Origin of the sequence: Pseudoalteromonas sp. S16_S37 (assembly GCF_014694405.1) — a bacterium.
Classification (GTDB): domain Bacteria; phylum Pseudomonadota; class Gammaproteobacteria; order Enterobacterales; family Alteromonadaceae; genus Pseudoalteromonas.
In genome coordinates this window covers 1-186,896 of record NZ_JAAUWV010000005.1, presented here as the reverse complement: position 1 = coordinate 186,896, position 186,896 = coordinate 1, and the positions used below count along the sequence as shown (strand labels likewise).

Annotated in this window: 143 protein-coding genes, 2 tRNA genes, 1 rRNA gene and 1 pseudogene; 90 read left to right on the top strand and 57 right to left on the bottom strand. The window is 42.4% G+C overall.

Annotation, left to right across the window (positions count from 1 at the left end; translation table 11 throughout):
- Positions 1-231: 231 nt before the first annotated feature.
- From HC733_RS23610 to HC733_RS04675, 17 genes and pseudogenes are all read left to right on the top strand, one after another.
- Positions 232-453, top strand: a pseudogene (locus HC733_RS23610) (DUF7380 domain-containing protein); the annotation flags it as partial.
- Positions 454-534: 81 nt separating this feature from the next.
- Positions 535-1,791 carry a DUF4209 domain-containing protein gene (locus HC733_RS23500; RefSeq protein WP_446727616.1) on the top strand — a complete coding sequence of 419 codons (1,257 nt, stop codon included), beginning with the start codon at positions 535-537 and terminating at the stop codon, positions 1,789-1,791.
- 41 nt (positions 1,792-1,832) lie between these two features.
- On the top strand, positions 1,833-2,312 hold the full coding sequence (locus HC733_RS04745; RefSeq protein WP_190363893.1) for a dual specificity protein phosphatase family protein: 480 nt from the start codon (positions 1,833-1,835) through the stop codon (positions 2,310-2,312).
- Between the two features lie 267 nt (positions 2,313-2,579).
- Positions 2,580-2,807 carry a DUF4224 domain-containing protein gene (locus HC733_RS04740; RefSeq protein ID WP_190363892.1) on the top strand — a complete coding sequence of 76 codons (228 nt, stop codon included), beginning with the start codon at positions 2,580-2,582 and terminating at the stop codon, positions 2,805-2,807.
- 6 nt (positions 2,808-2,813) lie between these two features.
- Positions 2,814-3,893: a tyrosine-type recombinase/integrase gene (locus tag HC733_RS04735; RefSeq protein WP_190363891.1), complete on the top strand. Its 1,080-nt coding sequence runs from the start codon at positions 2,814-2,816 to the stop codon at positions 3,891-3,893.
- 276 nt (positions 3,894-4,169) lie between these two features.
- Positions 4,170-4,245, top strand: a tRNA-Thr gene (locus HC733_RS04730).
- 345 nt (positions 4,246-4,590) lie between these two features.
- A complete protein-coding gene (hpf, locus tag HC733_RS04725) occupies positions 4,591-4,947 on the top strand; it encodes a ribosome hibernation-promoting factor, HPF/YfiA family (RefSeq protein WP_190363890.1) in 357 nt (118 codons plus the stop codon).
- Between the two features lie 97 nt (positions 4,948-5,044).
- The gene (gene glsB, locus HC733_RS04720; protein ID WP_190363889.1) at positions 5,045-5,962 is read left to right on the top strand and encodes a glutaminase B; all 918 of its coding nucleotides are present in this window, start codon (positions 5,045-5,047) and stop codon (positions 5,960-5,962) included.
- 394 nt (positions 5,963-6,356) lie between these two features.
- Complete coding sequence (locus HC733_RS04715) at positions 6,357-7,604, top strand: hypothetical protein (RefSeq protein ID WP_190363888.1); 1,248 nt, start codon at positions 6,357-6,359, stop codon at positions 7,602-7,604.
- A gap of 9 nt (positions 7,605-7,613) precedes the next feature.
- Positions 7,614-8,516, top strand: a complete 903-nt coding sequence (locus tag HC733_RS04710) for a hypothetical protein (protein ID WP_190363887.1) — start codon at positions 7,614-7,616, stop codon at positions 8,514-8,516.
- Positions 8,517-8,534: 18 nt separating this feature from the next.
- The gene (locus HC733_RS04705) at positions 8,535-9,194 is read left to right on the top strand and encodes a phage tail protein (protein ID WP_190363886.1); all 660 of its coding nucleotides are present in this window, start codon (positions 8,535-8,537) and stop codon (positions 9,192-9,194) included.
- Between the two features lie 137 nt (positions 9,195-9,331).
- The gene (locus HC733_RS04700; protein ID WP_190363885.1) at positions 9,332-18,880 is read left to right on the top strand and encodes an Ig-like domain-containing protein; all 9,549 of its coding nucleotides are present in this window, start codon (positions 9,332-9,334) and stop codon (positions 18,878-18,880) included.
- 282 nt (positions 18,881-19,162) lie between these two features.
- On the top strand, positions 19,163-20,401 hold the full coding sequence (locus tag HC733_RS04695; protein WP_190363884.1) for a hypothetical protein: 1,239 nt from the start codon (positions 19,163-19,165) through the stop codon (positions 20,399-20,401).
- Positions 20,402-20,412: 11 nt separating this feature from the next.
- A complete protein-coding gene (locus HC733_RS04690) occupies positions 20,413-21,348 on the top strand; it encodes a methionyl-tRNA formyltransferase (RefSeq protein ID WP_190363883.1) in 936 nt (311 codons plus the stop codon).
- Between the two features lie 153 nt (positions 21,349-21,501).
- Complete coding sequence (locus tag HC733_RS04685) at positions 21,502-21,996, top strand: hypothetical protein (RefSeq protein WP_190363882.1); 495 nt, start codon at positions 21,502-21,504, stop codon at positions 21,994-21,996.
- Positions 21,997-22,114: 118 nt separating this feature from the next.
- Positions 22,115-22,729: a phage tail protein gene (locus HC733_RS04680; protein ID WP_190363881.1), complete on the top strand. Its 615-nt coding sequence runs from the start codon at positions 22,115-22,117 to the stop codon at positions 22,727-22,729.
- A 116-nt stretch (positions 22,730-22,845) separates the two neighbouring features.
- Positions 22,846-34,161, top strand: coding sequence for a tandem-95 repeat protein (locus tag HC733_RS04675; protein ID WP_238937433.1), 11,316 nt, complete (start codon positions 22,846-22,848; stop codon positions 34,159-34,161).
- Between the two features lie 81 nt (positions 34,162-34,242).
- On the opposite strand, the gene HC733_RS04670 is transcribed toward HC733_RS04675, so the two are convergent.
- On the bottom strand, positions 34,243-35,547 hold the full coding sequence (locus HC733_RS04670; protein ID WP_190363880.1) for an inosine/guanosine kinase: 1,305 nt from the start codon (positions 35,545-35,547) through the stop codon (positions 34,243-34,245).
- Positions 35,548-35,793: 246 nt separating this feature from the next.
- Here HC733_RS04670 and tadA point away from each other — a divergent pair, with 246 nt between their 5' ends.
- A complete protein-coding gene (gene tadA, locus HC733_RS04665; protein ID WP_190363879.1) occupies positions 35,794-36,297 on the top strand; it encodes a tRNA adenosine(34) deaminase TadA in 504 nt (167 codons plus the stop codon).
- Here the strand turns inward: tadA and HC733_RS04660 are convergent.
- Both HC733_RS04660 and mltF read right to left on the bottom strand, forming a co-directional pair.
- Positions 36,288-36,446, bottom strand: coding sequence for a hypothetical protein (locus HC733_RS04660; RefSeq protein WP_190363878.1), 159 nt, complete (start codon positions 36,444-36,446; stop codon positions 36,288-36,290). The two genes, tadA and HC733_RS04660, sit on opposite strands and share 10 nt — an antisense overlap.
- 92 nt (positions 36,447-36,538) lie before the next feature.
- Positions 36,539-37,900, bottom strand: a complete 1,362-nt coding sequence (gene mltF / locus HC733_RS04655) for a membrane-bound lytic murein transglycosylase MltF (protein ID WP_190363877.1) — start codon at positions 37,898-37,900, stop codon at positions 36,539-36,541.
- 233 nt (positions 37,901-38,133) lie between these two features.
- Here mltF and purL point away from each other — a divergent pair, with 233 nt between their 5' ends.
- Positions 38,134-42,018, top strand: a complete 3,885-nt coding sequence (gene purL / locus HC733_RS04650; protein WP_190363876.1) for a phosphoribosylformylglycinamidine synthase — start codon at positions 38,134-38,136, stop codon at positions 42,016-42,018.
- Between the two features lie 103 nt (positions 42,019-42,121).
- Complete coding sequence (locus HC733_RS04645; protein WP_190363875.1) at positions 42,122-42,433, top strand: cupin; 312 nt, start codon at positions 42,122-42,124, stop codon at positions 42,431-42,433.
- A 51-nt stretch (positions 42,434-42,484) separates the two neighbouring features.
- Here the strand turns inward: HC733_RS04645 and HC733_RS04640 are convergent, their stop codons facing one another.
- Positions 42,485-42,985 carry a lactoylglutathione lyase family protein gene (locus HC733_RS04640; RefSeq protein ID WP_190363874.1) on the bottom strand — a complete coding sequence of 167 codons (501 nt, stop codon included), beginning with the start codon at positions 42,983-42,985 and terminating at the stop codon, positions 42,485-42,487.
- A gap of 94 nt (positions 42,986-43,079) precedes the next feature.
- On the opposite strand from HC733_RS04640, the gene HC733_RS04635 reads away from it, so the two are divergent.
- On the top strand, positions 43,080-43,958 hold the full coding sequence (locus HC733_RS04635; protein WP_190363873.1) for a LysR family transcriptional regulator: 879 nt from the start codon (positions 43,080-43,082) through the stop codon (positions 43,956-43,958).
- Between the two features lie 7 nt (positions 43,959-43,965).
- Here the strand turns inward: HC733_RS04635 and HC733_RS04630 are convergent, their stop codons facing one another.
- A complete protein-coding gene (locus HC733_RS04630) occupies positions 43,966-44,628 on the bottom strand; it encodes a hypothetical protein (RefSeq protein WP_446727615.1) in 663 nt (220 codons plus the stop codon).
- A gap of 226 nt (positions 44,629-44,854) precedes the next feature.
- Here HC733_RS04630 and HC733_RS04625 point away from each other — a divergent pair, with 226 nt between their 5' ends.
- From HC733_RS04625 to HC733_RS04610, 4 genes are all read left to right on the top strand, one after another.
- A complete protein-coding gene (locus tag HC733_RS04625) occupies positions 44,855-47,416 on the top strand; it encodes an intermembrane phospholipid transport protein YdbH family protein (protein WP_190363872.1) in 2,562 nt (853 codons plus the stop codon).
- A complete protein-coding gene (locus tag HC733_RS04620; RefSeq protein WP_190363871.1) occupies positions 47,413-47,592 on the top strand; it encodes a YnbE family lipoprotein in 180 nt (59 codons plus the stop codon). The genes HC733_RS04625 and HC733_RS04620 overlap by 4 nt, the downstream gene beginning before the upstream one ends.
- A 10-nt stretch (positions 47,593-47,602) precedes the next feature.
- Positions 47,603-47,923, top strand: a complete 321-nt coding sequence (locus HC733_RS04615; protein WP_190363870.1) for a YdbL family protein — start codon at positions 47,603-47,605, stop codon at positions 47,921-47,923.
- Between the two features lie 341 nt (positions 47,924-48,264).
- A complete protein-coding gene (locus tag HC733_RS04610) occupies positions 48,265-49,125 on the top strand; it encodes a hypothetical protein (RefSeq protein WP_190363869.1) in 861 nt (286 codons plus the stop codon).
- 45 nt (positions 49,126-49,170) lie between these two features.
- Here the strand turns inward: HC733_RS04610 and HC733_RS04605 are convergent, their stop codons facing one another.
- Entirely contained in the window at positions 49,171-49,722 is a 552-nt protein-coding gene (locus HC733_RS04605; RefSeq protein ID WP_190363868.1) for a DUF1415 domain-containing protein, read from the bottom strand.
- Between the two features lie 8 nt (positions 49,723-49,730).
- Positions 49,731-50,993, bottom strand: a complete 1,263-nt coding sequence (gene waaA / locus HC733_RS04600) for a lipid IV(A) 3-deoxy-D-manno-octulosonic acid transferase (protein ID WP_190363867.1) — start codon at positions 50,991-50,993, stop codon at positions 49,731-49,733.
- 147 nt (positions 50,994-51,140) lie between these two features.
- Here waaA and HC733_RS04595 point away from each other — a divergent pair, with 147 nt between their 5' ends.
- From HC733_RS04595 to hldE, 3 genes are read left to right on the top strand one after another with little or no spacing between them, the layout of a single operon-like run.
- Positions 51,141-52,592: a capsule assembly Wzi family protein gene (locus HC733_RS04595; RefSeq protein WP_190363866.1), complete on the top strand. Its 1,452-nt coding sequence runs from the start codon at positions 51,141-51,143 to the stop codon at positions 52,590-52,592.
- A gap of 54 nt (positions 52,593-52,646) precedes the next feature.
- Positions 52,647-53,237 (top strand): D-sedoheptulose-7-phosphate isomerase, encoded by a 591-nt coding sequence (locus HC733_RS04590; RefSeq protein WP_190363865.1) that lies wholly within the window; start codon positions 52,647-52,649, stop codon positions 53,235-53,237.
- Positions 53,237-54,694: a bifunctional D-glycero-beta-D-manno-heptose-7-phosphate kinase/D-glycero-beta-D-manno-heptose 1-phosphate adenylyltransferase HldE gene (hldE, locus tag HC733_RS04585; RefSeq protein WP_190363864.1), complete on the top strand. Its 1,458-nt coding sequence runs from the start codon at positions 53,237-53,239 to the stop codon at positions 54,692-54,694. Before HC733_RS04590 ends, hldE begins: the two co-directional genes overlap by 1 nt.
- A gap of 1 nt (position 54,695) precedes the next feature.
- Here hldE and HC733_RS04580 read toward each other — a convergent pair whose 3' ends face one another.
- Positions 54,696-55,412, bottom strand: a complete 717-nt coding sequence (locus HC733_RS04580) for a 3-deoxy-D-manno-octulosonic acid kinase (protein WP_190363905.1) — start codon at positions 55,410-55,412, stop codon at positions 54,696-54,698.
- Between the two features lie 124 nt (positions 55,413-55,536).
- Here HC733_RS04580 and HC733_RS04575 point away from each other — a divergent pair, with 124 nt between their 5' ends.
- The 6 genes from HC733_RS04575 to glpG all read left to right on the top strand — a co-directional run bounded on the left by HC733_RS04575 (position 55,537) and on the right by glpG (position 60,766).
- Positions 55,537-56,583 carry a glycosyltransferase family 9 protein gene (locus HC733_RS04575; protein WP_190363863.1) on the top strand — a complete coding sequence of 349 codons (1,047 nt, stop codon included), beginning with the start codon at positions 55,537-55,539 and terminating at the stop codon, positions 56,581-56,583.
- Positions 56,580-57,131 (top strand): D-glycero-beta-D-manno-heptose 1,7-bisphosphate 7-phosphatase, encoded by a 552-nt coding sequence (gene gmhB, locus HC733_RS04570; protein ID WP_190363862.1) that lies wholly within the window; start codon positions 56,580-56,582, stop codon positions 57,129-57,131. Before HC733_RS04575 ends, gmhB begins: the two co-directional genes overlap by 4 nt.
- Positions 57,132-57,293: 162 nt before the next feature.
- Positions 57,294-58,490, top strand: coding sequence for a glycine C-acetyltransferase (locus tag HC733_RS04565; protein ID WP_190363861.1), 1,197 nt, complete (start codon positions 57,294-57,296; stop codon positions 58,488-58,490).
- 43 nt (positions 58,491-58,533) lie between these two features.
- The gene (gene tdh, locus HC733_RS04560; protein ID WP_190363860.1) at positions 58,534-59,559 is read left to right on the top strand and encodes an L-threonine 3-dehydrogenase; all 1,026 of its coding nucleotides are present in this window, start codon (positions 58,534-58,536) and stop codon (positions 59,557-59,559) included.
- Between the two features lie 65 nt (positions 59,560-59,624).
- The gene (gene glpE, locus HC733_RS04555) at positions 59,625-59,942 is read left to right on the top strand and encodes a thiosulfate sulfurtransferase GlpE (protein ID WP_171627439.1); all 318 of its coding nucleotides are present in this window, start codon (positions 59,625-59,627) and stop codon (positions 59,940-59,942) included.
- A complete protein-coding gene (gene glpG, locus HC733_RS04550; protein WP_190363859.1) occupies positions 59,939-60,766 on the top strand; it encodes a rhomboid family intramembrane serine protease GlpG in 828 nt (275 codons plus the stop codon). The genes glpE and glpG overlap by 4 nt, the downstream gene beginning before the upstream one ends.
- Here the strand turns inward: glpG and HC733_RS04545 are convergent.
- Positions 60,747-61,142, bottom strand: coding sequence for a flagellar basal body-associated protein FliL (locus HC733_RS04545; RefSeq protein ID WP_190363904.1), 396 nt, complete (start codon positions 61,140-61,142; stop codon positions 60,747-60,749). The genes glpG and HC733_RS04545 overlap by 20 nt on opposite strands.
- Before the next feature lie 178 nt (positions 61,143-61,320).
- On the opposite strand from HC733_RS04545, the gene HC733_RS04540 reads away from it, so the two are divergent.
- A complete protein-coding gene (locus tag HC733_RS04540) occupies positions 61,321-61,866 on the top strand; it encodes a chorismate--pyruvate lyase family protein (protein WP_190363858.1) in 546 nt (181 codons plus the stop codon).
- Positions 61,844-62,716, top strand: a complete 873-nt coding sequence (ubiA, locus tag HC733_RS04535; RefSeq protein WP_190363857.1) for a 4-hydroxybenzoate octaprenyltransferase — start codon at positions 61,844-61,846, stop codon at positions 62,714-62,716. Before HC733_RS04540 ends, ubiA begins: the two co-directional genes overlap by 23 nt.
- A gap of 54 nt (positions 62,717-62,770) precedes the next feature.
- Here ubiA and HC733_RS04530 read toward each other — a convergent pair whose 3' ends face one another.
- The 3 genes from HC733_RS04530 to HC733_RS04520 form a co-directional block, all read right to left on the bottom strand.
- Complete coding sequence (locus HC733_RS04530) at positions 62,771-63,670, bottom strand: LysR family transcriptional regulator (protein WP_190363856.1); 900 nt, start codon at positions 63,668-63,670, stop codon at positions 62,771-62,773.
- 110 nt (positions 63,671-63,780) lie between these two features.
- A complete protein-coding gene (locus HC733_RS04525; protein ID WP_190363855.1) occupies positions 63,781-65,307 on the bottom strand; it encodes a DUF3369 domain-containing protein in 1,527 nt (508 codons plus the stop codon).
- 63 nt (positions 65,308-65,370) lie between these two features.
- Positions 65,371-65,766 (bottom strand): DUF2721 domain-containing protein, encoded by a 396-nt coding sequence (locus HC733_RS04520; RefSeq protein WP_190363854.1) that lies wholly within the window; start codon positions 65,764-65,766, stop codon positions 65,371-65,373.
- Between the two features lie 35 nt (positions 65,767-65,801).
- Here HC733_RS04520 and HC733_RS04515 point away from each other — a divergent pair, with 35 nt between their 5' ends.
- The 3 genes from HC733_RS04515 (at position 65,802) to tsaD (ending at position 67,808) form a co-directional block, all read left to right on the top strand.
- Entirely contained in the window at positions 65,802-66,134 is a 333-nt protein-coding gene (locus tag HC733_RS04515; protein WP_190363853.1) for a putative signal transducing protein, read from the top strand.
- Positions 66,118-66,708: a YjaG family protein gene (locus tag HC733_RS04510; protein ID WP_190363852.1), complete on the top strand. Its 591-nt coding sequence runs from the start codon at positions 66,118-66,120 to the stop codon at positions 66,706-66,708. The genes HC733_RS04515 and HC733_RS04510 overlap by 17 nt, the downstream gene beginning before the upstream one ends.
- Before the next feature lie 86 nt (positions 66,709-66,794).
- Positions 66,795-67,808 carry a tRNA (adenosine(37)-N6)-threonylcarbamoyltransferase complex transferase subunit TsaD gene (gene tsaD / locus HC733_RS04505; protein ID WP_190363851.1) on the top strand — a complete coding sequence of 338 codons (1,014 nt, stop codon included), beginning with the start codon at positions 66,795-66,797 and terminating at the stop codon, positions 67,806-67,808.
- Here tsaD and plsY read toward each other — a convergent pair.
- On the bottom strand, positions 67,805-68,392 hold the full coding sequence (gene plsY, locus HC733_RS04500; RefSeq protein WP_190363850.1) for a glycerol-3-phosphate 1-O-acyltransferase PlsY: 588 nt from the start codon (positions 68,390-68,392) through the stop codon (positions 67,805-67,807). The two genes, tsaD and plsY, sit on opposite strands and share 4 nt — an antisense overlap.
- A 113-nt stretch (positions 68,393-68,505) precedes the next feature.
- On the opposite strand from plsY, the gene folB reads away from it, so the two are divergent.
- The 3 genes from folB to HC733_RS04485 are packed head-to-tail and all read left to right on the top strand — an operon-like array spanning position 68,506 to position 70,150.
- Positions 68,506-68,859 (top strand): dihydroneopterin aldolase, encoded by a 354-nt coding sequence (gene folB / locus HC733_RS04495; RefSeq protein ID WP_190363849.1) that lies wholly within the window; start codon positions 68,506-68,508, stop codon positions 68,857-68,859.
- A gap of 2 nt (positions 68,860-68,861) precedes the next feature.
- Entirely contained in the window at positions 68,862-69,350 is a 489-nt protein-coding gene (gene folK, locus HC733_RS04490) for a 2-amino-4-hydroxy-6-hydroxymethyldihydropteridine diphosphokinase (protein WP_190363848.1), read from the top strand.
- Positions 69,347-70,150 (top strand): undecaprenyl-diphosphate phosphatase, encoded by an 804-nt coding sequence (locus tag HC733_RS04485; protein WP_190363847.1) that lies wholly within the window; start codon positions 69,347-69,349, stop codon positions 70,148-70,150. The genes folK and HC733_RS04485 overlap by 4 nt, the downstream gene beginning before the upstream one ends.
- Before the next feature lie 131 nt (positions 70,151-70,281).
- Here the strand turns inward: HC733_RS04485 and HC733_RS04480 are convergent, their stop codons facing one another.
- The gene (locus tag HC733_RS04480; RefSeq protein ID WP_190363846.1) at positions 70,282-71,385 is read right to left on the bottom strand and encodes a tRNA nucleotidyltransferase; all 1,104 of its coding nucleotides are present in this window, start codon (positions 71,383-71,385) and stop codon (positions 70,282-70,284) included.
- Positions 71,386-71,488: 103 nt separating this feature from the next.
- Here HC733_RS04480 and HC733_RS04475 point away from each other — a divergent pair, with 103 nt between their 5' ends.
- Positions 71,489-72,403, top strand: a complete 915-nt coding sequence (locus tag HC733_RS04475; protein WP_190363845.1) for an AAA family ATPase — start codon at positions 71,489-71,491, stop codon at positions 72,401-72,403.
- 9 nt (positions 72,404-72,412) lie between these two features.
- Positions 72,413-73,429 (top strand): general secretion pathway protein GspB, encoded by a 1,017-nt coding sequence (locus HC733_RS04470; RefSeq protein ID WP_190363844.1) that lies wholly within the window; start codon positions 72,413-72,415, stop codon positions 73,427-73,429.
- A gap of 2 nt (positions 73,430-73,431) precedes the next feature.
- On the opposite strand, the gene HC733_RS04465 is transcribed toward HC733_RS04470, so the two are convergent.
- Together HC733_RS04465 and putA are read right to left on the bottom strand one after the other, a co-directional pair.
- Positions 73,432-74,682: an HD-GYP domain-containing protein gene (locus tag HC733_RS04465; protein WP_190363843.1), complete on the bottom strand. Its 1,251-nt coding sequence runs from the start codon at positions 74,680-74,682 to the stop codon at positions 73,432-73,434.
- Between the two features lie 149 nt (positions 74,683-74,831).
- Entirely contained in the window at positions 74,832-78,635 is a 3,804-nt protein-coding gene (gene putA / locus HC733_RS04460; RefSeq protein WP_190363842.1) for a bifunctional proline dehydrogenase/L-glutamate gamma-semialdehyde dehydrogenase PutA, read from the bottom strand.
- 290 nt (positions 78,636-78,925) lie between these two features.
- On the opposite strand from putA, the gene HC733_RS04455 reads away from it, so the two are divergent.
- Positions 78,926-79,411: a winged helix-turn-helix transcriptional regulator gene (locus HC733_RS04455; RefSeq protein WP_190363841.1), complete on the top strand. Its 486-nt coding sequence runs from the start codon at positions 78,926-78,928 to the stop codon at positions 79,409-79,411.
- Between the two features lie 38 nt (positions 79,412-79,449).
- Here HC733_RS04455 and HC733_RS04450 read toward each other — a convergent pair whose 3' ends face one another.
- A complete protein-coding gene (locus tag HC733_RS04450; protein ID WP_190363840.1) occupies positions 79,450-80,076 on the bottom strand; it encodes a TIGR04211 family SH3 domain-containing protein in 627 nt (208 codons plus the stop codon).
- 165 nt (positions 80,077-80,241) lie between these two features.
- Between HC733_RS04450 and HC733_RS04445 the strand changes: the two genes are divergently transcribed.
- The 4 genes from HC733_RS04445 to HC733_RS04430 all read left to right on the top strand — a co-directional run bounded on the left by HC733_RS04445 (position 80,242) and on the right by HC733_RS04430 (position 85,356).
- Positions 80,242-81,762: a CYTH and CHAD domain-containing protein gene (locus HC733_RS04445; protein ID WP_190363839.1), complete on the top strand. Its 1,521-nt coding sequence runs from the start codon at positions 80,242-80,244 to the stop codon at positions 81,760-81,762.
- 23 nt (positions 81,763-81,785) lie between these two features.
- Positions 81,786-82,433 carry an START domain-containing protein gene (locus HC733_RS04440; RefSeq protein ID WP_190363838.1) on the top strand — a complete coding sequence of 216 codons (648 nt, stop codon included), beginning with the start codon at positions 81,786-81,788 and terminating at the stop codon, positions 82,431-82,433.
- Between the two features lie 112 nt (positions 82,434-82,545).
- Positions 82,546-83,463 carry a DMT family transporter gene (locus HC733_RS04435; protein WP_190363837.1) on the top strand — a complete coding sequence of 306 codons (918 nt, stop codon included), beginning with the start codon at positions 82,546-82,548 and terminating at the stop codon, positions 83,461-83,463.
- Positions 83,464-83,550: 87 nt separating this feature from the next.
- Complete coding sequence (locus HC733_RS04430; protein ID WP_190363836.1) at positions 83,551-85,356, top strand: FAD-binding oxidoreductase; 1,806 nt, start codon at positions 83,551-83,553, stop codon at positions 85,354-85,356.
- A gap of 30 nt (positions 85,357-85,386) precedes the next feature.
- Here the strand turns inward: HC733_RS04430 and HC733_RS04425 are convergent, their stop codons facing one another.
- Positions 85,387-86,208 (bottom strand): sterol desaturase family protein, encoded by an 822-nt coding sequence (locus HC733_RS04425; protein WP_190363835.1) that lies wholly within the window; start codon positions 86,206-86,208, stop codon positions 85,387-85,389.
- Positions 86,198-86,605, bottom strand: a complete 408-nt coding sequence (locus HC733_RS04420; RefSeq protein WP_190363834.1) for a hypothetical protein — start codon at positions 86,603-86,605, stop codon at positions 86,198-86,200. Before HC733_RS04420 ends, HC733_RS04425 begins: the two co-directional genes overlap by 11 nt.
- A gap of 76 nt (positions 86,606-86,681) precedes the next feature.
- Here HC733_RS04420 and HC733_RS04415 point away from each other — a divergent pair, with 76 nt between their 5' ends.
- Positions 86,682-87,644: an AraC family transcriptional regulator gene (locus tag HC733_RS04415; RefSeq protein WP_190363833.1), complete on the top strand. Its 963-nt coding sequence runs from the start codon at positions 86,682-86,684 to the stop codon at positions 87,642-87,644.
- A gap of 44 nt (positions 87,645-87,688) precedes the next feature.
- Here the strand turns inward: HC733_RS04415 and metK are convergent, their stop codons facing one another.
- Positions 87,689-88,840, bottom strand: a complete 1,152-nt coding sequence (gene metK, locus HC733_RS04410) for a methionine adenosyltransferase (protein ID WP_190363832.1) — start codon at positions 88,838-88,840, stop codon at positions 87,689-87,691.
- A gap of 267 nt (positions 88,841-89,107) precedes the next feature.
- Here metK and tkt point away from each other — a divergent pair, with 267 nt between their 5' ends.
- Positions 89,108-91,099, top strand: a complete 1,992-nt coding sequence (gene tkt, locus HC733_RS04405) for a transketolase (protein ID WP_190363831.1) — start codon at positions 89,108-89,110, stop codon at positions 91,097-91,099.
- 130 nt (positions 91,100-91,229) lie between these two features.
- Here tkt and HC733_RS04400 read toward each other — a convergent pair whose 3' ends face one another.
- From HC733_RS04400 to lptD, 7 genes are all read right to left on the bottom strand, one after another.
- Positions 91,230-93,245, bottom strand: coding sequence for a methyl-accepting chemotaxis protein (locus HC733_RS04400; RefSeq protein WP_190363830.1), 2,016 nt, complete (start codon positions 93,243-93,245; stop codon positions 91,230-91,232).
- A 116-nt stretch (positions 93,246-93,361) separates the two neighbouring features.
- A complete protein-coding gene (locus tag HC733_RS04395; protein ID WP_190363829.1) occupies positions 93,362-94,162 on the bottom strand; it encodes a symmetrical bis(5'-nucleosyl)-tetraphosphatase in 801 nt (266 codons plus the stop codon).
- Positions 94,163-94,167: 5 nt separating this feature from the next.
- Complete coding sequence (gene apaG, locus HC733_RS04390; protein ID WP_190363828.1) at positions 94,168-94,557, bottom strand: Co2+/Mg2+ efflux protein ApaG; 390 nt, start codon at positions 94,555-94,557, stop codon at positions 94,168-94,170.
- Complete coding sequence (gene rsmA / locus HC733_RS04385; protein WP_190363827.1) at positions 94,541-95,347, bottom strand: 16S rRNA (adenine(1518)-N(6)/adenine(1519)-N(6))-dimethyltransferase RsmA; 807 nt, start codon at positions 95,345-95,347, stop codon at positions 94,541-94,543. The genes apaG and rsmA overlap by 17 nt, the downstream gene beginning before the upstream one ends.
- On the bottom strand, positions 95,344-96,336 hold the full coding sequence (gene pdxA / locus HC733_RS04380; RefSeq protein WP_190363826.1) for a 4-hydroxythreonine-4-phosphate dehydrogenase PdxA: 993 nt from the start codon (positions 96,334-96,336) through the stop codon (positions 95,344-95,346). Before pdxA ends, rsmA begins: the two co-directional genes overlap by 4 nt.
- A gap of 11 nt (positions 96,337-96,347) precedes the next feature.
- A complete protein-coding gene (gene surA / locus HC733_RS04375; protein ID WP_190363825.1) occupies positions 96,348-97,640 on the bottom strand; it encodes a peptidylprolyl isomerase SurA in 1,293 nt (430 codons plus the stop codon).
- Between the two features lie 16 nt (positions 97,641-97,656).
- The gene (lptD, locus tag HC733_RS04370) at positions 97,657-99,903 is read right to left on the bottom strand and encodes an LPS assembly protein LptD (protein ID WP_190363824.1); all 2,247 of its coding nucleotides are present in this window, start codon (positions 99,901-99,903) and stop codon (positions 97,657-97,659) included.
- 88 nt (positions 99,904-99,991) lie between these two features.
- On the opposite strand from lptD, the gene HC733_RS04365 reads away from it, so the two are divergent.
- From HC733_RS04365 to djlA, 3 genes are read left to right on the top strand one after another with little or no spacing between them, the layout of a single operon-like run.
- The gene (locus tag HC733_RS04365; protein ID WP_342365985.1) at positions 99,992-101,005 is read left to right on the top strand and encodes an aminoglycoside phosphotransferase family protein; all 1,014 of its coding nucleotides are present in this window, start codon (positions 99,992-99,994) and stop codon (positions 101,003-101,005) included.
- Positions 101,002-101,667 carry an N-acetylmuramate alpha-1-phosphate uridylyltransferase MurU gene (gene murU, locus HC733_RS04360; RefSeq protein ID WP_190363823.1) on the top strand — a complete coding sequence of 222 codons (666 nt, stop codon included), beginning with the start codon at positions 101,002-101,004 and terminating at the stop codon, positions 101,665-101,667. The genes HC733_RS04365 and murU overlap by 4 nt, the downstream gene beginning before the upstream one ends.
- Before the next feature lie 2 nt (positions 101,668-101,669).
- Positions 101,670-102,515 carry a co-chaperone DjlA gene (gene djlA / locus HC733_RS04355; RefSeq protein ID WP_190363822.1) on the top strand — a complete coding sequence of 282 codons (846 nt, stop codon included), beginning with the start codon at positions 101,670-101,672 and terminating at the stop codon, positions 102,513-102,515.
- An 86-nt stretch (positions 102,516-102,601) separates the two neighbouring features.
- Here djlA and HC733_RS04350 read toward each other — a convergent pair whose 3' ends face one another.
- Positions 102,602-103,447, bottom strand: coding sequence for a DUF3530 family protein (locus HC733_RS04350; protein ID WP_190363821.1), 846 nt, complete (start codon positions 103,445-103,447; stop codon positions 102,602-102,604).
- Between the two features lie 157 nt (positions 103,448-103,604).
- On the opposite strand from HC733_RS04350, the gene HC733_RS04345 reads away from it, so the two are divergent.
- Positions 103,605-104,543 (top strand): DUF368 domain-containing protein, encoded by a 939-nt coding sequence (locus HC733_RS04345; RefSeq protein ID WP_446727614.1) that lies wholly within the window; start codon positions 103,605-103,607, stop codon positions 104,541-104,543.
- Between the two features lie 343 nt (positions 104,544-104,886).
- Positions 104,887-106,266, top strand: a complete 1,380-nt coding sequence (gene nhaD / locus HC733_RS04340) for a sodium:proton antiporter NhaD (protein ID WP_238937434.1) — start codon at positions 104,887-104,889, stop codon at positions 106,264-106,266.
- On the opposite strand, the gene HC733_RS04335 is transcribed toward nhaD, so the two are convergent.
- Both HC733_RS04335 and HC733_RS04330 read right to left on the bottom strand, forming a co-directional pair.
- Positions 106,258-107,253, bottom strand: a complete 996-nt coding sequence (locus HC733_RS04335; protein WP_194709970.1) for an ATP-dependent 6-phosphofructokinase — start codon at positions 107,251-107,253, stop codon at positions 106,258-106,260. The genes nhaD and HC733_RS04335 overlap by 9 nt on opposite strands.
- A gap of 305 nt (positions 107,254-107,558) precedes the next feature.
- Positions 107,559-107,960: an MmcQ/YjbR family DNA-binding protein gene (locus HC733_RS04330; RefSeq protein ID WP_190363819.1), complete on the bottom strand. Its 402-nt coding sequence runs from the start codon at positions 107,958-107,960 to the stop codon at positions 107,559-107,561.
- 554 nt (positions 107,961-108,514) lie between these two features.
- On the opposite strand from HC733_RS04330, the gene HC733_RS04325 reads away from it, so the two are divergent.
- Positions 108,515-108,709, top strand: coding sequence for a hypothetical protein (locus tag HC733_RS04325; protein WP_342365984.1), 195 nt, complete (start codon positions 108,515-108,517; stop codon positions 108,707-108,709).
- Positions 108,710-108,711: 2 nt separating this feature from the next.
- On the opposite strand, the gene HC733_RS04320 is transcribed toward HC733_RS04325, so the two are convergent.
- Positions 108,712-110,964: a putative bifunctional diguanylate cyclase/phosphodiesterase gene (locus HC733_RS04320; RefSeq protein ID WP_190363818.1), complete on the bottom strand. Its 2,253-nt coding sequence runs from the start codon at positions 110,962-110,964 to the stop codon at positions 108,712-108,714.
- 213 nt (positions 110,965-111,177) lie between these two features.
- A complete protein-coding gene (locus HC733_RS04315) occupies positions 111,178-113,850 on the bottom strand; it encodes an insulinase family protein (RefSeq protein WP_190363817.1) in 2,673 nt (890 codons plus the stop codon).
- Between the two features lie 167 nt (positions 113,851-114,017).
- Here HC733_RS04315 and sixA point away from each other — a divergent pair, with 167 nt between their 5' ends.
- From sixA to yegD, 6 genes are all read left to right on the top strand, one after another.
- A complete protein-coding gene (sixA, locus tag HC733_RS04310) occupies positions 114,018-114,485 on the top strand; it encodes a phosphohistidine phosphatase SixA (protein ID WP_190363816.1) in 468 nt (155 codons plus the stop codon).
- A 411-nt stretch (positions 114,486-114,896) separates the two neighbouring features.
- Complete coding sequence (locus HC733_RS04305; RefSeq protein ID WP_190363815.1) at positions 114,897-117,215, top strand: TonB-dependent receptor; 2,319 nt, start codon at positions 114,897-114,899, stop codon at positions 117,213-117,215.
- Between the two features lie 125 nt (positions 117,216-117,340).
- Complete coding sequence (locus tag HC733_RS04300) at positions 117,341-117,640, top strand: hypothetical protein (RefSeq protein WP_171627488.1); 300 nt, start codon at positions 117,341-117,343, stop codon at positions 117,638-117,640.
- A 25-nt stretch (positions 117,641-117,665) separates the two neighbouring features.
- Positions 117,666-118,319, top strand: coding sequence for an HAD family hydrolase (locus tag HC733_RS04295; RefSeq protein WP_190363814.1), 654 nt, complete (start codon positions 117,666-117,668; stop codon positions 118,317-118,319).
- Positions 118,320-118,372: 53 nt separating this feature from the next.
- Positions 118,373-119,209: a DNA ligase gene (locus tag HC733_RS04290; protein ID WP_190363813.1), complete on the top strand. Its 837-nt coding sequence runs from the start codon at positions 118,373-118,375 to the stop codon at positions 119,207-119,209.
- A 137-nt stretch (positions 119,210-119,346) separates the two neighbouring features.
- Positions 119,347-120,714 (top strand): molecular chaperone, encoded by a 1,368-nt coding sequence (gene yegD, locus HC733_RS04285; RefSeq protein WP_190363812.1) that lies wholly within the window; start codon positions 119,347-119,349, stop codon positions 120,712-120,714.
- 22 nt (positions 120,715-120,736) lie between these two features.
- Here the strand turns inward: yegD and HC733_RS04280 are convergent, their stop codons facing one another.
- The 4 genes from HC733_RS04280 to HC733_RS04265 all read right to left on the bottom strand — a co-directional run bounded on the left by HC733_RS04280 (position 120,737) and on the right by HC733_RS04265 (position 125,247).
- Positions 120,737-121,195, bottom strand: a complete 459-nt coding sequence (locus tag HC733_RS04280) for a methylglyoxal synthase (protein ID WP_190363811.1) — start codon at positions 121,193-121,195, stop codon at positions 120,737-120,739.
- 5 nt (positions 121,196-121,200) lie between these two features.
- A complete protein-coding gene (locus HC733_RS04275; protein ID WP_190363810.1) occupies positions 121,201-121,830 on the bottom strand; it encodes a LysE family translocator in 630 nt (209 codons plus the stop codon).
- 119 nt (positions 121,831-121,949) lie between these two features.
- Positions 121,950-123,782, bottom strand: coding sequence for a S8 family serine peptidase (locus HC733_RS04270; protein WP_190363809.1), 1,833 nt, complete (start codon positions 123,780-123,782; stop codon positions 121,950-121,952).
- A gap of 277 nt (positions 123,783-124,059) precedes the next feature.
- Positions 124,060-125,247, bottom strand: coding sequence for a multidrug effflux MFS transporter (locus HC733_RS04265; RefSeq protein WP_190363808.1), 1,188 nt, complete (start codon positions 125,245-125,247; stop codon positions 124,060-124,062).
- A gap of 163 nt (positions 125,248-125,410) precedes the next feature.
- Between HC733_RS04265 and HC733_RS04260 the strand changes: the two genes are divergently transcribed.
- Positions 125,411-125,875: a hotdog fold domain-containing protein gene (locus HC733_RS04260; RefSeq protein ID WP_342365983.1), complete on the top strand. Its 465-nt coding sequence runs from the start codon at positions 125,411-125,413 to the stop codon at positions 125,873-125,875.
- Here HC733_RS04260 and HC733_RS04255 read toward each other — a convergent pair.
- The 11 genes from HC733_RS04255 to HC733_RS04205 form a co-directional block, all read right to left on the bottom strand.
- Positions 125,862-126,272 (bottom strand): bactofilin family protein, encoded by a 411-nt coding sequence (locus tag HC733_RS04255; RefSeq protein WP_342365982.1) that lies wholly within the window; start codon positions 126,270-126,272, stop codon positions 125,862-125,864. The two genes, HC733_RS04260 and HC733_RS04255, sit on opposite strands and share 14 nt — an antisense overlap.
- Positions 126,262-127,359, bottom strand: coding sequence for a M23 family metallopeptidase (locus HC733_RS04250; RefSeq protein WP_190363807.1), 1,098 nt, complete (start codon positions 127,357-127,359; stop codon positions 126,262-126,264). Before HC733_RS04250 ends, HC733_RS04255 begins: the two co-directional genes overlap by 11 nt.
- Positions 127,360-127,563: 204 nt before the next feature.
- Positions 127,564-128,877, bottom strand: coding sequence for a fumarylacetoacetase (gene fahA, locus HC733_RS04245; protein ID WP_190363806.1), 1,314 nt, complete (start codon positions 128,875-128,877; stop codon positions 127,564-127,566).
- A gap of 103 nt (positions 128,878-128,980) precedes the next feature.
- A complete protein-coding gene (gene hppD / locus HC733_RS04240; protein ID WP_190363805.1) occupies positions 128,981-130,027 on the bottom strand; it encodes a 4-hydroxyphenylpyruvate dioxygenase in 1,047 nt (348 codons plus the stop codon).
- Positions 130,028-130,483: 456 nt separating this feature from the next.
- Positions 130,484-131,917 carry a peptide MFS transporter gene (locus HC733_RS04235; RefSeq protein WP_190363804.1) on the bottom strand — a complete coding sequence of 478 codons (1,434 nt, stop codon included), beginning with the start codon at positions 131,915-131,917 and terminating at the stop codon, positions 130,484-130,486.
- A gap of 348 nt (positions 131,918-132,265) precedes the next feature.
- A complete protein-coding gene (locus HC733_RS04230; protein WP_190363803.1) occupies positions 132,266-136,336 on the bottom strand; it encodes a poly-gamma-glutamate synthase PgsB in 4,071 nt (1,356 codons plus the stop codon).
- Positions 136,329-140,585, bottom strand: a complete 4,257-nt coding sequence (locus HC733_RS04225) for a hypothetical protein (RefSeq protein ID WP_190363802.1) — start codon at positions 140,583-140,585, stop codon at positions 136,329-136,331. The genes HC733_RS04230 and HC733_RS04225 overlap by 8 nt, the downstream gene beginning before the upstream one ends.
- Complete coding sequence (locus HC733_RS04220) at positions 140,564-141,319, bottom strand: hypothetical protein (RefSeq protein WP_190363801.1); 756 nt, start codon at positions 141,317-141,319, stop codon at positions 140,564-140,566. The genes HC733_RS04225 and HC733_RS04220 overlap by 22 nt, the downstream gene beginning before the upstream one ends.
- Positions 141,306-143,540 carry a hypothetical protein gene (locus HC733_RS04215; protein WP_190363800.1) on the bottom strand — a complete coding sequence of 745 codons (2,235 nt, stop codon included), beginning with the start codon at positions 143,538-143,540 and terminating at the stop codon, positions 141,306-141,308. Before HC733_RS04215 ends, HC733_RS04220 begins: the two co-directional genes overlap by 14 nt.
- A 25-nt stretch (positions 143,541-143,565) precedes the next feature.
- Complete coding sequence (locus HC733_RS04210; RefSeq protein WP_190363799.1) at positions 143,566-146,673, bottom strand: poly-gamma-glutamate biosynthesis protein PgsC/CapC; 3,108 nt, start codon at positions 146,671-146,673, stop codon at positions 143,566-143,568.
- The gene (locus tag HC733_RS04205) at positions 146,673-148,631 is read right to left on the bottom strand and encodes a hypothetical protein (protein WP_238937431.1); all 1,959 of its coding nucleotides are present in this window, start codon (positions 148,629-148,631) and stop codon (positions 146,673-146,675) included. Before HC733_RS04205 ends, HC733_RS04210 begins: the two co-directional genes overlap by 1 nt.
- Before the next feature lie 451 nt (positions 148,632-149,082).
- On the opposite strand from HC733_RS04205, the gene tyrR reads away from it, so the two are divergent.
- Positions 149,083-150,639: a transcriptional regulator TyrR gene (gene tyrR / locus HC733_RS04200; protein WP_190363797.1), complete on the top strand. Its 1,557-nt coding sequence runs from the start codon at positions 149,083-149,085 to the stop codon at positions 150,637-150,639.
- A 22-nt stretch (positions 150,640-150,661) separates the two neighbouring features.
- On the opposite strand, the gene HC733_RS04195 is transcribed toward tyrR, so the two are convergent.
- Positions 150,662-151,153: a hypothetical protein gene (locus tag HC733_RS04195; RefSeq protein WP_342365981.1), complete on the bottom strand. Its 492-nt coding sequence runs from the start codon at positions 151,151-151,153 to the stop codon at positions 150,662-150,664.
- A 135-nt stretch (positions 151,154-151,288) separates the two neighbouring features.
- Here HC733_RS04195 and HC733_RS04190 point away from each other — a divergent pair, with 135 nt between their 5' ends.
- Positions 151,289-151,819, top strand: coding sequence for a thioesterase family protein (locus tag HC733_RS04190; protein WP_190363795.1), 531 nt, complete (start codon positions 151,289-151,291; stop codon positions 151,817-151,819).
- Between the two features lie 57 nt (positions 151,820-151,876).
- On the opposite strand, the gene HC733_RS04185 is transcribed toward HC733_RS04190, so the two are convergent.
- A complete protein-coding gene (locus HC733_RS04185) occupies positions 151,877-152,527 on the bottom strand; it encodes an OmpW/AlkL family protein (protein WP_190363794.1) in 651 nt (216 codons plus the stop codon).
- A gap of 269 nt (positions 152,528-152,796) precedes the next feature.
- On the opposite strand from HC733_RS04185, the gene dapE reads away from it, so the two are divergent.
- The gene (gene dapE / locus HC733_RS04180; protein ID WP_190363793.1) at positions 152,797-153,972 is read left to right on the top strand and encodes a succinyl-diaminopimelate desuccinylase; all 1,176 of its coding nucleotides are present in this window, start codon (positions 152,797-152,799) and stop codon (positions 153,970-153,972) included.
- 186 nt (positions 153,973-154,158) lie between these two features.
- Positions 154,159-154,605, top strand: a complete 447-nt coding sequence (locus tag HC733_RS04175; RefSeq protein WP_190363792.1) for an Hsp20 family protein — start codon at positions 154,159-154,161, stop codon at positions 154,603-154,605.
- Positions 154,606-154,700: 95 nt separating this feature from the next.
- Here the strand turns inward: HC733_RS04175 and HC733_RS04170 are convergent, their stop codons facing one another.
- The 6 genes from HC733_RS04170 to HC733_RS04145 all read right to left on the bottom strand — a co-directional run bounded on the left by HC733_RS04170 (position 154,701) and on the right by HC733_RS04145 (position 160,513).
- Positions 154,701-155,909: an NAD(P)/FAD-dependent oxidoreductase gene (locus HC733_RS04170; RefSeq protein ID WP_190363791.1), complete on the bottom strand. Its 1,209-nt coding sequence runs from the start codon at positions 155,907-155,909 to the stop codon at positions 154,701-154,703.
- Positions 155,896-157,296 carry an FAD/NAD(P)-dependent oxidoreductase gene (locus HC733_RS04165; protein ID WP_190363790.1) on the bottom strand — a complete coding sequence of 467 codons (1,401 nt, stop codon included), beginning with the start codon at positions 157,294-157,296 and terminating at the stop codon, positions 155,896-155,898. The genes HC733_RS04170 and HC733_RS04165 overlap by 14 nt, the downstream gene beginning before the upstream one ends.
- Complete coding sequence (locus HC733_RS04160; protein WP_274602011.1) at positions 157,293-157,634, bottom strand: (2Fe-2S)-binding protein; 342 nt, start codon at positions 157,632-157,634, stop codon at positions 157,293-157,295. The genes HC733_RS04165 and HC733_RS04160 overlap by 4 nt, the downstream gene beginning before the upstream one ends.
- Positions 157,635-157,794: 160 nt before the next feature.
- Positions 157,795-158,322: a hypothetical protein gene (locus tag HC733_RS04155; RefSeq protein WP_190363789.1), complete on the bottom strand. Its 528-nt coding sequence runs from the start codon at positions 158,320-158,322 to the stop codon at positions 157,795-157,797.
- A complete protein-coding gene (locus tag HC733_RS04150) occupies positions 158,319-159,503 on the bottom strand; it encodes a peptidylprolyl isomerase (RefSeq protein ID WP_190363788.1) in 1,185 nt (394 codons plus the stop codon). The genes HC733_RS04155 and HC733_RS04150 overlap by 4 nt, the downstream gene beginning before the upstream one ends.
- Positions 159,503-160,513 (bottom strand): phospholipase, encoded by a 1,011-nt coding sequence (locus tag HC733_RS04145; protein WP_190363787.1) that lies wholly within the window; start codon positions 160,511-160,513, stop codon positions 159,503-159,505. Before HC733_RS04145 ends, HC733_RS04150 begins: the two co-directional genes overlap by 1 nt.
- Positions 160,514-160,709: 196 nt before the next feature.
- Between HC733_RS04145 and HC733_RS04140 the strand changes: the two genes are divergently transcribed.
- Both HC733_RS04140 and HC733_RS04135 read left to right on the top strand, forming a co-directional pair.
- A complete protein-coding gene (locus tag HC733_RS04140; RefSeq protein ID WP_238937430.1) occupies positions 160,710-161,540 on the top strand; it encodes a MipA/OmpV family protein in 831 nt (276 codons plus the stop codon).
- Positions 161,530-161,937 (top strand): DUF3019 domain-containing protein, encoded by a 408-nt coding sequence (locus HC733_RS04135; RefSeq protein ID WP_238937429.1) that lies wholly within the window; start codon positions 161,530-161,532, stop codon positions 161,935-161,937. The genes HC733_RS04140 and HC733_RS04135 overlap by 11 nt, the downstream gene beginning before the upstream one ends.
- 48 nt (positions 161,938-161,985) lie before the next feature.
- Here HC733_RS04135 and HC733_RS04130 read toward each other — a convergent pair whose 3' ends face one another.
- Complete coding sequence (locus HC733_RS04130; RefSeq protein ID WP_190363786.1) at positions 161,986-162,492, bottom strand: hypothetical protein; 507 nt, start codon at positions 162,490-162,492, stop codon at positions 161,986-161,988.
- A gap of 67 nt (positions 162,493-162,559) precedes the next feature.
- On the bottom strand, positions 162,560-163,042 hold the full coding sequence (locus tag HC733_RS04125) for a globin (protein ID WP_190363785.1): 483 nt from the start codon (positions 163,040-163,042) through the stop codon (positions 162,560-162,562).
- A gap of 386 nt (positions 163,043-163,428) precedes the next feature.
- Here HC733_RS04125 and HC733_RS04120 point away from each other — a divergent pair.
- The 20 genes from HC733_RS04120 to HC733_RS04025 form a co-directional block, all read left to right on the top strand.
- Positions 163,429-163,505 (top strand) — tRNA-Met (locus HC733_RS04120).
- A 263-nt stretch (positions 163,506-163,768) separates the two neighbouring features.
- Positions 163,769-164,224 carry a ribosome maturation factor RimP gene (gene rimP / locus HC733_RS04115; RefSeq protein WP_190363784.1) on the top strand — a complete coding sequence of 152 codons (456 nt, stop codon included), beginning with the start codon at positions 163,769-163,771 and terminating at the stop codon, positions 164,222-164,224.
- 40 nt (positions 164,225-164,264) lie between these two features.
- Positions 164,265-165,767 (top strand): transcription termination factor NusA, encoded by a 1,503-nt coding sequence (gene nusA / locus HC733_RS04110; RefSeq protein ID WP_190363783.1) that lies wholly within the window; start codon positions 164,265-164,267, stop codon positions 165,765-165,767.
- Positions 165,768-165,792: 25 nt separating this feature from the next.
- Complete coding sequence (gene infB / locus HC733_RS04105) at positions 165,793-168,441, top strand: translation initiation factor IF-2 (protein ID WP_190363782.1); 2,649 nt, start codon at positions 165,793-165,795, stop codon at positions 168,439-168,441.
- A 110-nt stretch (positions 168,442-168,551) separates the two neighbouring features.
- Positions 168,552-168,974, top strand: coding sequence for a 30S ribosome-binding factor RbfA (rbfA, locus tag HC733_RS04100; RefSeq protein ID WP_190363781.1), 423 nt, complete (start codon positions 168,552-168,554; stop codon positions 168,972-168,974).
- Positions 168,974-169,909, top strand: coding sequence for a tRNA pseudouridine(55) synthase TruB (gene truB / locus HC733_RS04095; RefSeq protein WP_190363780.1), 936 nt, complete (start codon positions 168,974-168,976; stop codon positions 169,907-169,909). The genes rbfA and truB overlap by 1 nt, the downstream gene beginning before the upstream one ends.
- Before the next feature lie 109 nt (positions 169,910-170,018).
- Positions 170,019-170,288, top strand: a complete 270-nt coding sequence (rpsO, locus tag HC733_RS04090; protein ID WP_171627521.1) for a 30S ribosomal protein S15 — start codon at positions 170,019-170,021, stop codon at positions 170,286-170,288.
- 224 nt (positions 170,289-170,512) lie between these two features.
- Positions 170,513-172,639 carry a polyribonucleotide nucleotidyltransferase gene (gene pnp / locus HC733_RS04085; RefSeq protein ID WP_190363779.1) on the top strand — a complete coding sequence of 709 codons (2,127 nt, stop codon included), beginning with the start codon at positions 170,513-170,515 and terminating at the stop codon, positions 172,637-172,639.
- A 104-nt stretch (positions 172,640-172,743) separates the two neighbouring features.
- Positions 172,744-173,622, top strand: a complete 879-nt coding sequence (gene nlpI / locus HC733_RS04080) for a lipoprotein NlpI (protein ID WP_190363778.1) — start codon at positions 172,744-172,746, stop codon at positions 173,620-173,622.
- A 31-nt stretch (positions 173,623-173,653) separates the two neighbouring features.
- The gene (locus HC733_RS04075; RefSeq protein ID WP_190363777.1) at positions 173,654-174,772 is read left to right on the top strand and encodes a hypothetical protein; all 1,119 of its coding nucleotides are present in this window, start codon (positions 173,654-173,656) and stop codon (positions 174,770-174,772) included.
- A gap of 224 nt (positions 174,773-174,996) precedes the next feature.
- On the top strand, positions 174,997-177,789 hold the full coding sequence (locus tag HC733_RS04070) for a monovalent cation/H+ antiporter subunit A (protein WP_190363776.1): 2,793 nt from the start codon (positions 174,997-174,999) through the stop codon (positions 177,787-177,789).
- Positions 177,789-178,139, top strand: coding sequence for a Na+/H+ antiporter subunit C (locus HC733_RS04065; RefSeq protein ID WP_190363775.1), 351 nt, complete (start codon positions 177,789-177,791; stop codon positions 178,137-178,139). Before HC733_RS04070 ends, HC733_RS04065 begins: the two co-directional genes overlap by 1 nt.
- The gene (locus HC733_RS04060; RefSeq protein ID WP_190363774.1) at positions 178,136-179,656 is read left to right on the top strand and encodes a monovalent cation/H+ antiporter subunit D; all 1,521 of its coding nucleotides are present in this window, start codon (positions 178,136-178,138) and stop codon (positions 179,654-179,656) included. The genes HC733_RS04065 and HC733_RS04060 overlap by 4 nt, the downstream gene beginning before the upstream one ends.
- Positions 179,656-180,192 (top strand): Na+/H+ antiporter subunit E, encoded by a 537-nt coding sequence (locus HC733_RS04055; protein ID WP_190363773.1) that lies wholly within the window; start codon positions 179,656-179,658, stop codon positions 180,190-180,192. The genes HC733_RS04060 and HC733_RS04055 overlap by 1 nt, the downstream gene beginning before the upstream one ends.
- Positions 180,186-180,455, top strand: a complete 270-nt coding sequence (locus tag HC733_RS04050; RefSeq protein ID WP_070984038.1) for a K+/H+ antiporter subunit F — start codon at positions 180,186-180,188, stop codon at positions 180,453-180,455. The genes HC733_RS04055 and HC733_RS04050 overlap by 7 nt, the downstream gene beginning before the upstream one ends.
- A 9-nt stretch (positions 180,456-180,464) precedes the next feature.
- Entirely contained in the window at positions 180,465-180,797 is a 333-nt protein-coding gene (locus HC733_RS04045; RefSeq protein ID WP_190363772.1) for a Na+/H+ antiporter subunit G, read from the top strand.
- 270 nt (positions 180,798-181,067) lie between these two features.
- Positions 181,068-183,170 carry a methyl-accepting chemotaxis protein gene (locus HC733_RS04040; protein WP_190363771.1) on the top strand — a complete coding sequence of 701 codons (2,103 nt, stop codon included), beginning with the start codon at positions 181,068-181,070 and terminating at the stop codon, positions 183,168-183,170.
- A 140-nt stretch (positions 183,171-183,310) separates the two neighbouring features.
- Positions 183,311-185,227, top strand: coding sequence for a DNA topoisomerase III (locus HC733_RS04035; RefSeq protein WP_190363770.1), 1,917 nt, complete (start codon positions 183,311-183,313; stop codon positions 185,225-185,227).
- Positions 185,228-185,294: 67 nt separating this feature from the next.
- Complete coding sequence (locus tag HC733_RS04030) at positions 185,295-186,152, top strand: tetratricopeptide repeat protein (RefSeq protein ID WP_190363769.1); 858 nt, start codon at positions 185,295-185,297, stop codon at positions 186,150-186,152.
- 635 nt (positions 186,153-186,787) lie between these two features.
- A 16S ribosomal RNA gene (locus tag HC733_RS04025) occupies positions 186,788-186,896 on the top strand; the annotation flags it as partial.

Sequence of the window (186,896 nt, the reverse complement as noted above, 5' to 3'; positions counted from 1 at the left end):
CTGCGCAATTCAACGGGGGTAAAAGTGCCTAACGTGTCTTTGTTGTGACGCCAGTGGTCAAATTGTGCTTTAATTTGCTCTAATGATGTTGTGGTATTCATTGATCACACCTTAGTTGTTTAGGTTGCAATCAAGTATGCCGGATGGTTTTTACTTATTTGCGCTATCTTGCCGTAAGGTCACTACAAGTCTAGCTTTAGGGGAAGTGACGGCTGGGAATATACTCAAAATGAGCTTGAAGTTTTAAGTAAGCTTTCTGCTCATATTAATTGCACTGCTTTTGTGGCTCGTATTCATGACTTGTGTTGGCTTTATTCTAAACCTAAGCCGTTCAGCAATGCTTTAAAGGCAATAGACCTCTATTCAAGCTATGCAATAGATGGAGATAGTTGGATCACACTAGGTGTATCTCATTATTACCGAAGGGCATTGCGGCTAGCATGTCAGCTAGGTAAAGGTGCATATGAAAAGGTCACATATATCAAAAGAAAGTTATTCAATGCGATATTTGATAGCTATCCAAATAGTAAGTTTATGAAGATATGGCTTACAGAATTATTGGAAGATTATCAATTGATTGAGTCAACGGAGTTTGAACGTATAGAAGAAGAATTTAACTCATTAATCAATGATTTTCTATGCCATGACAAGTTTTACGAAGCAAGGTTTTACCTTGAGTTTTTATCAAAAAAGTACTATCAGCTTAAACGCAATGATGATTGGGGCAAAGCTTTAATTACAATAGCTAAGACATGGGAAGATGAAGCGTCGATTAGGGAACAAGCGCTTGTGAAAGCTTCACTTTATGAGAACGCTATACAAGCATATTGGAAAGTACCTAATAGTGTTAAAAGTAAGTTCAATATTCATGCAAAGCTATCCGAACTTAAAGTTTTGCATCGTGAGGCTGGCAAGCAAACTCTGGCTGAAATGGTAACCACAAAGGTTAATGTTCCGTTTCCGGAGCGTGATCAGTGGACAGCGTCGGCTATTGAGTATGTATCAGGGAAAGACAGCGCAGAAACAGCAATCCTTTACTTTGCGCATTTAGTTGATGGATTTGATAAATCGCGTCTGGTGGAATCTGAAAATAATGCACCTAGAAGCGTTACAAGTCCGCTCTTTAACACAATTCGTTTCTCGCATGACGGGAGAAAAATTGCAGTTGATAAGGCGTTTGATGAAGTTGAGTTAGATAAACATGATGATCGGCTTTTGTCTAAAGCAGTAGAGGCTGCTGTGCAAATGGCCGATATTATAGTGTGCAGTGATCTGTTACCTGCTCTTGATGAGTTGAACCTTCAATATAATATAAACCTTTCAATGTTTGAAAGTTTGTGTTCGGTGAGCCCTGTGATTCCTTCAAAGCGTTCGAAACTATTTGCAAAGGGGTTATATTTCGGTTTCCAACGAGATTTTACAACAGCAATTCATCTATTGGCTCCTCAATGGGAGCACCTAGTGAGAGATATTCTCAATGAAAGTGGTGTATCAACAACCACAATTGATACCAAGGATGGGATTGCCACAGAGTGTGGGTTATCTACTTTATTAAGTAAACCAGAGTCGGAAGAGATTTTTGATGAAAACTTACTATTTGAGATGAAAGCATTTCTTACACACCCTCACGGCCCCAACTTAAGAAACAATATTGCTCATGGTCTTTTGGATGATGATTATTCAAGTACAGCTTCTTGTGTTTATTGGTGGTGGCGCACTTTGAGGTTTGTTTATACCTCTTTATTCTTGAGTTCGCAATCTGATAGTAAAAGCGAAACAAGTACTAATTAACTGATATATAAAGTGCAAGGTAAGTTATAAGGTGAATGTGTATGTTAAAAATAAGTCATTTAGAATTATATGTTGGGACTAAAGAAGAATACTCTGTTGCAAAGTCGCAAGGAATGAGAATTGTGTGTGCATTAAATCGTGCTGGAGGTTTTGTCACTCATCAGTCGGTAGTGGGATGGACTGGAAGAGGTTGTGATCCAAATCACCCAAACTACTTATTTAAAGAAACAGAAGATGCAATTTATTTAAATATGATTGATGGTGAAGATCCAAAATATGTTAACGATGCGATGATAGATCCAGCCTTAAATTTCATAAAAAGCAACTTAGATCAAGGGTACTCTGTATTTGTATACTGTAGTCTAGGAGAATCTCGAAGTCCTTCGATAGCTCTCATGTATATGCTTGAAAATAATATGATCAGTAAAGAAAATGCTGTAGCTGAGTTTAAGCGAAAGTATTATCCAACTTACTCTCCAAAACTTGGCAACTTAGGATACATTCAACAACGTTGGTTATAGCCTTGGCAAAATTTAAGTGTTTATTGATGAGCTATTTTCTTCTTAAGTAGCTCACTTATTGATTTCCAAATACTACAAATCGCCCCTTTTAATTTCATTCGCACTATTGCAAAACAAAAACTCATAAAGTAGAGTGAAAAACGCTGAAATATTGGGAAATCAGCGAAAATAAGCAGAAGCGAAGTCCTCGAATTATCGCGAATAAGTTAAATCCCAAATTTACTACGACCTTATGGGGTCATGTTTACTTATTCGTAGGAGGACTTTGTGAATACATTCTTATCTAAAACAGAAGTTGCTGAGTTAACTGGCCGTAAGCAGCGCCAGAAACAAGTTGAGCAACTGATCTCAATGCATATCACTTTCACTCTCGATGCCTTTGGCTGGCCTAAAGTTTTGCGTAAAACGATTGAAGCAGAACTGGGCGCTGGTGATAGCTGTCAAATTAAGCGTGGCGGGGCTAAGCTTAGTGATGACGAGCTGTACACAGGGTAAGCGGTCATGGGAAGAAAACGTTCTGCAGAAAATGCAAACCTGCCCAAGGGCATGATCTTTAATAAAAAAGGGAATACCTATTACTTGAGGGCAAGTGGTCAGAAAGATATCCGCCTTGGTAAAACGCTGAGTGAAGCTTTTCGCAATTACTACGCTTACGCTTCGATTAACTTTGAATGTCAAACGATGCATGATTTGATTGACCGCTATCTCAAAGAGATTTCACCCACTAAGGCAGAATCGACCCACAAGAGTAATATTAGTGCGTCAAAGCATTTGATAAAGCGCTTTGGTCATATGAACCCGAGAGTGCTTAGAGCCAAGCATGCTTATCAATACCTTGACCTTAGGAATCGAGAGGGGGCACCGGTAAGAGGCAATCGTGAGTTTGCGTTACTGAGTACCATTATGTCTCATGCTGTGCGTTGGGGCGTAATTGACGACACACCATTTCATGGAATTATACGTAATCCCGAGCAGCCAAGAGATAGATTAGTGACAGATGATGAATTGGCCGTGTTTATTAAGTATTGTCCTCGATGGTTGCAGCTTTATGTGGCATTAAAGCTGGCAACCGGTTTAAGGCAAACTGACATGCTTAAACTCAGCAGTAAAGACTGGGATGACGAAAAAGGATTAAAAGTTCAAGCATCAAAAACGGGTAGTCGATTGCAGTTCGAAGCTGTCGAGCATCTTAGCTTTATCATCAGCGAGCTTAAACAAATCAATGGCTACCGTACGGCCAGAAAACACCGAGCGCCGTTATTGCATTGGTATTTCTTTGCTTCAAGCGCTAATGCGAGAAAGGAACAAGCCCTGACGCCTGACGGTTTTAGAACTGCATGGAACAAAGCGATGCGTGCAGCAATCGAAAGTGGTGACCTACAACCTGAGCAGCGCTTTCAGGATAGAGACTTACGAGCTAAAACAGCAAGTGAATGTGAGACGATTACTCAGGCATTTGAGTTATTGGGCCACTCAAGTGTGGCAACAACAAAGCGTGTTTATCGACGTGGCTACTCACAAGTAACGCCGGTCACGCCTAAGTCGCCAGATGATAAGAAAAAACAAAGCATTGAAAAGTAGTGATAAAAAAGGCATTATTTTTAAATTGAGAATTGTAAGTTTAGCTAAAAATTATAAGCTATTAAAAACAAAGTAATTTTAGCTAAATTAACCATAAATATTAAACCAGACGAAAGTTATAGGAAATATTTTGTGGGTTTGTGTAGTAAAAACAGTATGTTAGATGCACAAGCGTTAAGGGTTGAAAATCCTCGTGTCGGTGGTTCGATTCCGCCTCTGGGCACCATCCTTTTTACTCTCAAAATTAATAAAGCGAAAGGTTTAAAAAATTCATGTGCCGACTTAGCTCAGTTGGTAGAGCAACTGACTTGTAATCAGTAGGTCATCCGTTCGACTCGGATAGTCGGCACCATTTCCTTAGTTATCAAAACAAGCATAGATAATCCATTCACTAGTACTATTATTGATGCTACTAGCACCTTGGTGATCTTTTTCAATCGTCTTTGACTTGTATGAAAGAAACCATTCGCGAATTTATTTGTGTTTGGCGAGTTATTATCCTTCTTGTCAGCGCTTTTCTTAATTAGACTTTTTATTCAAAACCTTATCTTATATTTGCTTTTTTGAGCACTCGTTCCTTTTTTGTGATCTGGCGCATTATTTTCACATTAATGAAAAGAATCTCACTTTTTATCCTTGAGGTTTTAGCAAATGGCCTCAATACTGTAATTGAGGTAAACAAGAAAAGGATAAATATATGAAGATAAATCTTTCGGGCCACCATGTGGATATTACAGATGCAGTAAGAGCTCACGTTCAAGAAAAGTTTGCCAAAACAGCGATACACTTTCCGTCATTATTGTCGCTGGACATCATTATTAGTAAAGATAACAAAAAGTTTAACGCAGAAATTTCAACAACTTATTCAGGTGTGCGCATAGGTGTTAAAGGTGAGGGAGAAGTTATGTACCCCGCAATTGCGAACGCCGCTAAAAAGTTAGATGCCTCTTTAAAACATAGAAAAGGCCAACTAAAAGCGAATTTACACGATAAGCCAGTGAGCACTACCCCAGAAATTGCACACGAGATTATTCAAGAAATGGATTTACGCTAGGTAATAGTGCCTAGTTGTAACACTCACGAAGGGCCTTAACAGGCCCTTTTTTTATGCTAGACTGAGCAACAATTTCAGTTGTTTTTAAGTCGTTTTAATGCCTAATTATCAAGCCGTTCTAGATGCCACTTTTAATTATGTTCAACCTTTGCTTAAAAAAGGTAAAGTCGCAGATTATATCCCTGCATTAGCTGAACAAAAGCTGGGGCAGTTTGCTATGGCATTGCATACTATTGATGGGCAAACTTTTACTGCGGGCAATTGCAATGCACGCTTTACCGTACAATCGGTATCGAAAGTGATGACTTTAACCATGGCACTACAACGTTATGAGGATGAATTGTGGCAAAGGGTAGGCAAAGAACCTTCAGGGACTGCATTTAATTCTCTTACGCAATTAGAGTTTGAAAATGGTATTCCCCGTAATCCGTTTATTAATGCTGGTGCCATTGTTACTTGTGATGCGTTATTTTCTCGTTTGAGCGCACCAATCCATACCATGTTGGAACAATACCGTCGTCAATCGGGTAACGATAAAGTGGTTGTTAACAAGCGTGTCGCACAATCAGAATTTGAGCATCGTTACAGAAATGCGGCTATGGCTTACTTAATGAAATCATTTGGTAACTTTACTAATGATGTTGAAGAGGTGCTTTGGTCGTACTTTAATTATTGCGCCATTGAGGTTAACTGCACTGAACTTGCGCGTACCTTCTCTTATCTTTCAAATCATGGTTTTTGTACACAAAGCCAGCAGCAATTACTCAGTGCCAAACAAACTAAACAGCTAAACTCTCTACTTTTTACCAGTGGCTTATATGATGCAGCGGGCGATTTTGCTTACAGAGTGGGTATGCCTGGCAAGTCAGGCGTATCGGGTACGATCATAGCGGTGGTACCGGGCCAGTTTACGGTGGCTGTTTGGTCGCCGGGGCTAGACAAGTTTGGTAACTCTGTAGCAGGGATAGCGGCACTTGAATATGTTTCTGAACAACTAGGCACTGCCATTTTTTAGTAACCTAACTAGGGCTACTTTTTGGCTGAGAGTAGCTCTCACCTTCTATGAATGAGTTAAATAATCTTACATCTGAGCCGTTAAGGAATGATTTATAAGTAAATTATCGCATTTGTAATGCGTTGTAATTGACTTTAATTAAACAATCAGGTCAAATTCAAACCAACTCAAAATTTCTGTTTTTTTCATACAATTCATAGTGTTAAAGCTATGTTAATTGTTTGGGTGCTGTCATGGTCTTTATTTAGAGTTTATGCACTATTTTCGCTGCGTGTAGTGAAGGGCTGATTTACTGCCCGTTAGAGTAAACGAGGTGATGACAATAACTGCGCATACATAGAGCTTATGAGTTTACAAAGAGGTTGATATTTTTATTTGTTTAAGGTCTGAGAGCATGGCAAGCAACAGTAGAGAAACTCAAAGTTTAATGGGGAAAACACATGAGTTGAGTTCTATCGACCCCAGTCTTGCAAAACTATTAAATCAGTCATTGCGCGACCAGCTATCTCGACAATTAAAAGGTGACGCGTTTGCAAGCTCCGAAGTATTAATCAAGCATTGTTGTAAGCTGGTTGAGTGTTTGCTTGCTAAAACTCAAACGCATGAGCAATTAGTCAGTGTATTTGCCGATTTTTCACAATCACTGATAGAGCTATACCAAAGCTTAGAGCTCACCGAACAAGAAACCACGCACTCTTACGTTAATGCCACCGGTTTAGTGATGGCGGTTAAAGATGCGGTGTCGACGGTCAATGATATTTACCGTGTTAAAGCTTTTATTCGCGCGCTTAAGAACACATTAGATGATGCTGAGTCTCTAAGCTTACAGCCGTTACATTTAGTTTATCCAGCCTGCGGCCCATTTGCGCCACTCGTTTTGCCTTTGTTGTGCTACGTAAAAAAACACAATACTCATCAACGGCCCCTTAAAATCACCTTAATCGATATTCAACCTGGCGCTGAAAAGGTGCTTAAGCGTACCGTTGAGAGTTTGGGGCTAGACTTGCACAGTGTGGACGTGTTGTGTATGGATGTGATGGATTATAAGCCCAGCTTGCCAATCGATATTTTGGTGATTGAAGCGATGCAACATGGCTTAAGTAAAGAAGGGCACTTGAGCTTTATGCGCCATCTAGCGCCGTTTTTATCAACGGATGCTTATTTGTTGCCAAAGGAAATTGTGGTTGAAGCGATATTGGCGGTGCCACAACGTGAATTTGTTGAGCAGTGGCAAGCGCAAGAGCGCAGCCATTCTAGTTTTATCAATGAGCAAATTGAAGCTGAGCGCATCAATCTAGGACCTATTTTTACGCTTAATTTAGACACGCTAAAACATATAACGACCATGCCACTTGGCAATGGTTTTGATTTGATTGAAGCGGGGCAAGTGACTATTCCACAAAATGTGGATGATATGCCGAAACGTATTTTGTTACTGAGCGCTAAACTGCATGTGGATGGGCAAGAGCAAGTTGCACAATATGACTCGGGGATCACCCATCCACTTGCTGATATGTCGGTATGTATTGATTTTAAACCACATGCTTCAGAGCCGGGTGACTTATTGGTAAAAGGTGGAGATAAATTGAAGTTTTACTACAAGCTGTGTGGCATGCCGAGCTTTTTACCTACCATTGCATAAGGGAATAGCATGAAAAAAATAGTTTTAATTGCCTGCTCGGCAGCAGCGGCTCCAGCCATTGAATGTTTAGTACAAATGAACGTGTTGGCAGGGGTGTTGATCACCTACTGCTCAGAGTCAGACGCACAGCAATTGGCGGGTATTACACAGCATTTTGGTGTACCTCATGCCTCTCAAGCACACATTGATAATGATGTATTAGCGTCTGCTAAGCAAAACTGGCAAGGTGATGAGTTTATTAGCTATCACTTGCCATATGAACTGTTACGCAATGTACAAAGTGAGCAAGATGTGGTGCAAGTTCAAGTTGCACAATACAGTAACGCAACGGTTGAGCATGCCTTGTTTCAAACCATTCATAGTCAACAGTCTCATTGTGTTCTTAGCGCTGTAAGTATTAAGCATCAACAAGTTTTACTGAGTCACAGCGTGGCTGTGGAGAGTGAGGATACAGCGGGTACTTTACATAAAAAGCTGCTCACGCAGTTACCTAGTTTGTTACAGCAGCTTGTTAGTGAATTCGATAGCTTGTATGACGCTCAGTCATTTGTGCAGTTTGCACCAGAAACTTTATCTTCACTGGACGAATCACACTTATTTACCAACTTACAGACCGATAGCGCAGAGCAGGTTATTATTTTAACCCGAGCGGCAAATCCATATTTTGGTGGTGCCCGCTTACACATTGGTAAAGCCGTTTGCCAATTAATGCAAGTCTCCTTAACTGAACAACCCACCTTTGGGGTGAAAGCCGGTACCGTGGTTGCGCTATCAAAATCAGGCGGATTAATCATAGCGCTTCGCAACGAGCAGACGCTGAAGCTCGATGTAGTCAGCAGTGCAGAGGGCGTATTTGACGGTTATCGTTTTGCTATGCAGGCCAAACTACAAGCAGGTATGAATTTAAAATAATAAAGAAGGAAGAAAAACATGAGTATAGATGCAAAAATTGGTGATATCGAAATGGTGGCATACCACTTTGTACCGCGCGGTTATTTTTCGTGTACAGGAGGGCTTGTAAGTATTGCTACTCAATCGACTATGTTCTCTTTGTTGGGGACGGCGTACGGTGGTGACGGTCGCTCAACCTTTGGTTTGCCCGACTTTCGTGGTCGTGCTGCGGTGGGTGATGGTTACGGAACAGGCTTAACGCCTAGAGTACAAGGTAACCTATTTGGCGCTGAATATAACGTTTTAACGGTTTCTCAGATGCCGTCACATTATCACTTGGCCGTAGCAGAAGCACAAGCTACAACTACAGTGGATGGTTTTGCTGGTACTTTAACAGTGAACGCTAAAAACGGCTTGGGTGATACCGATGATGCAGAGGGTGCGTATTGGGCTACTGGTGAAGTTGTAAATGGTTTAGCTAAAACACCTATCAGTAAAGCTTATTCAACTACCTCAGATGTGAAAATGGCGCAAGATGCTGTGGAAATATCTGGGACTTTTCATCAGGCACAAACTGCTGTGCAAGTGAAAGTGGGCGTGCAAAATACTGGTGGAGCAATGCCTATTTATAATTGTCAACCGAGCTCAGTCACAAAGTTTGTCATTGCCAATATAGGGCTTTACCCAACACGTAGTTAATGTTTTTTGGCGCTTAATTCTAAGCGCCTTCTTTATTTTTTGATTTTTGAGGAAATCTATATGTATCTCAGCTGGATGAAGGTGGGCTCTTTTGAGCTCGGCTTGATTGAACATATGCATGAAAAAGGAGGTTTTCAATGAACGTTAAACAAATGTTTAATGTGTTAAGTGCCTTGATTTTTGCGTCAATTTCTCTTGTTGGTAAGGCCTACGCTGCGCAAACAATTAGTTTTGATAATATAGATGGAACCGACTCCGGCGGCACTGGATTTAGAACCGTGACGGGTCATAGCGGTTATTTAGTACCCAACAGTTTAAAAGATTATGGTGTTGAAAGTATTAACCCTTATATTGCGGGGTCACCACAAACTTTTATATTTAAAGCCGACGGCAACAATGTGACACACTTTGATGTCACCGATATTAAAATACATGCTTATGATTCAACACTAGTCGAACTGACTGCAGCTACTCAAGTCGTTTTTAAAAATGCCAATGGTGATACGCTTTCAACGCTTAAATTGTCGGAGCAAACTCGGCTTTCAAACAGTACTTCGGCCGGTTTAGCTGACCTTTTTGGTTCTTTTCAACCGGTTGCTGGCGTCTCTTCTATTGAATTTACAGTATTCGAATCCGGTCGAGGGAATTTTATTTTTAACGTATCATTCCTCAGTTTGATCGTTGACAATGTCAATGCGCAATTAAATTCAGCTCCAACCGTATCTGGCGCGCCGTCAGATATTAGTGTGTTAGAAGATACTGCAAGTAACGTTACTCTATCTGCAGTTGAATTTGCTGACGCTGAAAACGATGCGCTCACCGTGACTTTAACGGTCAATAACGGCACATTTGAAAGCTTATCGAGCGCGGGGACGTTAACTAGCCGCGCACTTTCGAGTGATAAAAAAATGATCACCCTCGTTGGCAGTGCCGCGAATATTAACGCCTTTTTAGATACCGCAAGCAATATCACTTATAAATCAGTGAGTGATGCCAGTGGTGACAACCAAGCGCTGATCACCATAACAGCCTATGATGGCAACAGTAACCTTGCGAGTAACCCAACGGTTAACCTTGATATTACCGAAGTGAATGATGCGCCAACGTTGAGCTTGGGTAGCAATATTTCAATTGGGGGAGACGCAGCAGCGGGTAATCAACAAGTGGTTGCTAACTTTGCGTCGATGAGCAGTGATGGTGACGCGAACGCAGTACAATCGGTCAGTAGTTACCTGGTGAGTGAACAAAGTGATGCCAATAATGTGGTGTCAAATATATCAATTAACACCAGTGGCCAATTGTCTTACACGCCAGCTGTGAATGTGAGTGGTACTGCCACTATCGCGGTGCAAGTACAAGATAATGGCGGTACGGCCAACGATGGGGTGGATACCTCTGCTGAAAAAACCTTTACCATCACGGTTGATACAATTAAGCCGACGGTAAGCTCGGTTACTACGTCCACGAGTGCAAGCTATAAAGAAAATGACACCATTGATTTTGTGGTCAATGTATCTGAAGCATTGGATGTAACCACAACCTCAGGTACTGCGCGTATTGCCCTAAAAGTGGGGAGCACAACGCGTTACGCAAGCTACCATAGTAGTGACAGCAGCAAAACCGCGCTGACTTTTAGATACACAGTACAGGCTGGCGATAATGATACAGATGGCCTAGAGCTTGGCAGTGTGGTAGATACTAATGGTGGTACTATCCAAGATGCGTCGGGCAATAGTTTAAATGTATCGCTCGCCAATGTGGCTGATTTAACGGGTATACGTGTTGATACCACGCAACCCAAAGTGTCTTCGCTGACGCCACCGAGCAATAAAACCTATATATTGGGTGAATCGCTTGATTTTACCGCGCAGTTATCTGAGGCGGTGACGCTCAATACTTCTGCAGGTAAGCCTCAACTTAACCTGACCATTGGTAGCAAAACGGTTGCACTCGATACCAGCACAACCACATCGCCTACTAGCGAATTACAGTTCTCTTATACTGTGGTGCAAGGCGATGAAGATTTAGATGGAATCAATATCACCAGTTTTGCACTGAATAACGCGGTGCTGAACGATACGGCAGGCAATACCTTTGATACCACGCTAAGTAGCGTTAATACTGACAACGTACTGGTTGATACCATTGCCCCTACGGTTTCGAGTGTTTCCTCCTCAAAAGCCGATGGTACTTATAAAGTGGGTGATGAAATTGCGATTCAGGTGACGTTTTCTGAAAATATCGCTGTAACAGGCACACCCACTTTAACGCTTGAAACCGGTGATGTTGATAGAGTTGTCAACTTCACTTCAGCATCTGATTCTGTTGTGACCTTTAACTACACAGTGCAAACGGGTGATGTCAGCGGCGACCTTGATTATGTTTCAACGACTGCGCTAAATCTCAACGGTGGCACAATTAAAGATACGGCAGGTAATGATGCAACATTGACACTAGCAACACCGAGTGCGGCCAACTCGATTGCTGCCAACAAGGCCCTAGTTATTGATGGGGTTGCACCTAGCATTGATACTGCGGGCTCTTCTACCGCCAATAGTGGTTTTGGTGTTTCAGCAAGTGGTGGCTTAACGCTTAAGTTCTCTGAAACGATGAAGTTGGGCACGAGCGGCACGATCACCTTAGTAGATAGTAACGGCAATGTGATTGAAACTTTTACCATTAATGGTGGTGCTATAACGGGTAGTAATGGCGGTGCGGCTAGTTTATCTGGTGACACGTTAACACTGAACCCCGGTGCGAACTTGTCTGCGGGTGTGAGCTATGCAGTGCGCATGGACTCAGGCTTTTTAACCGATCAAAACGGCAATGCTTTTGCTGGTTTTAGTGACAATACAGGTTTTGCCTTTACGGTTGCACCGAATGTTGAACTGAGTGTTGATAATACAACGGTCAGTGAAAAAGGCGGCATTGCTACGGTGACGCTTGCTCTGAAAGATGCAGCTGGCAACGCAGTGAATGCTACCAATGCAGTGACGGTGAGTATCGATATTACAGGCACAGCAACGGGCTCAGGCACTGACTACAGTGTATCTGACAACATCAGCAACAGCGTGACGATTGCTGCGGGCAGTGCTTCTCAAACATTTAAAGTAACTGCCGTTGACGACAGTGTTATTGATGACAACGAAACTGTGATCATCGATATTTCAGCAGTTACAACCAATAACGCCGTGGAATCTGGTACACAAACGGTGACTATTACGTTGGATGAAAACGACGCGCCAGTCTTTACAAGCCTTGATGGCACACCCATATTTACTGAAAATGGTTCAGCAGTGGTGTTGGATGCCAACGTTACAGTATCGGATACTGAACTGGATGCACTTAATAGCAACAATGGTAACTATGATGGTGCGAGCGTTACCATTGTCCGAGCTGGTGGTGCTAACGGCAGCGATGTTTTTGCTAATACAGGTTCGTTAGGGGCGTTAGTTGAAGGCCAAAGTTTTGAGTACAGCAGTGTTGCCGTTGGTACCGTTACCACCAATAGTGCGGGTACCTTGAAACTGACCTTCAACAGCAGTGCCACAACGTCAATCGTTGCTGGTGTATTGCAAAGTATCACCTACTCAAATAGCTCAGAAGCACCGGGTGCCTCAGCTACGCTTACTTGGGCATTTAACGATGGTGTAACAAGTAGTACGGGTACAAACCAAGCTGTTGTTAGCATTACGGAAGTGAACGATGCGCCAACGTTAGATGATTCTCAAACGCCGGTATTCACAACCATTACAGAAGACATTTCGAGTACGAGTAACACTGGAAGTGGCATTGCAACCTTGGTGGTTGATAGCTCGATAGGTGATGTTGACGGTAGTGCGGTTGAAGCTATTGCGGTTACTGGCATTGATAACCGCAACGGCATGTGGCAATACAGCACGGATAACGGCAGCAACTGGAGTGATTTCAGTACGACATCAAGCCAAAATGTTGACTTAACAACAGCGGCTCGTCTGCTAGATGGGTCGCTCAGTGGTGTGAATACACATAGAGTTCGTTTTGTACCAAATGCAAATTACAACGGTACATCAAGCATAACTTTTGTGGCATGGGATAAGTCTGCTGGCACCACAGGTGATGTAACGGATGCGACCAGTAAAGGTGGCTCGACCGCATTCTCAAATGCCTCTGATACAGCAACAATTACCATCACTTCTGTTAATGATGCGCCTACAGTCAAAAGTAACCGTGGCTTGAGCATAAGCGAAGGTAGCAAAGGCTTTATCCTTAAAGATCGCTTCATGGCTGAAGATGTAGACGATGACAGCGAAGGTTTAACTTATACAGTGACGACGTTGCCATCACATGGCCATTTGTATATTGATGCAAATACAGATAGAAACCCAGTTGACAGCGAAAAGCTAACGCTCAATGCAACCTTCACGCAAAAAAATGTCGACGACATCATGTTAATTTATGTGCATGATGGCAGCGAAACCAAATCAGACAGCTTTATGTTTTCGCTCGCTGATGGCGGTGAGGACAATGCGGCACCAGTGACTGGGCAAACCTTCAATTTTACCGTGTATCCAGTTAATGATGCTGTGTCTGTTACGACACCACCTGCCAATGTTTTGGTGATAGAAGATGCCAGCTCAAACTTGGATTTATCGGCTCTGACGCTTATTGACCCTGATAGCGCGAGCGTGACATTAACGATCAAAGTGGACAAGGGATTGTTTGGAACGCCAGCTGACGGTGCAAGTGTTGGGGTGACGGCAAGCTTATCGCAAGACGGTAAAACCATTACTTTAACAGGATCACCAAGTGCGATTGATACCTACCTCAATACTGCTTCAAATCTTACATACACAGGTGAGAGTAACAGCCAAGGTAATGACCAAGCATTGATCACTATCAGCGGCAGTGACGGTAGTAGTTCAGGGCAGCTGGCAACAGTGAATATTGATATTACCGATGTAAACGATGCGCCGATAATCAATAACCTTAATGGCGAGCAGTTTGATTACAACGCTTCAGCGCAAAGCTTTGTGATTGTAAATCAAAACAGTGCAGTAACGGTGACAGACATAGATACCGATACGTTCAATGGTGGCGTGTTAACGGTATCGATTGCCAGTGGTGCACAAACTGCGGAAGATGTTTTAGCGATTGATGACAGCAGCGCTGAAATCTCATTGAACAATGGTCAGGTTGAATATAACCAAACCAGTGTGGGTAGTTACACCGGTGGTAGCAATGGCAATAACCTAATTATTACCTTCAACAGCAATGCCACCAATGCCGTTGTGGCAGCAGTTATCAATGCCATTGAATATGACAATAGCCAAGACTCAGCCGGCACGGCGGGTGATCGTGTGGTGCGTTTTGTGTTAGCCGATGGTGAGGGCGGCACATCAGCCAATGCGGATGTGACCATTAACTTAACGGTGAATACAGCGCCGACTTTGAGCTTAGCAACCACACTTAATTACATCGAGAACGATGCTGCGACTATCATTGATAGCCAAGCAACCGCCAATGATGCGGATGGTGATACAAACTGGCAAGGTAATGGTGCAAAACTTGTGGCATCAATTACCGCGAATGGCTTAGCAGAAGATACGCTGACTATTGATACCAGTGGCGACTTTAGCATTAGCAATGGCAAGTTGAGTTATCAAAGCACTGTAATTGGTAGCCTCGAGGAGACAAGTGGCACTGCAAATGATGGTGTTGTGACTGGCAGCGATACGCTAACAGTTAACTTAACTGCGGGCAGCAACGCGATCGTGCAAGCGCTGGTAAGAGCGCTTAGCTATGAAAATAGTTCAGAGGATCCGTCAACAACACCTAGAAACGTTAAAGTTCAACTAACTGACACGCTTGCAGGTACAGTATCTGAATCAATTAGTATTGTGGTTAAGGCTGTGAATGACGCGCCAACTATTACGGGTACGCCAGCTGTAACTGTAGCGCAAGATCAAGCTTATCGCTTTGTACCAGAGGGCAAAGATGTTGACTCTAAAACACTTGCGTATGCGCTTGAGAACAACCCTAAATGGTTAAGTATCAATAAGAATACTGGAGAGCTCAGCGGCACACCAGGCAACGTTGATGTAGGTACTACAAAAGGTATTGTGGTGTCAGTATCGGATGGTGAATTATCAGCAAAACTGCCAGCCTTTGATTTGACCGTTACCAATGTTAATGATGCTCCTACTATAAGTGGCTCTCCAAGAACCAGTGTAAATGAGCGCCAGCTTTATACTTTTACTCCTAAAGCAATTGATATTGATGGTGATAAACTCACCTATAGCGTTGCTAACAAACCTGCATGGCTAAGCTTAAATACTGCAACAGGGGGGCTGTCGGGCACACCAGTACAAAGTGATGTTGGCACGACGAATAATATCGTACTAACGGTGTCGGATGGCAAATTACAAGCGAGCTTGCCTGCATTCTCACTAGCCGTAATTAATGTTAATGATGCGCCGACTATTTCGGGTCTGCCAGCGACCTCTGTACTTGAAGGTGATAGTTATAGCTTTACACCTATTGCTCAAGATATTGATAGTGAAAACTTAACCTTTAATATTGAAAACAAGCCGACTTGGGCGTCGTTTAATACCCAAACCGGTGAGTTATCAGGCACACCAACGGGTGACGATATAGGTGTAACAGGCAACGTATCAATCACTGTATCTGATGGTCAGCTATCCGCTGCGTTAAAACCATTTAACTTAACTGTCAGTGTTCGCAATACAGCGCCGAAAGCAAGTCCACAAACAGCAAAAGTAGATGAAGATGGCCGCGTTGTTATCGAAGCTCAAGTGAGTGATGAGCAAGGTGATAAATTAGCTTTAACCGTACAAACACAGCCACAAAATGGGGTGTTAAGTTCGGCTGAAGGCGGTTGGGTATATACCCCAAATACTAACTTCAACGGTCAAGATAGTTTTGCTTATATTGCCAGCGATGGAGAGCTAACGTCGGAAGTTGCAACGGTTAGTGTAACGGTTAATCCAATCAATGATGCGCCAACAGCGCAAGATGACAGCATTACACTGACTAAAACAGCAAATGATAGCTATACGCTTGCTGTATTAGGTAACGATGCAGATGTCGACGGTGATGCACTGCGCATTGAAGGGGTTACGGCAAGTCTCGGTACTGCTACCGCTACTGATTCAATAATTAGCTATCAAGCCCCGACAGGCTACGTTGGTGCAGTGTCGTTGTCGTACTCTGTGACTGATGGTGCCAAGGGTCGAGCGAATGCTCAGGTTAACTTAATTATTGAAGGTAATCGCAATACACAAGCGCCGACACTCACTTTACCTGCTGACTTAACCGTTAATGCAACAGGGTTATTTACGAAAGTAAACTTAGGTGTTGCATCGGCTAAAGACAGTCAGGGCAATGTACTTCCAGTTTCGTTAGTGGATGCTAAAACGGTATTTGCACCAGGAAAGCACAATGTATATTGGCAAACTCAAGACAGTGCTGGGTTAGAAACTATTGCTTCACAGCTGCTGAATGTAAAACCACTTGTTTCTTTGAGTAAAGATCAGGTTGTTACGGAAGGGTCTGAGGTAACCGTACAAGTGATGCTAAATGGAGTTTCACCAACTTACCCATTAGATATTCCTTACACTATTGGTGGTACAGCTTCGCAAAGTGATCACAGTGCACAAAGCGGTGTCGTAACTATTTATAGTGGTACACAAGCGACAATCAACTTTACGGTATTAGTAGATGCTATTGCTGAACAAGAAGAAACCGTGATAGTGACACTGAGTTCGGCTTTAAACCTTGGCAACAAACAGCAAACGGTTATCCGTATTCGCGAAAGCAATATTGCGCCTACGTTGAGCTTAAACGTGCAGCAGCAAGCAGAAACTCGCTTGACTGTGAGCCAAGCTGGTGGTGCTGTGACTATCAACGCCGTTGCTCAAGATGCCAACCCAGCCGATAAACTAACTGTGAGTTGGTTATCAGATTTAAGCAATATGAGTGGCGAGCAAGCGAGTTTTGTGTTTGACCCAACTGCAGTCTCTATAGGTGTGCATGCCATTAAAGCGATTGTTACAGATAATGGCTCGCCAGTGCTGAGCGCAACAGAGACTGTGTATGTAGAAGTGATTGAACAACTTGCCGCTTTAAGTGAATTTGACACGGATGGAGATTTAATTCCTGACAGTGAAGAAGGTTACAAAGACTCTGATGGGGATGGTATCGCAGACTACCTTGATGCGATTGACGAATGTAACGTAGTGCCTGCTCAAGTAAGTAACCAAACCGCGTTCTTAGCAGAAGGTGACCCTGGGGTCTGTTTACGTCGCGGTGCGGTGGCTGCACTTAGCAATACGGGAGGTTTGCAGCTAGAGTCTGATGAGCAGCAAGGTATTGTGCGTGATACACAAGCCAAAAACATAGGTGGTATTTTTGACTACATTGCGTATGGTCTTCCCGAGCACGGGCAAAACTACAACCTAGTATTGCCTCAGCAACTACCTATTCCTGCTAATGCTGTTTATCGCAAATACACGCAAGCTAAAGGCTGGGGAGAATTTGTTGAAGATGAAAACAACCAAGTGTTCAGTGCCGCTGGTGAATTTGGTTATTGCCCACCACCGGGAGATGCTCTGTGGCAAGCGGGCCTAACCGAAGGTCATTGGTGTGTGCAGCTGCTAGTGCAAGATGGCGGACCAAATGATGCTGATGGCGAGGCGAATGGTACTGTTGTTGACCCAAGTGGTGTTGCAGTTTATCTCAGTGATAATACCCAGCCAGTAGCAAGCGAAGACAGTGCTATCTTGTCTTGGAATAGTAGCTTGGAGATTGATGTACTTGCGAACGACAGTGACGCAGACAGCGATGCTTTAACTTTGTCGCATGTGTCAGCGCAGTTTGGCGTAGTTGAGATCACGGCGCAACAAACAGTTAAGTACACGGCTGCTGAAAACTTTGTGGGGGTAGATGTTGTGACATACAGCATTACCGATGGTCAAGGTGGTACAGCACATAGCCAAGTTATTGTTGACGTAATAGGTAACCGAGCGCCATTGGTACAAGGTGAGCAAGTAATTGCGCTTCATCACAAACAAACTATCATCGACGTTTTGGCAAACGACAGCGACCCAGACGGCGATAGCTTAGCTGTGAGCACCGCAGTGGCAGATAATGGAGAAGTGAGTATTATTGATGGCAGCAAGCTTAGTTACATATCTAACGTTGGTTTTTCAGGCGTTGATACTGTGAGTTACATAGTGCGTGATGAGCAAGGTGCAACCAGTAATGGCATGGTACAGGTGCAAGTCACTGCAAACCGATTACCGATAGCACAATCAGACGTTGCACGGGTAAGTGCAGGTGCAAGCATTAATATTGATGTGCTTGCCAATGACAGCGACGCCGATGGTGATGAACTGACCATTATTGAAGTATCTGCATTACAAGGAAGCGTGAGTATTCAACAGGGCACACTGTTGGTTTACACGGCGAAGGCGGGCTTTAGCGGTACTGATACCATTAGCTATACCATAAGTGATGGTTATGGGGCACCAGTGACAAGCAGTGTGAGTGTTACCGTACAACGCACCGGTACAAATGTTGATGGTCAAGGCGGTAATAATCACAGTAGATCTTCTGGTGGGGCACTATGGTGGTTGTACATATTGATGTGTACGGCTGCAATCAGAGGGCGTGCACAGAAAAAGTAAACGTTTACCATTTTACTATTTGACTCGAAGAGGGCTGGATGTTTATCCAGCCCTCTTTTTTATGTTCAGAAATGTTTGATGTTCATTTATGCAAGTGGTGCAAATCACATCAATTTTTACTTATATGCATGTTCCCTAAATTGGTAATAACAACCTATTTTTTATTAAAAACTTAGCACTTTATTGTTGCGTGTCTAGACTGAATAGAACACAGCAATGAATACCGACTGAATCTTGCCGTAATACATTTTAGTCAAGGACCCTTGGAGCTAGGCAGCAATAATGGAAAAATCGCAAGTACTTAATGATGTTTCGTTAGGATATGCAGATCCTCAAATAGATGAGTTGCTTAAACATTCAATTCGAACGCAACTTGAGTCTTTATTAAAGTCACAAGTTACTGTTGAACAAAGGCAAAAGCTATTACAAAAAAGTTTTGTTGATGCTATGGCTTTGGTATTAAGTGGTAGCAAAGTTGAGCATAAAGTGCTCATTAAAGCATTTGAGACAATGTATGAGCATGCCGTGCAGTCAATGGCGCAGGCAAAGCTTAGCCAAGAGCTGTTAACCCGCCAGTACATCAGTGCAACGGGCCTTATTATGTCACCGCATAATTGCAAACATACCATTAAAGATGTTTATCGTATCAAAGGCTATGCAAGAGGTGTTGATCAAGCCATTCAGGGTAAGCTCAAGCACAAACCATCTATTACTATTTTGTATCCCGCTTGTGGGCCTTTTGCTCCGCTACTTTTACCGTTACTGAGCTATTACAAAGACATGCAAACCTATAGTGCTAAGCAGCTTCAAGTGATGTTAGTTGATGTTCATCCAGGTGCAGTCATAACGCTTAGACAGTTAGTCAAAGACTTACAACTGGAAGATTACATAGCGCTGATTGAGGAGGCCGATGCAACAGAGTTTAAGCCTGACACGGCAATCGATTTGCTAGTGCTTGAAGCGATGCAGCACGGCTTTACTAAAGAAGGGCAGTTGAGCATTGCTAAGCACTTGGTCAAGTTTCTTAACATAGATGGTTGGATGATCCCACAAAACGTGTCGGTTAGAGGCATGATGGTGATTGGGGAAACTGAATTTAATCAGCAGTGGAAACAAGTGGATTATAGTCACTCCAACAATATGGCAAAAGATGCACTTCAAGATAGAGTGGAGCTTGGTGAAATCATCAATATAAATAAATCGACTTTGCTTAATATGCAAGAGTTAGAACTGCAAGATGGCATCAAAGTGATCCCCGCCAACCAAATTGTTTTACCCAAAGATATTACAGATATGAGCCAGCGAATTTTTGCCGTATACGCTCATGTAGAAACGTTTGCGCAAGAAGAAGTGGGGCAGTATGACTCAGGCATTACCCACCCAAGGCCAGATACCAGCGTTTATATCGATATAAAACCAAAAGATATTGAGCATACGCACTTTGTGGCAAATAGCGGCGATACTGTGCAGTTTTACTATCAAATCAGTGGATTACCAGGCTTTGTGCCAGTGAAAGTATAGAAGGAAGCACTATGCAGAGATTCGCCTTGTTCACAGGTAGCTGCCAAAGTCTACCGATAGTTCAATATTTATTACAAACCAACAAGTTGGCTTGTGTGGTGCTGATTGAAGCGGAGCCCAATCCAGACTTGGCACAATTGCAATATTGGTTACAGCAAAACCGCATACAAACGCTTCAGTTCAGCAAGAGCAATGATAATGAACTGCTAGCAGGTTTAGACAAGCTGGGTGCAAACCGTGGTTTGATATACATGTTCAGACACAAAATTAAAGCAACGCTCATACAGTATTTCTCAGGATATCTTATCAATATCCATCCAAGTCCATTGCCTGACTATCGAGGCCCTTTCCCACTATATTGGCAGTTACGAAACGCAGAAGAAACAACCCACATAACTTTACATCAAGTAAGTGAGGATATTGATAGTGGAGATATCGCCGCAGGCATGGGTGTGGATATTGCTATCCACCCATTTGAAACAATGAGCAGCTTACAACAAAAAGTAGCGCAGACTATTCCGCATGTTATAGAGCGTTTTTGCCAAGCTGATGAGCAGCAAAAACTAAAATGGCAGCCGCAATCAGCTGTGTCAGAGAAGTTGGCGCCTTTACTTGAGCATCGCCAACTTATTGTGAACTGGCGTACACAAACAGCAAAGCAAATTATGAATATGGCCAGAGCAGGCAATGTAGATACTGGCTGTGCCATTTTTACCGTCGGTAAAGATATGTTTCAGCTTTTACAAGCAAGCAACGTTGATTGTCCTATAGCGGGACTACTCCCTGGGACTGTGGTTGAGATAGATAGAAACAGAGGGTTAATTATAAAGAGCAAAGATGGTGCCGTGCGCTTTGACGTTGTTAGTACTCAGCAAGGTTTGTTTGACGGATACCGGTTTGCGGTTTTATTTGGATTAGAAGCGGGTATGACCTTACCGAGTAAGTAACAACAGAAGCACTTAGTTACTAATGAAGCAAGGTTTGCCTGCTTTTATAGTGGAAAAGCAATGTTAAGGAAAGCGGTATATAGATGTGCGTGGGTGTTATCGTTTTTTAGTTAAGACAATGCTGTGAATAGTACTTCAGAAGCGAGTTAACGAATGAAGATAAACATAGAGATAAGCAATCAATACGGATACAACATCGCTGTGTACCCATATAACAATGGAGCACTTCCAAGTAGTGATAATGCTGAAGTGATTTCCAAGTTAGAAGGAAAAGGCGCTTTAAACGTTGGGCGTGCAGAGTCTGCCATTGTTGATATTCCTGGTATGGGCAGCCTGTTAGTGCAGTTTATGGGCGAGCAAAAATTGTCAGAGTATCACGATAAGTTTTGTGAACACCCTGATGAGTTTGATCAATGCGAGCAGATGGTGCTGATCCGCTATAAAACGTCAGAGCTGTATTGGCGTTTTCCTAGCTCATCTGACAATCCTCAGGTGACTTTGAGTGTAAACGATGTAGGTACTGTGTGCGTAGGTAAAACATCGGCAGGTAGTATTCGTCAAGTTGCCTTACCTGAGCTGTTTATTCCGCCTGTATTTTCTGTTCACCCAATGGGGTATGAGCCTGAAGAGTCTCAGCAATCAGAATAGACAGTTAATCTTCAGTGTTTGAACGTTATTAGTAAGTAACATAGTTGGTGTGGCGTTCGAGAGCAGTACTAAAGTCCGCTTGTCACCATTGAGTAATTTGTAAAAATAAGGACTTATTATGTCAGCAGATTCATATATCGGTACTATGAGACCGTTCGGTGGTAATTTTACAATCCGTAGCTGGACAAGTTGTCAGGGGCAATTGCTAGCTATATCAGAGAACACTGCGTTGTTTTCTTTAATTAGTGATTTTTATGGTGGAGACGCCAGAACCTCTTTCGGTATACCTGATATGCGCGGCCGCAGTCCGCTGGGAATGGGCAGAATGATTGGAGGTGCACAGTACACGATTGGTCAGCGAGCTGGCTCAGAGTACCGAACCTTGGATGTGTCACAGATGCCACAGCATAACCATAATGCGGCATTTACGCCCAGTGGTGGCGGAGTTGCAGGCACATTGCAAGTGTCTAAAAATGCACCTAATACCACGACTCCTGACGAAGGTGCTTATTTAGCTTCGAATACAACAAGTCAAATGTATTACAAAGCGGGTGGATTTGCGCCTCCTGCTGATTTAACACAAATTTCAGGGCTAACAATTGACGGAGGTAGCACCTCTGGGAGCGTAACTGTTGGGCTAACAGGTAGCTCTGAGCCTTTCAGCATAGTGAATCCATTTCAGGTTGTTAATTGGCAGATGGTGTTGGAAGGTGTTTATCCATCTAGAGCGTAATACGCTTAGCAGGCATACAATGCAGGCGCTTTGTACAGCCTGCTTCTAAAAATAGTGATAGTTAGTAATTTTTTATTTTCTTGTCAATAGGTTAGGTTGTCAGGCTGGGGGGGCACATGAGCGATGGTCGAATTTCAACTTTTTTTAAAAGAGCACTCGTTGTATTTGCAGCGCTCCCTAGCTACCTTGTTTTTGCAGCAACGATAGATTATTCCGCCGAGTCAAACATATCAGGCCAACCGAGTTATAGTTATGTAAGTAATTCTGTTACTTATGTTTTTGACGGAGGTAGTAGCACGTCCTACACGTCTGACAGTTCAATTGGTATAGTAAATGGCATGGGGGCCTATGCAAATGATATGGTGAATGCTTCACCCACTGTATCTGCACGAGGGTACATATTCTATTCAAGTAACAGCACAAACAACTTCAGCTTAAATTCATTTATTATTTTACGAAACGTACAAACAGTCACCCCAACAGGATCGCAAGGCTTTGAGCTAAAAATTACTGGCTATGATGGTGGTACGGGTACCAGTGCTGTGGTAACGACAACTATAGATATACCAGCAGGTAATGGTAATACTACTTTCACAATGGATAGTACTAATCATTTTACGAATTCTGGCTGGAACAATATAGATACGGTGGTCTTTGAGTTTAAAGATAAAGCAAATGGCAATTATGATACTCGTTTTGCATTTGATACCGTGGTTATTACACCAATAACAAATTCTGCACCGACTAATATTTCTCTAACTGCTACCTCTATTAATCAATCTGCTACTGGTGCATCTGCGGCCGTTGGTACTTTGTCAACGACCGACGCCGATGGAGGTGACTCACACACATACAGTTTAGTGACGAATGCAGCCAGCGCTAATGGTAGTTGTACCGCTTCGGGTGATGATAACAACTCTAGCTTTTCGATTTCTAGCACCACATTACAAACTCAATCTTCTTTGGCACCAGGCAGTTATAATGTGTGTATACAAACCAACGACGCGACAACGACTTTCCAAAAATCAATCACAATCACGGTTGCGGATGATGTCGCGCCTAATGCACCGTCAACGCCTGATTTAGATAGCGCATCGGATACGGGGTCATCCACAAGCGATAATACAACGAATGATACAACGCCTACATTTAGCGGTACGGCCGAAAGCGGCTCCACGGTGACACTCTACAGTGATCAGGTAAATGGCGGGGCGACCTCTATTGGTTCGGGAACGGCAACCGGTGGCAACTGGCAGATTACTACTAGTGTCTTGAGTGCGGGCACCCATGCAATCACAGCTAAAGCGTCGGATGGCATAAATACAAGTACCAGCTCTAGTTCATTAAGTATCACCATAGACTCAACGGCACCTACGGTTACTCAAGTCACGGCAGTAACAACCCCAACCAATGACAGTACACCAAACTATACTTTTAGTACCAACGAGACAGGGATATTGGCTGTCGGAGGGAGTTGCGGAACATCAAGCTCGACTACAATCGGCTCGACGGGCAACCAAACTATCACTTTGACGCAAACCGATAACTCGACAGCATTGGCAGATGGTACGTACACAAACTGTACTGTTACAGTGACTGATTCTGCGGGGAACGCGAATAGCGCCTTAAGCGTATCATCTTTTACGGTCGATACTGTAGCTCCTACTTTTGATGGCGCAAACTCCACACCAAATGACAATGCAACTAATGTAACTGCCAGCAACGATATTGTTATCGACTTTAGTGAAAGTATTGCGTTGGGATCGGGTAACATTACTATTAGAGATGTGAGCGGCAGCAGTGACTTTGAAGTATTCAGTGTGACTACAGAGAGTGATGGGACAACCACTACTCCAGGCGCTGGTCGTGTTGGTATCACCAGCGACAAGATTTATCTCAACCCTACCAGTAGTTTAACAGGCAACCGTAATTACGCGATTCGCGTTGATACCACGGCTGTAGATGATGCCGCAGGTAACAGCTTTGCAGGGATAAGCAACGATACCACCTTTAATTTCACTACTGCTAACACCGCACCAGTTGTCGATCTTGATTCAAACTCAGGTAGTGATAACAGTAGCGCAACTTTTACCGAAGCGGGCGGAGCGGTAAATATTGCACCGAATGCGGCTGTGACAGAAGCGGATGGCGATACCATTACCACCATTACTGTCACGCTCACCAATGATCAAGATGGCGCTTCTGAGGGCTTAAATGTGAGTGCTTCTGCACAAGATGCGTTAACGGGGATTTCTGGTTCTTCAGATATTGCTTTGCAAGACACTATTACTGTGTCGGGAGCGACAGCAACAGCGTCTGAAGTGCAAACCTTCCTAAAGGCTGTGACTTATAACAACACCTCAAGTGCGCCCAATGAAACGGGCCGAACCGTGACGGTGTTGATCAATGATGGTACTGATAGCAGCGTCTCTCGTACAGCTACGATATCGGTGACTAATGTGACTGCCGCAAGCAGTTCAGCAGCGGCGTTTAATACCACCAATGGCACTAACTTATCTCCTGAGATTACTTTCACCAGCGATAATGAAACACTCACTATCGCATCTGCGAGTCATATTAGTGGTTCTACCGCAAACGGCAGTACTGGCATTGACGAATTGGTTGTTCCCAATGGTTCTGATCTTACAGGGTTCACGAGCTTAACTGGTTTTGAAACGCTCACGCCTGCAAATGATGCTTCAGTGACGTTAAGCGAATTACAGCATGATAGTTTTACCACGGCTATTAACGGTGCGGGCATTAACCAGTTCACTATCTCAAGTGGAGATGGTGATCAAACCCTTACAGGGGATAGTGATATTGAAACGTATGTGCTGGGCAGCGCCATGACCTTTACAATGGCAACGGCCACACAAAATGTTACCGGTAGTAGTGCAGCAGATACTGTGAACGTGACGAGCTTTACAGCCACTGGCGTGCTCTCGGGTGGCACTGGCACTGACACATTGCAGTTGAGTTCTGGTGCGAATATTAGTGGGGCAACGCTAAGCAGCTTTGAGTCGCTTACTTTATCAAGTGGTGCATCGGTTACGATGACCGAAGCGCAGCATGATAACTTTTCCACAATTACAGCCGCAGGCACTGAAACTATCAATATTGGTACTGCGAGTAATGGCTTAACCGGTAATTCAGCTGTAGAAAATTATGTACTAGCTGCGGCAAACACCTTTACGCTTGGTAGTGCGAGTCAAAATATTACTGGTAGTAGTGGTAATGATACGGTCAATGTTGGCGCATTAACGGCTACAGGGACTCTTGCAGGCGGAAGTGGCGCAGATACTTTGTCAATTGGCAACGGCGGCAGTATTACAGGTGCAACAGTGAGTGGTTTTGAAAACTTATCTGTTACAACTGGTGGTTCTGCAAGTATCACAATTTCACAACTCTCAGCATTTTCAGGGACGGTATCAGGAACGGGAACTGAGACACTAACGATATCGGGGGATGGTAACATTTCAACAGTTTCAGCAATCGAAAATTACACGCTGTCCGATGATTCGACTAACTCAAGAACGGTTACAATCGTTAGTGCTAATCATTCTGTAACAGGCAATTCAAGTAGTGACGCCATCACATTTAATGTAGGTACATTGACCTACACAGGCACAATTACCGGCGAAAATACGGTAGCAGATACCTTATCGTTAAGTTCAGGCGCAGATATTACCAGTGCAACGATAGCAAACGTGAGCAACTTGACTTTAGCCTCTGGAGCGTCAGTAGCAATGACGCTAAACCAGCATAGTAGCTTTAACGGTACTATCACCGCACCTAGCTCAGAAACCATAACTATCAGTGGAGATGGGAATATTACTACGCTGACTGGTATTGAAAATTATAGTGTTGGGGATGATAGCACTAATACCAGAACGATTACTGTCTCAACTGGCACCACTAGCGTAACCGCAAGCTCTAACACTGATGCGATTACATTTTCGATTGGGGGAAGTACTTACACTGGTACCCTAACCGGAGATGCAACGGTTGCTGATCAAGTGCAAGTGACTGACGGCGCCGACATAACTGGTGGTAGCTTTACCAATATTGGCTCGTTGAGCGTTGGCAGTGGTGCAACTGTTGCGGTTGATGTTGCAAATTTATCTAATTTTTCATCGATATCAGGAAGCGGTGGAACTGAAACACTCAAGTTAATGGACGGTGGCACATTCAATTTTGGCAGCACGTCTGTTTCTGCCATTGAACGTATCTCTATTGGCACTAATAATAATGCCACAATCACTTTAACAGACAACTTTAGTGCTGACGGGCAAACAGTTTCTGTTATTAATTCATCAGGCAGCGCTATCACAGCTGGATTGGTGATAAATGCTTCTGCGTTTGCAACAGATGTATTGCAAATTACTGCCACAGACTTAGATGGTTCAGATACTATAACGGGCGGCAGTGGTGCAGATACCATTCGCCCTGGTGCTGGCACTGATTCTATGACTGGGAATGGCGGCAATGACAACTTTGCAGGTGCAGTTAGTGACTTAAATGGTGATACCATTGCCGACCTTGCAGCGGGCGATACCATCACTATTACAGGAATCACAGGGCTTACCACCAGTAATGTGCGCTTTAACGGTACTGGCACGCTAGAGGTTGATACTGATGCAACTACATTTGCAAGTCCAGAAGTGTCACTCACATTGACCAATGCACCAGCGAATGATTTGGTATATACAGTGGCAGATTCAGGCAGTGATACTGTAATTACATTTGCTGCAGCAAATAATGTACCTGCATTTAGTAGCTTAAATGGCGGTAGCACGTTCACAGAAAACGGCTCACCTGTCGTGATAGATAGCGATATGACGGTTGCTGATACAGAGCTAGATGCACTCAATAGCGGTAATGGTAACTATAATGGTGCATCATTGACTATAGCTCGCTCGGGGGGGGCTAGCAGCAAGGATGTGTTTAGTCATAGCGGCTTGCTTGGAACCTTAGTACAAGGTAACGCGTTTGCGTATAACTCTATATCGGTCGGCACGGTTACTACTAACTCATCTGGCACTTTAGTACTTTCCTTTAACAGTAGCGCGACATCAGCTTTGGTTGATGGTGTTTTACAAGCAATTGCGTATGGTAATAGCTCTGAAGAGCCCTCATCATCGGTGACTTTAAATTACACATTCAATGATGGCACAACTAATAGCACGGGTACTAACCAAGCGGTGGTAAATATTACCGCTGTGAATGATGCGCCAACGGATATAGCTTTAACAGCGACCTCTATCAACCAGTCCAACACGGGGGCAGCAGCTACTGTTGCTACCGCAAGTACCACAGATGCAGAAAGCGCAGATAGTCATACCTACAGTTTAGTGACAGCCGGTGCGAGTGCTAATGGCAGTTGTGCTGCAAACTCAGGCAATGGTAGTTTTCAATTTTCCAGCAGTACGTTGCAAACTCAAGGTTCAACATCACCAGGTGATTATGTTATTTGTGTGCAAACCAGTGATGGCACTACAACATTCCAAAAGTCGTTTACGATAACAGTAAACGATAACGTGGCGCCAAATGCACCTTCAACACCTGATTTAGATTCTGGTTCTGATTCAGGTGCTTCAAGCACAGATAACATTACGAATGATGCAACACCGACCTTTAGCGGTACTGCTGAAAGCGGCTCAACGGTGACTTTATACAGCGATCAGGTAGGTGGTGGCGCAACATCCATCGGAAGCGCAACGGCAACGGGCGGAAATTGGCAAATTACTACTAGCACGCTGGCCTCCGGAGTGGCTCATTCTATCACTGCAAAAGCAACTGACTCTGCAAATAATACCAGCGCCAGTTCAAGTGCATTAAGTGTGACAATTGACACTACAGCACCAACTACGCCAAGTACCCCTGATTTAACAGCAGCAAGCGATAGTGGCAGTTCAAGCACAGATAATTTGACCAACGATACAACCCCAACCTTTACGGGGACAGCTACGACGGGTGACACTATCACGCTTATTTCTAATGTAGATGGTTCGATTGGTAGTGTGGTGGCAAGTGGGGGAGCGTGGAGTATTACACCAAGTACTGCTATTGCCTCTGGTGCTCATTCAATCTTTGCCCGAGCAACTGATACGGCGGGTAACACAACCGACAGCGCGAGTTTGTCTGTCACCATAGATGCCACAGCGCCGTCAGGAGTCAGCGCTTCAATCGATCAAAGTACAATTAATGCAACTAATGAATCGGCTCTAAGCTTTACGCTATCCAACTTAGAAAGCTCAGGCACTTTTACCTACCAAATATCCGATGGCACAAGTACGGTGAGCGGCAGTTCAACTGCGATAACAAGCAGTTCGCAGCAAGTTACTTCTATTAATGTAACAGCTTTGGCCGAAGGCACTTTAACTCTGTCTGTCACAGTGACCGATGTTGCAGGAAATCAAAGTACTGCATTTACTGACACTGTTACTAAACAATACAATGTTGCTCCAACGGCTGGTAACGATAGCCTTACTACGCTTGAAGATACGGTGGGTTCATTAAATGTATTAAGTAATGATAATGACCCAGAGAATGCATTGGTCGCCTCTTCTGTCACGGTGAAAACATCTCCAAGTAAAGGTCAGATATCAATTAATAATGGAACAGTTACTTACACCCCTAATGCCAATGCTAATGGCTCTGACTCCTTTACATATACGGTAAAAGATTCAGCTCAGGCTGAATCAAATGTGGCAACGGTATCGATAACCATTACACCGGTAAATGATTTACCTGTAGCGGCCAATTTCACGCCAAACATTAGCGAAGATACGCCTACATCGGCGTTAACAGTCAGAGCTAGCGCTACGGATGTAGAGGACACAAACCCAACAGGTAATATTGAACTAGCAACACAGCCAACTAAAGGGAGCGTCAATATAGACCAAACTGCAGGTACGCTGATTTATACACCAAATGCTAATGAGACTGGCACTGATAGCTTTACCTATACCATTTTAGACAGTGCTGGTGGTCGCTCAAATGTTGCGACTGTGTCTATTAATATTGGTGCCGTGAATGACAGACCTGTGGCGGGCAATGACTCAGTGACGACTAATGAGGACACTGCGACTACTTTAGCCATTCTAGCTAACGACACAGACGTTGAAGACAGCGGGTTTGTTGGTGCTGATATAGCACTTGAGGATAAAGGTAATGGTGCAGGAGTATATACCCAAGCAAACGTAACGATTGCCACTGACGGTGTGATTACAATTACACCTAATTTAAACCAAAATGGTACGTTAACGTTTACTTATACCATCGAAGATAGTGATGGGCTGCGCTCTGACCCAGCTACGGTAACAGTCAATATCACAGCGGTGAATGATGCACCGGTGGCTGCAGACAACACCGCGCAAATACTTGAAGATGGTAATATCGAAATTAATGTATTGGGTAATGATACTGATGTAGATAGCCAACTAAACACGTCGAGTGTAACGGTTGTCACTAACCCACAAAGTGGCAGTGCACAAGTGCAAGGCTCAGGCGCTATTTTATATACTGCAAATGCCAACTTCTTTGGTAATGATAGCTTTACTTACACGGTGCAGGATACCGAGGGGTTAACTTCAAATGTGGCGACAGTGAATATTACGGTTTCATCCGTCAATGATGCCCCCGTAATTTCTGGTACACCGCCGACTTCTGTAAATGAAGATGTGAGCTATAGCTTCACACCAACTGCAGTGGATAGTGATCAAGACACATTAACATTTAGCGTCAGTAATTTGCCTGTTTGGGCTAGCTTTGACAATACCACAGGGGCGATTACTGGCACACCTACAGAGGGTCAAGATGGCACCTACTCAGGTATTGTGGTAACGGTTCGCGATGGTCAGACAAGCGCTTCACTTGCAGCCTTTACTATTGTGGTGGTGGCAGTCAATGATGCGCCCACAATACAAGGTATTGCGCCAAGCTCCGTTAAGCAAGATGAGCTATATAGCTTTGTACCGCAAGCCGCAGACGTAGATTCTACTTCTCTCACATTTAGCATTGCAGGCTTACCAAGTTGGGCAGTCTTTGACTCAGCAACAGGTAGCTTAACGGGTACTCCTTCGCGGCAAAATGTTGGGGTTTACGATAATATCGTCATTACGGTAAGCGATGGAGAGTTGCAAACCAGCTTACCTGTTTTTGCCATAACAGTTGAACCTATAAATGCCGCACCCGTTGCAACCGATATGCAGCAAAGCGTTAGAGAAGACGGGACGACTAGTTTTGCCGCTGCGGTAGAGGATGCTGATGGTGATACACTCACGTTAACACTGCAAAGTCAGCCACAAAATGGCCAAGTAACGATTCAAGGGACTACCTTCAGCTATACACCATTGCCTAACTTTAACGGCAGTGATGGGTTTACCTTTATAGCGTCTGACGGAGAGTTAAGTTCACAGGTTGCAACTGTCAGTGTGAGCGTATTGCCAATCAATGATGCGCCGATAGCCGTTGATGACAACTTTGTATTTGACTTTGTATCTACCAATCAATACGAGCTGCCAGTACTTGATAACGACTCAGATGTAGATGGAGATAAAATCACCATTGTCGGTGCTAAGGCATCACTAGGTACAGTTAGCATTACAGATAGTGCACTTGTTTACCAAGGTGTGAGTAATGCTCAAGGGCCTGTTACCATAAAATATGTGATTACAGATGGTAATAAAGCGCGCGCTTCTGCGGTGGCTACGCTAACCATTATTAATGTTAACGGTGGCAGTGCACCAACAATCCAAGCGCCTAATGACATTACAGTCAATGCAACAGGCTTGTTTACCAAAGTAGACCTAGGAACGGCGGTTGCAACTGATAGTCAAGGCAACCCTCTACCGGTCTCACTGACTCGTAATACACCAATATTTGCGCCTGGTACACATATTGTTTACTGGCAAACGGTTGATAGTAATAACTTAGTTGCAACAGCCAGTCAGACGGTGAATGTTAATCCGCTAGTGTCGTTGCAAAAAAATAGCAGAGTTGCCGAAGATAGAAGTCATTCAGTGAGTGTTTATCTTAACGGTATAGCGCCTAGTTATCCTGTTACGATACCTTACACAGTCTCTGGCACGGCAGATAGTAGCGACCACGATTTACAAGCGGGCGAGGTAGTTATTAGCTCAGGCACTGAAGCGAAGATCGAGTTTACTATTTTTGCAGATAGTTTAGTTGAGGGTAACGAAACTATTGTGATCTCCTTAGATAGCAGTTTAAATGTTGGAACTAAGTCATCATCAACAGTGACAATAGTTGAGGATAACGCAGCGCCATCAATAACCACCAAGGTGACTCAAAATAATGAAGAGCGCAGCTTAATTACCGCGACCAATGATGAGGTGCAAATTAACGCCTTGGTATTTGATCCTAACCCGAATGATCAAGTTACTGTTTCTTGGCAAGCCGATTCCAGCTTAGTAAATAGTACAACAGATCCGCTTCAATTTGTGTTTAACCCACAAGGCGTTGCAACGGGTATCTATAAAGTCAGTGTCACGGCGCAAGATAATGCGACGCCGAGTTTATCAACGACCAAAGATATATTTGTTGAAATTATTGAATCGTTGGGGGCACTTGGCGGAAATGACTCAGATGGAGACTTGATCCCAGATGACCAAGAAGGTTATACAGACTCTGACGGTGACGGCATTCCTGATTTTCAAGATGCCATCTCTGAATGTAATGTTATGCAAGAGCAAGCACTTGAATCAGGGCAATTCCTAGTTGAGGGTGACCCTGGGGTTTGCCTACGCAAGGGTGTCACTGTGTCACAAAACCAAACTGGTGGTTTGCAGTTACTAGAGTCAGAGTTACCTAATGACCCTAGCGCAACGAATACCGGTGGGTTATTTGACTACATTGCGACAGGACTACCGCAAGCCGGTGATGTTTACTCAATTGTACTCCCTCAGCGATTACCTGTGCCTCTTGGTGCCATTTACCGTAAGTTGAAAAATGGCCAATGGACAGATTTTGTGGTTGATACCGACAATCAGCTTTTATCTGCTCAAGGTGAACCTGGATTCTGTCCTCCTCCTGGTGATAGCCAATGGGTGAGTGGCCTAGCTGAAGGCGCTTGGTGTGTGCAATTGAGAATTGTTGATGGTGGACCTAATGATGATGATGGTATTGCTAACGGCACAATTGTTGACCCTGGTGGTATCGCGGTGCCTGTAAGTAATAATGCATTACCAAAGGCAAATGTAGACACCGCAACAATCGTGTCAGGGCAATCTATCTCAATCAATGTGTTGGTCAATGACACGGACCAAAATGGTGACTCACTGACAATAACCAGTGCTACTGTGGACTTTGGTTCTGTAGAAGTTCTTGATGAGCAGCTTCACTATACGCCACCCAATCTGTTTATTGGCCAAGCAACGATTCAATACAGTATTACTGATAACAAAGGTGGCACATCTAGCAGTACTGTGAGTGTGTCGGTGATAACGAATAAAGCCCCTGTAGTTATAAATGATAGTGCTGTTAGCAATGGTGGTGCTGTGCTGGTAATAGACGTGCTAGCGAATGACAGTGACCCAGAGGAAACCTCGCTATATCTGGTTTCTGTCAGTGCAGAGCAAGGTAGTGTGACTATTAATGTTGATAATACCATTACCTATATGCCAAAAGCTGGCTTCTCAGGTACAGACACTATCACTTATGTGGTCCGTGATGAATATGGTGCATCGGCACAAGGTTTTGTATCGGTGGTAGTAAATACGCAACAAAGTACGACTATCACAAATAGTTCATCAGGATCACTAGGAGGGTTACTTGTGTTACTAACAACAGCAACATTTATTCGCCGTAGCCAGTTGTTAGCGACAATGCTAATGGCGTTTTGTATCACTGCTATGGGTGCTGCTCAGGCAAATACAGAGCTATGGAAGTTTACAGGAAGTATTGGTCAAGCTACTGCCGATACGAAACTTCGAGCCACGCAGTTATCAATTGAAAAAGTAGATGATAAAGGCACAAGCTGGTCTATCGGAGCATTTTACGAAGTGCTCCCAAGTTTGCATGTTGGACTGAGATATATCGATCTCGGAGAAGGTGAGGTGCGCTTTTCAGGAGATGTAAGCTCCGCTGAGCAAACCCAAAATTTACTCGCCAAAGAAGCTCCCGTTTTGCCCAGCGGCATATCGGCTCAAGTTGATTTTTCTCAGGCCATCACTAAGCGCTTTAGTGGTAGAGTATTTATTGGCTTATTACGTTGGCAGTACGAAATAGACAGTAAGCGTGATAGTGGTAATTTGCTAACATACAAAGATGATGGATTTAGTGGCTATTTAGGTGGTGGTGTTTACTATGAAGTATCAGCTGATTTGTCGGTTGGGTTAGATTATAGTCACTACTTTTTATCAAAAAATGATATTGGTGAAATCGCGTTAGGGCTGCAATATCGTTTTTAGGTACGTAGTTGTAAACATAACAAAAAGCCCCATGATAGGGGCTTTTTGATGCGTTGCTTTTAGCTATACTTTATATGAGATTTATTTATCCCAATAAGATTGCTCTAGTGAGTCTTCTCGCTCAGGTAAACCACGAGATAGGCGCGGAGAGTGTTGTACGAGCACTTCATAACTTGCACGGTTCGCATATTTACTAATTTGTGCCAATGACGAGTATGTAATAGCTTGTTGTTCATGCTTAGCTGAATTTGGCACATTTAATTTGTGATATTCGTTAGCGGATAAATCATGTAGCACTGCTGCGAGTGCGCAGTCTCCAGCCCCATTAGTGTTTTTGATAGTGTCAGGGCCGCCCATATAAGGCGCAGTATGACTGTATGCTCTTATTGGGTTTTTACAATCTGCTTTGCGCATACCGCGAGAGAATTCATAGCGGTTAAACTCTGCAATTGCCCCAGGCAGCAAAGGATATTCAGTCTCACGTTTAAACTGCTCGTCTACGTAGCCCGCCATAAATAGGCCTTTGGGACCTGCTGTACAAATAACTAAATCTACCCAATCTAGTGCTTTGTCAGCGGCTAGAAGAGGGTCGGAAAAACCAGTGATGGCTTCGCCTTCTTCTTCATTCATGGCGAGAATGTCAACGTGCTTCTCAACAAAATCAGCCCACCAAGTTGGGTCTTGTTCGATTAAGAACTTGGTGCCCAGCGTCAAAACTACAGGGACTCCAGCTTGGTTGGCATAATGAACAGCTTGCATGGTAGCTTGCGTCATTGTTTCATCGCCACTGGTACGCATTAGATACGCACTGATCACTAAAGCCGATGCATTTTCAATGAGCGATTGAGAAATAGACTCAGGACGAAGGTAGTTCATCAAACCTGCACTAATCGCAAAGGTACGTTCACCTGTGTCGTCTATTAATGTAAAGCATCGACCGATCGGGCCATCAACTGGTTGTAAATGGTTTAAGTCGACGCGACTTGAAGTGTTACACAAAAATTTATATGCATAACTACCAACGGTAATATTTTCGCTCATTACACCTAGCAAAACCGAACGATCATCGGCAAGTACTGAGTAGTTGTGCATGGTGTTACCAATAGTGCCACCAGCGAACTCATATTCGATCATATTGTCGCGTTTTAGGCGCTCATATAATGCATTGGTAACGTCGCTTGCAATCACTTGTGACATGCCGCGTTGCAAACCAAACTCATCCAAAAATGCCTGATCAACTTTTGCTTCTATATCTACAACGATTTGATCGATACCACAAATATAACTGTGCTTCAAACCATTATCATTGCCTAACTGGTTGATAAGTGGGTCTTTATCTTCCACTGGAAAATAATGTTTATGCCTGCGGCGTCCCGGAAATTTCATGTTTTACCCGTGTGTGTTGAGCTCAAGAAATAAAAAAAGCGGCGAATTATAGCTTAAGTGTAGCCTTGAGAGCCACGTGATTTTGTTATTTTCTAGGACGATTGCACTAAATTGGCGAAAAACCATCAATTTTTTATGGTTTCTATCGATTTCAGGTTCTTCTGGCTTTGCCAAAACGTGTTGGTTTCTCACTTGCTCTGTTCAAGATATAATAAATAGTGATTTTTAAAAGTGATTTAGATAGACATGAGTGAGCTAGAGCAAGACCAGTATTGGATGTCCCAAGCGTTGATTTATGCTGATAAAGCTGAACAGCAAAATGAAATCCCGGTAGGTGCGGTAATTGTCAAAGATAACAAACTCATTGCAGCAGGGTGGAACCAGTCTATTTGTAATCATGACCCATCGGCACATGCTGAAATGCAAGCAATAAGACAAGCTGGGCAAGTGCTCGAAAATTATCGCTTAGTGGATTGTACGTTATATGTGACGTTAGAGCCTTGTCCAATGTGTGCTGGCTTACTGGTTCATAGCCGTCTGAGTCGTGTGGTATTTGGCGCAAGAGACGCGAAAACGGGCGCTGCTGGGTCAGTCATGAATATAGTGAGAGAGCCCAAGCTAAATCACCAATTAGAAGTAACTGAGGGTATATTAGCCGATGAGTGCGGACAAAAACTCTCTGCTTTTTTTAAACGCCGCCGCAAAGAAATAAAAGAAGCTAAAAAGAAACAAAAAGCGGCTCAAGGTTGAGCCGCCATTTCTTCCATTTGTAGTAGTGCAAATAACTTTCTTCGTAATAGCACTTTTTTGTGTATGTTTTTCAGCATAATACGACGTCTATTAGGTGATGTATGTCGCGTATTACGTTTAAATTGATGAGTTCGACGTCTTTTAAGCATCAGAACCTCCTTATATGTGTGAGAGAAAAGCACGCGTGGAGCTTTACAGGTCTATATTGCAAGTTAATGACACTACATATTTAACAAGCAATCTATTTGCCAGAGTTTACACTCAGTGCATTATTTTCATCTAACCAGACCAGTGCATCATAGTAGCGGCGTATGTTATCTACATACTGAACAGCAACATCTCCGCGTGCGTATCCATATTTGGTTTTTCGATAGTAGCGTTTTTTTATAAGCAGCGGTAGTCGTTTTTTAACATCTGCCCAACTGTCTGGATCGGCCCCTTGTTGTTGCGTAATTATTCGTGCGTCGTTTACATGACCCCAACCTACATTGTAGGATGCCAGCGCAAACCAGGTTCTGTCTGGCTGAGGTATACGAGCAGGAATACGTTTGAGTAATTTAGCAAGATATTCCGCGCCTCCTCTAATGTTTTGCTCTGGTTTTAATCTATTTGTTACACCTACCTGCTTGGCCGTAGGTAGCGTTAACATCATTATGCCACGTACACCTGTTGGCGATTTTGCTCTAGGATCCCACATGGATTCTTGGTAGCTGAGCGCAGCCAAAAGACGCCAGTCGATGTTCTTCGCATATTGTTTAAACCATGCTAAATAAGTTGGCAATACTTCATGAGCCGCTTCCACAAATGCCAGTGCATTAACATAGTTAAAAGAAGATACATGTCCGTAATACTTCTCTTCTAACGTATAGAGCACGTCCGTTTGTTTTAGTTCAGCAAAAAAGGGTAACAGTAACGCAAATAACGAATCATCGACATCATTACGCAATACCCAAGAAATTGGATCGTCTCTGGTGATAGAAAAGCCAATGCTGACGGTTGGATGGTAGCGGCGAAACAGTGCCAAGGTGTGTGAATCGGCAACAGTGTATTCTATTTGCTCGTCGATAATACCCAGTAGTAATTCTTCTTCATCTTTATCGGTCACCGCCTGCCAAGTGAGCGCGGGGTATTGCTGTTTGAGCGCTTGCAATGTGAGTACGTGGCTAGAGTTGGCTAGTACAGTGATAGGTTTATCGATATCTTCGATGCTTCTGGGTCTTGTTTTACCTTGTTTAAAAACCAGTTTTTGACTGATTGAACGGTAACTTGGGCCAAATTTATATTTTTGTGTTCTTTTTGGGTGATAACTTATCCCCGAGGCAATCATGTCTAAATCACCATTGTCTAGCCTTTCAAACAATTCTGATAAGCTAAAAAAAGGCACCATTTGTAATCTTACACCAAGAAAGTCCGCAAACTCAGCGCTTAGCTCGTATTCATAACCCTGTTCGCCATGTCGAGCTTGAAAATAATTGCCGGGGCCAGCCAGCGTTCCTACCCTGATTATTTGCTTGTGTTTTATTCGTTGAAGTTGGTTGTCAGAGGCTTGCTCACAGCCAAGCAACAGGCAAAACAAGGCAGCAATAAAAACAAATTTAGTCATTAGATGTTACCCCCCTGTTTTGCTATAAGCTTGTTTTCACGGTAGCTAACTTTACGTATGAACGCAAAATAAAAACAATTGTTGTACTTTTAGTACGCGTAATCCTCTGGTTTTAAATTAAAAAGTGGGATTTTTGCGAGTTTTGGCATTATTAGTGTTAAACCCAAGCAACATTTCTACTATAATAGCGGCCCTAAATATCGTTCAATCCCTAACCCCGGATGAAAATACCTATGTTGATCTTACGTGGTGCGCCAGCACTTTCTGATTTCAAAGTTCAAAAAATCCTTAAAACCTGCGCAGATGCAAATTTACCTGTAACTGGTATTTATGCAGAATTTATGCACTTTGCAGACTTAACTGCACAGCTAAGCGATTCGGAACTAGACAAACTAAACAAACTTCTCAAGTACGGCCCAACTATTGCCGAACATGAGCCGCAAGGTGCACTTATTTTAGTTACACCACGTATCGGTACCATTTCTGGGTGGGCGTCAAAAGCAACTGATATTGCAAAAAACTGTGGTCTAGATAAGGTTCATCGCGTTGAGCGCGGTATCGCTTACTATGTTGAAGGGCAGTTGAGTGCAGAGCAACTGAATGACGTTGCAAAGCTTGTGCACGATCGTATGACTGAATCGGTACATAACACGCTTGAAGGCGCAGGACAGCTATTTAGAGTGGAAGAGCCGCGTCCAATGTCCTCAGTTGATATTTTAGGTGGTGGTCGTGAAGCGCTAGCAAAGGCAAACGTTGAGCAGGGTTTTGCACTTGCAGATGATGAAATTGATTATCTAGTTGAAAACTTCCAAAAACTCGGTCGTAACCCGAACGACATCGAATTGTTCATGTTTGCACAGGCAAACTCTGAGCACTGTCGTCACAAAATTTTTAACGCTGATTGGACAATCGACGGCGTAGAGCAGTCAAAATCGCTGTTCAAAATGATCAAAAACACCTACGAGATGCACCCAGAAAACGTATTGTCTGCTTATAAAGATAACGCAGCAGTAATGAAGGGTTCTAAAGCGGGTCGTTTCTTCCCGAATAAAGACGGTGAGTACAGCTACAATCAAGAGAACATTGAAATCTTGATGAAAGTTGAAACTCACAACCACCCAACAGCCATTGCGCCATTCTCAGGCGCATCAACGGGCTCAGGTGGTGAAATTCGTGACGAAGGTGCAACGGGTCGAGGCTCAAAACCAAAAGCGGGCCTAGTTGGCTTTACTGTATCTAACCTTCGTATCCCTGGGTTCGAGCAGCCTTGGGAAACCAACTATGGTAAACCTGGTCGTATCGTCGACGCACTAGATATCATGATTGATGGTCCTTTAGGTGGCGCCGCGTTTAACAACGAATTTGGTCGTCCAAACCTACTTGGTTACTTCCGTACTTACGAAGAAAAAGTAAATAGCCACAATGGTGAAGAAGTACGTGGTTACCACAAGCCAATTATGATTGCAGGTGGTCTTGGTAACATTCGTACCGAGCATGTGCAAAAAGGTGAAATTCCAGTAGGTGCTAAACTTATCGCACTTGGTGGCCCTGCGATGAACATCGGTCTTGGTGGTGGTGCGGCATCTTCAATGGCATCAGGTCAGTCGAATGAAGATTTGGACTTTGCATCTGTACAGCGTGAAAACCCAGAAATGGAGCGTCGCTGTCAGGAAGTGATCGACAAATGTTGGCAGTTAGGTGATGAGAACCCAATCGCGTTTATCCATGATGTGGGCGCGGGTGGTCTTTCAAACGCATTCCCTGAGCTTGTTGATGACGGCGGTCGAGGTGGTAAATTCCAACTGCGTAACATCCCTAATGATGAACCAGGCATGGCGCCGCACGAGATCTGGTGTAACGAATCTCAAGAGCGTTATGTGCTTGCAGTAGCCGCTGAAGACTTCCCTCGTTTTGAAGAAATTTGTAAGCGTGAACGCGCACAATATGCAGTTATTGGTGAAGCAACTGAAGAGCGCCACTTAACTGTTGCCGACAGTCACTTTGATAATAACCCAGTTGACTTGCCACTTGACGTATTACTTGGCAAAGCACCTAAGATGCACCGTGACGTTGAGTCTAAAAAGGCGCAAGGCACTGCATTAAACACAGACGGTATCGATTTAGAAGAAGCGGCAAAGCGTTTGCTTCGCTTACCAACCATCGCTGAAAAAACATTCCTTATCACGATTGGGGATCGTACCGTAACGGGCCTAGTTGCTCGTGACCAAATGGTTGGTCCTTGGCAGGTACCAGTGGCAAACTGTGCGGTAACGGCCGCTGCATTTGACACTTACCACGGCGAAGCAATGTCAATGGGTGAGCGCACGCCTGCAGCACTGCTAAACTATGGCGCATCTGCACGTTTAGCAGTTGGTGAGGCACTAACTAACATTGCGTGTGCGAACATTGGTGGTCTTGAGAACATCAAGCTTTCTGCAAACTGGATGGCAGCAGCAGGTCACCCAGGTGAGGATGCAGGTCTTTACGAAGCGGTTAAAGCTGTGGGTGAAGAGCTATGTCCAGCACTAGGCTTAACTATCCCAGTAGGTAAAGACTCAATGTCTATGAAGACCAAATGGGAAGAAAATGGTCAGAGCAAAGAAGTGACTGCGCCATTATCACTTATCATCTCTGCATTCGGTCGTGTAGAAGATATTCGAAAAACGGTAACGCCTCAGCTTCGTACTGACAAAGGTGACTCAAGCCTTATCCTAGTTGATTTAGGGGCAGGCCAAAACCGCATGGGCGCATCAAGTTTAGCGCAGGTTTACAAGCAACTTGGTGATAAGACGCCAGACGTTGATAACCCTGAGTTACTAAAAGGCTTCTACAACGCAATGCAAGCGCTTGTAGCAGACGAAAAACTACTTGCTTACCACGACCGCTCAGATGGTGGTTTATTTACAACCGTAGCTGAAATGGCATTTGCGGGTCGTACTGGTGTATCTGTAAACCTTGATAGCCTGACAGGTTCTGACATCGAAGCACTTTATAACGAAGAGCTAGGCGCGGTTATTCAGGTTCGCAATGAAGATTTAAATGTAGTTGAAGCAGTTCTTGCTGACAACGGTCTTGCGGCAATTAGTCATACAATAGGTACACTAAACACTGAAGATAAAGTGATCTTCAACCGTGCGGGTAAGGCAGTTCTTGCTAACACTCGTGTTGAGCTACGTACTATCTGGGCAGAAACCACGTATAAGATGCAATCTTTACGCGATAACCCACTGTGTGCTCAGCAAGAGTTTGACGCTAAGTTTGACGAAAAAGACCCAGGTCTTAACGTTAAACTAAGCTTCGATATCAATGAAGATATCGCAGCGCCTTACATCGCAACTGGTGCTAAGCCGAAGATGGCAATCCTGCGTGAGCAAGGTGTTAACTCGCATGTTGAAATGGCTGCGGCATTCAACCGTGCCGGTTTTGCTGCTGTTGACGTACACATGAGTGACATCTTAGAAGGTCGCTTAACACTAGAGCAGTTTAAAGGGTTAGTTGCATGTGGTGGTTTCTCGTACGGTGACGTATTAGGTGCAGGTGAAGGTTGGGCGAAGTCAATCTTGTTCAATGATATGGCACGTGAGCAGTTTAAAAACTTCTTTGAGCGCCAAGACACGTTCAGTTTAGGGGTATGTAACGGCTGTCAAATGATGTCGACACTCAAAGAGCTTATTCCTGGTACTGAGCACTGGCCGCGTTTTGTAACCAATAAATCAGAGCGTTTTGAAGCACGCTTTAGCTTAGTTGAAGTGCAAGAAAGTCCGTCGGTATTCTTCCAAGGTATGGCTGGCTCTCGTATGCCAATTGCGGTATCTCACGGTGAAGGTCACGCTGAGTTTGCAAATGATGCAGCAATCAAAGCAGCGCTTGATTCTGGTACTGTTGCGATTCAATACGTTGATAACTTCGGTAAAACAACTACGCAATATCCAAATAACCCGAATGGTTCGCCAGAAGGGATTACAGGTATTACATCGCTTGATGGTCGTGCAACAGTAATGATGCCACACCCTGAGCGTGTATTCCGTGCAGTGGCTAACTCTTGGCACCCAGATGAGTGGAAAGAAGATAGCCCATGGATGCGCATGTTCCGTAACGCACGTAAAAACGTGGGTTAATAGCATCGCGAGTTTGGTTTGATAAAAAGGTCACATTGGTGGCCTTTTTTGTCTTTGCATAAATAGTTTGTATTAAAGGTTAGCGACTTAAGGAAGCCCGCAGATGAAAATCATCAAAGCGAAAGATTTCACCGCACAACGCGCTTGGGGCGCATTAGACATCGCCAATATGAATGGTATTACCACGCGTTTACATTGGACCGATCAGCCGTATAAATGGCATATCAACGACGGTGAAGAAGTATTTGTGGTCTTAGATGGCATTGTTGATATGCACTATAAAGAAGCTGGAGTAGAGAAGTTAGCAACGCTGCATGTTGGTGATATTTTTTACGCTTCAGTGGGTACTGAGCATGTTGCGCATCCGAAGGGGGAAGCGCGTATTTTAGTGATTGAAACACAAGGCAGTGTTTGATGTTCTTCATTACAAAAGGTGAGTGCTGAGACACCCACCTGATCTGTCTTTTTAATACGCCCCTTCACTATAAATCAATTCATAGCTGTGGCTATAGATTTCCAAGATGTTACCAAAAGGGTCTTCCATATAAATCATGCGATAGGGCTTTTTACCCGGGTAGTAGTAACGCGGCTCGGCCATACGTTTCTTACCCCCTGCTGCAACGATATGCTCTGCAAGTTCCTCAACATTTGGATCTTGCACGCAAAAGTGAAAGATACCCGTTTTCCAGTATTCAAAATTATCATCTGGGTTACGTTGGTTTTTGAATTGAAATAACTCAACACCTATTCTGTCACCCGTTGATAAGTGCGCGATGCGAAAGTTATCCCAACCTACACCAAAAACGTCGGTACACATTTGACCTATTGCACTGTCATCTTCAGTTATGTCAGTAGGGGCCATAATTAAATACCAACCTAATACTTGGGTATAAAATTGAACGGCTTTTTCTAAGTCTGGCACTGAAATACCAATATGCGAAAAACTGCGTGGATAGGTGTTATTCATACTCTGCACTCCTAATTAGTGTATGAATGCAGATTACAAACCTTAAACTATTAAGTAAAATTATTATAATTGATGGAATTGAGTATTTTTTGTAATGATTAATGCAGTGTGGTTGAAAACGTTTTGTACTTTGGTGGAGGTTGGGCATTTTACTCAAACTGCACAAAAGCTTTTGATGACGCAATCGGGTGTTAGTCAGCATGTTCGCAAACTTGAGGAGCAAATTGGGGCTCGGTTATTAATACGTCAAGGCAAACAGTTTTCTTTGTCAGATGCAGGGCTGCGCTTGTATGAAAAAGGTAAGCCACTGTTAAGGTCTTTGTCTTCGATGGCTAACGAAATAGCGTCAGACCCGCCCTATGAGGGCAGCGTTAGAGTGATGTCACCGGGGAGTGTTGGGCTTAAGTTATACCCCAAGTTGTTAGCGTTACAAACGAGGCATCCTGATTTACTTATTGATTATCGTTTTGCGCCAAATGAGGATATTCAGCAAGCTTTGTGTGACTCAAAAATTCATTTAGGTTTTATGAGTATTAGACCCACTGAAGCGGATATTCATTATGAGTTAGTGGCATATGAACCTTTATTATTGGTTACACCAAAAGATGTGCCATCTATCTCATGGCAAATATTAGTGGAGCTTGGTTTTATTGATCACCCAGATGCAGCTCATCACAGCGGGCTTTTATTAAGTGCCAATTTTGCGCAATTTCAGCATAGCGACTTACTCGCAAAAAAAGGATTTTCAAATCAGATAGGGCTAATATTGGAGCCTGTTAGTAAGGGACTTGGGTTTACGGTGTTACCAGCGTTTGCAGTCGCAGCTTTTCATAATCCTGACGCAATTAAAGTGCACCACCTAAATGTGCCCGTTAGCGAGCCTATTTACCTTTGTACACATCGACAAACGGGCAAGCCTAATCGTGTTGAAACGGTAACAAATGAAGCGCTTAGATGGCTAAGCACTTCATAAAAACTGCTTAATTTAAGTTTTGTGTATCGTAATACAGTGGCTTTAAAGAGCCACAATTAACAAATTTGAGGGTCAATTCACTTGCAGGGGGAACGCGCTTAGAAGTGCGAAATTTTTGCATACAGGCACTGGTTAGGTCGACATAAATTAAATGACTAAAGCTGGGGCGCTGCTGAATTTTATGGATATAAATTCTCCCGTCGTTTGAAATTGGGATCATGTCATATTCTTGCCATTGTGAAGAGGGCGTTAAGTCCGAGAGTGCTCGAGAATAGAGTTTCTTGGCAAATACAATGGGGGCGTCGCTAAGTAACAGACTGCCGCCTTGTGCGTAATGTCCACCGTAAACATCCGCTTTGACTTCTACTTCTTCACCGCGCATTAAACGTTCAATATTAAATTTTTTAGGCTTTATCGTTACCAGATCAGAATCTCTAACGAGGCTTAAAAATGCCACGCCAGGGTTTTCTAATTTATAAACGACTTGAACATTATTTGGAAAATCGTAGGCAGGTAGATTAGTTGCGTAAATACTGGCACCTTGGTTTAGCAAGACCATCGGATGCTCACCATAATAAGCTGGATTGAGTGGTGGGGGCTCTTTTTTTTCTTGTTTGGCAAAAGCATGTAAAGCAGTCACACAAAGCATTGTTGCAAGTGTTATTTTTATTAACGTCATAGTAAAAAGCCTGTTGCTATGATAAAGGTCACCACGGTGAACAATTGACCTATTCTGGATTGATAACGAATTTAATTTACACGCAAGTATAAATCATTATTCCGCCTTAGGCGATTTACGCCCTAATACTACAACTTATTACAATTACGTTGTCACAGTTGCCTTGTTTTAATTTATCATTAGCCTATCGCGCAACAAGGTAAAGGACATCAAGCATATGATAGTTAAGTTTTTTAAGTGGCTTATCGTTATCTTGTGCGGTCTTTTTTTAGCTCTTTATGTAGCTCGTGAGCGATTGGCAGTGATGATTGCAGAGCATTATTTGGCACCTCAGCAGATTTCAGTGAGCTGTTTAAACTGGTCGTTCAGCAGTTGGAAGCAAATTAATGTTCAGCAACTTTGCTTGGATAATCAGCATGTATCACTACGCCTCGATAATACGCAGATCACTCAGGAGCGTATTCATGTAGTCAACTTGGTAGCTCAGTTAGTGCTCTCAAGTGATGATACACAAAAGCAGCAACAAACGGTTTGGCAACCTCTACAGCTAACCCTACCGAGTAGACCGCTGTTAAGTATTGATAATGTAACTATTGCGAGCGATAAGGCGATATCAGCTTTGTTGCCTCAAAAGCTAAATGTGTCTTTGCAAGAGAATAAGCTTAATCACTTCTCAGTCAGTGGTGATGTGCTCTCAGAAGTGGTTTTGCAAGACAACTTAGTCAATGTTGCGCTCAAGCTCAGCAGCCCAGCGCTACAAAACCAGTTACCAACCCCGATTAGCGCTTTACAAGGTGTTGCTCATATAGGCTACTTTGGTGATAGAGTGAATTTGCACATCGATCACACTGTGGCTGCTAACTTAGAGCACCCAACATGCGGTGCCCAAGTTACAAGCCAAGGTAGTGGACAGTTTTCTTTTGATATCAACCAACAGCATTTGATAGCCGATTTATCTAACGCTGACATTGTATTCAAGCCAAGCGAGTGTACCGTTTTACAAAAGGAACCATATCGTGAAGTGCTGGGCGCGATGCTAAATCAACCATGGCATTTAAGTATGCCTAGTCAACTTTTGTGGCAGGGAACAAGATTGACCACTGAGCGCTTGATATTAAGTAGCGATGATGGTGAAACTACAATTTCAGCCAATACCATCCGTGTTGATAGCCAAACCTCTCAAGTAGATGCCGCAATATCTATTGCACATCAAAGTGAGCGTTTGGGCAAGTTGCAAGTTGAGACTCCGATAGAAATTGTGGGTGGGCTAATAAATGGTACGGGCGAGTTGGAATATTATAGTGACACGCTGCCAGAGTTACTGGTTCAAGCTGAAAACATTGGGTTAGATGGGCGCATTCGCTTTGAAATTGGCGCTCATCAATCGCAATTTGCGCTTGATATGCAGGGACGTGCTAAGCAAGTGCAGTATGACGATGTTAACATGCAAAGCGCTAATGTAAGCATCAACACACAAGTGACAGTCGCAGATCAAGTTTCAATGCAGGGCAAACTTATCGCCCAAACAGACGAGCTTAACTATCAACTTATGAGCGCTCAAAAAAGTCAGCTACAACTGGAAGTGGATATTTCAAAAAATCAGCAATTAGAGGCATCGGGAAGCCTGGCCAGTCAGTTATTGCAAAGCCAATCGATGCAAGTTCGGGGGATAAGTTCTCAATTTGCTTTGTCGGGCAATATTGGCAAAGGGGAAGTGTTTACTAAGCTTTCAGCGCAAACAAAATTAGGCTCACTGAAAACACCTAAGTTAGAAGTTAATAATATCAGCATCGATAGCCAAGGCCAGCAAAGTCGTACAGGAGTGTATGAACACTTTATAAAAGGTGGTGGAGTTGAAGCGGTGTTTAAGCATCAATATTCGCCGTTAGCACACCCTTATCAGTTAGTGGTAACGGCTAAACCGAGTGTGCCTTTGCAGTCTGTGCTCAACGCATTCGAACCCAAATTAAAACTAGTAAAAGGGGATATCAGCGCGCAAGCAAAAGGGGATATCAATCTACAAAACGCTGACTTTACTGTTCACATAAACGAATTATCTGCTTTGTATGATACGCATTATGTAGAGCAAATTAACACCGTCATCGCCGGTCAATATAGTTCAGGCAAGATTAATATTCCCAGCTCTAAGGTGCTCATAGGGCAGGTACGCTCAGGTGTGGTGTTGTCGAATATATCTACTTGGTTGCATGTTGATGAAGGAGATGCATATTTAAGTGATATCAATGCCAGTTTGTTTGACGGTAACGTAAGTATTGAGCGGTTAAACTTATCTTTGCAACCTCAGCAGGTGCAAGTTAAAGCGCAGTCTCTGGATTTAGGCTTAATCGCACAGGCAGGCAGAGAAGCGGGCATTGAACTTAATGGTAGAGTGTCTGGTGTGTTTCCCATGAACATAGTGGATGCGAAAGTAAGTATTGAGCAAGGCAAATTACTCAGTATTGGTGAAGGAAAGCTACAAGTTGCGCAGAATGCTTCTATCGAAGCATTGAAGGCACAACAACCTAGCTTGAAATCAGTGATTGGTGTGTTAGATGATTTAACGATTGATCAACTAAGCAGTGATGTTGCATTGACCCCCGATGGCTGGTTAACGCTTGGCGTGCAGATAGTTGGTGAAAACAAGCAACAAGCGCAACCGGTGAATTTTAACTACACACACCAAGAGAACATATTTACGCTTTTTCGGGCTTTGCGTTTAACTGACGAGATAACCCAAAAAGTAGAAAATGCTTTAACTAAACAGGAGCAAAGCCAATGAAATGGCCCCTAATTTTGATAAGCTTGCTGGCACTTTGTGCCTGCACGCACAAAGTTCAGGTTGAGACTAAAGAGCCGATCACTATCAACTTAAATATCAAAGTTGACCATGAGATCCGTGTCAAAGTTGACAAAGAACTTGATGATTTATTTAGCGACGACAGCGAGTTATTTTAAGGAGAATATGATGAAAGCAAACAAATTAATCATTGCAGTGGCGGCGCTAGGTATGGCTTTTTCTGCATTGGCGTTAACACTCGATAGCGCCAAAGAGCAAGGCTTAGTAGGTGAAACTGAGTCTGGTTATTTAGCCCCAGTAAACGGCAATGCACAAGTACAAGCGTTAATTTCAGATATCAACGCTAAGCGTAAAGAAAAATATCAGCAATTGGCTCAAAAAAATGGCCTCAGCTTGTCGCAAGTTGAGGCGTTAGCAGGTAAAAAAGCCATTGAGAAAACATCTGCTGGCCATTTTGTGCAGGTAAATGGACGTTGGGTTAAAAAGTAAGTTAAATACATTGCAGTACATGGGGCTCATTCAAGTACCCATGTATCCCATGCTTTTACGCGCTTCACAGTCAGTGGCTTACCAGACTTGAGGTGAGGCGCCAATTCGCTACCACCTTTTTTCTCTATCCAGTCTATATATCGCGTTCTTTGCCAAGTCGTAAGTTGAACAACCTCCCATTGTCAAAACTAGCCATGAATGGCTGCACTTCAATATGTGTGATCACTTACGCAGGAATGGGATAACACGACATTGCGCTGCGGTAAAAAGAAATATATAGTTAACTTAGAATTTACATTGCGAAGCTCTATTTTATTAATTTACTTTACAAGGAAACTAAGATGAAAAACCTTAGGTTAACAGGAACGTTTATTGTTTTATGTGTTAGTGCGTTTACAATTAGCGATAAAAGTTTTGCCGCAGATACTATTGCGTTGTGTAATGACTGTTCTGAGCAGCAAATGGAAACCAAGGCGGTGCAGCATGCCCCTAATGGTGGCAAAGTACACGTTATTGATGTGATCGGCAATCAAGTCCGCGCTTATGAAACTAAGAGAGAGCAAGGTTTGGTGATGTACTGGTCTGCACCTGTAAAGCAATCGATAAAAGAAGGCGTTCAGCACATTAGAAATGCCAAAAATACCATAGAGGATTTGGCCAGAGGTCATGTCAACTTGGAGCAATTACGCCCCTACCTTGGCGCTTACTCTGATATACAGACAGCACACACAGTTGCTAAGTCTGCGAATCAAAAAGCAGCTATTAGTCGAGCGCTCACGGACTACTTTACTGGAAATATTGCTGGTGCGTTAACCTCAGCTTCAGTAAGTTTGGGGACGGCTATTGTTAATCAAGCTTTAACGGTGAATCTTGCGATTAATGTCTATTTTCCTAATGATGGCACTACGTACTCCTTTGTGTTCAAAGGAGCTATTAAAAATGTAAATGGGGAAGTATCGCTATGGTTTGAGCCTATAAATCACTCAGGTCGCGACAAAGGAGTGCCATTGAGCGAATCAAGCAGTTATGCAGATTATCAAGCAAATGGCCCCGATGATGCGTTACAGCGTATTATTGATCATATGATTGCATCTGGTGTTGATGTGTATGTCGGCGGGACACCACATCGAGGTGGAAGAGTGACAGTCACGAGTATTCGGTGCAGTAATGAACGCCCTAAAGGGTGCAAAGCGGTTAGATAAGCTCAACCCTGCAAATTAGGTGGGGAGGCTTTAGCATCCCCATCGTCATTTATGACATTTCATTAAAAGCAGCTGCCAAAAGGCCTCGCCCTTTCTACGTGCCAAACGAATATTATTTTCTGGGATACTTTCTGGGTCATCATAGCTTTCTATAGCTTCAGCCATACTTTGCTCGCGAATTAAATGTAACGTAGGATACGGTGCGCGGTTTGTGTAATTTGCTGCATCGTTATCATCACTGTCGGCAAATACATAGTCAGGGTGAAAGTTGGCTATTTGGTAACGTCCTTCATAGCCTTGTACTGCTAACATGGCATTGGCTAAGTCGACTAGGTCTAAAAAGTCGGCAAAATCGCAAAATCCATCTTCAAACATGAGCAAAGTTGTTTCGCGTTCAGGGTAACTATCTAGTGCGGCGCATTCCTCTAGCATATCCATAACAGCATCATCATGACTGGTTGCTTTTGAGACCTGATAGTGAATAGTATTTTGTTCAACTTCTTTGCGTGCAAAGGGGCAAAAATTGTATTTAACGATCACTGAGCTTACCCAGTTTTGCATAACTTGTTTGGCAGTTAATGGCGTGTGTGTGCTCATAAGTATGATTACCTTTGCAAATGGTGGCTAATTAATGTCAGGGTTTTGTCTATTGCGCCTTGATTTCGAGTCAGGCAGTCAAGTGCATTCATCCCTAAAGCTGCACGTTTAGTTGCGTCACTGAATAACTCAATAATAGATGCAGCAAGCTCATCGCTGTTGTTTACAACAAGCGCGCCTTTAAGTGCGAGTAACTCGGGGTATACATGAGCAAAATTATAGGTATGTGGACCTGTTAAAATAGGCACAGAGAAAGCTGCTGCTTCTAGTGGGTTATGTCCACCACGTTCAATTAAACTGCCGCCAATGTAAGCAACATCAGCGCTACCAAAGAGCATTTTTAATTCGCCAAGCGTGTCAGCTAGCAATACCTGGCATTTGTTATCAAAGGATTTGCTTCGACAACTGTGGCTTAATGAAGAGCAGGTGAGTAGCTCATCTACTTTTGCAAATTGTTCGGGGTGACGTGGCGCAATGATCAGTAAGGCATTTGGGTGTACTGCTAATACTTTTTGGTGGGCGCTGAATACTTGCTCGTGCTCCCCTGGGTGAGTTGAGCCTGCAACCCACACTGGTCGCTTAGCAAACAGTGTTTTTAGCTCATTCGCAGCAGCTTTTTCCGTATCACTTAATTGAATATCAAATTTGATAGAGCCTGTTACCGTGATTTTGTTTGGCGCTAAACCTAAGGCAATAAAGCGCTCAGCGTCTTGCAGGTTATGGCTTGCCAATACATCAATATTTTGCATGATGAATTTGCTCAAAGGTGCAACCTTTTTGTAGCCACGAAATGACTTTTCTGACAAACGCGCATTCAACACTTGTACGATACAACCTCGCTCTTTTGCATGAGCAAATAAGTTTGGCCAAAGCTCTGTTTCAAGTATCAAAAGTAGCTTTGGTTGCAAACGGTTGATAAAACGCGCAGTTGCATAGTAAAAATCTATGGGCAAATAACAGAGTGTTATCTCGCTACCTAAGCTTTGCTTAATTTGTGCTCTGCCCGTTGGAGTATTACATGTAACAATTAAATGCTCGTTAGGATACGTTTTTTGAAAGGCTTTAATAAGAGGGGTTGCAGCTAAAACCTCACCGACAGATGCGCAGTGAAATACGACCGCATGTTGCGCTAGTTGTTTGTTGTAAAAGCCCAACCGCTCTAAAAAGTGCTGACGGTAACCCGCATTTTTTTTGCCACGAATACCATACAAATAAATAAAAATAAATGGTGAAAGAAGCGCAAGCAGTAGTGAGTATAATAATCGAGCCATGGCACCAAACAGCTATTTAAAATGCTATTTTAGCGTGTTCGGGTGTTAAATTGAAATAGACTAACAAAATTACACATTTGTAGGTGTGCGCCACAGGCGGTTATTTGCTAGTATGGCGACACTTTTATCATTTATGCTTGTATATTTATGTCGTTAAAACTTTCAACCTGTATTGCAGGTCTCGTACTGTTTTTTTCAAGTTACAGTTATAGTGCGCCTACCGCTTATTTGCCGATAGGTAAGGATAAGTTGCTTGAATATCAAATCGATCGCATGTTTGCTCTGACCGAAGGTGTGCCGATGGCGAAGCCATACCGTATCAGTGAAATTAATATGGCACTGCGTAAATTACATGGCTTGAATCGACCTTTATATGACAGCATTCGTACTCGTTTAGCGCCTTATTTCAGCAAGGATGATATTACGCGCCAAGGTGTCAAGTTACGCTATGATTCTGGCGAGATTGTTAAGCTTGCTAACGATAGAAGCAATACCTCGCAAGAATATGCGGAATTATCGTTGGAAGGGGTTTGGCGTGGCAGTGAAAGTTCATTACTACAGTTAGGCTTGGATTATCGTGTGCGCCAAGGTGATTTGGTGCCTTACAACACGTTTTATGCGCTCGGTGGTGATACCTTTCAGCTAAACTTGGGCTACAAGGAGCACTGGTTTTCTCCTTTTAAGAGCTTTGCTCAAGTGTATTCAAATAATGCTCAACCTTCACCTTCAGTATCTTTAGGATTGATAGCGCCTTTAACAAACTGGTGGAACTTTGACTTTGAGTTATTTTATTCAGAGTTAGAATCGGTAGAAAATGGCATTTTATACCAAGGTAAATTGCACTCAGGTAAGCCTAAACTAGCGGGTACACACTTTAGCTTAGAGCCGATTGATGGTTGGACTATTGGTGTAAATCGCATGATGCAATTTGGTGGTGGGCCAAGAAAAGTCAGTACCAGCGATATCATTAAAGCTTACTTTGACCCAGCAGGTTCTGATAATAAAACAGCCGAATTGAGTCAAGATGCTGAGCTGGGCGACCAATGGGCAACAATCACCAGTACGCTTCAAACTAACTTTTTTATGCCCGCTGAATGGTATTTTGAGTATGGCGGAGAAGATACCAAAGAGCATAAAAACTACCAGTTTGGTAATACTGTCGCGAGTTTTGGCCTGTACTTACCACAACTCACCAATACGACTACTTTGCGTTATGAGTACACCAATATGCACAGTCTTTGGTATGAAAATGAGATTTACCCCGCAAAAGGGAATACCATCAAAGGTGCTGTAGTAGGTCATTTTGCAGGAGACATGCGGGTATTTGGTGACTCGGCACCAAGCCAAATTCATACCCTTGAAATGACCCTAAGTGACAATGTGAATTCAATGTGGCGCGCTAAGTATACGCAAGTGAATAACGAAAGTGGTCATGTAAATGAGTTTGGCGAAGTCGGCAGTAATTACGAAAAAGCACAAGCATTGCAAATTAGTAATAGCCGCATCATTGATAAGCGCCAAGTTGAGACCACATTGACGGTTGGTAAAGATGTTTTTGGCCAAAGCTATACTTGGCTATCGCTCAATGTATACTGGTAGTTACACGATATAATTAAAGAAATCATACCCAAATTCGGGAATATAGGAACGAATATGTCGCAAAACGATAAAATCGAGCAAAGCTATTTAGAAAGCTTAGAACGTCACAAAGCTTTGTTTGACACTATGGCAAACTACCATCAAGAGTGTTTAAGTTTATTAGAGGCGTGCCAAAGTACGTTAGCGCAAGGCGGTAAGGTGATTTGGTTTGGTAACGGTGGCAGTGCTGCGGATGCGCAACATTTAGCCGCAGAATTTGTGGTACGTTACAAGCTTGAACGTGGCCCCTTGGCATCAATCGCTTTAACAACAGACACTTCTATTCTTACTGCGCACAGCAATGATTACCATTTTGATACCGTGTTTGAACGTCAAGTACAAGCATTGTGTAAGCCTGAAGACTTAGTTATTGGCTTAACCACATCAGGGACTAGCAAAAATATCAATTTAGCTTTGGCTGCTGCCAATGATATCGGTGCCAATACAGTGGCGCTCACTGGTCGTGATGGTGGTGAGGTAAAAAATATCGCCAAGTTACCAATCATCATAAAAAATGATGAAACGGCTCGTATTCAAGAAGCACATATGTTTATTGGTCACTGGCTATGTGAAGCAGTAGACATGTTGGTTGCGGAGCAGCTGTAATGGATTTTTCACGCTTACAAAAATTAAACCAAGCGCGTGTTTTGGTTGTGGGCGATGTAATGCTTGATAGATATTGGCATGGCGATACTGGACGAATCTCTCCAGAAGCACCCGTGCCAGTTGTGAAAGTGAGTAGTCTAGAAGACAAAGCCGGTGGCGCTGCAAACGTAGCTAAAAATATCGCGCACCTAGATGGTCAAGTTGGCTTACTGGGTTTAATTGGTGAAGATGATAATGGTCAATCACTACTGCGTATTTTAGAAAGTGAAAAGATTGCTTCACAGTTAGTGACAATTGAAGAGCTACCAACCATTGCCAAAATGCGTGTGATCAGTCGCCATCAGCAAGTTGTGCGCTTAGACCTTGAAGAAACGTTTACTGAGCAACACAGTCGTTTGCTACTGGCTCGTTTAGAACAATTACTTGATGATTACGACTTTGTTTTATTCTCGGATTATAACAAAGGCGCGTTGAGCGCTATCAAAGAGATGATAAGTCTAGCTAAAGCTGCTGGCAAAACAGTGCTGATTGACCCTAAATCAAGTGATTTATCTCTTTATCGTGGTGCAGATTACATTACTCCAAATATGAATGAGTTCAAATTAGCCGGTGGTAAAGTAGATAATGAACAAATACTTACGCAAAGTGCAAGGCAGTTGATCTCTGAAAATGGGATTGGTGCTATGTTACTCACGCGCTCTGAACAGGGAATGTCCTTGATCTCAGCGAGTGAAAAACATGACTTTCCTGCGCAAGTTCAAGAGGTAAGCGATGTAACAGGGGCCGGAGATACGGTCATTGCAACGCTCACCACGATGTTGGGTGCGGGTATGCAGCCTAAAGATGCGGTGGAAGTGGCCAACATTGCTGCAGGTATTGCGGTGAGTAAACTGGGGGCTGCCACAGTATCACCTGAAGAGCTTAGCCGTAAAATGGGCCAATATCTGCGTGAAACCGGTGAGCATTACCAAACGCCGTTTGATGACGTGTTAAAGCACATTTCATTTGCTAAGAAGAACGGCGAAAAAATAGTATTCACTAATGGCTGTTTCGATATTTTACATGCTGGTCATGTGCGTTATCTGGCGCAGGCCAAAAGTATGGGCGATAGATTGGTTGTTGGCTTAAATAATGATGAATCAATCTCACGCCTAAAGGGGCCAGAAAGACCGATCAACTCGCTTCGCGAACGTGCTATGGTGCTTAGCGCTTTATCATCCGTTGATTGGGTGATCCCATTTGGTTCGGAAGCCGAGAATGATACGCCTGCTAAGTTAATTGAGCAGGTGAGCCCTGATATTCTCGTCAAAGGTGGTGACTACAAAGTAGAAGACATCGCAGGGGCCGATTATGTGCTTAGTCAGGGGGGGCAAGTTGAAGTGCTTGCGTTCTTAGATGGTTGCTCTACCTCGGGCATTATCGAAAAAGCAAAAATGGGTAAATCGCAAAAGTCGTGATTTACCCGATGATTGTTTGGTAAGCACTCAGCAGTGTTTGCCAATCATGTTCTGAAAAATAAAAGGTCGGCCACTTGCCGGCCTCTTTATTACATGAACGTTTTAAACGCTCTATATTTGCCTGTTGCCATGTAGCTTGCGGTTGACGCAGTTGCCCGCGGTCAAAATCAATCAAGTACACCTTGCTATTATCGCTAAACAAAATATTGTTGATGTTTAAATCGGCGTGATATACCCCTTGCTTATGAAACTTTGCAATAGTACGGCCAACGAGCGAGAGTTCTTGCTCTGTGGCTTGGCGTGTTTGTAACAATTCACACAAACTTTTAGCACCGGGCACGGCAGAGGTGATCAAATCGCCTCGATATATCAGCCCTTGTACAGTGACTTTGGCTGCTACAGGTGTGGGCACTGGTAGACCCAATTTATCAAGTGCACACAGCAGTTTAAACTCCTGATATACGCGCGTTTTTTTTAAACCACAAAAAAAGTACTGATCTGAAAGCAACTTACCTATTAAGCCACCACGCCAATAGTGTTTGAGTACATTGACTTGTGCATTGTGCTTATAAAACCAAGCAGTTGCGCGACCTTCTTTAGTTGTCACAATTGCGTTTAATCGTTGCCAGTGAGCAGGGTCAAACCACTCAAGGGAGACGTCGCTGGTGGTTTTTTCGCTGGCAAGCAAGTAATGGCTATTTATTTTGGTAATGTTCATCAAACATATGTAGATAGCAAATAATGGCACAAGTGTACCGCGTTTTTTATTCGCCTTAAACTTGCAAAGCATATTGATTAATTTAAGATCGCACACCTAACAAGTTTTAATTGCAGGAAATTTGGTGTCTTTTTCTCCTCGTTCTATTTGTATCCTCAGGCTTTCAGCGATTGGTGACGTGTGTCATGCGGTTGCGGCTGTGCAAGCCATACAAGCGACATACCCTGACGCATCTATCACTTGGGTGATTGGTAAAGTCGAAGCCATGTTATTGGCAGACTTACCCGGCGTGAATTTCGTTGTTTTCGATAAAAAGCAAGGTAACGCCGCATACAAGGCACTGAAGCAGACTTTTAAAGGTCATAAGTTTGATGTGCTGCTGCACATGCAAGTTGCGCTCAGAGCGAATCTTGCTGCACGTTGCATTCCTGCAAAAGTGAAAATTGGCTTTGATAAAGGTCGTAGTAAAGAGCTGCATTCTCTATTTGTTAATCGCAGAATTGAGCCACAAAGTGACCCGCATGTACTGGAAGGATTCCAAAATTTTGCCCGTGCTATTGGTGCTAAATGCGATAAGCCAACGTGGAATATGCCGGTGACTGAACAAGACAGGCAACATGCTCAAGCCTTGTTAGCTGATTTAAACGCGCGAATTTTTGTGATTTCTCCTGCTGCAAGTAAAGCTGAGCGTAATTGGTTGCCAGAGCGTTACGCGGCACTTGCTGATCATGCTGTAAAGCAGGGCTTTTCTGTGGTGATCACAGGGGGACCAACTCCGTTTGAAGAGAACTTAGCGGCTGAGATCATCAAACATGCAGCATGTGATATCAAAAACCTTGTTGGTAAGACGCAACTCAAGACCTTATTGTGTGTGCTTGAGCGAGCCTCACTGGTTTTAGCGCCTGACACTGGCCCCGCCCATATGGCGGTAACGGTTGGTACACCAGTAATAGGCTTGTATGCACATTCTAATCCTGCGAGAACGGGGCCTTATTTGTATCAAGATTATGTGGTTGAGGTGTACCATAAAAACTTGTTGACGCAAAAGGGTAAAACAGCGCAGCAACTCCCTTGGGGAGTGCGTGTCAAAGGCCATGATTTAATGACGCAGATAACCACAGAGCAAGTGATCAACATGTTTAACCACGTAGTGGAGGTTGAGAGCCTATGAGCAATAAGCAAAAAGCCATTTTTTTAGATAGAGATGGGGTTATCAATGTTGATCACGCCTATGTGCATAAAATCGAAGACTTTGAATTTATCGATGGTGTTTTTGAAGCATGTCAGCAATTTGTTGCTAAGGGCTACATTATTGTTGTGGTGACCAACCAATCTGGTATTGGTCGAGGTTATTATAACGAGCAGCAGTTTTCTCAACTGAGTGATTGGATGTGTGAAGAGTTTGCTAAACATCGAGTCAATATTTCCAAGGTTTATTACTGTCCTCATCACCCCCATAAAGCGCTGCCGCAGTTTAAACAAGAGTGTGACTGTCGCAAACCAAGCCCTGGTATGTTGACTCAGGCGATTGAAGAATTTGATATTGATGTGACCCAAAGTGTCATGGTTGGAGATAAATTATCAGACATCGAAGCTGCTCGTGCAGCAGGGCTTGGCAAGGCTATTTTAGTGGAGTCTGGGCAAGCGTTTTCTGATACAGTAAAAAGCCAAGCTGATCATGTCTGCGCATCTTTAAAACAGGTGCCAAATTTGTTGTAACTCATCTCATAAAGATTTCACCCAAGCGGATTGCACGAGATAATCACAGTTCGTGCAATTGCGGTTTGAACCTTTTACAATAGCGACCCAATATGATTTGCCCTGTACCTAATGCTAACGCGTTGAGTACATAGGGACCCGTGCAAATAATGGAGACTCCAAATGAGAGCATCGGCCTTTTACAGCCAGATTCAAAATCAGCTTGAAGAAGTAAAAGCTGAAGGTTTATACAAAAGTGAGCGTATTATCACTTCTTCTCAGCAAGCTGAAATTGCAGTTTCAAGTGGCGATTCAGTGATTAACTTCTGTGCTAACAACTATTTGGGACTTGCCAATCATCCAACTTTGATTGCGGCAGCCAAGCAGGGGTTAGATGCTCATGGTTTTGGTGTTGCTTCAGTGCGTTTTATTTGTGGCACACAAGATATTCATAAAACACTTGAAGCGAAAATCAGTGAGTTTTTACAAACAGAAGACACGATTCTCTATTCTTCATGTTTTGATGCAAACGCAGGTCTTTTTGAAACTATTCTTGGCCCTGATGATGCGATTATTTCTGATGCACTAAACCATGCTTCGATTATTGATGGTGTGCGTCTATGTAAAGCTAAGCGCTTTCGCTATGCAAACAACGACATGGCTGATTTAGAAAAGCAGTTAATTGCAGCCGATGAAGCGGGTGTAAAAAATAAGCTGATCGCTACCGATGGTGTATTTTCGATGGATGGCGTGATCTGTAACTTAGAAGCGCTATGTGACTTAGCCGATAAGTATGATGCGCTAGTGATGGTGGATGATTCACATGCGGTTGGTTTTGTAGGTGAAAATGGCCGTGGCACACCTGAGTATTGTGGTGTGATGGACCGAGTTGATATCATTACAGGTACACTTGGTAAAGCGCTGGGGGGCGCATCAGGTGGTTACACATCAGGTAAAAAAGAAGTCATTGACTGGCTACGTCAGCGTTCTCGTCCATACTTATTCTCTAACTCTTTGGCTCCTTCGATTGTAACAGCGTCAATAGCAGTACTGGACATGCTAAAAGACGGCAAAGAGTTACGCGACACTTTGTGGAGCAACGCCGCTTACTTCCGTGAAAAAATGGAAGCGGCTGGATTTACATGTGCAGGTAAAGATCATGCCATCATTCCTGTCATGTTGGGTGATGCAAAAGTTGCCGCGCAGATGGCAGACAAATTACTTGCAGAAGGTATTTATGTGACTGGTTTCTCTTTCCCTGTAGTACCAAAAGGGCAAGCGAGGATCCGTACACAAATTTCTGCTGCTCATACGCGTGAGCAGCTAGACAAGGCCATTGATGCCTTTACTCGTATTGGTAAAGAGCTAGGCATTATTTAATTTCAAAGCAAGCAACGAGCTTGCTTGTCACTGAGTAACGAGTATGAAAGCTTTATCTAAGTTAAAAGCAGAACCAGGGATATGGATGACAGATGCGCCTAAACCGGAAGTAGGGCACAACGATCTGTTAATTAAGATCCGTAAAACTGCAATTTGTGGTACGGACGTACATATCTATAAATGGGATGAATGGGCGCAAAAGACGATCCCAACTCCTATGGTTGTAGGTCATGAGTACGTTGGTGAAGTGGTCGACATGGGCCAAGAAGTACGCGGCTTTAAAGTTGGCGATAGAGTCTCTGGTGAAGGGCACATAACTTGCGGTCATTGTCGAAACTGTCGAGCAGGACGTGTGCATTTGTGTCGTAACACTACGGGTGTTGGCGTAAATCGTGAAGGTTCATTTGCCGAGTACTTGGTGATCCCCGCATTTAACGCGTTCAAAATCCCAGACAATATCTCTGATGAGTTAGCATCGATTTTTGACCCGTTTGGTAACGCAGTACACACAGCCCTGTCTTTTGATTTGGTAGGTGAAGATGTTTTGATAACTGGCGCAGGTCCAATCGGGATTATGGCGGCAGCAGTTGCCAAACACGTCGGCGCACGTTATGTGGTGATCACTGATGTGAATGACTACCGCTTAGAGCTTGCTCGTAAAATGGGTGCAACGAGAGCGGTAAATGTCGCTAACGAAAAGCTTGAAGATACCATGAAAGAGCTAGGTATGACTGAAGGCTTCGATATTGGCTTAGAAATGTCGGGCGTTCCCGTGGCATTTAACAGCATGCTTAACAATATGAACCATGGTGGCAAAATTGCGATGTTGGGAATTCCACCGTCAGATATGGCCGTTGACTGGAACCAAGTTATTTTTAAAGGTCTTGTGATCAAGGGGATCTATGGCCGCGAAATGTTTGAAACTTGGTATAAAATGGCAAGTTTAATCCAATCAGGTCTTAATCTTGAGCCAATTATTACTCACCGATTCCATATTGATGAGTTCCAAAAAGGCTTTGATACGATGATTTCTGGTCAATCGGGTAAAGTGATCTTAAACTGGGATTAGACCCGCAGTGGTAAATTCATCAAGGCGGCATAGGTCGCCTTTTTTATTATAAGAGTAGTATTTTTATGTCAATGAAACATATCTCTGTTGCGCAAACTAAAGAGCTATTAGGGCGTGACGATGTGGTAATAGCAGATATTCGTGATGAAAATAGTTTTGCACAAGGACATATTCCTGGTTCAGAGCACCTATCTAATGCCAATATCGCGCACTTTATGCAAGAAAAAGAGTTCGATCAGCCCATAATTGTGGTTTGCTATCATGGTATTAGCTCGCAAGGGGCTGCAAATTATTTAATTGAGCAGGGATTTGAAGATGTTTACAGCATGGATGGCGGTTTTACACAGTGGGCATCTGAATTACCGGATCAAGTAAATAGATGATTTTATTGGGTACTTTTAATAACCCTCGCGCCGTCCAAGGTGCTGCGGATTATTTTAAAACACAAGGTGTGCCAGTGAGCTTGCGCTCTGATGATGGTACACGTGTAGAGGTTTGGGTACCCAATGAATTTGAAAGCAAAGCTAGTTTTCTTTGGCAAGAGTTTTTATCTGACCCTTATCACGATAGATACTTAGCTGCATCATGGCAAAGTGGTGAAGCAAGATCGCCACTCAAATATGCATCAAGCGACTTAAATTTAACGCAGCGTTTTATATCACTGCACTGGTTCGTAAAGCTTATTTTTATTCTTTGTATAGGTGTATTTTTCAGCTTTTATTTGTTTGATGCAAATACCATTTTTAGTCACTTGCAGTTTAAAGCACACGATCCGCTCAGTTGGTTTACACCTGTATTGTTGCATTTCGGTGTATTGCACTTGGTATTTAATCTAAGTTGGTGGTTACATTTGGGTCAGCAGATAGTTAGCCGCTCAGGGGCTATGTACATCTACATACTGTTTATTTTTAGTGCTATAGCGAGTAACTGGGCGCAGTTTATTATGGTTGACAGTCGTTTTGGTGGTCTTAGTGGTGTTGTGTATGCACTACTTGGTTACGCTTGGGTATTCAGCGCTAAAAACCCAGCACAGCCCTCTATAGTGAGTAAAGGTGTTGTTGGCTTTATGCTGTTATGGATGATATTTGGGTTTACCGATATGTTTTTTATTAGTATGGCGAATTGGGCTCATCTATTTGGGTTACTTACAGGTGTGGTTGTTGCGCTGTTGCAACCAAACAAGCGCACTAGTGATACAAGTATTTAGTAAACAATACGTCGCGAATAATCTCTTCACCCGTTTCTTCTTTCAGTAGGTTTTTAAGCTTATCAGCACAACGGCGTCTAATCTCTTCTCGGCCAGTTAAAGATTTTATGGTTTCTTCAGGCTCTTTACTTAAGATTTGTACAATAGCATCTCTTAGAAGTGGGGTATGATGTTCCACAACACTGATGTTACTGACGTCTTCTAGCATTAAATCAACAGTAACACGAACATAACCAAGCTTCTTATTTGATTGTCCAATGTAGTTTGTAATGATATCTGGCTCAAAACCAAAGTAGCCTACATTGGATTCTGCACGTGCGCCAAAACTTGCAATGACAAGGATAAAAACCGCAAAGAAGTAATATGGTTTGTTCATAACAATTTGAAATCCCGTTGGTTCAAAAGTGAAACTGGCAATGCTAAGTGTATACTTAAATTGCATTATTTTACACATTTGTGATGTATATCTTATTAAAATATCAGCAAACTTTTTTGAAGCTGTGGGTAGTGCTATGATATGGGGGAATTTTCAAAGATCAGATAGAGTTTTGTTGATGGCACCTTTTTCCATTGACTTTGAGTGGCAATCAGCACCAGAGTATTCCCATTTATCAAGCGAAGACGCAGCAATTATTTTAGACAGCGGTTCTTTAACATCTCGTTTGAAAGAGCAAAGTAACGATTTTAGGGTGGATGTATTGCAAGAGCAGTGGATAGCTGCATCACAAGAGCACAAAAAGCTTTTGGGGCAATATTGCACGCAATTGCAATGTAGAGAAGTGCTGCTAGTATGTGATGATGTCGCAAGAGTATATGCACAAAGTTGGATAAGCACCCAAGCTTCTGATTTAGGTGTTCGCCAGCTAGGTAGCAAACCCTTAGGTGAAGTGTTGTTTCAAGACAAATCGTGGCAACATACGCCGCTTGAAGTGGCACAAGTCGATTACCCCAATGCGCTTGCGCCTCTGCTTAAAGATTTACACTTACCGGAGCAGCGTTTATATGCAAGGCGTCGCGTTTTTGTTTATCAGGACGCTAAAATAATGGTCTGCGAAGTATTTTTGCCAAAGGTTAACTATGCAACTCAATTTGCTTCATAAATCGCATTTTACTGCATACTTGCGTTTGATGCGCACAGACAGACCTATAGGCACCTTATTATTACTATGGCCTACTTACTGGGCGTTGTGGCTGGCTAACTCGGGTGTCCCACCCATTGAACTACTCATCATTTTTAGTTGTGGTGTATTTGTGATGCGCAGTGCTGGCTGCGTGATCAATGACTTTGCAGATAGAAAAATAGATGGTGCGGTAAAGCGTACCGCTGCACGTCCTTTAGCAACTGGTGAAGTTGAACCAGGTGAAGCGTTAAGCTTATTTTGTTTACTTATTGGTTTAGCTTTTGCGCTTGTTCTTATGCTTAACTGGCAAACCATATTATTGTCAGTCGCTGCATTAATGTTGGCTGCGTGTTACCCCTTTATGAAGCGTTATACGCATTTGCCTCAAGTGGTGTTAGGGATGGCATATAGCTTTTCTATTCCCATGGCGTTTATGGCAAGTTTGGAAGTTGTTCCCGAATATGCATGGTTTATGTTTATAGCCAATGTACTGTGGACTGTTGCTTACGATACGATGTATGCCATGGTAGATAGAGATGATGACTTAAAAATAGGCGTTAAATCGACGGCAATTCTTTTTGGTAAGCATGATAGATATTGGATCGCAATTCTCAATAGTGTTTTCATTGCAATTATGGTGTTTGTCGGAATAAATCAAAGTCTGCATTGGCCTTATTTCTTTGGGCTTATTTTTGCAGTATTGTTGTTGCTTTTGCTTCAGGTATCAATACACAAAAGGGATAGAGATAATTGCTTCAAAGCTTTTTTAAGTAACAACAGAGTTGGTTTGGTTATTTTCCTCGGGGTTGCTTGTAATTACCTGATATAAAATTATTCATAAAAAAAAGGTGCGCGAAGCACCTTTTTTTATGTGGATAAATCACTACACATTTGAAGTGTATGCTTTAGCCTTTGCCGAAGTCTCGATCAAACTAAGTAGGTGTTTGATGTGGCTGTCACGGCTGACATGGTGGTTGGTTTGAACAACTAATTGTTCATGGTTTATGTCTTTGTTGGTTTTCAAAATCACCAAACTAGGGTCTTGCGCAATGGTATTAGCATGTTCAATACTCGCAATAGCAAAATGATTTGATTGCTTAAGGCCATCCATCACTTGATCGATGTTGCCTATCTTCATACTGCTGCTTTTGTTGAGTCCCTCAACTGCTTCATTTAGCATTGATTGAACTTGTTTTGATTGCGAAAAACAACCATACATAGGGAAATCATGTAGCTCTTCTTTGCGCAGCGAATCTTTACTGGCAAGCGGATGGTGTTTAGCAACAAACAATATAAGTTGATCAGGAAGGTAGATATCGCTAACCACATTACTTGCTGATTGTAAGTAAACACTGATATCAATTTCACCAAGTTGCAGTTTGCGCGTTAACTCATGCTCGTCTTGTAATTGCATCTCAATTTTAATATTCGGAAAATCAGCAAGAAACTGACCGCATGACATGGGCACAATTGAACTGGCTTCGCTGGTGTATCCGATCACTAGCTTCTGTTGGTCTCTACCAAACAAACTTTGTTTGATAGTTTTCTTGGTTAGTTCAAGCTCTGACAGCGTTGTTTTACAATAACTCAAAAACATTTCACCTTGTTCGGTGAGCCTTACTGAGCGGGTTGAACGTTTTACAAGTTCGCAGCCAATTTCATCTTCCAGTGTTTGGATACTTCTGGTCAATGCTGAAGTGCTTATTTGTGTTTGTTCTGCAGCTTGTCTGAAATGACGTAAATTGCCCAAGGCGACAAACTGTTCTAGTTGTTCAAATCTCATTCGAAATTCCTTTTAATTTCTACTTATCACATAACATTAATGTGTTTTCCTAATACTAATACAAGTATCAGGAGATTGAAAGTGAATATTTTACATTTTGCTTACAAGTTTCAATCAGGGTAGCTGTCTCTAATTGCGATAAACTGATCTAAGTTGTTTATAAATAAATCAACGAGTTTTGGATCGAATTGCCTTCCCTTCTCAGATTCTATCAGCGCTAGTACTTTTTCTAAAGGCCAAGCAGGCTTATAACATCTATCACTGCCTAGTGCATCAAAGACATCGGCCAATGCGGTTATTCGCCCGACTATGTCTATTTTCTCACCTTTTAAGCCTCTCGGGTACCCCGTACCATCCCATTTTTCGTGGTGTTGATGCGCTATTGTAGCGCCACATTGCAATATTTCGTTAGAAGAATGTTGTAAAATTTCGTAACCAGTTTGTGCGTGAGTCATCATTATTGCCCATTCACTTTCTGTGAGCTTATCAGGTTTATTTAAAATGTTGTCAGGAATGCTAATTTTCCCAATATCATGTAGCGGTGAAGCGAGCTTTATGATTTCTGCTCGGTAGTCTGAAAGCCCATATAACTGTGCTAGAAGCATACTGTAGTGCGCGACACGTTTAACATGAGAGCCTGTTTCTTTAGAGCGACGCTCAACGGCTTCACCAAGTATGTATGACAGTTCTTTTTGCGAATCTTTCACTGTTTCTCGTAGCTTAATATTGTCATAGGCAAGCGCAATGTTATTTGCAAAAAACTCCAATAATTGCCTGTCAGTACTCTTCATTTTTGAGTCTTTTCCGACATAAAGCATGGTTTCTCCCCCACCGGCGGAAGGGAAATAACCTACATATTCAGTCTCGGTGGAACGCGAAGCTTTTACATTATGAGACTCTATAAAAAGCGCTTTAACATGCTCAGGTATTGAGGAAGACTTGGGTTCAACTCCTTGTCCTGATGCGGCTAATAATCTAAATTTTGCAGCTGAATCGTTTGCATGATTTATTGCTGCGGCACAATAAATGTCATTGTCATTTAAGCCCATCACGTTGGATACATGTTCTAAAATTGTAGAGGCAAATTCGCGTACACTGTTGCATTGCAAAAAAGATGATGAAGCATTGATTATTTGCTCTAAACCTCTTTTGTGTCGCTCTATTGTTTGAATATCTCGGTGTGCACGTAAGGCGGAATAGAGCAAAGTTTTGAGCTTTACGGCAGTTAGTTCTGTTTTGTTTTTGTAATCATTAATGTCATAGTCTCTTATTACAGACTCTTCGGGGGCTTCACCTGGTTGGCCGGTACGCAAGATTAGTCGCACATCATGATTTTCTAATTCGTTTCTAATGTATTTAATAAGGTCTAGGCCTGCATGGTTTGTTTCCATAACAACGTCAACTAAGCCGACAGATATGAGTTCTTCTCTTTCGAGAATTTCTTTGGCTTGTTTGGCAGAGTAGGCGTGATGAAAACGAAGTGGCTTTTTTTCAAACTCAAAGCCAGACAGCACTAATTTGGTCACCTGATGGATATCTTCTTCATCATCAACGATTAAGATATCCCAATACTCAGAAGCAAGGTTTGGGTTATTTGGCTCTTCTATTGATTCATCAGAGAAAAGAAAACTGCTCACTCGCCGCCCCTTTAATGACTATTCACTTTGTCAGTATAGTCATTAATGTGAGGGGCTGCTTAATCATAAAGTTGGCTTTTTCTCAATATTTTGCAATTCTATTTCAATTGCATCACAAGAAATATGGATCTCATACAAAGAGATAATTAGAGAGAAGATTAAACAGCATAAACTGGCCCCGAACAAAATGATGCCAGTCAAAGCGATTTCAATAAAGAGTGCAAACATGGACAGCGTACACAATAAAAAGGCAACAACTCCCCAAACTTGCATTAAGCGTATTAATTTAATTCGTTTGCGCAAATTATTGATTTGGGCACGGACGAGCGGGCGAATATTTTCTCCTTCTCGCGCATTTAGCTCACGTATAAGTTGCGCTAACACCAAAAAGCGATTGGTATAGGCCAATAAAAGTAAAGAAATAGCAGGAAATAGGAGTCCAGGAGTGGTTAATGTCATTTTTATCTCTTTAGTAATCGCGGAACAATTTTATTATGACAGATAATAGCTTTAAGTGGCGATGTGTATTTACTACTGAAAACTTGTTAGAAGCACACATTGTGCAAGGCTTGTTATCACAAGCAAAGATTGAAACACGTATTAGTGGTGAACCTTTGCAGGGGGGAATTGGCGAGATCCCAGCAGAGCAAGCAAAGCTGAGTTTACTCGTTTATGAGATAAAAGAGCGCGCAGCGCAAAAAATATTGCTAGACTACGCGCAACAGCATGCCAGCTCAGACTGGTGTTGCAATCATTGTACAGAACTCAATGGACCAGCTTTTCAATATTGCTGGCAATGTGGAAAACATAATGACAAAAGCGAATAACTTTCAGAGAATTAGAGAGCTTAATTACTTACAGCAAGCAGTTCTAGCTGCTGCGATTATTGAAAGAATGTTGCCTAACTATGGGCTATTTAGTGAAGCTACCCAATTTGGCGATGAATCTGCTTTGCGAAACGCGTTAAATGTATGTTGGGAAAAGATACTACTTCCAAAAAGTAAAATCAGCCTTGAAAAGCAGATTGAAAAGGTTGAGCCAAACGTTCCAGAATTGTCGCAATTTGATATGTTTGGTACTTACCTTGCTATCGACGCTGCAACCGCATTGCTTGGACTGATGAATGGTTTAATGACCAAAGACGAGCAAGAGTTTGTTAGCATTGCCAAAATATCTCAAGCAACCGTTGCGCGTTATGTTGAGTTTTTATTGGAAAGTGAAGATATTGAGCCGGATAATAAATCAGTCCGTGAACACCCTTTGATGCAATACGAAATTGAAGTGTTGTCAGAACTTATCGACTTTGTTGAAAATATGGGCCGAATTGAAGCTGACAATGTAAAAGCGCTCAAACAACAGGCGCTGGCCGATGGTCAAACCAATATAGGCATAGCAATTTAGCCAGAGAACGGGCTTTTACTTGCCCAATAAAAGTCACTAAAGGTAAAATACCCGCCTTTTATATCATCCATCTTGGGAGTGAGTGCGTGCGAATTTTAGGCATAGAATCATCGTGTGATGAAACCGGTATTGCTATTTATGACGATGAGCAAGGCTTATTGGCTCATCAGCTGTATAGCCAAGTCAAAGTGCATGCCGATTACGGTGGTGTTGTGCCTGAGCTGGCATCTCGCGATCACGTCCGCAAAACTATTCCGTTGATTGAAGCAGCATTTGCGCAAGCTGGGTGTGGCCCTGAATCACTAGATGGAGTTGCCTATACGGCGGGACCTGGACTTGTGGGGGCATTGTTGGTGGGAACTTCAATTGGCCGTTCATTGGCTTTTGGTTGGAATATTCCGGCGGTAGCAGTTCACCATATGGAAGGCCATTTGTTGGCACCCATGCTTGAAGATGAACGCCCTGATTTTCCTTTTATCGCTCTGCTCGTTTCGGGAGGCCATACTATGATGGTCAAAGTCGACGGCATTGGTGAATATGAAGTGTTAGGTGAGTCAGTCGATGATGCCGCCGGTGAAGCGTTTGATAAAACAGCTAAACTCTTAGGGTTAGATTATCCAGGTGGCCCGTTACTTGCGAAAATGGCGCTGCAGGGGGTTGCAGAGCGTTTTGTTTTTCCAAGACCTATGACCGACAGGCCTGGCTTAGACTTCAGTTTTAGTGGTTTAAAAACGGCAGCTGCTAATACGATTCGCTCAGCGGGTGATGATATGCAAACTAAGGCAGATATTGCACACGCTTTCCAAACAGCAGTTATCGATACGTTAGCGATTAAATGTAAACGTGCTTTAAAGCAAACCAAAATAAAGCGTTTGGTTATTGCCGGTGGTGTGAGTGCCAATGTTGAGTTACGAGCGAAGCTTGAACGTGTTATGCAAGGTATGCAGGGGAAAGTTTATTACCCTCGAACAGAGTTTTGTACAGATAATGGTGCAATGATAGCCTATGCAGGAATGCAGCGTTTAAAAGCAAAGCAATACGCCCCACTTGATATGAAAACGCAGCCACGTTGGCCTTTGGATAGCCTTAAGCCAATTTAACGTTTTTTATCACCTACCTTTGGCTCTTTACCTTTAAGGAGCCTTTTGATGTTTTCTCTGTGTCTAAAAATAATCAGCACGGTTAAAAAGCTTACTGGCAATGTATAAATTGGTTTTATCCACCAAGTATATAAAGGCGCAAGGCTAACCGTAGTAATCGCGGCCAGTGATGAATAGCGGGTTAGCCATAGTATTACTAACCATGTGCTGAGCAGTAACCCACCTAACGACAAACCAATGGGCAATAATGCTCCAAATGCAGTCGCTACGGCTTTACCACCGTTAAAATGGAAGAAAATAGGGTAGATATGTCCTAAACAGGCAGCAACGGCAACGGCACCTAGCCAAATGGGCTCGATTTGCAGGAAATAGGCACCCCAGACTGGGATGGTACCTTTTAGAATATCAAACACTAACACTAAAATTGCAGGTAGTTTTCCACCTAAGCGAAGCACATTTGTGGCGCCTGGATTTTGAGAACCAGAAAAGCGGGGATCGGGTAAAGCAAATACCCTACAGACCAGAACTGCTGAAGAGATTGAGCCTATTAAGTATGCGCAGACACAGATTAAACTAACTAACACGTGTTTCCTTATTTTGTCTTGTGGCGTTTTCGGCTATGATCGGCGTTTCGATGCCGACTGTGGTTCGCGACCTGCAGTCATCAGAGCAGTGTTTAGTAACCAGTGGAGTATCAATGGATAAGGTTTATATATCACAACTACACGTCGAAACTATAATAGGAGTTTACGACTTTGAAAAGGAAAGTAAACAAAGCTTGTATTTTGACATTGATATGTTGACCGATATCTCGGCTGCCGCACAAACGGATGATATCAACTTAGCGGTTGATTATTCAAAAGTCAGTGAACGAGTAATAGAACATACTACTGCTAAGCCGGTGGAGTTGTTAGAGACGCTGTTAGAGCAGCTTGCTGCCATGATCCTTGGCGAGTTTAATGTTGAACAGGTGACTATTAGAGTTAGCAAACCAGCAGCGGTTCAACAGGCGAAAACGGTAGGCGTTGAGATAACAAGAGCGAAACACTAGTTATGGCGCAAATATACATTAGTCTTGGCTCGAATGTTAATCGTGAGCACAATTTAAGAGCTGGTTTCAATGCGCTTATAAAATACTTCCCGAACTACCAACATTCGAATATCTATGAAAGTGAAGCTGTTGGGTTCAATGGTAGCAACTTTTATAATTCGGTACTTGGTGCAACGACACAGATGCCACTTCATGAAGTGTGTAGCTTGCTAAAGCAAATCGAGCTGGAAAATGGCCGTACTCGTAATGATAAAAAGTTTAGTCCGCGTACGCTTGATTTAGATTTATTGTTTTATGACGATGTCATATGTGAACAACCTGCGCAGTTGCCAAGAGACGAAATCACAAAAAATGCATTTGTGTTATTGCCCTTGTCAGAAATTGCCCCAAGTTATATCCATCCTGTTAGTCAACAAAGTATAGCCAGTATCTGGCAAGCATATAACAACCCTCAACAAAAACTATGGAAAGTGGAGCTGTCTTTACTATGAGTATTATTGAAGTGATTTTTCTGGCACTGGTGCAAGGGTTAACAGAGTTTTTACCAATCTCTAGCTCGGCACATTTAATTTTGCCTTCACAAGTGTTGGGGTGGGCAGACCAAGGCACGGCTTTTGATGTGGCGGTACATGTAGGTACCTTATTAGCTGTGGTTATTTATTTTCGTAAGGAAGTAGGAGAGATCTTAGGCGCGTGGTTCAAGTCTTTTGGCCAACAAGGTAAAACAGATGATAGTCAATTAGGCTGGTGGATAATCATCGCAACGCTGCCTTCGTTGATCATAGGTTATCTTGTTAAAGATTATGTAGAGGTGTATTCACGCAATGCTTGGATCATTGCAACCACAACAGTGGTGTTTGGTTTATTACTTTGGTATGCAGATGCCAAAGCTAAGCAAATCAAAACAATCTATCAAATTAATTGGCTGAGTGCGTTATTGATCGGGCTATCGCAGGTTGTAGCAATGATTTTCCCCGGTACTTCGCGTTCAGGGATCACCATGACGGTTGGACTGTTACTAGGCTTAAATAAACAAAGCGCAGCACGTTTTTCATTTTTAATGTCGATTCCTGTCATCGCGGCTGCGGGGTCTTATTACATCTATAAGCTGATAAGCGCGGGTGAAGTGATAAATTGGAATGCCATTTTACTAGGCACCGCTTTATCCTTTATTGCCGCATATGCTTGTATTCACTTTTTCTTAAAGGTCATTGAGCGTATGGGAATGTTCCCTTTCGTGGTATATCGATTATTACTCGGCGCTGCGCTCTTCACTTTCTTACTTTGGTAATACGCTACAGACGAGGCGCAATGGCTATATACATTGCGCCCTGTTATATAAATTACGCGGTGACTTTTATTGTTAGGCTATTAAAATTAGGTTTGTTGGCAAACAAAGTAAACACGCTTGTCTTGGCGCGCTTAAAGTGATGAACTTATGGCCACTAAACGAGCTTGACTCAATTGCTCTTTTATTTGCGCCCCTTTGTAGCCTTGGGCAATGATATTTTGCACATCCACTTTTATAGCGTGTTGCGCCGAGTTTTTTATTTTATTAATAACCTCTAATTGTTCTGGTGTATGTGCTTGCGCAGTTTGGCAAAATACCTCAAAACGCTCTGGTCTGCGCCATACATCAAGTGCATTAAGTAACTTTAGAACGCTTTGAGCACACAGAGCGTCCTCGTGCAATAAGCTTTTATAGCGGCAAAAATCTCTAGCGCACTGTGCGTATTTATTTGGCACTTTTAAGGTTTGCTCAATGTTTTGCAAGTCTTCAAGTTGGCATGGTGCCAGCCATAAACAAAACTGCACAAGCTTAAAATTCGGGCTATCATTTTGCAGTTGACTGACTTTTTCTGTTAGCGCGTTACTTTGTGCTTTGTCCCATGTTTGGAACATGGGGAATACCAACTTAAGCGCATCAATCTGTTGTAATACATCGCAAAAAATCGCTATGCAGCCATCATCCAAGCACTTTTCTATCTCCATCCACACACGCTCTTTGGTCAAGGTTGCAAGTTCTCCTTGTTTTACCATTTCAGCCATTAGTTCACGTGTTTCAGGTGCAATCGTAAAGCCCAAATAGTGATAGCGAGCGGCAAATCGAGCAACACGCAAAATACGCAGAGGATCTTCGCTAAAGGCTGGGCCGACGTGTCTAAGTATTCTGTTTGCGATATCTTGCTGGCCGTTAAACGGGTCAACTAGCTGACCATTTTCGCTTTTAGCGATGGCATTAACGGTGAGATCTCGACGATATAGGTCTTGCTCTAAGGTGATATCTGGTGAAAAGTCACAAATGAAGCCGCCATAGCCTTGCCCCTGTTTACGCTCGGTTCTGGCCAAGGCATATTCAGCTTTACTTTTGGGATGCAAAAAGACTGGGAAATCTTTACCAACTTGGCTGTAACCCAGCGACAGCATTTGCTCTATGGTTGCACCTACAACCACATAGTCTTTATCAATTATCGGGCGATTGAGCAATTCATCTCTAACAGCACCGCCAACTAAATACACTTGCATAGTGTCCTCAACAAAACAATTTACGCAAAATTAGAAACAAGGTTTTAACTTACCGTGTTTTTTTGCCATTATAGGCACCATCATAACAATAAAGAGACGCATCGTGTATTTACGCTATTTTGGATTGAGCGAAAAACCGTTTTCTATTGCTCCTAACCCTGAATATCTATTTTTAAGTGACAGGCACAAAGAGGCTTTGGCACACTTAACCTATGGTCTGGGAGATGCTGGTGGCTTTGTGTTGCTAACAGGTGAAGTGGGGACAGGCAAAACCACGGTTACTCGCAGCATGCTAGCACAACTTTCTGAGTCAACTCAGGTGGCTTTTATCCTTAACCCTGCGTTGTCTGAAATTGAACTGCTTGCCAGTATCTGTGATGAATTAAAAATTGCTTATCCATCCGAGCAGGCAAGCTTAAAGGTGCTGACCGATCTCATCAAAGCGCGGTTACTCGAAAACCACGCCTCAGGTGGTCACACTATGCTGATCATCGATGAAGCACAGCATTTAGCTGCTGAAGTGCTGGAGCAGCTGCGTCTGCTGACAAACCTAGAAACCGACCACAAGAAGTTGTTGCAAATCGTGCTAGTTGGTCAGCCAGAATTACAGCACCTGTTACAGCGCAACGAATTGCGGCAATTGGCGCAACGTATTACAGCGCGCTACCATCTATTGCCACTGACTCAGTCACAAGTTTATGCCTATATTCAGCACCGACTACAAAAAGCAGGCTGTCAGAGTATGCTGTTTAATCATGATGCGATTGCCTACATGCATAAGGTCACGGCGGGCATTCCACGGTTGTTAAACTTACTGGCCGATCGTTGCTTGCTCGGCGCATACTCTGCTCAACAGCAGGTTATTGATAAAAAAATTGCAATGCAAGCAGCTAAAGAAGCATTGCCGTTAGATTTAGTGCCAATGCAATCCAAGCCACAAAAGTCAAAAGCTTGGTGGCTGTCATCGGCTGCATTGGCTAGTTTTGTGTTTGGTTTTGCACTTTCATTTGTTTTTTAGTGGTGAGTTATGTCGTACTTAGTTAATGCCTTAAAGCAATCACAGCAAGCTGCCCATAGTGAGCAAGATCACTTAGCTTATCAACATGAAAAACAACTTAGATTGTATAAAACGTTGGTCTTGGGATTATCAAGCGTAGTACTCATCGGTGGGCTTTCTTTTATAGGATTCATGACTGGTCATTACTTTCAATCATCAATTGCGCAAACAACAACTACCGCTCAAGCACAAAGTGAGAAACAAGCCCCTGAGCTGGCTGATACTAATAAATCGCAACAAAATCCAGATAAAGGCCAACCTTTAACGGCACAAGTGTCTGCAGCGACTAGTCAAACACAAAATGTGATGACACAGCCAGTAACACAACCTACGAATGTGATGGCAGGCCAGCCAGTGGCAACAAACAACAATATGATGAGTGCGGTTCAGTACCAATGGATGACAGTGCAAGTTGGTTTTGATGCCAATGGACAAGCTTTATATCGCCAGCAGTTGGTACCAGTAACCAATAATCAGGTGATGAATGTGCTGCCAACGATGCCGCAGCAAACTGGGCAGCAAAATCTGCAGTTTCAAAATAATCAACAAACACCGCAAGAAGACTTGAGTCAATATAGAGTGCTGGGCAAACCCTTATCTGCACCGTTAAAAGAAGAGAGAGGGTCAGAAGACCCAGCACTTGCTGGTGTATCTGAAGAGCTTAAAGAAGCGTTTGCACAAGCTGTTGCGCAAACAGAGACTCAACAGCCTCACCATGTTACAGCAAGTAGTCGTGATTCTGCTCGCGCCACACCGATTGAGCTGCTGCCAAGTGCGTTGCAAAACAGTTTGCCACCATTACGTTATCAGGCGCATATTTACGCCACTGATGCGGACAAGCGATGGATAAAGCTCAATAACCGCGAGCTTTATGAAGGTGACAGTATCGGTGCGTTGCAGTTGGTGGAGATCACGCCAGAGCAAGCGCTGTTTAACTATGATGGCTATGAATTTAGTATGAAGGCGATGCAAGACTGGCTGCCATAACATTATGGCAGCATGGAGTGTTTAAAGAACTTCAGCAAGTTGAGACTGAATTCTTCGGGCTTTATTGCCGCTTCAATTTCATCATCTGAACGTTTGCTAGATAAATCAACGTCCTTTACTTCGGTATAGTGCATATGTTTAGCGTGGTAGAATACTTTTACTACGGGCTGCAGTGGTGTTTGGGGATTACTTTGACTGATAACACCCACACGCTGACTTTTTAGTTTTACCAATGTGCCAACAGGATACACCCCCATACAATGAATAAATGCATTGAGTAGGGTTTCGTCGTAATGATGCGGTACGTGCTCTCGTAGCACCTTAAATGTGGCTACTGGAGTTTTGCTACTTTTGTATACTCTGTCAGCCGTAATCGCATCGTAACTATCTACGATGGCAATCATACGAACAAATAGGGATAACTCATCGGCTTTTTTCCCATAAGGGTAGCCACTGCCGTCCAAGCGCTCATGATGAAACCCTGCGATTTCGATTGCAATATCACCAAGGTTGGCATTTGCGACGATGTCATAACTGAAACGAGCATGTTGCTTCATCAGTTCATATTCTTCATCGGTGAGTGTGCCAGGTTTATTTAGAATCTCATCGGGTACTTGAATTTTACCGATGTCATGAAGTAACGCGCCTGTGGTGATTTGTTCAATCAGCTCACGTTCAAAAGCTAAATGCTTAGCAAAAATGCCAATCAAAATGGCGACATTGATAGAATGCTCAAGTAAGTAGGCATCTTTGTCTTTGATTTGTGCGATGCAAGCCAGCGCGTCTTGGTTTCTAAACACTGAGTCAATTAAACCACTGGCGGTATCTTGAAATGGCGTGAGATCAAGCTGTTTGCCATTTTTTAAATCATCAAATGTTTTTTGCTGTAATGCTTTGGCTTGTTGATAGAGTGCGTTGGCTTTATCGAGTTCATTTTCTATTGAGGTTGATTTATGAAAAGGGTCGTGCTTTTTTGTAGCAGGTTGCTTTTTTTCTTCGCGATGGGCCACTTTACTTTGTGATGGTGCCTGCTGTGCTGGTTTTTCAGCGCTATCAGATTGCTTTTTCCCGCTTGTATTTAGTGTTTTATCTGGGTCAATTTCAACCGCCATAACTCCTGCTTTAAGGAGATTATCAATGCCACCTTGGGTTTTAACCCAGCCTTGATTTTTCACTTTAACGTGACCTGTTTGTTTAGTCACGCCAACGACAAACATCCCTGGCTTTAACTCATTGATATCTATAATTTTCAATTTAATGCCCTTGCAATCTTAAGGTTAATTTTAAGGTTAGCAAAGGATCACTTAAAAGGAAGGAATTTAGCTCAATTTCTAAGACTTAATGATGATAAACAATAAAAAAGCCAGCATATGCTGGCTTTTCAATATGTTATTTAGAGTTATTACTCTTCATCTTCAACTAATGTCATCAACGATGTGTTACCGCCTGATGCAGTGGTGTCGATACTAATCGTTTTTTCAGTGATTAGTCGGTTGATCAATGTGTCGTAATACTCTGCGCTGATCACTGGTAAAATCGCGCCAGAACGAGCGGCAAGTTGTTGACTAAAGTAGCCGAGTCTAGACGAGCGTGCCGCAACAACCGCACCAGCAAGGTGAGGATGTGCCAAAATAGCTTGTAGCTGATTTGGTCTAGCAACTTGGAATACGCCTTCTGCAATACCTGTAGAGATAAATTTGTCTCTAAACGCTTTTGCTTCTTCATAGAACAACTCTGACGCCACAGTGATAACCGTGTTACCAGCAGCAAGTGCAGTAATAATTGAAATTGCCCAGAAGTTGAAAGATGTGCTCTTATCGGCATAACACACAACACAACCACGAGGTTCAAGGTGCAATGTGTTTGACTCACCTGTAGGACCTGGTAGGGTTGTGTAAGAGCGCATACGCTTTTCAAGGCGATTCAATTGAGCGCGAGCATCTGCCAGTGTTTTTGCTAAATCATCGGCAAGGTCGTCAATAATTTCAACGGTTGCAATTTTAGCTAATAACTGACGAACTGCTGAGACACGGTCGTTAAGTGGGGTAGCACGCCAGATCTTCTCATCGCGCATTGAGTTGCGCATAAGTTGATCTACTTGTTCCGCTGCACCTGGGAAATCATGCGTTTCTAACTCATCTGAAGTTAGATTTGTCATTTGTACATTCTCAGGAGAGGCCTTCTCTTTGACCAAACGGTATAGATAGTTTGGACCACCTGCTTTTGGACCCGTACCCGATAAACCACGACCACCGAATGGTTGTACACCCACGATTGCGCCGATCATGTTGCGGTTTACATAGACGTTACCCGCACGCGACATTTTTGCCAGATACTGACAACGTTCCTCGATGCGAGAGTGAATACCCATAGTTAAGCCGTAACCTGTTGCGTTAACTTGGTCGATGACTTTATCTAGGTCTTCGGCTTTGTAGCGCACGATGTGTACGATAGGACCGAATACTTCACGCTTAAGTACTGATAAATCTGCAATTTCATATAGGCGTGGTGCAAAGAAGTAAGCGCCATTAGCGTTGTTGTCTGGGATTTTAGATTCAAACAACAACTTGCCATTGCTCTTTAAGTACTCAACATGTGCATTTAATGTGTTCAGTGCTTTTTCATCAATCACTGGACCTACATCCGTAGATAATAATGATGGGTCGCCAACATGTAGCTCTTGCAGCGCGCCTTTTAGCATTTTGATGATGCCATCAGCAACATCGTCTTGTAAGAACAATACGCGTAGCGCAGAACAACGCTGGCCTGCACTTTGGAAGCCTGATGAAATAACATCATCCACAACCTGCTCAGGGAGTGCTGTTGAATCTACGATCATACAGTTTTGACCGCCTGTTTCAGCAATCAAAGGTACTTGAATATCATTACGTTCCGCTAGGATTTGAGAGATCAAAGTACCTGTTTCCGTTGAGCCTGTGAACATCACAGCTTGAATACGCTCATCTGGCACTATGTGCTTGCCTACTTCACTACCACGTGCGATAACTGGTTGCACAACATGCTCAGGTAAGCCAACTGTTTGCATCAACTCGATACAACGCAGCGCAATATAGCTTGTTTGTTCAGCCGGTTTAGCAATAACAGTGTTACCCGTTACGATTGCTGCAGCTACTTGTCCTAGGAAAATAGCGAGAGGGAAGTTCCATGGGCTGATACATAAGATAACACCACGGGCTTCGAAGCGTTCATCTTGCGCAAGTTCTTCCGCACGAGCAGCGTAGTAACGACAAAAATCAACTGCTTCACGCACTTCATCAATGCTGTCTTGCGTTACTTTACCTGCTTCTTTAATACAGATAGCAACAAGCTCATCATGATGACGTTCAAGAATGTCAGCAACTCGGCGCAGTAAATCAGCACGCTCTTTTACAGGTGTTTGTGACCAGCTTGCAAATGCTCTGTCGGCATTTTCCAGCATGGTTTTCATTTCATCACTTTGGTGTACACGAACCTGACCAACAATTTCTTTGTGGTTAGCTGGGTTGCGCACTGCTAAGTGGCCTTCTTTTACTTGGCTTTCGTTGATTAAATGTTCTTTAAACCAATTGTCTAGGTTTTCTTTAAACGGCGTTAATGTATTGATATCGGTTAAGTCCATACCTTTTGAGTTAGGACGCTCATCACCGTAAAGCTCGATAGGTAACTTAATTTGCTTATTGAACTTGTTACGTAAACCTTGCAGGGTTTCAACTGGGTCTGGCAATAGTGACTCAACAGGCTTAGAGGTATCAACAATCGCGTTTACGAATGATGAGTTAGCACCGTTTTCTAACAAACGACGTACCAAGTATGCAAGCAAGTCTTCATGCTGGCCAACAGGCGCGTATACACGGCATTGGATCTTTTCTTTCTCAACGATTTGGTCGAAGAGTGACTCACCCATACCGTGCAGACGTTGAAATTCAAAACCATGGTTATCACCGTTGGCAACTTCTAAAATAGTTGCTGCGGTGTAGGCATTGTGTGTAGCAAACTGAGGGAAGATCACATCACGTGCTTCAAGCAGTTTGATTGCACAAGCTTTGTAAGATACGTCTGTTGTTGCTTTACGTGTAAACACAGGGAAATGATTTAAACCATCTTGTTGTGTGGTCTTAATTTCAGTATCCCAGTAAGCACCCTTAACCAATCGCACCATCAGCCTGCGGCCAACACGACGAGCTAGATTAGCCAACCACTCAACAACAAAAATAGCGCGCTTTTGGTAAGCCTGAACCGCTAAGCCAAAGCCTTGCCAATCGCCAAGCGCGTCGTCAGAGAATACCGCTTCGATAATGTCTAAAGAGATATCTAAACGGTCAGCTTCTTCAGCATCTACCGTAAAACCTATGTCATATTGTTTCGCTGCCAACGCTAATTCTTTTAGCTTCGGTACGATTTCATTCATCACGCGGTCACGGTGACTAAATTCGTAACGAGGGTGAATTGCAGATAGCTTAACCGAGATACCAGGACTCTTAATTGGACCACGGCCATTTGCAGCTTTACCAATCGCATGGATTGCAGTCATGTAGCTATTGAAATAACGCTCTGCATCGGCCATGGTGCGCGCACCTTCACCAAGCATATCGTAAGAGTATACGTAGCCTTTTTGCTCTTTATCAGCTGCACGTTCAATGGCTTCATTGATATTTTGACCCATAACGAACTGCTTACCCATGATCTTCATCGCAAAGTTCACAGATTTGCGGATCACAGGCTCACCTAAGCGGCCAATGGTTTTTTTCAGAACGCCAAATTGTTGCTCTTTATTTTTATCGGTGTAGTTAACCATTTTACCGGTGACTAATAGCCCCCAGCTTGATGCATTAACAAATAAAGAGTCGCTGCTGCCTAAGTGTGAACTCCAGTCACCTTTGGCTAATTTATCGCGGATCAGCGTATCTTGTGTTTTTTTATCCGGAACGCGTAATAAGGCTTCAGCTAAACACATCAACACCACGCCTTCTTCTGTTGAAAGCGAAAATTCGTTTAGTAGGGCATCAACACCATTTTGGCCATCTTGGTCTTTACGAATATTTAAAACCAATTGACGTGCACGTTCCCATGCTCGGCTTCTAGCCGTAACACCAACTTCAGCAAGCGGCAAAATATGATCGATAACTTCATTTTCATCAATACGGTAGAAGTCACGGATTTTTTGTCGGATAGGACAGTTAGTTGTCAAATCGCCGTTATAAAGCATAAGCAACCCTCAATAAGAGTAGAGTCAGAAATACATGTAATTATCGCCTACACCCTTGGTAAATGTGTAGGAGGCATAAGGCCTTCTTTCAATTACGACAAATTAAATGCAGTGTGTTGAACCACCATATCATAACGATTTGGCTGTTTAAAATATCATCACTACGCATTCGGTTTAATATCAAATTTCGAGAGCATTCTATCCAAAATACAGCAGTATATGCTGTCTTATTTTTTCTGATTACGGTAAATTAGCGGGAGATTGTTAACTCTCACAGAATAAAATGCTGAATGACTACTTCAATTAAAACTCGTGTACTTGATCGCATTGATTTAGCTATTTTAGATGTATTACAAAAAAATGGCCGAATTTCGAACGTAAATTTAGCAAAGGCGGTGAACTTGAGTCCGAGTCCTTGTCTAGACAGAGTTAAAAAACTGGAGTCTGAGGGCTATATCGAGGGGTACACCGCGCGCTTAAACCCGATGAAGTTAGGCCAGCACTTAGTTGCGCACATTGAGATTACTCTAAAAAGCTCAACTGAATCGGTGTTTGAAACCTTTAAACAGCACGTTTTGGCAATACCCAATGTTGTATCCTGCGACATGGTTGCAGGCGGGTTTGACTATTTGCTTAAAATTCGTGTTCAAGATATGCGACAGTATCGAGAAGTGCTGGGCCAAGTCGTTGAAATTCCGGGGGTAGGAACGAACCATACCTACATGGTGATAGAGCATATTAAATCAGATATGGGCGTAGAGGTGTTAAATTTATAAAAAAAGGCCGCTTGCGCGACCTTGTTTAACTCTCTGTGTTACCAGCCATCGTAACGCTTACGGCGTGATAGAAGCAACGTTAGTATTACGCCAAACAGCAGTCCAGCTAAGGCAACGCCTCCTCCGTAAGTGAGCATTAAATGCTGCTCTTTTTGCTTTTTAGCAGTACTTGCTTGTTGTTGTTTGTTGAGTGTAGTTTGCAGTTCCGTAATAGTTTCTTGTAGGTTTTGGTTTTCGGCACGTAGGTCATTGTTTGCTTGCTGAAGTATTGGCAATTCGCCACGGATTGCATCCATTTCACTTTGACTATTTTGCAACGCTTCATTTGCTTGCTGCAGCTGTAGGTTTAGACCAGGTTGGGTGGTGACAAATTTGGCTTCAACCCATGCCTCTCGGCCTTTATCATCAATGATTTGAATAAAGTCCTCTTGCACCTCTGAGATGATAGTTATAGCTGTTCCCGCATCAACAGAGCCGAGAATTCGATAATTTTTACCAGGGCCTGCGTGCATGTATATGAATAGATTATCGATGATGTAGCCTAAATTGGCTGATTGTTCATTAGCTGTTGGAGCTGGCACTTGCTCATTATCCAGCTCAGTCTGAGCGAGCGCGAACTGTGAGCAGAGGATAAGCAATGTTGGCAAAACAATTCTGTTTAACATAGGTTGACCCAAGTTTTTGATAGTTTTTAGAAATAGTATGGATTTAACTTAATAATAGCAAGTTAACCTGAAAACTTAGCAGATCTTAGAGTAAAAAGTTTGCAAACCAACGTATCATTGTATATTTTGAGCGTTCGATAATTATATAGGTATTTACTTGCCCAAATGGACACTGAAATAGAACTGAAGTTTTTACTTTCAGACAATGAAGTTCCTCTTATCCCAGGACTTATCACGCAGTTTGCTAAGACAGTTGCAAACCTACCTGCAAAAAACCTTAAAAATGCATATTTTGATACTCCCAGCCGAGAGTTACGGTCTTTAGATATTGGCTTGCGCACCCGCTGCTGTGATGACGAGTGTGAGCAGACGATTAAGTTAGCAGGGGAGGTAGTTGGTGGTTTGCATCAACGTCCAGAGTTCAATTTACCTCTAGACTCAGCGAGACCAAACTTGCTTGCTTTTGATGCCAGTATTTGGCCTCACGGGATGCAGATTGATGCCATCAATGAGAATTTATTCCCGATCTTCAGTACTAACTTTATTCGCCGTACTTGGTTAATTGAAACCGAGCAAGGGAGTAAAATTGAAGTTGTATTAGATAAAGGTGAAATAACCTCACAAGGACGAGTAGAAGCAATTTCTGAGCTTGAGATTGAACTTGTAGAAGGGCAGCGTAGCGATTTATTTTTGTTAGCTGATCATCTGATCAACTTATCGGGTATGCGATTGGGCTTGTATTCAAAAGCGGCTAGAGGTTATCGGCTTGCGGATGATCAACCGTTAAAGCCAAATAAATTTATTGGCTTCGTACCATTGCAGTCGGGGATCACCCAAGAGCAAGCGTTTATTGCCACGATGAACTACAGCATTCAATTTGTGCAAAAGCATGAGCAGTGCTATTTCGATAAGCCGAGTCTGAAAACACTCAAGCGTGTTATCGATGGTGTAACCTTGATCCGCCATAGTTTTAGATTGTTTTCAGCGATAGTTGATAAGTCATCCACCGAACACCTGCGTGGAGAATTAAAATGGTTGCTCAGTGAACTAGAGTGGGTTGAAAATGCGATTCACTTGAAAACCTATACTTCTAAGCGACATGCTTATTATAAAAAGATAAACAATGCGCCAGAACTTGCTCAGGTGATCGATGATTTAAAAGATGTACAACCTACACCAACTGATATCGAAGACTTATTCCACTGCTCGCGCTACAACCGACTTATCCTGTCTTTAACTCGCTGGTTAGTGGATAAAGGTTGGCGGCAAAATTGGGATCAGAGTGCGCTTAGTGCCGCGCAAATGCCGTTAAGTGACGTGGCTCGCCAACTATTTGATAGAGACTGGGAAGAGCTTCATCAGCTACTTCCAGAAGGCAAAGTGTTGACTAAAGAAGATTATTTACACTTGCGAGAGCGTTTAGAGAATACGTTACTAAACGGTAACTGCCTTGGAGAGCTTTATAACAAAGAAGCAAGACAAGAGTTTAGAACCCCTTGGATAGACATTGTTTATGGTATTTATGAGCTAGAGACTTTAGCTTATTTGATGCAGTTGTGTCAGGGGCAAGATTCAGACGAATTGGCTAGCATTCAATCTTGGCTGCAAGCAAAGGCTGATTTTTTGGTTGGGGCGATGGAGCAAAGCCGCAGCGTTTCCTTTAAAAGCTTCCCATATTGGCGCTAAAAAGAGTGTTTAGGCTCGCTGTTATGTTGTTATTAGCAACGAGCGCTTCGTCAGGTTTGGCCGCACAGTGGCAAACCTGGCGAGAAACCGCCGATATAAAAGTCTCTACTTTACCCCACGCAAGCGGTATTAATTATATTCAAGTCGAGGCATCTTTTGACGCCGCCACGGTGGACGTACTGCTCAATGTAATGAACGATACGCAAGCTGCATCTAAGTGGCTTAGTAGCAGTCGTTTTGTTGATGTGATTGCTCGTCCGAATTCAGCAGAAGCCGTGGTTTATACTTATTTTGACTCCCCTTGGCCCGTTAGCGATAGAGACATGCTTACTCATTCCTGTTTGTCGCAATTAAGCGCCAACCAGTACAGGTTGGATATCTTAAGCACGTCAGCATATCCAGCACCCGAGAGTAAAGCACTGCGTATATCACCTGTTCAGGGGTATTGGTTACTGACACAAACACCGCAAGGCTTGCAAATAAAGCATCAAATTTATGCAGATCCGAACGGTTCACTGCCTATTTGGTTGGTGAATAACACGGCTTTGAAAAACATTATTAAGAGCTTTAAATCTCTCAAAGAAATGATTAAAAACCCAAAATATCATAATACTAACAGTCAGTTTTCAGCTGGAGACTGTCGTGTTTTTAACCAGTTGAATATTAAATAGGCGTAAAAGATTCAACTTAAAATGCTTTTTCTTCTTGCAATTAGCGGTATCATTATCTTCGGTCTCATTTCAACATGCTTATTTATGCATGTTATTACTTTCAAAGAGCTTTATGACAACCTATGCGCAAGCCGAGCGGTCTTCCGACTCACCCCTGATCATTACCCTTGTACTGGCCATGCTACTTTGGGGAGCGAGTTGGATATCCGGTAAGTTGATAGCTTCACTTGCGCCGGCGCCGGTAACTGTATTTTATCGCTTAGCGATAGCAACAATAGGAATGCTGCCTATTTTGTGGTTGGTGAACCACTTTAAGTTAGTCACATTGCGTTTCTCAACAAAAGCATTGTTATGGTCATTGCCAGCTGGGGGGATTTTAGCTCTTTACAATCAGTTGTTCTTTTTGGGTCTTCATGATGGGTTGCCTGGCAAAGGAGGAATGCTAGTGACAACGACCAATCCGGTGTTCACTTTTTTACTGGCAACTATTTTGTTCAAACAAAAAATAGCAAAAAGGCAAATGCTGGGGTTAGCTTTGGGGCTAGCTGGTGGCATGTGTATGATACAAATCTGGCAGTTTGACTATGCTCAGCTAATTGCTACGGGTAATGCGTATTTTATTATGGCTGCACTGACTTGGGCCGTATTGACGTTAGTAAGTCAACAAGGGACGCGCTTTGCTGATTTTCTGCTGTTTAGTACCTTAATGTATGCATCTGCAACCGTCGTGAGCTACGGCTTTGCGTACGATTACTCACCACTGAGCAGCATAACTCAATACCCAAGCTTTTATTGGCAGCATATGTTGTTTTTATCTGTGGTGGTGGTAAGTATCGCGACCAGCTTGTTCTTTCTAGCCAATCAACAGTTAGGCTCAAGTCGTTCTAGTTCGTTTATATTTGTGGTGCCGGCATCGGCGATGGGATTATCGGCTTGGTACTTCTCTGAGCCGTTGTCTTTGCCTGTGGCCTTTGGCGCCGTTTTAGCTATTTGCGCCGTATATTTGATAAATAATAAGGTCGCTAAGTAATGTAACGCTGTGTAATGTGACTTCGCTGAAAAATTGATAATACTTAGTGGTTGATTGCTACACATACTAAGTATAAGGAAACCAAGCATGCAAAGCGAACAAGCACGAATTCATGATGTTGTTGCAGGTCTTAGCGAACAGCTCTCTAACAGAGAATCGCAACAAGCACCCGATCCACATAACCAACGCCGAGCGGTCCAAGCGGTATTTGCAAATACCGTTAATAATTTTCATCTATTTTATCAAGCGGCCATTGAGGCTGGGTTTAGTCAGTCTCGTCTTTTGAGTCAAAAACTGAATGGCTTAAGTGACGTGGCGGGGCTTAACAATTATCAGACTGAGGCGATGGTATTTAATACGCGTTTTCAGCAATTTCCTTTTGTCATCGCTTTATGTGAGTCAACGGTTGAGGTGCAGTTTATTTACTCGTTGGCAATAAAATTTAATTTACCTATTCGAGTGCGCGCTGGTGGTCATGACCATGAGGGGGAGTGCAGCGGTGATAACATCATTCTCATAGATGTAAGTCGTATTAAGCATTTTAGCTATAACGAAAAGGATGAAGTGGCAACCATTGGGGCTGGATATCGTTTTTATCAGTTAACACCTGAACTAGCCAAATATGGGCGAATGATTGCCCATGGTACTTGTGCAACAGTTGGATTAACTGGGTTTATTCAAGGTGGCGGCTGGGGTCCTTGGACCAGAAAGTACGGTATGTGTTGTGAACACCTTGTTGGCGCAACTGTTGTGCTAGGCAATGGTGAAGTGGTTGAAGTGAGTGAAACATGTCATCGCGATATACTATGGGCACTACGTGGTGGCGGCGGTATGAGTTGGGGCTTAGTTACAGAGCTTAAGGTAAAAACCTTTGAGTTACCTGACGAAATACATCGATTTGAGATAGTTTGGAATGCGTTAACCAAAGTGAAGAAAAACACTTTTATTGCAAAGTCTCAATGCCCAACTATTGATGTACTTCAGTCATGGGAAAGAGTGATAAGCGCAGCGGATACAGGTAATTTATTAGGTACCAATTTGAAAATTAGCGCTATTGCTAAGGACATGATCGATGATAATACGCCTTATGATAAACTGTATCACCCTTGCACGATGTACGGTTATTGGCAAGGCAGCGAAAAGGCGTTACGTGAATTTGTTGCAAAAGAATTTGCTTCAACACAAGGTAAACGCAAGCAGCCTAAACTGACATCTTGCAAGGTTGCGGGTAAGCTCAAAGGCAAAGCTAACTCCTTTGCAAAGTATAGCTATGATCATACGTTGCTAAGTAATTGGGCGAGAGAAAGTTTAGCGGATCAAAATATCCCACTGCATAGTGCGTTAGATAAAGAAAAACACGCATTCAAACCAGATTATGATGCCCCTGCGCCGCATAAAATTACCTCTAAGTTAGTGGCAAAAAAAGGGCTCGAAGTACAAGGCTATAAGCAACTTTTAGAGACGCTAACATCACCATTAATTCAAGCCGACAATGCCAGTTTAGGGCTGTTTAGTTATGTTACTTTAGGTGCGATTGTGGGTGACTATTATCACAATTTAAAAGAGAGTAAGAATGCGTTAGGTGTCTCTTTTCCTTATCGTGATGCGCTTTATACAATTCAATATCAAACTTGGTGGAATGAAAGCATTAAAGATAAGTTAGAGCAGCAAAATAATTCGGTTTATGTAGATACTAACCGCGCGATGGACTGGATTTCAGCCAGCCGAAATGCTCAGATTGAAGGCACCTATGGAGCATTCATAAGCTTTAAAGATGCCTCTATTCCTACTCCGGTTTACTTTCAGCAAAACTATCAACGCTTAGTTGATATCAAAAAAGCTTACATAAAAGATCATTACAATCACCTACGTACCAGAAAAACCATAATTTAATGGCGTATTTAGCCACACCCAGTGGTGTGGCTAAAATTGCTTTAAATTATGGGGCTTGCCAAATAGAATGCGACATTTTGCTCGCCAAGAATTTTGCAAGCGTAGATTGCGCAGTAAAATAAGCCATGGTGTTATAAGCACATCATAAAAAGACACACGGTAATGGCGCTCTGCGACACCATATTGTGGTGGCTTTGATGCGATTGGCTCAACAAATGTGCCAAATAATTTATCCCAAATAATTAATACGCCAGCATAGTTTTTATCGATGTACTCGGCGTTACGTGCATGGTGTAAGCAGTGATGCGTCGGTGTATTAAATATCAAGCCAAACCATTTTAACTTCGGTGCCTGTTCGGTATGTACAAAAAATTGATAAGCCAAGTTCAAGGCAACGATGGCAAATACCAGCTCAGGTGGATAACCAACAATAATAAGTGGTAGCCAAAATAGCCACATACCAACAATGGGGTAAAAGAGGCTTTGTCGCATGGCTGTTGAAAAGTTCATGTTCTGCGAGCTGTGGTGCACAATATGCGCACACCATAGCCAGTTGCAGCGATGGCTGGCGCGATGAAACCAGTAGTATAAAAAATCCTGAAGTATGAAGGCCAAAGTGATGTTTACAAAGTTAAGTTCAAAATCAACGAGCGCAAAATGGGCGTGTAACCAGTAAAAGAATGGCATTAGCAAACTGAGCGCAATCAAGTCACTTAGTTGATGAGACAATGCCAAGCCTAGGTTGAGTAAAAACTCTCTCACTGTGTAACTGCTTTTAGCTTTTCTATACTCAACGATGATAGCGAGTGCGAATAATGGGCTCAAAGCCAGTAAAATAAACTCAACATCCATTATATAGCTTCCTTAATCTTCGCGCTGCCAAGCTAAAATCCACAAATAACACTACTTTGAGCAGCCAGCTGGGTATCCATGTGTTGCTATGACCAAAAATTTGGTATTGCAGCTGTAAATTGGTTGCGGTTGTAGTAAGTGTAATTTCGCCACGGTGATTTTTAATCGGGCCAGAGCCTTGTATGCGATAGCATAAAGATTGTGATGATTGCTGCGTGATAACCTCAATAAATTGATGACCTCGCATCGTAACGTGACGTCTGCGAAGTCCTTCTTGTGCGGGCAGCTCTTTAAATTGTGCTTTAAAGATACGCTTAAGCTGAGCGCAGTCTGTTAAAACGTCGAGTGTAAAACCACTTGATTTTGGCAATGAAATTAATAAATTGAGTAGTTGCATAGGCTATGTGTAATGGCACTTTTAAACTAGCATATCGTTTAGTAGCACGGCATACTTGACCACATGAGCCATTATTTTGTCTTTTCACGCCATTATGTTCGATATCTGTCCGCAATATTGCCAAGTGTTGGCTGAGTATTTACCTAGCGAAAGTGCTGGTTTGAGCCGTATCCCCATGCAGCATTATTTTGCAGCGCTCGAACAAGGTGCAAAGTTAAATCAAGATTCTCTTTGGGGGTTTGAACTAGGCAAACAAATTAATAGCGCACAATATGGTTTGTTGGGTTATCTGGTTGAATCATCAGCCACTTTGCAGCAGGCATTGGATGCTCTGTTGGCTTTTGACAAAACGGTCGCTGATATTGGCATTTGTCAGTTTGTTGCTGATCAAGAGGTGGCCAGTATTACTTGGCAGCCTTATGAGAATAATCAGCACGCGATTCTACGCAATATGACCGCTTGGGTGGCGATGGTTAGGCATATGACGGGTCAGGAATTATCGCCTCGTCGGGTTGAATTCAACCTGGTATTGACGCATAGCCAAAGAGCAAGATTGAGCAGCTGGTATGGCTGTGAGGTGATAGCGAATGCCACGAGCAATACCATTCACTTTGCCGCTGAGCTGTTAAATATGCCCATACTAACGCGTAATGAGTTAGTGAATGCTAATTTGTATCCTGCAATTAAGGACTTGCAACGAGCGTACGAGAGCAACCAAAGCTGGTTTGCCAAGTTGCAGCCGAGTTTGCACCGCTGTGATCTGCAGGACATGTCTTTATCTGGGCTAGCCCAGTTATTAGGCACTTCCACTCGTACTTTACAAAGGCAGCTTAAATATCACGGAGTGAGCTTTTCTCAACTGCTTGAGCAAGAACGGAAAAGGCGTTTTACACAATTTTGCCAAGTATTACATAAACAGGCATTGAGCGAATTATTAGGATACGCAGAGCAAGCGTCTTTAAACCGTGCGGTGAAGCGCTGGTATGGGGTTTCGCCAAGTGAATATGTTCGCCAGCAACAAAAAAGAGAAGGGCATTAAAAAAGGTGCACTTGGCACCTTTTTTAAATTTAAAGCGTATTCGCTTACAGGCCAGCAGACACCTTTAATGCTTCTGCTTTGTCTGTTTTTTCCCAAGGGAATTCATCACGGCCGAAGTGGCCGTATGCCGCTGTAGGCTGATAAATTGGACGCTCAAGGTCAAGCATAGTTAAGATGCCATATGGACGTAGGTCAAAGTGCTCACGAATGATTTCGATTAAACGTTCTTCTTCTAACTTACCTGTGCCAAATGTTTCAACGCTTATTGATGTAGGCTCTGCAACACCGATTGCGTAAGACACTTGGATCTCACATTTGTCAGCAAGACCTGCCGCCACAATGTTCTTAGCAACGTAACGGGCTGCGTAAGCTGCTGAACGGTCAACTTTTGAAGGATCTTTACCTGAGAAAGCACCACCACCGTGACGTGCCATACCACCGTATGTATCAACTATGATTTTACGACCAGTCAAACCACAGTCACCCATAGGACCACCGATAACGAAACGGCCAGTTGGGTTGATGAAGAACTTAGTTGCTGATGTAATTAGTTCAGCAGGTAGCACTGGTTTGATGATAGTTTCCATCACCGCTTCAACTAAATCGTTTTGTGAAATAGTGTCACAGTGTTGAGTTGAAAGTACAACTGCATCAATACCAACCGCTTTACCATTTTCGTAGGCAAAAGTTACTTGCGATTTAGCATCTGGACGTAACCAAGCTAGCTCACCACTTTTACGAACTTCAGCTTGGCGCTGAACTAAACGGTGTGAATACGTGATTGGTGCAGGCATTAATACGTCTGTTTCGTTACAAGCGTAACCAAACATTAGACCTTGGTCACCGGCGCCTTGATCTTCAGGGCGTGCACGGTCAACACCTTGGTTGATGTCAGGAGACTGTTTACCAATGGTATTTAAGATTGCACATGAATCAGCATCAAAACCCATATCTGAGTGTGTGTAGCCAATTTCACGTACAGTTTTACGTGTCAATTCTTCGATATCTACCCATGCGCTGGTAGTAACTTCACCACCAACCATAACCATACCGGTTTTTACGTAAGTTTCACACGCAACACGTGCTTTTGGATCTTGCTCTAAAATTGCATCTAGTACCGCATCAGAGATCTGATCGGCGATTTTATCCGGATGACCTTCAGAAACAGATTCAGAAGTAAATAAATGTTTTGCCATTGAATTTATGCTCACAAATATTGCGCTTCACGAACTACGGGGATAGCGCTAAAAAATTAAGAGGCATATATTAACGAAAAGCAAAGCATATGCATAGTTTTTTTACGCCTAGACGTCTAAATTAATCCTGTCATGTTGGAAGGCCCGAAAATATTGGCTTTAAGGGCGTTTTTCTGTCATTTATCATTGCAGTTTGCAGCAAAAATAAGTAAGAATGGGCACTTTCTAGACCCGCGCAAAAATAAATTATTACAAGGTAGGAGAATTATGCCATCTCGCAAAGAACTTGCTAATGCAATCCGTGTTCTGTCAATGGACGCGGTTCAAAAGGCCAAATCTGGTCACCCTGGAGCCCCTATGGGCATGGCGGACATCGCTGAAGTGCTTTGGCGCGATTATCTAAAGCATAATCCAAGTAACCCACAATGGGCTGACAGAGACCGTTTTGTACTGTCAAATGGCCATGGCTCAATGCTAATTTATTCTTTGCTACATTTAAGCGGTTATGACTTATCAATTGACGATTTGAAAAACTTCCGTCAAATGCATTCTAAAACGCCAGGTCACCCTGAATATGGTTATGCCCCTGGTATCGAAACTACCACCGGCCCTCTAGGCCAAGGTATTACAAATGCCGTAGGTATGGCGATTGCTGAAAAGGCACTAGCTGCGCAATTCAACCGTGGCGAGCACAACATCGTAGACCATTACACGTATGCATTTTTAGGTGACGGTTGCTTGATGGAAGGTATTTCTCATGAAGCATGTTCGTTGGCAGGTACACTTGGCTTAGGCAAGTTAATTGCGTTTTGGGACGACAACGGTATTTCGATTGATGGTGAAGTTGAAGGCTGGTTTAGCGATGACACACCTAAACGTTTTGAGTCGTACGGCTGGCATGTGATTGCCAACGTTGATGGTCACGATAGCGAAGCGATTAAAGCCGCTATTGAAGCTGCAAGGGCAGAATCAGACAAGCCTACATTGATTTGCTGCAAAACTGTAATTGGTTACGGCTCACCTAATAAATCAGGTAGTCACGATTGCCATGGCGCACCATTAGGTGATGATGAAATTAAAGCAGCTCGTGAATTTTTAGGCTGGCAGCACGATGCCTTTGAAGTACCAGAAGATATTTATGCTAAGTGGGATGCAACCGCGCGTGGTCAGCAGCAGCAAAGCGAGTGGACGATTAAGTTTACTGAGTATCAAATGGAATACCCTAAGCTTGCGGCTGAGTTTGAGCGTCGCATGAACGGTGATTTACCAGCGAACTGGCAAGAGCACACAGAAGCTTACATTGCACAGTTGCAAGCAAACCCTGCAAACCCAGCTACTCGTAAAGCATCGCAAAATGCGCTTAATGCGTATGGTCCTATTCTACCTGAATTTATGGGCGGCTCTGCGGATTTAGCAGGTTCAAACCTAACGTTATGGGATGGTTCTAAAGGCTTAACTGCTGAAGATGCATCGGGCAACTATATTTTCTACGGTGTGCGTGAATTTGGCATGTCAGCGATTATGAATGGTATTGCACTGCATAAAGGGTTTGTGCCTTACGGTGCAACATTCCTAATGTTTATGGAATATGCGCGCAACGCCGTGCGTATGGCTGCACTGATGAAGCAACCTAGCATTTTTGTATACACACATGACTCAATTGGTCTTGGTGAAGATGGTCCAACACACCAGCCGGTAGAGCAAATTGCGAGTATGCGTTTAACACCAAACCTAGTTAACTGGCGCCCGTGTGACCAAGTAGAGTCTGCGGTAGCGTGGCAACAAGCGATTGAGCGCAAAGATGGTCCAACTTCATTGATCTTCACTCGCCAAGGGTTAGAGCAACAAGCGCGTGATGAGCAACAAGTTCAAGCGATCAAAAAGGGCGGTTATGTACTGAGCTGTGATGGCAATCCTGAGCTTATCCTTATAGCAACAGGCTCTGAAGTCCAGTTGGCGGTTGATGCAGCAACTCAATTACGTGCATCAGGCAAAAAAGTACGTGTTGTATCTATGCCTTCGACGGATGTATTCGATGCGCAGTCAGCTGAATATAAAGAAAGTGTATTACCAAGCTCGGTAACACGCCGAGTTGCTGTTGAAGCAGGTATTGAAGACTACTGGTACAAGTATGTAGGACTGAATGGTGCGATTGTTGGTATGAGCACATTCGGTGAATCAGCACCAGCAGATGAGTTATTTGCGCACTTTGGCTTTACGGTTGAAAATGTAGTTGCCAAAGCAAACAGCTTGTTTTAATTACGAATAATAAGCAAAATTAAGCCTGCTATTGCAGGCTTTTTTGTGTCTCTTGGTTATCCTTACCTTTGTTCAGGTACAAAAAAGCGCCCATTGGGCGCTTAATGTTATCTGCGTTAATAACTTAAAGTTAGACCTTAAATTGCTCTACAGATTGGCGTAGCTCTTCAGCCAACTTTGCCACTTCACTACTTGAAATAGAAGTTTGATTTGCGCCTTCTGCAGTTTGCTCAGCAATCGAAACAATCGACTCCAAACGCTCGCTAATTTCTTGCGCAACTTGCTGTTGTTCATTCGCTGCATTAGAGATCTCTTCACTTACGTCATGTGCTTGTGATACTGCCTGAGTAATTGAGTTTAGGGCTTCATTTGCTAAGTCACTTTGTGCAACACAAGACTCAGCTTGCTGCTTACCTTTAGACATCGCTCTCACAGCTTCTTCCGCACCCGCTTGCAGAGATTCAATCATGGATTGGATCTCTTGCGTAGACTCTTGCGTCTTACTTGCTAATGAACGAACTTCGTCAGCAACTACCGCAAAACCACGACCTTGCTCACCCGCACGAGCCGCTTCAATCGCCGCATTCAAAGCAAGTAGATTAGTTTGCTCCGCAATACCTCTAATAACATCTAGGATGCTGCCAATTGAGGCACTGTCTTGGTGAAGTTTATTGATAACGCTTGATGCTTCATCAACCTCCCGTGCCAGCTGCTCAATAGTATGTTTATTCTCATAAGAGATACCCTTAACACGCTCAGCTTCTTTATCAGCGTTTTTAATCTCTAGCAGCGCTTGGTGCGCACTATTACTCACGCCGTGAGAAGTACTACTCATTTGCGTAGTAGCAGTGGCTGCTTGTTCTACTTGAGCTTGCTGATTGCGAATAGCTTGGCTTGATTCATTGGTAATGGTTGATGTTTCTTCAGACGCCGCTGCAAGTTGAGTGGAGCGTGACACAATACCTGTGATCAATTCACGCAGGCTACTAATTAATGTGTTACAACTGCGTGATAGTTCGCCAAATTCATCTTTCGCTGAATCATCAAGCTTTTGAGTCATATCTCCGCGCGCTACAATAGTAAGCACGCGGTTTACTTCAGATAGAGGCTTGGTGATCAAGTTAACGGTAATGTAAGCCACCACAATTGCGATGAGAGTGGCGATTATCATACCAACCCAAGTCCATAGGTTTGCGGCGCTAACATCTTGACGTACTTCTTGCTGCAGGTTAAAGGCAACTTTATTTGCTTCGTCTAATAGCTCGTCAAGCTGTTTCAATGCCGCTTGAGTTGCTCGTTCTGCGTCTTGCAGCTCTTTGCGTGTCATATCTATTGCATTGATTAAACGCTTTTTATTTTCGTATAAACTTTGTGACCCTGTTACTTGCTTTTCTAACGCTGAATAATAAGACTGCAAATCTGAAAATAACCCTTCATCAAGCTCTTTGACAGGACCTTGCATGAGTTCCATGTTACGGGCAAGTTCACTCACCAAATATTCCTGGTCTTTTTTGACAATAGAAAGCGTGTTCAAATTTGCAATATTGAGCATATCATTGCTGTTAGTCACGACAGAAGAAAAGTTATTCTCCATACTTGTTGCGGCTTGATAGGCTCTAGCATTTTGCTCTTTTAGACCTTCCAAGTCGATGATGTCTAGCACTACCGTGGTGGCATCTTCGGCGCTCATTTCTATTTGTTCAAGCTGAGACTTAAGTGTTTTTCTAAGCTCAAGCTCAAGCGCCTTGTCTTTTTTCAAACTTTCGACGGCTTTAGAAAACGTTTCAAATGTTTTACCGACATCTCGTGCACTGCTTGCTAATTTGGGACTGTTTTGTACAACTTGCTGTAACTCTGAATAGGTACTTTCAAATGCTTTTCGTCTTTTTTCAAACTGTGTTTTTAAACTGCTCAGTTCATCAGGAGTTTGCGCATAAAATGTACCTTGCGCCATTTTGCTCATTAGTGAGAATTCAACTTGTAACTCAGAGCTTTTATCGAGCGCAGGCAGCGATAGTCGATTTACTTGTTGTGTCGAGCTATCGATATTTGCAATCCTTAGCAATGAGTTTCCGCCAATTAACAGCAGTAAAAGAGTGATAAAAATAAAACCACCCCAAATTCTTTGGCTAACAGTCAAGTTCATACAGTTTCCATAAATTTACTAATAGGATTGAATAACTTATCGGTTACATTAAGGATAAGTTAAGTATTTTATAGCAGATGCGTGTAAATAATTCAGCAAAACTAGACAAGTTTACCTTATTTGCTTGAAAAATGCTCACCTGATGTTAAATCCATTAAGGTCATTGGACCGCCCCATACACATCCAGTATCTAACGCTATGATATTATTTAAGCTTGTTTTGCCTTCAAGGGCTGCCCAGTGACCGAAAACATAACGGTTACTATCTTGCTTAAAGCGCTTATGCTCAAACCAAGGCATGAGATTATTAGATGATTGCGCAGGACCTTTATGATTAAGATCTAGCTGGCCATGATTATATAAGAAGCGCATCCGAGTAAACACATTAATAATCGTTTTAAACTTATCTAGCTCGTTGAGGTTATTTATTTTTTTTGTTGGGCTGGGGCCATACATGTTGGCAAAGTAGTGAACAGCATCTGCAGATTGATAACACTGCTGAGCAAATTGTGCATAATCTAAAGCGTGCTCAATATCCCAATCCGGGTGAATACCTGCATGAGATATAAATGTACTGAGTTTTGGTAAAAAGAAAGCTAATGGCTGTTGCTGCAGTAAAGAAATATATTGCGGGAGCTTATTACTGGCAAAAACACTATCAAGCTTATCTTTTGGATTAGGTGATTTACCGAGCAGCGCACAGGCTAAAAAATGTAAATCATGATTACCCAAAGAAACACTTATGGCGCCCTGATTTTGGCATAGAAAATCTAAGCAGGCTTGGGAGTCTGGCCCTCTTGCTATGACATCCCCAACTAAATAGAGGTGATCTTGGCTGGGGTTGAAATCAACAATGTCTAACAGCCGCATAAACGGTTGAAAGCAGCCTTGTAAATCTCCGATTGCGTATAGGGCCATAAAAATTAGTGTAAAATGTTAGGGCAAGCTAAGCGAAATACTTCAATTGGCGCTTTAAATTCATTACCAAATTCATTTCGCATTACATAGTGGCCTTGCATTGTGCCAAGTGGCGTATCGAGTACAGCACCACTGGTATATTTATAACTCTCTCCAGGTCCAATGGTTGGCTTTTCGCCAACCACGCCTTCACCTTCTACTTCGGTTTCTTTGCCGTTAGCATCAGTAATTAACCAATAGCGACTTTGTAGCTTAGCACTACACAAACTGTGGTTTTTAATCGTCACAGTGTAGGCAAAAACGTATTTATCTTTTTCAGGCTGAGATTGGGCTTCAACATAAAAGGTTTCCACCGAAACCTTAATTGGGGAGCCTATATTACTGCTTGTTGTCATAAATCCAGTTAGCTATTTCTATAAATTGGGCAAGTGATAAATTTTCAGCGCGTTTTGAAGCATCAATACCAAGTTGCGCAAGCTCGTCTGTACTGAGTAGGTTAGACAGGCTATTACGCAAAGTCTTACGACGTTGGTTGAAGGCTTCTAAACAAACTGTGTTTAAAATTTTAGTACTTTTTGCAGTGCGTTGCTCAGGCTTTTTAGGGATCAGACGAATAACGGCTGAATCAACCTTTGGAGCTGGTTTGAAACACTCTGGCGGCACATCAATCACCGGCATCGCATGGCAATAATATTGCGTCATCACACTTAAACGCCCAAACGCTTTCGAATCAGGGCCGGCAACCATACGCTTAACCACTTCTTTTTGAAGCATAAAGTGCATATGCTCAACGTGATCTGCAAACTCAAATAAATGAAACAGAAGGGGAGTTGAGACGTTATATGGTAAGTTTCCGAATATTTTTAACTTTTCATCACCTTTTATAAGACTTGAGAAGTCAAACTTCATGGCATCTCCTTGATGCACAGTCAGTTTTGGTCCCATAAAAGGGTGCTTAACAAGGCGCTCAGCAAGATCTTTATCAAGCTCAACAACCGTTAGATGACCACTCAAATCAACAACAGGTTCTGTGATTGCACCAAGGCCTGGACCAATCTCAACTAGATTGTCGCTTGGTTTTGGATCGATGGCAGTGACAATCTTATCGATGATCATGTCATCGTTTAAAAAGTTTTGGCCAAAACGTTTACGGGCTCGGTGCCCTAAGTGTACTTTGTCTGTCATGAACTCTGTGCTTTTTCAGTGGCGAGCTTAATAGCTTCGCGTATCGCTAAATCAAAACTACCTACCTCAATATCATTGCTTGCCGCTAAATCTAATGCGGTGCCATGATCTACTGAGGTGCGAATAAAGGGTAATCCAAGGGTTATATTTACTGAATTACCAAATCCTTTATATTTTAACACAGGTAAGCCTTGATCGTGATACATAGCGAGCACTGCGTCGGCATTATCTAAATATTTTGCTTGGAACAGGGTATCGGCAGGCAATGGACCAATAAAGTTCATACCTTGCTGGTTAAGTGCATTAAGAGTTGGCGTAATGGTGTCGATTTCTTCTCGACCTAAATGTCCATCCTCACCAGCATGAGGGTTGAGCCCACAAACTAGAACTCGAGGGTGTTCTATCCCAAACTTGTTTTTCAAATCATCATGCAAAATGGAGGCTACTTTGCGCAAGCGTTCTTTAGTGATTGCTTTTGATACATATTCAAGAGGGATATGTGTGGTAACCAGTGCCACTCGTAATCCCTCTGTCGCTAACATCATTACCACATCAGATGTGCCAGATTGCTGCGCAAAATATTCGGTATGACCGCTAAAGGATATGCCTGCTCGGTTAATAATGCCTTTGTGCACAGGTCCAGTTACCACCGCATCGAAGGTACCATCCATATTTTTTTCTGAGGCCAAACGCAGTGTTTCTAGTACATATCGACCGTTTTTCTCATCTAGCACGCCAGGTGTTACGTCAGCCCCTTTATCCACTTGCATGTAATATAAACAACCTGCAGGCGCAGGTTGAGGAGCTTCTTCGGGATTAAACGCTAGCAAAGTGACACTGAGTCCAAGTTCTTTGGCGCGTTGTTCCATCACTGTTTTATCAACAACCGCAATGAGCTGTACAGGCCAGCTTTTTTGCGCCAATTTTATAACAAGATCTGGGCCTATGCCTGCCGGTTCACCGGGAGTTATTGCAATTCTTAAACTCATAATGTGTCTACTTACTCGGCTGCAAAAATATCAATATGGGCCTGCTCTCGGATCTCACTTTGCCATTTAAAGGCTTCTTCTTTAAATTTGCGATTATATAGTAGGCCATGAGCACGGTTTAACTTCGCCTGTTCCGTTTTATCTGCAACACGTTTGCCTAGCAGCTGTACGATATGCCAGCCAAAGCTTGATCTAAAAGGTTCACTAATTTCATTCATTTCAAGTGACATTAATGTGTCTCTGAACGCGGGTACATAAGTTGTAGGGTCTGTCCAGTCGTATTCACCGCCTTTCAATGCGGAGCCTGGGTCTTCAGAATGCTCTTTAGCTAACTCCGCAAAATCAGCTTTGCCATCGCGCAAGTCTTTGGCGAAGCCTGCCAGCATTTCTTTAGCTTTCTCTTCACTTAAAATAATAGAAGGCTTAATTAGAATGTGTCTTGAGCGAACTTCAGTTGTTTCAACAACTTGGCGGCCACGGATATCTTGAACTTTTAAAATATGGAAGCCAGCACCAGAGCGCACAGGACCAATAATTTCGTCTTTTTTCTTGCCTTTTACAGCTTCGGCAAAAAGCGATGGCATTTCATTAATGCTCATCCAGCCTAGCTGTCCACCTTCTAGGGCTTTAGGACCACTTGATGATGCTATTGCGATGCGCTTAAATTCTTTACCTTCGTTTAAAAATTCGATTACTTTGTTGGCTCTTGTGCGAGCATCTTCGATTTCTTCTGGCGTTGCTTTACTTGGGATCTTAACCAAAATATGACCTAAGTCGAATTCTTCAGCACTGCCTGTTTGTTCAGCAAGAATTTTTTGTAAATTGCCGATTTCACGAGGGCTGATGTATACGCGGCGATCAACATTTACACGTCTCACTTGGCCGATAGTGATTTCTTTGCGAATTTGCTCCCGGTATTCTTGGAAATTTTCACCACCCGCTTCAATTGTCTTTCGCAAATCTGCAATGGTACCGCCTTGCTCCGCAGCAATACTTGCTAAGGTTTGATCTAGCTGAGCATCAGAAATCTCCATGCCCATACGCCCAGCGAGCTGTAGCATTAATGTTTGGTCAACTAAGCGGTCAATAGCCTGAATACGTAAAGTTTGATCAGATGGAAGTTCGGTATTTTGTTGTTTAGCTTGCTCTTTTACACGAGCAATTATTTGGTCAACTTCACTTTGCAAAACAACGCCGTCGTTTACAGTCGCGACAACTTTGTCGATAAGCATACGCTCAGCGAAGGCATTTTGGTGGATACTCAGCCCTAGTAGGGCAACCCATAACAGCTTTTTAAAATTCATAATGTTCTAATATTTATTAATTATTCAAAAAATAAGGTCGACGATAATTAAACAAACCTTGTTGCAGCACTTGTTCAATATCATAATTTGATTTTCCGCCTAAGCCTTTCAATACGAAACTAATACCTATGCTTGAATCAAATTGCGCGTCATCTTGGTGTATTGTGCGATTTAAGTCGGTTTCAATCTGTCTTTTACCAGTTAACTGAATAGCCCAACAGCAACTTTCATAACGTACTCCGGCGAATACCTCTACGCTGCGCCCTGTTGTTAAATCACGGTGATAGCTGGCAACCATTTGCCAACTATCGTTAATTGGTAAACTGCTGAATAAGCCGACTTGATCGATTTCATACCCTGAGACATCGTTAGCATAACGATGGTTCAATTGAACGAGCTTATTGTTGTCACCTTTGTAATCGAGCGTTGTGTGCGATTCAATCAATTCTTTCGCATCTGCATCATACTGTATGCCTGCAGAGAAGTACCAACGTCTGTGCCAATGTACCATGGTTTGCGCAGCAAACAAGGCATTATAGTTTGTTCTGTTATCAAAACTTTGCGCACTGGGTTTTACATCATCTTCGAGGTAGATAATTTGTCCCGCACTAAAATTAAAGCGTTCTTGATTTTTACTATCAAAAAGCCGAGTTGTAGCACCCAATGTTACTTGATTCGCTTGGGCAATTCTGTCTACACCTGAAAAGCGCTGCTCTCTAAATAGTCCGTAAAAGTCATCTTGCATTTTAGTTGTGTCAAACAGACCTATGCTTTTTTGGTCACGTTCTGGCGTATACAAATATTGAATTTGAGGCTCTAATGTTTGTGTTCCGCCAAGTGCAAAAAATTGCGTATCTCGTTCAAAGTTAAGTTGTCCATGTAAGCGTACTTTGGGCAAGGTACGTGATACGTCACTCTTATAGTCAGTGCCTGTAAAATCACCTTTTTGTTCATAGCGTGTATGCAACAAGCTTACTTCACTTAGAAAGGACCATGCGTAGTTATTAATACTAAAACTGGCTTTTGGCTCAATGTGGAAGCGAGAAGCTTCGGTTATCACCAAAGTGTCATTACTAAAATGGCTAAACTCACCTTGTAAATTAAAGTCAATTCCCAGTGCGGTGTAGGCTTTTCGGTTTCGCCAAGTGATCTGTGGTAACGCAGCATAGGACTCGGTATGGTCGCCTAACACTTCAAAGTTTTGCAGTTTGATATCTGATGTCCAGTATTCGCCTAGGTAACTGAGCACTGCGGTTCTATCAAGTTGAGTGCCTGTTTCATTGGCATAGTTAGAGTTCAGATCGGTTAGGTAGTTATCATCACTGACGTTAGTTACATCAAAACTTAAACGCCAATTATCATTGAGATAGCTTTGCTGGTTCCAGTGAACTAAATATCGTTCTTTTAGTTGAGGCTCAGAATCGTCTTTTTCTAAAAACTCCACTCCCAGCAAACCCAAGTGTTGTTCCGTTAAATAGCGAAACTCAGTTATGAGCTGCAAACCTTGGTTCGACATGTAACGCGGAGATAAGGTTGCGTCGTAATTCGGTGCAATATTCCAATAGTAAGGAATAACAACTTCCAAACCGTAACGGCTTGACGGCTCAATTTTTGGCATCAACAACCCAGATTTACGTCTGTCGTCAATGGGAAATGTAAAGTATGGAATATATAAAACTGGCGTATTAAGTATTTTTAAAACCGCATTATGGGTTTCGCCCCATCCTTCATGCTTTGACAAGGTGATATTATCTGCTTCAAGTGCCCAAAATGGTTGGTCTGCTGGGCAAGTAGTAAAGCTAGAATTTATCAGCGAGATTTCGCTATCTGAAGCAGATAGTTTTTCTGCGCCACCGTGACCCAGCTGCTGAGTTAATTGATAGTCAGCGCCGAGTAAGCTGATTTCAGTATTATCTAGATCTGCGTATAGTGCGTTAGCATTGACATCGCTGAAGTGATCTAGGTAGCGTAAAGGTCCAGTCGCATTGAGTAAACTTTGTTTTTTATCAATTAGAGCGCTGCTGGCAAACAGTGACATTTTATTGGTATTGATAACGACATTGCCTGAAAACTCAGCACTGTCTTTGCCTTGCATCTCAACATCATCAGCTTTAATGTCGATGGCATTTTTAGGTAATGAGCTCAGAGGTTGCCACGATTTAGGTTGTAGATATTGGCTACATAGTTTTGGTGTAGACTCTGATGCAGCTATCGCGTTACTACTGACCAGTGCGGCAGCGATAACCCCCCATGTTTTGCTCATTTATTAACCTTGAACGCCGTTGTTTATATATAAGCAAGACATGATAAAGTAAAACTTAGTGAAATACAGTAATTAAGAGTGGAATTTTGTGACAAACGAGCAAAATAGACAAAGCTTATTTGAGGACTTTTTGCGATCATATTTTGGTGATGAAGATATCAGTTATAGCGCCATCACAAGCGATGCAAGTTTTCGTTGCTATTATCGAGTGATGGTAGCGCAACAAAGCTATATTTTAATGGACTCAGATCCAAGTAAATTGGATAATCGGCCTTTTATCGAACTCAATAGCTGTTTTGCAAAGCAAAGCTTACGAGTGCCCAAAATTCAACAATTTAATACATCAAAAGGTTTGATTTTGTTAGAAGATTTAGGTGCTGAGCATTTGGCAGATAGGTTAAGTTTAGAGTCTCGATATCAAGACTATAGTGAGATACTAGCACTGTTACCTAGCATCGCTCAAATACCTCCATCACCATATATGAAACCCTACGATGCTGATTTTATAGCGATGGAAATGGACATATTTTGGCAATGGTTAATTGTTGATTGGCTAGAGCTAGAAGATGCACAATTGCCTAAGCAGCAATGGCAAACCATGAAATCATTGCTGGTTGATGTGATGACATCTCAGCCTCAAGTAACCATGCACCGCGATTTTCATAGCCGCAATATCATGCGAGCGGATGGAGAGTGGGCACTCATAGACTATCAAGATGCTGTACAAGGTCCCGTTACTTATGACGCGGTGTCGTTGCTTCGCGATTGCTACTTTAATTTACCCAGCACAGAGTTTGATAAGCTTCGTTTGCAAAGCTTTGATATCTTAAAAAATGCTCAGTTATTATCGGATATGTCTTATGAACGGTACTGTTATTATTTCGATTTAACTGGGTTGCAACGTCATTTAAAAGCCGCAGGGATATTTTGTCGATTGTTGCTACGAGATAACAAGGCAGGGTATTTAAATAATATTATGCCAACACTTGCGTATATTGACGATGTGGCAAATTGTTACGAGTCATTTCAGTGGCTTGCAACTTGGTTAAGGCATGACATAATGCCAAAAGTTGAAGCTAAGTTGAGTTGCAGTACACAATGAAAGCCATGATCCTCGCAGCTGGTAGAGGCAAAAGAATGATGCCGCTTACCACTCATTTACCCAAGCCTATGCTCAAAGTGGCTGATCGTCCTTTGCTTGAATATCACATTTTGCGACTCAAACAAGCTGGGATAGTTGATATTGTGATTAACCTTGCATGGCAGGGTGACAAAATAGAACAGTATTTTGCTGATGGCTCTCAATTTGGCGTCAATATTTATTATAGTCGCGAACCAGAAGGCGGATTAGAAACCGCAGGTGGCATCATTCAAGCGTTAGAGCAACTGTGCGACAGAGATGAGTTATTTATTGTCATCAATGGCGATATTTTTACTGATTATGATGTGAGTGCGCTAACTCAATTAATGCTTAACTCTGGTGAGGCGCATATTGTTTTGGTAGAGAATCCATCTCATAACCCACAAGGGGATTTTCGCCTCGCACATCAAACGATAAATGAGCAATGTTATACATTTGCTGGAATTGGGTTATATCACAAAAGTTTCTTTGCACCTTTCGAGTCGGGGTTTACTCCCTTAGGGCCGATGCTCAGAGCCGGCTTAGAGCAAGGTGTTGTATCAACCGAACTTTATTTAGGTGTGTGGAGTGATATCGGCACCCCTGAACGTCTGGCGGAAATAAACCGCAATCAGGAGCAATAAATATGTGGGGTAAGTTACTCGGAACCTGTTTTGGGTTTATGTTTGGCCGCTGGATTGGTGCGATACTAGGTTTTTGGCTTGGCCACATGTTCGATAAAAGCCTCAAGCAGAATTTTGATAAGGTCGGTGGTTTTCAAGGCTTTTTTAGCGGAGATGATTTACATCAACGCCAAGCATTGTTCTTTTCCAGTTGCTTTGCGGTGATGGGCCATATTGCCAAATCAAACGGTCGAGTAAGCGAAATACATATTCAGGCTGCTACCGCGTTTATGGACGAAATGGGCTTGCATGGAGAAAATCGACAAGAAGCTCAAAACGCGTTTCGAGCGGGGAAAGATCCTGAGTTTCAGTTAAAAGAAGCGATTGCTGATTTTAAAGAAGTATTTGCGCGTCGTTATGATCTGCTGCAGTTATTTTTGGAAATTCAAATACAGATGGCATTTTCTGACGGTCACTTAGCTGCACAGGAAAAACAGTTATTGCAAAAAGTGAGTCAATATTTAGGGATTTCTGCAACCCACTTTCGTTTTATTTTAAAACGCTATCAAGCGGAGTTTAATTTTCGTCAACAGCAGCAGCGCTTTCAGCAAAGTCAGCAAAACCATTATCAGCGTAAAGAGCAAACACAGCCTGAACCCGCATTTTCCAAAACGCAAGCACTTGCGGTATTGGGGTTGCAAAGTGATGCCAGTGACAAGGATATCAAACGTGCTTATCGCAAACTCATGGCGCAGCACCATCCTGATAAGCTGGTGTCACAAGGCCTACCTGAGCATATGATGGAAGTGGCTAAGCGCAAAAGCCAAGACATTCAATCTGCCTATGAATTTTTAAAGAAGGCCAGTTAATGGACTTGAATGTGTACAAATATTTGTGAGGCGGCTGATCACACTGTACATCAGTAACGGCAGCTTTAATGCCCTAGTTTCATATTTTAAAGCTGTCTTAAAAAGCCATCTAATTCTTTTCGTAAACGTTCATGCTGCCTAGGTTCGGTACTTAAACCAAATAACTCTCTTTGCCGATAGTCATATTTATTATTACGCAAAACCCAGCGCTTTCTTTGTTTGGCATTGTTATGGATAGTCGGATTGTCTAGCGAGTAAATGATGTCAAGCAGCGGTGGACTGACTAAAGATAAAACAGCGGGTAAATGCTTGTTTCTGTCTATATTTGGTAACTGTGCACTAATGGCAATAAAAGCATCAATATTGGTTTTAGGTAAAGAAGCTAAATATTCAGAAAATACACCAGCACTGACACCGTGAGCAACGACTACAACTTGGTCTTGATTGGTAATGACTAATTGTTGATACAAAGCGTCAAAACTTGAGATCAGCTGCTCCTTGTAATCATCCAACATAGCTTCAGACCAAGGGCCTGCATAAACCTTTTCTTTATCTGGGGTCGCTTGTTCGATATTAAATAAGCCTGCTTGCCAATTTAATTCAGGTGTTTGTAACGCATAAGTATCAAAACCATCGTCAGTCAGCGCTTGAGATAAATAGCTTAAACCGTGTACTGATAAAGGGCTATCACCAGCACCAGGGAGCAAGATCACAACGCCTCTTTTACTGGCACTCATATAAGGGGAGAAAAGTGTTACGACTTTCCCATTATCCGTTTCAAGCTCAATTAACTTATCAGAAAAGTATTTCGCTAAGTCTTGCTGCTCTATCTTAGTACGCGGCTGTGGCATAACAAAAGGCGCAGGAGCTGCAACGCTATTTAGGCTAAAGATGAATAACACACAGTACAGAACAACGCTCAAAAAATGCATGGCGACTTAATCATCAAATGGAACAATACTCAGTTATCGGCAACAGGCGACTTTTTTTTAATAAAAACTTACTTCTAGGAAACGAAGACGATTGCAATGCTGTTGGCGAGAATTCAATTAAGTTAAACTAGCAGCAAATTAAAAATGGAGTACAAATGTGACACAGCAACGTGATTCAAAGCGAGACTATATATGGTTCTTTTTAAAAGGTGCGGGAATGGGAGCAGCTGATGTTGTGCCCGGAGTATCAGGGGGAACGATAGCATTTATAACGGGGATCTATTCACGTTTCTTACACGCACTTAAAAGCTTTGATTTGGATGCATTGGCAGTTCTAAAAAATAATGGTTTCAAAGATTTTTGGCGTCACGTTGACGGATACTTTTTGTTGTCTGTATTTGCGGGCTTATTGACTAGCGCTGCATCGCTTGCTAAATTAATCACCTACCTACTAGCACATCATCAAATTTTGGTGTGGTCATTTTTCTTTGGTTTAATCGTTGCTTCGTTTATTCATGTTGCTAAACAAGTAAAGCAGTGGCGTTGGCAAACAATACTTAGTTGTATCGTTGGTGCAGTAGCAGCTTTTGTCATCACTACAATTGCACCTTCTGAAGCGATTCCTCACTGGTGGATGTTTTTTGTCGCGGGCGCAATCGCCATTTGTGCGATGATTTTACCGGGTATCTCTGGCAGCTTTATATTACTGTTACTGGGAATGTATGGACATGTACTAAACGCGGTGACAACCAAAAATATCACACTTGTAGCGCTGTTTTTAGGCGGATGTGTGGTTGGTCTGATGGCTTTTTCACGCTTTTTATCTTGGTTATTAGATAAATATGAACAAGTGACATTTTCTTTGTTGGCTGGATTTTTGATAGGGTCTTTGAATTTACTTTGGCCATGGAAAACCGTGCTCTCTACGTATATCAACTCACATGGGGTTGAAAAACCGCTAATACAGCAAAATGTTACTCCAATGGAGTTTGCCAGTGTCACCGGGATATCACCTCAGACTGGTTTATGTATTGCTTTGGCAGTTGCTGGTTTACTACTCATTTTAGCGGTAGAAAAACTCACCGAGAACAAATAGCGTTTTACGCCAACAAATCTAAACTTGCAACTAAGGGGTATACTCCTTAGTTGCAAACAGCCGCTAACGGTCTAATCGTTATTTTCTTGTTTGTGTCTAAGAAGTTATGCTTAAGATGCTAGTGCGTATCAAGTATTTACTACCCTTATTTGTACTCAACTCGCCACCCCCATGAATTTGTCCATCAGCTTTTGTTGTGCACTCACCAAATTTTAATTTCTATGCTTACAAAGTGTGCTATGTTTTTTATAGAAACGAAAACCCTTGAGTTATAACAATAAAATATTAAGGTAAAAGTATGGGTGCAATTAACAGCAAGCTTGGCTTGTTTATTCTACTTCTTATGGGGTTTACTGCGCCGGCATGGGCAAGTGGAGAAAAAATAGATTTAACATCTTCTAGTATCGGGATAATTTGTATTGTCATCTTTGTTGTCGCATACGCGCTTGTTATGCTTGAGGAAAAACTGCACCTGAGAAAGTCTAAACCTGTGCTAGTGGCGGCAGGGATAATCTGGGTTCTCATCAGTATTTATTATGTCACCCATGATATTTCTCATGTTACCGAAGAAGCATTTAGGCACAATCTGCTTGAATATGCAGAGCTGATGCTTTTTTTGCTCGTGGCAATGACATACATCAACGCATTAGAAGAGCGTAAGGTATTTGATAAATTACGGGCGTGGATGATCCAACGAGGCTTTAGCTATCAAAGTCTGTTTTGGATAACTGGCTTTCTCGCATTTTTCATCTCTCCAATCGCTGATAATTTAACCACCGCATTACTTATGTGTGCTGTAGTAATGAAAGTTGCTGAAGGTGATAAGCGTTTTATTAACATCAGCTGTATTAATGTTGTTATTGCTGCGAACGCGGGTGGGGCATTTAGCCCTTTTGGTGATATTACCACGCTTATGGTTTGGCAGGCTGGGCTTGTAGAGTTTAATGAGTTTCTTTCTTTATTTGTGCCCTCACTGGTAAATTATATGGTGCCAGCAGCCATTATGAGTTTGTTTGTAGAAAAGAAAAATCCTTCAGCGGTGTTCGCTCCTGTCGCTATGCAGCGAGGCGCTAGACGGATTCTCATTTTATTTTTGCTAACAGTACTGACCGCAGTTTTATGCCATAGCTTGTTACATATGCCTCCAGTGATGGGAATGATGATGGGGCTTGGTTACCTGCAGTTTTTTGGTTATTACCTCAGGATCACTTTAAAAAGACGACAAACTAAGGCACAAAGAGAAGGGGACCGCCGACGTATCGACATGTTAGGAAGTATGGTGCCATTTGATATTTTCAACAAAGTTGCTCGCGCAGAGTGGGATACGCTACTGTTTTTTTACGGGATTGTTATGTGCGTGGGAGGTTTGGGCTTTTTAGGTTATTTAGGCTTATTATCTGAGGTGCTTTATGGGCAATGGAGTGCTACAAGCGCGAATGTGTTCTTAGGTATTTTGTCATCAGTGATTGATAATATTCCGGTCATGTTTGCGGTATTGTCTATGCAGCCCGATATGTCGCACGGTCAGTGGTTACTGATCACACTAACTGCGGGTGTTGGCGGTAGTTTACTGTCTATTGGCTCTGCCGCCGGTGTCGCTTTGATGGGTCAAGCTAGAGGCTACTATACGTTTTTTGGACACTTAAAATGGGCGCCAGTGATTGCGTTAGGCTACGCTGCTAGTGTCCTAACACATCTGTGGCTAAACGCTGAGTTATTTTAAGTAATGGGTTAATTGCCCTTGGTGAGCTTTCACCCAGTGACTGCTCACCGGTTTTGGCGTGTTAATTACGTCATCTAATGAAGTGGCAACAATAGTGCCAGACAATTTACCAATCATTACACTATCTTGGCCATTTAAAATGGCGTCAACAGATGCTATTCCAAGCTCTGTAGCGAGATTTCTATCTTCAGGAACTGGACTCCCTCCACGTTGAATATGACCTAAGATACATAATGCGCTGTCGACTTGACCTTGTTCGCTTAAGCTAGCTTTTAATGCATGCGCACCACCAGGCCATAAATTTTCAGCGAGTACAATTAAAAAGCTGCCATGAGTGCGTTGTTGCTTTTCTACACCTTTGAGTATTTCTGCAACTTTACTGTTGGCTTGACTTGGAGTGAAGTTCTCGAAAGAAATGATGGCTTCTGCACCTGTCGCAATACCGACATTAAATGCGATATGGCCACTGTGTCTACCCATTACTTCAACAATAAAAATGCGCTCGAATGCATTTGCCGTATCGCGAATTTTGTCGATGGTATGTGTTGCTGTTGTCACGGCGGTGGCAAATCCTATTGTAGCGTCTGTTCCGCTTAAATCATTATCAATGGTACCAGGCAGACCAATAACAGGCTTTTCCCAATGTTGTTTGATCTCTTTTAGGCCTTTTAAAGAGCCATCGCCGCCGATAACTATCAGTGCATCGATATCATGCTTTCTTAGGGTATTGCATGCTTGCATAACCCCTTCGTCAGAGAGCATTGCTTGGCAACGCGCGCTTTTTAAAATTGTGCCACCTTGTTGTAATGCTGAGTTAATATCAAATTGATGCATATCGACATGTTGATCATTAATCAGTCCATTATATCCATGGTAAAACCCGACACATTGCAATTGGTGATAGTCACAACTTAAAACGATCGCTCGAATTGCTGCATTCATTGCAGGTGAGTCACCACCGCTAGTTAGTACTGCGACTTTCTTCATGATATTCCCTCGTTAAGATATGTAATCTCAGCTATGAATAGGCGAACTTTTCCATACTCTACGTAGCTTGCATTTGTAATAGCCAGCCATTACTACACAACAGTGCCGATAACACAAATTACCAAAATATTTGCTATTGCAAAACCTTTATCCACACCTGAGTTTATGTACTTTGATTATAGACAAAGTCATTTATAACTTAATCAATATCAAGATGCTTATAGAGTGTAAAGAGAAGAGTTAATAGATATGAAAATAAGGAAATGGCCCCCACTTTTGCGTGGGGGAGGCCAAACTTTACCAAATTATTTGTTTAGTGTACCTGCAATTTTTGCAAGCTCTTCTTTTTGTGCAGTTGGTAAGTTATCAACAACGATATCATATGATTTATCAATCATTTCTTTGATTTTATCTTCAGGCACTGAGCCATCTAAGATAATCGTGTTCCATAAACGTTTGTTCATATGGTAACCGGGCACAATAGCTGGAAACTCATCTCGAAGTAACAATGCTTCATCAGGATCGCACTTCAAATTAAGCCACCAGACTAACTCACCGTTAGCATCAACCTGACCTTCTTTACCTTCTGATAAGGTCGCGAACATCTTATGTTGCACTTTGTATACATCGGTATCCTGTGCAAATGGTTGTGTAATAAACGTTGCAGGTTTACTCTGCAAATAGTCGTGTACGCTTTTATGATCCATTGATCGTATCCTTGACGTAACTAAATAATTTAAAACAACATGATTTAATTTTAGCAGCTATTGTAAAAATACTATAATCACCGAGCTTTAAATGCACAGCTTAAGTGCATCCTAACTCTCACTTTTAAGCAAAGTGTTTACCTAAAACAGGTCATCAAGCTTAGATAAGTTCAATTTGTTTGTTTTAGAGTACAAAGTCCTAATGATACGTATCGCTCCATGTGTTCTTAAATATGAACATTACGGAGCTTGTTTTATGATGCATCACATCAACGCAGACAACGTTGATTAATGCAAAAAAACAGTCTGCTAAGAAAAAACCATACCTCGTAGTTTCAATTTACAACACAGTGTAGACAACAATTAAATAAATTATTTAATAATCAAGCGAGTATCAAATAAGTATGAATTTTTTTACTTATCAAACACTGATTTGTGGTGCTATTAAATTAAATAATGCAATATTTTGCAACAATTAATGTTTGGTTGTACAAAAAACACCCTTTTTGATATGATCCGCAACCTTTCAATATTGCCCTAGGTTTGCGTGAATTATGATGTGGTTTTTGTTGTCGTTGTTAGGTGCTGTGATTCTCTATGTGGAAGCTGTTCGTAAAGGGATGCCGATTAAACGTTGGGTGTTTGCTGGCCTTATGTGTGGCCCCGGCGCTTGGTATTTATTTAACGTACATCATCGCAGAGCTTGGCTGCGCAGCCAAGTGACAAAGTATTGTGTTTGGAGAGCGTAGCACTAGTTAACGACTTTCAAATGCGGGTGGTTATTGTTTTCGCGCTGTTTCTGTGCTTTTAGGAAAGCAGTAAATTCGCTGGCAGACAGTGGTTTAGAGTAAAAATACCCTTGAATAGTTTGACAGTTCAACTGTTCTAGTGCTGCTAACTGTTCTGCTTTTTCTACGCCCTCAGCCACCACATGTAGATCTAAGTTATGCGCAATGGTCACAATAGAGTCGACCATATTTCTACCTCGTTCAGAAACCATGTCATCTACGAACGCTTTGTCTACCTTTAGCGTGTTAAGAGGAAATTGTTTTAAGTAGGCGAGTGAGGAATATCCAGTACCAAAGTCATCGATGGCCAGATGTATTCCACGAGCGCTGAGAGAGCGCATGATTGAAATTGCTTCTTTGGGATCATCCATTATGGTTCCTTCCGTGATTTCTAACTCAAGGAAATAAGAAGGAAGCTGATTTTTTTGCAAGATAATATCAATTCTAGTCGTTAAGTCTGGTAGGCTAAATTGTTTAGCTGACAAATTTACCGCCACACGGCCATCAAACAGGTCTTGATCAATCCAACGTTTTACATCTTTACATGCTTTATCTAAAACAACCTCACCGATTTCAATGATCTGTCCTGTTTCTTCAGCAATTGGAATAAAGACACCAGGACTAATGATACCTTTTTTAGGTGTTATAAAGCGTACTAATGCCTCCATGCCAACTAAGCGACCTGTCTTTATATCCATTTTTGGTTGGTAATATACAACAAAATGGTCTTCTTTGAGACCAAAGCGCATTAAGTTCTCAATTTGTAATCTTTTAACCGCTTGTGCGTTCATTGAATCATTGAAGAACAAGTAGTGGTTACCTTTTTGCTTGGCGTGATACATCGCTGTATCTGCATTTTTTAGCAATATTTCAGGAGTAGAACCATCTTCTGGAAACAGTACAATGCCTACGGATGACGTTATTACTAGCTCATGATTAGCCATTTTAAAGGGGGTTGCGATAGCCGCAAGAAACTGTTTCGCAGTACGAGTAATGGTATGAATGTCGTTGGTGCCAGACATCACTAACGCAAACTCGTCTCCGCCAAGGCGGTATAGCGTGTCTTTTTGTCGTACTAATTTATTTAGTCGCATGGCCAGCTTCGCCAACAGACTGTCTCCGAGTTGGTGTCCTAGGGAGTCATTAATTTTCTTGAAGTTGTCTAAGTCGAATACCAACAGCGCGTGATGGGTGTCTTGGCACGCAAGTTTCTTTAAATTGGTAAAAAATAAATTTCGATTGGGCAGGCCGGTTGTTCTATCTCGGTTTGATAAGTTATGTAATTGCGACTCGGCCTTTTTTCGCTCCGTTAAATCTGAATAAACAACGACATAGTTGGTTATTTGACCATGAGAGTTTTTTATTTCGTCTATTGTGACTTCAATTGGTAGTAGAACGTCTTTGTGATTGCGAAGTCGAAGCTCTTCTTGCCAGTGATCAGTTTCTTTAAGACTTGTTTTGACTTGATTAATATAACGCTCGTCATAGCCTGGTAAGCTAAACGCTTTGCCAATGTATTGGCTTCTATTGCCACCAAATAACACTAAGTAACTGGGATTTAAGTCCACAAGACGAAAGTGATGGTCGTAAATAGCAATAGCATCAGTGAGGGATTCGACACACTTAGCAAATAGATTTAAGCGTTCTTCGGTACTTTTCAAGTGACTAATGTCGCGAACAGTTCCCGTCATTCTTATTGGATTTAAGTTACTGTCCTTTTCAATTATCTTGCCTCTATCAAGCACCCAGTGATACTGATCTAAATTGTCTTTGAGTCGATAGCTGGCCTCAAAAAAAGCTGTTTTTTCAGCGAAGTGCTGTTTCAGTAATTTATCAACGAGCGCTAAGTCCTGAGGGTGAATTCGGTGTGCATTAGGAATAAAGTGATTTTTGCCACTTTTGTGCATCATATACTTATCGTTGATCCGCACTACTTCACCAGTTGCAATATTCCAATCCCATAGTGTGTCGCCGCTTCCTTCTACCGTGCTTTTTAGTCTTTGTTCAGACTGTTGTAATGCGGTTTGCGCACGTTTAAGTTTTCTATTGCTGTAAAGTAAATAAATAGAGAGGAAGATAAAAGTTACACAGATCCCCGCCCAGAGTGGTTCTAGGTGATGTAGCTGTTGATTAAGGTTAAGTGCTAATGAGGGGGCGCTAAGCACTGAGTTCAACAGCATCATGATGATTATTGCTTTTATTGTTTGTTTTATCATAGATGCACAACTCTTTTTCGCACGCCCTAATCTAAATGAAGCGAGAGAGTGAGTCAAAGGGATTTATTATATTTGTGTCTTTTTTAGGTCCCCAAATTGATATTTGATTGATATTTTTGCAATTTTCAAACAGGGTGTTGCTTTCTATCGCTATTTTGATAGATAAATTCAGATTTCACTGGTGCTGTATGTGTACGGCAAGCCAATTCACCTTTAGTTACAACGTAGCGCAATTTTAGGATGGGAAGGCGAAAACACCTTGTTTACATAACTTATGAGTTGCTCTTTTTGCAAGGTATCGAGTTGCTTAACCAGCCTTTTTTGCATGTTAAATTGATGGTCATCATTGGTTATTGCTATCCAAAACCGCTGTGCACGTAACCTTAAGTTTTTATCTTTTTCTGCGATTTGCAATCGCAGTGCTCGTTTGGTGTCACGCCAAGCTTCATCATCAAGAGAGTCAAGCTGCGCTATGAACTCACAGATAAACAAATCATGCTTTTTTTGAAGCTGCTCAGCGTCCACATCGGGTGATTGGATATAAAATGCAACACCGGCTCTGGTATTGAAAGGCGCGTACCCTGCACCTACCAAATAACCTAACTGTTGCTGTGTACGTAGTGTTTCAAAATATTGATGACTAACGAGCTGGTTGAGGGTCATCAGTGCTACTTTTTCGAAGACATCTTCTGTTTGTGCTTGAATATAGTATACCAAGGCATGGTCGCAGTTAGCTTTTTCGATGTGATGCTCTTGATAGCTATCCAATACAATCAGTGGCCGTTTTAAGTCTTCTAGTATTTCACTTTTAGCAAACAGTTTGCGCAGCTTTTTTTGCATGCTGTGCGCGTGCTCTTGTTGCCAGTTACCATGTAAAAAAGCTTTGATATGAACAGAATCAAAAAATTGACTCCTGAACTGGCAAAACTCATTGAAACTAATGTTTTTAATTGCTTTAGCTAAAGCAATTGGTTCGGGATTCCAAGGCATCAGTTTGGCACCCAGTACGCTGAAAAGCTCACTTACTGGCTTATTGTGGTTATGGTTTTTCCAGTGCCTAATAAGTTGTTTTTTGTACTCTGCAAAACGAGGCGCACTGATCACTGCGTTTAGCATATGCTCAAGTAGTTGCAAAGCTAAGGTTATTTGGTTTCCTGAGAGCCCTGCTGTGTGTAAGGTGAGTCCGCCTTGGTGCGAGTTTATATGGTAGTTAAGTCCTGCAAGTTCAGCTGGGTAATACTGTTCTGCCATGCTGTCCATTAATAAATCAGCAAATAAGCGAGTCAGTGCCATATGTTTGGTATTTTTAATGCTCAGCAAAGAATCAATTTCTATGTAGAAGTGACCTTTGGTGACGCGAAAGGTGGCGTCTTGTTTAAACCAAAAAGCAAACCCCGGCTTATCTTTAAGCAAGTCTGGGATTTGGCTTTGTTGTGTAACTTCATATAGTTCGTTTTCAACTTGGAGGTAGGGATTGACCTTAGGTAATTGCATCTCTGGCAGTGGGGTATCAATGTTATCCAAAGCATTTAGCCATTCGCTGCTCAGTCGTTCAACTTGATAAGGCGTGTGATACCACTTCGCTTTTAGTTGTGCATTGACATCAGGATGGATCAGGACAATACGCATATTTTTGGGAGTTAAATAGCCACACAGTCGAGTATGCAAGGTTTCATCAAAGCCTTGCATTATATAGTCACCATACAAGTAATCGTCACTTTCATAGTGGTGCATATTGACGCTAATGGTGCTAACCGACTCTAGTAAGCGGCTTGGCTCTTGGTTGTTAAATGCGATATCCAGTAAAGTTTTTTTATCTTTATATAGCCGAGGCAGAGAGGCTGTGTTTGACTTAATTAATGCGATATATTCAAACAGCATCTCAACAATATCTTCATAGTAATCAATGCCTTCATCAGTTAGTGCAAAACTGATGTTAAAGTCTTTAAAATTACTGCCACTTATCCCACCACCTGCAGATAGTGCATTGATCCACCCTTGCTCCTTTAAAATAGAATAAAGGGAGCCTTCTCCTTCGTAACCGAGCAGGTGTGCTAGAAAGCTGGCACATTTATGTTTATATAAGTTGTCGATACCATCCATAGCGAAGCTGACAATGAGCTTTTGCATGTGCTTTCTTGGGGCGATATGTAGCAATAACCCTAAGTCTTGGTCTCTATAGAGCTGAACTTGAATAGGCGCTTTGGGAGTTTTCGACCCTTTAATAGCACTAAATAACTCTCGTGCTTGCGTTTCTAACTCTACTAAGGAGTGGGGGCCAGCTAAAACGAGCGTCATCCATTGTGCTTGATACTGCTTTTCAAAAAAGTCTCTTACTTCTTGGGCTATACATACTTCGCGGTTTTCTAATGTTTCTCGGTTGCCCACCGAAAACTTGGAAAACGGATGCAAGGGGTTGACTGTTTCTTTATGAACTTGATAAATCCGTCTGCCGTCATCTTTTATCTTCATTTTGAATTCGGCATCGATGGCATTTCGCTCATTTTCGGTTTGTGAAACATCTAATAGAGGGTCAATAAAAAACTCTGCAAACAACGCCAGCGCACTAAAAAATTGTTGTTGAGCACAGTCAAAAAAGTAGCAACTATGCTCAGTGCCAGTCCAAGCGTTGCTTTGCCCACCAGATTGACTGATAAATTGTGAAAAATGACCTGGCTGTGGGTGTTGCTTAGTACCCAAAAATAACATATGTTCTAGAAAATGCGCCATGCCTTGCCGAGCGATAGGATCGTCGAAGTGGCCAGCGTTAACAGTGAGAGCTGCGGCTGATTTATCGCTCGAATAATCACTGACTAGTAAAACTTGTAGACCATTGTCGAGTTTGAGCTGGTGATATGTGCGATTATCATTATTACTAACTTTCAAATTGTTGCCGCCGATATAGAAAATGTGAGCAAAGAGACGATAAGTGAACTATTTATATGGTGTCACTTTACTTTAGGTTTAAGAGTCGTTTGTTTTAATATAGCGAACAAACACGGTAATTAGCTACTGGTTATCTGGCAAATTTAACAAGAATATTCGAGAGTGCGATGAAAACTATTCTAATTATGCGTCATGGCGAAGCTGCACCAGTGAAGGTAAATGATGAATCGCGACCACTGACTGACCGAGGTGTAAACCAGGCAAAAGAGATGGCATGGTGGTTAAAGGGGCATTATAGACCGCAAGCGTTGTTGGTTAGTCCATACACCAGAGCGCAGCAAACGGCGCAGCAAGTGCTGGCTATCAATGATGTGACCTACGTTGAAATATGCAAAGATATCGTCCCTACAGGTAACGCAGCATTTGCGATAGATTATCTTGAAACCTTGATCAGCCTAAATACAGAGTTAAATGTATGGCTTATCGTTGCTCATATGCCAATAGTGAGCTATTTGGTGGAGCAACTGTGTCCAGAGCACTTGCCTATCTTTAACACCGCAGCTGTTGCTGTCATAGAATATGACGAAGTAGCGCAAAAGGGGACTTTTAAGAGTATGAATTCTCCTTCTCTGTAGCTGTTTTTGTTCTGGCTTACTGAATTTTTACTGTGTCTCTAAATTATTAACAGTTAGGTTTCAAAGGTAGGAACGGTTATGTCATTGAAATCATTGATGGGTGGGGTGTTGCAAGGACATATGTCCTTACTGGTTGCTTTTTTTGTTGCTAAAAGCTGTAAACGTCTGGCTTCTTGTTGCTAAAAATTCAAAAAATACTATTTTTTGTTGTTGGCTTGGCAGTAATATTTTAATTTGCTGCTATAATGTGGGCGTCACGTTCAGCCTTGCAGGTTCGCTTTGCACTCTCGGTTGCAAGGTCCGCGTAAAATAAAATCCAAACGCGAAAAATTGAACGTACCACGCCAACGTGATACGGCGACCATACTACCGTTGAACAAAAAGAGTGCACATAAAAGGTTAAATCCCAACATGAAAGCAATGAAAAGATCTACGTTAGCTACATTAATCAATGCAACGTTGTTCTCTGCTGTAGCAGGTACTTCATTTTCTACTCTCGCTGCTGAACCAACCCTTGATGCGAAAAGCAACCAACTTGAAGTGATCCAGATCACTGCACGTAAACGTGTTGAAAATGCACAGGAAGTTCCGGTAAGTGTATCTGCGCTGCAAGGTGACAATCTTGATGCATATAGCTCTGCGGGTATGGATATTCGCTTTATGAATGCGAAAATTCCTAGCTTATCTGTAGAGTCTTCTTTTGGCCGTACATTCCCACGCTTTTATGTTCGTGGACTTGGCAACACAGATTTCGATTTAAATGCATCTCAGCCTGTATCACTGGTGGTTGACGAAGTTGTGCAAGAAAACCCTATTCTAAAAGGTTTCCCTGTATTTGACATTGCACGTATTGAGGTACTTCGTGGTCCACAAGGCACGTTGTTTGGCCGTAATACACCAGCGGGTCTTGTGAAATTTGACTCAGTTAAGCCAAGTCAGTCGTTTGATGCTTACGGTGCAGTTTCTTACGGTAGCAAAGGCGCCGTTGACTTTGAAGGTGCTGCGGGTACTGGTTTAACAGACCGCTTATCTGCACGTGTTTCTGTACTTTGGCAAGATAAAGAAGATTACATTGATGTTAAAGCACCTGGTTTTGAAAAGAAGGATTCACTAGGTGGCTATGATGAAAAAGCGGCACGTCTTCAGTTCTTGTACGAAGGCGAGGATTTTACAGGTCTTTTAAATTACCATGTACGTGATTTAGATGGCCGTCCAATTGCATTTCGCGCCAATTTAATCGAAAAAGGCACAAACAATATCAACCCGATTTACGATAACGATGTTGTTTATCATGATGCCGCTTCTCGCTCTACTCAGCAGGTTGACTCTCAAGGTCTAAACCTTAAGTTAGAGTGGGATTTAGCAGAGCACACTGTTACCTCTATTACTGCTTGGGAAAGTGCAGAAATTTACTCTCGCGCAGATGTTGATGGTGGCTACGGCGCTGCGTTTATCGGCTTCCAAGGCCCAGGTACCATTCCGTTCCCATCAGAAACAGCGGATGCTATTCCTGATCATGACCAATACACACAAGAGCTGCGCTTATCAAGCAACTTCTCTGGGGACTTCAATTATCAAATTGGTGTGTTCTTGTTTGAAGAAGATTTAACAATTGAAAGCTTCTCTTACGATACATTAAGTTACGACGCAGCGGCTAATAACTACGGCCTACAAAATGGTTACGCAGTACAAAATCAAGATACCTCAGCTTGGGCTGTGTTCGGTTCATTTGATTTCACTGTAACAGATGACCTTAAAATTACAGCGGGCCTTCGTTATTCAGATGATGATAAAGAGTTCTCAGCAAAGCGTACTAAGAGCCCTATTGGTGCGTCTGATACGTTAGAAAAAACCGCCAACCCAAGTGATAGCCACGTAAGCTGGGATATTAGCGCTGCATACAAGTACAGTGATGATATTAACCTTTTTGCGCGTATTGCGAATGGTTTTAGAGCTCCAAGTGTTCAAGGTCGTATCCTATTTGGTGATGTAGTGACAGTTGCAGATTCTGAGACTATCAACTCAATTGAAGCGGGTATTAAATCGGATGTATTAAACGGTCAAGGCCGTGTAAATGCGACAGTATTCTACTATCAAATGAATGATCAGCAACTAACAGCTGTTGGTGGTGGTGCAAACTTCAATCGCTTGATCAATGCCGACAAAACAACTGGCTACGGTTTTGAATTGGATACAGAGTGGGTACTTACTGATGAGCTAAATGCGACAGCAAACTTAAGCTATAACCACACTGAACTTGACTCACCTGGATTGGAAGTGGGTGCATGTGGATCTGCGTGTACAATCACAGATCCTTACCGCCAAGTGGCAAATCCATTTGCAGCTGACGGAGATGGCTTTGACGAAATAGCTAACATCGATGGTAACAGTTTACCGCATGCTCCTGAGTGGATTGCTAACGCAACGCTTCGTTATACAACCGAAGTGCAAGGTGGTGACTTCTTTGTTTACGCAGACGTTTCGTACCGCAGTGAAATTGATTTCTTCTTATACAAAGCGGTTGAGTTTAAAGGCGATGCGTTATTTGAAGCTGGCTTACGCTCAGGTTACATGTGGACGTCGGGTGACAATGAATATGAAGTCTCTGCATTTGTTCGTAACCTATTTGATGAGCAAGTGGTTATTGGTGGTGTTGATTTCAACAACCTAACCGGTATGTTGAATGAAGAGCGCTACATTGGTGCCGAGTTCAAAGTTCGTTTCTTCTAAAAACAGCCCAAATGATCATACATGATGAAAAAACCCGCGTTTGACGCGGGTTTTTTATTACCTGTAATGAAAAGCACAGCGAGAGCTGATAAAGTCATACAAATCATATAATGAAGAGAATAACTATGTCTGGATTTTGGAATTATCGCGTGATCTTTTGCGAAGCAACAAAAGATGAAGAGGCGCTTTATCAAATTCATGAGGTTGAATATAACCTAAATGGAAAAGTTACCAACTGGTCTGAAACAGGCGCAGCGCCTTTTGGACGAACAATTGATGAATTGCTTGCGGATACTGAACGTTTAAAATCAGCATTTGAAAAACCGATATTGAAAGTTGTTAGAAAGCCAAGAGGCTATGAACTCGTTGAAGTTGAAAGCGGCCTAGAAGCAAGCGCTGAGCCACCTGCGGGACTAAGCCAATAATTTAAATTTGTTCAAGGAGCGGGTGATGAGTTTACGAGCCATTTTATTTGATTTTGATGGGACCTTAGTGGATTCTGAAGCGCTCCATTTTCAAAGCTGGATGCGAGTTTTAGCTCCTTGGCAAGTGAGCTATGACGAGTTAGCATTTTGTGATGAATTTTCAGGTGTACCAACGCTAAAAACTGCTGAAATACTCAATCAACGGCATATATTGAATTCACAAGCGCACTTGTTAGCTGAACAGAAAAACCGTTTGTTCGTTGATGTTGCTACAACGATGTCGCCCAGACTGATGCCTTATGCAGAGGAAGTGCTTAAACAAGCAAATGAGCATTATATTGTGGCTTTAGTAACAGGAAGTACAAGGGCTGAAGCGTTACCGGTACTTAAGCACTATGCGCTCGATAACTTATTTAGATGTATCGTGTGTAAAGATGATGTTGTGCATCCAAAACCACATCCTGAACCTTACTGCAAAGCGCTTACCCAATTGGGGCTTAAAACTAGTGAGGCGATAGCGATTGAAGACACGCATACAGGGTTAAGTTCAGCGACCTCTGCGGGTTTACAAACAATCGTTGTACCAAATCATCATTCTAAACAACAAGATTTCTCTCAAGCTACTTATAATGTAGAAAACCTACAAGCGGCTTGGCGTACCATAAAACAACTCGCATAACGTCGTTTTTAGACTACATTTTAAGGCTCACGATAAGTGCAAGGAGCCTTAAAATGAAAATATGGATATCGTTAATATTTACCTCCCTTTGGGTTGCATCACAAGTTATCGCGCAGCCGCTACCGCGTATAGAACTTGCTAATCAATATCACCAAAACATCTTAATTTCAGATTACTTAGTCAGTGAAAAATTCGATGGCGTCAGAGCCATTTGGGATGGCCAATCGCTGAGAACTAAAGGGGGTTATGAAATAGCTGCACCAGCTTGGTTTATAGCGCCGTTGGGTATATTACCGCTTGATGGTGAATTATGGTCAGGTTATGGGCAGTTTGCCTTTGTCAGCAAAGTCGTGCGTTCCAAACAAAGCACCGATGCCCAGTGGCAACGCGTGCGATATCTCATTTTTGATTCACCTAATAGTACGCAAACATTTATGGAGCGTTATCAAAATTATAAAGGTGAAGTGTTAAAAATGAATGCTGAGCATATCAAAGCTGTAACACAATGGCAGTTTTATAATGATCAACAGCTAGACGATTACTACCAACAGGTACTTTCTCGCCAAGGTGAGGGGGTTATGTTACATCAAAAGAATGCGTTACATGTTGCTGGACGCTCAGATCGGGTTCTAAAGTACAAGCCATTTCAAGATGCTGAAGCTATTGTTGTGGGCTATTCGCCTGGGCAAGGGAAGTACACAGGTATGATGGGGGCACTCAAGGTAGTCAATGAACAAGGAATTGAGTTTAAAATTGGAACTGGCTTTAGTGATGAGCTTCGTAATAACCCACCTCCAATTGGTGCACAAATAACGTATCGACATCAAGGCTTTACAAAATATGGTAAACCTCGGTTTGCCCGCTTTCAAAGAGTGAGGCCTAAGCTCTAAATTGCCTGTTTGCTCGGTATATAAACTCGAATAGGAAAATCCGCTTATCTGAGGCTGGGGTAGGGATTATTTAGGTTGAGTTTTTATAATTGGCTATGATAATCTGCGCGACCCTTTTTTGGTCGTATGAGGTCGCTATGATTGTTGGTTTTGATTATGGAAGTTCAAATTGTGCAATAGGCACAATGGCGCAGGAACAACAAGTACAACTTGTTGAGCTAGAAGCCGGCCGCTGTTATTTACCCTCTACACTCTATGCCCAGCACAATGCGCTAGTGGTTGATTTTGTGGCAAATAAGCTAAAGGGAACGGATTTTGCTGAATCATATCAGCATTCTCGATCGAGCTTACTCAAAGGCATGCCTGCCATACGCCGAGATCTAGATTTAGCCAGTGGCGAAACAGGTTTGCAGATTGGTACTGCAGCGATTGAAGAGTACATCGACTTCCCTGAGGAAGGCTATTTTGTTAAGTCACCGAAATCCTTTTTTGGCGCAATAGGGCTTAAGCCTCAGCAAATCGCATTTTTTGAAGATATAGCGACAGCAATGATCATGCAAATAAAAGCGCGAGCAGAGCAGCAACTTCAGCAAACAATTACACATACGGTAATAGGGCGACCTGTCAACTTTCAAGCGGTGGGTGGAGAGCAGAGTAATCAGCAAGCGATTGATATTTTAACTAAAGCTGCCAAGCGTGCCGGGTTCAAAGAAGTGGAGTTCTTATTTGAACCACTTGCAGCTGGAATCGACTATGAGTCAAGGTTACATGAAGATCAAAAAGTACTGGTGGTGGATATCGGTGGTGGTACCAGTGATTGCTCCTTTGTACAGATGGGCCCCAGTTTTCGTGGCCGAAGTATGCGAGATCAGGATTTTTTATCACATACAGGTAAACGCCTTGGTGGAAACGACTTAGATATTGCCACTGCTTATCGTAACTTTATGCCACTGTGTGGTTTGGGTTCTACGCTTAAATCTGGTTTGCCAATGCCAAATCAATTGTATTGGCAAGCTTGTAAAATCAATGATCTTCATTTGCAAAGTGAGTTCTACTCACAGGCTAATGCTCGTAACTTGAATGCGATGCTGCGAGATGTGAGTGAACCGAGCAAATTAGCCAGACTATTGAAAATCCAACATAGCAAATTGAGTCATCAAATTGTGCGCCAAGCAGAGCTAAGCAAAATCTCATTATCGAGTAATACACAGCATGTAGCAAAGCTTGACTGTATTGAACCGCAACTATCTCAGGAGATCACTCAGGCGGATCTGAAAGAGGCCGTTAGCGATAGTTTGAAACAGATATGTGATCTTGCACAAGATGCGATCACCTGTGCACAAACGCAACCGGATGTGATTTATTTGACGGGCGGAAGTGCGCAATCGCCACTGCTAAAAGCTGCGCTTACTCAGGCGTTGGGGGATATTCCAATGCTCAATGGTGACAACTTTGGCAGTGTCACCGCAGGGCTTACTAAGTGGGCGCATCAAATCTACAGCTAACAATACCTAGATGGTTGATGGTCTAATCAAGCCGAGTAGCTAAATAGCCTTGGTAGTCAGGTAAGTCTCGCGATATTTCTTGGCTCATGCTAGGGGAGCTGATGAGCAAGTCTGCTGTGACTTCATTACATGCAACCGGAATATTCCACACTGCAGCGAGTCTCAATAGCGCTTTGACATCTGGGTCATGGGGCTGAGATGCCAGCGGATCCCAGAAAAATATCAGCATATGGATCTGGTGTTCGGCAATTTTTGCACCGATCTGCTGGTCGCCACCCATAGGACCGCTGAGTAGCTTTTCTACACTCAAACCTGTTGCTTTTTCGATTACATGTCCTGTAGTGCCCGTGGCATAAAGTTTATGGGCTTGCAGTATCGACTTATGATTCAGGCACCAATTTTTAAGCGCGGCTTTTTTACCATCATGCGCAACCAGTGCAATGTTTTTAGTGATTGGTAAAGTTTGTTCCGTTGTTTGCATCGTTCTCACACTATTAAATTTACCGCTAAGGCAATAAAAATGAACCCTGATATTCTATCTATCCATATCGGGGCGCTTGGATGGCGGCGAAAGTAATCGGCAATTTTATCTCCACCATAAATGTAAGCACAGTCTATCGGAAAGGCGAGTATTGGGTACAAAAGGCCAAATATTGCCAGTTGCAAAGTCGCAGAGGAGAGACTTGGGTCCACAAACTGAGGAATGAAGGCGATAAAAAACAAAGCAACTTTTGGATTGAGGACTTCGGTCATCATAGCCTGGACAAAGACGTTGCCTGATTTTTTTGTACTTACATGGGGTTTATCTTCACATGCAATTTGTTTTTTAAAGGTGTCTTTGAGAGTCATCACCCCCAAATAAGCTAAATATGCTGCGCCAATATAAAGAACGGCGTTATAGGCTGTTTCTGAGGCTTTTAAAATGGCGGATAGGCCAACTACAGCAAAAATGGTGTGTATTACTCCGCCCACCGCAAAACCCAAAGCGCTTTGCATTCCGGCTTGTCGCCCATGAGTGAAAGTCTGTGCCATCAAAAAGGCATTTGAAGGGCCAGGCGCTACAGCGATTACTGCACTGGCGATTAAAAACGAGATTACTGATTCGGGATTGAGCATTATTAATTATTAAAATAACAACAGTACGGCCAGTCTAAGCTGTTTTGATAGGAAAATAAACGGATATAAGGGATAACAAAAAGCGGGCTATCTAGCCCGCTTAAAATTAGGTTGGGTTTTTAGAACACAACAGTTTGAGTATCAGAACAAACAGTTGTACTGCCTTGCTCACATACTTGGTAGATGTAGCTACCGCCGCCCTTGCCACTGATGCTGTCCGTATAGCTATTATCGTTTGCAGTTGTGACAATATTGCTACCGTTGCGATAAATATCTACTTGGCTAGTGCTAGCACCTTGCCAGTTAAGATCTGCAAAGTTGCTACCTTTTTGCTTATAGCCAGAAACTGATAGGCTGATGCTGCCTTCGCCTGGGTTAGTGCCGTTGTCACCGCCTGCACAACCATTTGCAGTTAAGTAAGCGTCCGCATCAGCGGCTTTAACGATACCATAGCCGAAGTAAACATCTTTACCTGCAGCGCCTGCATCTTCAGCGGTTGCCTTAAGTGCTGCGCGGATCTCTTGACCAGTACATTCAGGGTGATTTGACCATACTAGTGCAGCGATACCTGAGACCGCAGGTGTTGCCATTGAAGTACCACTCATGAAACCGTAATCGCTAGTACCGATATCAACAGTTGCACTGCTTGCAGACATCAGTGTTGCACGGTCTTCAAGCGCAGCACCTACTGCTGGGATACTTGTTGCATTAGTATCACCTAATGTGCCATACAGCATACCCGCTTCATTGTTTACGATGATTGCGCCAATACCGCCAGATGCTTCACAGTTAGCTACTTTGTCATGGAAAGAGATATTGCCACGGTCGATTAGGCATACTTTTCCAGCTGCACCTGCGTCTGTCGCTTCAGCAGTACCCATGAAGAACAAGCTACCTGAAACTGTGCCTGAGTTTTCCATTGCAGAGCTTGCTACAACATTACCATCTACTGAAAGGTTAGCTGATGTTGCCATGCCTGCTGGGTAAGTAGAAAGTGTGTCAACACCGCCTGCTGTCACTTCAACACAGATAGTCTCATCTTCAGTTGCGTTTTTACCACGGCCGCTTGCACAGCTTGGGAATTGCGAGAAGTCTGCGATTTGGTTGTTTGCGTCGTTAGCGCCGATCATCATTACTGAAGGGTAGCCAGCTGGATATGAACGTACGTCATTACCATCGTTACCAGCTGCAGCTACAACTAGCCCGCCTGCTGCTGAGAATTGAGCGAATGCATTTGATTCAGTGCTGTTTGAACCGCCACCACCTAAACTCATGCTGATGATGTTAGCACCAGCTTGCGAACATAGGTTTGCTGCGTGCGCTAAGTCTGAAGAGTAACCCCAGCCTTCGGCGTTAAATACTTTAATGATATGCATCGCAACACCAGGTGCCATACCTACAACACCAACGTTGTTGTCAGCAGCACCAATTGTGCCTGCTACGTGAGTGCCGTGAGGACCACCATGCTCATACCAGTTGCCAGTACCAGAGTCGTTATCACCTGTGATGTTACCCCAGATGAAATCAGGATTTGAGCTATCAAGACCTGAGTCGATAACACATACTTTCATACCCGCGTTAGCGTTGAAAGTAACCTGGTTCGCTTGAGATTGATAAACAGCATACGGTGTAAGTTGCTGTGTCATCGCATCTCCAGCGTCATCGTTATAGATGCCAAGAGGAACACGTTTAAAGTCTTGCTCAACTAGTTTTACGTGTGGGTTGTTTAGTAAACCTCTTACTTGAGATAAGTCTTTACCAGAAAATGTTGCAGCGATAAATCCGTCGCCATCCACGTGCAGTTGAGCACCTAACTGTTTTGCTAACGCTTTTACAACGCCTTTATTATTATTTTCAACTTGAATGATGTAGCGGTCATCTGAAGCCTGTGCGCTTGTAGCTGCACACATACCGGCAAACATAAGTGCTGAAGTGAACTTGTTTAGTTTCATTATTATTATCTCTAGTTCGTTAAAATGAGTGAAGCGATTGTTAAACTTGATTGTTAAATAAATAACAATTGATTAACGGGGAGACAGAGTAGATCGAAAGGGCTAGTAACGTAAAGAATAATTTATTTCTTTTTTTATAAAAATTTAGAGTATTTAATTATGTGTATATACGATTTTTGTATTAGTGGAGGTCTAGCAGGTTACATGGTTTACCATTATAGATACATGATTTACAAAGGAAATGATAAGTATATCTATTTGAGTACCTAAGTGCGGTCTAAGCCGCACTGTGTAGGGTTTGTTTATGTTTACCTAATAATGCCAGCATGAACGGTGTTACTAACAATAGGTGCAAAGCTAACTGGTAAGGGGCTGCTAAATGTAGCTGTTGTGTTAATAGGGCTAAAGTTCCCGCTCCACTCATTTGCATTACACCAATAAGCGCAGAGGCGGTACCTGCTTGTTTGGCAAATCCTGACAGTGCTTTACCTGCTGCAGAGCCAAGAGAAAAAGCAAAGCCAATAGAGGCAATATACATCGGCAGCATAAAAGCGGCAGGATGCTGATAACGTGTCGCGAGCAGCATAGTCAAACCACCTAAAATAAATAAACTTAATCCAACGATTAATGCTAGTCGGCTATAGCGTTTGATTAGTATAGGAGCTGTAAAACTGGCAACGATACTTAAAACGGCATTGCCGGTAAACCACGCCGTAAACACAGAAACAGAGCCGTGTAGTTGATTCATGATCCAGCCAGGCGCGGTTGTCACAAAAACCAGCATGGCAGCCATGCCAAGCATAGTAATGCTGGCATTAAACATAAATTCGTTGCTTTTTAGCATTGGCTTGAAGCGGCTTAAATTGAGGATATGGCCTTCATAAATACTATCTGCAGGTTTCGTTTCACGATATAACCACATTAATAATAGCAAGCCGATGACGGCAAAGCCTGACAAAAAGGTAAAGTTACTGCGCCAACCGAACTCTAAGGTTAACCAAGCGCCAAGTAGGGGAGCTAGTGCAGGAATAAAGCACACAATGCCGTTAAGATAAGTGATCATTTGGCCACTTCCTTTATGACCAAAGCTATCTCTAACAATCGCAAAAGCGGCGACAAATGTGGCACATGCCCCAAAGCCTTGTAGTGCTCGAGCTATCATCATCCATGTCCAGCTATCAACGAGTGAAGCTACAACAGCGCCTATCATAAATAGTATGATGCCTACGCTCGCAACAGGCTTTCTGCCGTATTTATCAGCCAAAGGTCCTGCGATTAACTGCCCCAAACCAACTGTGAGCATGTAGATACTAATGGTTTGCTGAATTTTCGATTCAGATACGGCTAAGCCCTGTTGCATCGCTTGAAAAGCGGGTAGATATAAATCGATACCCAATGGGCAAAAAATCACTAATAGAGCGAGGATAAAAATAAGCGTTTTGCTAGTTAAATCAGATTGTGACATGAGGACTCCTTTTGGCGGCTATTCTAATGCGCGAAAATAAAAAGAACAGGACAAAGCGCCGGATCAAAAAAATAAACGGGTAAAAGCTATCTTGAGTGTATTTTCTCAACAGGTCGGATGTGTTAATTTGATTTAACAATTTCGTTTTACATAGGTATGAACTGTGTCAGCCCCATTATTAAAAATATATAAAAGAATGCAGTGGCTTCCATTTGGACAGTGGCTCTTTAGCAAAGCTGTATGTCGTAAGGCGCCTTATTTTGGTTCAATCAAACCCACCATTACGCAGCTTGAACCTGGGTTATGTTGCGCCACAATCCCCAAGCGCAAAGCGGTGTTTAATCACATCGGTACTATTCATGCGATAGCGCAGTGTAATTTAGCAGAATTGTGTGCAGGCGTAATGGTGGATGCAACCGTGCCACATAAAACACACCGTTGGATCCCAAAAGGTATGACTGTGCAATACCTAAAAAAAGCTGAAACAGATTTGAATGCGCAAGCTAAGATTGTCTTGCCCAGACAATGGCAAGACAAAGAAGATTTAATTGTGCCAGTTGAGATTTTTGATAAGCAGGGTAATAAAGTTTTTCACGCAGATATCAATATGTATATTACTGAGCGTTAGTTTTATCTTTACTGCTAGCTTTATCTTTGAATGAGGTGATGTTTGTCACCTCTGTTTTATGGGTAAGCTTACCTTCAATTAAAGCGCCTGCTTCAATACTCAAGGTATCATGCGTAACGTCACCGTGTACTTTAGCGGTTGGCTCTAACATCACTTTATCTGCATCGATGCTACCATTAACTGTGCCTTTTATGCGGATGCGATGAGCTTTAACGTCACCTTCAATTACGCCATGCAGACCAACAATGAGGGTATTTACTACCAAGTCACCAATAACCTTGCCGTCGATTTGCAATTCGCCTTCACAGCGCACATGACCCTCTATTACTGTATTAGGAGAGATCAGTGCTGGAACGCCTGATATCGCTTTATCGTTGCCAAATAAACTACTGAACACGATTGATCACCTTTGTTAACTTGATAGGGTTAATATGTTTGCCGTTTTGCAATACTTCATAATGTAAGTGAGTACTAGTGCTTCGTCCAGTACTGCCCATCAAAGCAATCACTTCAGACTTTTTGATCTGTTGCCCTTTTTTTACTTTGATGGTGTGCAAATGGCCAAATCGAGAGACTAAACCGTGCTCATGTTGGATTTCGATAAACTTTCCGTAGCCGCCATTACGTCCTGCTCTAATTACAGTACCAGCAGCAGGAGCTATGATTTCAGTTTTATGCCAACCTGCTAAATCGACCCCTTTATGGTACGCACGTCGACCCGTAATGGGGTCTTTACGAAAACCAAACTGGCTCGAAATATAATAATCATCTTTAGCTACGGGCATAGAATCAGGCAAGGTCGTGATCACTTGCTCTAAATTATTTAAGGTAACTAGGTTATCTATCGCGTTAAGATAATCCTGAGGCAGCTCTTCTAGTTCTAGTTGGTGATATGGACCACCTTGAGCGAGCGCTGAGTTGTGCTTTGGGGCAATGCCCACTTCAGCCAAGCCGCTACTTAATGTTGCGGCACGATTTTGAATGTTTTCTGAGATAAGGCTAAGCAATTGTTGCTGATTAGACACTAACCTTTGTGCTTGTGCACCAAAGTTATTTTGTTGCTCACCTTGCGATACTTCGCCTTGGTTAGACACGTTATCCGAATTAAGCTGCTCTGTTGTTTGATGCTGCTCATCTAGCCGTTCCAAATGAACGTCAACGTTGTCAGTTGGGGTTGGCATAGGAGTGTTTTCAACATCATTTAACGGCTCAACCAATGAGCTTGGTAAAGCATCCACTAAGCTTTGCAGCATCATTTGTTTTTCAGTGAGCTCGTTGAGAGTTTGCTGCTGCTGGGCAAGCTGCGCTTGCATTTGCTGCTTTTCAGTTAAAAAACGTTGTTTGTCTTCATTGGTTTGCGTGCGCAAAGTGGAAATTGTCGTTTTTTGTTGCGTCACAGATTGTGCATTTATAACAGCCCAAGCTACTGCACCCGATGCCATTGTTAATAGCAAAGGTTGAACCCAGCTTGGTAAGGTGAACATATAAATCTCACCGTTTTGGCGGATTAAAATTTGCCTTGGCTGGAATAATGTCTTAAATAGGCGATTGATTAGCTTCAACATACTTATAAAAATTCTTAAACAACACTTCACAATAACAAGATTAATACAAAAATCCAGTTAATTTATATAATAAAAAGGTGTGCAAATGCACACCTTTGATTTTTATCTGCTTTTAATTTGGGATTATTTAGCAGGTAGAACAGTGCCTTCGACAGAGCCAAAGCCAATGCGATTGAAACCATCGGCTTCACACCAACCACGCATAATTACTTTGTCGCCGTCTTCTAAGAACTTACGTTCTTCGCCATTTGCAAGCGTAATACTCTCTGTACCACCGCGAGAAAGCTCAAGTAAAGAGCCTGCCTCTTCATGCTCTGGGCCTGATTGAGTACCAGAACCAAGCATGTCGCCAGGTAGGAAGTTACAGCCGTTTACTGTGTGATGCGTTACCATTTGCGCCACAGTCCAGTAGCTGTGTTTGAAGCTAGACTCAGATAGTTTTGCTGGGCTTTGCTGTTCTTCGCGCATTTTAGCGGTTTCAAGCAACACATCCATTTGGATATCAAAAGCACCAGCTTCACGGTTGTGAGATGACTCTAAGTATTCCATCGGCTGCGGATCGTTCTCATCACGGTGCCACTGAGTGCGATAAGGAGCTAGCGCTTCAGTTGTAACGATCCAAGGAGAAACTGTTGAGGCAAAGTTTTTCGCAAGGAATGGACCTAATGGTTGATATTCCCATGCCTGTAAATCACGTGCTGACCAGTCATTGAATAGGCAAAAACCAAATACATGGCTTTCAGCATCTTCAATTGAGATTTGCTCACCCAGCTCATTACCATTACCTAAATAGATACCAAGCTCTAGTTCATAGTCAAGGCGCTTACAAGGACCAAATGAAGGGGTATCAGCATCTGGCGCTTTAGTTTGGCCTTTAGGGCGGTGGAAAGCTTGACCAGATACACCTATTGAAGATGAACGACCGTGATAGCCGATTGGTACCCATTTGTAGTTTGGTAATAGTGGGTTATCCGGACGGAATAATTTACCTACCGCAGTCGCATGGTAGATTGAGGTATAGAAGTCAGTGTAGTCACCAATATGACAAGGCATTGAGTATTCAACATCTGCTTGTGCAACCAGTGCGTTTTCAAGTGCCGCTTGATGCTCTGAGCCTTCACGTAGAGCGCGAGATAGCGCTAAACGTAATGCAGACCAATAAGTTTGACCTAGTCCCATAAACTCATTTAGTGCTTGCGCGTTGGCAGCTTCAAGTGCAACTTGCGCTTCACCTGAAAAAATACCGGCATCTGCAACAACAGCAAGATCTAATACTTGATCACCGATAGCAACACCGCCACGGAACTCTTCATTGCTGTCTTTACGACGAAATACCGCAAATGGTAAGTTCTGGATTGGAAAATCTGTGCCAGCTTGGTTTGCACTTGCTACCCAGCTTTTAAGATTAATATCATGAGTTTCGTTAATAAAAGACATTGCCTTTCCTTTTTACTTTTGGTTAGTGCTATTTTGCCCTAACTAAAATGGAAAAAGCAGCTTTTAAAAAAGCTGCTTGTGAAAATAATAACTTTAATAAAGCTTAGATTACGCCGCGACGTTCTTGATCACGCTCGATTGACTCGAAAAGTGCTTGGAAGTTACCTTCACCAAAGCCACCATCGTCAACACGCTGGATCATTTCAATGAAGATTGGACCAAATAGATTCTTAGTAAAGATCTGTAGTAGGTAACAATTTTCACTTTGGCTATCTACTAAGATTTGATGCTCTTTGATCTTCTCTTTATCTTCTTTAACCCAAGGTACACGGTCGAAGATTGTATCGTAGTAGTGCTCAACGATGTCTAACGTAGCAATAGTGCTCTTGTCTAACTGATCTAGTGAACCCACTAGGTCGTTAGTTAAAAATGCTAAGTGTTGTACACCTGGACCGTTGTACTCATCTAGGTACTCATCGATCTGGTTGTTGTTGTCGTCTTTACCTTCGTTAATTGGAATAGAGAAGGTGCCACAAGGCGACTTAAGTGCATAAGATAGTAGCGCTGTTTTTTGACCTTTAATGTCAAAGTAGCGTACTTCTTCAAAACCAAATACGTTTTTGTAGAAGTTAGCCCATGTTTCCATGGTGCCTTTGTAAACGTTGTTAGTTAAGTGGTCAATACGGATAAAGCCTTTGTCTTTAACTATGTTTTGCTCTTGCAGATCTACAAAGTCATTGTCATAAATTGAACCTTTGTCGCCAAATACGTCGATGAAGTAAATAAGGCTGTCACCGATGCCGTAAATTGCAGGGTAAGGTAAGTCTTTGTTAGCAGAGTCAGTCGCAGGTTTTGCACCACGCTCAACAGCAACGTCAAACGCTTTTTGAGCGTCTTCTACGCGCCAGCCCATTGAACAAATTGCTGGGCCGTGGCTCTTAGCAAATGCTGCCGAGAAACCTTCACGCTCGTTATTTAGTAAGAAGTGAATGTCGTTCTGCTTGTAGTAAACGATGTCTTTATCTTTAAACTTTTTAAGTTTTGAGAAACCAAAATCGGTGAACACTTTATCCATATAGTCCGCGTCAGGTGTTGCGTACTCGGTAAACTCGATACCAACTAAACCTAGTGGATTTTTTACTTCACTCATTGTCATACTCCCGCAATTAAGCAAATTGGGTTGCTTGTTAGATTATGTTTTTCAGTAGGTGGATGATTAATCAAAAATACGCAAAGAGGAAGAGTCGGCCTCTATTTAGCTGACAAGCCATATGTAAATTTAGTTGCACAAACACATGCAAAGATGACGACGGTAATGACAGATATAAAAAGCGTACTGCTTTGCTGGCGAAAATAGTAATAAATGCCAAATTTGAGAGGGGGTTATAACAAGGTTTACAAGATAAGTCCTTTGATTTTTATTGTGTTTTTATTTTTGTTGAGTCGTTTGTGTTGGCAGCATATTTTTAATGTGCACTTTTGTGATTTCTCGCAGATGGATAATTGATTGTAAATATTAATTTACAATCGAGTAGTGACAGACGATTAAATACAAAAAAACCGCATGCCAAGGCATGCGGTTTTTATCAAATATTGAGCAAGGAAATTACTGTTTTACAGCAGCAACCTCTAGCTCTTCAGCCAAAATATGCTCTTGTGTGTGTGGCTCACTTGGACCTTCTGCACCATGCATCCAATCAACCAGCTTATCGCTTAATAAATACATCGCTGTAGCTGATAGCAAGGCTGTTGCGCCTAGGCCGATAAAGATACCCATAGCATTGTTAACTGCTTCATGACCTTCGCCAATGAATGAACCTACAACACCTGCAATCTTATTCGCAATCGCGGTACACAGGAACCAAATACCCATCAGTAAAGAAGCAAGACGAAGTGGTGCAAGTTTACTTACCATTGATAAGCCGATAGGTGATAAACATAGCTCACCAAGTGTGTGGAAAAGGTAAAACAAAACTAGCCACATCATGCTGATTTGCATTGAGCCTTCACCTGAACCTTCAGTAACCAATGCAAGCATCATAGTTAAAAAGCCAAGTGCTAAGAATACCAACGCGATAGCAAACTTTATTGGAGAGTTTGGCTCACGCTTATCTAGCTTTAACCAGATCAATGCTACAAGTGGAGCAAAGATGATAATGAAAATAGAGTTTAGAGATTGGAACCAAGAAGCCGGAACTTCAAAGCCCATTAGCATGCGGTCAGTGTAGTCATTAGCGAAAATATTCATGAGACCACCGGCTTGCTCAAAGCCCATCCAGAAAATGATACTGAATACACTCATCGTGAAAATAACTTTAATGCGGTCTTTTTCAACTTTAGTGAGAGGCTCTTTTTTACCTGTACTTGACTGAGCAGCTGATAACTTAGCAGCAGGCACAACACCGATGTCACCTAGATACTTTTTGCTCAAAACCAATTGCATTACAACTGAGATAATCATACCAATACCGGCGACGATAAAGCCTGCTTGCCAGTTAATTAGTGCTGCGATACCACCTGCAGCTAGAGGTCCGAGTGCACCACCTAAGTTGATACCCATGTAGAAAATGGTAAAGGCACCGTCACGACGTTTGTCACCTTCTTGGTAAAGGTCGCCAACCATAGTTGAGATATTAGGCTTAAATAAACCGTTGCCCAAACACAGCAGGGTTAAACCTAAGTAAAATACGTTTTCTTCCATGCCAGCAACCACAGCATGCGGTACACCCATGATAAAATGACCAGCGGCCATTAAAATACCACCAATGATAATCGCTTTTCGCTGACCTAGAACGTTGTCTGCTAACCAGCCACCAAATAGTGGAGTCAAGTAAACAGCCATGGTGAATGTACCATAAAGGCTAAGTGCATCGGCATTAGACCAGCCAAAACCACCATCTTGTGTCATAGCAACTAGGTACAAAACTAAAATGGCGCGCATGCCATAGTAGCCAAATCTTTCCCACATCTCTGTGCCGAACAACAGGAATAAACCCTTAGGATGACCTAAAAACTCTCCTGAATTAGGTAATGAACTCATATGTACTTCCTAATTAAATCAAATGTGTTGTGAGGCCTTATAATAATCATTACGTGCAAATAGTTATGTAATTTGAACGGGTGGCCAAAGTAAGTAATTACGCACTATTGAGCGCTTAAACAGCGACTAACTATGCATCTAAAGTGCGTCAGTATACCCATATGAAAACGTTTGGGGAAGTAGTTAGCTACCAACGAAGGTATAAAATGTTAAAAAAAGGTGATTTAAGTATATTTTATAATATATTCCTTTGTTGTTTTTTTTACTTTTTTCTGGTGGATATTTCTTTATTTATTAATGCTCTGGGGCTTGCTTAAAATACTTTTGAAATATAGCAGCACATTCTGGCTAGGGCTTTTTGTTCCTTGCTATCAGCCAGCCTGACTTTTGGCTTTGGCTTAGTTTTGAAAGTACATCTGTCGCACGTTCAATGGTGATGTGTTGTGTGGCAATATCTTTATAAACTTGCTGAGCCAGTTTTTTTCTTTTAACTGCGGCCCCTGCTTCTAAAAAAGACTCAATGACTTGATAGATAAATTGTTTCACTGGGCCTTCTGCTTTTTGTGTCTTGTGAGTGAGCTTTTCAGGGCTACTGTCTGCCAGTTTAGTGAGTAAAATTTGTAATTCTGCTTGGCTTAACTCACTTTGCGCATGTGTTACTTTTAATAATGCATCGGCCGTTTGCTTTATTAAGCTCACTTCCAGAATATTAAAGTTGCTCTGATGTGCTAACAAATTTAGGGCTTGTCTAAATTCAGTGCTATTGATTTTTGGGTTAAGTAACTGCTCACAGACTTTTTTGGTTTTTTGCCATTGCTGCCAGCTTTGCACATAGTTTATGCCAACATCTTTAATATTTTGCATTCCAACAACCAGCTGATGCTGATTTTTACAGCCACATTGGGCAATTGTTTGGGTTAGGGCGTTGCTGCTAATATGGGCATCTTCAACGAGCACTATTTTACTATTGAGTAGGCTTAGACAAGTTTGCAATATGTTGTTTGCATGTGCAGTTAAATCATCGATGGCGATGATTGTTTGCCCTTTTTGCCAGTTTGCGTAACGTTTTAATAATATGCTCTTTTGGCGCTCACATAAATCATGGTTATTGTTGAGCGCTTGCTTAAACTCCTCATATGAGCTTAGTTGTGCCGCAGTTAAAGGGCATGCTTGTAACGAGACATTGATTGCAGCCAGCAAAGACGCTATATCGTCATTGAGTTTTATTTGGGTAATAAAATCGAGGATGGATGTTTTGTCGTTATTTTCGATAGCTTTTTCAATCCGTTGCTTTACGGCTGCTTTGAGGTAGCTGGCAAAACCACCAACATTGGTGCCGACCACCACGATATAATCAAAACACAAGTCTTCGGCCATAATATTGGCAAACACTTTCGAGCGCGCAACTCTATCTTCACGATTATTAATCAGTGCTATAGTTTGCACATGCGGTTGTTCACTCATTTTAAAAAGCTCTAAACGCTGCCAATTCTCAATCGTTGCCAAACGCTCATTGGCAGACATACTGTTGACAAAAGATTGTGTCAGTTCGCCAACTTGCGCGGCAAAAAAGTGTTGGAGCACACCAATATCGGGCACGATACGTTCAGCGGTTGCCTTGAATACAAAATCTTTATTTATACCGATATATTGCGCCATTTTACATACGAGGGCGATGTTGTCTGGATGCTCATCATATGGGTATAACGCTCTTATTTCTGGCGTAATTTGAAAACCATCCCCCCAATGCACTTGGATTAATGTTGAGTTTTTTTCTTTGGCTGCGCTTTCCAAAACCGGAGTCATAGTTTGTTCGCTGGTAAATACTTGAGTGTCTTCACCAACGAACGCTGACATTTCTCTGGCAACATCAACGCCGCTAGGGCCAAGAATGTCTTCATGATCAGGGTAAGCATTGGTAATGGTTACAAAGTTGTCTTTCATCCAGCGGCGTAAAATTTTTACATAGCGAGGAGTCAGCCCCATACACTCCCATAAGAACACATCAGCATTAACGGATTTTGCAAATTCCAAAACATCACTTTGCTCCCAAATGGTTGCTTTATTGAAAGGCCTAAAAATGGGGACTTCATATTGCTCACCAGAAATTTTGCAATAAATCATCATGGCTTCACAGCCAGTCGTTTTGGTTATGCAGCGAAGCGCTAAAGCACTGAATAATGCCGCTTTTAAGCGCTCTGTGCCTGATTTTCCGCGTGTGCCCCAGCCGCCTATACTCACAGCAATAGCTTGGCGATTGCGAATGATTTTACGGCTGATATATAAATGTCGGCCCCAAAAGTAGGCGCTAAAGCTCAGCACAAAAAAGACCAGTTGCGAGAGGGTATTTTGATAAACAGAGTAAGCGTATTCTTTAAAGCTCGACCAAATTGCTAAAACACTTGGCGCAAGGCGCAAGTGAGAGAATAGACTCTCAATCCCCGGCTCAACAGGAAACGCACAATTAAGCACATTACCATAAGCTTTAAATTGCATTTTAAAACCAAGCTTTACCAGTTCATCAAGATATTTTTGTTGCTCAAACTGGCCACCTTTTCTTAGATTGTCTAGCTGTTGAAAGTGCAGGCTAATATACCAGTAGGCATAAAATCTGCGAGTTAATGACGCAGGTTTAGTTATCTCTAAAATGCCGTCTGGCGAATAACTAAAAACCGGACTTGCAAGTTGGTCTTGGCTCAATATTGATAGCATGTAATCTAGTAGCGGCAAATAGGCGCGGGCGCTGTGTTCTTGCAAATGATATAGCGGCTCTCCGGGGACATTGGTTTCGCTTATTTCTGCCACACTACAGCTTGGAACATGCAGTTGTGCACTGGGTTTTCTTGCTGTTGTGTGACTAAACCCTTGGCGTTTGTCGGTACTGCTATGGCGCAACTCATGAATTACACGCCAAAGTCGTCTTGCTATATTGTAGCCTTCGCGAATATGCCACTTGCCTCTAGATAGCTTGCCATTAAAGCCAACGCGTTTTTGAGCCAAAAAGCTTAAGGCGCGCCCCAAAGTATGCTGATCCGTTTGGTTTTGCGAAAGCTCCACCGTATCGCCATGATTCAGTTGCGTATTGATATCAGCAATCAATGCTTGGTTATAAAAACTCGTAAGCTGCTCTCTGGTGCGAGTGATATAGCGTTTAATTGCAATTGACTCTGTTTGCATAAGCGCTGTATTGAGCGCGTTAATAAAGCGCTCATACACGGCGTGTTCTGAGTCGTGGTTGAGCTGCATATTTAGCATGATCCTAGCACTTTGTTCTAGTGCTATACGTTTGATTGGTAAAGTATATTGACCGAATAGGGTTTGCTGCCAAAGCTCGAAGGCGAATAAATCTTCGCAATAGCGCTCGGCAGTAAGTTGTTTTATGAGTGTAAATCGCACCGCGTCAACTTGCTCGTTTGCAAAGCGGGTTAAAATGATTGTTCTGGCTATTTCTTCAGGGAGTCTGGCGGTTTGCTCTATGAGTGCTTGCCTTACTCGCGGGTAGTCATGCTGTGACAGCTGCTCTAATAAGGTAATATCCTTTGCTGTTAAATGCTGTTGTTGGGTTATAACCCTTGGCAGTGCAGCTAGAATAAACAATTGGTTATTATCAATTTGCTGTTCATCAGCAAATAACGCTGCCCACATGTGGCCACGTACAAAAGTCGGGCGCTGGTGAATTAAAATCTCAAGAATATCAATGATGGCGGTATAAGGTGTTTGCTGGTCATCTAATAATTCAACTAAGCGCGCAATAAGCTCAGAACTGAGTTGGGTGTCAATGTTATGCTCTTGAATAAGGGCAACCTGATTAACGAGTGCGCGGATAATGCTATGGCGAATAAAGGCGGTTTGATTTTGCTCTAACAGGCTCAAAAAGAAAGGTTGTAAGTCAAGGGCGCGCCAAGTTTGCTCTAACTGAGTGTGGTTAATAGCCAGATAGCTTTTACTCAGCGTGCCTAATCGCGCAATTAAGAATTTAATACTTTGCTCTATTTCTGCCACCTTGCTGCGATATCTATCACGCATAGCACCTTCATCAAACCAGCGAGCAAAAGCGGCTTTGTCTGCTTTGAGCTGCTTATCTGTGGCGCCGAGCGTTTCAGCATAATTTAAAATATGTTGTTGCTTTTCATAATCAACTTCACTTTTTGATAATCGAGTAACAAAAAGCTGGTATGCATTGCGCAGCTCGGAGATCTCTTCTTGCTGCTGCTCGATTTTGTGGCGGATAAAGCTAATAGAATGCAACAACAACCAAGGGGATAAAGCTTCTGTTTCTGGTTTATTCATCAGCAGTGGCCACTCACTCAACTCATCAAGCAGCTGCTGATATTTATGGTGGTACAGGTTTATCCAAAACCGTTCGGTGTTAGCAAATAGCAGGCCTTGTAAATGTTCTTTTAGTTGCTGTTTATTCATGAATCACCTGCTGCATCAGTTCAAGCTCTGACAATGTTTTGAAAGGTTGCTCTGCGTAGCTAAATGGCGTAAAGCCTGTACCAAGCGTATTGCCTATGCTCAGTTGCAACGCGATGCTATGTTGGTTGTCACGCCAATTTTGCTCCCAGCTCAGAGCAAGAGAAGCGGCTAAATTATGATTAATGGCAAATTGCTTTTGCCATTTTAAACGGGATAAATACTGCCATTGCGACTGGCGCCGGTGGTCATCGTTAAATGCATATCTGCCAACAAGCTGCCCTTCAAAAATATGGCCTTGATAAAACTGGCGTGCTGTAAAGGTAAGGCGTGTATTGTCAATCGTTCGCCAATTTTGGTTACTGGCTAGTTGCGCTCTGACACTCAGTTGCTGATCAACATGGTTTTGATACCAGTATTGATAACCTGTGCGCCAGCCGTGACGATGATTGTCTTTGTATTGGCTTAATATATCAGGATTTAATTTGGCTAAAGTCAGTTCACTAGATTGAGCGCTACTGTCAAAGTAGTGCGGTTGCCACCACCATTGATGACGATGTTGATTGTTAAGCTGCCATCTGTGGCCCACTGTCGCCGTTAACTTGGTTGATACGCGACTGGAAAGAGCGGTTGATTTTGGCTGCCAATAGCCTTGTAGCTCAGCAGTGGCAAACCAATCATTATCGTCAGACAACCAATCAATACGACCACTTAGCTGATAAATTGAGTAGTAAGTATCATTGAGTTGTTTACTAACGCCGAATTTGTACCAGCTGTTTTGTGTTTTAAATCGCAGCCATGCACCGATATCTGTTACGTTTTGCTGTTTTATTTGTTCATCGAAGTCGTTAGACGAAAGCTGGCTGTGATTAACAAAGCCTTCATAATGTATTGCGCTGGGCGTGGTATAAAGAGAGGGGCCTTGCAATTGAGCATTGGTAAAGGATAGTGGTTTTTGTTGTTCAGCCGCTATGTATTTGGGCTTGTTTTGAGTAAAAACAGGCACTTTTCGATTATGAGACTTAAACTGCCATCGAAAGGCATGCAGCAACTGTGCATTTTCAATGAATAGGGCGTTAGTACCTGCAGGGTAAAGGCGCTCTACTTGTTCACGTTTATCATCTTTTATATATTCAATTTTTATCAAAGCATCGTTTTCTAATTTTACTCGCACAGGCTGCTGCTCATTGGCTAAATAAAAACGTAGTTTTGGCGTCAACGGTATGCTTTGCCATTGCTGTTGGCTGTGTTCGAAAAGCTGCACACTAACCATCTGAGATACAAATGGCTGCTGCCAAGACACGCTTACAAGGCCTTGTTGAATTTCTTTGTCTGTAAAAACGTGCTCTATAGTTGCTGTGCTTTGCACTGTGTATTCGCGCTGTTGCTGATTGAATGTCAGGGTAATGTTGGCGCTCTGATCTGCACCCAATTCGGCAGGAGAAAACGCAATACGAAGTTTATGTTTTAGTGCTTGAAATTGGCTTATATCGAGCGTAAACGACTGGTATGGACGTATCTGCAAGCCCGGTAGTTCGGCAACTTGCGAGGTGTGCCTAGTAATTTGCTCCGCTTGGCTTAATTGCAAGGGACTTTGCAACACAAGCAATTGGGTGCCCAGATAGTCAGTATATTCATCGATGAGCTGCCAATGACCAAATTGCTTAATTCGCTTGAATAAAGTGGCTTCATCAGGTGTTAAAGAGTCGCTGTTAAAAAGGCCAAACAAAGCGATGTAATCCTCATCACTCATGGCTTGAGTGTCTAATCTATAGAGCGCGTTATTTAAAAGAGTTTTGCCACTTTGTGCTTTATCACTGAGCACTGTTTTGAATGAGGGATGACTGAGGTATGGTGTTATTCCGTTGTCAGCGACGCTTTGTTGGTTTTGTGACGCTTCCGAAACCCTAATGTAGCTTACGTTATCACTACTAATACTGATCGACTCATTTGCATTTAAATGAATATATCCACTTTGTGCGACAGACAGGGCTTGCTGAGCATTGTTAAAGGTGTTTGCTGCAATATCAGTAAAAATCGGCAGTATGTATTGTTGTTTGTTACCAACTAGCGTGAGCCAATTTGTCTGACGCTGTGTCTCATTGCTGGCGATACCTCGGGCATTAATGTGTAGTGTTGTATCTTGCGATGTGGAGATGGTGAGTAATTGACTGGGATTAAGCTTAAACGCTTGATATTGTGTGCTTGCTGAAGTGAGCTGCTCATAACCAAAGTGACTGAATGTGATAGCAGGTGGCGCACTTGCTTTGTCATCGCTCAGCGCTTGGTAGTTCAGTGCACCGTACAATTCTTTGTTGGATGACAAAGAATGTTGGTTATCATGACCCTGCCATAGCGCAAGATATCGCTTGTTTTGCGCTTCATATAACGTGGGAATCAGTGAATTACACTCGCTCAATAGCGCAGCCATATACGCGCACAGTCCTTGCAATTTGTACTGAGAATTAGTGTCTTTATAACGCTTGAGTAATGCGTTGGCCGAATATTTGGCTAACTGTGGATTGCCTTGTTTTAGTAATCCTTCTAAGTAGCGCAGGCTATGTGCTTGCTGGTCTAGTTTGTCTAAAGCATCTATGCGCATTTTCCAAGCCGCGAAACGGATATCTTCGTATGAGCTGGCAGTGAGTAACTTTAAGGTGATTAATGTTTCATTTGGCTTAGTATCCACTATCGCTTTTATTTGCGCCAATGACAAAGCTTGTTCATGGTATGTCTGCTGAAGTTCAACCGCCTTGTTTGCACTAAAAGTAGGTAATGAATCAATATAATCCTTGGCAATTTGTGAAGAGTGGCCTTGTAGTAGTGCGCTTATGGTTCTTGATTTGTCTGCTAATTTTTTTGGTTGCATATAAAGCAGTTCATCATGCACCACAGATGCTAATTCAGGAATTTGCACCGCCACTTCAACCGCCTGTTGTCCGTTTGGCAAAGTTAGCGTCAGCGAATCTGAGCGATCAATATTACTGAGCTCAATTCGCTGTGTGCTGTCGCTTGCGCTAAATAAAATGGTAAATATTTGCTCGCCTAAAGTTGCTGTCATCTTGCCTTCATCAGCTGCCTGAATAAAAAGAGTGACGATTGGCTCGGTTGTAGCGTTTGCGCTTATATCAAATTGCAATTCGTTTTTAAGCGTGTGGGTATGCAGCCTTTGCTCTGTATGCATTTGGTAGATGTGCCCATTTACGTCTCTCAGTCCATGTGTGATAGGTGTTAATATGTAATTTGAAACTAGGTTGTTTGATGTGGCGCGTGGCAACAAAAAGCGTTGTTGCGTAACCATGTTAATAAGTTGCTGGTGGCGTTTCCTAGTTAGCGGTGTTACTGGTGGTTGTTTAGCGGCTAAAGCATGTCTGCCTTGATGGCGGTAAATATCATCAAGTAAAAAGTCTAAATTATTGGTCCAATACGGGTTTTGCAGTGAGTCTTGTTGTTTTTCGCCGCTGTCGTGGTCTAAAAATGCGCGCTCTGCATGCTCTATTTTAATTAAGGCATTACCGTAACTTTTTAGCGTAAGCAGGCTGTTTTCACTGACTGCAATATAGTCGTTGTGGGTAATACTGACATTCTGCTGCTGATACTCGGTTGCTTGGATATTACTCAAAGGCAATATGCTCACCGCTTGTTGATTTTCATATACATAGACTTTGTTATGCTCATTAGCGTCGTCGAGATGGTTTTTAACCGAGATTTTCAGTTTTGCGGCTTGCAGAATAGGGATAGAAATGTGTTGGCCTGCGGGCAAGTGGTAATAGTCTTCATATTGATGTGAGTGATATAAAGTCACTTTATCTAATGGCAGTGGTAGTTGGCTCTGATATGGATCTGGATGCGGTTGATATTGATGCTGCCACAGCTTTAAATCTTGCTCAGAGGCACTTTGATTTTCAATGATGATAATGCGGTTGTCAGCATGAGCCAGCACTTCACAGCTTTGCTGCTCGCAGCGCAATTGGCTTGGCAACATATTGACCTGACTATGCAACGTGAACGCTTGCCATAGTTTTATCGATTGTGGGTTAAATGGCGCTAACGTCAGTGTGCTGTGGGCACTGAGGTATAGCTGTTTTTGCTCATATGCTTGTAACGTTACTGCGCCCGAGCTAGGGCTCAGCAATACTTCTCCATTGCTGTGTTCTAACCACTGCGAGGGGCTCGCCAGTTTATGTGTTAAGGCTGATACCGAACAAATATATAAAAGCGGTAGCAATGTTATAAGGCGTAGCGCAAGCATAAAGTAAGCTGTTCCATTAACTGGTTATTTTCTATCAGTTTTAGACGCATTGAACGGCTAATTTCAATGTGAAAAAAAGAGCCTGGGGTGAGTGCTAATTGATGCATTACATTTTTTGTACCACCAAGTTCGTTGATTTGCCTTGGATAGTCGTAACTTGCCGAGCTAATTTGACGTAAACACTGTGATAATTGCTGTATCGCTGCGGTGCTGATTGCTCCTTGGCTGACAATAAAGTCAGCATTTTTGCCGGTAGGCGAGTTACGCTTTTTTTTACTAGAACCATGAATTTGGAATATTTTTGCCAGAGGATAGCGTGCTTGATAGGCTAAAATTGCATTGTGGTGCAGGCTGCTTGCTCTGGTAGACAGATCCATCGTTTGCCCATCAACTTGGTCGCTATGCCTATGATGGGAGTTGCTTACCATGACTTGGCATAAATTCTCGAAAATTGCTGAGCTGATAGTGAGCGTATATTGGTCAAAAAATTGGTGCGGGACAGAAACAACACAAGGTTCTGCGTCAGGGTGATACCAAAGATGGCCTCCTCCTAAGGCTTTGCTTTGCGCAATTAAGCGGTATTGGTTGTTATGGGTTTTATACACCCATGGGGCTATCGCATGTGGATTATCAAACCAGCTTTTTAGTGCTGCTACTGACGGCAGCTGCGCATTTGCATAACTGGGCCAACAAGCAAGTAAAACGGTAATGTAAATTAACTTAATTATCTTCATTTAACCACCAATTGAGCGTGTGTGCGTGCTCTGCAAATTCTTCAATAACAGTTATCCATATGTCTTTATTTGATTTTAATATCAAGCTATTAAGTTCGCTAATATCTGAACCAAGCGGTATTGTCATACTTGGGTAAGTTACCAACTCACCTAAACTCGGGTGAAGCATAAATGCCTGAGTTGTTGAGCTTGGGTATAACTGCGTACGTTTTTTTTCAAAACTGTATGTCTGATTTAGTTGTTCACTGAATCGGCCGCTTATTTGAGTCGATAACTCAATTGCAGCTGCAAAGGGAGAAGTGGCATAGGCTTTTACCACGACACTATACGGGGCCTTTTGGTAGTTAAGGTGCAATGTTGTGTTGGCATCAAGTTTATACAGGCGTTGCTTTGTCCAAGGTCGATTATCGCCAACATTGGCAAATAATCGTTGTGCGTTGCTGAGTATCGCGGCTTTGGTTGCACTAGTGGGCGCTTGTATATCAAGCTCATAAACCAATGGAGGGCGACTCGATTTTACAATTAACTCTGCTGCATTGAGAGATTCACGATTTAGTAAGCTATGCGCTAGTTGCACATCAATTTGCGCATAATGATAATTTTTAAATACTTCTTTTGGTAAGTAATAGGGCTTTGGCGAATTGATTAAAGCTGTGTTGGCAATGGCCAAATCACGTGATAAGTCTCTGCTGACATAAGCTGTCTGTTTAACGTCTTGAGCTGGTGGCTCTGAGAATAGTCTGACTGTGACAGTTTTGTTTTGTGACGCCAGTTCGTAATCATTGTCGGCTTTTTGTAGGTACCATGGAGGAATGTCAAAAAAAGCACTGGGTTGTTCGTCGCATGGTGTGTCACATAACGTAGCCTGATAGTGGTATGTTGCTTTGCGTACATAAAGTTTAAAGGCCATTGGGCTGTCGCTTTGCACGGTTATATAGGCGCTATTTGGTGGTACTCGATGCAGGTATAATTGGTTGCTAGCGGCAATGGTTGTGCGTTGAGTATCTTCGTTTATGACCCTATCAAACTGGGAATTATGAGCCTCGAGAACAGCAATGTAACTATTGATAAGGGTGTCTTGTTGATCATAAATATTGACCTTTAACCGCGTGTGTCCTTTAGCGCGCACATCTAATTTAAGATGGCTATCTGATGTGACGCTGTATCTGACAATATCTTGATTGCTCAATTGATAATACTGGCTATGTAATGGATCAATGGGCTGCCTATCAGCTAAAAACCATTGAGATAGCACCGCTGTATCCGATTTTATAGTGAGCATTCCACTTTGGACATTAGGCAGTTTGTACAGATTTGTAGTGTTGGTCTTTATGGCTGTTAATTGTTGCGCAGGCTGCCATTGATTATGGTCATACCATCTAATTGTCAGTGCTTCGGGAGCGGTTGTAGAAAAGTAAATGTCTTGCTGCTGCGCAACATCGATGGAGGCTGACAGAGTTTGGTCCGTGAAAAACCCGTCTAAACTGAGCTGTGAAGCTGAAAAATCATAGCTTTGAATGTTATAGGGTAGCGTTTCGTATAGTGTGTCGGTTGTAAAGTCAACGTTGGGTACACCTTGCGGCGCGAGTTTTCGCCAATCAAATTTTACTGCGTTGAATATCTCTTGCTCGCTTAAAGCATTAGCCCCCAATGTGTGATAGTTGCTAATACGTGCGCGCCAAGGTAGGGGGTATCTAAGCCAAGCGCTGTAGATATCTGTTGGACTGGTTTTTTCCTTGCTATGCACCCTTATTACCACACCTTGTAGTACCGGGCTGTCAGGGATCAACCTAAAAGCAATTGCAGTGGCATTTTTAAATTGGCTATGATTTAGATAAAAAGACTGCCCTGTAGATACCGCTAAACTTTGGCGATTTTCTATGATTTGCTTGACTTGCTGCTGTTGCTCATCACGTGCCAATTTAGAGGTATGGTGATAAACAGCTTGGCTTAATACACCTTGGTCAGCATCTAGCAGCGTATATTCGGTGGCATAGTCAGCCGTTTGCTGATAATCCGATTGACTAAAAATGGCATTAGACAAAACTCTGATTGAGGCAGTTTGAGATGCCGTGAAAGTATAAATTAGCGGTTTATCCTGCGTGAGCCAATGTACATTTGAGCGGGTTTCAGAGCTTTGTTTTTCTAGTAAAGGTTTTGCACTGTTTAACCAAATAACCAGCTGTTTTACTTGCGTAAAAGAGAAGATGGTAAGCGCCATTATTACACTCAAAAGGATGAACCATCTAATGTAAAACATGGTTATCCCCCGGTGTATTACTGGTATAGTTTTGCTTGTCTACCAGTGTATTTCTGGTTGGTAAGTACATCGCCATGAGATAGTCGTTTTTCCTAACGAGTAGGGCAAATTCATTCAGATCTGTAATGTAAGCGGCCTCAAGGTAGCAGTTGGGTTGTGCTTCACATAGCTTGCTAAGGTAAGGTAAATGCAGTGTTTTTGCATAGTTCTCTGTTAGTTCTTTAAGCGTAGCACGCTGCATTGTAGATAAATCCAGCCAAGTACTCGCTCCAATGTCCCCCATTTTTATTTGCAGTATTGATGTGCTCGATGATATTGCGGTTAAACGCTGCCGTAAGGTTTTGCTTGAGGTGGCAAAGTGCTGTTTGTAATCAGACGCTAACCACAGTGCTGCTAATTCGCTATTAGCGGCAAAAACTTCATACCCAGTTTGAGCCGATGAGCCTATTTCTAATCCGCGGGTTGCTTGTTGGCCAGTCACAATCTCATAGTCTACACCAAGTTCAACTAAGGCCTTATCTAACTGGGCAAGTAAGTTGTTGTGGCTGTCACTCGGTGTTGTATTGATAAAAGATATTGCAGTGGGTCGCACCTTCGAGGGCGCACTATGACTGCGAATTTGTAAATTGAGTACGGGTTGTGCTTGGTAGTAACGCAATAGGCTTTGATGAAACACATTGAATAACGACGTTGTATTGGTTGGTTTCATGACATTAGCGGCTGGGGAGGCAAGCGGGTGAGCGCCTGCTATCATCAGAGATTTAGAGTGAGCTGAACTATACAACGCGCCAGAAAACTTTAAGGTATGGCTTTCAAAAAGAGGCCGAGGGACTTGAATATTGGTTAGATTCGCTTGTCCTAAGCGAATGAAATATAGGCCTTGACCAAGTTGAAAATAGCGAGGCTCAGGGCGAGGAGAAATCATCAAGTAGTCATTTTGTGCATCACTAATGCGCGTAATCTGATAACCTTTTAAATGCGCTATTTTATTGATATTGGCCAATTGGTTAGCAATATTTACATCCAAAGGATGTTGCGCTAGTTCATCCGATATTTGCAACAGCGGTCTGAGTATTTCAAATTCCCACAGGGCAGCATCTTTGTGTGATAACTCGGTAAAATAGCCACTACCTTTGGCACTTATATGTGGCGCATAATCATCGATTGCTTGTACGACTGACAGGTGATGATGTGCTACAGGGAGCCTATCCCCACTTTGTTTTAGTGACATTTGCGCGAGCAAATGGATATAGTTTTCGCTGTTAATGTAAACTTCTAGCATATCAGAGGAGTAGTTTGGGTATGGTAGATTGCTTGCTAACACCAAACCGAATGAAAAATCATCACATGACAGCAGATCCCGTAGCTGATTTTGACTAATCGAGTCGGGAAGTTGATTAAAAACCCAGGCTTGGCACGCTTTGTCTGTATAGCTCGTAGGAAGTGTTTTTTTACTTTGCTTGGTAAGCTCTCTAATTTGTAGTACTTCAGGCAAATTTATTGCCTCTATAAACGCTTGGTAATAAGCACTTTGTGGCACACTCAGTGTATTGTCTAACGATGTTTTTGCCGTTCCTATCGCCAGAGCACTACTTTGTAAGTATTCAAATAACATGCCTGCGGTGTCACTTGCCCTTCTTTCACTGGTTGGATAGGGCACTGTAACTATATGTGCAGCGGTTGGATTTTTTGCTAAAACAAATAGCCCTCGAGGCGTGTGTTCAGTCAAATCTTGAATGTATAGATAATTACTACCTTGTTGTAATCCAAAACCAATTTCATTAAATATCTCAGTTGCTTGTTTGATTTTTTTGAGGTTTTCTCTGTTGTTAGCCAACAAGTTAACGGCACTTTTAAACTGATTTATATTCAAGTTATGTTGATATTGACCTATCGAGAATGGTGTCTGACTGGCGGTATATAGTGCGCTTCTATAATCACTTAGTTGTGCTGATATCGATACAGGTTTAGACGCTTGGGTTATGTCAGTCGTTTTTTTTACGTCTAACAAGCTTGGTAAGAACATAATCAAAAAGCCAATGACAATGGCCAGCGCACCGCCAAGAATGGAGGTTTGAAATGTAGCTCTAATAATAAGACCCAGTGCGCTTTTTTGATATATTTTCAGTGCTAATAATGTTGATAACATATAGCCAAATGCAAAGGTATCAGTCACTTTAACGGTGGGGTAAAAGTGCACGAGCGCGTAGTTGAGTGCTAGCTTGTATGCAAAACCAATATTAAAGAAAAATAGCAGTAACCTTGCCCCTTCCAAATTGGCGCTTTTGAGTCGCGTAAAGTGTAATAGCGTGCCACCGATGAGCAAAATAACGGCGGTTTCGATAAACGATGTTAATAATTTGCTGGGTTGAAGCAACTGTAGGGCAAGTAATGCTGGGAGTAAAATTCCGTTGAATTCCCAGCCATAACGCAAATTTGCACGTGACGCGATAAATGCCGTGAGCACTAAAATAATGTAGGCCTTTGGCGCTGCGACAATTGAGGCCGCAACGGCTTCGTACATAATCGCCAAGTTAGCAATACTAAAATTGGTAAAGGGCATAAGTACATAGCGCACGATAAGATAAGTACATAGTAGTTGCACAGTAGTGATCTTCACCCCATATTTAAAACCATGGTTCCACATCACGTTGGCAGCTAAGGCTATGATCACCAGCCCTAAGCTGTGCAGATCTGAAGCGTAATCAAAACTGATATCCCACAACCTGAGTTCATTGGCAATCATTGGCCACAGCATACTATCCATGGCTACGCGCACTAAAATACTAATTAAGATGATGGCAAAGAATCGATCTCGACCAAACATCTCTGCATAGCCAAACTTTTCCATGAGCAGCTGTGCGCTCAATCGCATAATCCAGTATACGACAATGGCCTCAATAAAAATGACGACGGCTGACGTTGGGCTGACGATTAACAGCGGCACTATGTATCCAGGTACTACAAGACCCGTTAAGGGAAAACCAAATCTCAGATTAAAAAAACACACAATTGCGATACCAACCCAAACGGTGGTTATCACAGATTGGCTAAGGCCACTGCCTGTGGGAAATAAAGGAAGCACCCAGTCCATTATGGCGTATCCCAACTGTCATCTTGGTATTGGTCAAAGTTATCTGTGAGCTGATTGAGCAATATGTGTGGCATTTGCAAACCGCTAAGTAGCTCTGTGATGTCTACAAATTCAAACAAAATGCCCGAGATTGAAAAGGGGGTGTCAGACTCGCTGCTACTTGCCGTTTTATCTATACTCGATGCGCGTAAAACATAGTGACGCTCAGACATCACAACCAATAATTTAAATTCGCTTTTATTGAGCGTCAGATATCGCAACTTACCCTTCGCTTCGCTCATAGATAACTCACTGACAGACATTAAAAGGTCTAGCGAATTCATATTGAATATCAGTAACGCTTGTTGCTGCGCGAGCCGCTCAAAAGCGCTATTGAGCTGCATAACTTGACCGAACAAATTAAATACAACGCTTGCTGTATGTTGCTTATCAGCGATGTGCTCAAGTGTTGATAGCTTTTGCTCCATGGCAGCTACTGAGGAAGAAACCTTTTTACTCAATGGCTCTGACAATCTAAGTGTAAGAGCGCGTGTTAGCGTTTGCTCGTTTGTACTTTGCTGCGCTGTGTACATTCTAAAGTGGTATAGCAGCTCACCGATTTGGCTGGAAAATCGGTTTACATTGCGTTTAAAGGCTTGTTCGATGAATTTTTTGTCTTGGATGATGGTTAAAGCCCAAAAGCCGCGAATATCTCCGGCGTACATTAAAGGCGTAATGTACTGTAGCTCGTTTGTTCCGAGTGTTTTAAAAAACGGACGCGACACTTTAACAACACCAAGCTCTTTTATGGCATCGCTGTAAGGTGCGCGCTCATAATCACGGCGTAACTCTAATATATCGCTCAGTTGGCAATTAACGGCATGAATCTCTCGTAATCTATGATCGCCTTCTACACGTGCAAGAAAAATACTTTTCTCGAGACTAAGTTGTTGGTTTACCAATTTGATTATTGCTTCCCATGGGGAGGCATTTTCAATAATTGACTTGGGTAGGTAGCGGCCAAACATACGTTGCTCTACATCATCAACAAGCCGTGACAGATTTTGCTCTTCCGACCATTTACTGTGAAAGAAAACCCATAACAAAGCCAGCCATGTACTGAGTAGCAGTTGGGTGGTGGGCATGAGGAGTTTTAAATACTGAACTACAAAATAACTCATTAGCAGCCAAGTTATACTCAGTAATACGGCGAGCTTTAGATTAAAACTAAGCGTATATTTTTGATAAAAGGCAACTAATAGAAAGAGTAAAGCCAGTTGTGCAAGCATACAAACATAGTTGGGTACTAAGCTCACCAGTGTTTGTTTATCTAGACTATGCGCTAAGTAGGCATACAGGTATACAGGGTTGGCTAAACTATCTAGACCAGGCGCATTTAAGTTATGGCCGTAGCTGTTAGTTTGTTGGCTAATAAATATAATTTTATCGCTAATTTGTGTGCTAAAAAGGTCATCAGATAACACTCTTTTACTGGTAAATTTTGGCAAACTGGAAATAGGTAAACTGAAGTCAATCAGCTGCTGTGTTAGTGGTGGTTGGAATAGGTCGTTGAGCCAACTATTACATTGCATTCCTTTAGGTTCAAAAACGATATCAGCCCCAAGCCATGTCGAAATTGGCTTTTGGCAAGGGGAGTTATTAAAGCCAATGTAAAACACATTATTTATCCCAGCAGGTTTATCTAGTTGCTCGTTAGAAAAAACCACAATAGCCTTGGGGTGATAGTGAGAAATTTGTGTGACCAATTGCGTGTGCTCGTGACTTAATTGAGTGCTTTCAACGAGCACGATATTGCTTTGCTGATTGTTATCAAAGTGATTGAATAAGGTGTACGTCACTGCATTGAGAGGCTGAAGTATGCCAGCGTACTGGGCTAATAGTACGAGCGAAGCTAACACAATTAGAGACCAAAAAGCGGCGCTTTTTTGAATGGACTTGAGCTGCTGTATGACTGACACTCACTACCTCATGCTTAATATTATTGTACGAAAGGTAATTTCGTTGCCAAAAGGTGCGTACATTTTGACTGTGATTTATTCTTGCTTGATATTAAGAGTAGGATAAAAAGTTAAAAAAATCATAGTGCTAACTAAGTATTTAAATAAGTTTTTAGAAATGTCACCAAATTAAGTTATGCCGTGTATGTAAGTACTAACAAATAAGTTTGTTTTAGCTCTGAATAGTTCTTTGATGCGTTGAGAAGATAGCGTTAGATGCGTCGATAAATATGAAAATTGGACGCGCTATTTTCTTAAAAATTAATCCTAATTCATTATGAGATTACAAATAAACAGTATTTTTACTGATTAAATCGGCTGATTTGTGCAAAATAGTTTACATTATTCTAGTCCAGTAGCTATTCTTAGAGTATGATCCTACTAAGTTGTGCTACCCCCTTTTGAGGAACAAATGCGTCTTGAAATTCATTGTGCAGACCGAATCGGTATTGCCCAAGAAATACTTAACATATTGGTTAGTTATCAAGTTGATTTAAAGGGTATTGAAGTTGATTCGGTGAATTGTCGAATGTACGTCAGTTTCCCACCGATAGAATTTGAACAATTTCAAAAAATAATGCCGGAAATCAGATTGATAGATGGCGTTGAAGACGTTAGAACCACGGCGTTCTTACCTTCTGAGAGAGAACATAATGAACTTTATACCCTGTTAAGTGCTTTGCCTGATGGGGTGATATCGATAGATGCCAAAGGGTGGGTTCGTCATTGCAACGATGCTGCAAGCAAAGACCTAAATCAGCCTGAGTCTGAAATTATTGGTGCAAATATCAATAATTTACTAAAAGGGTTTAATTTTACGCGCTGGCTTGAAGGTAAAGAAGTCTTAGGTCAAACAACCCGAGTGGAAGTTGGCGGGGAAGACTATATTGCAGATATTTTGCCTATCTCAGTGCCGCAAGGAAATGAGCGAGATGTGCTAGCTGGTGCGGTGATCAACATCAAATCTCAAAGTCGATTAGGGCAGCAAGTAAGTGCATTTCGTCGCTATGGTCAGGAGAGTTTCGCAACCATTCACAATCATAGTACGGCTATGCGTCGAGTTGTTCGAGAAGCGAGAAAAATGGCGCAACTTGAAGCGCCTATTTTGATCACAGGTGAAACTGGAACGGGTAAAGAGCTATTAGCGAGAGCTTGCCATTACGCTTCAAATCGTTCTTTGAAACCGTTTATTGCTTTATCTTGTGCTTCGTTACCTGATGATGTTGCAGAGTCTGAATTATTCGGATATGCCGGATATGAGGAAAGCACGGCGCCAAAACGTGGTGTATTGGAACAAGCTGATGGCGGTACTGTATTTCTAGACGAAGTAGGTGAAATGTCTAGGCAGCTGCAAACTAAGCTGCTGCGATTTTTACAAGATGGCACCTTTCGAAAGGTAGGTGATGAAAATGAAGTTAAAGTAAATGTACGCATTATTGCCGCAACGCAAAAAGACTTACCTGCGATGGTACAAGAGGGAAGCTTTAGGGAAGACCTATATTATCGTATCAACGTATTAACGTTGGAAATTGCACCTTTGCGGGATAGAAAAGCAGATATAGGCCCTTTATCGGAACACTTTATTCAAAAATATGCGCAACAAAACGGGCATCCTGCACCAAAGCTGTCTGAGGACTGTTTAGAGTTTTTAGAGCAATATCCGTGGCCCGGTAATGTTCGTCAGTTAGAAAACTCAATCTATCGCGCAGTCTCTTTACTTGATGATCAGGAGTTGCGAGTTGAACATATGCAACTACCAACGTTTACGCATGACTTAGGATATTTAGAATCAGATTTCGAAGGGTCTTTAGAGCAGGCTGTAAAGCGCTTTGAAGCCACTTTGTTGAGAAAGCTCTATCCGGCGTATCCAAGCTCTAGACAGTTAGCTAAGCGTTTGGGACTTAGCCACACAGCGGTTGCCAACAAGCTAAGAGAATACGGTATTAACCGTAAAACAGTAAAAGTTTAATCTAGAATACAAAGACATGACATTAATTCTTAATGCTCATGTCTCTTGTCACTCCATCAAGTTTCACGTTCTCGATGCCGTTTTCTGAAAATGATACTTCAATACTGACGTTTGGCCTGGCTAAAAAATAATCTATCTTATTGAATGTTAGAAGATAATTGCCGATCACATTCTCGTTATAATCCTGTTTTCTGAGCCAAATCTTATGGTCGCCCAATTGCCATTCAAATCCTTCAATAAATCCTTTGTTGAATTCTTGCACCCATACTTTATCTTCTTCTTTACTTAGGGTGATGGCAATTGAATAGGACTCTGGTAACTCAGACATCTCATAGCTTTTATCACCAATACGAAATTGCTTGGTGCTTGCTTGCCAGCCAAAGCCAAACTTAAAATCTTTTTCTACGCCAGTTGGATAGCGCAACTTACCCTCACCAGAAAAGTCGAAATCGGCCAAGCTAGCGGCTGAAAAAATCAGACAAAAGCTACTAAAAAGCAGTATTAAGTTATTCATGTTCTTCATTGTGATCAATTCGTTAGAGTTTATCTGAAGCCTAGTTGAGCACAAGTTAGATGGCAAGTATTTGTTGTTCATCAAGTGTTCTATGTTAGACTCTGAGGAAGTTATAAACTGGTTGGACCAATTGTCATGAATCTGTATTTTCGTTTGCTATTGTTATTTTGGAAAATAAAAAAGAACAAGCAGTATCAAACACTTTTAGAGCCTATTACCTATGACTTCAAAGTACTGCCAAGCGACTGTGATATTAATTTACATCTAACTAATTCTCGATACTTAGCGTTTATGGACTTGGCAAGAACTTGGATGACAGAGCGCATTGGTTTGTTTAGTGCTGTAATGAAAAAGCGCTGGTTTCCAATAGTCAATGCAACGGCTATTACCTATATCAGAGATATAAAACCTTTTGAGTCATTTACGGTAACCACGCGTTTGGTTGGCTGGGATCACAAGTACTTTTACATTGAGCAGAAGTTTCGCTCGGCACGAGGACTTCACGCTATCGCCTATGTACGCGGTGTATTTCGTAAAAAGGGTGGGATTGTGAGTGTTGAAGAGATGCTCAAGGTGGCAAATTTTGATGGTGAAACACCAGCGCTGCCTGCTGAAATTAAGCATTGGAAAGCTATGCTGGAAGAAAAAAAGAATAGTAATCAATAATAAAAGGCCGCTCTGATAGCGGCCTTTAGGGCTGAGTAAAGTAACTGTATTTAAAAATTAGAACTTGTATTTAACGCCGAACATAGCAACAACAGGGTCTAGTTCAACATCAGATGTAAGAGCTTTCGCGCCATTAGCATAAACGGTTGCATCAGTGTTGATATCCATTTTAGAGATCATAGCGTGTAGTCCCCACTTTTCGTTCAAGTCGTAGTTAAAACCAACTTGTAAAGCAATACCAAATGAACTGTCTAAGTCCACTTTTACATCATTTGTACCAAGTGTAGTGCGCAGCGCCTGAGTGGCTTCTTCATCAAAAAATACCGTGTAGTTCAGACCAGCTCCTACGAATGGGCGAAACGCAGAATCTGCACCGAAAAAGTGATATTGCGCCATCAATGTTGGTGGTAAATGCTTAACTTTGGCTATTTCCGCACCTTGCAAGCCGCCAGCACCATTAACTGTGTGAGAGAAAGGGGTTGCTGCAATAAGTTCAAATGTAATGTTATCTGTGTACTGGTAGTCAAATGTAAGGCCTAACTGAGTATCTGAATCTGCTACTAGTCCAAGCGCTTTGTTTTGCTCAATGTTAGACGCTGTATTGCTTGGATTAACATTAATTGCACCAACGTTTACGCTAAACTGTGCTTGAGCAAAAGGTGCTGCCACGAGTAAAGCTGATAGTAATGCTGTGCTAAGTGTTTTCATTGTCATCTCCTGAACCTATACGAGGTATATCTTTTTGTTGGGTTCATAATAAGAGTTACGTAAATAAAAAAGCTGTCCTAGATCAATATTTACCATTGGATGTTTCAGAAATTTTTGAAAGTTTGATTTAGATTAAGTTTTCAGTGTATTGAAGGGGAATTTACTCGAAAACTGATGTGGTATGTCATAAACATGACGCATTGTTGCCATGAAAGCGCAATATCTAATCGCTGTAATTAGCTATCATGTTCAGTACAGAGCTAATAAAAATGGCGCAACACCTCGCGAGTATCGCAAACTATCCCTTAACAACAGTAGAAAAACTACAAAAACTAATTCAAGCCCCTTCGATTACACCGCAAGATGCTGGCACCGTGAGCTGGCTGGCAACTCGGTTACATGAGCTAGGTTTTGAAATTTTGCTGCTTGAAGAAGAGCAAGGTGTGAAAAACTTAGTTGCGAGACGCAGCTTTTCTGATGGCCCAAGCTTTGCTTTTGCGGGGCATGTCGATGTGGTACCAGCAACCCATAAAGGTTGGTTAGCTGCGCCTTTTAGCGGTGATGTTGTTGACGGCTGTATTATTGGCCGTGGTGCTGCGGATATGAAAGGCGGGATTGCAGCGATGCTAAGTGCGACCGAAAGGTTGTGTGCAAAAGAGATGGAATTTAAAGGTACGTTTTATTGGCTAATCACTTCTGATGAAGAAGGTGAGGCCGAATATGGCTCTAAGCGTATTGCACACTTTATAGCTCGTCAGGGCATTACACTTGATGCCTGCTTAGTCGGAGAGCCGACTTCTGATAAGCATGTTGGCGACACCATCAAAAATGGTCGACGTGGCGCTATGTCAGGGCGCGTGCAAATAAGTGGTAAGGCAGGTCATGTTGCTTATCCTGAAAATACAGTAAATGCGGCACATATTGCTGGTGAAATCGTGACAGCTTTGACTCAACTTGTGTGGTGGAAAGATGAGCCAGGTTCAAAAACACATTTGCAAGTGACGGGGATCACGGTACCCAATATCGTTGATAACTTAGTGCCAAGCGAGTGTGAAATTACATTTAATATTCGCTATAGCCATGCTTATCGCAGTGACTCGGTGTGTGAGTTAGTTGAGTCTATGCTAGAGAAGTGGCAATCCAATCTACAGTTTGTTTGGGAAAGACCATGTGAACCTTATTACACAGGTGCAAAAGCACATAATTGTTTTTTATCGTTAACAGAGAAAGCCATTTATCAAGCTACGGGGCAATATCCCTCGCTGAGTACATCTGGTGGCACCTCTGATGGGCGCTTTTTTGCCTCCTCACACACCCAAGTTATCGAGTGTGGGGTGCGAAACCATACTATTCATCAGGTCAATGAGCATGTATCCATTGCTGATTTACATACGATTGAAGAAATTTACCTGAATGTTTTAACTGAGTTTTTTGCTAACAATTGATTGCGCTCTGAAATTTTTTTAATTTTTTACTTGAAAACAATTTTGTTGACCATAAATAGTTTAGTGAGGACGCCGTAACGGGTTTTCACTAAACACAATAAATTGATTTTTAAAATAAAAAATAGTTTTTTGACTGGTTCAGAGGAAGAGTCAAAGGCTTATATCGCTTAAATTGAGGATATCATTATGCGTACAGTAGACCTATCTCCACTATATCGTTCTTTCATTGGTTTTGACCATCTAGCATCATTAATGGATGCCGCCGCACGTACAGACAAGCAACCTAGTTTTCCGCCATACAACATCGAACTTTTAGACCAAGATAAATACCAAATCACCATGGCCGTTGCTGGTTTTAGCGAGCAAGAGCTAAGTATTGAGTCTGAAAACAACACATTAAAAGTGTTGGGAACGAAAGCTGAAAAAAGTGCGCAATCGCAAAGAAAATTTATCCATCAAGGCATTGCAGAACGAAGCTTTGAACGCAAGTTTCAACTAGGTGACCATGTTAAAGTAATTGGTGCTGAGTTAGAGCATGGATTATTGATTATCAACCTTGAGCGAGAGATCCCAGAAGCGCTTAAGCCACGAAAAATTGCAATCAACTCTGGCAAAGTGCTAGAGAGTAAGTAATTTAACACAGATTTCCCTGACTGTTGTTAACAACCAATTGAGTAATAACAATGCCGCTTAAAAAGCGGCATTGTTATTTGCATGACTAAGTACTTTTAAGAATAGAAACGCTCAACACTAAAAGGTGTTAGGTCCAAAGTGGTTGGTTTTCCCATCACCAGTTCGGTCATTAATTTACCCGTAATAGCAGACGTTAAAATGCCAGTTCGAAAGTGACCACAGGCATTTAAATACCCCTCAATCCCAGGCGTTTTTCCAAGTATTGGTAACTCGTCGGGAGTGCCAGGGCGAAGTCCCGCCCAACAACGTTTTATATTACTTTGTTTGAGTATCGGCAGGCATTTAGTTGCGCCTTGAGACAGTTCGGTAATTTTATCTAGGCTGTTGCTGGTATCAAACCCTTTCTCTTCAGTGGATGAGCCGATTAAAATCTCTCCGTTGTCCTTTTGCGCAATGTAACAATCACTGGTACTTACGCAGCCTCTAAGGACTTTAGGTAAACGCTCAGATAAAACAATTTGACCTTTTACCGGGTAGACAGGCATTTCCATGTCGGTTGCTTTGTTAAATAACTCATTGGCCCAAGCACCTGTGGCATTGATAAGTGTTTTACAATGATAGGTGTCCTCAGCAGTTGTTACGCCAAATACTCTGTTACCATCACGCAACACTTCATCAATTTGTGTATTGAGGATGAGGTCTACGCCGTTTTGCCGAGCGCCTTCTAAATACGCATCGACTAGACGATAAGGGTTTACTTGGTGATCGCAAGTAAAGTCTATCGCACCGATAGCATCTTCAGTGATATATGGCTCTTCAGCCTTGAGTTGCTCTTCATCTAGCCACCGTACTTGGTCTACAAGGTGTGGAATTCCGCTTAGTATTTGGTCTGCATAGGTTTTATCATCTTGGTTATACATAATAAATTTAAGCCCTGTGCGCTCAAACTTAAAATCAACACCATGGCGATCCAGCATTTCTTTATGTAGTTCTGGGTACATATTATTTGACGTTAAGGCAAATTCAAAAAAGCAATCGGGGAGCTGGTGGGGTCGCATGACCGGAATATCTTTACCATTTGCTTCGCTTTGTAATTTAGATAGTGTTTTGAAAAAAATAACGCCACAGCCAAGACCAACAGACTCGCCAATCGCCCAAAGACCTCCAGCAGATGCACGAGAAGCATTCCCCGGCTTTTTTATATCAATGAGTGCGATGCTCAGGTCAGTATCACGGCTAAGAAAATATGCACAAGCTGCACCTATGGCACCACCGCCAGCTATTACCACATCATACTGTTTCATGGTTGTCCTCCAGCAAAGTGAATGGGATGGGATCGAGCGGAAAGCGAGGTTGAATCGTGCCTATATTATGTGTAAACCCAGCTTGCTGCAGGCGGTCAATGGCATAGCTTGCACACGTTTTGCCTTGGCAATCACCCATCCCGATACGAGTTCTCATCTTTAAGGTGGTTATGTCTTTTGCGCCTTGCTCAATGGCTTTATCTATCTGGCTTCTTGTTGCCTGTTCGCATCGGCACACAACGGTATCATCCTTAGGCAGCTCGAGGAGTCCAAATTGCCTTGCACTGAAACGATCAAAACCATAGCGAAATCGTTTTATTCGTGCGAGCTTACGATGCACTTTACCAGCCAGTTGCGCGGCTTTTTTCGGGGTTATCTTATTGCGTTTCTGAGCAATACGAATAGCTGCGATTTGCCCTTCACAGATAGCAGCATCGGCACCGAGCAAACCATTTGCATCTCCAACAATGTAGGTGTTTTCCAAGCTGCTTTTCAGCCAATTATCCAAAATTGGCACGTAGCCACTTACATGGCTATATTGGTGCTGTGCGCCGAGTAACATGGCAAGTTGGCTACGGGCAACAAAACCATAGCCAACACCAATAGCATCAACATCAATGGTTTTTGCATTTTGTACATCAGCCTGCCAACACTCGTTATAAGGTGCGACACTTATCTGCTGCAAGGTTTCATCGCCAACGGCATCGACAATACCCCAGCCATAATAAAAAGGTATATCGTGCTTTTCTAGGTAGGCCATCATGCTTAGGCCTGAGAGTGTTAATTTTGGCTTATTTAGCAAGGCAATGGCTTCTTTAGCTAATTTATGAAACTGACTCGCTTCATAAACGCCCACAACATCAACTCCTGCTTTATGTAATTGACATGCAACCAGCGGAAGTAATGGTCCTGTGCCGACTAAGGCCATGCGGGTACCAGGCTTAACCAAACCACTTTTTATTTGTAGTTGTACGCCACCTAGAAGCATTACTCCTGGCAGTTGCCAGCCAGGGAATGGCACACTTCGTTCATGACAACCAGTAGCTAAAATTAAATCCTGATAAGCAAGGTTTGAAAGACTATTTAGTTTGTTAAGTAACAGTTTATTTTGTCCTTCAGGGCCCAATACTCGTGTTTGTGTAAGCAGTTCAATATGTTGTTTCTGAGCTGAAAAACGCGTTCTAAGCGCACTCATGGCGCGTTTTAAGTTGTCGTCTAAATGCGGTAAATCGTCACTATCTCTAAACGGGCCACGATAGATCACGCCACCTATTTTTGGCGCTTCATCAATGATAATACTCTTTATACCGAATTTACCTAATTGAGCCGCTGCCGCAGTACCTGACGGGCCTGCGCCGACAATCACGACCGGTTGAGAAGTGGTCATTTTATCCCCTCCTCAGCAAAGCGGTTACTCAATGTTTCGACGACCATGTTGGGTTGCACGAGGGTTTGACATGCTCGCTGTTTGAACTGCTCATTAACTTTGACATGGCAGCAGTGACAAACTCCCATACCGCAATAAGCACCTGAGTGACGTTGATGATCATTGCTCATGATGCGTTTATGATCAGTTGCCAGTAATACTGAGAGTAGGGTTTCGCCAAGGGTGGCTTTAACTTGGTGTTGATTGATGGTGATATCAAACGATCTATCAGGAATGGGAGTTATATCCTTTGTTCGCTTTAAACTTTTCATACTTGCCTCGAATAATTTATTGCTCATTTATATCCTTGGGTGAATAGCTCACCCTTCGAGGCTGCAGGTTATAGAGTCAGAAAAGCTTAAACAAACATTATTTTTACATAAACTTTACTTTCTAAAGGTTTATTGATCTAGATCGTTTTAAGTCACCGTTTAAATTGAGTGATTGCTTTGATGGGCATTAGTTTTCTTCACTAAGTTCTTGCTGTAGTTGCTCACTCATCTGTTTTATCCCAGCGATTTTATTTTCTGCAAATGTGAGTTCTTCTTCACTAATACCTTCCTCACGACCGCGTTGTAAAAGCGCTTCTAGGCGCTTTACTTTATCCTTTGCTGCGATAATAAATGCTTGCTTGAGCTTTCTCTCTTGTTCATCCCCATATGCTTGATAACTTTCATAATCATCCAAGTCGCCTTGATAGCTATCGCTTGTTACGGATTGGCCGATAGGTGGGATATATACTTCCACTTCTTGCTCAGAGGGAGCATAGGACGCTGGTTTTGCCTCGTCGTTTGGCTGTGTAACTTTTTGTATGGGTATTGGAGGTGTTGGTAGAGCCGCATTGGGTGGCGCTACCATGAGATGTTTAGATAATTTTGCTGTGCCCACGGCTCCCACCGCTTGCACTTTAGAGTCACCGAGCAAATAATACATTGCAATGAGCGTCAATGTGGTGCCGACAGCAAGTAATAGATATCTTTTTTTCATAGTTTTATATTGTGTTGTTCAAACCAATGATTTTTTAACTCGGTATAGGCTTTTTTAGCCATAACTTCGGTTAAAGCAAGTTTTGCCTGATATTTAACTGTTTCACTATCCTTATCATAAAAAGCATAGAAACGTTGCTTGGTGCTTGTCACAAGCCACTGACCTTGAGGGGAGCGAATAGGCTTGGATAATTGATTTGGCGGCAAACTAAAAGCCACTTGCTGTGCCCACGAGCTATTCTTTTGGCGTGTTACCAGTCCTTTTTCAGCTGCAAATAAGTCTACTTGTTTAAAATGAATTATCGCTTGCTCAAAAGGGTGTGCTTGCGCATAGCGATGAAATTGTTCGGCCTTTGCTTTGTCGGTGAATAACACTGCATTGGCTTGGACTTTGTCTATGTATCTAAAATTTTGTTTATTTTTCTCAAAATAGTTATGTACAGCCTGTGCAGTTATGCGTTGTTGCAACTTGTCTAGGTAATCACTGCGTTCGCCATGCAAACTATGTGTAACGCCAAAATAAGTCAGCATGGTTGGCCTTAGCAATTCTGCTTTGGCAATGTACTCTAGCTTGTCTTGAGATAGGCCTTGTGCGTTAAGCTTATCGTTAAGCTGCTGCATGATTAGGTTAAATCGACGGTGCTCCGCAACAAGTGATTTGAATAACTCGATATCACCTTGGTGGAGCTTGTAGCGGTTTTGCATAGACTGCTCAGACATCAGTGTCGCGAGTGTCAATTTGCCCGCTGCTAAATGACTTAGATCTATCTTGTCTAAGCGTGCCAAATCTGATTCTGCATAGACATTATTGTTTGGGTAGCGTGGTAAGCTTGTTTGCAGCCATTGTGAAGAGTAGGGGTGCCATACTTTGTCGCCAAGCATTGCCACTTGCGGCAAAGCAAATTGATTTTTAAGTAAGGTTAATGTGTATCTTCGAGCATGAAAATCGCTACTAAAGCCAACCGCTGACTGTCTAGTCAGAATAGTCGAATTGTGTTGTTTTGCTTGTTCAAATAAAAAGGCGTTTTCCAATAGACGAGCGCGTGTTTGGCTTAACGTTATGCTGGCATCTTTTTCTTTAAGTATTTGGTGAACCAGTTTTGTTTCGGCCTGTGTAAATGTAACCTGTGCGAAGATTGGCAAGCTAATCAAGCTTGCCAATAGTAGTACTAAAATATGCATTAACGCGCCACCATTGCATGGTTTAGCAAGTGTACAACCATCGCTATGGCATGTGGAATAACAAGTTTTGCAGTATTCAAACGGTCATAATGATCTTTTGAATTAAGTACGATGCCACCTTGAGCATAAGATAATGCGCCACCTTGCGTTAGCAATGGGCGAATATCTTGGCTGTTCGCTGCTAATGGAGCAAAATTATCTAATGCTTCACGAACTAGCAGAGCATTGTTTAAGTTTTCTCTATCGTAATAATCTTTTACCCAAGACTCCCAGCTTGAGTGATTTAAATCTGAGGTAGTCCAAGTGTGGTGAGGTTGCAAAAGATCGGTGGTATGAAAAACAAAACCAAGAATTTGTGGGTTGCCGCTTTGAAGATATTTTTGATACCAATATTGTCCTAGGTTATCGATTGGTTGAAATGGCATTTCTTCAAAGTCATCATACATACTGTAAGTTGAATGACTGTCGATACGGTAATTTGCTTCGGTAATACCATAGCTGTTATATTTTGTGTCGTCCGCTCTAAACCAGCCTGTTTCGCCGCCACGGCCATCATCAAGGTAGTCACCTTTTAACCATGTTGAAGCGATAGAATCTACCGTGCCCCAAACTGTTAGCTTCTTCCAGTTATAACCACCAAAGTCATTTCCATGTGCATCTGCGCCTTGAGTATGGTTTTGAAAATGCCAGTAGCTGGTATATTTTACGATACTCTCTGCAGCCCCCCAAAGTGGCGCTTGCACGCAATCACCTGTTATAGCGCCGCAAAAAAAAGTATCTTCAAAATCATCTACATCATAAGCAGCTTGACCCAATAATTGTGCTAACGCAGTAACACTCATATTGTTTGCCCGAGCATATTGCTCCAACTTTTGATACTCGGTAGTGGTTGGGTTTTGAGCCATGTAATTAACCGCATCTATTACAATACGTTTGTGAGTTTCTTGACTGAAAGCTTCAGCATTGAGAGCCGCGACACTCAAAAGTGAGCAGAGTATTATTTTTTTCATTATTTATCCTATGGGTAAAGTAATCACTCTAGTTTAAGAAGCGGTATTTGACATGGGAATTGTTACTTTTTGATTTCACTTAGGTTAATTTTTGGTTTTTTTGATGGTAGGAAATATATGATTGTTGGCGGCGTTTAGGTCGGGTATCATAAGGGAACAAATTCGGCACAACTACAATTTACAATAAGCATGCCTAATGATGATAAATAACATAAAACTACTTTTAACTGCGCTGCTGCTTTGCATCCCGACATACGTTAGTGCACAGACTGAGTCAAATGATGATAGTGAAGAGCTGTTTTGGCAACTGAGTGTAGGGGCTTTTTGGGTTGATCTGTCTTTACCTGAATTAAAAGGAGCTGACTCTGATTTTGGTGGGATTAATATTTTAGCTGACGCTCGAATAGAGTATAAAAACTTTTATTTAAGAGTTAAATCTGGGGATTTTTTCGGTGGTGCTGATATAGGCTATCAGGTTTGGAACGGTGAAAAGCAAGGTATAGATATTGTTTACGGTCATTACCAAATGGGATTTTCACAAACAGGTTATATAGATGATGATAACGTTGTGCCAGAGCTAGAAGGAATTAAAAGACGGCATCAAGATCAATCGTTTGGTGTAGCATATTATAGGACTATCGGTCAGTACGAAGCCTTGTTTGAAGTAGTATACGATGCCTTTGGTGGTAGTAATGGTTGGGTGATGCACGCTGAAGCAACACGTACGTTTGAGCTGAGAAATTGGGATCTTTGGCTTAATTTTGGCGCCAATTATTATTCCGGCAATTTTATTGACTATTTTTACGGTGTTGATGTAGATGAGCAATCATCGTATTTGCCTGCATATGAAGTGAATGGTGCTTCATCAGTTTTTGTCCAGGCTCAAGCTAACTATCCCATTGCCGTTGATTGGGTATTTAGTACGGGCGCATCGGTTTTAATTGGCTCCTCCAACGTTACACGTAGTCCTTTGATTGATTCACGCTATGCTACTGCTGTCTTTGCTGGAGTGAAATATGTATTCTAGAACCATGTCAGCAAAGTATTTGCTAGGAGCAATTCTGGGGTTTGCGATGTCAGGTTTGTCTGCTGAGGAACAACAAGTCCCCAGCCAAATCTTACAAGCAACTCCAAATAAGTGCGTTGCACTAAACCAAGGAAGAACTTGCTATGCCGATGTGACATTGAAAGTGAACACACCAACTTCGGGCGACTACTGTATACGTCAGAGCCAATCAAAGAAAATTTTACAATGTTGGGCTAACACGCGTTCTTTTGTCTTTACGCTTAGTTTTGGATCGCCAGAAAGTCTAAGTTACGAGTTAATATCTCAAGCTGATAGAGACGTACTTGCGGTGACGACCATTGAAGTTAATTGGGTCCATAAAGTTCAAGTCAAAAAGCGCCGTTGGCGCCTTTTCTAAGCTGATAAGCAGCTGAATTAGATAACAAGGCCAAATAGGGCCTTGTTATTATTCGCACTGTTCGACAAGACCTCGCAAGTGAGAGCCTAAATCTTGGCTTTTATCTAGGCCATTTTGCATCAGTACGGAAGTTTGGTGCTGTAAAGTGCGTAAGTCGTAGCTATCAAGCAAAGTACTTAAATAGTTAAGGGTATCAGTCTCTAGGCGAATGATTTGTGGAAGACTCTCAAAGCTAAGTTCTTGCTCCGTTAAACTATCAATCGTTTCACTAAAATCAATGAGTTTAGCGCTTTCTTGTAACGACCCCTCCACAGTGATCAGCGGACCAAATGGATCACGCTCAATGTTACGTGCAACACATGCTAACATCGAGCCTTCTTTAGCCGTCATAAGTGTACTTTCTAGACCCTGCTCACGAATTTTTTCAATCGCAGTCTTTAAACCTTGGTGCTGGCTTAAATAGTGCTCTTCTACTTGAGACTTAGAGTGCTCAAATAAGTCACAGCCAGCGGTGCCAAAACACAATAAAGTACACAGCCAAAAGGTTTTTTGCATAAGCCTTCTCAGGAGATATGTTTCTCTGAACAATACCTTACTAGCAATTTTAGTTCACCTAATTAGGTTATCTAATTGTTGATGTAAGCTTTTGTTTATGTGCTCTAAACTGTCCCAAACAGACAACATTACTCGAGTTGAATAATATGCTTTTCATGATATTTGCAAAAATGTGTAATGCCTTACGCCATGCATTACGAAGTGCCAGCGTAAATTGTGCACCAAGATGAAGTTGGAGCGTCGTTATCATTGCATTACACAAGACACTAATATCTCTCTCGTTTGGTTTTAGTAACGCCAAGTTGTGCGCATTCACACGTATGAATTGTGTGAGCTGCTCTTGCTGAGGTAATAGGTAAAGTGCTTCTTGAATAAATTTGCTCAATCTGTGCTCGATTGTGATGAGTTGTTCGTTGCTTTTTGGCAGCTGTAACTGCATCTCATATCTACTAAGCTGGGTTCTTAAACTAACACAGAAACAGTGAAAGTTTGGCTGCAGAGTCGAAAACGACTGGGTTAATAACTGATACTGATATGGAGAAATACTCATAATCGCCTCACTGTCGATTAAGAGCGCATCCGTTTGCTCGAACTAAACCAAAACAAGCACAACTGCATAACTTGCTACCAGCTGCGAAAGGGTCATTTACTGCAGTCTAGTTACCTAAGTATAGTGTCAATAAGTCAAGATGCGAGAAGTGTGATAAAAAATGTGAGAAAAAATCAAAGAACGTGAGAAAAGTCGCACGTTAAAATTATGTAAAGTTACTATGGTTGAGTTGGCCGTCTCAGCAGGTACATGCGCTAGAAGCGACTAGAGCGATAGTGCTAATATCTCTACTAATAGGGATTTATTTCAGTCTAAGGTTGCTTATTAATGGAACTGTCCTTATAATACAGCGCATATTTTGCAGTGCTTGCACTGTTATTTATTGGCGCGGGATGGAGCAGCCTGGTAGCTCGTCGGGCTCATAACCCGAAGGTCGTCGGTTCAAATCCGGCTCCCGCAACCAAATCTGGAGTAGTATGCTACTCTTGTATGGTTTCGCGCATTCTTTGTAATGCGCGTTTTGCGTTTAAGCATCAGCTTAATTTTGCTGCAGTCTTACGCAACCAAGCAAGGCCTTTGGCCACACAGTTTTGCTTTAGGTGTGACGCCCCGCTTGGTTCGGGGCGTTGTCGTATCTGCAGCTTAGGTTTCTAACCCAAAGCTTTGGTATGAAACATCTAAGTTATTGGGGCTTAAGCCCTTTTTTTGTTTGTATGGAGGAATTTTGTGACAAAACTCGAGCAAGAATTGACAGCAATGTTAGAGCCCGCGGTTGAAGCACTAGGGTTTGAATTATTGGGTCTTGAGTTTGTGCAAGCCGGTCGTCACTCTACGCTACGTGTATATATCGAACACGAAGATGGTATTACCGTAGATAATTGTGCAGATGTAAGCCGACAAGTCAGTGCAATTTTGGATGTCGAAGACCCCATTACAAACGAATATGATTTAGAGGTGTCTTCTCCTGGTGTTGATAGACCGCTTTTTAAGCCAGCACATTATGAGAAGGCGCAAGGAGAAGAAGTACGCGTTCGTACTAAGCTTCCGCAAGATGGTCGTCGAAACTTCAAGGGCGACTTAGTTGCTGTTAGCGGTGACATGATCACTTTGAGCATTGATGGGACAGAGCATTTGATCATGCTAAGTAACATCGAACGTGCGAACATTATCGCAAAGTTTTAACTATTAAGTGCGAAGGATAAGGGCAAGCGAGGCATTACCTATGGCAAAAGAAATATTATTGGTGGCAGAGGCCGTTTCCAATGAGAAGGCAGTCCCAAGAGAAAAGATTTTTGAAGCATTAGAGTTCGCACTAGCGACTGCAACAAAGAAAAAACATAGTGGCGACATTGAAGTTCGCGTATCAATCGATCGTAAAACAGGTGAATACGATACTTTCCGTCGTTGGAGAGTTGTTGAGCCACAAGAAAATGGTTCGTTAGAAAATCCTTATGCTGAGATCACATTAGAGGCTGCTCAAGTTGATGAACCTGAGATCCAATTAGGTGATTATGTAGAAGAGCAAATTGAGTCAATTAAATTTGACCGCATCACTACCCAGATGGCGAAGCAAGTTATTGTACAAAAGGTACGTGAAGCTGAGCGTGCACTGGTTGTAGAAGCGTATAAAGATCAACAAGGTGAGCTAGTAACGGGCGTTGTTAAAAAAGCAACTCGCGATGCAATAGTGATGGACCTTGGCAACAATGCTGAAGCAGTTATCTATCGTGAAGATATGTTACCGCGCGAAAGTTTCCGTCCAGGAGATCGCGTACGTGGTTTACTATACGATGTAAAACCTGAAGCGCGTGGTGCACAACTATTTGTTACCCGTTCTAAGCCTGAGATGCTGATGGAATTGTTCCGCATTGAAGTGCCAGAAATTGGCGAAGAAATGATTGAAATCCGCGGTGCGGCTCGTGATCCAGGTTCTCGTGCAAAGATTGCGGTTAAGTCTAACGATAAGCGAATTGACCCTGTTGGTGCTTGCGTTGGTATGCGTGGTGCACGTGTACAAGCTGTATCTACAGAGCTTGGTGGTGAGCGTGTTGATATCGTACTTTATGATGATAACCCAGCTCAGTTTGTGATCAATGCAATGGCGCCTGCAGAAGTTGCCTCTATTGTGATGGACGAAGATTCTCGTTCAATGGATATCGCAGTAGAAGCTGACAACCTTGCACAGGCAATTGGTCGAAACGGTCAAAACATCCGTCTTGCAAGCCAGCTAACAGGTTGGGAGCTTAACGTAATGACGGTTGAAGACATGGAAGCAAAAAATGCTGAAGAGTCTGATAAACTGGTTAACTTGTTTACTGAGCACCTTGATATCGACGATGATTTTGCAACGCTGCTCATTAACGAAGGTTTCTCAACTTTAGAAGAAGTTGCGTATGTACCAGTTGCTGAGTTTTTAGAAATTGATGGTTTAGACGAAGACACAGTTGAAGAGCTGCGTAATCGTGCTAAAGATGCTTTGACAACAAAAGCACTTAAAACTGAAGAAAGCCTTGAAGGGGCTGAGCCTGCTGAAGACTTACTAGCTTTAGAAGGTCTAGAGCGTCATCTTGCATTTGTTATGGCTAGCAAAGGAGTTATTACTCTTGAAGACCTAGCTGAGCAGGGAATCGACGAACTAGTAGAAATTACAGAATTATCAGAGCAAGAAGCTGGGCAGTTGATTATGGCTGCGCGTAACATTTGTTGGTTTGGTGAAGACGCATAATATATTAACGGAGGTAACACACACTATGGCAGAAGTGAGCATTGAGAAACTAGCCGAGACTATTGATACAACTGTTGATAAATTACTGCAGCAGTTGAATGATGCAGGGATCACCAAAGGCAAAGAAGACAGCGTAACTGAATCTGAGAAAGCACAGTTACTTGACCATCTAAGCAAGCAGCATGGTGGTAAAGGCGCTGAAGGTCCAGAGCGTATGACTTTACAACGTAAGAGTAAAAGCACTTTAAGTGTAAAAGGCTCTACAGGTAAAGAAAAGTCGGTCTCTGTTGAAGTACGTAAAAAACGTACGTATGTTAAAAAGAGCGCAATTGATCAACAAAAAGAGCAAGAGCGTTTAGCGGCTGAGGAAGCTGCACGTAAAGAAGCTGAGTTAAAAGCGCAGCAAGAAGCGCAGCAAAAAGCCAAAGAAGAAGCTGAACGTAAGGCCAAAGAAGAGGCTGAGCGTAAAGCCAAAGAGGAAGCTAAACGCAAAGCAGAAGCACAGCGTAAAGCTAACGAATCGCAGGGCAAAAAAGTGGATAGTGCACAAGTTGAAAAAGACCGCCTAGAAGCTGAGCGTCTGCAAAAAGAAGCAGAAGAGGCAGCATTGAGAAAAGCTGAAGAAGAAGCGAAGCGCCAAGCTGAAGAGGCGCGCAAACTAGCTGAAGAAAATGAAGCTCGTTGGAAAAAAGAAGAAGAGGAACGCCGTCAACGTGAAGAAGCGGCAGACCACCATTTAACGACGTCAACTTACGCACGTGAAGCGGAAGATGAATCAGATGCACGTGAAGAGAAAAGTGCCCGTCGCAAGAAAAAGAAAAAAGGCCCTGTAAAAGCTGAAATCCCTTTAAAAGGGAAAAAAGGTAAGCTTAAAGCGCCAACATCATTACAGCATGGCTTCCAAAAGCCTGTGGCAGATGTAAAACAAGAAGTACGTATTAGTGAAACAATCACCGTTGCAGAACTTGCATCTCGCATGGCTGTGAAAGGCGCTGAAGTTGTTAAGACGATGATGAGAATGGGCGATATGGTTACCATTAACCAAGTTATCGACCAAGAAACAGCTCAGTTAGTGGCTGAAGAAATGGGCCACAAAGTTATTCTAGTGAAAGAAAATGAGCTAGAAGAGCAAGTATTAAGTGATCGCTCAGAAATAGATTCAACTGAGCCACGCGCACCAGTGGTGACTGTAATGGGTCACGTTGACCATGGTAAAACTTCAACACTTGACTACATCCGCAGTGCAAAAGTAGCGTCTGGCGAAGCGGGTGGTATTACCCAGCACATTGGTGCATATCACGTTGAGACTGAAGGTGGCATGATCACTTTCCTAGATACGCCTGGACACGCCGCGTTTACATCAATGCGTGCTCGTGGTGCGAAAGCTACTGATATCGTAATCCTAGTTGTTGCAGCTGATGATGGTGTAATGCCTCAGACTAAAGAAGCGGTACAGCACGCGAAAGCGGCTGGTGTACCACTAATCGTTGCTGTTAACAAAATGGATAAAGAAGGCGCAGATCCAGATCGCGTTAAGAATGAGCTTGCCCAGCTTGATGTTATCCCTGAAGAATGGGGTGGTGACACTCAATTCGTACATATCTCAGCTAAAACGGGTTCTGGTGTTGATGAGCTGCTTGAAGCGGTATTAATGCAGGCTGAAATCCTAGAGTTAACAGCACCAACTAAAGGTATGGCGGCTGGTGTTGTTATCGAATCTCGTCTAGATAAAGGTCGTGGTCCAGTGGCTACGGTACTGGTTCAGTCTGGTCAGTTAAGCCAAGGCGATATCGTACTGTGTGGTCTAGAATACGGCCGTGTACGTGCTATGCGCGACGAAAATGGTAACGAAATCAAAACTGCTGGTCCTTCAATTCCTGTTGAGATCTTAGGTTTGTCTGGCGTACCTGCGGCAGGTGATGAAGCGACTGTTGTTAAAGACGAACGTAAAGCGCGTGAAGTAGCCTTGTATCGTCAAGGTAAATTCCGTGACGTTAAACTAGCGCGTCAGCAAAAAGCGAAACTTGAAAACATGTTTACTAACATGACAGAAGGTAACGTATCTGAAGTGAACGTGGTACTGAAAGCGGACGTTCAGGGTTCAATCGAAGCAATTGCTGATTCACTGACTAAACTGTCTACTGATGAAGTTAAAGTGAAGATTGTAGGCTCTGGTGTAGGTGGTATCACTGAAACTGACGCAACACTTGCAGCGGCATCAAATGCGATTATTGTTGGCTTTAACGTACGTGCTGATGCATCTGCCCGTAAAGTGATTGAAGCTGAAAACTTAGACCTACGTTACTACAGCGTTATCTATAGCCTAATTGAAGAAGTGAAGCAGGCCATGTCTGGTATGCTTGCGCCTGAATTCAAGCAAGAGATCATCGGTCTTGCTGAAGTACGTGACGTGTTTAAGTCACCGAAAATTGGTGCTATCGCAGGTTGTATGGTTACTGAAGGTATGGTTAAGCGCAGCGCGCCTATTCGTGTACTTCGTGACAACGTAGTAATCTTTGAAGGTGAACTTGAGTCACTACGTCGCTTTAAAGATGACGTACAAGAAGTACGTAACGGTATGGAATGTGGTATCGGTGTTAAGAACTACAATGATGTTAAGGTTGGCGACCAAATCGAAGTATTCGAGACGGTAGAAGTTCAACGTACACTGTAATTCTAAACTGATAGTGTGATTTAAATGGGGGCAAATGCCCCCATTTGTCTATTGTGTTTAAATATAATTTATTGTTATTTTTCAATATTTTAATTTTATAAGTGGTGAAAATGAGAGAATTTTCTCGCACAGACAGAGTAGCTCAGCAAATCCAAAAAGAGATTGCTGTTATTCTACAACGCGAAATTAAAGACCCCCGCTTGGGCTTCGTTACAGTATCAGCTGTTGAGGTTTCTCGGGATTTATCGTACGCGAAAATCTTTATCACGGTACTTAATACCACGGATGAAGATAAGACCAAGCAAAGTGTTGCTATTCTAAACGATGCAACGGGATATATTCGTTCGGTTCTTGGCAAGCGAATTCGCGCTCGTATCATGCCAGAATTACGCTTTGTGGTAGACAACTCATTGCTCGAAGGTATGCGTATTTCTAACTTGGTTGACTCGGTGATCCGAGAAGACAACAAAAAGCGTGGCCCTGAGTCAGCTGAGGACTCGTCTGAGAATCCTTCTGGAGATGAGAAAAAGTAATGGCTAGACGTTCAAAAGGCCGTCCAGTCGATGGTATTGTGCTGTTGCACAAGCCACAAGGGATCTCGTCTAACAAGGCGCTGCAACAAGCAAAAGGTCTTTATTTTGCGCAAAAAGCAGGCCATACCGGCGCGCTTGATCCATTAGCGACGGGTATGTTGCCAATTTGTTTTGGGGAAGCAACCAAGTTTACACAGTTCTTGTTAGACACGGATAAAACCTATGTAGTACGTGCCAAATTGGGTGAGCGTACTACCACTTCTGACTCCGATGGTGAGGTGGTGCAAACGCGATCTGTCAACATTGATAGAGACACATTGCAAAGCGCTGTAAACAGCTTTTTGGGTGAATCTGATCAGTATCCATCTATGTATTCAGCGCTGAAATATCAGGGGCAACCTCTATATAAATATGCGCGTGAAGGCAAAGAAGTACCGCGCAAATGTCGTAAAATCAACGTATATAGCCTGACCCTTGACGAATACGATGCTGAAAATGAAGAAATTCAAATGACAGCACATGTTTCTAAAGGCACTTATATTCGTACCATCGTTGATGACCTTGGCGAGAAGTTAGGCTGTGGCGCGCATGTGATCATGTTGCACCGCTCTAAAGTCGGACATTATCCGAGCGAGAAAATGGTGACCATTGAGCAGTTGGAAGAAAAACTGCAACAAGCTAAGTCTGAAGGTATTGAACCATCGACTTACTTGGATGAGTTATTACTGCCGATGGATACGGCCTTGGTTGATTTACCGGTTGTCGAGATATCTCAAGAACAAGGTAAAGCATTTAGCCATGGTCAAGTGGTTGTCTGTGCTCAAGTACCTGACGGTATCATTAAGGTGGTAGCTGATGGTCAGTTTATTGGTATTGGCGAGAGAAATGCAGATGGCCATTTAAAAGCCAAAAGGGCCTTGGCGACCAATCAATAAGTTTTACTAGCGTCAGGTAATACTTGCTGATACAATGCGCGCCTCTTACTCGCTTTGGCTGAATTAGTGATCGGCTAAAGCATAATTTAAATTCTATTTTGGAGTTATTATGTCACTAAGCAACCAAGAAAAAGCAGAAATCGTAGCAAAATTCGCACGTGCTGAAGGCGACACTGGTTCACCAGAAGTTCAAGTTGCACTTCTTACTGCTGACATCAACAAGTTACAAGGTCACTTTGCTGATCACAAGCATGACTTCCACTCACGTCGTGGTCTGCTTCGTAAAGTTAGCCAACGTCGTAACTTGCTTGACTACCTTAAAGGTAAGAGCGTTGAGCGTTACTCAGCACTAATCAAAGAACTTGGCCTACGTCGCTAATAATTTGATTACTTGTTGGCTTTTTAGTCAACATAGGAAAAAAGGGGCTTAATCGCCCCTTTTTTTGTGGCTGATGTCCAAGTATACTAAGCTACTTCGGCATAGGGCCGAAATTACGCCGACTTCATTTGCCAATTGTAGTGCTTAAGGTGATTCAAGAGTCGCCTTAAGACTGTGATTGGTAGTTGTTGGCGTTTATATTTTGTTTTTTGAAGGAAATATTTGTGCAAGCAATTATTAAAGAATTTCAACTAGGTCAACATACTGTGACTCTAGAAACAGGTGCAATCGCTCGTCAAGCAGACGGCGCTGTACTAGCTAGCATTGGCGATACATCAGTACTTGTGACTGTAGTTGGTAAGCGTGATGCAGTACCAGGTCAAGACTTCTTCCCACTAACGGTAAACTATCAAGAGCGTATGTACGCTGCAGGTCGTATTCCTGGTGGTTTCTTAAAGCGTGAAGGTCGTCCAAACGATGGCGAAACACTTATCGCACGTCTTATTGACCGCCCAATCCGTCCTTTATTCCCTGATGGTTTCGTAAACGAAGTACAAGTTATCGCGACAGTTGTTTCAGTGAACCCTGAAATCCAACCAGATATGGTAGCTATGATCGGTACTTCGGCTGCGCTTGCTATCTCAGGTATTCCATTTAATGGTCCTATTGGTGCAGCTCGCGTAGGTTACATCGATGGTCAATACGTACTTAACCCAACGCTTAAAGAGCTTGAAGAAAGTAAACTAGACCTAGTTGTAGCTGGTACAGGAAACGCTGTACTTATGGTTGAGTCAGAAGCTCAAGTGCTTTCTGAAGAAGAAATGTTAGGTGCGGTTGTATACGGTCACGAGCAATCTCAAGCAATCATCAAAGCGGTTGAAGAGTTTAAGGCACAAGCCGGTAAGCCTACATGGGAATGGTCTGCGCCAGAGAAAAACGTGTCACTTGCAGATAAGATTGCAGAACTTGCATCTGATAAAGTCGGCGAAGCTTACCGCATTACTGACAAAGTGGCGCGTAAAAAAGAACTAACAGTTGCAAAAGAAGCGGTAGTTGCAGCTTTAACAGCTGAGCTTGCTGAAGGCGAAGTACTTGATACACAAGAAGTGTCAAAGCTATTTGGTTCATTAGAGAAGAAAATCGTACGTGGTCGCATCATCGCAGGTGAGAAGCGTATCGATGGCCGTGAACGAGACATGGTTCGTGCATTAGATGTGATGACGGGTGTATTGCCACGTACTCACGGCTCAGCTATCTTCACTCGTGGTGAGACGCAGGCTCTAGTTACCGCTACATTAGGTACTGAACGCGATTCACAAATGATCGATGACTTAACAGGTACTCATAAGAACCACTTTATGTTGAACTATAACTTCCCTCCTTACTGTGTAGGTGAGACGGGCTTTATTGGTTCTCCTAAGCGTCGTGAAATCGGTCACGGTAACCTTGCTAAGCGTGGTGTTCAAGCGGTATTGCCTACTTTGGCAGAATTCCCGTACTCAATTCGTGTTGTGTCTGAAATCACAGAATCAAATGGTTCATCGTCAATGGCTTCAGTATGTGGTACGTCATTAGCGCTTATGAACGCAGGTGTTCCTATCAAAGCGTCTGTAGCAGGTATTGCTATGGGTCTTGTTAAAGAAGATGAGAACTTTGTGGTTCTTTCAGATATCTTAGGTGATGAAGATCACTTAGGTGATATGGACTTTAAAGTAGCAGGTACAAGCGAAGGTGTGACTGCACTTCAAATGGATATCAAAATTGAAGGTATCAACAAAGAAATCATGCAGATTGCGCTTAAGCAAGCAAAAGCTGCACGTTTACACATCCTTTCTGTAATGGATGAAGCTATCTCAGCACCATCTGAAGAGCTATCAGAATTTGCTCCTCGTATTTACACGATGAACATTCCACCGAAGAAAATCGCGGAAGTTATTGGTAAAGGCGGTGCAACTATTCGTCAGTTAACTGAAGAAACTGGCACAACAATTGAGATCGAAGACGACGGTACAATTAAGATCGCTGCAACTGACGGCATGAGTGCTAAAGATGCGATTGCACGCATTGAAGCTCTAACAGCCGAGCTTGAAGTAGGTACTATCTACAATGGTAAAGTTGTACGTATCGTTGATTTTGGTGCATTTGTAAATGTGCTACCAGGTAAAGATGGCTTAGTACACATTTCTCAGATCAGTGCTGAGCGCGTTAATAACGTGGCAGATCACTTAACGGTAGGTCAAGAAGTTAAAGTTAAAGTACTTGAAGTTGACCGTCAGGGCCGTGTGCGCTTGAGCATTAAAGAAGCACAAGAACAGTCTGCAGAGCAAGCGCCTGAAGCGCCAGCAGAATAACATTGTGTGAATAAACCAAGTTAGTAACGAAAGGGGGCTGTATGGCCCCCTTTTTTGTGTTTTAATGACCCTAACCGCGCAGTTAAGCGACAATTAGGAAGGATATGACGTTAAAATCCATATTTATTTTACCCTTAGTGATACTGGGGTTGACTGGCTGCCAATCTAGCCCAAACACCAATGTACAGCATGTTGTGAATGTGCCTTTAAGCATACCTTTGGCTGCCAATTTTAGAAATGAGATTGCCATTGCTCGCTATTCAGAGTTGTTGAATGCAAGTGACTTGCAGGAAGAGCAAAAAGCTCAGTTGTATTATAACCGTGGTATGTTGTACGACAGCTTAGGTTTAAGCACCTTGGCACGTATTGATTTTAATCGCGCAGTGAAAATGAAACCAGACTTGGCAGAAGTGTATAATTTTTTGGGTATCCATCACACGCTTTCTCAAGAGTACGGTCAAGCCTACGAAATGTTTGATACAGTTTTAGAGTTAAACGAAGAACATGAATATGCTTACTTAAATCGCGGTATTGCGCTTTACTATGGGGAGCGTCCTCGTTTAGCAAGTCAGGACTTTTCCGCGTTCTTAGCGCGCTCCCCCCAAGATGCTTATCGTGTGATGTGGCTATATTTAGCGCAATCGCAGGTTAATAAGCAGCTGGCGGATAGGCAACTCAAAGAAAATAGCCAAGCTTTGAACTACGAAGAATGGGCAAGCCAGCTGGTTCAACTCTACCTTGGTGAAATAACTGAAGGGCAATTCCTGTCGCAACTCGGGGAAGGGGTGTCAAGTCAGCAAGAATACGCCGAGAGGCTATGTGAAGCTTATTTTTACCTTGCTAAATCGTACCAAGCTAGAGGTGAGCAGCAAGTAGCTATCGACTTTTTTAAGTTGGTGCTTGCTACTAATGTTTATGAATTTGTTGAGCATAAATACGCTCGTTTAGAACTGGATTTACTAGCAGCTGATGAGGCCGGTTAAGTACTTTGTAATTAGCTGTTTTTTGCTATTGATGATGGTACAAAGCCATCATCAACCGCGTTTAAATGAACAATCTGCGCGCAATGCGTTGTTGATACAAACCCCACAAGTTTATTACTTGATAGAAAGTAGAATAAACCTATCCACACTGCCTACAAATGTTATACGCGCTCTGCTGGTTTTAGATGATGCCAAAGTTAAGTTTGAATGGGCAATACGACTTACTAAACGACAGCGCTTTGATGAGAGTAGATTGTATTGGCAAAAATATTATCTCGATGCAATGGAGCAGCAACGCGAGCGTCTAGCGCAAGCGTTTGTAAAGCATGATGCGTTTGATGAGCTGCAAAGAATACAAGATATGTACTCTCTACCCAGACACTTATCAGTGTTACTGGATAGTGAGCGAGGCACTTTGCCGCAAGCTCTTCCTCGAGAGTCATTGACAAGATGGGGGCTTAACATTTTAACTGATGAAGTGCAGTTTTCAGGGCTATGTAAGAACCGCGTGCTATTGGTAAGTGATCACTATAGAGGCGTGATTAAACTCAATGCTTTAAAGGCGCAATATCTAAAAAAACCAGAGCCAGAAGAAAATAGCTACTGTTTTACAGAGGTATTTTATATTGGCGACATTATGGCATGTGAAATAGAGCCGACACAGTTTGCCAGATGTAATGCCGATGGTTTGATAGAGCAGTATAAGGCGTTTTTGGGTAATATCGACTATGTCATTGTCATGACCAAAAGTGGGCTTGCAAACGTAACTAACGGCATGATGACGTTGACTTTAAGTAGCGATTATCAAGTATTTTTGCATGAACTAATGCATTTTAGCGGGTTTGAAGATGAGTATGCAGTCGCACCTGAAAAAGCTCAGTGGTTATGTCAAAGGGAGGGGCATTACGCCCCAAACTTGATTGTTGCGCAATCTCCCCCAGTTCAGGGGTGGTATGAAAGCAAAACGTGTAGAGATGGAGCGCTTACTGCCTACAAACCGAGTGAACATTGGAGCATTATGCAGTACCAAGAGCTACCTTTATCGCATAAATATCGACAGCTTTGGCAAAATGCTATTAACTCAAGGCGTTACCAGTTACCTATATTTTTTAACTGGAAAACAAATCCAAAAAGGGGCGACGTTGAATGAGAGTGCAAGCGAGATATGAATTTAATCTGAATTGTTTGTTAAAGTTGTCTAAAATGACATCAGCCAGACTGTATAACTATAGACAACTCAAACACTAATACAGTATAACTGGGAGAGTTTTGTGTGCTCAAAGTATGTAATTTAGAATGACTAAAATCATGTTAGAGTGCAACCAATCAGTGTATGTCGTGTGCTTACGACGCTGAAACAAAAAGGTTTAATCTATGACTTTGCTTTGGATACCCTTGTTATCCTTTATCGGCAGTATTTTTTCTTCACTTTTGGGCAATTTGTCACGCAATAAATCAACCGCGTTGACTCTGCTTGCCCCTCTTGTAGCACTTGCGTTAGCGATTTATCTATCTCCTGCGGTATTTGCTGGCGATACAATAAGAGAAAGTACTACTTGGATCCCGCTGTTGGGTCTGGAAATTGCCTTTCGTTTAGATGGGCTCGCTTTGCTATTTGTATTTATGATACTTGGCATTGGTATTTTAGTGATTTTCTATGCTCGTTATTATTTGAGTGAGAAAGACTCTATGCCGAAGCTCTATTCATACTTGATGTTATTTATGACGGCAATGCTTGGCATTGTGATGTCAAACAATGTGCTTCAGTTATGGCTATTTTGGGAGCTTACCAGTATTAGCTCATTCTTACTGATCAGCTACTGGGGCCATAAATCGGAAGCGCGAAAAGGTGCTCGTATGGCATTGGCTGTGACGGGGGCCGGTGGTTTGGCTCTGTTGGCTGGCTTATTGATACTAGGCAATGTGGTGGGAAGCTATAACCTAGATGTTATATTACAAAGTAAAGCACTAATTCAGGCTCATGACTTGTATGAAGTCATTTTAGTCTTAGTTTTACTTGGTGCTTTCACTAAATCAGCACAGTTTCCTTTTCATTTTTGGCTACCTCACGCGATGGCTGCACCAACTCCGGTAAGTGCTTATTTACACTCCGCAACTATGGTAAAAGCGGGGATATTTTTGCTTGCTCGTTTTTACCCAGCACTTGCAGGAACCGACTTATGGTTTGTACTGGTCGGTTTAACGGGATTAACAACACTATTGTTTGCCGCTTATGTCGCTTTATTTAAACATGATTTAAAAGGTTTATTAGCTTACTCAACGATTAGCCATTTGGGCTTGATTACTTTGTTACTGGGACTTGATACCGAACTTGCTACGGTTGCCGCTATTTTTCACATAATAAACCACGCAACTTTTAAGGCGTCGCTGTTTATGGCAACTGGTATCATTGATCATGAAACTGGTACGAGAGATATGCGAAAGTTAAACGGCATGTGGCGATTTATGCCTTATACAGCAACTCTCGCGATGGTAGCGGCTGCCGCAATGGCCGGCGTACCATTGCTTAATGGTTTCTTATCAAAAGAAATGTTTTTTGCGGAAACCCTGTATCAGCAGCTGCTTGGTTCTATGTCTTGGTTGATCCCCGTATTAGCAACTATCGCAGGTGCCTTCTCTGTGGCTTATTCAGCAAGGTTTATCCATGATGTATTCTTTAACGGTGACCCTATTGGATTGCCCAAAGAGCCTCATGAGCCTCCAAGATATATGCGTGTTCCTATCGAGATCCTAGTGGCAATATGCTTAGTCGTTGGGATGTTCCCGAATTTAGTTATTGATGGAATCCTCAATGCGGCGTCGTCAGCCGTATTAGGGACGCAACCACCGGAATTTCAGATATCTATTTGGCACGGATTTAATTTACCTTTGCTAATGAGTGGGATTGCGGTGTGTGGTGGCTTATTTATTTACACCCAGCGACGCTATTTATTTCAATTTCAGGCTTCATTGCCACCGTTGAATGCTAAAAAAGTGTTTGATAACACGGTGTATGGCATAGTGAAGTGGAGTCAACACAAAATAACAGCGATAGAAAATGGATCATTGCAGCGTTATCTGATGCTGATGTTTATTGTAGTGCTTATCAGTGCTGGGTGGCCGTTGTTTGAAATGGCCCAACTAGTGGGGGGTAAAAAACCGACGGAAGTTGATATTCACAATGGTATTGGCGCAGCACTTTTGATGATAGGTGCGATTGGTACTGTGATTTGGCACCATATGCGTATGGTCTCATTGTTGATGTTATCAGTGGTAGGTCTGATGGTATCGGTTGCCTTTACGCGTTTCTCGGCGCCAGATTTAGCACTGACACAGTTGACCGTTGAGGTAGTGACTATCATCTTACTGATGTTAGCGCTATTTTTCTTACCACAAAGAACACCGAAGGAATCTAGTTCAATCAGAGTGTTGCGTGACATTGGTATTTCGTCTGCTATTGGTGTGGTTGTAGGTAGTATCTGTTATGCGATGATAACAAGACCACTGAATTCAATTTCGGAATTCTTTATAGCAAATGCAAAAACTGGTGGCGGTGGTACTAATGTGGTGAACGTGATCTTAGTCGACTTCCGTGGTTTTGATACGCTTGGCGAAATAACAGTTCTGGGTATCGCTGCACTGGGTATTTATAAGTTACTTATTAACTTGCCATTGTTTATGCCTGCAAGCGATAGCGAAGGGCGTCCATGGGCGAAAGAACGTTACCCATTGCTCCTTGCAAGTATTTCACAAAGTTTACTACCACTGGCATTGCTGGTTTCATTTTATATTTTCTTACGTGGTCATAATCTTCCTGGTGGTGGTTTTATCGCCGGTTTGGTAACGGCAATCGCTTTTATTTTGCAATACATAGCGCATGGTTCTCACTGGATAGCTGAGCGACTAACGATAAACTATCGTAAAATTATTGCCTTTGGCATTGCCATTGCTCTGCTAACAGGTGTCGGTAGCTGGATATTCGATAGACCATTCTTAACATCGTGGTTTGACTATTTTGATATACCTGTCATAGGCAAAATTGAATTGGCTAGTGCATTGGTATTTGATTTAGGCGTTTATATAACGGTTGTTGGTGCAACATTAATGATATTAGCGAGTTTGGGTAAAGTAACCGCAGATGCGCCAAAAGAAGAGGTAAACTTTTAATGGAATTGTTATATGCATCTTGTGTTGGGTTGTTAGTAACCTGCGGCGTGTTTTTAATCTTGCGTGCAAGAACGTTCCCAGTGGTACTTGGTTTAACTATGTTGTCTTATGCAGTTAATCTATTCTTGTTTTCATCAGGTAGATTGGCGCTAAATAAGGCTGCAGTTCTTGGTTACTCAAATGAATATGCTGATCCGTTGCCGCAAGCTTTGGTGCTTACTGCAATCGTAATTGGATTTGCAATGACGGCATTCGTAGTGATATTGGCTATTCGTGGTCGTGCAGACTTGGGCAACGATCATGTTAATGGGCAAGAGACAGTTAAAAATAACAAAAAGGGTAAAGCATGATCCAGCATTTGACGTCTTTACCAATTCTTCTGCCAATGCTGGCAGGGGTTGTTCTACTTTTACCGCCATGTGGTAAAAGCTTGCCAATCAGAAGAATTGCATCTGTTGTTTTCTCAGCAATCACGCTTATCGCATCACTTGCGTTAATGGCAAAAGTCACATCTAGTGGCGCTCAGGTATATGCGATAGGTAATTGGTCAGCACCATTTGGTATTGTTCTGGTTGCTGACCCATTGTCGGTTTTACTAGTGAGTCTCACGTCTTTTCTAGGCATGGCCTGTGCGCTTTATGCATGTGCTGGTGATGATGGAAAAGGCGCATTTTTTCATCCATTACTGCAATTTTTACTGCTAGGTGTAAACGGCGCGTTTTTGACCGGTGACATGTTTAACTTGTTTGTATTTTTTGAAGTGCTGTTGATAGCATCGTACGCTTTGTTAATGCATGGGGGAGATAAACATAACACGCGCGCTGCATTGCAGTATGTGATTATGAACCTAGTGGGCTCTGCTGTTTTCTTGATAGCGCTAGGTACACTCTATGGAGTACTAGGCACACTTAATATGGCAGATATGGCTAATAAAGTGACTACTTTACAAGGTGACGACATTTATTTGGCCAAAATTGGCGGTTTATTATTATTGGTTGTTTTTGCCCTTAAAGGGGCGTTGTTGCCACTTCATCTTTGGTTGCCTAACACCTACGCAACGGCTATGCCTGTGGTTGCTGCGTTGTTTGCGATTATGACTAAAGTGGGTGTTTACTCAATGATGCGGGTATATACCCTCGTGTTTGGTGAACATGCTGGTGAGTTAAGCCTTATGGCTCAAAACTGGTTATGGTGGCTCGCCATAGCCACTATTTTTGTGGGTTCAATTGGAGTTTTGGCAAGTCAGGACTTACGAAAATTAACTGCAAATCTGGTTATTGTATCTGTTGGTACTTTGGTTGCGCTTGTGGCAGTACAGTCAATCCAGGCCAGTGCCGCTGCGATATACTATCTAGTTCACTCAACTTTGGTGAGCGCTGCATTATTTTTACTTGCTGATCTTATTGCCCGCCAAAGAGGTAAGGTGAGCGATAGGATCACCGCGGGCCGACCGGTCGCACAACCACTGTTACTGGGGGGAGGCTTTTTAATAGCTGCTATTACAGTTATTGGTATGCCCCCTCTATCAGGTTTTGTAGCAAAGATTTGGTTATTAAGAGCGACTTATGAAACCGATCAGGCGATTGTATTTTGGCCTGTGTATCTGCTAGCCAGTCTTGCAGTTTTGCTGTCACTGTCAAAAACGGGTAGTACGTTATTTTGGCATAATACAACGGCGAAAACGGCCGATGCTGCTGAGCAGAACCAGGTTCACCCAGCGCAATATTGTGCGTTAGCGATGTTGCTTATTGCATCTCCTGTAATGGTCATATTTGCTGGCCCTTTAACTGAATATACGTTGATGACTGCAACTGAGCTGCATAATTTTGCAAATAACCTCAGTGTTGTTTTAGAAGGAGCACAGTAATGCGCTTAGATGCTCGTTTTTCTTGGCTACCTACTCCGTTTAGAAGCCTTATGTTGTTTTTCGTATGGTTGCTGCTTAACAATAGTGTATCTGCAGGGCATATTTTGCTTGGCTTGATATTAGCGATTGTGATCCCTTTAGTAACTCAACCGTTTCGTACAAAACAACCCTTGATATTAAAGCCAGGCTTAGCAATACGTCATCTGCTGTTGGTTTTGTATGACATAATTACCGCGAATGTCCAAGTTGCTCTGTTGATTTTAGGCCCAACAAAAAGGTTAAACCCTGGTTTTATTAAGGTGCCATTAGACTTATCTCATAGTATGCCTATTACGATTTTGGCCAGCACCGTATCTTTGACACCGGGAACGGTTAGTGCTGAAGTTTATCCTTGGCTAGAGTCTTTACCTGATGGCGATAAACCAAAGCAACGCTACTTGTTAATCCATGTTCTGAACTTAGAAGATGAAGAAAAGCTGGTTAAAACCATTAAGCAACGTTATGAAGCGCCGCTTAAGGAGATTTTTCAATGCTAGAGACTGTAATTTTGATTGTGTTTGCGATGATAGGTTTATCATTGTTGCTAAATTTATGGCGCTTAGTGGTGGGTCCGTCGGTGCCTGATCGCATTTTGGCGCTTGATACCATGTACATTAATAGCATTGCGTTAATCATTTTATATGGTATGAGCATGGGGACTGGTTTGTATTTTGAAGCCGCATTATTGATTGCCATGTTAGGATTTGTAAGTACCGTTGCTGTATGCAAGTACTTGCTGCGTGGCGATATAATCGAATAAGGGGGTAGTATGTCTGAATGGATAATTTCAATATTATTACTGATAGGCGGCTTTTTTGTGCTAGTAGGGTCAATAGGTTTAGTAAAAATGCCCGATTTTTTTATGCGCTTACATGGGCCTACAAAGGCTACAACATTAGGCATGGCCAGCTTATTAACAGCGGCAATGATTTACTTCAGCCAGCTTCAAGATGGTGTTAGTGCCAAAGAAATATTGATTTCAATTTTCTTGTTATTGACCGCTCCTATCAGTGGTTACATGCTGATCAAATCGGCAATTCATCATAAGCTCAAAAGCATCGAACGCACTTCTGGGAAAGATAAGATAGAAGATGACGTGTAATATCTCACACCAAACAAAAAAAGGTACGATCGTTAGTCGTACCTTTTTTTGTTTTACTCAATGTACGGACTTGCACATTAGTGTGCTTTATGTTGTGCTGTGTAATAAGAGTAAAATCAAAAAGTTGTCTAATAACCTGATCTCATTCAAATCATGGTAAGTCTCGTTTTGAACTTTCCAATGTGCAAGCTTGGCAGAGACAAATTTGACCTGTTTAAATTGACGTACTTTCGCCAAGCTGGTTGTTTGCATTTATAAAGAAGGAAACTCATGAATCACACATCTATAAAAAGCAAGCTACTTGTATTTGTCGGTGCTTTACTGACCTCTTTAGTTATGTTGCTCACGTTATATATGTGGCTTAATTTAGGCGCGCAAAATGAGAAACAAAATAAGCAAGTACAGAGCGCGATATATGATGAGGCACAACGTAGTCTAATAGCTCAAGGAAGCTTTTATGCACAGCGGGTCGCTGGATTTATAAATGAGGCTTACAGGGTGCCTTATACGTTTGCTGGAGTGTTAAATAATAGCGCACAAACTCAGCCTCTATCTCGTGATGTGGTACAAAGAGCAGTTGCGGGCGCATTACAGCAAAATAAGTTTGTCTCTTCTATGTATGCACAATTTGAGGCAAACGGGTATGACAACCTAGATGCTCAATACAGAGCAGGAGCGAGTCACTCTGTCTCTGGTGATGGTACTTTAGAGATCTACTTTACGCGAGATTCATCGGGAATAAATCAGCAAAAGGTTGCCGCAGCTGCTGACAAATACTTAGCAGCTAGAAATGAGTTTGGTCTTAGAGAAGCTGAGTGGTATTTGTGTGCGCGCGATAAAAATAAACCCTGCATAATGGAGCCCTACTTGTATGATGGCACATTGATGACTTCATTGACGGTGCCTGTGCAAGCAAATGGACGCTTCGTTGGCTTAGTGGGAGTAGATGTTAATCTACCAATTTTTCAGGAACAAGTGGAAGAACTATCTAGCTCCTTGTACCAAGGGGCAGCCAAGGTAACTTTGCTTAGCGAACTAGGCTTGGTTGTTGGCTCTAGTCATTACGCCAAGCTGGCAAGACCATTAAAGGAGTCTATGTCAGCCTCAAGAGCGCAAAGGCTGTTAGGGCTGCACAGCTCCAAGGACGTTGTTGAAATTGGCGACGATATCGCAGTTGCAGTGCCTATTGATATTGAGTTGGCAAATACTACTTGGTCTTTACTGATTGAGGTACCTAAAGACGTAGTGCTTGAGCGTGCCACCTCTTTAGCCAGTGAGCTTGAAAAGTCGGCTAACTCGTTAAGCCAAACCATGTTAGTCGTTGGTGTTGTTATTGCATTAATTGGAATAGCGATAGCGGTGGTTTTGATAAATACCATCATAAAACCTTTGACGCATATTCAGCAGCGTATAGAAAACTTAGCCAGTAGCGAAGGTGACCTTACGCATGAATTGGAAGTCAGTCATCATGGAGAATTAATCGCGCTCGCCAAAGGCTTTAATTCATTTACGCATAAGCTGCGCAACATGATTGACGATTTGAAGAAGCTTGCAGAGCAATCTTACCAACAGTCATTTGAAACCACAGAATTAGCTATTAACATCAAAAATAAAGTAGCAAATCAGCATAACGAAATTGATAGTGTTGTGGCTGCCATTAACGAGCTGAGCGCTACGGCATCTGAAGTTGCTCGCTCATCTGAACAAGCTGCTCATAGCGTGAATGAAGCAGCTAACCAAGTAAAAATGAGTGAGTCGAGTATTGTAAAAACCACACATACGGTACAAAAAATGGCGTCTCAAGTTTCAGACGCAAAGCAAGCTATCACAAAAGTAGTTGAGCGTAGTGCAGATATTTCACAGATATTAGATGTGATCAGAGCGATTGCCGAGCAAACCAATCTACTTGCACTTAACGCGGCAATTGAAGCCGCGCGGGCTGGCGAGCAAGGAAGAGGCTTTGCGGTGGTCGCTGATGAAGTTCGGGCTTTAGCTTCTAAAACGCATGACTCAACCAACGATATCAGTAAGTTGATAGATAATTTAACTCACGAAGTTCATCAGTCAGAAAACATCATTGAAAACTCAGTTGCTCAAGGTGAACAGGCTGTGTCTTACTGTAAAGAATCGGCCGACGCCATGGGGAGTATGGTTGCTATGCTATCTAGTATTTCTAATGAGGTTACTCAAATAGCAACCGCAGCAGAAGAGCAAAGCGTGGTCACAGAGGAAATCAATACCAACACAACGGGTATTGCTGATGCGGCGATGGAGCTTTCGCAATTAGCAGATCTCGTTGAACAGGCAGCGAGTAAAATGACACAAATAGTCGAGCAAAAGCATACTCAATTAAACCTTCTTAAAACTAGATAATTTGACTGCTGCGTGCCGAACTAGGTACGCAGCGCATAACCCCTTTATCAATAGCCAGCCAAGCATTCATACTGGAATAATTTTCTTGCTTAGCTTATTATAACTGTTTATTTATACAGTTATCAGGTTAACCCAATTCAATGAAACTATATATTGCTGAAAAACCTTCTTTAGGAAGAGCCATTGCAGAGGCGCTTCCTAAGCCACATACAAAGCAAGATGGGTTTATTGAGGCTGGTGATGGCAGTATTGTTTCTTGGTGTATTGGCCATTTGTTAGAGCAAGCTGAGCCTGAAGATTACGACTCAAAGTACAAGAAGTGGCAGTATGAAGATCTTCCGATAGTACCCTCACATTGGCAATTTAAAGCAAAAGCTAAAACTAAAAAACAACTGAGCGTATTAACAAAGTTAATTAAGCGTGCCAGCATTATTGTGCATGCAGGAGATCCAGATAGAGAAGGGCAATTACTTGTTGATGAAGTACTTCAGCATGTTGGCTTGAATTCGTCGCAAAAGCAAAATGTACAACGTTTACTTGTTAGCGACCTAAATGTTGATGCGGTTAAACGTGCTTTAGCCGCAATAAAATCTAATCAATTGTTTATACCACTTAGCGTATCAGCTTTAGCTCGAGCTAGGGCAGATTGGTTATACGGTATGAATCTTACCAGAGCTTACACATTAACAGGGCAAAAAGCGGGATATCAAGGCGTATTATCTGTGGGAAGGGTGCAGACGCCAGTGCTTGGGCTGGTTGTAAAAAGAGACAAAGAAATAGAAGAATTTGTCTCGAAACCTTTTTACGAAGTGTTTGCCCATCTGTACACCGATGAAAAGCAACCTGTGATTGCTAAGTGGCAACCCAGCGAAGCATGCCAGCCATATATGGATGAAGAAAAACGAGTGTTGGTAAAAGCGCTTGCACAAAACGTTGCGTCTCGTATTAAAGGGCAGCGTGCTGAAGTTGTTAAATTAACAAAGAAGCCAAAAACACAATCTGCACCACTGCCTTACAATTTATCTGCACTGCAGATAGACGCGAATAAACGATATGGCATGTCGGCACAGCAAGTGTTGGATGTATGCCAAGGGTTATATGAAAAGCATAAGTTGATAACCTATCCGCGCTCAGACAATCGCTATTTACCAGATGAGCACTTTTATGAAGCCGCGCAAGTTTTATCCGCAATAACCAACAACAATGGCTGTGATAAAGGCAACGTTGATAATGCCGACTTATCCATAAAATCTAAATGTTGGAACGATAAAAAAGTGGCTGCGCATCATGCAATCATACCAACAAGTAAAAAACTAAAATCAGCACAGCTTGGCCAATATGAACAGCAGATCTACGAGCTCATCAGTACCATGTATGTTGCTCAGTTTTACCCTGCCTACAGTTATAATGAAACCGTGGCTGAATTTTCAATTGCCGGTGGGACGTTTATTGCCAAAGCGAAGCAGGTAACAAATGAAGGTTTTAAAGTATTGTTTGGCAAGAAAAGGCTCAATGAGGAATCAGAATCTACCTTTTTGCCTCCGTTAGTAGAAGGACAACGGTTACTTTGTCACGATGCGCAAATACAAGAAAAGCATACTCAACCTCCACAATATTATACCGATGCGTCACTTTTGGCTGCCATGACAGGTATTAGCCGATATGTAAAAGACTCGGAAATAAAAAAAATCCTCAAAGAGACTGATGGATTAGGCACTGAAGCAACACGTGCAGGGATCATTGAATTGTTATTTAAACGGGGCTTTTTACAGCGCGAAGGTAAACTAATAAAAAGCAGTGATGTTGGCCGAACTATGATAAATATGTTACCTGAAGCTTTGACTTTACCGGATAGAACGGCGTTGTGGGAATCACATCTCGCTAAAATTGCCAACAAAGAGTGTAACTATCAAAATTTTATGGAGCCACTCGTAGCTCAAATCGGAGAAGTTATCTCAACTGCACATTTAACAAAAAATGTAAGTTTTAAGGGGCTTGCAAAGCCAAATAACAAACGCCGATTTAAAAAGCGTAGGAAAAATACCGCGAAGTCGTAGGATTAGACTTGTAATTAGTGCCTTCGCCTCAATATAAAAACAAAATACGCAAAAAATAAAGCAAAGTATGAGTAACCAAATCCAATTAACGAGCGAAAACATACAACAAGTGCTTGGTGAGCAAAATCAAGACAAGCTAATTCTATTAACCTTTTTTAGTGCTCAAAATCCTGACTGTATAGCACAGGCTTCTATATTAAGTAATTTGGCAACTAATTATGAGTCTTACATTGTTGTGGCGACAGTCGATTGTGATACTCAGCAAACACTGGCATCGCAGCTTGCACAGCAAATTGGTTTACAGGCTTTGCCTACTCTGGTGCTGCTTAAAAATGGTGCACCAGTTGATATGCTAGCAGGTCCTCAAAGTGAAGAAGAAATCAAAAAAGCATTGGCTGAACATTTGCCTAAACCTGAGTTGCTGTTGTTAGATCAAGCAAAACAAGCGCTTGCGAATGATGATTTAAATGCCGCTTTTGGCTTTGCTAAGCAAGCTTACGACTTCGACGCGAATAACACGCGAGTTAAACTGGTTTTAGCAAACATCTGTATTCAGATACAAAAGCTAGATGATGCACAAGCATTACTGAACTCTATAGTAGCAACTGAACAGGATGCGTATTTTCAAAACTTACAGGCAAAACTAGATCAGGCTAGGCAAGCACAAGAGTCTCCCGAAATAAAAATGCTGAGTGAAGCGCTTGAAGCGGAGCCTGATAATAACGATATAAAGTTAAAGTTAGCTACTGTTCTTGCTGAGGCAGGTAAAAAAGAAGATGCATTGGCACTATTGCTTAGTATTTTGCAACGCGATATGAATTTTATGTCAGCAAAGCAAGACTTCTTAGACATAATTACTTCATTGCCTGATGGTGACGCGTTGGCAGCATCCTATAGAAGAAAGCTGTATAGCCTTTTGTACTAACCTTCCATAAAATGCATACTCATTATGAGTATGCATTTTTCAAAAAATAATTTGCATCTTTGTTTTTTTCTATAATACTTAACCTCCGGCTGGGTAAAAATAATACAAAACGAAGGCTGGAAAATCACTTTTGCTACTGTTTTGCGTAGCTTTTGTTTGTTTTTTTGTTCGTTTTGGCGTTTTTTTTTAAGTTTTATCAAAAAAGTGCTTGCTTAAAAGTTTTTGCTGCCTATAATGCGCACCCACTGACACGGAGCGCTGAGCAACTTAAGCAAAGCAACAGCGAGTCAGCGTCGAGTAAAACTTAATGTTTAAACTTCTTTTGAAATCTTAAAAATTAAGTGTTGACAAAAAATAGGGAATGCTTAGAATGCACACCCCTAGCGAGATGAAGCCAAGCGCTGAATCATCGCACTGTTCTTTAAAAATATGAAGCAATCATCTGTGTGGGCACTCGTACAGATTGAGTTCTAACAGCAGAACTACTTAGGTAGGGACGCAAACAAATTTAGAGTCTCAATTGAACTGAGTGACCAACGGAAACAAGTTTACTTGTTTCAACACAGTCAATTCGATATCGAAAGATATCAAAATCAGAATTCAATGAGCACGAAACTACGGTTTCAAAAAACTTTTAATTGAAGAGTTTGATCATGGCTCAGATTGAACGCTGGCGGCAGGCCTAACACATGCAAGTCGAGCGGTAACATTTCTAGCTTGCTAGAAGATGACGAGCGGCGGACG

Bases quoted from the DNA above. Each gene is read 5' to 3' on its own strand.
- HC733_RS04055 (WP_190363773.1), top strand. From the start codon at position 179,656: ATGCGCTTAGATGCTCGTTTTTCTTGGCTACCTACTCCGTTTAGAAGC.
- HC733_RS04640 (WP_190363874.1), bottom strand. From the start codon at position 42,985: ATGAATAACACCTATCCACGCAGTTTTTCGCATATTGGTATTTCAGTG.
- mltF (WP_190363877.1), bottom strand. From the start codon at position 37,900: ATGACTAAATTTGTTTTTATTGCTGCCTTGTTTTGCCTGTTGCTTGGC.
- HC733_RS04420 (WP_190363834.1), bottom strand. From the start codon at position 86,605: ATGCAACTACTCAATTTATTAATTTCATTGCCAAAATCAAGTGGTTTT.
- HC733_RS04070 (WP_190363776.1), top strand. From the start codon at position 174,997: ATGACTTTGCTTTGGATACCCTTGTTATCCTTTATCGGCAGTATTTTT.
- glsB (WP_190363889.1), top strand. From the start codon at position 5,045: ATGCCTAATTATCAAGCCGTTCTAGATGCCACTTTTAATTATGTTCAA.
- nlpI (WP_190363778.1), top strand. From the start codon at position 172,744: ATGACGTTAAAATCCATATTTATTTTACCCTTAGTGATACTGGGGTTG.
- hppD (WP_190363805.1), bottom strand. From the start codon at position 130,027: ATGAGTGAAGTAAAAAATCCACTAGGTTTAGTTGGTATCGAGTTTACC.
- HC733_RS04235 (WP_190363804.1), bottom strand. From the start codon at position 131,917: ATGAGTTCATTACCTAATTCAGGAGAGTTTTTAGGTCATCCTAAGGGT.
- HC733_RS04610 (WP_190363869.1), top strand. From the start codon at position 48,265: ATGAAAAACCTTAGGTTAACAGGAACGTTTATTGTTTTATGTGTTAGT.
- gmhB (WP_190363862.1), top strand. From the start codon at position 56,580: ATGAGCAATAAGCAAAAAGCCATTTTTTTAGATAGAGATGGGGTTATC.
- HC733_RS04065 (WP_190363775.1), top strand. From the start codon at position 177,789: ATGGAATTGTTATATGCATCTTGTGTTGGGTTGTTAGTAACCTGCGGC.
- HC733_RS04685 (WP_190363882.1), top strand. From the start codon at position 21,502: ATGAAGATAAACATAGAGATAAGCAATCAATACGGATACAACATCGCT.
- hpf (WP_190363890.1), top strand. From the start codon at position 4,591: ATGAAGATAAATCTTTCGGGCCACCATGTGGATATTACAGATGCAGTA.
- surA (WP_190363825.1), bottom strand. From the start codon at position 97,640: ATGAATTTTAAAAAGCTGTTATGGGTTGCCCTACTAGGGCTGAGTATC.
- HC733_RS04395 (WP_190363829.1), bottom strand. From the start codon at position 94,162: ATGGCCCTATACGCAATCGGAGATTTACAAGGCTGCTTTCAACCGTTT.
- HC733_RS04480 (WP_190363846.1), bottom strand. From the start codon at position 71,385: ATGCAAGTGTATTTAGTTGGCGGTGCTGTTAGAGATGAATTGCTCAAT.
- infB (WP_190363782.1), top strand. From the start codon at position 165,793: ATGGCAGAAGTGAGCATTGAGAAACTAGCCGAGACTATTGATACAACT.
- HC733_RS04445 (WP_190363839.1), top strand. From the start codon at position 80,242: ATGGACACTGAAATAGAACTGAAGTTTTTACTTTCAGACAATGAAGTT.
- HC733_RS04700 (WP_190363885.1), top strand. From the start codon at position 9,332: ATGAACGTTAAACAAATGTTTAATGTGTTAAGTGCCTTGATTTTTGCG.
- tadA (WP_190363879.1), top strand. From the start codon at position 35,794: ATGAGTGAGCTAGAGCAAGACCAGTATTGGATGTCCCAAGCGTTGATT.
- HC733_RS04680 (WP_190363881.1), top strand. From the start codon at position 22,115: ATGTCAGCAGATTCATATATCGGTACTATGAGACCGTTCGGTGGTAAT.
- pdxA (WP_190363826.1), bottom strand. From the start codon at position 96,336: ATGAGTTTAAGAATTGCAATAACTCCCGGTGAACCGGCAGGCATAGGC.
- HC733_RS04270 (WP_190363809.1), bottom strand. From the start codon at position 123,782: ATGAAACTAAACAAGTTCACTTCAGCACTTATGTTTGCCGGTATGTGT.
- HC733_RS04695 (WP_190363884.1), top strand. From the start codon at position 19,163: ATGGAAAAATCGCAAGTACTTAATGATGTTTCGTTAGGATATGCAGAT.
- HC733_RS04135 (WP_238937429.1), top strand. From the start codon at position 161,530: ATGTATTCTAGAACCATGTCAGCAAAGTATTTGCTAGGAGCAATTCTG.
- HC733_RS23500 (WP_446727616.1), top strand. From the start codon at position 535: ATGAAGATATGGCTTACAGAATTATTGGAAGATTATCAATTGATTGAG.
- HC733_RS04075 (WP_190363777.1), top strand. From the start codon at position 173,654: ATGATGGTACAAAGCCATCATCAACCGCGTTTAAATGAACAATCTGCG.
- HC733_RS04590 (WP_190363865.1), top strand. From the start codon at position 52,647: ATGTCGCAAAACGATAAAATCGAGCAAAGCTATTTAGAAAGCTTAGAA.
- HC733_RS04275 (WP_190363810.1), bottom strand. From the start codon at position 121,830: ATGCTCAATCCCGAATCAGTAATCTCGTTTTTAATCGCCAGTGCAGTA.
- HC733_RS04350 (WP_190363821.1), bottom strand. From the start codon at position 103,447: ATGCATTTTTTGAGCGTTGTTCTGTACTGTGTGTTATTCATCTTTAGC.
- HC733_RS04130 (WP_190363786.1), bottom strand. From the start codon at position 162,492: ATGCAAAAAACCTTTTGGCTGTGTACTTTATTGTGTTTTGGCACCGCT.
- HC733_RS04250 (WP_190363807.1), bottom strand. From the start codon at position 127,359: ATGTTCACCTTACCAAGCTGGGTTCAACCTTTGCTATTAACAATGGCA.
- glpG (WP_190363859.1), top strand. From the start codon at position 59,939: ATGATTTTATTGGGTACTTTTAATAACCCTCGCGCCGTCCAAGGTGCT.
- rpsO (WP_171627521.1), top strand. From the start codon at position 170,019: ATGTCACTAAGCAACCAAGAAAAAGCAGAAATCGTAGCAAAATTCGCA.
- HC733_RS04320 (WP_190363818.1), bottom strand. From the start codon at position 110,964: ATGATAAAACAAACAATAAAAGCAATAATCATCATGATGCTGTTGAAC.
- HC733_RS04710 (WP_190363887.1), top strand. From the start codon at position 7,614: ATGAAAAAAATAGTTTTAATTGCCTGCTCGGCAGCAGCGGCTCCAGCC.
- HC733_RS04165 (WP_190363790.1), bottom strand. From the start codon at position 157,296: ATGACCACTTCTCAACCGGTCGTGATTGTCGGCGCAGGCCCGTCAGGT.
- HC733_RS04435 (WP_190363837.1), top strand. From the start codon at position 82,546: ATGACAACCTATGCGCAAGCCGAGCGGTCTTCCGACTCACCCCTGATC.
- nhaD (WP_238937434.1), top strand. From the start codon at position 104,887: ATGGGGTTTACTGCGCCGGCATGGGCAAGTGGAGAAAAAATAGATTTA.
- HC733_RS04595 (WP_190363866.1), top strand. From the start codon at position 51,141: ATGTCGTTAAAACTTTCAACCTGTATTGCAGGTCTCGTACTGTTTTTT.
- HC733_RS04425 (WP_190363835.1), bottom strand. From the start codon at position 86,208: ATGGATGTTGAGTTTATTTTACTGGCTTTGAGCCCATTATTCGCACTC.
- HC733_RS04620 (WP_190363871.1), top strand. From the start codon at position 47,413: ATGAAATGGCCCCTAATTTTGATAAGCTTGCTGGCACTTTGTGCCTGC.
- HC733_RS04325 (WP_342365984.1), top strand. From the start codon at position 108,515: ATGATGTGGTTTTTGTTGTCGTTGTTAGGTGCTGTGATTCTCTATGTG.
- nusA (WP_190363783.1), top strand. From the start codon at position 164,265: ATGGCAAAAGAAATATTATTGGTGGCAGAGGCCGTTTCCAATGAGAAG.
- dapE (WP_190363793.1), top strand. From the start codon at position 152,797: ATGGCGCAACACCTCGCGAGTATCGCAAACTATCCCTTAACAACAGTA.
- HC733_RS04185 (WP_190363794.1), bottom strand. From the start codon at position 152,527: ATGAAAACACTTAGCACAGCATTACTATCAGCTTTACTCGTGGCAGCA.
- HC733_RS04295 (WP_190363814.1), top strand. From the start codon at position 117,666: ATGAGTTTACGAGCCATTTTATTTGATTTTGATGGGACCTTAGTGGAT.
- HC733_RS04035 (WP_190363770.1), top strand. From the start codon at position 183,311: ATGAAACTATATATTGCTGAAAAACCTTCTTTAGGAAGAGCCATTGCA.
- apaG (WP_190363828.1), bottom strand. From the start codon at position 94,557: ATGACAACAAGCAGTAATATAGGCTCCCCAATTAAGGTTTCGGTGGAA.
- HC733_RS04440 (WP_190363838.1), top strand. From the start codon at position 81,786: ATGTTGTTATTAGCAACGAGCGCTTCGTCAGGTTTGGCCGCACAGTGG.
- metK (WP_190363832.1), bottom strand. From the start codon at position 88,840: ATGGCAAAACATTTATTTACTTCTGAATCTGTTTCTGAAGGTCATCCG.
- putA (WP_190363842.1), bottom strand. From the start codon at position 78,635: ATGCTTTATAACGGCGATTTGACAACTAACTGTCCTATCCGACAAAAA.
- fahA (WP_190363806.1), bottom strand. From the start codon at position 128,877: ATGTCTTTTATTAACGAAACTCATGATATTAATCTTAAAAGCTGGGTA.
- HC733_RS04290 (WP_190363813.1), top strand. From the start codon at position 118,373: ATGAAAATATGGATATCGTTAATATTTACCTCCCTTTGGGTTGCATCA.
- HC733_RS04540 (WP_190363858.1), top strand. From the start codon at position 61,321: ATGGCACCTTTTTCCATTGACTTTGAGTGGCAATCAGCACCAGAGTAT.
- HC733_RS04190 (WP_190363795.1), top strand. From the start codon at position 151,289: ATGAATCTGTATTTTCGTTTGCTATTGTTATTTTGGAAAATAAAAAAG.
- HC733_RS04050 (WP_070984038.1), top strand. From the start codon at position 180,186: ATGCTAGAGACTGTAATTTTGATTGTGTTTGCGATGATAGGTTTATCA.
- HC733_RS04160 (WP_274602011.1), bottom strand. From the start codon at position 157,634: ATGAGCAATAAATTATTCGAGGCAAGTATGAAAAGTTTAAAGCGAACA.
- HC733_RS04045 (WP_190363772.1), top strand. From the start codon at position 180,465: ATGTCTGAATGGATAATTTCAATATTATTACTGATAGGCGGCTTTTTT.
- HC733_RS04150 (WP_190363788.1), bottom strand. From the start codon at position 159,503: ATGCATATTTTAGTACTACTATTGGCAAGCTTGATTAGCTTGCCAATC.
- tyrR (WP_190363797.1), top strand. From the start codon at position 149,083: ATGCGTCTTGAAATTCATTGTGCAGACCGAATCGGTATTGCCCAAGAA.
- HC733_RS04060 (WP_190363774.1), top strand. From the start codon at position 178,136: ATGATCCAGCATTTGACGTCTTTACCAATTCTTCTGCCAATGCTGGCA.
- HC733_RS04470 (WP_190363844.1), top strand. From the start codon at position 72,413: ATGTCGTACTTAGTTAATGCCTTAAAGCAATCACAGCAAGCTGCCCAT.
- djlA (WP_190363822.1), top strand. From the start codon at position 101,670: ATGTGGGGTAAGTTACTCGGAACCTGTTTTGGGTTTATGTTTGGCCGC.
- HC733_RS04220 (WP_190363801.1), bottom strand. From the start codon at position 141,319: ATGAAGATAATTAAGTTAATTTACATTACCGTTTTACTTGCTTGTTGG.
- HC733_RS04715 (WP_190363888.1), top strand. From the start codon at position 6,357: ATGGCAAGCAACAGTAGAGAAACTCAAAGTTTAATGGGGAAAACACAT.
- HC733_RS04140 (WP_238937430.1), top strand. From the start codon at position 160,710: ATGATGATAAATAACATAAAACTACTTTTAACTGCGCTGCTGCTTTGC.
- HC733_RS04745 (WP_190363893.1), top strand. From the start codon at position 1,833: ATGTTAAAAATAAGTCATTTAGAATTATATGTTGGGACTAAAGAAGAA.
- purL (WP_190363876.1), top strand. From the start codon at position 38,134: ATGTTGATCTTACGTGGTGCGCCAGCACTTTCTGATTTCAAAGTTCAA.
- HC733_RS04485 (WP_190363847.1), top strand. From the start codon at position 69,347: ATGAGTATTATTGAAGTGATTTTTCTGGCACTGGTGCAAGGGTTAACA.
- HC733_RS04040 (WP_190363771.1), top strand. From the start codon at position 181,068: ATGAATCACACATCTATAAAAAGCAAGCTACTTGTATTTGTCGGTGCT.
- HC733_RS04530 (WP_190363856.1), bottom strand. From the start codon at position 63,670: ATGAGATTTGAACAACTAGAACAGTTTGTCGCCTTGGGCAATTTACGT.
- HC733_RS04565 (WP_190363861.1), top strand. From the start codon at position 57,294: ATGAGAGCATCGGCCTTTTACAGCCAGATTCAAAATCAGCTTGAAGAA.
- HC733_RS04300 (WP_171627488.1), top strand. From the start codon at position 117,341: ATGTCTGGATTTTGGAATTATCGCGTGATCTTTTGCGAAGCAACAAAA.
- HC733_RS04670 (WP_190363880.1), bottom strand. From the start codon at position 35,547: ATGAAATTTCCGGGACGCCGCAGGCATAAACATTATTTTCCAGTGGAA.
- HC733_RS04690 (WP_190363883.1), top strand. From the start codon at position 20,413: ATGCAGAGATTCGCCTTGTTCACAGGTAGCTGCCAAAGTCTACCGATA.
- HC733_RS04225 (WP_190363802.1), bottom strand. From the start codon at position 140,585: ATGCTTGCGCTACGCCTTATAACATTGCTACCGCTTTTATATATTTGT.
- HC733_RS04660 (WP_190363878.1), bottom strand. From the start codon at position 36,446: ATGCTTAAAAGACGTCGAACTCATCAATTTAAACGTAATACGCGACAT.
- HC733_RS04520 (WP_190363854.1), bottom strand. From the start codon at position 65,766: ATGACATTAACCACTCCTGGACTCCTATTTCCTGCTATTTCTTTACTT.
- HC733_RS04170 (WP_190363791.1), bottom strand. From the start codon at position 155,909: ATGAAACAGTATGATGTGGTAATAGCTGGCGGTGGTGCCATAGGTGCA.
- HC733_RS04145 (WP_190363787.1), bottom strand. From the start codon at position 160,513: ATGAAAAAAATAATACTCTGCTCACTTTTGAGTGTCGCGGCTCTCAAT.
- HC733_RS04645 (WP_190363875.1), top strand. From the start codon at position 42,122: ATGAAAATCATCAAAGCGAAAGATTTCACCGCACAACGCGCTTGGGGC.
- folB (WP_190363849.1), top strand. From the start codon at position 68,506: ATGGATAAGGTTTATATATCACAACTACACGTCGAAACTATAATAGGA.
- HC733_RS04545 (WP_190363904.1), bottom strand. From the start codon at position 61,142: ATGAACAAACCATATTACTTCTTTGCGGTTTTTATCCTTGTCATTGCA.
- hldE (WP_190363864.1), top strand. From the start codon at position 53,237: ATGGATTTTTCACGCTTACAAAAATTAAACCAAGCGCGTGTTTTGGTT.
- HC733_RS04125 (WP_190363785.1), bottom strand. From the start codon at position 163,042: ATGAGTATTTCTCCATATCAGTATCAGTTATTAACCCAGTCGTTTTCG.
- ubiA (WP_190363857.1), top strand. From the start codon at position 61,844: ATGCAACTCAATTTGCTTCATAAATCGCATTTTACTGCATACTTGCGT.
- HC733_RS04335 (WP_194709970.1), bottom strand. From the start codon at position 107,253: ATGAAGAAAGTCGCAGTACTAACTAGCGGTGGTGACTCACCTGCAATG.
- HC733_RS04615 (WP_190363870.1), top strand. From the start codon at position 47,603: ATGAAAGCAAACAAATTAATCATTGCAGTGGCGGCGCTAGGTATGGCT.
- HC733_RS04155 (WP_190363789.1), bottom strand. From the start codon at position 158,322: ATGAAAAAAAGATATCTATTACTTGCTGTCGGCACCACATTGACGCTC.
- lptD (WP_190363824.1), bottom strand. From the start codon at position 99,903: ATGAGCAAAACATGGGGGGTTATCGCTGCCGCACTGGTCAGTAGTAAC.
- HC733_RS04605 (WP_190363868.1), bottom strand. From the start codon at position 49,722: ATGAGCACACACACGCCATTAACTGCCAAACAAGTTATGCAAAACTGG.
- murU (WP_190363823.1), top strand. From the start codon at position 101,002: ATGAAAGCCATGATCCTCGCAGCTGGTAGAGGCAAAAGAATGATGCCG.
- rbfA (WP_190363781.1), top strand. From the start codon at position 168,552: ATGAGAGAATTTTCTCGCACAGACAGAGTAGCTCAGCAAATCCAAAAA.
- HC733_RS04705 (WP_190363886.1), top strand. From the start codon at position 8,535: ATGAGTATAGATGCAAAAATTGGTGATATCGAAATGGTGGCATACCAC.
- HC733_RS04455 (WP_190363841.1), top strand. From the start codon at position 78,926: ATGACTACTTCAATTAAAACTCGTGTACTTGATCGCATTGATTTAGCT.
- waaA (WP_190363867.1), bottom strand. From the start codon at position 50,993: ATGGCTCGATTATTATACTCACTACTGCTTGCGCTTCTTTCACCATTT.
- yegD (WP_190363812.1), top strand. From the start codon at position 119,347: ATGATTGTTGGTTTTGATTATGGAAGTTCAAATTGTGCAATAGGCACA.
- rsmA (WP_190363827.1), bottom strand. From the start codon at position 95,347: ATGACAGACAAAGTACACTTAGGGCACCGAGCCCGTAAACGTTTTGGC.
- tkt (WP_190363831.1), top strand. From the start codon at position 89,108: ATGCCATCTCGCAAAGAACTTGCTAATGCAATCCGTGTTCTGTCAATG.
- HC733_RS04450 (WP_190363840.1), bottom strand. From the start codon at position 80,076: ATGTTAAACAGAATTGTTTTGCCAACATTGCTTATCCTCTGCTCACAG.
- HC733_RS04625 (WP_190363872.1), top strand. From the start codon at position 44,855: ATGATAGTTAAGTTTTTTAAGTGGCTTATCGTTATCTTGTGCGGTCTT.
- HC733_RS04215 (WP_190363800.1), bottom strand. From the start codon at position 143,540: ATGGCGCTTACCATCTTCTCTTTTACGCAAGTAAAACAGCTGGTTATT.
- HC733_RS04735 (WP_190363891.1), top strand. From the start codon at position 2,814: ATGGGAAGAAAACGTTCTGCAGAAAATGCAAACCTGCCCAAGGGCATG.
- HC733_RS04195 (WP_342365981.1), bottom strand. From the start codon at position 151,153: ATGAATAACTTAATACTGCTTTTTAGTAGCTTTTGTCTGATTTTTTCA.
- HC733_RS04675 (WP_238937433.1), top strand. From the start codon at position 22,846: ATGAGCGATGGTCGAATTTCAACTTTTTTTAAAAGAGCACTCGTTGTA.
- folK (WP_190363848.1), top strand. From the start codon at position 68,862: ATGGCGCAAATATACATTAGTCTTGGCTCGAATGTTAATCGTGAGCAC.
- HC733_RS04330 (WP_190363819.1), bottom strand. From the start codon at position 107,960: ATGGATCATAAAAGCGTACACGACTATTTGCAGAGTAAACCTGCAACG.
- HC733_RS04280 (WP_190363811.1), bottom strand. From the start codon at position 121,195: ATGCAAACAACGGAACAAACTTTACCAATCACTAAAAACATTGCACTG.
- glpE (WP_171627439.1), top strand. From the start codon at position 59,625: ATGTCAATGAAACATATCTCTGTTGCGCAAACTAAAGAGCTATTAGGG.
- HC733_RS04265 (WP_190363808.1), bottom strand. From the start codon at position 125,247: ATGTCACAATCTGATTTAACTAGCAAAACGCTTATTTTTATCCTCGCT.
- sixA (WP_190363816.1), top strand. From the start codon at position 114,018: ATGAAAACTATTCTAATTATGCGTCATGGCGAAGCTGCACCAGTGAAG.
- HC733_RS04400 (WP_190363830.1), bottom strand. From the start codon at position 93,245: ATGAACTTGACTGTTAGCCAAAGAATTTGGGGTGGTTTTATTTTTATC.
- HC733_RS04230 (WP_190363803.1), bottom strand. From the start codon at position 136,336: ATGAATAAACAGCAACTAAAAGAACATTTACAAGGCCTGCTATTTGCT.
- HC733_RS04580 (WP_190363905.1), bottom strand. From the start codon at position 55,412: ATGAACATTACCAAAATAAATAGCCATTACTTGCTTGCCAGCGAAAAA.
- HC733_RS04175 (WP_190363792.1), top strand. From the start codon at position 154,159: ATGCGTACAGTAGACCTATCTCCACTATATCGTTCTTTCATTGGTTTT.
- HC733_RS04030 (WP_190363769.1), top strand. From the start codon at position 185,295: ATGAGTAACCAAATCCAATTAACGAGCGAAAACATACAACAAGTGCTT.
- tdh (WP_190363860.1), top strand. From the start codon at position 58,534: ATGAAAGCTTTATCTAAGTTAAAAGCAGAACCAGGGATATGGATGACA.
- HC733_RS04635 (WP_190363873.1), top strand. From the start codon at position 43,080: ATGATTAATGCAGTGTGGTTGAAAACGTTTTGTACTTTGGTGGAGGTT.
- HC733_RS04305 (WP_190363815.1), top strand. From the start codon at position 114,897: ATGAAAGCAATGAAAAGATCTACGTTAGCTACATTAATCAATGCAACG.
- HC733_RS04510 (WP_190363852.1), top strand. From the start codon at position 66,118: ATGACAAAAGCGAATAACTTTCAGAGAATTAGAGAGCTTAATTACTTA.
- HC733_RS04430 (WP_190363836.1), top strand. From the start codon at position 83,551: ATGCAAAGCGAACAAGCACGAATTCATGATGTTGTTGCAGGTCTTAGC.
- HC733_RS04515 (WP_190363853.1), top strand. From the start codon at position 65,802: ATGACAGATAATAGCTTTAAGTGGCGATGTGTATTTACTACTGAAAAC.
- truB (WP_190363780.1), top strand. From the start codon at position 168,974: ATGGCTAGACGTTCAAAAGGCCGTCCAGTCGATGGTATTGTGCTGTTG.
- HC733_RS04210 (WP_190363799.1), bottom strand. From the start codon at position 146,673: ATGGACTGGGTGCTTCCTTTATTTCCCACAGGCAGTGGCCTTAGCCAA.